This is a genomic window from Rhodococcus sp. WS3 (genome assembly GCF_003797085.1).
Taxonomy (GTDB): Bacteria; Actinomycetota; Actinomycetes; order Mycobacteriales; family Mycobacteriaceae; genus Rhodococcus_F; species Rhodococcus_F globerula.
The window spans coordinates 229,003-459,688 of sequence record NZ_RKMA01000001.1 but is presented as its reverse complement, the minus strand read 5'-3'; the positions used below and the strand labels follow the sequence as shown (position 1 = coordinate 459,688).

Sequence of the window (230,686 nt, the reverse complement as noted above, 5' to 3'; positions counted from 1 at the left end):
CCAGTACAGCGGCTCGTAGTGCGGCGAGCATTTCTGCGGCAGCGAGTGAATCTGCGCCGAGGGCAAAGAAGTCGTCGTCACGGTCGAGTGATTCGATCCCGATGATCTTGGACCAGATGATGGCCACCCGAAATTCGGTGACGGTCTCGAGAGTCGGCGTGGCGGTGGAGGTGGAGGTAGCGACCGGCGCCGGTGTCGGCAGCGCGTTGCGATCGATCTTTCCGCGTTCGTTGCGGGGAATCGAGGCCAGCATCACGATGTGGCGGGGAACCATCCAGCCGGGCAGGCTCAGAGATACCGCGCGTCGAATCTCCGCGGGAGACAGAGCAATTCGCTGTGAATCACTCACGACGTATGCGCAGAGCTCTGGGTGGTCGTTCTCGGTCCGAACGATCACGGCCGTATCGACGACGCCGGCCACCGCGCGGATGGCGACGTCGACTTCGGTGGGTTCGACAAGGTATCCACGAATTTTCACAGCATCGTCGAGTCGGCCTTTGAGTTGCAGTTCGCCGTCGCTGTCGATGCATCCGCGGTCGCCGGTGCGATACAGGCTGATGCCGTCGGCCAGCGGTGTGAATCGTTGCGCTGTCCGCTCCGGGTCGCCGTGATAACCGTCGGCCAAGTCGCTGGAAATGACATGGATTTCGCCGATCTCGCCGTCGGGCAGCTGGTTGCCCTCGGAATCGACTATCCGGACGTCCTTCCCGTCACGTGCTCGACCGGCGGGGACGATGCCCGCCGGGAACGTGGCTGCGGGAGGAAAGGCGTTGTAGGCGACGACCCCCGTTTCCGTGGTTGCCATCCAGTTGACATAGGTCACGTCCGCGAACCCGCGATCACGGTGACGTTGGTAGTCGTCGCCATGAACAGCCTCGCCGTAGGTAACGACAACGCGTAGGGAACTCTGGGGATCTGCGCCCGGTTCGGCGGCATTCTGCTGCGTCCACGCCCGCAGGAACGACGGTGCGCAATGAGCTGTGGTGATCGAGTTTCTCCGGAGCCAACTGCCCAGGGTGGAACTGCCGTCGACGCGGGGGTCCCAGCAATACACGGTGACACCGTTCATCAAACCCATGATGAGTGCGGTGATACCCGCGCCGAAGCTGACGGGCAGAAGGTTCCCGATGTGATCGTCCGGTCGGAGATCGATGGCGGCGGCAAGTTCGTCCGCCTTGTTCAGACACATCGAATGGCTGAGCACCACTCCCTTGGGTGCGCCGCTGGTGCCGGAAGTGAATGCGATCATGGCTGGATCGGAGCTCAGTGACTCGAGTGCGTTGCCGAAACGGAACGGAGTGGCAGCGGCGTGTTCGAGGATTGTCGCGATGGAGACCGCGCCCGACGTGGACAGGATGTGCTCGCGCCTGGCCGGCGGCAGCTGCGGGTCGATCATGACGAGTGGCCGACCGGAGATCAGTGTGGCAAGGATGCGGACAACGGCCTCGGCGGTGGGGTCGAGTTCGACAGCTACCGGACAGCGGCCGTGCGGCCCGCGAATATCGAGTTCACGCGCGAGTGCGTCTGCGCGGACTTCGAGATCTGCGAACGTGATCTGATCCCGTGGGGTGACGACGGCAACGGTGTCGTGCTGCATAGAGGTGACGCGGCGCCACCGCGATTCGATGGTTTCGTCGATGACGGCATACCGCGTCCGTTCGAGCCCTAGATCGACCACGTTCATGTCTGACGCTCCGTTCCAGCTATCAGTTACTTATTAGCAAAGACTACAGAAGGTTGGGTATCGAGGTCTATAACAAACCAAAAGTAGTTTTCCATACGACCAATCCGCGGGACCATCCGCTCCGAATGTCAGGCGAGAAAACAAACGAACGGAAGGCAATGACATGAAGTGGTCGGGGAGATGTGCGATTGCGGCAGTCGGAGCGGGTGTCGGTATGGCGATGACGGCCATGCCGGCGCAGGCAGCTCCGATGTCAGCGGACTTGTGGCAGCCGTTGGCACCCGTCGAAAAATTGGATGTCGAACGCTACGTCGGCGACTGGTACCAGCTGGCAGCGGTGCCTCAGCCGTTCAACCTGATGTGCGCCAAGGACACCCGGGCGCGATACGAGGTGCTCGACTCGTCGAATGTGAGCGTGCAGAATACGTGCACGACCTGGGCTGGGGACCAGAGCGGCATCGCCGGTAATGCGCGGGTTACCGATACGCAGTCCGCAGCGCAACTTCATGTCAGTTTCCCGGGCGTACCTTTTCAGGATGGACTGGACGGGCCGCCCAACTACATCGTCACCTACATTGCCGACGACTACTCGTGGGCACTGGTGGGTGACCCGCTTCGAACGTCCGGGTTTGTATTGTCGCGTTCACCCGCAGTCGATGCCGCGGGGTGGAGTGAGATACGCCGAGTTGCCGAGAGTCGCGGGTACAACGCATGCACGATCGTGACGTCACCGACAACCGAAGGCAAGAAGGAGATTCAGCCGCTCTGCACAATCTGACGGCCCGCTAGGATTGCGTGGTGCCTAGGATTTCTTGGTGAAAAAACAGATTCCCGTGATCGTCGTCGCAGGATTTCTGGGTTCGGGAAAGACGACGCTCCTCAATCACCTTCTGCACAACAACAACGGTGTGCGCATCGGGGTCATCGTCAACGACTTCGGCTCGGTCAACATCGATTCGATGATGGTGGCCGGCCAAGTCGACTCGACGCTCTCACTGAGCAACGGGTGCCTGTGCTGCGCGGTCGATGTCTCCGACATGGACGAGATGCTCGACAAGTTGGCGCACAGCCAATCCGAGATCGACGTCATCGTCATCGAAGCCAGCGGGCTGGCGGAGCCGCGCAACATGATCAGGTTGGTGCTGGGCAGCGAGAATCCGCGGGTCGTGTACGGCGGCCTGGTTGTTGTAGTCGACGGGGCCAACTTCCGATTGACACGTAGCACCCATCCCGAGCTCGATCAGCACGTCGGGTTAGCGGATCTACTCGTCGTGAACAAGATCGACTGCGTCGACTCTGCGGAGCACGAGGTCTTCACGGAGGTGATTCGTGGGCTCAACCCCCGAGCGCCGATTGTGGACACGACTCACTCTCGCGTGGACCCAGCTCTGCTGTTCGATTTCGCGGCCGCGCCGCAGCCGTTACCTGGTCAGCAGATGAGCCTCGACGAACTGCTGCGCGACGATCATCACGACCACATTCACACCCACTACGAGGCAGTCGATTTTGTGTCCGACACGGCGCTCGATGCGCGCGCCGTCACAAAATTTCTCGAGAACCAACCGGCCGGTGTGTACCGGATCAAGGGGTTCGTGAACTTCGATATCCGGGGTTACACAGGCAAATTCGAAGTACAGACAGTGGGTGATCACGTGCGAATCACACCATTACGGTGGAAGGCCGGCGAGCCGCGGACTACACAGTTGGTCGTGATCGGCAGTGGCATGGACAGTGCAGTCGTCCGGGACACGTTGAGTGAGTGCATACGCGTCGAGGGAGTCGAGTCGCACCCCGATGCGATGCTGGGATTGCACCGCTATACCGTCGGAGCGTGAGTGAATCAGCTGTATCTGTGTACGAAGCGATCCGGCGCCGGCGCGACGTGCGGGCAGAGTTTTCCGGTGAGGTTATTCCGGACGATGTGCTGATGCGCATCCTCGACGCGGCACATCGGGCGCCGAGCGTCGGGAACACGCAGCCGTGGGATTTTGTGGTGGTCCGCAATCCGGACACGCTCTCGACATTTGCCGCGCACGTCGCGGAGGCGAGGGTCAATTTTGCTCAGTCTCTGCCTGACGATCGGCGCGAGACGTTCGACCCCATCAAGATCGAGGGGATCACGGAAAGCGGTACCGGGATCGTTGTCACCTACGACCCGTCGCGCGGAGGCCCCAACATTCTCGGCCGTCACACGGTCGACGACACCGGCTTGTTCTCTGCAGTTCTCGCAATTCAAAACCTGTGGCTGGCCGCGGTTGCCGAGGACATCGGCATCGGGTGGGTGTCGTTCTACGACGAGGAATACCTCACCGAACTGATGAACATTCCGGCTCCGGTGAGGCCCATTGCCTGGCTGTGCATCGGGAAAGTAACTCAGTTCCAACAGGTTCCGGATCTCGAGCGCTTCGGATGGAAACAGCGCCGGCCATTGGCCGACGCTGTCCATTTCGAAACCTATTGAGTTGTCCGCTCGCGGTTAGCGGGCCGCGGGACGTCCACCGGTACGGGCCCGGCCTGCGCCGCCGGACCGCGCGCCACGAGACTGACCACCCTGGCCGCTGCGAGCCTGACCGCCCTGACCTGAACGTGCCTGGCCGCTACGAGCCTGACCGCCCTGACCGGAACGTGCCGGACGAGATCCGCGGCCGCCGCCCTGCGGTGCCACCGGAGCCTTGGGTGCGGGGGTGACATGCGGTGCGATGTCGCCGACAAGCTTCACGACGTGCTCGGAGTTCGCAGTCGATCGAACGGGCGTCACCTTGATAGCTGCCTTGCGCATGAGGATCGCGAGATCCTTGCGCTGCTCGGGCAGGACGACGGTAACTACGTCACCGGCGCTGCCGGCGCGAGCGGTACGGCCACTGCGGTGCAGGTACGCCTTGTGCTCGGCCGGGGGATCGACGTGCACAACCAACTCGACGTCGTCGACGTGAACGCCGCGAGCGGCAACGTCGGTGGCAACCAGAACGCGAGCCTCGCCGGCGGAGAACGCGGCAAGGTTGCGATCGCGGGCAGCCTGCGACAGGTTGCCGTGCAGGTCGACGGACGGAATGCCCGACTCGGTGAGCTGGCGAGCCAACTTACGAGCCTGGTGCTTGGTGCGCATGAAGAGGATGCGTCGGCCGGTGCCGGACGCCAGCTTCTCCACCAGAGCCTTCTTCGCTTCGACGCCGTCGACGTCGAACACGTGGTGCGTCATCGCGGCGACGGGGGAGTTGGCCTCGTCTACCGAATGCATGACCTCGTTCTTGAGGAAACGCTTGACGAGCTTGTCGACGCCGTTGTCCAGGGTGGCGGAGAACAGCAGTCGCTGGCCGTCGGCCGGAGTGGACGAGAGAATGCGGGTGACAACGGGCAGGAAGCCGAGGTCGGCCATGTGGTCGGCCTCGTCGAGGACCGTGATCTCGACGGCGTCGAGGCTTACGAACTTCTGCTTCATGAGGTCTTCGAGGCGACCGGGGCACGCGACGACGATGTCGACTCCGGCCTTGAGTGCCTGGACCTGACGGTGCTGCGAGACGCCACCGAAGATGGTGGTGACGCGCAGGTCGTAGGCCGCGGCAAGCGGCTCGAGGGTTGCGGTGATCTGGGTGGCGAGCTCGCGGGTCGGCGCGAGAACCAGTCCGAGCGGGCGGCCCGGACGACGCTTGCCGCCGGCCAATTCACCCGCGAGGCGCGAGACCATGGGGATGGAGAAGGCAAGCGTCTTACCGCTGCCGGTCTTTCCGCGGCCCAGGACGTCGCGTCCCGACAGAGTGTCGGGGAGGGTGTCGATCTGGATCGGGAAGGGGGAGGTGATTCCGCCGTCTTCGAGTGCTTTGACCAGCGGCGGACGTACACCGAGGGAAGCGAAGGTAGCGGTAGTGGTGACAGTCGAGGTGTCGGACAAGTGTGTTCAGAGCCTTTCGGGGCACTTTGCGTGCCCGGATGCCGACACGGCAAAACAGCCGTATCTGACAATCAAGCACAGTGGTGGCGGCGCTGCCGGTCGGCAGGCTTCTTCGCCGTAAGAAGTGCGGGTGCGTTAAGCACTCTTCGCGAACTGAAGTTGCGTTCTTTCGACGCTGGGTGCCCACTTTCGGACACCTAGTGATGCTAAGTCTACCTGGACCGCGCGGCTTCTCTACAACCCGACCCACTCGGAAACGCCACTGGCGAAGCGCTGACGCTTCCAGATCGGCACTTCGGCCTTGATTCGTTCCACCAGTTCGGCGCACGCTGCAAACGCTTCCGCGCGATGTGGGGCAGCGACCGCGGCAACCAAAGCGTGGTCGCCGATCTCGAGATGTCCGACGCGGTGAATCGCTGCGACGGGTAGGCCGGTAGAAGCCGACACTTCCTCGCAGCAGGTGCGCAGAAACCGTTCGGCGTCGGGGTGTGCCTGGTACTCGAGGGCTGAAACAGCTTGGCCACCATCATGATTGCGCACCGTGCCGGTGAAGACGACAACTGCGCCGTTCTTCGGTCCGGCGACGGCAGCGTCGACGGTGGCGGCTTGAATCGGATGTTCGGAAATTCGTGCGAGCAGTTCAGTCATCGTGCATTCCTCCGCCTGCAACCTGCGCGAGCAAGTGATCGATGATGGGGTCGAGGACGGCAAGTCCGTCCTTCACGCCGCCCGGAGATCCGGGCAGATTGACGATGACAGTGCGCTCTGTGAGTCCTGCCACTCCGCGGCTGAGCGAGGCGTGTGGGGTCTTTTCGAGCCCCTTTGTGCGGATCGCTTCCGCGATTCCCGGTAGTTCGCGGGTGAGAACGGCAAGCGTCGCTTCGGGCGTGGCATCAGTGGGAGAAGCGCCGGTTCCGCCGGTGCTGATGATCAGGGCTGGGGAACCGGTTCTGGCGTCGTCGATGCCCGCGGCGATGTCGGCGTCGGCGTAGACCAGTGGGCCGCGCACTTCGAAATCGCGATCCCGGAGCCATTGTTCGATGACCGGGCCGGTTGTGTCGGGGCGGGTCCCGGCGGCGCCACCGGTAGACGCGACAAGGACGGCCGCGGTGCGCGTGGTGTCGAATGTGTTTGGGGCAGTGCCAGATTCAGGAGCCGGGTCGCTCTCGCGCGTCCAATGTCCGCGTTTACCGCCGTCTTTGGTGAGCAGGCGGACGCCGTTCATGGTGGCAGCGGGGTCAATGGCTTTGACCATGTCGTGCAACGTGAGCCCGGCCACGGCAACCGCTGTCAGCGCCTCCATCTCGACGCCCGTCTGCCCGCGAGTCTTGGCCGTAGCTTCGACGGTGATCGAGGTCTCGGTGAACCCGAACTCCACTTTGACGGACGACAACGCGAGTTGATGACACAGCGGAATGAGCTCGGACGTCTTCTTTGCGCCCGCGATGCCGGCGATCCTTGCTGTCGAGAGGACATCGGCTTTGGGCATTCCGTCGGCCCGGACGAGGCGAATGACTTCCGCAGTGGTGACCAGTTCACCTGCGGCCACCGCAATGCGCGTCGTCTCGGCTTTTGCGCTCACGTCGACCATGCGGGCGCGGCCGTCGCCGTCGACGTGTGTCAGTTCGGTCATTGAAAGTCCTTACCGTCCTTTTCAGTTCCAGCGTTTTCAGTTCCAGGCAGAGAGCGGAATGACGCTTACCGGTGTTCCGGCATCAAGTGCGGTGACGTCGGCGGGAATGTCGAGAAGTACGTCCGCCCAGGCCATCATGGCAACAAGATGGGAGCCGGTGCCGGACACCGGTTCGACGCCGTCGCCGGAGCGTCGTCCGCGGAGGAACTGGCGCTTGCCGGGGATTGATCGCAGCGCGGCAGTCAAGGGGCGACGTTCGGATGCGATGGGTGGCAGTCCGGCGGCGCGTCTGATGTTCTCGCGTGCAAACACTTCGAACGACACCATTGTGCTCACCGGGTTTCCGGGGAAGCTCAGTATCGGAACCTCGTTGACCACAGCTGAGCCCTGCGGACCGCCCGGCTGCATCGCGACGTGACCGAACGCAGCACCGAGGGGTTGCAGCGTTTCCTTCACGACCTCGAAGTCGCCCATGGACACACCGCCGGAGGTGAAGACAAGGTCTGCGACAGATGTTGCGTACGAGAGTAATTCGCGGAACACATCCGGATCGTCGGTGCTGCGGGCGATGGATACGACGTCGGCCCCGTTGGCGCGGGCCAAGCTCGCCAGGGCGGGCCCGTTGGAGTCGTAGATCTCGCCGGGGTTGAGTTGTGTTCCTGCGCTTTTCAATTCGGCGCCAGTAGTGATGACGGCGACCCGTGGCGGTGTGTATGTGATGACAGTTGCTGCGCCAACGGCCGCGAGTGCCGCGATGTGCCGCGGTTCCAGGCGAGTGCCTTCTCGAACCAGGAGCATGCCAGCCGTGATGTCGCTTCCGCGTTCACGGACGAACTCTCCGGCGGCGCGTCCACGGTTGATCGTGACGGCGTGCTTCGAGTCGCCGGTGGTGTCTTCGACCGGGACGACGGTGTCTGCGCCTTCGGGCATGGGCGCGCCGGTCATGATCCGAAATGCCGAGCCCGCGAGATGTTTCGGGGGAGTGCCACTACCCGCTGCGAGAACTCCTCGCACAGCGAGTGTGACGGGCGTGTTGCGTACGGACTCGGCGTCGACGGCGTAGCCGTCCATTTGCGAATTGCGGAACAGAGGAAGATCGACAGGGGAGGTGACGTCCGCCGAGACTATCGACCCCAGCGCCTCGGTGAGGGGCAGGGCGGTGGGTGCCAAAGTGTGCAACCCGGCCAGCAATCCGGATACGTGCTCTTGATGGTCTTCGACGGAACGTGCGCTCACAGCGATAGCCTCGACATGGTCCGATTCTAGATGGTCTGGTTCCAGGTCGAGTGATACGAGTGACACTTCCCGTTGCCCGCTGCGCCATACTGGAGTGATGTGGAACCTGGTGCAGCGATGACTCCGGTGGTGGTGGGGATCCCCACTGTCCGGAGCAATTCTGTCCGTGGCAATCCCGCGTCGATGACGGGCCGGCCCGACACCGACGTATTGATCGACAAGTTCGGGCGCGTTGCCCGTGACTTGCGAATCTCGATCACCGAAAAGTGTTCACTGCGTTGTACATATTGCATGCCCGAGGAAGGCCTGCCGGTCATTCCCACTGAAGATCTGTTGTCCACCGAAGAGATTGTTCGCGTTGTAGGTATCGGAGTCGATCGTCTCGGCATTCGAGAAGTTCGTTTTACCGGCGGCGAACCGTTGATGCGCAAAGATCTCGAGAAGATTATCTCCGGCTGTGCTGAGCGTGTTCCCGGAATTCCTTTGGCAATGACTACTAATGCGGTCGGATTGGAACACCGCGCGCAGCAATTAGCGGCAGCCGGATTGACCCGCGTCAATGTCTCTTTGGATTCAGTGGATCGCGCGCATTTTGCAGAACTGACGCGCCGCGACAGACTGCCGTCGGTGTTAGCGGGAATTCACGCTGCGGCGCGAGCAGGTCTGGCTCCACTGAAAGTGAACGCCGTTCTTATGCGTGAGACGTTGAGCGGGGCGGCGGAGCTTCTCCACTGGTGCGTGGACGCCGGCGTGGAATTGCGATTCATCGAGCAGATGCCCCTCGACGCCGATCACACGTGGGCGCGAGAGAACATGGTGACCGCCGAGGAACTTCTCACCGTATTGGGCACTCGATTCACTTTGACCGCGATCGGGCGTGACGACCCCAGTGCGCCGGCCGAGGAATGGAAAATCGACGGCGGTCCGGCGACGGTGGGAATTATCGCTTCGGTGACTCGATCTTTTTGCGCCGACTGCGATCGGACACGTATGACAGCCGAGGGAACTATTCGGTCATGTCTGTTCAGCGATCGTGAAGTGGACCTGCGAGCAGCACTGCGTTCAGGCGGCGGTGACGATGAGATCGCTGATCTGTGGCGGGGCGCAATGTGGAACAAGTGGGCAGGTCATGGGATTGCGGCAGAAGGCTTTGTGCCGCCGGAGAGAAGTATGGGTGCAATCGGTGGCTGATTCGGAATCGATGTCGGTTCGATACTTCGCTGCAGCCGCAGACGTGTCGGGGTGTCGTAGCGAGACACTCGCGCTGCCGCATTCAAGCACGCTCGCTGATCTTGTTGCTGTTCTGTCTGACAAATACGGCCCCGACATGAAGCGCGTTTTGTCCGTTTCTGCGTATCTCGTCGGCGAGGAATTGACGCGTGATACCGGTCGCGTCGCGGGGCCTGCGGTAGACATTTTGCCGCCTTTCGCGGGCGGCTAGAGCTGTCGATCAAAATAAACCTCAAAATTCTTTTGCGGTTTACTGTCGCTGACAGGTACCGACCTAAATGATGAGATCGGATGTCCTAAGAGGCCCGGTATGACGTGTTGATCCGATTTGCGACGCAGCTTCGTTGTGCTGGTCAGCGCATTTTACCTCGGTGTTTGACTGACATTTGATTGTCGTTCTGATTAGTCGGAATTGTCTGACTGAACTCATACTTTTGGGGGATGTAACATTTTTGGTATCCAGGTAGATGCGTCATTCACATGAATGACAAGGGATTTTCCGAGTCAGAATTTTCGCCAAATTCATGTGTTACCTTTTGTCGTAATTCCCCCCGTGAATGGTGAAAGGTACTTACATGTCCCGCAATTCCACACGTCGTCTCGGTTTCGCTTTTGCTCTCGTCGGCGCAGCAGCGCTGACGGCTCCGGCACTTGCCGGAGCGACCACCGGCTCACTCGGTTCTTCCGATGCCCCCGCCGCAGGCTTCACCTGCTCGGCACTGTCGACCGAGACAACCCCCAATGGCTGGGGCATTCCGTTCGACGACGAGAAGAAGCAGGTTGCCTTCTACTCGGACACCGATGTCCTCGATACGGATGGTTCACTGAAGCTGGAGATCACCGCACCCTCGCCTGACAACCGTTCGGTGTCGTACCACTCCGCCGGCTCGATCAAGCTCTCTGACGCCGTCAAGACGGAGATCGGCTTCGCAGAGAAGGCAGCCAGTTCACAGGCATCGTTCCAGTTGCGTCTGAGCGGCACCACGAACCCGGCTGACAATGGATTTGCGACCGTGTACTGGGTAGCAAACGGAAACGACTCCGTTGACACCACCAACGGCGGAGCACACACCAACATCCAGAACGGCAAGTGGATCAGTACCCGTGACATCGGCGGTGCCCCTAAGAACGTTCCGACGGACCTCGCGGCAATCGCCGCAGCAAACCCCGACGCTACGGTTGAGCATTACGGCGTCAGTATCGGTCGCGCCGATGCCGGGCTGACCCACGTCGACGCCGTGAAGTTCAACGGTTGCACCACCAACTTCGCGCTGAAGGACGAGCCTGCCAGCCCGTTCGGCAGCCTGGGCAACATCTTCGGCAGCCTCTCGGCCAGCTGATAACAGCAGAACGAAGCACGGCGCCCACCTTCCTCTCGGAAGGTGGGCGCCGTGCATCTATAGGAATTGGGGGCTAACGCCACCAGGTGTCGAGCGGGGTAACCGGAACGGTCCGCTTGTGACGGGTGTTCAGGTACATCTTTTCGAGTTTGTCGGATACCTCCGTGGAGACGTCCTTGCCTTCGAGGTAGTCGTCGATCTGGGCGTAGGTGAGTCCAAGCGCCACCTCGTCGGGGAGGGCGGGGCGGTCGTCTTCGAGGTCGGCGGTGGGCACTTTGCGCCACGTGCTCTCGGGCGCGCCCAGTTCCTGCAACAGTGCGGCGCCCTGCCTCTTGCTCAGGCCGGTCAGCGGGGTGATGTCGACTCCGCCGTCGCCGAACTTGGTGAAGAATCCCGTGATGGCCTCGGCAGCGTGATCGGTGCCGATCACGATGTACCCCAATTGGCCGGCGATGGCGTACTGGATCATCATGCGCTCTCGAGCTTTGATGTTGCCGCGCACGAAGTCTCGCAGTTCACCGTCGCCCAGGGCCTCGGAAGCTTCACGGGCTGTGGCGTCGGCTCCTGGCTTGACGTTGACGGTCAGGCTGCGGTCGGGCTTGATGAAACCGAGCGCGATCTGCGCGTCGGACTCGTCGGCCTGCTCGCCGTACGGCAATCGAACGGCAACGAACTCGGCGCTGTGGCCCTCCTCGCGCAGTTCTGTCACCGCGCGCTGAGCGAGCGCACCGGTCAGTGTGCTGTCCTGCCCGCCGCTGATGCCCAGCACGTATCCCTTGGCAGGAGTGGACAGCAGATAGTCCTTCAGGAACTGAACCCTGGTGCGGACTTCGGCCGCCGGCTCGATGGACGGCTTCGCGCCTAGTTCGTCGATGATGCTCTCGCGCAATGTGGCCATGAGGGAACTTTAGCGACAGGTATCGTCTCGCGCATGAGTGCGAAGAAAGTTCTGGTGGTCAGCGCAACCAAGGCGGAGGCGGCGTACGTTCCGCAGGAGTTCGAGTTGGTGATCACCGGTATCGGAAAGGTCAGTGCGGCAACGGCAGTCGCGTCGGCGCTGGCACGGTTTCTTCCCGGAGAGTTGCCGTTGGTCGTCAATATCGGCACTGCAGGCGCGCTGCACGTGCATCACGGCGGGCTGTTCGTTCCGGGTGTCGTGATCAATCACGACATCAGCAGTGCGGCGATCAGATCGTTCGGCCACGAGGTTGTGGATCGACTGGCCTTAGTCGACGGCGACGATTCGGTTCTGGCCACCGGCGACGCATTTGTCTCCGACGCGGCCGTCCGGGATGCGCTCGCGCAGCGGGCCGATCTGGTGGACATGGAAGGTTTTGCGGTCGCCTACGCGGCGCGGGCCGCCGGTGCTCGGTGCCGGTTGGTCAAGCATGTGAGCGATCAGGCTGACGATTCCGCTCTGGACTGGCCGGCCCAAATCGATGCCAGCGCCCGCGAATTGGGGCGCTGGCTGGCCGAGAACGTCTGAGTCGGACTCGCTCGATCAAGCCTGGGCTGTCAGGATCAAGCCGTTGCCGTCGGGCTTGCGGAGCGTCATGGTTGCGGCGTCGACGGCGACGGTGACCTCACCGTCGAGCACTGTCAGGACGTGCCGTTCGATGTCGGCAACTTCTGGCTCGCACGCCATCCTCGTGGTACCCATCGGGGCGAAGGTGATGGTGGTGTCGGTGACCGTTGCCGACCCCATCATGCGGTTACATCCGGTGCTGCCGGTGACCGATCCGTCGGCGGCGATCGTGAGTTCCGGCGCCGAGGTTTCGAGTGCCAGGCTGGATGTGACGGCGTCGGGAGTGATGAGCGACGTCACGGTCCAGGCAGTGCCCTGAACAGGACGGTCCGGGTCGACGACCTTCTTGTCGGCAAGCGTGACGGTGATCGTGTCTGTGGTGAGGGTGAGTGTGTCACCGGACAGTGTCCAGGACGGCTGTGCGGAAAGGAGCGTTGTCACCCAAGCGTCGGATTCCATGACGGGGGGCTCACACGCCATCATGGTGGTGGCCATCGTGTCGGTGGCGATCTTGCCGTCCGTGAATTCGACTGCGCCGCTCGCTGTATTGCAGCCGGCAGTCGCCGCCACCAGGCCGGGCGTCGTGAAGTCGAGGGACAGTGGGCCGCCGCCGGGAATCGGGGTTCCGTCCACCTGGGTGGAGATGAATACCCGCCCTGCGGGATCGGCGACCGAGTCCGGTGTTTCCGAGTTGCTGGAACAGCCACTGACGGCTGCGATGGCGAGGAGGCCGAGGACGGCGGCTGCGATGCGCATTGGCTCAGACTAGGCGCTGGAATGTGTTCGAGGTCTTCAACATCGAGTAACGCGCCGGGCAAGATTTTCCCAACCGTCAGCGAGTCTTTCCGTCGTCATCCCGAGGTCGCGAACCTGGTACAGAACCAACGACGCTTCGAGTGGCGCCAATAGTGCCGAGGCGAGAAGTTCCAGATCGCCCTCGACGCCGGCCGTGCGGAGCAAACTGATCACGTGCGCGATGCTCAGCGAGCGGGCCGGGCCACCGAAGCGAAACTCCGGCGCGTTCTCGGCAGCGCGGAGAACGTCGCCCTGGACCTCGACCATGGCGATGCGGGCGCGACCGAAGGCGACCAGTCGGTCTATCGGCGGCGCGCCAGGCCCCAGTGGCGGCGGACCGAACATGAAGGCGTGCTGCAACTCTCGCTCGGTGTGGTCCAGGAGTGCTTGCATCAATCCAGCACGACTGCCGAAGCGGCGAAAGACTGTGCCCTTGCCCACACCTGCGCGGCACGCGACGGCGTCCATGGTGACGGCGTCGACTCCGCGTTCGGCCACGAGCAGCGCTGCGGCGTCGAGCAGAAGTGCCCGGTTACGTGCGGCGTCGCCGCGCTCGGCCGGTTGCGCGCCGATCTGGGGTAGGGGGATTGCGCTCACCCGGTCGAGGTTACATGGCTGCGGAATATAAGTGGACCGTGGTCCGTTTAGGGGGTATAACTTTCAACCAGAGCCGCCCACCGCACCAATCTCGAAGGAATCACCCAATGTCACAGAGCAATGTTCTCGTTCTCGTCGGAAGCCTGCGCGCCGGATCCGTCAACCGTCAGCTCGCCGAGACTGCAGTGTCCGCTGCGCCGGAGGGTGCTGCCCTGACGATCTTCGAAGGCCTCGCCGACGTTCCCTTCTACAACGAAGACCTCGACGTCGAAGGTGCATCGATCCCCGCAGTCGACGCCCTGCGTGCCGCAGCCGGCAATGCCGACGCCTTCCTGCTCGTCACCCCCGAGTACAACGGCACCATCCCCGCTGTCCTCAAGAACGCCATCGACTGGATCTCGCGTCCCTACGGCGCGGGTGCTGTCTCCGGCAAGCCGGTTGCAGTCATCAGCGCATCGCCCAGCGGCAACGGTGCGAAGTGGGCCAACGACGACACGGTCAAGGCTGTCGGCATCGCCGGCGGCAACGTGCTCAGCGATTCCGCTCTTGCTGTCGCCAGCACGTTCGACAAGTTCGGCACCTCGCACGCACGCGAGAACGCTGAGGTTGTCGCACAGGTGTCCAAGGTTGTCGCAGACCTGGTCGACGCCACGAAGACGCTCGTCAACGCATAATCTGTACCAGTTCTCGAACGAGGGTCACGCCGGACAGGCGTGACCCTCGTTTCATGTCAGCCGGGGTCGGCCGCGCTACAGGCCTTCGCGTTCCATGGCGGCGTCGACGGCATCACGAACGGACTCGAAGTCCTTGCCCGCCATCATTGCTGCGCCCATTGCCTCGTCGATGCGCTCCGCGGCGAGAGCATAGCGACGTTCCCAGTTCTCCTTGTCCGCGCGCCAGTAACCCATGGTGTGCACGGCGGTCGCGGGGATCTTCAGCGTGTGACGCAGGTAGGCGCGAACCTTGCGCGCTGCTGCGGCCTCGACTGCGCACCAGACGTATCCGGTGCCGGGGGGTAGGGGATCGGCGGCCAACTCGGTGAGAAGGGAGTCGGCGTCACCGATCCATCGGATGTCGGCGTCGGCTGCGGTCGTGAAGCTCTGCTGCTCGCTCGGATCGGGAATCTGCGCGATCAGCTGTACGGAAATCCCGGCCGGCAGGCTCTCGAGAATTCGGCCGACTGCGGGGAGTGCGGCGTGGTCGGCGAGCAACGTCAGCCACTCGATGTTCTCGGGCGGGCGGAACCATCCGTTGGCGCTCGACAGGTGCACGGTGTCGCCGGGGATAGCCGTCTCGGCCCAGCGCGCCGCCCCGCCGTGTCCGTGCAGAACGAAGTCGATATCGAGCTCGCCGGTGGCCGCGCTCCAGCGGCGCACTGTGTAACTACGCGCGTGTGGGGGCTCGATTGGAAACCGGACAAGCACCCGTTCGTCGGGTAGGTCACTTGATGCGAAGTCGGCCAGGCCGGCGCCGCCGAAGGTGATTCTGCGCATCCCTGGCGTTATCTGCGTTGCCTCGAGAACAGTTGCCAGGTGGCGTGGGGCTTCGTCGCTGGGGAGGTCGATCGGGGCTGATTCCACGTCGCTCATGGTAGAGCTGCGGGGTGTTCCGAGACCCGGTCGAGTAGGCGGCGCACATGTGAGCGCCGACACGCCGACACGGCGTGGAATTGGCGCGGAGTTATGGGTGCTGAGCTGGGTCGACCTGGGAATTTCATCTATGTGACTCACAACATCTTCGGTTATGTGATTCTGTCGGCCACTAGGTGTAGTGTCTTGAGCACTGAGAGACCACAACGCGGAACGCCTCGAGCGAAGCTCCGGCAATCGGTCGAATCGGTGCTGAACATCACTACATCGGCCTTTGTTGGCTAAGCGAAAGAGGGACTCTCATGAGCATCACCGTCTACACCAAGCCCGCTTGCGTTCAGTGCAATGCCACCTACCGCGCCCTCGACAAGGCCGGTCTCGAATACGACATCATCGACATCACCGAGGATGCCGAGGCACGTGACTACGTCATGGCGCTCGGATACCTCCAGGCACCCGTCGTGGTTGCCGGTGAAGATCACTGGTCGGGTTTCCGTCCCGATCGCATCAAGACGCTGGCCGTCGCTGCTTGAAGCGCGGCTGCGCCGGTGGCCGACGACGCTGTCGGCCCTGTAGTTGAAAGTGTTGAATAGTCGAAAAGTTCCGGGCACCGCATGAGGAAATGGTGACAACCGATGACTTCGCTGGTTTATTTCTCCAGCGTGTCGGAGAACACCCACCGATTCGTTCAACGTCTCGGACTGCCTGCGACACGCATACCCATCCATGACCGTGACGGCTCATTTCTCGTCGACGAGCCCTATGTACTGATCCTGCCGACTTACGGCGGCGGGGCAACAGTGACAGGCCGCGACACCAGCTATGTGCCCAAGCCGGTCATTCGTTTTTTGAACAATCCACACAACAGGTCGTTGATCAGAGCTGTGATCGCGGCAGGAAACACCAATTTCGGTGAATCCTTTTGTTACGCAGGAAACATCATTTCCCAGAAATGCCACGTTCCTTTTCTGTACCGCTTCGAACTCATGGGCACTGCCGAGGACGTCGAACGGGTACGAGAAGGCTTGGGGGAGTTCTGGAATCATCTCGAAGCAGAGAAGGAGAACGGGCAGTGGCGCCAACCATCACTGACACGATCGCGGCTGGAAGCGTAGAACGTGACGCACGCGGCGGTGATTCCACCAACGGTCTCGACTACCACGCACTCAATGCCATGCTCAACCTGTACGGCGCAAACGGCGAGATCCAGTTCGAGATGGATGTCGCGGCGGCCCGTCAGTACTTCCTGCAGCACGTCAACCAGAACACGGTGTTCTTCCACAATCTCGACGAGAAGCTCGACTACCTCGTCGAGGAAAACTACTACGAGCCTGAGGTTCTCGATCAGTACTCACGTACGTTCGTGAAGTTCCTGATCGATCACGCGTACTCCAAGAAGTTCCGCTTCCCGACGTTCCTGGGCGCGTTCAAGTACTACACGTCCTACACGCTCAAGACGTTCGACGGAAAGCGCTACCTCGAGCGTTTCGAAGACCGCGTGTGCATGGTGGCCCTGACGTTGGCTGCCGGCAACGAAGATCTGGCCGTCGAACTTGTCGACGAGATCATTGCCGGTCGCTTCCAGCCCGCAACCCCCACATTCCTCAACTCCGGCAAGAAGCAGCGCGGCGAGCCCGTTTCCTGCTTCCTCCTGCGCATCGAAGACAACATGGAGTCCATCGGGCGCTCCATCAACTCGGCTCTGCAGCTCTCCAAGCGTGGCGGCGGAGTTGCGTTGCTGCTCACCAACATTCGTGAGCACGGTGCGCCGATCAAGAAGATCGAGAACCAGAGCTCGGGTGTCATCCCGATCATGAAGCTCCTCGAGGACTCGTTCTCGTACGCAAACCAGCTCGGAGCGCGTCAGGGTGCCGGTGCCGTCTACCTGCACGCACACCACCCCGACATCTACCGCTTCCTCGACACCAAGCGTGAAAACGCCGACGAGAAGATCCGCATCAAGACGCTGTCGCTCGGCATCGTGATCCCGGACATCACGTTCGAGCTGGCGAAGAAGAACGAGGACATGTACCTGTTCTCGCCGTACGACGTCGAGCGCATCTACGGCGTTCCGTTCTCCGACATCAACGTCTCCGAGAAGTACTACGAGATGGTCGACGACAAGCGAATTCGCAAGTCCAAGATCAAGGCTCGCGAATTCTTCCAGACCGTCGCAGAGTTGCAGTTCGAATCGGGCTACCCGTACATCATGTTCGAGGACACGGTGAACAAGGCCAACCCCATCGAAGGCAAGATCACGCACTCGAACCTGTGCTCGGAGATCCTGCAGGTCTCCACGCCGTCCGAGTTCAACGAGGACCTGACCTACAGCCACGTCGGCAAGGACATCTCCTGCAACCTCGGTTCGCTGAACATCGCGAAGACCATGGACTCGCCCGACTTCGCCAAGACCATCGAGGTCGCGATCCGCGGCTTGACCGCGGTGTCGGATCAGACGCACATCTACTCCGTGCCGTCGATCGAGCAGGGCAACAACGACTCTCACGCCATCGGCCTCGGCCAGATGAACCTGCACGGCTACCTTGCTCGTGAGCGAATCTTCTACGGCAGCGAAGAAGGCATCGACTTCACGAACATCTACTTCTACACCGTGTTGTTCCACGCTCTGCGGGCATCGAACCGGATCTCCATCGAGCGCGGTTCCTACTTCAAGGGCTTCCCGCAGTCGAAGTACGCGTCGGGTGAATTCTTCGACAAGTACACCGACCAGGTGTGGGAGCCGGCCACGGAGAAGGTTCGTGGACTGTTCGCCGCCGCCGACCTTCACATTCCGACGCAGGACGACTGGCGTGAGCTGAAGGCGTCGGTGCAGAAGCACGGCATCTACAACCAGAACCTGCAGGCCGTGCCGCCCACCGGTTCGATCTCGTACATCAACTACTCCACCAGCTCCATCCACCCGGTGGCATCGAAGATCGAGATCCGCAAGGAAGGCAAGATCGGTCGCGTCTACTACCCGGCGCCCTACCTGACCAACGACAACCTGGAGTACTACCAGGATGCCTACGAGATCGGGTACGAGAAGATCGTCGACACCTACGCTGCCGCAACGCAGCACGTCGACCAGGGTCTGTCCCTGACCTTGTTCTTCAAGGACACCGCCACCACCCGCGACATCAACAAGGCGCAGATCTACGCATGGCGTAAGGGCATCAAGACGCTCTACTACATCCGTCTGCGTCAGCTGGCACTCGAAGGCACCGAGGTCGAGGGCTGCGTTTCCTGCATGCTGTAAAGGGCTCCGCCCCCGTGCGCCTTTTTGGTAGTAACCACTACCGGAAAGGCGCACGGGGGCATTTTCTCTGCTAGGACGGCGGCCGGCCGGGACCATGCATCTTGCCGGCGTTCTTCGGCATTCGGCCGTGCTCGGTGAGCGCCCGTCGGAGTAGGAATTCGATCTGGGCATTGGTACTTCGGAGGTCGTCGGCGGCCCAGCGGGCAAGAGCGTCGTGCACCGCCGGGTCCAACCGAAGAAGGATCTTCTTCCGCTCTGATCTCGGAGCTGGATCCGTGGCCATGTGGCCTTCCCTTTACTGGTAGAGCGAACCGGTGTTGAGCACCGGTTGTGCGTCGCGGTCACCGCACAGCACGACCAGAAGGTTACTGATCATCGTGGCCTTGCGTTCTTCGTCGAGTTCGACGACGTGCTTTTCCTCGAGCTGCTTGAGTGCCATGTCCACCATCGACACTGCGCCTTCGACGATCTGCGTCCGGGCTGCGATGACAGCGCCCGCCTGTTGGCGGCGCAGCATCGCGCTGGCGATTTCCGGTGCGTAGGAAAGCCGGTTGATGCGGGTCTCGATCACTTCGACCCCTGCCGCCCGCACGCGGGCGTGAACTTCCTCCGACAGCGTCGTTGTAATGATGTCGGCGTTCTCCCGCAACGAGACTCGGCCTTCGGCGTCGTACGGGTAACTGCCGGCGATGTGGCGTACAGCTGCCTCGGTCTGAACCGAGACGAACTCCTCGTAGTCGTCCACCTGGAATGACGCGAGCGCGGTGTCGGCCACCTGCCAGACGACAACGGCCGAGATCTCGATGGGGTTGCCGTCGGCGTCGTTGACCTTGGACTGGCCGGTCTCGTGGTTTCTGATGCGGGTGGAGATGGAACGACGCACCGTCAGCGGGTTTGTCCAGCGCAGTCCAGGGGTGCGCAATGTGCCGCTGTACGAACTTCCCAGGAATTGCAGAACACGCGCCTGGTTCGGCTGCACCAGTGTCAGGCCGATCAGTGCGGGGAGTGACGCGAGGAACAGCACCACTCCGATGGGAATCAGCGCTATGAGTCCGAGGAGCCCTCCGACAACAGCCAGGGCGATTCCGCCGAGGAACAGAATCAATCCGCCGAGGAGCATCCAACTGCCCGACAGGTCCCAACCTGGGCGTTCGGCGATTGTGGTGGTGGCAACTCCGGTTGGTTTCTCGGCCACGGTGGGCGTGCTGGTCATGTGAGACTCGCTTCCTCATCGGTAAGTGATATTTAATTGATATCACATTTTTCGCGTTGGCGGGTGGGCGCGTACGACACATCTTGTTGTGTTGGCGTCTGGAGTCGGACACAACGGGTAGTGTTCAGGCAAGCCAACATTCGGCAGTATCTCTCGCGCTAGGTAGGAATCATGGTCAAGCTGGTCAGTCGCGTTTCCGCAATCAACTGGAATCGCGTCCAGGACGAGAAGGACGCCGAGGTGTGGGACCGCCTCGTCAGTAACTTCTGGCTGCCCGAAAAGGTGCCGGTCTCCAACGACATCCCGTCCTGGGGGACTCTGACCGCGCCTGAGCAGCAGCTCACGATGCGCGTATTCACGGGTCTGACGCTGCTCGACACCATTCAGGGAACCGTCGGCGCCGTCAGCCTCATCCCCGACGCCATCACCCCGCATGAAGAAGCGGTGTACACCAACATCGCCTTCATGGAATCGGTGCACGCCAAGAGCTACAGCTCCATCTTCTCGACGCTGTGCTCCACGCCCGACATCGACGACGCCTTCCGCTGGTCGGAGGAAAACCCGAACCTGCAGCGCAAGGCTCAGATCGTTCTCGACTACTACAACGGTGAGTCGCCGCTCAAGCGCAAGGTCGCGTCGACCCTGCTCGAGAGCTTCCTCTTCTACTCAGGCTTCTACCTTCCGATGTACTGGTCCTCGCGGGCCAAGCTCACCAACACGGCCGACCTCATCCGCCTCATCATCCGCGACGAGGCCGTGCACGGTTACTACATCGGCTACAAGTACCAGAAGGGCCTCGAGCAGCTGTCCGAGGCAGAGCGCGAAGAGCTCAAGAACTACACGTTCGAGCTTCTCTTCGAGCTGTACGAGAACGAGGTCGAGTACACCCAGGATCTCTACGACGAGGTCGGACTGACCGAGGACGTCAAGAAGTTCCTGCGTTACAACGCGAACAAGGCGCTCAACAATCTCGGTTACGAAGGCCTGTTCCCGAAGGACGAGACGGACGTCAATCCGGCTATCCTGTCGGCACTTTCACCCAACGCCGACGAGAATCACGACTTCTTCTCCGGCTCGGGTAGCTCCTACGTCATCGGCAAGGCCATCAACACCGAAGACGACGACTGGGACTTCTAGAGCGACGCGCTCAGGATTTCCAGCCCCTGACAACTGAGCCCGATTCCTGCACACGCGGGAATCGGGCTTTTGTTGCCGGTAGGGGAGGGCTAGCTCGCCGAGAACCAGGCTTCTGCCTTGTCCTGCAACGCTTTTTCCAGACGCAGGCGCGACGTGTCGGTCAGATCCGAGGGCAAGTTGTCGGGCGCGAACCACGCAACCTCGAGATTCTCGTCGTCCGCGACATGCGCGTCGCCGCCCGTCCAGCGGGCCAGGAAACAAACGTCGAGATATTGCGTGATATCCCCGTTGGGGTACGTAATGGGTTCTGTGACATCAACACTCGTGATGCGAATCAACTCCGCGTCGACGCCCGTCTCTTCCTTGGCTTCACGAACGGCAGCCGACGCGGGTTCCTCGCCGGGCTCGAGAACGCCGGACACCACTGCCCACAATCCGTTGTCGGCGCGGCGGGTGAGGAGCACGCGGCCCTCGTCGTCGCGAATCACGACACTGACTCCGGACAGCCAGAGTGGCGCGTGACCGATTTTTTCGCGTAACTCGACGATGAACTCAGGGATCGGCATCGCGTCAGCTCGCGTAACCGTTGAGGGTGTGTTGGAGATCGTCGAGAACGGCGCGCGCGGCGGTCATACCGTTGCCGTTCCAGATCTCGTCCTCAGCGACGAAGACGCGGTTCCCGGAGGGCGCTCCCAGATCGTGCCACTGGTCGCTCTTCATCACCTCGGTTCCGTACTTCAGTCCGTTCGGCCCGTCGAACAGCACGTAGATCAGATCACCTTCGGCAGCGCTGAGATCGTCGGCGGGAACCTCGGCGGTCACGGTGTCGGTGAGTCGTTGTGCCGGGGGCCGGCGCACCCCGACATCGCTCAGAATCTGACCCGAGAACGAGGCGGGGCCCTCGATGTTCAGCGAGTCCGAATCGAACCGCACCACAGATGCCTGCGTCTGCGCCGAATTGAGCGACTCACCCAGTTCCCGAGCGTCCCGTTGGTAATCGTCCAGAGCGGCTGCTGCTGCGGCGGACCGTCCGAGGGCCTGGCCGGCCAGAGCGAACTGCGACTTCCAATAGACGGGATCGGAACCGGCAAACACTGTCGGGGCGATGCCGGTCAGTTGCCCGTACAGGTCCGCCGACGCCGGACTCGATCCGAGAATCAGATCCGGTGCTGCTGCCTTGATCGCAGCGACATCGGGCGCGCTGACCGGGCCGACGCTCGGAATCTCCGAAATGCCGAAACCGAGGTACGACGGCTGAGGTGAATCGACGCCCGTCGCGGCGCCCACCACACGTTCCCACAATCCCAATGCACACACCGCGTCCATCGACGCACTGTCGAGCACAACGATGCGCGCAGGATCCGAGGGAACCTCGGCCGTGCCTGCCGTGTGCGCGACCTGTCGCGTCACCGTGGGGCCGGCTCCGGCGTCGGCCGCTGTCGGGGTGGGGCACGCGCTCGCCGTATCGCGCGCGAGCCCCATGACACCGGCTCCGGCGATGGACGTCGTGGTCCGCACGATGCTGCTGGCGATGTCGTCGGAGGTGTCCGACGAACAACCACTCAATACAAGGAGTGTGGCTGCGATGCCGAGTATCGAGACGCGGCGGAGAGTGGTGCGGGAGAGAACGGTCAAGTCGACGGCTTCCTGTGTGGGCGGGCGCCGCTTTAGGTTAGCTGCTCGACTTGTCCACTCCGAACGTGTCCGCGAGGTCGTCCAGAATCAGGTGCGCGCCCTGAATACTGACCGGAGACATCCACTCCGAATCGTCGACGTCGACGGTACGGCCACGCAGAGTTTGCCACAGCGGACTCGTGAGGAACGGCTTCGCGGCTTCGGCGCTCTTGCCCTCGGGATCTTGCCACGTGCTGACGAAGATGACGTCGGCGTCGGCCTCGTTGATCAGCTCTGGACTGATCTTCATCATGATATTGCCCGGGTCGGCAGGATCGGGGCCCTGGTTGCTCGGGCGGGCGAGGCCGGCGTCCTCGAGGACGATGCCGCTGAACGAGGTGGTGCGGTACAGGCGTGCTGTCGGTTCGCCGGCAAAGCGGACGACGGAGATGACCGGGTTGTTCGCGGCCTTGTTGACGGCGCTTCCGACGGCGGCCGCACGCGCTTCGTATTCGCCGATCTTCTGCTCGGCAAGATCTTCCTTGCCGAGGGCCTCACCGACGAGTCGGATGTTGGCCTTCCACGTCGGTCCCGTTGTCTGGGTGAACACGGTCGGGGCGATTGCGGAGAGTTGTTCGTAGTTCTTGCCGTCGCGGACTTCGGCCGAGATGATCAGATCGGGCTGGAGCGCCGCGATCTTCTCGAGGCTTACGGCGCCGACTGTTCCGACGGAAATTGCGTCGGCTGCGAACTCGTCGCGGGTTGATCCGAGGTAGTCGGGCAATCCCGGCTCGCGGTAGTCGACGTATCCCACGAGGGGTGACTCGAGGAGCAGTGTGGCGTCGGTGAAGCTGTTGTCGAGCGCAACGACTCGCTTGGGCTGCGACGGAATCTCGGTGCTACCGCGGAAGTGTTCGATCGTGCGGGGAAATGCCCCCGGTTCGGTCGACGTCGCGGTGGTGTCCGGCTCGTCACTCGAACATGCGGGGACGATCAACGCCAGGGCGGCAACGACGGAAATCGCCGCGGTTCGGCGAGCAAAGTGTTTCACGGGTACTCCTGTACTAGGTTAGGCAAGCCAGACCTTAACAACCGGACCGAACAACGGGACAGTTCGGGCTTCGACTCCCTGGCGATGCGAAATCAGGGTGCGACACGCCGCAACACGAGATCACACTCGTCACTTCGGGAACATAAACCGCAGGTCGATCGTTTAGTGGGAGCCAAAACGGTCCCTCGAGTACGACGCTGAGTAGGACCGGGTCGCGAGGCGTCACGGTCACGGTCTACGATTCGATGAGCGCAAGCCAGAAGCCGTTTCCCGCACGCCGGGAAATGGACCCTGCGGCGCGACCAAAGGCTCTGTCGAAGGAGTCTGCGGAGCGACCAAAGGCACATTCAGGAGGATCAGTGACTGCCGTAGCGCCCCAGCCAGTCCCCGCGATAGCTGCAGCCAGGCCTTACCCGCCGCGGCAGGGACCCAAGGGCTCATTCATTTTCAAGATGATCACGACCACCGACCCCAAGGTGCTCGGAATCATGTACTTGGCGACTTCCATCGCCTTCTTCCTCATCGGTGGCCTCATGGCACTGATGATGCGTGCCGAGCTAGCTGTGCCCGGCATGCAGTTTCTCTCGAACGAACAGTTCAACCAGCTGTTCACCATGCACGGCACCATCATGCTGCTGCTGTACGCGACGCCGATCGTCTTCGGCTTCGCCAACTACATTCTTCCGCTGCAGATCGGCGCGCCCGACGTTGCGTTCCCGCGTCTGAACGCGTTCAGCTACTGGCTGTACCTGTTCGGTGCGATCATCGCGACGGCCGGATTCGTGACCCCCGGTGGCGCAGCCGACTTCGGTTGGACCGCCTACACCCCGTTGACGAATGCACTGCATTCTCCGGGCGTCGGCGCTGACCTCTGGATCATGGGCCTCGCTGTCGGTGGTCTCGGCACCATCCTCGGTGGCGTCAACATGATCACCACCGTGATCTGCCTGCGTGCACCCGGTATGACCATGTTCCGCATGCCGATCTTCACCTGGAACATCTTCATCACCAGCATTCTCATCCTGCTGGCGTTCCCGCTGCTGACCGCTGCACTGCTCGGCCTGTTCGTCGACCGACATCTGGGTGGTCACATCTTCGACCCGGCAACAGGCGGTGTGTTGCTCTGGCAGCACCTGTTCTGGTTCTTCGGTCACCCCGAGGTGTACATCATCGCGCTGCCGTTCTTCGGCATCGTCTCGGAGATCTTCCCGGTCTTCAGCCGTAAGCCGATCTTCGGCTACAGCGGTCTGGTGTATGCAACGCTCGCCATTGCAGCTCTGTCGATCGCCGTGTGGGCGCACCACATGTACGCAACCGGCGCAGTTCTGCTTCCGTACTTCTCGTTCATGACGTTCTTGATCGCAGTGCCGACAGGCGTGAAGATATTCAACTGGATCGGAACGATGTGGAAGGGGCAATTGACCTTCGAGTCGCCGATGCTCTTCTCGATCGGCTTCCTGATCACCTTCCTCTTCGGTGGTCTGTCGGGTGTCATCCTCGCGAGCCCGCCGCTCGACTTCCACGTCACGGACAGCTACTTCGTGGTTGCCCACTTCCACTACGTGGTCTTCGGCACCGTTGTGTTCGCCACCTACGCCGGTATCTACTTCTGGTTCCCGAAGATGACCGGCCGCATGATGGACGAGCGCCTCGGCAAGTGGCACTTCTGGACCACGTTCGTCGGCTTCCACGGCACGTTCCTCGTGCAGCACTGGCTCGGCGCCGAAGGCATGCCGCGTCGCTACGCCGACTACCTGCCGTCCGACGGCTTCACGTCGCTGAACACGGTCTCGACAATCTTTGCCTTCGTACTCGGTGCCTCGACGCTGCCGTTCATCTGGAACGTCTTCAAGAGCTACCGCTACGGCGAAGTTGTCACGGTCGACGACCCGTGGGGTTACGGAAACTCGCTCGAATGGGCAACCAGTTGCCCGCCGCCGCGTCACAACTTCACCGAGTTGCCGCGCATCCGCAGCGAGCGTCCGGCATTCGAACTGCACTACCCGCACATGGTTGAGCGGATGCGCGCAGAAGCGCACGTCGGCCCCGGCCACAACAGTAAGAACGACGCCCTCGAAGGCAGTTCTCACTAAATGAGCAACCCGACCTACACGTAGGTCAACGCCAAAGGCCCCGCCCGAACAACGGGTGGGGCCTTTCGCTTGTTCGATTGCCGATTGGCACAATAGGTGTCGACGCATGTCGATCACGACACGATTTCCAAGAAATGATCGGAGTTCTCGGTGGGTGCCTCAGACACCACTGTTCTGGTGACCGTGACCGGGCCTGACCGGCCCGGTGTCACCTCGGTACTGTTTGCCGCACTGTCGCGGCACAATGTGAGCCTGCTCGACGTCGAGCAGGTGGTCATCCGAGGTCGGCTCACGCTCGGCGTCCTCGTTGCATGCCCGAACGATCCGGAGGCGCTGCAAGAAGAACTCGAGCAGGCGATGGCGACGGTCGGCATGAACGTCGACATCGAAATCGGCGCAGATCCCGGTCGGCCCGCTGTGTCCACCCACGCCGTTGTCGTTCTCGGCAGTCCCGTGAATGCTCGCGCGATGCGCGGAGTGGCACGCGAGTTGGCCAAGCAGGGCGCCAACATCGATTCCATTCGCGGTGTTGCCGACTACCCGGTGACAGGCCTGGAACTCAGTGTCAGCTCCGCCGGCAGCGCCGACGCAGACGCGAAGTTGCGCACCGGTCTTGCCGAAGTCGCAGCACTCGAGAACGTCGACATCGCGGTCGAGCGCGCCGGTTTGGCAAGGCGCGCCAAGCGTCTCATCGTGTTCGACGTCGACTCGACGCTCGTTCAGGGTGAAGTCATCGAGATGCTCGCTGCCAAGGCCGGCGTCGAAGACGAGGTTCGCGCTGTCACGGAAGCTGCGATGCGCGGCGAGATCGACTTCACCGAATCGCTTCATCAGCGGGTGGCCACCCTCGCGGGACTGGACGCCTCGGTGATCGACGAGGTAGCTGCGAGCATCGAACTGACCCCAGGTGCACGCACCACCATCCGCACCTTGCGTCGTCTCGGCTTCCATTGCGGCGTTGTCTCCGGCGGATTCCGTCAGGTCATCGAAGGATTGGCACACGAACTCGAACTGGACTTCGTTCACGCCAACACCCTGGAAATCGTCGACGGCAAGTTGACCGGCCGAGTGATCGGCGAAATTGTCGACCGCGCCGCCAAGGCGGTCGCGCTCCGGAAGTTCGCCGATCAGGTCGGCGTCCCCATGGAACAGACCGTGGCCGTCGGTGACGGCGCAAACGACATCGACATGCTCAATGCTGCCGGCCTGGGTGTGGCGTTCAACGCGAAGCCGGCACTGCGCGAGGTTGCCGACGCGGCGCTGTCGCATCCGTTCCTCGACGCCGTGCTCTTCATCCTCGGCGTGACCCGCGACGAGGTCGAAGCAGCAGACGCGATCGACGGCGGCGTTCGGCGCGTGCCGATCCCATGATCGACGACCCCTGCGCCGCGGTGATGTCGGGCCCGGACGCGCTCTGGCGCGCCCGGCACGCCGTGCTGGCTGCAGGTTACGGTGGCCGACCCGATCCGGCCGACCCCGCCCAGGTTTTGGCGATGCCGATCGTCCTGCATATCCCGAAAGCTGATCCGCCCCTGCGCAGTTCGCTCCTGGAAGCGGCCGCATCGGCGGCGGTCGCTTTGTGTCTCGACGAGCGAGTCGGGTTGGCCGAGGACGGCGAACCCGGCCCGTGGCAAGGCAACTTCACGGCATGGGTGAGTGGGCGTATCCGTAAGGTGTCGCGCCGCGCGCGGGGAGCGCAGTGGTTGGCGGCGCAGGATGTCGCGGGAATCACTGTCGAGGTCGGCGGTGCCCAGGCCCGGGCTCTGGTGCCCGGACCTGTCGGGGAACTTGATCCGCGGATCAAGAAGATGCAGATCGGCGGCACCGATCTCGAACACGACAACCCGGGTCCGCCCATACCTGAACTGCCCGTGCTGTGGATTGACCCCGCGCTCGAGATGACCGTGGGAAAAGCATCGGCACAGGTCGGTCATGCGTCAATGCTGTTGGCGGCAGCCATGTCCGACGAGGAAGCCTGGCGCTGGGCTCAGGCCGGATTCCGGTGTTCGGTTCGTGACGCGGACCCGGCGCAATGGGCGGATGCTGTGGCTCGGCTGAGTTCCGACGCCGTCGCCGTCAGGGATGCGGGATACACCGAAGTGGCGCCCGGGTCGATGACGGTGATTGCGGTTCCCGGCTAGACCAGTCCAGTATCGCCATCTTGGCTATGGGTTAAGTGTCCAGTGAGCCTGCAGGATGGCTGAGTGCTCATACGTAGATTTGCCTCGCTGTTCCTCGGCCTGTGGCTGTACGGCTTCTCGATGGCGATGATGATCGCCGCCGGGCTCGGCTTGGACCCCTGGGATGTTTTCCACCAGGGTGTGGCAGAGCGGTTCTCTTTGAGTTTTGGCGTCATCACCGCGATCACCGGTGCGCTTGTGCTGTTGTTATGGATCCCGCTACGTCAACGACCGGGATTCGGAACCGTCGCCAACGTTGTTGTCATCGCCATTTCAGTGGATACCTCACTGGCCTTTTTGCCAGACTTTGATTCCATGCCAGTTCGAATCCTCATGCTGGTATCCGGTGTTCTTCTCAACGGGTTGGCCAGTGTCCTGTACATCGGAGCGGGCATGGGCCCCGGCCCACGCGACGGGTTGATGACGGGATTTGTCGCGCGCACCGGGCTGTCCGTTCGGCTGGTTCGGACCAGCATCGAGGTTGTTGTCCTTGCCGTGGGGTGGGTCCTCGGCGGCACGGTCGGTGTGGGAACCGTGCTGTACGCCTTGGGGATCGGACCCACCATTCAGCTTCTGATCAAGGTGCTGCCGGACTCCATGACGGCGGCAGTGACAGGGACGCGCAAGGCCAGGACCGTCGGACCGCTCACCGTCAGCGTGGAACCTACTGCGACGGGGCCGGCCGACCCTGGTTCGCCGGTGGCGGTGGCCGAGTCGAAAACCGGCACCAGTGAACCGTCGAACCATTCCGGGGTTCCGACCGTGATCTGAGCTGGTCCGCCGGAATGCAGGATCAGTAGCCAGCTGCTGTCGCCGAGTGGTCGCCCGGCGCGCGTGTGCGAGCGGACGTCGGCGCCGTCTATCCACGCTTGCACTGTTCGGTTGCGCTCGTCGTACCAGGCGCTGTCGTCGAATTCGGTTCCGGTGGAGTCGAACCAGACGAGGTCGGGATGGTCGATGCGTCGGCGCCCCTCGAAGAACTCAGGTTGCCGGAGGGCAGGTGCCGATCTGCGCAGTGCAAGTGCTCGGGAGACAAAACTGATCAGGGTGGGATCCGCACTCGACCAATCGAGTGCCCACGATTGTGCCGGCGTTGCATGCGTGGGAACGCAATACGCGTTGTTGTTGCCGCCGAGGCTGCGTCCGAACTCGTCGCCTGCGGTCAGCATCGGTGTGCCGGTGGAGAGGACGAGTGTTGCCAGGAGTGCCCGGACGTGTCGGCGACGGGCTTCGATGACGTCGCTGTCGTAACTGGGGCCTTCGATTCCGTGGTTGAACGAATCGTTGTTGTCGGCGCCGTCACGGTTGTCCTCACCGTTGGCCTCGTTGTGTTTCGTGTTGTACGACACGAGATCGGCCGCGGTGAAGCCGTCGTGGGCGGTCACGAAGTTGATCGATGCCCACGGCCGCCGGCCGTTGCCGGCAAAGACGTCCTCCGAACCTGCGAGCCGTGACGCAACTTCCCGGACGCTGGAGTCGCCGTTCCAAAAGCGTCGAATACTGCTGCGGTACTTGTCATTCCACTCGGACCACTGGAGGCCGAAGTTGCCCACCTGATAGCCGTCGCCGGTGGCGTCCCACGGTTCGGCGATCAATTTTCGACGCGTCAAGACGGGGTCGGACGAGATCGCCGAGAGCACGGCAGCTCGCGAATCGAAGGCGCCGCCGCGTGGTCGTCCCAGCGCGCTCGCGAGGTCGAAGCGAAAGCCGTCGACGCCCATCTCGTCGGCCCAGTAACGCAGGCTGTCGGTAATCATGCGCACCGAGACAGGGGAGGAGGCGTCGACGGTATTGCCGCACCCGGTCAGGTCGATATCGCTGCCGTTTTCGCTCAGGAGGTAGTAGCCGCGCGCATCCAATCCGCGCCAGCTGACGCTGATTCCGTCGACGCCTTGCTCACAAGTGTGGTTGTAGACGACGTCGAGAATCACTTCGATTCCGGCGTTGTGCAACGCGTCGACCATGAACCGGAACTCGGAGACCTCGTTGCCCGGGGTGGCCGCATAACCGGGGTGCGGCGCGAAGTACGACGCCGTCGAATAGCCCCAGTGATTGCGCATTCCGCGCGACCGAACGCTGTCTTCGGTCAGAAATGCTTGGACGGGAAGCAGTTCCACGGCCGTGACGCCAAGGCCGACGAGATAGTCGACGATGGCTGGGGCTGCAAGCCCGAGATACGTTCCGCGGTGCGCGATCGGTACGTCGGGATGAGTGGCGGTGAAGGCGCCGACGTGGAGTTCGTAGATCACCGTCTCCTCCCACGGTGTCTCGAGTCGATGGTGCGGCGGTGTCAGACCGGCCGTCACGACGCAGACGGGGACGTGGCCGAGCGAGTCGACCGTCGACGGTTCGCCGAACGGATCGTGTTGGTAGTCGCGCAGCGCTGCAGCGTCGCCGAGGTCACCTTCGATGCGGCGCGCCCACGGGTCGATCAGAAGTTTGTGGGGATTGAACCGCTGACCTGTCCGCGGACTCCACGGTCCGTCTGCGCGGACGCCGTAACGTTGCCCGGCCCGGACGCCGTTGATCACTCCGTGCCAGATTCCGTACGTGTGTTGGCGGAGGTTCACACGCTGTTCTCGGCCGGCACTGTTGATCAGGCAGATCTGTACCGCGGTGGCGTCCGGCGAATGGACGGCAAACTGGGTTCCGCCGTCGACGACGGTCGCTCCGAGTGGGAACGGAGAACCCGGAAGTGGGGTGTGAGATTCATCTAGAGGCGACACGCAAGTAGATCCTGCCGTGGATGGCCGGAGAATGTGCGGGAAGATGGTCGGGTGCCAACACCTGATCCTGACCTGCTCATCGATTTCGACAACGTTCTCATCCGCCGCGGCGGGTCCACTCTTGTGGGTCCGGTGACGTGGAAGGTGGAGCTCGACGAGCGATGGGTGGTGCTCGGACCCAACGGTGCGGGCAAGACGTCGCTGCTGCGTATCGCGGCCGGCGAGGTGTTTCCCACCAGCGGTACCGCGCATCTGCTCGGCGAGGTGCTCGGCCGCGTCGACGTCAACGAACTCAAGCCGCGCATCGGCCTGTCGTCGTCCTCGCTGGCCAATCGGGTACCCGCCGACGAGAAGGTCAGCGACCTTGTTGTCTCGGCTGGCTATGCGGTTCTCGGCCGCTGGCGCGAGGAGTACGAGTCGATGGACACATCCCGTGCCGTCGAGATGCTCGAGAGCCTCGGCGCCGAACATCTCGCGGACCGCACGTACGGGACTCTTTCCGAGGGCGAACGTAAGCGAGTGCTCATCGCGCGTGCCCTGATGACCGATCCTGAACTGCTGTTGCTCGACGAACCCGCAGCCGGCCTCGACCTTGGTGGCCGCGAAGAACTGGTCGCCCGCCTCGCTGTACTCGCGGCCGATCCCGACGCGCCCGCCACTGTCCTGATCACCCACCACGTCGAGGAGATCCCGCCGGGATTCACTCACGCCCTCCTGCTCAAGGAAGGTGGCGTCGTGGCTCAAGGGCTGCTCGAGGACGTCATCACCGCCGAGAACCTCAGCAACGCGTTCAGTCAGTCGATCACCCTCGATCAGGTCGACGGTCGGTACTTCGCGCGTCGTACGCGAGCATCCGGAGCACACCGGGCACCCGTGACGGTGTAGGTTCCCGAAACATGGCTAACGAGTTTGCGGACGCTGTCCCCACACCCAAGGACGCATCGACGGTGATTCTGGTGCGCGACGCGGAAAACGCGGCATCGGGCATCGAGATATTCCTGCTCCAGCGGGTGAAGGGGATGGCGTTTGCCGGCGGGATGACCGTGTTCCCCGGCGGCGGCGTCGACAAGTCCGACGGCACGGCCGAGGTCGAGTGGGCGGGTCCGTCGGCGCAGTGGTGGGCGGAGCGTTTCAGCACCGATGTCGCGCGAGCGAAGGCGCTCGTGCTGGCAGCAGTTCGTGAGACGTTCGAGGAATGCGGTGTCCTGCTCGCCGGGCCGAGTGCGGATACCGTCGTCGCAGACACGTCCGGATACTCGGCGTCGCGGGTTGCTCTCGAGAACCACGAACTCACGTTCAGCGATTTCCTGAAGCAGGAGAATCTGGTTCTGCGTACGGATCTGTTGCGTCCGTGGGCGAACTGGATCACCCCGATCGGTGAGGCCCGTCGATACGACACTCGCTTCTTCGTGGCCGCCTCACCCGAGGGCCAGGTGGCCGATGGAGTTACCTCCGAGGCAGCCGAGGTTCGCTGGCAAAGTCCGCAGGACGCGCTGGACCATTGGCGCGCCGGCGACAGTATCCTGTTGCCGCCCACCTGGACTCAGCTGACGGAGTTGGCGAAGTACAACTCCGTTGCCGACGTCCTGGCGGCCGAACCCGAGATTCCGATCATCCTCCCGACGCTGTACCGCGACGAGACGACGTTCCGGATCGACTTCCCGAATCAGGATGACTACTACATCCCCGGGCCGCATCCGTGGGCTGCCCGGCCCGCCAAGTAATCTCCAGGGCATGTCTGAATTCGTAACTCTCGAGGTTTCCGACGGTATCGGCACGATCCGTCTCGCGCGCCCCCCGATGAACGCTCTGAACCGTCAGGTCCAGGACGAACTCGCGGTCGCGGCACGCGCGGCGGCAGTCGATCCGGCAGTGAAGGCCGTCATCGTCTACGGCGGCGAAAAGGTCTTTGCTGCCGGTGCAGATGTCAAGGAAATGGCCGAGATGGACTTCGCTCAGATCAGTGACGCGGTGGCCGGAATCCAAGCCGGAATCGGCGCCGTCGCCGCGATCCCGAAGCCGACCGTTGCAGCGATCACCGGCTATGCCCTTGGCGGCGGACTCGAAGTGGCGCTTTCCACAGACCGTCGTATCGCCGGAGACAACGCCAAGGTCGGCGTCCCCGAGATCTTGCTCGGTATCATCCCCGGCGGCGGCGGCACCCAGCGATTGGCCCGTCTCATCGGACCGGCCAAGGCCAAGGATCTGGTGTTCACCGGTCGCTTTGTCGGCGCTGACGAGGCGTTGGCAATGGGCTTGATCGACGAGGTTGTTGCGCCGGACGACGTCTACACCGCTGCCCGGAAGTGGGCGTCGCAGTTCGTGGGCGGCGCATCGCGGGCGATTGCGGCTGCTAAGGCTGCTATCGACGAGGGCCTGAACACGGACCTGGAAACGGGCCTGAAGATCGAGCAGCATCTGTTCGCAGGACTGTTTGCGACCGAGGATCAGTCGATCGGCATGGCGTCGTTCATCGAGAACGGTCCAGGCAAGGCCGAGTTCACGGGCCGGTAGGCTTCCCTAAATTAGAACTTGTTCATCTCTTACCAGCGAGTAGGATAGCCGAATGACTGCCAGCCCCACTGACGACGACATTGCCACGCCGCCTGCTGCCGAGGAAGCAGTAATGGACCCCGCGCCGCGGCCGCACGCCACGGCCGAAGAGGTCGAGGCCGCTCGCAAGGACACCAAGCTTGCCCAGGTGCTCTACCACGACTGGGAAGCCGAGACCTACGACGACAAGTGGTCGATCTCGTACGACGAGCGCTGCATCGACTACGCCAGGGGCCGGTTCGACGCCGTCGCCGGTGATCAGCCGCTGCCGTACGAGCGGGCACTGGAACTGGGTTGTGGCACCGGCTTTTTCCTCCTCAACCTGATGCAGGGCGGGGTTGCCAAGACGGGTTCGGTCACTGACCTCTCGCCCGGCATGGTCAAGGTCGCGATGCGCAACGCCGAAAACCTCGGTCTGCCCGTCGACGGACGCGTCGCCGACGCCGAGACCATTCCCTACGAGGACAACACCTTCGACCTCGTGGTCGGACACGCTGTGCTGCACCATATTCCCGACGTGGAGAAGTCGCTGCGCGAGGTTCTTCGTGTCCTCAAGCCCGGTGGGCGCTTTGTCTTCGCGGGGGAGCCGACCACCGTCGGTAACTTCTACGCTCGCTGGCTCGGCCGCGCGACATGGGAAGCCACGACCACGGTGACCAAGCTGCCTTTCCTCGCCGACTGGCGTCGTCCGCAGGAGGAGCTCGACGAATCCTCTCGCGCAGCGGCCCTCGAAGCTGTTGTCGACATTCACACGTTCGACCCGACGGACCTCGAGAACATGGCGAAGTCCGCAGGCGCCGACCAGGTTCACGCCGCCACCGAAGAATTTGCCGCAGCACTGCTCGGTTGGCCGGTTCGCACCTTCGAAGCCGCAGTTCCGCAGGAAAAGCTCGGTTGGGGCTGGGGGCGCTTCGCTTTCGGTGGTTGGAAGACCCTCAGTTGGGTCGACGAGAAGATTCTGCGCCACGTCGTACCGCGCGGCTTCTTCTACAACGTCATGATCACCGGCGTAAAGCCAGGCAACTGAAACATTGGGTTATGACTTCACCCTCGCTGACATCGCCTATCTGGAAAGTGATTCCGGCATAGCGGCATTGGCCGAGATGGAACAGTTCGAGCTGTCCACGCGTACGCGTCTGGCCGACATCGGCCGGGCGCGTACGCGTTTCGGCGACCACATGCCCGCGCTTGTCGACACGGTTCTGCTGCGCCGAAAGGCGGCTGCAAAACTCCCCGGCAGCGGGGGCTGGTTGTTCACCGACGACGCGATGCAGCAGGCCACCCCGGCGGCTGTCGCAGATCACCGTGCGAAGCGACTTCTCGGGCGCACGGTGCACGACGTGACGTGTTCCATCGGTGCGGAACTGCACGCCCTCACCGGCGTTGCGGATCGGGTAATCGGTAGTGACATCGACGCCGTCCGTTTGGCGATGGCCCGTCACAACGTGCCGTCGGCGGCGCTGTTGCGGGCTGATGCTTTGCGTCCGACAACGCGCGGCACCGTGATCCTTGCCGACCCGGCACGCCGTTCGGGTGGACGGCGAACCCACGATCCGGCCGCATTGATGCCGCCGCTCCCGGATCTGCTCGATGCGTACGACGGCCGCGACATTGCCGTGAAGTGTGCTCCCGGACTCGATTTCGACAACCTCGGCTGGAACGGCGAGGTCGAGGTCGTCTCACTCGACGGCGGTGTCAAAGAGGCCTGTCTGTGGTCGGCGGGACTTGCCGAAGACGGCGTGACCCGTCGGGCATCGGTACTGCGGTCCGACGGCACCGGGTGGTCGGTGACCGACGCCGAGGACGACACCATCCCCGAGCAGGAACCGGGGGAGTGGATCATCGACCCGGACGGCGCCGTCGTTCGGGCGGGCCTGGTGCGCCATTACGCGGCCAGACATGGTCTGTGGCAACTGGACCCACGGATTGCCTATCTGACCGGAAACAGCGTCCCCGAGGGAGTTCGCGGATTCCGGATTCTCGAACAGATCAAGTACTCCGAAAAGCTGTTGAAACAGACTCTCTCGAAGCGCGACTGCGGCGTCGTCGAGATCCTGGTTCGTGGTGTCGACGTCGATCCGGCAGTGCTGCGTCCACGGCTCAAACTCAAGGGTTCTGTGTCGCTGAGTGTGGTGATCGTGCGCATCGGACGCTCGGCGTCGGCCTTCATCTGTGAGGCGTCGCGCTAGCCCTGAGTCGTCGCACAGCTCACTTGAAGACGAACAGCTCACCGATTGCGCTGGGCGTCAACACTTCACCGTTCGGGCCGACGGAGGTGCCGACGGTGAAGCCGACCGCGCCTGGCAGGGTGTTCTGAGCAACGGTTTCACCGGATCGGGTGTCGAACGTGATCAGGCTCAGCCCGTTGTCGCCTTCGCGGACGACGGTGTACCCGGTGTCCCCGGCAGTTTGAGCCGGAACACCCAGCTGCAGTAGATCCTTGCGCTCCCAGACGAGTTCGGCGTGATCGCCCTTGTCCTGGACGGCAAGCAGGTGACCGTCGGCAGCTCCGGCGGGGATGATCAACCCGTCGTCGGAGGTGGAGGGGCTACCCGCGGAGTTGAAGCCGATGTCGTAACTCCACACCGGGTCGCCGGTTGCGGCATCGATCGCCCACAGCGTTCCGTTGTTGTCGGTGGTGTAGACGGTTTTTCCGTCCTTCGACAGGTCCGGGCTCGACGCGGTTCCGCCGGGCAGTGCGTCGGTGGACCACTCTGGGGTGATCGAGGGATTGTCGCCGCCTGTGTACTTCATGGCGACCAGATCGGCGGCCTGGGAGTTGGGCCCGTAGAACGTGAAGTAGAACGTGCCGCTTTCCAGATCGATTGCGGGGGTGTTTGCCACCGGGCAGCCCGACGTGCCGAGGAAGCACTCGTCGAGTCCCTGGTTGTCGGGAATGAGTTCGGCGTTGGTCTGCTGCTCGAACGTCGGCGGCGGAATCAAATTGAACGACGAGACAACCTTTGCGCCGGTCTGGGGATTGAGCACGTTGATCTGACCGAGCTGCGTGATGAACAGCAGGTTGCCGTCGCCCGTGAACTGCGCCGACAGGGGAGTGCCGACAACAAGTGTGCGCCAACGCAACTGGCCGTTGCGGGTGTACGACGCCATCGCCCCGCTTTCACCCACGTAGACGTTTGTCGCGGTGTCCACGATGGGCGTCGACGCGGCAACACCGTCGTTCATCCGGGTACACCACACCTTGCGGCCGGTGTCGAGCTGAAACGAGAAGAGGTTGCAGCCGTTCTCGGCGCGCGCCGTCACGAAACTCTGGCCGTTTGCTCCCGCGGACGCATACGCGGCAATGGGGCCGCCGAGTGGACGAGACCACGCGAACTCGAGATCGCGCGAACCCGTGACCTCGCTGGTGTCGCTGTTTCGGGCGTCGGCGTGCATCGCCGGCCAACCGACAGTTGCGTAGCGGTCGACGACGGAACTCTCGCTTCCACAGCCGGCAGCCATCACCGTAGCGATCGCCGCCATCACCATCACGGACGACCGTAGGACCCGCCGCATCTCACATCTCCCTGCCGCTCGCGAAAGTAGTTCGGACCAGAGACTATCCCGCCGTAGGCAACGTGACGGGGCACACCCCGAGGGTCGGTGCGTCGACTGCCCGTACTCTGAATACTCATGACGAGCATGTGGGGCGCACCGTTGCGCACTCGGTGGCGGGGATCACGCCGAAACGACAGCGATCAGGCCAAGTTCCTGACCGTCGATTCCCTCAAATGGGTTCTGGCGAACAAGGCATATACCCCCTGGTACCTGGTGCGGTACTACCGTCTTGCCAAGTTCAAGATGGCCAATCCGCACGTGATTCTGCGTGGCATGGTGTTTCTCGGCAAGAACGTCGAAATCCACTCGACTCCCGATCTGTCCCGCCTCGAAATCGGGCGCTGGGTCCACATCGGTGACGGCAACGCGATCCGCTGCCACGAAGGCTCCCTGCGCATCGGAGACAAAGTGGTCTTCGGCAAGGACAACGTCGTCAACACGTACCTCGACATCGAAATCGGCGCCTCGACGCTCGTTGCCGACTGGTGCTACATCTGCGACTTCGACCACCGCATGGACGACGTCAACACCCCCATCAAGGATCAGGGCATCGTGAAGGGCCCCGTGCGCATCGGTCCGGACACCTGGGTTGCCGCGAAGGTCACCGTCCTGCGTAACACCCGCGTCGGTCGGGGTTGTGTTCTCGGAGCGCACGCCGTAGTCAAGGGCGACATCCCGGACTACAGCATCGCCGTCGGTTCCCCGGCCAAGGTCGTCAAGAACCGTAAGGCCGACTGGGAAGCGGGCGCAGCGGACCGTGCCGAGTACATCGCGGCCCTCGAAGACATCGCGCGGAAGAAGGCAGCCGCCGAGGCGGACAAATCTGTCAAGAAGTAGAGCGTGACGCTCGGGAGGGGAGTGCGGCATGAGTGAACAGACACCCGATTGGGTTGTGGAGCACCGACGCGAGTTGGTGACCTTCCTGGACGGTCTCACCACTGCGCAATGGGACACACTCTCGCTGTGTGAGGGGTGGCGTGTGCGTGAAGTGGTCGCGCACATCACCATGCCGTACCGTTATCCCGCTTCGCGATTCGTACTCGAAATGGTGAAATCGCGCGGCAACTTCAACCGCATGTCCAACCGCCGTGCAGTCGCGGACGCACGCGATTTGACCGAGCAGCAGCTGCTTGGCTCCCTGCGCGAGCACGTCGCATACCCCTGGAAGCCGCCCGGTGGCGGCTTCGACGGGGCGCTGTCTCACGACGTCATTCACGGCCAGGACATCCGCGTTGCCCTCGGCGACGACTACGTCGTACCGGAGGACCGCCTCAGTCGTGTTCTGGGCGGCTTGTCACCTAAGAACGTGAAGTACTTCGGCGCAGACCTCGAAGGCGTGCGTCTGCGCGCTGACGACCGGGACTGGGAATTCGGCGCAGGCGCCGAAGTGCACGGCGCCGCACAGGACTTGCTGATGGTGCTGTGTGGCCGCATCCTGCCGCCGGGCCATCTGCTCGGCGACGCGCGGATGCGGTTCACGTCAGCGTCCGGGTAGGGGGCGCTCCGGAATCACCGGGCGGGCCAGGGGATGGCGCACCCGACGCTTGGCTCCCGCGTACACGTGCGCGGTTTCCTCGGCCACTTGGTGCCAGTCGAAGTCCGAGGTGAGGCGCGCCCGCGCTGCGACGGCGCGTTCCTGAGCGCCCGCCGGATCGTCGAGCACTTCGCGTACGGCCGACGTCAGTCCCGCGACATCGCCGGGTTGGAACGACATGCCGGTTACGCCGTCGACAACGGCTTCGCCCAATCCACCTGCAGTAGAGGTAATCAGCGGTGTACCGGCTGCTGCGGCTTCGAGAGCGATGATGCCGAACGGTTCGTACCGTGACGGCAGAACTATGGCGTCGGCGCCGTGCAGCCAACTCAGAAGCTCGGAGTGGTCGAGGTTGCCGAGAAAGTTGACCGACCGCACGACGCGATGGGTGCGCGCCTGTTCGGCGAGCCAGCCGAACTGCGTGCCCTCGCCCGCGACAGCGAGTGTGGTGCCGGGATGGCTACGACGGATTCGCGGCAGCGCAGCAATAGCGTCCTGGACACCTTTCTCGTATTCGAGGCGTCCGACAAAGAGTAGTTTCGGTGGCCCCGACCTCGGTGCACGTTCGCGAAAGTTCCACGTGGTCAGGTCAATTCCGTTGCGGATGACCGTGAGCGGCGGCAGTGAAGGGCCGTAGAGCTCGGTAACCTCGTCCTGCATTGACGCGGAACATGTTATGAGAGCGTCGGATTCGTTGGCCAGCCACCATTCGACGGAATGGACCTGACGGTTGATGCGTCCGGAGATCCAGCCGCTGTGCCGGCCGGCTTCCGTGGCGTGGAGCGTGGAAACCAGTGGCACGTCGTAGAATTCGGCCAAGGCGATTGCGGGGTGAGCGACCAGCCAGTCGTGGGCGTGAACCACGTCAGGCTGCCAGCCTTCGCCGACGCCGGGCTTGTGCAGCGCCGTTCCGGCTCTGACCATCGCGTGACCCATCGCGAGTGTCCAGGCGAGCATGTCCTCGCCGAACACGAAGTGTGCTGGGTCCTCGGCAACCGCGACGACTAGCACGCCTTCGGAGATGTGCGTGACCGTCGGGTGCGTCGACGCGTCGGTACCGGACGGACGACGCGACAGAACAACCACCTCGTGCCCGGCCGCGGCCAGTTCGGTGGCGAGATGGTGGACGTGCCGACCCAGTCCGCCGACCACAACCGGGGGGTATTCCCACGAAACGATGAGAATTTTCACGAGATGCTCCCGTTTGCCAGTTCGCTCTGGCGCAGACGCCGTGCGTCGAGGCCGGGGAACAGGCCGTCCGCGCGATTCCAGCCGTCGGCGAGGCGGGTGGCAACCGCATCCCTGCCGGAGACCACGGCGTCGGCGATCTCCCTGGTTGCGTGAGCGTGCTTGTGTGCGCGTTCGCGCGCATACCCCGCTGCGGAATCCTTGCTCACCATGAACGCCCAATCGCTCGACACTGTCATCAGTGTCTCCCGAAGCACCTGATCGTTTACCCGGTTTCGCAGTTCCGGACGTCCGGGGACATTGTCGTGCCCACGAGACTTGTCCACCGCATTCAGTGCCGTGTCGACAACTTCGGTGTTGAGTTGCACGAGATCACTGACCTGATCGCCCGCCCACACTCGCCAGTCCTTGCCAGATCCCCACGACGAATCCTCCAGTTGCACAGGCTTACCCACGTATCCGGCGGCCTGCGCATCGCCTAGGGTTCCGACGCGGATGCCCGCCTCTGGTAGGGCGCGCAGAACCTTTTCGAGCCACTGCGGACCCTCGTACCACCAGTGCCCGAACAGCTCGGTGTCGAACGCCGCGACCACCAGTGCGTCGCGCCCGATGCGCGCGGATTCCGATCGCAGTCGCGCACGGACGGCCTCGACGAAGTCGGTGACATGCTTGTCGACGGCGGCCGCTGCGAGGTCCGGATCGTAGGGAGCCTTGTCAGCGGAGTCGACCGTTCGGCCGGTGACCCGGGACGGTTTCAGGCCGGTCTCGTGGTCGTACGTGTGGAAATCGCGGTACGCGCCGTGGCCGGGATATCCGGATTTCGGAGACCAGACGCGGTAGCTGACCTGCAGGTCGCGGCCGAAGGCCACAACATCGGAGTCGCGGACCGGGCGGCCGAGGGTGGTGTCACCGCGCAGGGCAGGGCCGTCGACCATGAAGTGTGTGACGCCGGCTTCGGCGTACCCACGTTCCATGCCGGGGGTGTACCCGCATTCGGGTCCCCAAATGCCGGTGGGAGTGTGGTTCCACCGCGCCTGAGCGTCGGCGAGGCCCTCGCGGAGGGAGAACGCGCGCAGCCGAGGATCGAGAAGCGGCTGGAACGGATGAGCCAGCGGGCCCCCGAGCAATTCGAAGGCGCCGCGGTCGATGAGATCGCGGAAAACCGGGGAAGCGCCGTGCTGCCAACGGGTTTCGAAGTCTTCCAATGCTGCGGCAGACGCACGGTGCTCGCGCGTGCCGAGTTCACGGTGCGCCGCGTCGGGCATCCCGGCCGCTTCGTGCGCGCGGATCTGCCAATTGCCGAGCCAGTGGTGCATCCCGGCGAGGCAGTGTGGATCGTCGAGCTGTGCCGCGAGTACCGGCGTGATTCCCAGCGTCAGAAGGTTGGATCGACCTTCGTCGGCGAGGCGTCGTAGCGCCGCGGTGAGGGGGAGGTACGACCCGGCCCACGACTGGTAGAGCCATTCTTCGCCGACGGGCCATCGCCCGTGGTTGGCGAGCCACGGCAGGTGCGAGTGCAGGACCAGGGCGAACATCCCCGGTTCTCGGACGGGTGTTGCGTTACTCACTCGGCAGGATCTTTCACTGCGGGGTCTTTGACAGCGGCGTCTTTCACGGCAATTGCGACGAGGTCGAGGCTTGCGTCGATGTCGGGGACGGCGAGCGTGAAGTCGTCCACGGTGATGCCTTCGACGTCGCGGGTCAGGTCCGCCGGCCATGGCTCACCGGCGAGGGCACGGTCGATCTGCGCATTGATGAACGATCCGCCGTGTTTGGCGTCGAGGTCCTTCAGTCGCGGGCCGTGATGGACACCCGTCATGAGTTGGACGCGGAATCCGGCGTCTACCAGGAGTTCCGTCATCTCGTCTGCGTTGAGTTCGCGGGTGTGAAACGGGTTGAGCGGTGTGTCCCGGCCCGGGGAGAAGGTGATCCGATTGGGGGTGCTGATGAGAAGTTCGCCGCCAGGAGCCAAGACTCGGAAGCACTCGCGCAGGAATTGTCCCTGGTCCCACAGGTGCTCGATTACCTGGAAGTTCACTACTACGTCCACCGAATTGTCTTCGAGTGGCAATTCGGCGAGATTGCCGTGGACCATCTCGACGCGGGGGTAACGAGCGCGGACGTGTTCGACGGCGGAGATGTCGTAATCGAGACCGGTGACCTTGGTGGCGACATCGGCAATCATGTTGGCGCCGTAGCCTTCTCCGGAACCGGCTTCGAGCACGCGGCGATCGGTGCAGCGTTCCAGCAACGCGCGGTAGACAACTTCGTGGCGCCGGAACCAGTAGTTCTCCTCGGGAATTCCCGGCACAGTTCGTTCGCCCGTCAGGGGCAGGGGTGCGTCCTCGTGGTTGCTGACACTTGTTTCACTCACCTCTGGGAGATTAGTGCCAAACGGATAGAACGTGTTCACGTGGTCCAGATCACAGCGATAATTTGCACTCCGTGCCGTTATGGTGAGGGTGGTTCCACGTTAAGTTACCGACGGGTAACTTAACGTGAGGTAATCTAACGCACAGCCGACGTGAGACGAGAAATCCATTTGCGGAATCCCTCGGCCTGCGCGTAGCAACACAGACGATTTATCAGGTGAAATACACACAGGAGGTCGACGAAGACCCATGACGAATATCGTTGTTTTGATCAAGCAGGTCCCCGACACATGGTCCGAGCGCAAGCTGACCGACGGCGACTACACGCTTGACCGTGAAGCCGCAGACGCAGTGCTCGACGAGATCAACGAGCGCTCCGTCGAAGAAGCACTCCTCATCAAGGAAGCTCAGGGCGGTGAGGTGACGGTGCTGTCCGCAGGCCCCGACCGCGCCACCGACGCTATCCGCAAGGCACTGTCGATGGGCGCCGACAAGGCTGTCCACATCAACGACCCCGCGCTGCACGGATCCGACGCCATCCAGACCGCGTGGACCCTCGCAGCCGCACTCGGACAGATCACGTTCGAGAACGAAGAGCCTGCAGACCTGATCATCGCCGGCAACGAGGCCACTGACGGCCGTGTCGGCGCTGTTCCGGCCATCATTGCCGAGTACCTGGGCATTCCGCAGCTCACGCAGCTGCGCAAGCTCGTCGTCGCTGACGGCACCGTCACCGGTGAGCGCGAGACCGACGAGGGCGTTTTCGGCCTCGAGGCTTCGCTGCCCGCAATCGTCTCGGTCACCGAGAAGATCAACGAGCCGCGCTTCCCCTCCTTCAAGGGCATCATGGCCGCGAAGAAGAAGGAAGTTCTCGTCTACACACTGGCCGACCTCGGTGTCGACCCGGAGACCGTGGGTGTTGCCAACGCCGGCACGACCGTGACCTCCTCCACTCCGAAGCCCCCCCGCACCGCTGGTGAGCGCATCGCAGACGAGGGAGACGGTGGCACCAAGATTGCCGCGTACCTCGTCAGCAACAAGGTCATCTGATCGCGCCCTTCTAGGCAACCAGCAGAAAAACTCAGGGAGAGTTAAGTCATGGCAGAAGTACTTGTGCTCGTAGAGCACGCAGAAGGTGCGCTGAAGAAGGTCAGCACCGAACTCATCACCGCTGCACGCGCACTCGGTGAGCCGTCGGCAGTTGTCGCCGGCCCCGCCGGCACCGCAGCCAAGCTCGCCGACGCACTGGCAGCAGCCGGCGCAGAGAAGATCTACGTCGCCGAGTCCGACGACATCGAGGGCTACCTCGTCACCCCCAAGGTCGACGTTCTCGCCGCACTCGTCGAGTCCACCAGCCCCGCAGCGGTCATCACCGCAGCCGGCACGGAGGGCAAAGAGGTTGCCGGTCGTCTGGCCGCACGTCTGGGCTCCGGTCTGCTGACCGACGTCATCGAGATCAAGGCCGACGGAACCGGCGTCCACTCCATCTTCGGTGGCGCGTTCACCGTCGAGGCCAAGGCAAACGGCGACGTCCCCGTCTACTCGGTTCGCCCGGGTGCAGTCGAAGCAGCTCCGCAGGCCGGCGCCGGCGAGCAGATCGCTGTCGAGGTTCCGGCTCAGGACGAGAGTGCCGTCAAGGTCACCTCGCGTGAGCCGATCGTCGGTGGCGACCGCCCCGAGCTCACCGAAGCCAGCGTTGTGGTTTCCGGTGGACGTGGCGTCGGCAGCGCCGACAAGTTCTCCGTCGTCGAAGAGCTCGCCGATTCCCTCGGCGCAGCAGTCGGCGCTTCGCGTGCGGCTGTGGACTCGGGTTACTACCCCGGACAGTTCCAGGTCGGTCAGACCGGTAAGACGGTCTCCCCGCAGCTGTACATCGCACTCGGCATTTCCGGTGCCATCCAGCACCGCGCCGGCATGCAGACGTCCAAGACCATCGTCGCGGTCAACAAGGACGAAGAGGCACCCATCTTCGAGATCGCCGACTTCGGCATCGTGGGCGACCTGTTCAACGTCGCACCGCAGCTCACCGAGGCTGTGAAGGCTCACAAGGGCTAAAAAGCACCACCTGCTGTGCGCCCTTATCAACCCCCAGCGGTTGATAAGGGCGCACAGTGCTTTATTCACCCGGCCTGCATCGGCGCGTCACTTTGCTGATGCCGCGCCGTCGCGTCCGGTCGATAAACCTGGCGCATGACAATTACGTCAGTCCTTCGCCCCGCGAGTGACAATCTCGGCCGTGAGGTCGCCGCGCCGAGATATTCCCTGATCGTCTCCTCCGACCGTGAACATCGAGTGGCCGCGCAGCGCCTTCGATACCGGGTATTCGTCTCCGAGCCCGGATTCTCGATTCCCGCTTCACCTTTCGAGCTCGACGCAGATGCGTTCGACGATTTCTGTGACCACATCCTGGTCTACGACGATCTCACCGGCGATTACGTCGGGTGCTACCGCATGCTCACCCCGGATGCCGCGGCCAGAGCAGGTGGGTATTACACCGCAACGGAATTCGATATCTCGGCTATCGATCCGGCGGCGCGCCGAGTGGTCGAGATGGGCCGCGCATGTGTCGATCCGGCGCATCGCAACGGATCGGTACTCGGACTCATGTGGTCCGGGATTCTGCAGTACCTCGAACTGACCGGCCACGAATGGGTGATGGGGTGCGTCTCCGTTCCGATCACCCCGCACCCCGGTGCCGTCCCCGGCGCGGATGTGCGCGGCGTCCGCGATTTTGTGTTGAACAAGCACGCCAGTCCGTTGGAGAGGCGGGCCGTTCCCCGAAATCCTGTCGTTCTCGGCGGCCGCACACTGGATCAGATCGCACCACCCGCACGCGTGACCATGCCACCGCTGCTGCGCGGATATCTGCGCATGGGCGCAGTGATCTGCGGTGAACCCGCCTACGATCCCGCGTTCGGCGTCGCGGATTTTGTTGCGCTGCAAGGTCTGCACTCGGCGAACAAGAGGTACCTCGATCGGCTTCGATCGGCGGCGTCTACCCAGCAAGGGCTCGCGGGATGACCCCGTACTGGGTGCCGTCGAGCCCCTGCGGCGACGGGTGTCTGCCGTCCGATCCGGCACGTGTGTCGAATGTCACGGTAGGGATTCGAGCGGTGATGGTCGGCTGCGCGTTGCTGACTGCGCCGATCCTGTCAGCGGGCTGGTTGCTGCCGCGAACCTGGCGGGCCCATCTGCAGCGTGCGTACTCACGCCTGCTGCTCCGCTGCCTCGGCATGAAACTGAGCGTCGACGATCAGCGATTGGGCAGGCCTGAACCGGACGGGGTAATGGTGGTCGCCGGCCATGTGTCCTGGACGGACGTACTGGTTGCGAGTGCCGTTGCGCCCGCGAACTTCGTCGCCCGGGCGGATCTGCTCGAGTGGGCGGTCCTTGGATCGCTGGCACGTCGGATGCGAGTTGTGCCGATCGATCGCGCTCGGCTGCGTGAGCTGCCCGAAGTCGTCGCAGCTGTGCGTGAGCGCCTGGAGCGAGGCGTGCGCATCATGGTCTTTCCGGAGGGAACGACCTGGTGCGGGCGGGCGTACGGCGGATTCCGCCCGGCGATGTTCCAGGCCGCGGTCGATTCGCAGTGCCCGGTCCAGCCCATGGCGATCCGGTACGCCAACGCCGACGGCTCCCTGTGTACCGGCCCGTGTTTTGTCGGCAGCGAGACGATCGGGCAATCCATCGGGCGAATCCTGCGTCAGAAAAGTGTGGAGGTCGAGGTCCGATTGGCGCCGCTCGAAGAGGCAGGGGAGTGCAGGCGCGAGCTTGCGGAGCGGTGTGAGCGGGCAGTACGCGGCACAACTGCTCTGGTGCCCGATCTGGAGATGCGGATCACCGCCGCGCCGGAAGATGTTCGCTCAGCCGGGTAAGCGGCGCGAAGCGAGCTGCCGTGCTGGGCTATCCTGGTCAGGCCATGACTCTGCCTGCACACCGTGTTGACACCGCATTTCCGGTGTACCTCGATCATGCCGCCACCACACCGATGACGGCAGCTGCTATCGAGGCGATGACCGATATCTTCACAACCGTGGGCAATGCGTCCTCGCTGCACGGCTCCGGCCGTGCTGCGCGCCGCCGTGTCGAGGAATCGCGCGAGTCGATCGCGGCCTGCCTGGGCGCTCGGCCGTCGGAGGTCATCTTCACGTCCGGCGGTACCGAGAGTGACAACCTCGCAGTCAAGGGAATCTTCTGGGCCCGCCGCGACGCCGACCCGAGGCGCAACCGAATCCTGGCGAGCTCGGTAGAGCACCACGCGGTTCTCGACACCGTGGAGTGGCTCGAAAAGCACGAGGGTGCCAAGGTCACCTGGTTGCCGGTGGACGCCAACGGAGTAGTCGACCCGCAGACCCTGCGAGACGAGTTGTCGGTGCACGCCGACGAGGTTGCACTCGTCACGATCATGTGGGCGAACAACGAGGTCGGCACCGTCATGCCGATTCTCGAATTGGCCGAGATATCAGCGGAATTCGAAATCCCGATGCACAGTGACGCAGTCCAGGCCGTTGCCCAGTTGCCAGTCGATTTTGCCGCGAGCAAGCTCTCTGCTCTGAGTATCGCGGCACACAAGTTCGGCGGCCCGCACGGCGTCGGCGCACTGCTGCTGGGACGTCAGGTTCCGTGTGTGCCGCTCCTGCACGGCGGCGGACACGAGCGTGATCTTCGTTCGGGAACCCCGGATACCGCGGGCGTGGTGGGCATGGCCGCGGCGCTGCGCGAGAACACCGCGCACATCGATTCCAGTGCACGGGAATTGGCGGAACTACGCGATCGTTTGATCGAGGGTGTTTTCCGGATTCTTCCCGAATCGGTACTCAACGGCCCGACCGGTTCGGACCGTCTGCCCGGCAACGCGCACTTCACTTTTCCCGGCTGTGAAGGGGACTCGTTGCTGATGCTCCTCGACGCTGCGGGTATCGAATGCTCCACCGGTTCGGCGTGCACCGCAGGTGTTGCCCGGGCCAGCCACGTGCTGATCGCGATGGGCGTAGAACCGTCGACCGCGCGGGGTTCCTTGAGATTTTCACTCGGACATACGTCGAGTGTCACCGATGTGGATGCGCTCATCGCAGCGCTGCCACAAGTAGTAGAGCGCGCTCGGGCCGCCGGTCTTGCCGGTGCCGGTTCGCGTGGAGGGGATCGCTGATGCGAGTACTCGCAGCCATGAGCGGAGGCGTCGACTCCGCCGTTGCCGCCGCCCGCGCAGTTGCCGCCGGCCATGACGTCGTGGGAGTTCATCTGGCGTTGTCGACGGCACCTGGCGCTTTGCGCACGGGTTCGCGTGGATGCTGTTCCAAGGAAGACGCGGGCGATGCCAGGCGCGCCGCCGACGTTCTGGGAATCCCCTTCTACGTCTGGGACTTTGCGGATCGCTTCAAAGAAGACGTGATCGACGATTTTGTGGCGTCGTACGCCGCGGGTGAGACGCCTAACCCGTGCTTGCGCTGCAACGAGAAGATCAAGTTCACCGCTCTCGCGGATCGCGCGGTTGCGCTCGGATTCGACGCCGTTGCCACGGGCCATTACGCCCGCCTCGAAGACGGCGTTCTGCGCCGCGCAGTCGACTCCGACAAGGATCAGTCGTACGTCCTGGGAGTTCTGACAGCAGCGCAGCTTTCGCGCGCTATGTTCCCGATCGGCGACACACCGAAGGAGCAGATCCGCGAAGAGGCCGCCGAGCGCGGACTTGCCGTCGCGAACAAGCCGGACAGCCACGACATCTGCTTCATCCCGACCGGTGACACCCGAGCATTCCTCGGCGCCCGGATCGGTGTTCGCCCGGGAAGCGTCGTCGACGCCGATTCGGGTGAGGTCCTGGCAGCACACGACGGCGTGCACGGCTTCACGATCGGTCAGCGTAAGGGACTGGGCGTCGAAGGTCCGGCGGTGGACGGACGCCCGCGGTACGTCACGTCGATCGAACCCGAAACCGGCACTGTCCGAGTCGGTTCGGCCAAGAATCTCGATGTGTGGGCGATCACGGCGCAGCGTGCGATCTGGACGTCCGGTCAGGCCCCCGAAGGCCCGGTCGAGTGCATGGTGCAGGTTCGGGCTCACGGCGGACTGGCGCAGGCAGTGGCAGAGGCAGTCGACGACGGCACTTCAGGCGGCGGCATCACGATTTCCTTGCGGGAACCGCTGACGGGTGTCGCGAAGGGGCAGGCAGTGGTTTTGTACCGTCCCGACAGTGAACTGGGCGATCAGGTACTCGGCAGCGGCACTATCGCCGGAACCGAATCCGAGCCGAACACACTGTGACACAGCAGGTTTCCATCGGTGGCCTGGTCACCGGAATCGGATCCTGGCCGGGCACGGATGCCCGGGAAAGTGCCGCCACCATCCTCGGTGAGCTCGGCGGGTTTCCGCACCTGGTGGAACTACCGGCACGCGGTCTCGGCGCAGACACAGTGGGCCGAACCGGTGCCGTCCTCGTCGACATCAACCTCGACGCGTCGACGCGCTCGTACCGGGTTGTGCCCCGGCGCGGCAACATCGCCAAGCGCGCCGAGGATTTCCTGAACCAGGATCTCGACGCTCTCGAGGAAGCCTGGGAAGCAGCGCGGCTGGTCGGCGGAGATCACGTGATCAAGCTGCAGGCTGCCGGCCCGCTGACACTCGGCGCCGAGATCGAGGTCGCAAACGGTTCACGTGTGCTCGTGGATCGCGGAGCACTGCGTGACATTGCCGAATCGTTGGGCGAGGGGTTGGCCCGCCACGCCGCCGAGGTGACCCGCCGCACGGGTGCCCGCGTGATCGTTCAGCTCGACGAACCGCAGATGACTGCTGTGCTCGCCGGGTCTTTGCCCGGACGCACGAGAATGGAAAGTGTTCCGGCACTCCCCGAACCGGAAGCCCTGGCGATTCTGGACTCGGCCATCGAGGGCTGCGGATTGCCGACCATCGTGCACAGTTGCAGCGCGGACCTCCCGTGGGATCTGCTGCGACGCAGCAAGGCGAGTGCCGTGAGCTTCGACCTGTCCCTGATTTCCTCGCGCGACTTGGACGGCATCGGCCAGTTGTTCGATGCCGGCAAGCAGCTGGCGTTGGGTCTGGTTCCCTCCACGGCGCCCGAGAAGCCGCTCACGTGGAAAGAACGCGCAATGCCTGCCGTGACGCTGATCGACCGTCTCGGGTTTTCGCGGGAGCTGCTGCAGACTCAGGTGGCGGTGACCCCGCGATGCGGTCTGGCCGGCGCCGGCCTCGACTACGCCCGCACGGCGCTGAAGGTGTGCACCGACGTCAGCAAGGCCTTGGTGGACGATCCGTCGGCATTCTGACTCGCGGTGCTTTTCTGTCGGTGAGAACCGATATTCTCTTGTCTTGTGAGTGAAACCACCGAGGGAACCGTGCAGCCTGCGCCCAACGAGGCGCGTGAGCAGTGGATGGAGCTGGCCGAGGAGGTCCGTCAGCATCAGTTCCGCTACTACGTTCGTGATGCACCGACCATCTCGGACGGCGCATTCGACACACTGCTCGGTCAGCTCAATGCCCTCGAAGAGCAGTATCCGGACTTGCGGACTCCTGACTCACCGACTCAGTTGGTGGGCGGCGGGTTCGCAACGGATTTCACCTCGGTCGATCACCTCGAGCGCATGCTCAGCCTCGACAACGTTTTCGACGAGTCCGAACTGCGCGGCTGGATTGCCAAGGTAGAGCAGGAAACCGGGCCGGATCTGCACTACCTGTGTGAAGTCAAGATCGACGGCGTTGCGCTCAACCTCGTCTATGAGAACGGCAAGCTCGTGCGGGCTGCCACCCGTGGAGACGGCCGCACGGGCGAATTGGTCACGCTCAACGCGCTCACCATCAACGACATCCCGGAATACCTCACCGCGACGGACGAGTACCCGATCCCCAGCGTGCTCGAAGTGCGTGGTGAGGTGTTCTTCCGCCTCGAGGACTTTGCCGCACTCAACGCGTCGTTGGTCGCGGAAGGCAAGGCGCCCTTCGCAAACCCGCGAAACTCTGCCGCCGGATCGTTGCGCCAGAAGAATCCCGCGGTGACGGCGCGTCGACGCCTCGGCATGATCTGTCACGGTTTCGGCCGCATGGAGGGCTTCGAGCCCGCGTCGCAGTACGACGCCTATGTCGCGCTCGCCGCGTGGGGTCTGCCGGTGTCGACGCACACGTCACGCGTTGTCGGGGCGGACGCCGTCGTGGACAAGATGAAGTACTGGGGCGAACATCGCCACGACGTCGAGCACGAGATCGACGGCCTGGTGGTCAAGGTCGACGAAATGTCGTTGCATCGCCGTCTCGGCACCACGTCACGAGCGCCGCGTTGGGCGATTGCGTACAAGTACCCGCCCGAGGAGGTCACGACCAAGCTTCTCGACATTCGCGTCAGCGTCGGACGAACCGGACGTGTGACGCCGTTTGCGTACATGGAACCGGTAACGGTAGCCGGTTCGACTGTGTCGTTGGCCACGCTGCACAACGGCAGTGAGGTCAAGCGCAAGGGTGTGTTGATCGGTGACACCGTGGTGCTGCGTAAAGCGGGCGACGTCATCCCCGAGGTTCTCGGACCGGTGGCCGACGTCCGCGACGGCACCGAGCGCGAGTTTGTCATGCCGACGCATTGTCCCGAGTGCGACACATTGCTGGCGCCCGCAAAAGAGGGCGACGTCGACGTGCGCTGCCCCAATCAGCAGCACTGCCCGGCGCAGCTGCGTGAGCGGGTGTTCCATGTTGCCGGCCGCGGGGCCTTCGACATCGAGGTGCTCGGATACGAGGCTGCGACCGGTCTTCTCGAAGCGAAGGCCATCGACGACGAAGGTGATCTCTTCTCACTCGACGCCGACACTCTGATCGGTGTGCCGATCTTCCGGACCAACGCCGGAGCGCTCTCGGCAAACGGAAAACGCTTGCTGGCCAACCTGGATTCGGCCAAGGACAAGCCGTTGTGGAGAGTGCTTGTGGCACTGTCCATTCGGCATGTCGGTCCAACGGCGGCGCGAGCGTTGGCGGGGGAATTCGGTTCGCTGCAACGCATTCGGGAAGCGTCGATGGAGCAGTTGGCAGCTGTAGACGGCGTCGGTTCCACGATTGCCGCCGCAGTGGTCGAGTGGTTCACGGTGGACTGGCATCAGCAGATCGTGGACAAGTGGGCGGCCGCTGGAGTGCGAATGGAGGACGAGCGAGACGATTCCATTCCGCGCAACCTCGAGGGCCTCTCTATCGTGGTCACCGGTTCCCTCGAGACGTACTCCCGCGATCAGGCGAAGGAAGCGATCCTCGTGCGCGGCGGTAAGGCAGCCGGTTCCGTTTCGAAGAAAACGGCGTTTGTGGTTGTCGGTGAAGCACCGGGTTCCAAGCACGACAAGGCGGTCGAATTGGGCGTGCCCGTGCTCGACGAGGACGGCTTCCGTCGGTTGCTCGAAGGTGGCCCGGACGCGGTAACACCCACCGAATTGGACGAATAACTACTTCGCTTTGCGATTTCCGAGTTCGGTACGCAGGGTGCAATAGTGACGCCATGATCGAGATTCGCGAAATCCTCCCCAACGAGTTCGACACCGTAGGGGAGCTGACTGTGCAGGCTTACGTGGGTGGCGGATTTGTTGCCGAAGGAACCCCGTACGCGGAGCGTCTGCGCGACACGGCAACTCGGGCGCAGGACGGCCGAGTGCTGGTCGCGGTTCTCGCTGACCGCGTTGTGGGATCGCTCACCGTGGCAGAACCGGGAACGCCGTTCGCGGACGTAGCGCAGGCCGGCGAACTCGAATTCCGCATGCTCGCAGTCTCACCCGATGCTCGCGGATCGGGAGCGGGTACGGCTTTGGTACGCGCCGTGATCGCCGAGGCGTACGACCGTGGCGATCACTCGGTGGTCATGTCGACTCAACCGGAGATGGTCGATGCGCGTCGTATCTACGATCGCAACGGATTTGTCCCTGACCCGGACCGGGCGTGGGAACCGATCCGGGGCATGGAGCTGACCGTCTTGGTGCGCGACCTGGCCTGAGTAGTAACCCAGAGCTGTAGTAACCCAGAACGGTAATAACCCGGAACTGTAGTTGTCAGCTCAGAACTGTCGCGATGATCCCGGCGAGATAACCCAGCCGGGCAATCTCCGACGGCCGGAATTCCGGCCCGCCGGGGCGTCCGAGCATCAGGACTCGACCGCCCGAACCCAATGGTGCGGCGGCGAGGCTGGTGTCCATGTCGCGCCACACCTCGGGCACCCAGTCGGCTTCACCGTCGAGGACTGCCGGCTTCTCGAGGGGCATCCACGGGACCTCGGTGGCGTGAGTTTCGGGTGCGCCCGAGCTGCCGACCACCCGATATGCCCCTTGCGGGCCGATGTCGACGATGACGGACCAACCCACTCTCAGCACTCGCGGGGCGCCGTCAACGAGTACCTGGAGGCGATCGTCCTTTGCGGTGGCGACTGAGTCGATGAGTTCGAGCTCACGGTGGGTGTCGAGGATTCCCGCGTACGGACGGATGGAATCCACCGATACGCCGGGAAGATGCTCGGCTGCCGTGATGAGTGTGTCCGGTAGCGCTCCCGGTTCGACGTCGACAACAAGATCGTCGATGGCAAAACCGTCGCCTCGCTCTACGACGTCGAGGGAGAGAATGTCGGCTCCGACGGAACCCAGTGCGACGGCGAGTGCGCCGAGGCTACCGGGACGGTCGGGCAGACTGACGCGGAGCAGGTATGACACGTTCGTCCTTTCGCTTTCGGTTGTCGCCCGGGTCGTGGTGACTCGCGCTGTACGTCATCTTTGCACTTGTCGCCGTGTCGATGGTCGGCGCCGCGGCCCCGTCACGCCCGCTGTACGAGGTTGTGACATGACCGAAACACTTCGGTCGAACCGGACGTGGCGGTGGACACGCGAGGCGCGACTACAAGTGTGCTGAGCCGAGCAACTAGGCTGGACCGGCAATGAATACGTCCTCTTCCGAAAGGGGCCCCGCGGTGCCTGCCATCTCCCGTGACGAGGTCGCGCACCTCGCGCGGCTGTCCAGACTCGCACTGTCCGACGCAGAACTCGACGAGTTCGCCGGTCAGTTGGATTCGATTCTCAACCACGTCAAGGTGGTCACCGAGGTTGCGGCCGACGACGTTCCGCCCATGGCGAACCCCAATGCCGTCACCAACGTCACCCGACCGGACGTCATCGTGCCGGGGTTGACCCCGGATCAGGCGTTGTCCGGTGCACCCGCAGTCGAACAGGATCGCTTTGCCGTTCCGCAGATCCTTGGAGAGGGCGAATGACCGCCGACCTGACAACGCTGGACGCCTCGGTTCTGGCAGACAAGATCCATTCGCGTGAGGTGTCCTCCGTAGAGGTCACCCAGGCGCACCTCGATCGCATCGCTGCAGTCGACTCCGAGTACCACGCCTTCCTGCACGTCGCCGGCGATCAGGCGCTCGAAGCCGCTGCTGCCGTCGACAGCTCCCTGGCAGCCGGAAACGAGCCCGTATCGCCGCTCGCCGGTGTGCCGATTGCGCTCAAGGACATCTTCACCACCACGGACATGCCGACGACCTGCGCGTCGAAGATGCTCGAAGGATGGGTAGCGCCGTACGACGCGACCCTGACGAGCAAGCTTCGCGCCGCAGGCATTCCGATCCTCGGCAAGACCAACCTCGACGAATTCGCGATGGGTTCCTCCACCGAAAACTCGGCGTACGGCCCGACGCGTAACCCGTGGGACACCACGCGTATCCCCGGCGGCTCGGGCGGCGGTAGTGCAGCTGCGCTGGCGTCCCGTCAGGCACCGTTGGCCATCGGCACCGACACCGGTGGATCCATTCGCCAGCCGGCCGCAGTCACGGCAACCGTCGGCACCAAGCCCACGTACGGAACCGTCTCGCGTTTCGGTCTTGTCGCGTGTGCGTCGTCGCTCGATCAGGGTGGCCCGTGTGGTCGCACCGTGCTCGACACCGCGCTGCTGCACGAGGTCATCGCCGGACACGATCCGCGCGACTCCACGTCTATCGACGCTCCCGTGCGTCCGGTGGTTGCCGCGGCTCGCGAAGGTGCCAACGGAGACCTGCGCGGCGTCAAGGTCGGCGTCGTCAAGGAGCTGCACTCCGACAGCTACCAGCCCGGAGTCATCGCGTCCTTCGACGCGGCTGTCGAGCAACTGAAGGCTCTCGGCGCCGAGGTTGTCGAGGTGTCGTGCCCGAGCTTCGAGTACGCGCTCGCGTCGTACTACCTGGTGCTGCCCAGTGAGGTCTCGTCCAACCTGGCGCGCTTCGACGCGATGCGTTACGGCATGCGCGTCGACGACGGCAACATGAGCGCCGATCAGGTCATGGCAGCCACTCGCGCTGCCGGCTTCGGTCCGGAGGTCAAGCGCCGCATCATGATCGGCACGTACGCACTGTCCTCGGGCTACTACGACGCCTACTACGGCTCAGCCCTGAAGGTTCGCACTCTGATCGCTCGCGATTTCGACAAGGCGTACGAGCAGGTCGATGTTCTGGTCTCGCCGACCAGTCCGTTCACGCCGTGGAAGTTGGGGGAGAAGGTGGGCGATCCGCTGGCGATGTACCTCTCCGACCTCTGCACCCTGCCCACCAACCTGGCCGGCCATTGCGCCATGTCGGTGCCGTCGGGTCTCTCGGCGGACGACAATCTGCCTGTCGGTCTGCAGATCATGGCTCCGGCCATGGCGGACGAGCGTCTGTACCGTGTCGGTGCGGCGTACGAAGCAGCGCGTGGCCCGATCGGTACCGCTGTCTGAGCGAAGATCTCGTGCTTTCGACAATGCCGTCACTAGTTTCTCGGTGGCGGCATTGTCGCGTCTGAAGGTGATCGTCTGAGCGCCGATATTTTCGGCCCCCATCGGGCACACTCGTAGGTGGAGTGTGATCGGGGACACAAGTCCCGATTCGGTCCGTCGTCGTCCGTGCATCACGAATAATTTCGAGGAGTGCTGGTGAAGGTCAAGGCAGCAGTAGTCAAGGCGCCAGGTCAGCCGTGGGAAATCGAAGAGGTCGATCTGGGTGATCCGATTTCCGGAGAAGTGCAGATTCGGCTTGCCGCATCGGGGCTGTGCCATTCGGACGAGCACTTGCGGACGGGTGCAAGCCCGCTTCCCTTCTATCCTGCCGTGGGTGGGCACGAAGGTGCCGGAGTGGTGACCAAGGTGGGACCGGGCGTTACGAGCGTCGTCGAAGGTGATCACGTTGTACTGGCGTTCATTCCGGCGTGTGGACGCTGTCCGTCATGCGCAAAGGGATTGCAGAATATCTGCGACCAGGGTGCGGGTCTGCTTACCGGACAATCGATCTCGGATAATTCGTACCGAGTCACCCTCGATGGTGAGCCCGTCATTCAGATGTGCCTGCTCGGCACGTTCTCTCCGTACGTGACGGTCAACGAGTCCTCGGTGATCAAGATCGAGAAGGACATCCCACTCGACAAGGCAGCGCTGCTCGGCTGTGGCGTCGCGACCGGTTGGGGATCGGCGACGGCTATCGGCGGCGCAAAGGTCGGTGACACGGTCGTGGTTATCGGAGTCGGCGGTGTCGGCATCAACTCGGTGCAGGGTGCCGCGTCTGCGGGCGCGCGCTTTGTTGTTGCGATCGACCCGGTTGAATTCAAGCGGCAGAAGGCCAAGGAATTCGGCGCAACTCATACCTTCGCCTCGCTCGAGGAAGCTATCCCCGCGATCGGTGAACTCACGTGGGGCAAGATGGCCGACGTCACCGTGATCACTGTCGGAGAGATCCACGGCGACATCATTCAACCTGCCCTCAGCGCCACGGGTAAGGGCGGTCAGGTTGTTGTGGTCGGCATGGGCCACTACGCCGATTCGCAGGTGACGCTCAGCCTGTTCGAGCTGACACTGCTGCAGAAGCGCTTGCAGGGAGCCATCTTCGGCGGTGTCGGTCCGCGTTCCCAGATTCCGAAGCTGCTCGATCACTACCGCAGCGGCGCACTCAAACTCGACGAGTTGGTGACCAACACCTACAAGCTCGAGGAGATCAACGAGGGCTACGCCGACATGCTCGCGGGAAAGAACTTGCGCGGCATGATCATTTACACCGAGGACGATTACTGATCTTTCACTGTCCTTGACTCGGGCTCTCCGGCAGTGGTGCCGGAGAGCCCGATTTTCTGCAAGGATTCTGTCATGACCAACAGCCTCACGGTGATCGATCAGGGAACGACCTTGGACTTCACCTTCGCCGACGCCCTGCGCTACCACGGACCTTTGGCGCCCGGCGGTGTTGCCCACGCCTACAAAGTGCTCGAACGGGCACTCGGAGTCCTGGGGCAGGATGAGCCCGTCGAGCGGCGCGAGCTTGTTGTCACAACATCGCACGGTGGCCCTGGAGTGCGGGACACTGTCGAACTGGTCACTCGCGCAGTCACCGAAGGTCGATACACCGTCGACGGCTCCCTTGCTCGCCCCGAGCGGGGAATTACGCTGGAACTGTACGTATTCCAGATCGACTACCGCGATGAGAGTGTCACGCTGATCCTGCGTGAGGGCTTCGTCGTGGACGAATTCATCGAGCTGTCACGCACTCCCAGCCGAAGCGCCGAAGCAGAGGCCCGGTTGGTGGTGCTCAAGCAGGAGATGACTGATCGAGTTATGGCGCAACCGGCCGACGAGGTCTACGACGTAGTGCCGTCAGGTGTGATCGACCCACCGCAGTAGCGCGTAGAGGAATCGCGTCGAACCCGGCATGAAGTTGTTGCCGTGGTGGTACGTCGGGTCCAGCGTCGTGGCGATGATGCGGCCGGGAGTCGAGGTGGTGTCCTCGAACAGCATCATACCGGCGTCACAGGGGTTGCCCTCCGCGTCGGGTTCTTCCGAGATCAGCAGTGGCACAACGTCCGCGTCGGTGTGAAGCAGGCCGTGGTGGTGCCAGATCACAGACTTCGTGGTGAGATATTTCCACGATTCGTGATCGTGGCTGCGTGTGCGGATCAACGGGTCCTCGCCGGTTCGCCACCACCAGAAGTTGGTGGGACGCGGGCTCCAGGTCACACCGGGAAGCCATGTGTGCGCGGCATTCTCACCGAGGACGACGAGGGTGCCACCGCGTTCGGCGACAGCGAGGAACTCGGCGGCGTGCTTGCGGAGAAGCTCCGGATGCAAACGATCGGCCAGGATCAGCGTCGTGACGTCGTCGAGATCGCCGGGCTGCAGATCAGCGAGGTAATGGAAATCCGGCTGGTGCGCGACAACGGCCGGATCCTCGAGGGTCTGCAGATGAAAATGCGAGCCGCCGTGCACCAGAGCGAGATTGCGCGTGGACAGGGGAGCGCGGTCGGTGCGGTTGAATGCTTCGAGGGCGGTTTCGTTGAGTATGGTCATCGGTTTTCCGTTCGGTCGAGCTGGGCAAGCCAGGACAGCAACTGGGGGTAGACGCGTGCCGACGTATTCGGATCGGACTGGAACACCGCCAGATCGATTCCTCCGTGCACCAGCACCTCGCCCTTGCCCAGTGGGTAGACGTAGTCGACCGGCAGTCCGTGGCGGCCGATGTAATTGGTGACGATGGCGTTGTCCGGAAGTTTCTGGCTGTAGCCACGCCCGTAGAAACCGGAGACTTCCTTGCGGAAACTGAGATCGGCCGGGTCGACACCTGCCCACACGGGGTGCGGGCTTCCGGCGGAGATTGCCAGATCTTTGGGGCCGGAGTACTGCAATTTGCGCCACTGTCCCAGGCCGGGAAGGAAATCCGTCAGGGGATGCCCCATGATCGCGATCCGGCCGCCGGCGGTGACGAAGTCCGTGAGGACGTCCTTGCGTCGTTCCAAGTAGATCTGATCGCAGTTGCCGTTGACGATGAGTCCGGAAACAGAAGTCAGGTCCAAGGCGTCGAGTTCGTAGAGGTCTACGTTGCGGACGACATCCGTGTCCGACGTGCCGCCGGCCATGCCGGCGTTGGACCCCATCACGAAGTGCAGAACCGGAGTTGTTGCGTGTAGCGCGGCGGTCATGTGAGTGAGCTTTCTGTGAGGCGAAGGTCGTTTCCGGCCGCCGCAAAATTGTCGTAGCGGGTGTAGACCACGGTGCGCGGATTCCCGCGGTCGTGGACCGTGTCGGTGGCGACATCGATGCCGTAGAGCCGAGAGAGGGTCTCACCGGTAACGAGGGTCGCTACCGGACCGACGACGATCTCTTCGGGACTGAACATCACTACGGCGTCGCCTCCCAGATGAAGTGGGTGATCGGGATGGTGGGTGGTCAGTAGGATGCCCATGCCTTCTGACGCGAGTTCGCGCAGAAGCTGGAGGACGTGCGCTTGGTTTCGCAGGTCGAGCGCCGAGACGGGTTCGTCCAGGATCATGAAGGTGCAGTCGGTGTTGAGTGCGCGCGCGATCAGGACCAGTTGCCGTTGTCCGCCGGACAGTTCGGTGAAGTTCGATGTCGCGAGGTGATCGATGCCGACTCGCTCGAGTACCGTACGGGTCTGGGCCACATCGGCTTTGCTGGGAACCCCGAAGGTCGACACCTTTTTCGCTCGGCCCATCAGCACCATGTCGAAGACCGAGTACGCAAAACTCGACGAGGTAGCTTGCGGAACGTAACCGATGTTCGGGTCGCGGACAACGCGGCCTTCCTGAGCGGTATTCAGCCCGGCAATGCAGCGCAGCAAGGTGGTTTTGCCCTTGCCGTTCGGGCCAAGGATCGAGGTGATCGAGCCCGACTCGATGGTGAGATTCGTGTGGCGAAAAACCCAGTCCCGTCCTGAATACCGAAACCCGAGGTCGATGAGCTCAAGCATCGATGAAGGCCCTTCTGCTCGAATTGCGAAGGAGAACAACAAAGACCGGTGCACCGATGATGGCCGTCAAGATGCCCAGTGGAATCTCGCCCGGACTGATCGTGCGTGACAGCGTGTCGATGACGGTCAGGTAGGCGGCGCCGAGAACAAACGTCGTCGGCATCGAGACCCGGTGATCCGGGCCGACCCACAGCCTGGCCAGATGCGGTACAACCAAGCCGACCCAGCCGATCACACCGGACACCGCCACTGCGCCGGCCGTCATGAACGCCACCATGACCAGCAGCAGCATGCGCAGGCGGTGCGGTTTCACGCCGAGTGACGCGGCATCGTCGTCGCCGAGCGAAAGGATGTTCACCCGCCATCGCAACCCGAGAATGACCGCGCTGCCGAGAAGGATGGGAACAGCGGCGATTGCCACCTTGCCCATGTCTGCGGTGGCCAGGGAACCCATGAGCCAGAACACGATTGACGGCAGCGTGCTGTACGGATCGGCGAGGTACGTGATCAACGAGACAAGCGCCGAGAAGAACGCACTGGTCACCACGCCACCGAGCACGATCATGAGAATCGAACTGCCGGAACGGGTCTTTCCGATCGCCATCACCATGATCAGGGCGGCGATACCGAAAATGAATGCACCGCCGACCAAGAAAGCTGAACCGAGACCGAGCATCAGGACAAGGACTCCGCCGAAGGATGCGCCGGACGAGACGCCAAGGACCTGAGGGCTCACCAAGGGGTTGCGGAATACGGCCTGCAGTGCGGAACCGCCCAGTGCAAGACCGCCACCGACAAGCATTCCGAGCAGAAGTCGCGGGAATCGTACGCCGAGAACAACTTGCGACTCGACATCGGTCCACGTCTGCTCGAGCGGGATGACCCGATCGATGAGGATGCGGGCGACCTCGTTGACGGGGATCGTGTAGCGGCCGATGGCCAGAGCTGCCAGACCGATAGCGAGGATGCCGAACGTCAGGATCAGCGGAACGGTGAAAGCCCGGTACCGGGAGGGCCTTCCGGCAGTTTTCTCGCTACCGGAAGGTACCGCGTCCGACTCAAGCGCGGAACGAGTCATATCCGGCGCTCACCTGGTTGGACTCGAGGTGCAGGATGCGATCGATCTCGGCGTCGGAAACGTCGTAGGCGTACAACGAGGTGTACGTCTGACGAATACGATTACGCAGATCGAGATCGAGTTTCGCTTCGGGATAGAAGATTTCAGCGACCCAGAGCCACATCAAGTTCGACTCGTTGCACGGCGGGTCCCACGAGAATCCGCCGATGGGCGCCTTGTAGACGCGCTTGTTCTTCACGGCGCTCAGGGATGCCCAGTTGGGGTCGTCGTAGATATCCTGCGGGATTGCTGCGTCGAAGTTTCCGAGAACCAGGACCTCGGGATCCCACGTGAGGATTTGTTCCTTGGTGACGGCGACGCTGGTTCCCTTTCCGGCGCCCCTGGCAACATTCTTGCCACCGGCGAGGGTGATCCAGAAGTCCATGTACGTGTTGTCGGCCGAGACCTTGGTTTCAGGGGTGCTGTAGAAGTACATCGCTCGCGGCGCCGTGGCGGTGTTTGCAGCGGCAATGGATTCGACGGTCTTGCGGTCGGTTGCCATGCGCGCGAGGATTTCCTGCGCTTCGGCTTTCTTGTCGAGGAGGTCTCCGAAGATGTTGATCCAGGCTTCGAGGTCTTCCTGCGTTCCGTACTTTAGGAGGATGACTTTGAGACCCGCGTTGCGCAGCGGCGCCACGATGTCGTCGCCCTTGTCGCCCCACTGGATCACGACATCCGGGTTGAGTGAGAGGATCTGCTCGACGTTCGGAACGAAGTCGGGTCCGGAAACAACTGGGGTATTGAGGAATTCGGGGAACATCACCCCGAGCATGCCGTTCTTGGCCAGCGAGATCGCACTCGAGTTGACGCCGACATTGCGCGAGATCGACTGATCGGAGCCGGCAATCATCGACGGAACCGGAATGATCGCGGACGCGATGCGGCCGACCGGGGTGTCGAAGGTGATCGTGTTCTGGTACTGATCCACGACGGTGAACGGACCGCTTGTGGCGCCGGTCGACGCCGTCTCGGATACCGGTGCCCGAGAGGAGCAGGCGGTAATACCAAATGCGCCGAGTGCTGCCGCTGCGATGCCCATCGAGCGGATGAGTTGGCGCCGCGTCAGGGCACCGGCAAGAGGGGAGGGGGTGTGCTTCGGGGGCATGGTTTCTCCGAAAAGACTTGGCGTGGTGATGGTTATCGAAAACTGAAACAATTTCTAACAGGAATTAAGCTAGCATATCCTTACTAAGGGTTGACTTGCCTAATTATGTGGCGCGATAGACATGGCAAAGACCGCCCGGTCCGTCCGATGGACGGTCGAGCGGTCGTGGTGTCGGTAGTTTCTCCGGTCAGCGACCTGCAAACATCTTGATGCGCTGCTCGCGACTACGTTCGAGGTGAGCCCGCATATGTTCACGGGCGGACTTCTCGTCGCGACCTCGTATTGCCGTCAGGATGTCTTGGTGCTCGGAATTCAGTAGATCGGGTTCACCGTAGTTGGAGGGCGGTCCGCTGTCGTAGATCCGCAGTTGGGTGGTCAACCTGATCAGGAGTGACGTGATCGTCGCATTGTGTGCGGACTGCCAGAGTGCTTCATGGAACTTGAAATTGCCGGCCCGAATCGCTGCGCCGTCAGTGGCTGTGCAGCACTGGTCATGAAGACCTTCGAGGCGCGCAAGGTCCAACTCGGTGTGTCGCAACGCAGCTGCCCCGGCGGCCTCGGACTCCAAAGCCACTCGCGCAGCATAGATTTCGATGACGTCTTCGGGTGTTCCGGATCGCACCCGGAAGCCGCGGGCGGCGCGCTCGAGAAGTCCGTCGTGCGCAAGCCAATTGAGGGCTTCCCGGATAGGTGTGCGCGAGGCACCGTAGGTTTCGCACAATTGCGTTTCGTGAAGCGGGGCGCCCTGGGCAAACTTTCCGTCGAGGATGTCGGCCCGCAACCGAAGGTACTGGCGGGAAGTCTGGTCGGAACGTCCCAGTGCCGCCTCGGGCACCAGTAATTCTGCGCTGGTCGTGGTTTCCTCGACGCCCATGTTTCCCCGTTCCTTCTCCGTGAGTGAAGCGCGTTTGATTATGCCACCGACAACGCATGAGTACTTGCGTATACGCTAGTACTCACTTAAGTTCGTGGGCGTTGGTTTCAGTTCGCTTGGTTCAGCTTGCTTGGTTCTACTTGCTTGGTTCAACTACGGAGAGGTGCTTCGGTGACACAGACATCGGTCACGCCGTTGATCGGCAGTGAGGCGCTTGCGCAGCTGCTGACTGGCAGCGACGTCGTAGTTCTCGACGTCACGGTGCATTTCCCGCCCGCACGATTCGACGGTGATTATCGCCCCGAATCGGGCTACGCAGGCTGGGTCGACGCGCATATTCCGGGATCTCGCCACGTAGATCTCATGACAACGTTCTCCGACCGCGATGCGTCATTGCACTTCACGAAGCCCACGGCCGAGCAATTGTCCCTCGACCTGGCCGCTGCCGGGATCGGTGTGGGCTCGACAATCGTCCTGTACGACCAAGGCTCGATGACCTGGGCCTCGCGGCTGTGGTGGGTGCTGCGTAATGCGGGAATCGACGCGCGGGTTCTCGACGGCGGATTGGCGGCCTGGACGTGGCACGGGTTTCCCGTCGAATCAGGGGATGAAGGAGCACCTGCACACTCTGTTGCGCCGTGGGGCGTTGTCGATCTGGACCTGTGGGCGGATCGAGACGATGTCGCCGCGGTCTCTGCAGGCACCTCGTCGGGCACCCTTGTTTGTGCGTTGTCACCTGAGCAATTTGCCGGAACCGAGAAAACGAGATACTCGCGTCGTGGGCACATCCCGGGAAGCCGGAATCTGTCGGCCAAAAGCCTGCTGGACGACAACGGATTGATGCTCCCTGCCACGGATGTCTCCGTCCGTGCGCGGGAACTGTCGGCGAGCGCCGCACCGATCATCATCTATTGCGGCGGAGGCGTTTCCGCGTGTCTGAGCGCGCTCGGACTGGTGATCAGCGGCTACGACGCCATCAAGGTGTACGACGGTTCTCTCGAAGAATGGACCGCCGACCCCACTTTGCCGATGGTCACGGGAATCGAGCCCGCCGAAGGCGATCGATGTCGCGAGTCCTGATCGCCCGGCCCGTACCGACCTCACATTCTCGAAGGAAAATCCATGTCTGACGTCTCTGCTGACACCGTTGCCTCGGCGCTCGAAGCGCTTCGCGCGCAGGTGCCGCTCGTTCAATCACTGACCAATATCGTCTCTGCCAACTTCCTGACCAACGTTCTCTTGGCGGCAGGCGCGAGCAATGCGCATATCGACAATGTCCACGAGGCGGCCGGATTTGCGGCGATCGCCGGGGGAGTTCTGGTCAATCTCGGAACTCCGGATGACGCGACCGCAGCGGCTTTCCGAGTTGCAGCCGAAGCAGCACAGAGCGCAGGCACACCGTGGGTTCTCGACCCGGTCGGTGTCGGCGGATTGCCCTGGCGCAGTGAGATTGCCGTGGACCTTCTCCAGTTCCATCCGACCGCAATCCGCGGAAACGCGTCGGAGATCATCGCGCTCGCCGGTCTCGGTGGCGATACCCGCGGCGTCGACAGTGCATCCGATTCGATTGATGCTGTTCCGGCGGCGCTTGCACTGCTGAAGTACACGGACGCGGTATCTGCCTCGGGCCCAGTTGATTACGTCGTCGGACGTGATCGTGACGGCGTCGTGGTCGGCGTCAAGATTTCGGGCGGCAGCGCACTACTTCCCCGTGTCACCAGCACCGGATGCTCCCTGGGTGGCCTTGTTGCTGCGTATCTTGCTGTGGCACAGACGCCGCTGGAAGGACTTGTTGCAGCCCACACTCACGTTGCGGTTGCGTCCGAGATCGCCGAGGCGAACTCCACCGGCCCCGGATCGTTTGCGGTTGCCTATCTGGACGCGCTCTATGCCGTCGATGCCGACACCGTTCGGGCGCGGGCCCGCGTCGAATCCTTCGAACTGCCGGCTGGAGTGCAGAACTGATGAGCGTCAAAACTTTCTGGTATCTCACCCAGGCCGACGGCGACTACCCGTGGAGCCCCGGTGGGTTATACCCGGTGGACGGCGCGCGCCAGATCGAACTTGCGAAGACGATCGACGACGGCGGATTCGAAGGTGCACTGGTAGCGACCTGGCCGAACGATCCGTTCATTTCCGCGACGTGGGCCGCAGCCCACACCAGTCGCATGAAGTTCCTGGTCGCGATTTACGCGAACATGACGCCGGCACGATTGCTGGCCGAAAAGGCGCTGACCTTCGACGCTTTCAGTGGTGGCAGGTTGATGATCAACTCGGTCAACGGCCGCGAGAACATCCTGACCAAGTACGACATGAACGTCGACCACGATCAGCGGTACGAACTGGGCGAGCAGTACTGGGCTGATTTCCGACGCATCTACGCCGAGGGCACCGAGTCGAACTTCCCCAACACGCCGTTGCGGATCGACGCGCCGGTGGGACACCAGGTTCCGCTGTGGGGAACCGGGGATTCGCCTGCAGGCCTGGCAAATTCAGGCAAGGTGCTCGACACGTACCTGGCGATGCTCCGTGAAACGTCCTTCATCGAGGAGAAGTTCTCGGCTGCAAGGGATGCGGCAACTGCCGCTGGACGCGAATTCACAGACTTCGGTGCTTTGACCGGCGTGATCGTCAGGCCTACGAAAGGCGAAGCCCTCGAACGATTCCGGTCGCTGTTCGAGAAGACAGGCATCGAGCAGATTGCCGATGTTCTCGACAACGCGGTGCGTCGACGCACACACGGCGCGCAGGATCTCAAGACCTTCACCGCCCGCGACTCGCAGCGCCAAGGGTGGGTCGATGCAATCGCCGCGGGTCGGCTCCCTGAACCTGAAGACTTGTATGTCGGTGACGGGCTCTATGCCGGCATTACCGCGTGGTCGCCGCTCGATATCTTCGGAACCGGTTCGTCGGCGGTCTACTACGTCGGCGACCCCGATTCGATCACCGATTCGGTGCGTACCCTTCGGCAGCGCACCGGGCTGACCGCCCTCATTCTCGCCGGGTGGCCACTCATCGAAGAAGCAAAATGGGTGTCGGAGTATCTGATTCCGCGGTTCGACGAACTGGACTGATCTGTGCGGCACTCGCGTTAGCGGCGGTGCTCGCGCAGTAGCTGGGTCGGAGTGACGCCGGTCAGTGCCTGAACATCTCGAGACAGATGGGCCTGATCGGCGTATCCGGCGTGCACCGCAAGGTCTGCCAGTGACATGTGCGCGGATGTGTTCGTGCCGCGGGCCAGCATCAGCACGTTCTGCATACGTTGGACTCGCTGGATCGTCTTCGGAGAGAGCCCAGTCGACGCAGCGATTGTGCGGCGGAAATGTCTCTCGGAAACCCCGAGATCCGATGCCACTTCGCGGACCCGTATTTCGGGCGACGCGGTCAACGCTGCGTAGCCGATCTGGGCCGTATCATCGGGACAGATACTCGGCCAGAGGTTTTCGAGGAGTGTTGCGTCGACGCGTGTGCTTCGCAGCGCGTCGGCCAGTATCCGGGCCTGGCGTGACGAGAGAACGTCGCCGAAATCGATTTTGGTGTCCTGCACAATCTCGGCGTCGGTTCCGAGTATCGAACGTAGCGCCGGGGGATTGATACGAACTCCCCACCGGGTCACTCCAGGTGCCGTCGTGACGAGATCTGCGACGGTTGCCGGGCCGACCAGCCAGGCTTTGCCGGTGCTGTCGACGATGAAGTCTGCGCAGAGATCCGGAATGATCCGGTGCGTTGCGACGGGTTCCTCGGATGCCGTGGTCGTCGGCGTCGATTCGGCTGCAGATGATGTGCTTGTCCACAGGCAACTGAAGAAGTCCGTGCCCGTGATGCGTTGTTCGGTGTATGTGTGGCCGTTTTGTTCAAGACCGGATTCTGCACTGCGACTACCGTGTGTGGTGCGAGCGTCCGTGGCAGTCATCTCTTGATCGTCACACACTCGTCGACTACTTTTCGAACCGAAAACAGGAGAACACAGTGTCGGTTTCACCCCGTCTCGACCTCGTCGGAATTGTCACTACCGATCTCGATCGTTCCCTGGCGTTCTACCGCAGTCTGGGCCTCGACATCCCCGAAACGCCGTCCGATGCCCCACACGTCGAGTTCACCTTCGGCAACGGGTTGCGACTGGCGTGGGATGCAGAGTCGACGATCAAGAGTTTCGACCCTGAATATGCGACGGTCGCGGGCCGACACCCCGTGGCTCTGGCTTTCGATTTCGGCACCCCCGCGGCCGTCGACGAAGCGTACAAGCGGATCACCACAGACTTTCCCGGGCACAAGGAACCCTTTGACGCCGTGTGGGGGCAGCGCTATGCGGTGCTACTCGATCCGGACGGAAACACCGTCGATCTGTTTGCCGCGCTCTGACCCAATCATTTTGAGCGCGAGGTATCTTGTCAGAACTCGAGAACGACGAGTGCCACCAGCAGGTTGAGTAGCGTCGCCGATACCGCGAATGCGACAGCGCCGGGTGTCAAAGTTCGAAAGCGGGCGGCGACGAGCGCCGGCAGCACAAGTGTAATTACGACGGCGGTCACGAATATGACGATCCCGGATTGAAAAGGCAGCGCTTGCCAGAGCGCTCCAGCAGCGATCAGGCCTAGCGGCAGGCCGATGACGATCTGAGCCACGGATCCCATGAGGCGTTGGCGTCGATCATGTTTGGGTATGTCAGTTGCCATTGCTCCGTCGACCGCTTCCAGTAGGTGTCGCATGCTGCGACTATCGGAACAGTATGTGGCAGCGCCTGGCATGCTCCTGTCGCGACCCGGACGACGGATGCCGTTGGGGCGTTAAGGCGCTGCAGGACATACGAATTGACGAGACGCATTCCAGAACGGGAAGAGGTCGGTCGTGCTGGCATCGGGGTGGTCCACCCGAGCCAGGTCGTTGAAATCGAGGACGGTTCGGCCTGTGGTGTTGCTGACGCCACATGCCTGCAGGCTCAGCTTCGCGGCGGGGACAAATCCGATACTGCGGGCGTAGGGTCCGAGCAGTCCGGAGTTCACGAAGCTATCGATCGCCTCGCCCCACCGGTTGTACTCGGTTTGCAGGTCGAAGCTGCACGTCGCGCCGAACAACTCGGTGCACGTCGTCGGTTGCCCGTCGATAATGGCTGACGTATCGGCGAGTGGGCGCGAAGTGTCGCCATGTGGCGATCTCTGGGTAACGAGATAAACACCCACGGCCACGACACACACAACCACGACGCTCGTCAGTATTGCCGGCAGTGCCTTCATGATCACGTCCGTCGGCGGTCGCGTTCGCGGGCCTACGTCGACCTGTCCGACCACGCAGCGGCAATCTCCGGGTGAGCGCTCATGATCTCGTCGATGTGCTTGGCGTCAGCTGTGTCAACCTCCGCCCGATGCCGTTGTGCTGTGACGAGCAGCCCGTCGGGATGGCCAGGGGGACCTTGCGCAGGCGCTGGCGCATCCGCTTCCAAATCTCTGATCAACTCGTCCAAACGTGTCGCGAGGAATAACTGCTTTTCCGTGCTCATAGCCGTCACGTCCATTCGTCTTCGCGCTGTACTCGATCGCTGTGCCCGGTCACCGGCGTTGCGAAACCGGAATTCTCGGCTCTGATTTCGAGTCACTGTCAGTGGGTACCTACTGGATGCCCAGGTGTGGTGTTGTCGACGCGAAAGAGATGCGCATGAACGATCTGACCGTGACTGTCGAACACCTGCGAGCTCTTCTCCGGAGCAACCCGCACGCGGAACTGGTGGCCGTCGACGGCGGTATCGCAGTCTACGAACCGCACGAGGAAGGATTCCAATCCGACGGAATCTCAATCGTGACGCGCGAGCAACTCAGCGAGCGATTGCCGTCCGGCGGAAAATCGCCGGTCGAAGGTGAATTGACATTGGCTGCCGCGTCATTGAGTCAGATGATCGCCGAATTGGGCGGCTGACCACCGCTCCGGGTTCGCGGTGGATCTCGAGGGCTCCCGGACGTTGAGCTGGATCGCCATCGCGGCAGGAGATTTCGGACAGCCCGGGCGGCGTACTCTGGATGACATGGGTCTCATGATCCGGCGTATGCCTGACGGTCCCATGAACGTTTTATCTAAGGGGCGTCCGTCATGGCGCACACAAACACCATCGACTTCGGGATGGAAACGCAACCGCGACACCCCGGTCAACCATTTCCTTCGCCTACCCGAACACCACGGTTCCTACTGCGGGGTCAGGGCGCGGTGAAGTCGCATGTCGACGGTGCTTGGTTTCCATGGACCACCAACGTCACAGCGGAGCTACACGATCTGATATCAGCACTCTCGTTGCGTCTAGGGCCGATTACCCGGGTTGCGTTCGACTGGAACACGGTGAGCACTGCGCAGCGTCGTATCGACGAGGTCGACGGCCTCGAAGTTCGAGGTCCGTATCCAGGTCAACCCGTAGATTTGATGTATCTCGACGACATTTACGGTCGGCAACTTGTGTTGATGATGATTCCGCCATACGTCGATCCGGATCGGGCGTACGACATCATGCGCCGTCTGGTGGACCCTACGTGTGGAGACACCTATCGAGTGCCGTGAGTCGGGGTCTGTGTCACAGGCAGCCACTCACCAGGCGTTGAGTGTGTCGAGGATCTGACCGCGTGCCTTCCAGAGCTCAGAACCCCAGTACGGCCACGAATGGGTTCCGTTGGACGGGAAGCTGTACGTGGCAGGAATGCCGAGTGTGTTGAGGCGTACCTGGAATGCTCGGGTGTTGAGCAAGGCGAGTGCTTCGAGTCCGATTGCGCTACCGGTGTTGACGAAGTCCACTGGTCGTCGGGGTTTGTCGAATTCTCCCGGCAATCCACTCGCCGCCGAGATATACATCGACAGGCCCCTGAGTTCCGGTGCAAAAACGAGGGGATCGTTACGCAACCACGCCGGGTTCCACGGTGGGCCCCACATTGCGTCGACGTTGAAGGATCCGGCGCTGATCATCGCAACCCGGATCGCTTCACGCATACCGGGCGCGGAGATATTGAGGTATCCCGAGAATGATCCAGCGAACTTGAACTGGTCGCGGTGGTAGGCGGCCAGGGTCAGTGCTGCGCTGCCGCCCATCGAGAGGCCGAGGACACCGTTGTTGGTCCGCGAGACGCCACGAGTATCGAGGTACGCAGGAAGTTCCTGGGTGAGAAATGTTTCCCATTTGTATGTGACTGGTTGGCGGTTGAGATTGCTGGTCGAATACCAGTCGGAGTAGAAACTCGACTGGCCACCGACCGGCATCACCAACGTGATGTTGTTGTCGCGGAACTGGTCGAATGCATTTGTCTCGAAGCTCCAGGCATTGCGGTCATTGCGAGCGCGGAGCCCGTCGAGCAGGTACAGGGCAGCGTTGCCGCCGCGAGATGCCCACTGGATCTGAACCTTGATGGGCCCCATCGAGGAGTCGACAAAAACTTCTTCGTAGCCACCGGATTGTGCGGTTCGTGCCGGTGCTGCAGCGGCCACCGAGGATCCGATCAGTCCAATCGCCAACGGAACCGTCAGGGCGAGTGCCGCGGTTCCGGACCAACGACGTGTTCTGGACCAACGACGTGTCCTGGACTTGCCTTGTCGAATCGGTTCCGTCAACCCTCGTTGGAAAAATCGCATTCGCGCCACTCCCGCCCCTTTAGTGGTGTGCTCGAGAAATCTGGCAGAGCCCCCGAGTTACTGCATTCTCGCGAACTGTCCGGGGGCGGAGTCAATCAATTGCGGATCTGTTACTGCATTGATACCGAAGCGGTTGGTTTGCCGCTACTGGTTCATAGGGGTCGATCAAGAGGGGATCATCGGCCTGCGTCGAGGTCGGCGAGCGGCCAACCCGCCGCCGCCAGGACTGCTGCGACGCGTGCGATGTCCTGGTCGGAAGCGCTTTGGCTTGTCACATCGGAGATTTGGGCACTGATCTCGTCACCTCTGATTACCTGGTCGCTGCTGTCGTCGATCAGTTCGGCCAGTGCAGTACCGATTGCGATTTCGCGAACCTCCGCGTCGGTGAGTCGGCGGCGAAGCAATGCCATGAGAGGGATTCGGTCCTTCGGTGGGATCCCTTCGGGATAACCGACGCGTAGCCACGTAAGGATCGACTGTGCCAATGATGGGATCGGTGCAGGCAATGTGATGACTTTCAGTTCGGTAGGTGCAGGGTTTTGGTTTCTGTGGGGACGATGGTTTCGGTGGGGACGATGGTTTCGGTGAGGACGCTGACGTCGGGTCCCGGAACTTCGGCGGGAACCAGAGCGCCGTCCCAATCAGCGTTGACATTGCTGGGATCGATGGGTTCCTTGCGGGAGCGTATGTACATCCAGGCGGCCATTGCGATGAGAATCGCAAAGACCACGAGCACTCCGGGCAGTCCACCGACGACATTTACCAGGCCCCAGCACGCGGCTCCCACGAGTGCAGCGGAGGGGAGCGTGATCAACCACGCGATACCCATCCGTCGTGCGACGCTCCAGCGGACTTCGGCGCCTTTGCGCCCGAGTCCGGTTCCGAGGATCGAACCCGTTGCCACGTGGGTTGTAGACAGCGGGAGACCGAGGTGGCTGGAGGTGAGAATTATTGCAGCGGAGGACGCTTCGGCAGCCATTCCCTGAGGTGCGGCAATCTCGACAAGGCCCTTGCCGAGTGTGCGGATAACCCGCCACCCGCCCAGGTAAGTGCCCGCCGCAATCGCGAGCGCACAGGTCAACTTGACCCAGAACGGCATCGGAGCGTCGGCGGAGATGGTGCCGTGTGCGACCAGAGCCAAGAAGATGACGCCCATGGTCTTCTGAGCGTCGTTGGTCCCGTGAGCGAGAGAAACCAGTGAGGCTGAACCGATTTGGCCCAAGCGGAAGCCTCGCTCCTTGGTGTTTTCGCGGACGTTCGACGTGATTCGGTAGACAAGCCATGTGCCTGCTGTTGCTACCAAGCCGGCAACGAGCGGTGCCAGCGCTGCCGGAATAACTACTTTGCTCAGGACGCCGCTCCACGCGACGCCATTCATGCCCAGCGACGCAACTGCTGCGCCGATCAAGCCGCCGAACAGTGCATGAGAGGAACTCGACGGGATACCGAGCAGCCAGGTGGCGAGGTTCCAGATGATGCCGCCCACAAGGCCCGCGAACACTATCGTCAGGAGCGCTTGGCCACCGACATTTCCGAGGTTCACCACACCTTTGGCTACCGTTGCGGCCACCTCGACGGAGAGGAAAGCTCCGACGAGGTTGAGCGATGCGGATAGGGCCACTGCTGCCTTGGGGCGTAACGCTCCGGTAGCGATCGAGGTGGCCATCGCATTTCCGGTGTCGTGAAAACCATTCGTGAAGTCGAACCCGAGCGCGGTGACAACAACAACCAGGAGAACGATCAGTTCCGCATTCACGTGTATAGATATTCCCTGACGAGCGGTCGGTGAAACGGACTTGGCCGCTGGTGTTCGAGCGCTCTAGCTGAATTGTTTCTGTGGTCACTTCGACTGAACAGGAATACGCTCGATCGATGTCCCTCGGTGAAGAGAAAACGATCTCGGTAACTACCTTCAGGAAGAGCGGCGATGGCGTTGCGACGCCCACCTGGGCTGTGCCGCTGTCTGACGGACGAATCGGATTCTGGACGTCCTCGAGATCCGGCAAGGCAAAACGGTTGCGCAACAATCCGCGGGTGACCGTTGTGCCGTGCAACAACCGTGGGAAGCCGGCGCCCGGTGCTGTGCCTGCCGCTGGGACCGCTACCTTGGTGAGTTCCGGTCCCGACTTCGACGAGATTCAAAGCAAAGTGAAAGCGAAATATGGTGTGATGGTGCCGATTTCGAGATTTTTCAACAAGCTCGGCCATATCGGCAAGGGCTCGTTTCCCTATGGCGACGTGGGCGTCGTTGTCGCCGTAGGGTCGTTGTAATCAGCCGACTGGGTCGAGGGTCACCTTCACGGATACGTTGCCCTTGTCGTCTCGGGTGCTGACTGCGTGCCCGGTGCGATCGATTCCCCGAATTTTGACGCGCATCCGATCGCCCTCGTTGAGGAAATTGCGCCACCAGTTCTTTTTCTGGGGAAGTGCAACTCGGATGAACAGTTCGTCGTTCTTCTGGCGGTAGGAAACAGGCAAAGTGAAGGTCTTTCCGGATTTGCGTCCGGTGTAGGTGATCTGGGCCGTCGAACCGCCGATGAGCTTTTCGACAAGCGGCACGCGCATCGCGGCCAAGACCACCTTGTTGATGGCCGCCGCAGACTTCTGGAAGGTGTTCATAGGTCTATCCTCGATCATCTCGATGGTGCCGTCTCGAAATTCGTTCGCCAGCTTAACCCCGATTACCTCAACGGGACTTTTATGATTCTCGGGTATCTCCGGTGATCGGATCAGGGGGCAATGTGAGAACCAAGTTGGCTGTTTTTGTGTGTGCGTCGGCGGTAGTAGTACTCACGTCGTGTGGATCGGAATCGATCGACGGTGCGGCGCAGGTGGGGGAGAGCACGGAATTCTCGACGTCGACGGAAGCATCCGTGCCCGACGTCTGTGCGGGGAGGTTGCGCTGCGTCGATGTGGCGCTGGCGGACGTCGATGGGGACGGACTAGACGATTCGATCGGCCGAGTCGACGATCAGATAGTGGTTCTCACGATGGCCGGCACCGAAGCCCAGGTGGCGGCGACCGAGTCCACCATGCTCGCGGATCCGGCGATTCAACGAACAGGCGGATTTGTCGGAGCGTGGGACATCGACGGGCGTCCGGGGGCTGAAGTAGTCATCGCCACATCCGATCTCGGAGGTAGCGCCGCGTACAAGGTCTGGTCCTGGGAGGACTCGACACTCGCGGTGATGTCGCCGCCGGTCTCGCTGTACGAAGGCAACCCCGTTGAGTGGAAGCTGCACAGCGGCGAGGGTTACGACACTGCGGTCCGCTGCACCGGCGACAGCGATAGGCCGATCGAGGTGTGGAAATTCATCTCGCCGTACGGCGGATCTACCGCCCGGCCGTCGATGAAGGTCACCTCCTACACGTATGACGCTGCCAACGGAGGCGGGTCTGGGGATGGCTCGATGTTCGGTGAAGAGGAGACCTTCAGTGCGGAGCCGCAGAATCTTCGGCAGCTGACAGGTTGGCCCTGGCTGTGTGGCGACAATGCTGTCGATCCCGCGACGGCGTCAACACTCCAGTGCGGTAATGCTTCCCAGAACACTGCGATCACGAGTGCCGTCGCGCAAGTTCCTGCCGATGCCAGGATCCCCGGGATCGAATGGATCTTCATGGGGGACACGAACTTCGATCCGTGTGCCGACCTGAGCTACGCCGTCGTCGAAACCAAGGGAGGCACGGGCAGTTCGCCGGAGCACGTGATGTTTTTCCATCGAGGTGAGTACCTCGGAACTGCGACGTCATGTGCGTTCGGATTCACCACCGTTGTCGATGGCACCAGCGAGAGTGCAACGGTGCAGTACAGGTGGCCGCGCGGTATGGACTCGAATGCAAATCCGAGCGGCTTGGCGACCGCTACTTTCGTCTGGGACGGAAACGAGGTCGTCATGCAGAACGATCTGCCGGCCGAGCTGCTGAATATGAGCGGCTGTAACTAGGGTTCTGGATATGGCGACTGAAAAACTCTTGCTCGAGGCGGGAGCTCCGCAGAACTACCTGGGGCACGACGAGATCATCCAAGTTGCCGACCCGGCTATCCGATCCTTGGCGCAACAGTTGCGTCAGGAGTCGGACACCGAGAGTGCGTTCTCCAAGGTCGCATTCGAATGGGTGCGAGACAACGTCGGGCACTCCAACGATGTTCAGGATCCGAGAGTGACGTTGACCGCGACGGAGGTTCTCGAAGCGCGGGTCGGGCTGTGTTACGCAAAGTCCCACTTACTGGCCGCACTGTTGCGATCCGAGGGCATTCCGACTGGGCTCTGCTACCAGCGACTCGCGGATCGCGACGGTTTCGTGCTCCACGGATTGGTCGCGATCTATCTCGAAGGATCCTGGCATCGCCAAGATCCGCGCGGAAACAAGGCCGGGGTGAACGCGGAATTCTCACTTGGCTCGGAAAGGCTTGCCTGGCAGGTCGATCCGGCGCTGGGGGAGATCGACTACCCGCAGGTATTTGCGTCAACTGCGGCGTGCGTTGCCGATGCACTTCGCGGTGCGACCAACGTTCTCGACCTTCTGGGCGAAGGCTTGCCAACCGCCCTGGATACGTGAGTCTTCTGTGCCGGTGGCTACATGATGAGACTTGAACTGTGGCATTAGCTTGGCTGCGTTTCGGCGCGATAGGTAATGCGTCCAGACTTGCGGCGAGCCCGGACAATTCGGCCGAGGAAAAACATCGCGGTAGCCCACACAGTGATGCCCAGGGCAGGAACAGCAACGGCGATGATGCCGACATCGAGTGGGGTCATCGTCCGATGCTACGAGAATTTGGTGTACCTACACCAGACGGAGGTGGGTTCTCATGCTGGCTAGCTGTTTAACCAGCACGAGTCGACGCTCTGAGAGTCGCCGAATGGCGTCGACGTCACCTGCGAGTTGGGCACGGTTCAGTAGAAACTGACACGTGTCCAGTTGATCCCTGAGGTTCATCCGTTGCCGCCACCTTCGGTCACGTTGTAGGTACGTTTTGACACTGTCAGTGGAAGGCGTGACATGCGCGGGCAGAATTACCTACATAGGTACCTACTTTTTCTGATCCTGCGCTCGCAAAATCAGGAATCAGTTTGTGCGTCTCGGTGAGTCGCGTTACATCGTTATTCGATCTGTAGTTACATATGTTGGTCATGTGTCACAATCGCGACATGTTGATTGTTGAAATTTTGACGGGCTGGACGGCAACCGCCGCGTTCCTTGCTGTTTGGTTAGGCCGCGCTATCAATCATGCTGATGCGGAAGGAGCGCTCCGCGCCTGGCAGTGATCAAACTTGGCGGTGGGCTACCGCAGCGCCCGGTATGCGATCCAAAATATCAAATGCCTTCTTGCTCATGCGAATTGAATTTTCGTATGTAGACGAATCCGCCAGCATCGATGAAGTTCAACCCAGTCGCACCAAACCCGTTCCCGATTCATCGGGGGCGGGGCATCGAACAATTCTGGGCGGGTTAATTGCGATACCGGTCGATGAATTTGGTAAGCAATTCGACACGTACAGGGTTGATGCAATGCACGTGGATCTCCCTCGGCCACACACTGTTTTCGCGCATCCAGCGAATGACCGAGCGTGTGGTGTCATCGCCGCCCAGGTTGTAATCAAGAGAGACTCGTTCCACCATGCCGAAACAGAGTGCGTCGATAGCTCCGGAACTGGTCTTTGCCCACGTCCACCCATCTGGCGGTTTCCGTAAGTTGTCGACCCAGAGGTTCATTGTGTATCCGTGGCTATGTTCGGTTGCATTGCTAACCATCTCCCGAAACGGGGGCGAAAGTCCAGCACCTAAGGTGGGCGAGTCGCAAGTGCTGTCGGTCCCGAAGTCTGTGGGGTGTTAGTCGGTCGGGGTAAGCGACCTAAGGAATTCCTCCCAACAGTCGCTGCGTGTGAGCAACTCTGGGCAGCCTGCAAATACGAATCGGCTGCCATCTGTCCCGATCGTCTTGTTCGGAAACCTGGCACGAACCTGTGCGCAGGCCTACGGTTAGGAATGCGAGGCAAGACATGAGGGGTCAGCTCAGCACGGAAAGAGGGTCCCCACGTTGTGTGCTCAACGCGGATGACGACAAAGGCCCCCACCCTCAGCGACTGAGAGTGGGGGCATCGTTCATTGAAGCGAAATCCCCCGACATGGAAGAAGTCCCGAACGACATCGGTTCCTGTGGGCTGTGTGCTCAACCGGCAAGAACCTGAACCGCGCGGTTGCGAGGCCGCATGCTCGCCCCGGCCGTCGCGGCCTGCGAGTCATGTACCCACTTGGCCGTGATCGAAACGAGACCTATGCAGCCCTGCCCGCTAGTTGCCCTGCGTGAGCAATTCTGTGCGGTGGGCTCTTCCATTCCCGTGCGCCCCGGTCGGGTGAAACCGGGGGTGAACCCGCCACCAAAACTGGACCACAGTCCGACAGAGCCAGACAACCCATGGCACACTCCCAGCTATGTGGTGGATTGTCGGAATTGTCGCCGTTTGGATCGTCGTAGGCGCGTTGTCCGCGGTCTGGATTGGCCGCGCAATCAGCCACACCGACCTCGAAGAATCAGCCGCCGAACTGCGGCGAGCAGAAAGGCGTGAGATGCGGCACGCCGGATGCGACAAGCGCCCGCCAGGGTGACTAGTTGGAACCTTGGATCCGTGCCCACGTCGGGCCCGGTCCACATGAGCGTAAGTGACTCTCCCGCAGCGCTCAGCGCCCTATTTGTCGCACCGGACAGCAAAGTGCGACCAGACGTTCCATGCTGAACCGTGAGCCCGGCATTGGCCGCCGACACGTAAGCGAGTGCCGCGTTGGCATACGAGGTGACTTTCGACGACCTAGACAGCGATGAGCTACCCACGTTCCGGTTCTCCGACGGATAGCGCCAAGACAACCCTCGATGTCTACGGGCACGGCCCGACGCAGACGAGTCCACCCGCTCTGCGATCGATGCTGGGATCGCAGAGCGGGTGGACTCGGCTAAAGGTACTGCGGACGGAGGGCTAGACCTGCGAACTGCTGTGCAGGCCAGCCACTCCACCGGGATCACACGTCGTAGTAGAGCTCGAACTCGTACGGGTGCGGACGCAGGTTGACGGGAGCGATTTCCTGCTCGCGCTTGAGCGAGATCCAGGTCTCGATCAGGTCGGTGGTGAAGACGCCACCCTCGGTCAGGTACTCGTGATCTGCTTCGAGGCGGTTGATAACCGTCTCGAGGCTGGTCGGAGCCTGCGGGATGTTGCGAGCCTCCTCCGGGGGAAGCTCGTAGAGGTCCTTGTCGACCGGAGCCATCGGCTCGATCTTGTTCTTGATGCCGTCCAGGCCGGCCATCATCTGTGCAGCGAAGTTGAGGTACGGGTTACCCGAGGAGTCGGGTGCGCGGAACTCGAGACGCTTGGCCTTCGGGTTGTTGCCCGTGATCGGGATACGGACAGCTGCCGAGCGGTTGCGCTGGCTGTACACGAGGTTGATGGGAGCTTCGTAGCCCGGCACCAGACGGTGGTACGAGTTGATGGTCGGGTTGGTGAAGGCCAACAGCGACGGAGCGTGGTGCAGGATGCCGCCGATGTAGTGGCGAGCCATGTCCGAGAGGCCTGCGTAGCCGGACTCGTCGTGGAAGAGGGGCTTGCCGTCCTTCCACAGGGACTGGTGGACGTGCATGCCCGAACCGTTGTCACCGAAGAGCGGCTTCGGCATGAAGGTGGCGGACTTGCCGTGCTGCCAGCAGGTGTTCTTGACGATGTACTTGAAGAGCTGCAGGTCGTCAGCAGCTGCAAGCAGCGTGTTGAACTTGTAGTTGATCTCCTGCTGTCCGCCGGTGCCGACCTCGTGGTGGCCGCGCTCGAGCTCGAAGCCCGCGTTGGTCAGGTTGGTGGAGATTTCGTCGCGCAGGTCCACGTAGTGGTCGTACGGAGCGACGGGGAAGTAGCCACCCTTGGCGCGAACCTTGTAGCCGAGGTTGGGGGAGCCGTCGGCGTTGGTCTCAGCGCCGGTGTTCCAGGAACCGGAAACCGAATCCAGCTCGTAGAAAGCGGAGTTCATGCCGGAGTCGTAACGAACCGAGTCGAAGATGTAGAACTCGGCCTCGGCGCCGAAGAATGCGGTGTCCGCGATGCCGGTGCTGACCAAGTACTCCTCGGCCTTGCGGGCAACGTTGCGCGGGTCGCGGCTGTAGGACTCACGGGTGAACGGATCGTGGACGAAGAAGTTGATGTTGAGGGTCTTCGCCTTGCGGAAAGGGTCGATCTGGGCCGTGGTGACGTCAGGGAGCAACATCATGTCGGATTCGTGAATCGACTGGAACCCGCGGACGGACGAACCGTCGAACGCAAGGCCGTCTTCGAACACGTCCTGGTTGAAAGCAGACGCGGGAATCGAGAAGTGCTGCTGCACGCCAGGCAAGTCGCTGAAGCGAATGTCGACGTACTCGATGTTCTCGTCCGCGATGTACTTTATGACCTCTTCGGCCGTGGTGAATGCCACGCTTGTGCTCCTTAAGTCGCTTCAGCCAACTGTTATGAAAGGTTGAATCCGTCGAGCCAGACGGTAGGTATCTGGTGTTGCCCGCTCGTCAACCCTTTGTTTCGGCAGTGTTACACGTCGTATTGTCCTGGGGATTTCCGAAATCTGTGTGATCAGCTGCACAGTTAAAACACGGCAATCTGGACTACGGTGCTACGACGCCTATCCTGGACAGCATGGCACGTATCACCGGAACTTGGCTCTCGGGGCCGCAAGCAGCTTTGCCGAAGAACGCCGACGGACGTGAGCAGGCGTACCGCGGCGAGAATCTTGGCTTCCCGCAGGACGGCCCGGGATCGCTTGTCGGCTCCGGCCGACGACTCGGCGCGCTCATGATCGACTGGGTGATGGCGGTCGGCGTTGCCTCACTGATCACCGGAGATTTTTTCGACGGCCAGACGTCGACCATCACCTTGATCGTGTGGTTCATCGTGGGCGTGCTCACCGTGACCCTGTTCAACTTCACTCCCGGGCAATTTGTCATGGGCCTGCAGGTGGCGCGAATCGAAGGACCCATCCGGGTCGGCTTCGTTCGAGCTCTCGCTCGCCAGGCGCTCCTTGTGTTTGTCATCCCGGCAACTATCACCGACATCGACGGACGCGGAATGCAGGACCGAGCGACGGGCACGCTTCTGGTTCGCTCGCGCTGACAATTCGATCGAACAAAAAATGACCCGAGTCCATGACGGACTCGGGTCATTTTTGTATGCGCGGAATCAGCGGCGACGAATCGTGCGCTGCATACCCTTCATCTTTGCGCCGCCGGGCATCGGGCCCTTCGGCAAGGCTGCTCCGCCGCCGCGTGCGCTCAATGCTGCGAGGCGGCCCTCGATGTTGTCCATGCGCTTGGTATCGATGTTGCGCGGCAGCTTGTTCAGGTAACGCTGCAACTGCGAGAGCGGAACCTGGCCCTCGTCGTTGCCGATGATGATGTCGTAGATCGGGGTGTCGCCGATGAGGCGGGCAGTCTTCTTCTTCTCCTGAGCGAGGAGGCTCTTGACGCGCTGCGGAGAACCCTCGGCGACGAGGATGACGCCCGGCCGTCCGACAACACGGTGAACGGCGTCGAGCTGGGTGGTGCCGGCGACGGCGTTCGTGACGCGCCACGCGCCCTGCATGTTGTCCAGCGCCCAGGCAGCTGCGCCGGCCTGGCCTTCAGCCTTCTTGTACACCGATTTCTGCACGCGGCGACCGAAGATGATGAAGGCACCGAGAATGCCGAGAACGAGGCCGATCGGCAGCAGGAACCACTCGATGCCCCAGATGAGACCGACCAGGAAGAAGACCAGAGCAGCACCCACCAGGGTGCCGATCATCAGCGGCAGAAGGAGCTTGTCGTCCTTGCGCTGCATCTGGAATGCCTGCCAGAGCTGAGTTCTGCGTTCCTTGGAAGCCTGCTTGCGGGCAGCCTTCGCTGCAGCCTTTGCCTCTTTGGTGGGTTTGCCCTTACCGGATTTGCTGCCGTTCGCCATGTGACCAGGATACGTCCATTGCTGTGCGCCTTTACTAACCGCCCGCGGTTAATAAAGACGCACAGCAAAAAGTGGATCAGCGGGCCAGGCGCGCCATGAGTGAACTGGCTTCCTGGGAAGCGTCTCCGCCCTCGGTGAGATGGCGCTGTGCCTCGGGGAGTTCGCGGCCGTGATGGGCCATGGCCTGCGCGTACAGGCGTCCGGCGCGGTACGACGAGCGAACGAGCGGCCCGGCCATGACGCCGGCGAAGCCCATTTCTTCTGCAGCCTTGGAGTGCTCGACGAACTCTTCGGGCTTGACCCATCGCTCGACGGGGTGGTGCCGCGGTGAGGGACGCAGGTACTGGGTGATGGTGAGGATGTCGCAACCGGCAGCGTGCAGATCGGCCATCGCTTCGGTGACCTCTTCGGGGGTTTCGCCCATGCCGAGGATGAGGTTGGACTTGGTGACCAGTCCGTATTCGCGGGCGGCGGTGATGACGTCGAGGCTGCGCTGGTACCGGAAGGCCGGGCGGATCCGCTTGAAGATGCGGGGGACGGTCTCGAGGTTGTGCGCGAGTACCTCGGGGCGGGAGGCGAAGACCTCGTCGAGCAGTTCGGGTTTGCCGTTGAAGTCGGGAACCAGGTTCTCGACGCCGGTGCCCGGGTTGAGTTCGTGGATCTTGCGGACGGTTTCGGCGTAGAGCCAGGCGCCGCCGTCGGGGAGGTCGTCGCGGGCGACGCCGGTGATCGTGGAGTACCGAAGTCCCATGGCCTGAACGCTTTCGGCGACGCGACGGGGTTCGTCGCGGTCGAGGGCGTCGGGCTTGCCGGTGTCGATCTGGCAGAAGTCGCAGCGGCGGGTGCACTGCTCGCCGCCGATGAGGAAGGTGGCTTCGCGGTCTTCCCAGCATTCGTAGATGTTGGGGCAGCCTGCTTCTTCGCAGACGGTGTGCAAACCTTCGCGCTTGACCAGGCCCTTGAGCTCCGAGTACTCGGGGCCCATTTTTGCTCGGGTCTTGATCCAGTTGGGTTTGCGTTCGATGGGTGTCTCCGCGTTTCGGATCTCGAGGCGGAGCAGCTTACGGCCTTGTGGGGCGAGCGAAGCGACGGGGGGATTACCGGGGGCGATAGTCACGGGGACGATCCTACGCCCGGTGATTACTGCAACAGGGTTCGGGCGAGCCCGTCAGCTGTACTGAACGGTAGTAAAAGTCGGGGTAGGTGAGGCTTTCTCGAAGGTGACACGTTCGATGTCGCGCACTGTGACGGGCAAGTTTCCGTCCAGGGCGGCGATGATCGCTTCGGTGACCGCCGGAGTGACCTCGGCGACGGTGACGTCTCGGCCGAGTTCCTGCGACAGCGTCGTCACCCCGGCATCGCGAATGCCACACGGAATGATGTTGTCGAATCCGGTCAGGACCGAGTTGCAGTTCAGCGCAAAACCGTGCAGTGCGACGCCACGTTGGACGCGCACGCCGATGGCGGAAACCTTGCGTTCGGGCTTCCACTGGCCGCCAGACAGTTCAGCGGGTAACCACACACCTGAGCGGCCGTCGATTCGGCCACACGTCAGGCCCATGTCGGTGCAGACCGTGATCAGCGCTTCCTCGATGAGTCGGACATACCGCACGACGTCGACCGGTTCGGCGAGCTTCACGATCGGGTACCCGACCAGTTGACCAGGCCCGTGCCACGTGATTTTTCCGCCGCGATCGACATCGATGACGGGGGTGCCGTCGACGGGACGATCCGCGGGTTCGGTACGTCGTCCCGCCGTGTACACCGGAGGATGCTCGAGCAGGAGCAGTGTGTCCTGTCCGATGTTGTCTGCGCGCTCCGCAGCCAATTCGCGTTGGCGATCCCACGCTGCTGTGTAGTCGATCAATCCGAGATTGTCGACGGCGATCGGCAGTTGCGACAATCGTGCGGATCCGGCAGCGCTACTCATGGCACTAGAGATTACGCCCGATTGCCAACTCAATTCAGCGCGGCCGCCAGTGCTTCGCCGATTGTGTTGTGGCGGAACGTGAATCCCGCATTTTCGAGCACCGACGGTATAGCCCGTTGGCCGCCCAGGATGCCACTTTTCGCGAACTCGCCGATCAGAGCTTCGAGGGCGAACCCCGGCACGATCCACGGCGCCGGCCGATGCATGATCCGCGACATCGCGTCGTTGAACTGTGCATTGGTGACCGGTGCCGGTCCGGTCAGATTGACAGGACCGGAGAGCGCGGGATTGGTGAGAGTGAATTTGATTGCGTTGCACTCGTCTTCGAGAGAGATCCACGGAAAGTACTGGCGGCCGTTGCCCAACCGTCCACCGAGGCCGAGTGAGTAGATCCGACGCAGACGCCCGAGCATTCCGCCATGCGGCGACAGGACGACACCCGACCGCAGGTTCACCACCCGAGCGCCGCCTTTGCCGGCCGGTTCGGTGGCGAGTTCCCAGTCACGACACGTCGTCGCGAGGAAATCGGTGCCGGCGGCCGAATCCTCGTCGACGATGCGGTCGCCGGTATCGCCGTAGTAGCCAACCGCGCTGGCATTGGCGAGAACCGGAATCTTGGCCGTCGCGACGGCGTCGGCCAACACGTCTGTCGCACTGATGCGACTGTCACGAATCTCCTGCTTGTAGGAACCGGACCACCGTTTGTCGCCGATGCCGACGCCACAGAGATTGACGACGGCATCAGCGCCGTGCAGCACTGACGTGTCGAGGCGGTCACGATTGGGGTCCCATCGGGACTCGTCGGGACCGGTGGTCGGGCGACGCACCAGACGCACCACATCGTGGTTGTCCGAGCGCAACGAGGACACCAAGGCCGTTCCGATCAGACCGGACGAACCGGCGACGACTACTCGCATTCGGAAAATGCCTCCTTCGATCCAGCGGGGTTCTCTCTCCGACCGTACTGAAAAAGCCGAGGCGCCACCTCCTGATGGAGATGACGCCCCGGCCGGAACAACAGTTGCTTACAGACCCAGGTCAGCTTCGAACGAGGCTTCTTCCAACCGCTGCTTGACAGTGGTGAGGAATCGGCCGGCGTCGGCGCCGTCCACCAGACGGTGGTCGTAGGTCAGCGGCAAGTAGATCATCGAACGAACGCCGATGGACTCGTTGCCGTTTTCGTCGGTGACCACCATCGGACGCTTCACAATCGCGCCGGTTCCGAGCATGGCTGCCTGCGGCGGGACCAGGATCGGGGTGTCGAACAGCGCGCCCTGGCTGCCGATGTTGGTGATCGTGAACGTTCCACCCGACAGCTCGTCCGGCTTCAGGCCGCCCGAACGTGCGCGCTTCGCGATGTCCGCGATGGCGCGAGCCAAGCCGGCCAAGCCGAGGTCACCTGCATTGTGGATGACGGGGGACAGCAGACCCTGATCGGTGTCGACTGCGATTCCGAGGTGCTCGGAGTCGTAGTACGTGATCTGCTTTGCCGTCTCGTCGTAGCTGGCATTGATGTTGGGATGCGACTTCAACGCCTCGACAACAGCCTTGGCGAAGAACGGGAGGAACGTCAGGTTGACGCCTTCACGCTCGATGAAGCCGGCCTTTGCACGGGCACGCAGCGCGACGATCTTGGTGACATCCACCTCGAAGGTCTGCGTGAGCTGCGCGGTGGTCTGCAGCGATTCACGCGTCTTGGTGGCCGTGATCTGGCGGATCCGATTGGCCTTCTGCGTTGTTCCGCGCAGATGGGCCAGCTCGGGGCGGACACCTGCAGTTGCCTTCGCTGCCGGAGCAGCTGCAGCAGCGGCGGGTGCTGCCGGCGCAGCAGCGGCCGGAGCCTTCTTGGCTTCTGCGGCGGCAAGAACATCCTGCTTACGGATGCGTCCACCGACGCCGGTGCCGGTAACAGTGGCGAGGTCGACGCCGTTGTCGTTGGCAAGCTTGCGGACCAGCGGGGTCACGTACGGGCTGCTGTCACCCGATGCTGCGGGGGCTGCCGGGGCAGCCGGTGCGGCGGCGGGAGCCGGAGCTGCCGGTGCTTCGGCCTTGGGTGCGGGAGCGGCCGGTGCTGCCGGTGCTTCGGCCTTGGGCGCCGGAGCGGCGGGTGCTGCCGGTGCCGGTGCTGCGGGAGCCGCCGGTGCTGCGGCTGCGGGAGCGCCGGATCCGATGACGGCCAGCTGGCCACCGATGTCGACGGTGTCGTCCTCGTTGGCGCTGATCTCGAGAAGAATTCCGGCAACAGGCGACGGGATCTCCGTGTCGACCTTGTCGGTGGAAACTTCGAGAAGCGGTTCGTCGACGGCAACTTCGTCGCCCACGGCCTTGAGCCAACGGGTGACGGTTCCTTCGGTGACAGACTCGCCGAGGGCGGGCATCGTCACGGGGGTGCCTTCGGCTCCGCTGCTGGGAGCGGCTGCCGGTGCTTCAGCTGCCGGTGCGGGAGCTGCTTCTGCTGCGGGCGCCTCTGCGGCCGGCTCTTCAGCGGCGGGCGCCGGTGCTTCTTCTGCGGGTGCTTCACCAGCTTCGCCGATAACAGCGAGCTCGCCACCGATATCCACGGTGTCGTCTTCCTGCGCGACAATCTTGGTCAGGACGCCGGCGACCGGAGATGGAATCTCGGTGTCGACCTTGTCCGTGGAGACTTCGAGCAAGGGTTCGTCGACTTCGACCGTGTCTCCTTCCTGCTTGAGCCACCGTGTGACAGTTCCTTCGGTGACGCTCTCACCTAGGGCTGGCATCTGGACGGAGAAGGCCATGTCTTTTGACTCCTCGACAGTTGTGTTCGGGTTGTTTTATTTGTCGACTTGTGGTCGTTAGTGCATTGTGCTCGAGTTGCGCGCGACGTGCGGCTACTTGTAGCTATTTTGTGCCGATGTCGACGCGCGGGCGCGGCGTCACCGTCGTTCATCTTTCCATTGATACGCCGGGCGCGTCCGCTGAGGGGGATGCCACCGGCTTTCGGTGTGTCGCTACTCGTCAGTAGGTGGAGCGTGTAACGCGCGTATGGGACCAAACGGTATGTCTTGTGCCGGTGACAGCAGTTGAATGCTGGCAAACTTGACATACGGCCGGGGTTCTTCCGCGGTCTCGGCACCGAGGAGGGATCCACGCGTGGGGTTGTTCGATCGATTCAAACGCCGACCCAGTGCAGGGCAACTGGCAGCCCAGAGCGACGCAGAGCATCTGGCCAACTGGGCCCATGAGCACGAAGGCGTCGAGGCCTTCGTGGAGCCGGAAACAACCGTCACCGAGGTCACTGTCGTCCTGGTCGACAAGTCCGGGGAATGGACGCGTCGCCGGGTAGGTGGTGAGCGTGGTGCCCGCAAACTTGGTCAGGATCTGAAAATTCCCGTGTACGACGTCCGTAAAACGGGATATCCGCAGCGCATGCGCGATCACGACGAGCGTCTGCGCATCGAACGCAAACGTGCTCGCACGCAGGAATTGCGGGACGGGAGCTGACCGGCTGTGCGCCTTGATTAACCGCGGGAGGTTAATCAAGGCGCACAGCGAAGAGGTCAGCCGTTGACCGAAATGTCCTCGAGGACCGAGATCATCGTGCGAACCGGAACACCCGTGCCGCCCTTACCCGTGTAACCCCACGGGCCGGAGGTGTTGTAGGCCGGGCCGGCAACGTCGATGTGCGCCCACTGCACGCCCTCGGGAACAAATTCCTTCAGGTAGTGAGCTGCCGCGAGCATTCCGCCCCAACGATGCGGAGTGACGTTCGCCATGTCGGCAACCTTGGAATCGAGATCGCCGCGCAGTTCCTCCGGCAGCGGCATCGCCCAGGCGTTCTCGCCGATGCTCTGCGAGATGGATGCAACACGGTCGCGGAATTCGTCGGTTCCCATGACACCGGGGGTGCGGTTGCCGAGGGCGACCATCTGCGCACCGGTCAAGGTGGCAGTGTCGATCATGTAGTCGGGGTTGTCTTCGCCGGCGCGAACCATGGCGTCGGCGAGGACCAAGCGGCCCTCCGCATCGGTGTTGATGACCTCGACGGTGATTCCGCCGTACTGCGTCAGCACGTCGCCGGGACGCTGGGCGGTGGCCGACGGCATGTTCTCCGCCATCGGGATGTAGGCGACGACGTTGACGGGCAGGCCGAGCTTCGCGGCGAGAACCACGGTCGCGATGACGGCCGCTGCGCCGCCCATGTCGGAGGTCATGTTCTCCATGCCTGCGGCCGGCTTGATGGAGATTCCGCCGGTGTCGAATGTGATGCCCTTGCCGACGAGCGCGACCTTGGACGCGCCGCGCTTCTTCGACGCGTACTCCATCCGGACGAGACGAGGCTGTCGTGACGATCCCTTGCCCACGCCGAGGATTCCGCCGTAGCCGCCCTTGGCGAGTGCCTTCTCGTCCAGAATCTGGACCGTCAGACCGGCCTCGATGCCGAGTGCCTTGGCGCGGTCCGCGAACTCCGCCGGGTAGAGGTGGCTGGGGGGAGTGTTGACGAATTCGCGTGCGGTCGCGACTGCCTCGGCGATAGCGGCCGAACGAGTCAGGGTTGCTTTGGTTTCCTTGGCGCGCGGCGACGGGACAAGAAGTTCGACGCGGGCGAGGGGTTGCGCGTCGGGTCCGGGCGCGGACTTCGACGACTTGAATTCGGTGAAGGTGTACGCGCCGAGCGCAAAGCCTTCGACTGCGGCGGCGAGGTCGAGGACGGACAGCGTCGTCGCTGCTGTGTCGATTCCCGATAGTGCGCGTGCAGCGGCGCCGGCCGACTTACGGATCTGCTCGCTGCCCAGCTTCTCAGCCGAACCGAGGCCGACGGCGAGAACGCTGACCACGGGGAGATCGCTCGGCGCGGGGATTCGAGTGAGCTGCTCCGGCTTGCCCGTTGCGCCGACGGCGATGAGGCTGTCGAGTACTTCGGCCAGAACATCCTCGTCGACGATGCCTTCGCTGAGTGCGAGTTCGGGGCCGTCGGGACCCGATGTGAGACCGACCACCAATACGTCGGCGCGCTTGCCGAGCTTTCCGGCGAGAACCAGGTCGGGTCCCAATGATCGGGCTGTGCGAGTGCTCAAGATGTCTCCTGCGTGGTGAGTGTGCGATGCGTCCGGTTCGGGCGGACGCCTGAGTTGATGGTAGGCCCAGAGCCCCCGGTGCGTGTCTGCGGCGAACATGTTTCGGTGACGGAAGTCCGATAGGTTGTGGGCCATGACCGACGAACAACTCTTGCAGGGTCCGATCCACGCTGTGCACGTCGAACTGGGTGCGACGTTTGCCCCGTTCGGTGGCTGGCAGATGCCGGTGTCGTACGCCGGCGTAGTAGCCGAACACACTTCTGTCCGTGAGAATGTCGGCCTGTTCGACGTCAGTCACCTCGGCAAGGCCGTGGTGCGCGGTACCGGTGCTGCGGAGTTCGTGAACTCGGCGCTGACCAACGATTTGGGCAAGATCGGTCCGGGCAAGGCGCAATACACGTTGTGCTGCAACGAGTCCGGTGGAGTTATCGACGATTTGATCGTCTACTACGTCAGTGACGAGGAGATCTTCCTCGTGCCGAATGCGGCAAACACGGCAGATGTTGTTGCCGCGATGGTGGCGCTCGCGCCGGACGGAATCACCGTCGAAGATCAGCATCGTGAATACGGCGTGTTGGCCGTGCAGGGTCCGAAGTCGGTTGACGTTCTGACTGCGCTGGGCTTGCCTACGGACATCGAGTACATGGCGTTCGAGGACGCTACGTGGAATGGTGTTCCGGTTCGCGTGTGCCGCAGTGGCTACACGGGCGAGGTCGGCTACGAACTTCTGCCGCGCTGGGCCGACAGTGAGCCGCTGTTCCGCGCGCTTCTCGAGGTTGTCGAAGCTCAGGGTGGGCAGGCCGCCGGACTCGGCGCGCGCGACACCCTGCGCACCGAGATGGGCTATCCGTTGCACGGGCATGAGCTTTCGCTCGAAATCTCACCCCTCGAAGCTCGCTGCGGCTGGGCTGTCGGCTGGAAGAAGCCCACGTTCTGGGGCAAGGAAACCCTTCTCGACGAGAAAGCGGCAGGCCCGGCGCGCAAGTTGTGGGGAATCAAGGCACTCGATCGTGGTGTGCTGCGTGCGGGGCTGAGCGTTCTGCGCGACGGCGAACCCGTCGGGGAGACCACGTCCGGAACGTTCTCGCCGACGCTCAAGGTCGGAATTGCGTTGGCGCTCCTCGATTCCGGTGTGGGAATCGCGGCCGGTGACGAGATCGAGGTCGACGTCCGCGGACGTGCGCTGCGGTGTGTTGTCGTGTCGCCGCCGTTTGTGGAGACCAGCACCAAGTAAGGGGATTGTGCGCGTTCGATAGGATTGCCGCCATGACTGGTGCCGCCAATTTCGTTCGTGTCCAGAGCTCGACCCCGAAGTCCGACGCCGAGCGCCGCGACATCTTGGCGGCGCCCGGTTTCGGGAAGTACTTCACCGATCACATGGTCTCCATCGATTACGCCGAGGGTAAGGGCTGGCATAACGGTCAGGTGTTGCCGTATGGAAACATCGAGCTCGACCCTGCGGCGATGGTCCTGCACTATGGTCAGGCCATCTTCGAAGGGCTCAAGGCTTACCGCCAGCCGAGCGGCGACATCAGCTCCTTCCGCGTCGAGGCCAACGCCGAGCGGTTCGGGGCTTCGGCCCGTCGCCTCGCGATGCCCGAGTTGCCGACCGAGATGTTCGTGGACTCCATCACCGAGCTGGTCGACGTCGACATCGAGTGGGTTCCGGCAGCGGGCGGCGAAGACGCCTTGTACCTGCGTCCGTTCATGTTCTCGACCGAAGCCGGCCTCGGTGTGCGTCCCGCCAAGGAATACCGCTACCTGCTGATCGCATCACCTGCCGGCGCGTACTTCCCGCGTGGCGTCAAACCGGTCAGTGTGTGGCTGTCCACTGAATACGTGCGCGCTGCGCCCGGCGGAACGGGAGCTGCCAAGTTCGCAGGCAACTACGCAGCTTCACTCCTGGCCCAGGCTCAGGCTGCTGACGAAGGCTGCGACCAGGTGGTGTGGCTCGACGCGATCGAGCGCACGTATGTCGAGGAAATGGGAGGCATGAATCTGTTCTTCGTCTTCGGTTCCGGCCCCGATGCTCGCCTTGTCACTCCGTCGCTCTCGGGTTCGTTGTTGCCCGGTATCACCCGTAACTCACTGCTGACACTGGCAGCCGATTCGGGCTTTGCCGTCGAAGAGCGCAAGATCAGCACCGACGAGTGGCGCACCAAGTGCAAGAGCGGCGAAATTACCGAGGTATTCGCTTGCGGCACAGCGGCAGTCATCACGCCGGTCGGTCGCGTCAAGTCCGCCGAGGGTGAATTCACCATCGCCGACGGTGAGCCCGGCGAGGTCACCATGGCGCTGCGCGACACCCTCACCGGCATTCAGCGTGGTACGTTTGCCGACACCCACGGCTGGATGACCAAGCTTCACTAGTTCATTGCTCGCGCGGCGAGACGACTTCATTGCTCGCGCGGCGAGACGACTTCATTGCTCGCGCGGCGAGACGACGGCAGAAGAAACGCCGTAATCTCGTCGCGCGCAGCGATCGTTCAGATTCCGAGAGTTAGCCCGACGGCAGTGATCGTGACCGTCAATTCCAGTGCAAATCCGAGAACATCACCGTTGAGGCCACCGAACCGGCGGACGCAATGACGCACGCAGACAACGCTGATCAGTAGCGCAACGGCGGCGACAAGTGGTCCGAGCCACCATCGGTCTGTCACCAGAACCGACGCGGCAAGCAGGGGAGCGGTCCAGGCGGCAGCCGCCCACCACGGCTGCGAATCGGCAACCAGCGCACCGAATCCGGTAGTGCTCGACGCGGGAATCCCTCGGCGGCAGGCAAAAACGACGGCAACTCGTCCCGCGGCGACGGCGACAACCACGCCTGCCCACTGGGCGGGAGAGTCTGCTGCAGCCAAAACGCCGAACGATACTGCTTGCAGCCCAAGGAATATGAACAGCGCGGCCACCCCGAACGGCCCCGCGCCGCCACTGTGCATGACCTCTCGTGCACGCTCAGCGGGGCCGTAGCACCCCAAGCCGTCGACGGTGTCGGTGAGGCCGTCGACGTGCATGCCGCGGGTTCCCAGTGCGATCGCGCCCACTGTCAGTAGGCCCGCAAGATAGGGGTTGAGGCCGATACTGGTCGCGCCCCACAAGATTGCGACCGCAAAGGCTCCGAGCGCGATCCCGGTGAGGGGCGCGGCCGCGATTGCGCGCCGACCAGCGGTGCGGTTGATGTCCGACGGACCGCGTACCGGCAGTACCGTCAGCCAGGAAAATGCCAGTGGCACACCGGAAAGCGCGCCGGCCACGGTCAGTCCGCCGTGTCTGTCTTGGTGAGCTCGACAGCCTCGGGTTCGGCGGTGGGTTTGCTGCCCTCGGTGCTCACGCCCGCTTCGCTGAACGTAGCCATCTTCGCAAGGATGGCCACCGCACCCTGCAGGATCGGCAGCGCTGTCACCGCACCGGAGCCTTCGCCGAGTCGCATGTCGAATTCGACGATCGGGGTCAATCCCATGCGCGTCAAGGCAATGGTGTGTGCTGGTTCGGTGGAGCGGTGTCCGGCCACCCACCAGTCCCGGGCGCCGAAAGCCAACTCGTCCGCAGCCATGGCCGCAGCGGTCACGACAACGCCGTCGAGGATGACGGGAGTGCGACGCGATGCTGCCTGGGCGAGGAAGCCGGCCATCGCGGCAAGATCTGCGCCGGAAACCGTTCGTAGCAGTGCGACGGTATCGCGGACGTGCGGCCGGGCGCGGCGCAGTGCGTCGCGGATGGCTGCGGTCTTGCGGATCCAGCCTGCGTCGTCGATGCCGGTGCCGCGGCCGACTGCTGCGACGGGCTCTGTGTCTGTCAGTGCCGCGATCAGTACCGTGGCGGGCGTCGTGTTGCCGATACCCATGTCGCCGGCAATGAGAAGGTCTGCGCCCCCGTCGATTTCCTCGTCGGCAATAGCTCGGCCGGCTGCGATGGCCTGCAGAGTTTCCTCATGGGTGAGGGCGTCTTCGCGATCGATCGAACCGGAGGAACGGCGCACCTTGTAGTTCGAGACCGCAGGATCGGTATCCACTTCCACCGCGATGTCGACAACGCGCACGGTTGCGCCGGCAACCTCGGCGAGTACGTTCACCGCTGCGCCGCCGCCGAGGAAGTTGGCAACCATCTGCGCGGTAACTTCAGGTGGATAGGCAGATACGCCGTTGCGGGCGATGCCGTGGTCGCCCGCGAACACGACCACGCGGGGACGGGCGAAAGCATGTGGGGGACAAACACCTTGGCAGGCTGCAGCCCAGCCTGCCAGTGCTTCCAGCCGGCCAAGCGATCCGGCGGGCTTGGTGAGGTCGAGCTGGCGAGCATCGGCGAGAGCCCGAACGTCGCGATCCGGCGGAGTAACCGGCTCGAACTCCGCGTTACTGACAGCCGCGCTACTGACAGCCGCGCTACTGGTGGAGTTCGCTTCGGTGCTCACTTCGTGCCTTCCGGTTGTGCAACAGTAAATTTCACGCTGAGGGCTCTTTCAAGACGAGTGGTAGTCCTGCGACCACCAGCACAACACGATCGCACACCGCTGCGACGCGGGCATTGAGCGAGCCGATTTCGTCGCGGAACAACCGGCCCGATCGGGTTTCCGGAATCACGGCCAAACCAACTTCCGGGCTGACCAGGACCAGTGATCCGCGGTAGTCGCGCACACTCTCGATCAGCGCATCGACCGCGGGCGTGATGGTGCCGCGCGGTGCATCCCAGGCGCCGCGTCGATCGAACTCGCCGGTCAGCCAGGTACCGAGATCATCGACCAGGGTATCCGTCGAATTGTCGTTGCGGAGCGTGCGCTCGAGATCGCCATCAGCCGCAGTTTCGACGGTCGACCAGTGAACCGGTCGCCGGACGCGGTGCTGGTCGATGCGGCTTTCCCAGTCGGTGTCGGTGTGGTCGCGCCGGGCTGTGGCGACGTAGCGAACCGGCGATCCGGGAGAAAACAAAGCCTCGGCGTGCGCGGACTTACCAGACCGCGCGCCGCCGAGGACCAGAGTTCTGACAGGGTTCGACACGCTCAGATTGCGTCGCCGGGTCCCACGCGAGGCTTCGGTGCGCGAAGTTTGCGGATCTGCGACGCGCGGACAAACGCGTACCAGCCGAGCTTGAACCCTCCGTCGGTGCTCTCGGGGAAGCGCTCCGCGACGCGGTTGTTGATCATGCGTCCGAGCCAGATGCCTTCACCGACCATGAACAGCATCATCACGAGCATGGCGAGCGTGACAATCGCTTGCAGCTGCGGCGTCACGAACATCGTCATGATCAGGACGAGGGCCAGTGGCATGAACAGGCCGACGAGGTTGCGGCGGGCGTCGATGAAATCGCGAACGTACGCGCGGACGGGTCCCTTGTCGCGGGGGAGGAGGTACTTGTCCTCACCGGCGAGCATGCGCGCGCGACGGTCTGCCGACGACGCACGGCGCTCGGCAGCTTCGACTTTGCGCTCCTCCTTGGAGCCGCGTGTCGCTTTTCGGCGTGCGCGGGCTTCCTTGGACGTCAGCGGAGCGGGCGCGACCGGTCCGCGCTTCTTGGCTTCGGCGTCGCGACGCTTGGGTGTGGGGCGACCCTTGCCCACCTGCTCGGTGGACGCCTCGTCAGAGGCTGAGGACGCCTCAGTGACCTCGACGTCATTTTTGTCGGAGTTGTCTGAGTCACCGCGGCGTAGCAATTTCACCCCTCCAGGCTATTGGATAAGTGCGTCCTCTGGGAAACCGACCTCGGTATTTCTGCTGATTGTGAAACATCGGCGACACCGACCGCCCCTACACTTCGCCCATGCGGGTAATTGTTGCTCCTGACTCCTTCGGTGACACCTTGACTGCTACCGCCGCCGCACACGCGATTTCCGACGGTTGGGGACGGGCGCGATCCGGCGACGAGATCATCTGCGCACCACAGTCCGATGGCGGCCCGGGATTTGTCGATGCGCTGGCAGTTTCTGGTGGTGAGATCCGGAATGCGCATGTATCGGGCCCACTGACCACTCCGGTTGATGCTCGTTGGCTTCTCGACTCGGACACCGCATACATCGAGTCCGCTCAGGCCTGTGGACTTGCCCTACTCGGCGGCCCGCCAACCAGGGAGAGCGCGCTCACGGCGCACAGTCGCGGTGTCGGAGACTTGATCGTCGCAGCTCTGGACGCGGGTGTGACGAAGATCGTGATCGGGCTCGGTGGAAGTTCTTGCACCGACGGTGGACGCGGGCTTGTCGACGCACTGGGCGGGGTGCAGTCTGCCTGCGCCGCACTCCGAGGCATCGAACTGGTCGCTGCCACCGACGTCGAGAACCCATTATTGGGCGAGATCGGCGCGGCCGAGGTGTTCGGACCGCAAAAAGGAGCAGACGGCAGTGCTGTCGAGATCCTGGAACAACGGAACCGGGAGTGGGCGTCGACTCTGGGGAGTGGAGCCGGCCGATCCGTGGCGGAGTTGCCCGGTGCGGGCGCGGCCGGAGGAATCGGCGCCGCGCTCTTCGCTCTGGGCGGTGACCGCCGCTCCGGTGCGGAAGTGGTGGCGGAGCGGACACGTCAGGCGGAACTTCTCGAGTCCGCCGACCTGGTCATCACCGGCGAAGGAAAATTCGACAGCCAGTCACTGCGCGGAAAACTGGTCACATCCCTCGCCGCCGCAAGTGCGTCGTACGGCGTCCCGACGCTTGTTCTGGCCGGTCAGGTCGAACTCTCGGCGTCCGACTACGAGAGGTTCGGGATAGTCGGCGCGGAATCCGTCACCGACTTCGCCGGATCGATCGAGGACGCCATGCGCGACGCATCGATCCACCTGCGCGGACTGGCCGAAGAGACAGCGCGCGAGTGGAGCATCTGGCGACGCGGGTGAACGCTGCCGAGGCGTCGTTGCCGACGGGCGTGGAAAGGTTAGGATGAAGACGAATCGCACACGGTAGTGAACTGGCGGGAATAAGTCGGCAGAGGCGTACCGTTGAAGCGTTCACGGGTTGGTATGAACATTAGGGAGAGCCCATGACTGTGCAGAACGAGACCGCCACCCACGGCGTCACGATGACCGAGTCCGCGTCCGCGAAGGCGAAGGCACTCTTCGATCAGGAAGGTCGCGACGACCTCGCACTGCGTATTGCAGTGCAGCCGGGCGGCTGTGCCGGACTGAAGTACCAGCTGTTCTTCGACGACCGGAGCCTCGACGGCGACCTCACCGTCAACTTCAACGGCGTCAACCTGGTTGTCGACCGGATGAGTGCCCCGTACGTCGAAGGTGCATCCATCGACTTCCTCGACACCATCGAGCAGCAGGGCTTCTCGATCGACAACCCCAACGCCACGGGCTCATGCGCCTGCGGCGACTCGTTCAACTGAGTCGAGTCGATCACAATTTCAGACATAACAACTGACGCGGAACCGGTAATCGGTTCCGCGTCAGTTGTATGAATTCTTCATTCAACGTCCACTCACTTTCGCTGAAAGGCCTCGATCCGTGACTATTGCGGTAACCGGTTCCATTGCCACCGACCATCTGATGCGTTTCCCCGGCCGCTTCGCGGATCAGCTGCTCGCCGACCAGCTTGCGCATATCTCGCTCAGCTTCCTGGTGGACGACCTCGTGATTCGTCGCGGTGGAGTCGGTGGAAACATCGCGTACGCGATGGGTGTTCTCGGTGGATCGCCGCTGCTGGTCGGCGCGGTGGGCGCCGACTTCGCCGAGTACCGCACCTGGCTCGAGGACAACGGCGTCGATTGCAGCGCGGTCCGGATCTCCGACAAGGCGCACACTGCGCGTTTTGTGTGCACCACGGACGAGGACATGGCCCAGATCGCCTCGTTCTACCCCGGAGCGATGAGCGAAGCCCGTGAAATCGATCTCGCGTCGGTAGCCAAGACGGCCGGTGCCCTCGATCTGGTTCTGATCGGTGCAAACGATCCCGAGGCCATGGTCCGCCACACCGACGAATGCCGCGAGCTCGGAATTCCGTTTGCCGCCGATCCGTCGCAGCAGCTTGCACGCCTGTCGGGAGAGGAAGCCAAGGCACTCATCCACGGTGCCAAGTATCTCTTCACCAACGAATACGAGTGGGGACTCCTCCAGCAGAAGACGGGCCTGAGCGAGGAGGAGATTCGCGCACAGGTGGGTATCCGCGTCACGACGCTCGGCTCGAAGGGTGTCGAAATCGTTGACGCCGAGGGCAATTGGGTACGCGTCGACGTGGTGCCCGAAACCGGCAAGGTTGATCCGACTGGTGTCGGCGACGCCTTCCGTGCAGGTTTCCTGCTTGCCCACGGCGCGGGTCTGAGCTTCGAGCGCGCCGCGCAGTTGGGTTCACTCGTGGCTGTGCTGGTCCTCGAGACCGTCGGAACGCAGGAGTGGGTCTTCAATCGCGACGAGGCGCTCAAGCGTCTCACCGACGCCTACGGCAGCGCCGCCGCAGACGAGATCGCAACGATTCTTCCCTAGGGGGCTACGCCCCCTGTGCGCCTTTCTGGTAGTGCGAACTACCAGAAAGGCGCACAGGGCCGAAGGCCCTAGATGTTGACCGGGTACACCGGTTCCTGGATCTGCGGAACAATCCGCTTCTCCACGAAGATTCCGTGCCACACCATGAAGGTCAGCACGGTCCACAGACGACGGCTGTGATCGGAAACGCCGTCGCGGTGGTCGTTGAGCATCTTCACGACCGCTGCCTTGTCGAAGATGTGATCGGTGCCGGACTCGGCAATCTGCAGATGTGCCCAGTCGAACAGTTCGGTTCCGCGCAGCCAGTGGCGCAGCGGTACGGGGAATCCGAGCTTCGCGCGATGCAGAACATGATGCGGCACAATGCCTTCGAGGGCCTGACGCAGCGCGTACTTCGTGGTGTCCTTGGTGATCTTCTGATCCAACGGCACCCGCGACGCGACGTCGAACACCTCGTTGTCGAGGAACGGCACTCGCAGTTCGAGTGAGTTCGCCATCGTGACCTTGTCAGCTTTGACGAGGATGTCGCCGCGAAGCCAGGTGAACAGGTCCAGGTGCTGCATACGGGCAACCGGATCCCAATCGCGAGACTGCGCGTAGATCGGCGCTGTGACGTCCTGATGCGTCCACTCCGGGCGGAAATCGCGCAGAACGGCGCGCAACTGGGCGTCGTTGAAGCTGCGCGCGTTGCCGTAGTACCGCTCTTCGAGGGTCAGCGAACCGCGGTTGAGCAGGCTCTTGCCGCGCGTGCCATCCGGGATTCGCTCGGACAACTTGCCGGCTGCCCGGCGCAATCCCTTGGGGAGGTACTCGAAAGGCTTCAGCGACAACGGTTCACGGTAGATCGTGTATCCGCCGAACAGTTCGTCCGCGCCCTCGCCGGACAGTACGACCTTGACGTGCTTGCGCGCTTCCTTCGCGATGAACCACAGGGGGATCAACGCGGGGTCCGCGACGGGGTCGTCGAGATACCAGACGATTTCGGGGATCGCGGCAGCGAACTCGGCGGGGGAGACCACCTTCACGATGTGCTTTGCGCCGATCGCGGCGGCCGACTCGGCCGCCACGTCGACCTCCGAGTAGCCCTCGCGCTCGAAACCGGTGGTGAAGGTGATGAGGTTCGGGTTGTGGCGCATGGCGAGCGCGGCGATCGCGGTGGAGTCGATACCGCCGGACAGGAACGAACCGACGGTCACGTCGGCACGCATGTGCTTGGCGACGGAGTCCTCGAGCGCCTCGGCGATTTCCTGGTAGCGAGCCTTCTCCGTGCCCGGCGCAAACGGCTTGGCCGGGAACTTGGGCGTGAAGTATCGCGTGATCTGCGGCTGCTCACCCGGACGCACCCGCGCGAAACTGCCGGATTCGAGCCGACGAATCTCCTTGTGCAGCGTTTCCGGCTCCGGAACGTACTGCAGGACCGTGTAGTGCTCGATCGCACGCGGATCCAATTCGGTGCCGATTCCGATCAGATCGGTCAGCTCGAGCAGACTCTTCTTCTCACTGCCGAACGCCGTGCCGCCGGTGCCCGTCGCGATGAACAGCGGCTTGATGCCGAAGGGGTCGCGAGCGATGAACAGCTCGCGCGTATCGGTGTCCCAGATCGCGAATGCAAACATTCCGCGAAGGCGTCGTACCGCGTCCTCGCCCCAGTAGTGGAACGCGGCGACGATGGCTTCGGAGTCGCCTTCGGTGAAGAACTTCGCGTCGTGATCCTTCGCGAGCTCCGCGCGGATCTCGAGGTAGTTGTAGATCTCACCGTTGAACGTCAGGGCATAACGCTCCGGATTCTCCGGCGGGCCCCAGCGCAGCGGCTGATGCGAGTGCGCGATGTCGATGATCGACAACCGATTGAAACCGAACACGAGATGGTCGTCGTGCCACGTCCCCTGTTCGTCGGGTCCGCGGTGACGCAGGCAGTGCAGTGCCTGGTCGACCTGTGCGACGGCGTCGTCGCTGGTTCCGCCAGATGTCAGTAGCCCGAGCAGTCCACACACAGCGTCCGGTTCCTCGATTCAGAATTTTTTATTGCAGAAGGCTCCCGGACGTAAGCATCGGGGAGAGGTCAACGAACTCTTCCTGGAAAGTATGCCGCAGATCCGTCTCTGCGCCGATCACAGACGAACGAATCGCAGTGATGTAGGTCGCTGACGATGCCTGACCTGTTCCTGAGCTGCGCCTGAGAGATTTGTGTGACGTCCGACGCGACACGGTGAAGGACCCGGGGATGGATACCGCCCACCTTTGGTCTACGCTGCGTAGTAATTGGGCCTTCCATTCGAGGTGCCCTAGTTGAATTTTGCGGCGATCAGGAAGGCGTGAACGTGGCGCAAGGTCGGATCCTTCGGCGAGCTGGGCTGGCAGTATCTTTGGGCATTGCTGCCTTGCTGCTGTCGGGTTGCTCCATCGACAATGAAGTGCTTCGTTTCGGGTGGCCCTCGGGCATCACTCCTGAAGCGACGCGCATGCGAGAACTGTGGACGTGGTCGGTTGTCGCCGCCCTCTTCATGGGTGTGCTGGTGTGGGGACTGGTCTTCTGGGCAGTTATCTTCCACCGTAAGAAGAAGGACTCACCGGAGTTCCCGCGTCAGACGGCATACAACGTGCCGCTCGAACTCGGTTACACGGCAGTTCCGTTTGTGATCATCGCGGTTCTGTTCTACTTCACCGTTGTCGTCCAGAACCATGTTCTCGAGCGCACGGAGAACCCGGACGTCGTCGTCGACGTCACTGCGTTCCAGTGGAACTGGAAGTTCGGTTACCGCTCCATCGAGTTCGGTGACGGTACCGCCAAGTACAACGGCATCGATCTCGAAGCCGAAGAGGCAGCCAAGGCCGAGGGCGCGACTGTCGACGCCCACGGCGAAGAGGTTCCCGGCCCGATCCACGGAAACAGCGTCCAGGATCTGAGCTACCTGCACTACGACAAGATCGAGACCGTCGGAACCAGCTCCGAGATCCCGATTCTCGTTCTTCCGACCGGTAAGCGCATCCAGTTCGAACTGGCCTCCTCCGACGTGATTCACGCGTTCTGGGTTCCCGAGTTCCTGTTCAAGCGCGACGTGATGCCGAACCCCAAGGAAAACCACTCCGACAACATCTTCCAGATCAGTGAGATCGAGAAGGAAGGCGCATTTGTCGGGCGCTGCGCCGAAATGTGCGGCACGTTCCACGCGATGATGAACTTCGAGGTCCGTGCGGTTTCGCCCGAGGACTTCGCCAAGTACATCGAACTGCGCAAGGGTGACGATCAGGGCAACGGCGGTCTGAGCACCGCTGAGGCATTGTCGGCAATCGGTCAGTCGCCGGTGGCTACGTCGACCACGCCGTTCAACACCGACCGCGAGTACCGTCAGGCAACAGTCGCCACCGCAGGCAACTGAGCCGGCCAGCCTCCTCACTGAACAAGGACAAGTGCTGATATGAAGATCGAAGCCAAGCTCTTCGAGATCCTGACGCTGTTTTTCATCCTCGTCGCGATCATCTACGGTGTGTTCACCGCTCTGTCCCGTACGGGAATCGAGTGGGCCGGACTCACGGCCATCGTTCTGTCTGCGGGCCTGACGCTCATCGTCGGAACCTACTTCCGCTTTGTCGCCCGTCGTCTGGACACTCGTCCCGAGGACTACGACGACGCTGAAATCTCGGATGGTTCAGGCGAGTTGGGCTTCTTCAGCCCCGGTAGCTTCTGGCCCATGCTGCTGGCTGCTTCGGCTGCCATTGCCGCGGTGTCACTGGCGTACTTCCAGCCCTGGATGATCGTGGTTGGAGTTGTCCTCATCATCGCGACCGCAGCCGGTCTGGTGTTCGAGTACCACGTCGGACCTGAGAAGCACTAGCACAAACGCTCTCGACAAAGAGGCGCCGAACCCTTCGCGGGGTTCGGCGCCTCTTGCGTTGGGGCGGGGGAGCGCAAGAGATCGCGTCGTCCTCTGCGACACTCGACACATGATCCTCGAACATGCACTGCTCCAGGTTGATCCGGCTCTGTCCGAAGAATTCGAGAAGGCGTTCGGTACAGCAAAGTCCATCATCTCCGCGGTGCCCGGCTTTATCCGTCTGCATCTCTCGCACTGCGTGGAATCGCCGCAGCAGTACCTACTGCTCGTGGAGTGGGAGAGCCTCGAAGCGCACACGGTGGGCTTCCGGCAGTCCGACGGCTACCAGCGGTGGCGCGAGTTTCTCCATCACTTCTACGACCCTTTCCCGGTTGTCGAGCACTACGAGACGGTGGTCGAGGAAGGGTCCCCGACATGAACCGAACTACCGAACTGGCAGAATTCCTCGACATCGCCTTACGTGGTCGGATCGAGAGCGTCGCCGAGCTTGCCGAAGTGACGGGCGGTTCGATGGATACGACCGAAAAGACAGTGGCGCGGCTCGAAGAGTTCGGATTCCTTTCTGTCGCAGACGGCGTCATCACCTACCGACGCCCCGACGCCACCGTCGCCGATGTCACGCAGCACATCCTGGCCGGTGTGGCGCACGACCTCGAGTCCGGTATTGCCAGGACACAAGGGATACTCCAATCGCTTCCCAAGTTGTTGCAGGCCTGGGAGCACGGTGACTCCGATGTCCACGGTCTGCCCATCGACGTGATGCACGGGCCGTTTGCCGCCCCGGACATGTACAAAATTCAGGCTTCACGTTCGAAGCCCGTCGCGTCGTACGCATGTATGCCTGACACAGTGCCTCTGTACACGGTGCTGGCCGAGAAGAAGCCGGGCTCGTACTGGGAGGAAAACGGCGGTCCCAACCACGACATCCGTCTGATCGTCAGCACAGTCGACGCGAACACCGAGTTGGGGCGCAATCAGATCACGCATGAAATCAACGCAGGCTCCCAAGTTCGGATGCACCCGAATCCACCGAGCTTCTTCTGGATACTCGATCACACGAGTGTCGGAATCCCCTTCACTTGGGGAGAAGCGTGGCCGAGCAGCATGATGTCCATCCAGTCCCCGACACTGGCGGGCATCATGACTTGGATCTACCACCGGGTGTGGGAGGAAGCAGTACCGGTCGCGGACCACGGTCATTCGTGGGAGAACCCGTGGGATCCGATATTGAAACTGATGAATTCAGGTTTGACGATGGAATCCGCTTCAATTGCCCTGGGATTGACTCCTAGGACGGGCAGGCGTCGGGTCGCCGACGCCATGCGTCATTACGGTGTGTCCAGTCAATTCTCACTCGGCGCTGCCTGGAGCGCCTCGCGCGGACACTAGCGCACGAAAAAGACACGGTCGCCACAACCTCTCTTTCGAGAGCGTTGCGGCGACCGTGTCTTTTTCGTGTTGCTGCTGACGATCTAGTGGAGTTCTCCAGTGGAATCGTCGGCCTTGCCGTTGCCACTGCCATTGCCGTGGATGCGGTTCTGGTAGTCGAGCAGAATTTGAAGCTGCTCATGCTCACCGGCATGCTGTGCGGCTTCGAGAGCTGCGCTCTCCTCCACCGGGTCTGCCTTGGTGAGGCTGCCGGTGCCGGGCTTGCCGGCCAGGCCGAGCTTGTTCATCTTCTTCGGAACAGCTGCACCCTGGTACTCGAGGGCGATCGGGTGACCGTGATCGTCGACGGGTCCGAGCGGCTGGTGGATTTCGATGTACTGGCCGTTCGGCATCCGCTTGATGATGCCGGTTTCGATACCGTGCTCGAGCACTGCACGGTCACTGCGCTGCAAGCCGATGCAGAAGCGGTACGTCACGAAGTACGCGAGCGGCGGAAGCACGATCATGCCGATGCGGCCGATCCACGTCATTGCGTTCAACGAGATATGCAGGTGGTACGCGATGATGTCGTTGATGCACGAGATCGTCAGGACCGCGTAGAACGCGATAGCCATTGCACCGATTGCGGTACGAACCGGAACGTCGCGAGGACGCTGCAGGATGTTGTGGTGAGCGTCGTCTCCGGTGAGGCGCTTCTCGATCCACGGGTACGCGAACAGCATGGCGAAGACGAGGCCCATGATCAGGGCGACGGCAAACACTGCGGGGATCGTGTACCGGTCGAACAGGTAGATCTCCCAGGCGGGCCACAGTCGTGCGAGTCCGTCCGTCCACATCATGTAAATGTCAGGCTGAGAACCAGCGGAGACCTGAGATGGGTTGTACGGACCGATGTTCCACACGGGGTTGATCTGGAACAGACCACCGAGCAGTGCAAGCACGCCGAACGTGATGGCGAAGAATGCGCCACCCTTCATGGCGAAGACCGGAAGAATGCGAACGCCGACGACGTTCTCTTCGGTACGGCCGGGGCCGGGGAACTGCGTGTGCTTCTGGTACCAGACCAGCGCGAGGTGGCCGGCGATCAGCGCGAGGATGATGCCAGGGAAGAGCAACACGTGAGCGACGTAGAGACGCGGGATGATGAGGTCGCCGGGGAAGTCACCGTCGAAGATCATCCAGTGCATCCAGGTGCCTACCACCGGGATACTCATCGTGATACCACCGAACGCGGCGCGGAGGCCGGTGCCGGAGAGCAGGTCGTCAGGAATGGTGTAACCGAAGAAGCCTTCGAACATCGCCAGGACCAGCAGCAAGCAGCCGATGACCCAGTTAGCTTCACGCGGGCGTCGGAACGCACCGGTGAAGAAGATACGTGCGAGGTGCACGATGATCGACGCGGCGAACATCAATGCGGCCCAGTGGTGAATCTGGCGTACGAAGAGACCGCCGCGAACCTCGAACGAGATGTTCAGGGTGGTCTCGTATGCGCGTGACATCGTCACACCACGAAGAGGCTGGTATGCGCCCTGGTAGGTGACGTGCGCCATCGACGGATCGAAGAACAGCGTCAGGAACACACCCGAGATGAGCAGGATCAGGAAGCTGTAAAGCGCGATCTCGCCGAGCATGAAGGACCAGTGCGTCGGGAAGACCTTGTTGATCTGACGACGCATACCCGCTGCGAGGTGGTAGCGCGAGTCCATTGCCTCCGCTTGACCTGCTGCAGCAGCGGCGATCTTTGTCGGTTTTGTGGTGGTTGTGGTCACGGTCGACGCTCCCAAAATGCCGGGCCGAGTGCTTCGATGAAGTCACCGTCGGCGACTAGGAAGCCCTCTTCGTTCACTGTAATAGGCAACTGCGGAAGTGCGCGAGCAGCGGGACCGAAAATCGGCTTGCCGTACTGCAGTGCATCGAACTGCGACTGGTGGCAGGGGCAGAGAATACGGTTGCTCTGCTGTTCGTAGAGCGAGGTGGGGCAACCAAGGTGCGTGCAGATCTTCGAGTAGGCGAAGTAATCGCCGTAGTTGAAGCTCTCCTGGCCCTTGCGCTTGGTGACCCGCTCGGTGTCTTCCGTACGCAGACGGATGAGCATGACCGAGTTGCGGATGCCGCGCAGCGCAGCGAGCAACGCGTGCTCGTCACCACGATCGGATTCACGGAACGGGAAGACCGTTTCCATGGAGCCGGCGTCGAGGTCCTCCGGGCGGACGAGAACGATGTCCTCGGGGCGTCCGGTGTCACGACGAAGGTAGATGGTCTCGCCGGGGTAGTTCGGGGTCCAGCCGGACACCCAGAGCGGAGATTCGTCGCCCTTGGCCCACGGGTTCTTGATGAGGCCGCCGAGAGGCATGATCATCATGACGCCGAGTGCGCCACCACCGAACATCAAGCTGCGCTTGATGGCCTTGCGGCGGGGGAAGGTGGACGTCTCCAACGTGTCACTGAGTTCGGCGACGATCGTCCGGCGGTCAACCTCAGCGGATCCACCGTCGTGGCGGTCCTGGATGGACACCTCTTCGGGGATGAACTTCTTGGTGAACTGGACCGCACCGATTCCGACACCGAGGATCGCGAGACCCATGGTCAGACCGATCAACGGTGTGTACAGGCTGTACTTGCCGTAGTTCTCGTCACCGGCGCCGGCGTACTGCCAGGGCCAGAACAAGTAGATCGCGATGAATGCGATCGCCGAGACGCCGGCGAGGCCGAACCAGAACGCAACATTGCGCTCGGCGCGCTTCTCTGCCTTGGTGCCTTCGACGGCCCAGCGGTCGCGACGGTAGACAACGTCGACGCCGTCGAGATTGGTGCCCAGGGTGACCAACTCGTCGCGAGTCATCGCTTCGAGTTCCTCATCCGTGTACTTCTTTGGCGTATCGCCGCCCTGCTGGCCAGCGTCGCTCATGACCTTGCTCCGATCCACAATGCTGCACCAACGACAGCGACGATTCCGGCGGCCCACATGAAGAGACCTTCAGAGGCCGGACCGATGCCGCCGAGACCGTAACCACCGGGGTTCTTGGCCTCTCCGGACGACTTCACGTAGGCGATGATGTCTTTCTTTTCCTCGATCGAGAGCTGACGATCGGAGAACTTCGGCATGTTCTGGGGGCCGGTGACCATAGCGGCATAGATCTGCTGCTCGTTGGCGGGGTCCAGGACCGGTGCGTACTTGCCCGAGGACAGTGCGCCACCGCGGCCGGTGAAGTTGTGGCAAGACGCGCAGTTCAGGCGGAACAGTTCGCTGCCTCGGCCGATGTCGCCACCGCGAAGCGAGGACTGAGCGATTTCGCCGTTCTCGTCACGAATGAGCGTCGGGCCGCCACCGTTGGCCTGGATGAAAGCACCCAGGGCATCGGTCTGTGCAGCGTCGAACTTGGGGTCCTTGCGCTGAGCCTGTGCCTCGTTGCGTGCTGCAGGCATACGACCGGTCGAAACCTGGAAGTACACTGCCGCCTCGCCGACACCGATCAGGCTGGGACCGCGGTCCGCGACACCCTGAAGGTTGGCTCCGTGGCACGTGATGCACGACGTGTCGTACAACTGCTTGCCTTCACGGATAAGCGCGGCTGAATCGTCGCTTGCAGTAGCGACCTGCGGAGCGGGTGTCAGTGCCGAGGCGAGGAAACCTGCGCTGATCAATCCCATCATCAGTACGAGCGCTCCGGTGACACGCCGGCGGATCTTCCGCTGGCGACGCGTCTTCGCGGCGGTCGCTGTTGTATCGGATGTGGGAGGGGGGGATGAACTCATCTGTATCCCTTTGGTATGTCGGGACGGACTGGACGTCAGGGGCTGCCTGTGGCGTTCAGCTGATTAACGGATGAAATAAATCGTTGCGAACAGCGCGATCCACACGATGTCAACGAAGTGCCAGTAATACGAAACGACGATCGCTGCGGTTGCCTGAGCCGGCGTGAACTTGCTGACTCGGGTGCGTGCGATCAAGAAAACGAAGGCGATGAGACCGCCGATGACGTGCATGCCGTGGAAACCGGTGGTCATGTAGAACACCGAGCCGTAGACACTGCTGGCGATTGTGGTGCCCTCATGCACGAGGTGGTAGTACTCGTAGCCCTGGCCGGCGACGAAGAACGCCCCCATGACCAAAGTGATGGTGTACCAACGTCGAAGTCCGAAGACGTCGCCCCGCTCGGCCGCGAACACGCCCATCTGGCAGGTGAATGAGGATGCGATCAGCACCAACGTCACCGGTACAGCCAAATAAAGGTTCAATTCGGTAGGCTCCGGCGGCCAATTGCCCTCCGGTGCCTGCGCCCGTGCCACGAAGTACATGGCGAAGAGCCCTGCGAAAAACATGAGCTCACTGGACAACCACACGATGGTGCCAACGCTGACCATATTCGGCCGGTTCAGCGAGTGCACGCGTTGGGTGATTGCCGATCCTGAAGTCCCTACTGCGCTCGTCACAGACAGAAGTATGACGCTTCGTCGTAAGAGACGGCCACTCGGGTCCGTCATCGGCGCGTCGTAAGGCTCGAGTTCGCGATTTCGGTCGGCGTACGCGCAGGTGGCGACACTTTGAATATGCTGACGCGATGGCAGCTACACAACAGAGTAGACGTTGGTACCTGAGAATTTTCAGCAGAAAAGTTTCGCCTCCGCTGGATCCGTCGAGAGCCGACCTCGAGATCGTCGCCGAAGGTTTCGACGATGTGGAATCGTGCTCGACCGCTTTGGAGCGAGGGGCCTCCGCGCCGCCTCGCTGGCGACCGGATTCGGAGGCAGTGCTGCGCCACCATCTCGACCTTCCGGAGGCAGCACTCGGAGAGGCCGAGTCGATCGTCGCTCAGGACGGATATCGGCGCTCGGTGACAGCCGCGGATAGCGCGTCGAGCGATGGCAACGGTGTGGTTCGGGTGGTGTTCGAACGCGTCCAGCTTCTGGACGCGCTGCACTGCTCGCAGGAGCGATCGCGGATGGCAGGTTTGGCTCAACGGTTGGGTGGGTCAGTCGCGGGATGGGACGCGCTGCAGCCGGGGGATGCGGCGCAGTCAGGTCCCGGCAAGGGCCGACGAACAGTGTGAGCGGACCAATTCGCGACCGCCGCACGGTGACTGACTAGGCTACGTATGTCAGATACATCGCGATTTGATTCGACTGAAAATTTCGACTGAACATAGGGGACCGAAGTAGATGGCCGGCACCGACGCAACCAACGCTGTGAACTCCGATTCGAGCGGTGTCGTGCGGTCCTGGCCGATGATTCTCGGTCAACTCACCGATGGTTCCGATTTGTCGAGCGACGATTCCCGTTGGGCGATGAGCGAAATCATGTCCGACAACGCAAGTTCGGCGCAGATCGCCGCCTTTGGTGTCGGGTTGAAGATGAAGGGCGAGACACCCGCAGAGTTGCAGGGCCTTGCCGACGCGATGCTCGAACACGCTAAAGCGGTGCCGGTCGATTCCGATGTGGTCGACATCGTCGGAACCGGCGGCGACCGCTCCAACACCGTCAACATCTCGACCATGGCTTCGATTGTGGTGGCCGCCTCGGGAATTCGAGTGGTCAAGCACGGCAACCGGGCAGCGTCGTCGAAGAGTGGCGGCGCCGATGTGCTCGAAGCACTGGGTGTTCGGATCAATCTGGGCCCGGAAGACGTGGCTCGGTGCGTAGACGAGGTCGGAATCGGTTTCTGCTTTGCGCCGGTATTTCACCCGGCCCTGCGATTTGCGGCAGTGCCACGGAAGGAAATCGGCATCCCGACGGCCTTCAACGTGCTCGGGCCCTTGACCAATCCAGCTCGGCCGCGTGCCGGATTGATCGGGTGTGCCTTCCCGAAGCTGATCTCCGTTGTTGCGGGAGTTCTTGCGCAGCGCGGTAATTCGGCATTGGTCGTTCGCGGCGACGACGGACTCGACGAACTGACGACATCCACGACGTCGACGGTGTACATCGTTGCCGACGGAGCGGTTCGAACCGTCACACTGGATCCGCGAGATCTGGGCATCGCTCGGGTACCACTGGACGAATTGCGAGGCGGCGACGCGGACGTGAACGCTCAGGTCGCGCGCACCCTGCTGTCCGGTCAGCCTGGCCCCGTCCGGGACGCGGTGCTACTCAACGCGGGCGCGGCGATCGCGGCCTTCAACGGAGTCGGTGACGACCTGGAAGGTGCGATTGCCGCGGGAATGGCCTCGGCCGCTGTCGCAATCGACAGCGGCGCAGCTGCGGAACTGCTGCGGAGGTGGGCGTCGCTCACCACCGCGCTGACCGAAGGCGCCTGAGAGTCATTCGCCGAGCGAGAACCCAGCTTCGACGTCGGCGCTGGAGAAGGACTGGAACGCAATGTGAGTGGCGGTTCGCGTCACTCCGGGAACCTTGTTGATCCGGCCGGTGATGACCTCTGCGATCTGGGCGTGGTCACGGACCCGGACTACCGCGATCAGGTCGACGTCGCCTGCGCAGGAGTACACCTCGCTGACTCCGGGGATGTCGGCGACGGCCTGAGCAGTCTCCGGGATTCGGGCCGATTCGGCGTGAATCATGACGATCGCATTGATCATGTCGCTCCTCTGGTTGCGCGGTGCTGTGCTGTGGTCGAGCTTATGTCCTCGCGTCGCCGCGCCCATTCCAGGCATCACGATGGTTCTCTGCACGCTCGGATTCGTTTCCAGCCTTGGCGAGGTGGCACCAGTCTTCCCACCGCCCTGCGCCGCACGCCGGCTCGGTGTAGCCCGATGTGGCGGAGACGATCCTGATTCCGTCCGATCCGAGCCAGCGGACGACGAGCGCCAGTTCTTCCGGGGGCGCTCCGCGCAGCGGTGTGTTGTCGGGAAGTGCGGTTTCGGCCGATGCGACGAGGGCGTCGACCACGGGCATCGGGTGAGTCCCGGCTCGGGCAAGGCCGGCCGAGGCGAGCCTGCCGGCGCGGATCACGGCCAATTCCCAGCCGCCTTCCGGCGCGGGGCGCGCCAGTACCAACTGATCGATGGCGGCGACGGCGGCGAGCTTTTGAGTGCGTCGTACTGCTACGGCAACTGCGGCAGTTCGGTCGCGCAGTCTGGCCGCGTTCTCGAACAGTGCGGTGGCAGCGAGTTGCTCGATGCGCGCTTTCATTCGTTGAAGCGGCATGTCGTGCACGCCGGCGAAGAACTCCCGAACGTCGGCGACTGACACCGCATAGCGCTCCGCGGTGTCATCTCGGGCTGCCGGGCACGAGCCCAGTTCGCGTGCGGGGCAGGCAGGCCCGTGCACGGCGCCAAGAGGTATCCGCTTGGTGCAGGTACGCAGCCCGGTGAACTCGCACACGGTCTCTGCAATCTCCTGCGCGCTCGCGCGGGACGTAAACGGTCCGATCGAGTGCGGCGTCGGGCTACGCACCACGGATAGCCGGGGGAAGGCCTCGTCCGTGAGAACGATCCACCATCCGCGTTTGGGAAACTTGGAGCGGCGGTTGTACGGCGGAGTGTGTGCCACGAGGAGCCGGAGTTCGCGTACTCCGGCCTCCAGGGCGTGAGCACACTCCACATGATCGACCCGGGTGGCAAGGGCCACCATCTCCTTCATGCGCCCACGCGTCTCGGAACCGGTGAAGTAGCCCCGGACGCGGCGGCGCAGGTCCACTGCCGTCCCTATGTACAGCGCTTCGTCGGACGGGCCGCGAAAGAGGTAGACGCCCGGCCTTCGGGGGAGGTCTGCGGCGAAGGAGCGTTTGGCGCGTTGATGAGCCGAGATGTTGGGGAGATAGTCGATCAGCTCGCTGTAACTGTGTACGCCTTGGTTGCCGACCCGATCTATCAGGCCGTGGAGCACGTCGACGGTGGCTCTGGCGTCGTCGAGCGCTCGGTGCGTCGGTTGGGTGGAGACGCGGAACAGATGCGCGAGCGCAGAGAGCTTGACCGAGGGTGCTTCGTCGCGGGTCAGGACACGCCTGGCGAGTTTGACGGTGCAGAGAACCTGGAACGGTGGCCAAGGCCGGGCCGTGCGGGAAGCTGCCGCCTTGAGGAATCCGATGTCGAAGGGCGCGTTGTGGGCAACGAGTACGGAACCCTTCGCGAACTCGAGGAACGCGGGTAGAACGCGATCGATGCGCGGAGCGTTGATCAGCATGGCATCGGTGATGCCGGTCAGTTCGACGATGTACGGCGGGATCGACCGCCCGGGATCGACCAGAGTTGCCATCTCGCCGAGCACCTGGCCACCGCGAATCTTGACGGCACCGATCTCGGTGATCGAATCGTTGTCCGCGCTTCCGCCGGTGGTCTCGAGGTCGACGACTACAAACGTCGTGTCGCTGAGCGGAGTGTCCAGCTCGTCGAACGACAGTTGACGGCCGATATCCGGATCGGCGTCAACGGCGGCCTTGACAGCGTCGGCATGACTCACAGCGCAAGACAGTAGAGGGAGGGGCCGACAGGAATCGGTCGCTTCGGCGCGAGGACCAAGAGAAGTTGAATTCGGGACTAACGGGCATCGCACGCACCCCGGCATTTGGTCGCCCGTGACCTAAAAGAGACGAGCGTCACAGTTGGGCGATTTTCGAGGTGCGTCGGCGCCTTCGGTGTCGCACTCGGGTGGAGTGGATCTGGCTGCGTTGCCTGGCGTGTGCCGACTCGTAATCCACCTCGGGTGAAAAGGGGCCTACCGGTACGTAACTGGTGCTGATCTGGGGTAAGTCACGGATTGCCGGGCCGGATCGAATCGGGTCGACTCACGAGAAATGGTTCACGACGTTACGGAAACCGGACGTATCGTTATCCCGCTGTGACCGTTTTGGCGTATCGAGCGCGACTGCGCGGAAATTCGGATGAATCGCACGCGAAATTGGCGATGCGGTCGACATCGCCGCGATCATTTCGTAATCTTCCTGAGACCTAACGAAGTCTTGCCGGGCCACAAAGGACCGGCTTCGTCAGGAACCGCCTAATCGGGATCTCCGCGAGGAACCCGAACCGGGAACCCAAGTTTCACTGGGGTGAATCCCGCCTGGGGCGTAGCAAGCGTCATCGCTACGGACCACGCGGGTAGGGCTGATCTTCCCAGCCCGAACCCGTCAGCTAACTCGGTCGGCGGACGAATGGAAGAAATGGAGCACCCCTTAAGTGGCGTCACAAAGTTTGAAGCGTTCGGCAACACTGGTTGTCGCCGGCGCACTTGCAGCCGGAGCCTTTGCTACAACCGCTGCGCCTGCCTCGGCAGACCCCATCACCATCCCCGGTGTCGGTACGTTCGACATCCCGGGCGTCTCGATCCCCGAACTTCCCGTTATCCCCGGTGTCACGGACAACCCCGCGTTTGCGCCGATTGCACAGGCTGCACCCGCCGCTCCCATCTCCACCCTTGGTGAGCAGGCTGTTCGCGCCGCAGAGAGCAAGCTGGGCGCCCCGTACGTGTACGGCGCGGCAGGCCCGGACGCGTTCGACTGCTCCGGTCTGATCCAGTGGGCTTACAAGCAGGCCGGCCTCAACATCCCCCGCACGAGCTACGACCAGGCTGCAGCCGGTGTCGCAGTTGCACAGTCCGATCTCCGCGTCGGCGACGTCATCTCCTTCTACGGCGGATCGCACTCGGGCATCTACGCGGGCAACGGAAATGTCATCCATGCTTCGACCGCGGGTCAGCCCGTGAAGCTGGCACCCGTGTCGTCCATGCCGTACGACGGTGCTCGCCGCTTCTGATCCGGTGTCACCGATCGGGTACCTGTGAAGGTCGACCTGATCCACTGGAAAAGGGGCAGTTCCACTCTGTGTAGATGTGGGCCTCGAATCAACTGATTCGAGGCCCACATCTGTTTATCCGGGTGAGTTCTGGGCGTTCCGAGGGGTTCACCCTCGCTTCGCTCCCGTTACACCTACCGACGAGTAGACACAAACGTATGCCATTCCGTAACCTTATCGAGACATTAGGTGCCGCCGGCAGGTAGTGTGGGTAGTTGACATCCAGCTAACAGATCCTGACGGGCATCGGCAGGCATCACAAAAACTGAGACGGAGAGTCGCGTTCCGTGGTTTCATCTAGATCGTTTTCATCGAGAAAGTACAGCCGGGTCCGCATCGCGCTCACAACAGGCGTATTGGCAGTTGGGCTTGTCGCGTTGCCATCGATGCCGGCGGCCGCCGACCCGGTGATCACGAATCCCACCGAGGCACTCGAGAAGCTCGGCGAACTCGCCCGAGTGTCCGAGCAGACCAACGAGGCTTTGCACAACGCGCAGATCGATCTCGATGCAAAGACGTCCGTGCAGCTCGACGCTGAAGCTCGACTTGTCGAGGATCAGGGACGCTACGACGCGGCAAAGGCCAAGGTCGCCGAGGTTGCGCCGGCTGTGAACCGAATTGCTACGGCCAATTATCAGGGCGCGCGGACCAATCGGCTCTTTGCCTTGATGGTCAGCGATTCACCGCAGCAGCTGCTCGATCAGATGTCTGCACTCGATGTCATCTCCAACGACGCGGCGGTGCAGGTCCGCCAGTTCAACGAAGCGACGCTCGACGCTCGCCAGGCAGCGGACTCGTCGCAACAATCCGCGGATGCTGCACGGGTTGCGGCCGATCAGGCGAAGGCGCTGAGCGACGATCTGCAGCGCAAGCAGAGCGAACTTCAGGCTCAGGTTGCCGAGGTGACCAAGGCGTTCGACGATCTGACCGAAGCCGAACGCGTGCAATTGAGTGGGTCGACATTTCCAGAGGGTGTCGACGCCAGCAAAATTCTGGCTAATCTGACTCCAGGATCGGGCACCGCGGCACTACAGGCTGGTTTGACCCGCATCGGCGACCCGTACGTCTGGGGAGCTACCGGGCCCAACGAGTTCGATTGCTCCGGGCTCGTCGTGTGGTCGTACAAACAAATCGGTAAAACACTGCCGCGGTCCAGCCAGGCCCAGGCAGCGGGTGGTACGCCGATATCCCGTGACCAGTTGCAGCCGGGCGACATCGTCACGTTCTACAGCGACAACTCGCATGTCGGTATCTACGCCGGCGATGGCAACATCCTCCACGCGTCGACGTTCGGCGTACCGGTGAAGGTCGAGTCGATGGCAGGGATGCAGTTCTCGACTGCTCGCCGTTACTGACCAGCGCATCGTCACAAGTGGCTCGGCCGCTGCGACTGGGGGTCCCCTCCGTCTCCTACACTCGGCATCGTGTCGAGTGACCCCATGACGTCCCCCGCAGCCGGGACGAACCGTAAGCGCCGCTGGGAGTACCCAGCTCTCATTGCGCTCGGGTGTGCCGTTGTGGTGATCCTCGGACTCACCGTTGTCCTGACTGACGCTCCGGGCTCGTCCCAGCAGTCCGCTGCGGAAGCGGATGTTGCGCGTGTCAGCGAGGTTCAAGCGCTCCTCGATTCGTGGGCACGCGCTCAGATGTCCGACGATCCGACATCGCTGGCGCAGTTCGTAGATGCTGCCGCCGCCCCGGGGTTGCTCGACGCAGAGATTCGGCGCGCCACAGCTGCCAGTGCACTGAGTTTTTCGGATTGGGCGTACGAGGTCTCGCCGGGAACACTTGTCGAGGCTGCCCGAACGGGGTCGCCCGACGGCGTCACATTGTGGGGCGCTCAGGTGAACCTGCGTTATGCACTCGACGGTGTGGATGCGGCGCCGACGCGTAAGACTGTCTTGATGACTTTTGCGGAACGTGACGGTTCGTGGTTCGTATTCGCTGACGGTTCGATTGTCGACGTGCTGGGCAGCGGCTCGAGCGGTTCGCAGTTGAGCGTCGACTCGTGGCACGGTCCATGGGATTTCGGTCCACTCGCGGTTTCGACCAACGCGGCCGAGGATTCGATAGTCGTCGGGCACCCGGGCCAGCAGGCATTCGTTGACGCGTTGGCCGCCGACCTCGACGGCGCTGTGAAGAATACGACGCAGTTGTGGGGCGACGGTTGGTCAGAGCGGGCAGTCGTGATGGTCGCCGGTTCGCCCGAGGAATTCACGGCGATGGTCGGTTCGCAGCACGACGGATCGTCCATAGCGGCTGTGTCGGTGGCGGATACGGTGCGCGACGGTGCCAGTGACGTGAGTGGGCAGCGCATCATATTCTCGCCGGCTGCCGCATCACGCTTGACTTCGACGACGCGGCAGGCGGTGCTTCGCCACGAGATGATGCATATCGCGGCGCGATCCCAGACCCGGGACGGGTCGCCCATGTGGGTGCTCGAAGGGTACGCGGAGTATGCCGGCAACCGTGGCTCCGGGCGGGCGGCGCGGGAGATTGCGCCGACACTTGCGGCCGCTGTTCGGTCCGGTGACGTGCCGTCGGAGTTTCCCGAGGATTCACAGTTCGGGGGCGTGCCGGTGGTGAGTTCCCTTGCGTACGAATCGGCGTGGTCGATCAATGCTTATATTGCGGATCGTTTCGGCGAGTCCGAGCTGACGGAACTATTCCGCGCCTTGGCTGTGGGGCCGTCGACACCGGAGGAGATCAACCGGCGCATCGTCGACGTACTTGGTGTGAGTATCGACGACCTGCGCGACGGCTGGGTGGATTGGCTGCACCGCACACTGGGTTGATTGGCTGCACCGCACACTGGGTTGATTGGCTGCACCGCAGCGTGGGTTGATCGGCTCGTGCTTTACGGTGGACGAATGCGCCGGACCCTTTTGGTGACCAATGATTTTCCGCCCCGACCGGGCGGAATCCAGTCGTATCTACATACGTTCGCGAAGCATCTTCCGGCCGACAAGTTGGTTGTCTATGCGCCGCGGTGGCGTGGTGATTCGCACAAGAAGTTCGATGCCGCTCAACCTTTCGAGGTCGTGAGGCATCCCACGACATTGATGCTTCCGACTCCGTTTGTCGCCAGACGGGCCGCGAAACTGGTCAAGAAGCATGACTGCGAGTCCGTGTGGTTCGGCGCGGCGGCGCCCCTTGCGTTGTTGGCGCCGGTGGTCCGCCGGGCAGGTGCGTCGCGGGTGATCGCGAGTACTCACGGTCACGAAGTGGGTTGGTCGATGATTCCCGGTGCGCGGCAGTCGTTGCGGACAATCGGTGAAAACACGGATACGGTTACCTTCGTCAGCAAATACACCCGAGGCCGGTTCGCGGCGGCTTTCGGGCCGCAGGCTGCGCTGGAGCATCTGCCGTCGGGAGTGGATACGTCTGTCTTCCATCCTGATTCGGCTGCTCGCGCAGAATTGCGGGCACGGTACGGACTGGGGGAGCGCCCGACAATTCTCTGCCTGTCACGGCTCGTGCCGCGCAAGGGGCAGGACATGCTGATCAAGGCACTGCCGACTATCCGTGCGAGCATCGACGGCGCTGTACTTGTCATCGTCGGGGGTGGGCCGTACGACGAGAAACTGCGTGAGCTCGCCCACAAGACGGGGATGGACGATCACGTCGTGTTCACGGGCACCGTCCCGGCGGCGGAATTGGCTGCCCATCACACCATCGCCGATGTTTTTGCGATGCCGTGCCGCACCCGCGGTGCGGGACTCGACGTCGAAGGTCTCGGGATCGTGTACCTCGAGGCGTCGGCAACGGGTGTTCCCGTGATCGCGGGTCGCAGTGGCGGTGCCCCGGAAACGGTGCAGCAGAACAAGACCGGGCTAGTGGTCGACGGTACGTCGGTTGCCGACGTTGCCGCCTCGGTGATCGAGATCCTGTCCGACCGTGATCGAGCTGCCGCAATGGGCGCCGCCGGTCGCGACTGGGTGGCGACCGATTGGAAGTGGGACACGCTCGCGTCGAAGTTGCAGGCGCTGCTCGGCTGAGCCTCGAGCATCAAGCACTGTGGCCGCCACACCTTTTCCAAGGTATGGCGGCCACAGGTGTGCGCGGTGTTACTTCGTGTAGATCATCTCGATCTCCGCGGCAAAGCTGGCGTGGACGACGTTGCGCTTGAGCTTCATCGTCGGGGTGAGTTCGCCTGTGTCCTCGGAGAAGTCGACCGGCAGGATCTTGAACTTCTTGATTGCCTCGGCATGGGAGACCAGCTTGTTGGCCTCGTCGATCGCGTCCTGGATATCGCCGACAAGTTCGCCGTCGCTGACCAGATCAGCCGCGGTGGTGCCGGCTGCCTTGTTGTTGCGCTCGTTCCAGGCGGGCAAAGCTTCGGCGTCGATGGTGATCAGTGCGCCGATGAACGGCTTCTGATCGCCCACGACGATTGCCTGGCTGATGAGCGGATGTGCGCGCAATGCGTCCTCGAGCTGGGCAGGGGAGACGTTCTTTCCGCCTGCCGTGACGATGATTTCCTTCTTGCGTCCGGTGATCGTGATGAACCCGTCCGCGTCGACGGTTCCGAGGTCGCCGGTGTGGAACCAGCCGTTCTCGATCGACTCGGCGGTTGCCTTCTCGTTGCGCCAGTATCCGGTGAAGACCACGGGTCCGGAGAGAAGGATCTCACCGTCGTCGGCGATTCGAACAGAGTTGCCGGCCAACGGTTTTCCGACGGTTCCGACCTTCTGGGAGCCGATGGTGTTGACGGCAAATGCGGCGGTGGTTTCGGTGAGGCCGTAGCCCTCGTAGATCGTGACACCGATGCCGCGGAAGAAGTGGCCGAGCCGCGCACCGAGCGGGGCGCCACCGGAAATGGCGAGCTGGCACTGTCCGCCGAGGGCTGCCCGCAGCTTGGAGTAGACGAGTTTGTCGAACAACGCGTGCTTGGCCTTGAGGACGATACCGGCGCCACCCTTGTCCTTGGCCTCGCTCCACGCGACAGCGGTCTCCGCGGCCGCGTCGAATATCTTGCCCTTGCCCTCGCCGTGGGCCTTTGCGCGGGCGCTGTTGTAGACCTTCTCGAACACTCGCGGTACCGACAGGATGAAGTCGGGCTTGAATTCGCCGAAGGTGGGGACGAGGTTCGGAATGTCGCTGGTGTGCCCGAGTGTGGCGCCGGCGTCGAACGAGGCGATGCTGACTGCGCGCGCGAGGACGTGAGCGAGGGGCAGGAACATCAGCGTGCGCACACCAGGCGTCTTGAGCAGATCACCGAGGTTGGAATCGAGGATTCCCTTCGACTCCGCGATGAGGTTGGAGTGCGTCAGCTGGCAGCCCTTGGGACGGCCCGTAGTGCCGGAGGTGTAGATCAGGGTTGCGGGATCGGAGGCCTTCAGAGCGTTGATACGCGTCTGGACCTCGTCGTCGGAAATATCGGCGCCCAGGGCAGAGAGCTCCTCGACGGCGCCGCGTCCGCCTGCGGGGGCCTCGATCTGGTAGACGGTGCGCAGCGACGGCGACGCTTCTGCGACGTCCTTGACGGTGGCTGCGTGGACGTCGTTCTCGACAACGAGGTCGATGGCCTCGGAATCCTCGAGAATCCAGCGAACCTGCTCGGCCGCGGATGTTTCGTAGATCGGAACGGTGACGCCGCCTGCGGCCCAGATCGCGTAGTCGATCAGTGGCCACTCGTAGCGAGTCGCGGACATCAGGCCGACGCGATCGCCCTGCTTGACGCCGATCGCGATCAGGCCCTTGGCAACTGCGGTTACCTGGGCGGCGAACTCGCCGGCAGTGACGTCGACCCATGCGGAGCCGACCTTTCGCTTGTAGACGACGGCCGCGGGCTTCGTCTTCGCGAATGTGAACACCGAGTCGACCGCAGAGGCATCCTCGGGAATCGTGAACGTCTGGGGTGCGCTGTATTCAGGCACAAAATACCTCCGACACTGCGAAATACTGACGAGTAGGGTTTGACGCTATTCACTGTAGTCGCACGTCCGGCATAGTTGTGGCCCGGCTTACAGTCTGTCCGTTTCGCAGTGGTGTGACACCGTTCGTTCACTCGTCGACGCGATATGTGAAGCTAACTGTCGTGAGCAGCATTCAGGTCGCAGACCAGACTTTCATCGCGGCACCGCCCGAGCGTGTCGCCGAACTGTTGTCTTCGCGTGCGCAGTGGCGCCGGTGGTGGCGAGATCTCCAGCTCGAGGTGCGCGAGGACCGCGGTCCCGCAGGCTTCCGGTGGGGTGTGTCCGGCAGTCTCGTCGGCACCATGGAGGTGTGGCTCGAACCGGTCATGGACGGCGCCATCGTTCACTATTTCCTGCACGCGGAACCAGTGGGTGTGTCCCCGTCAGGCCTGGCTGATCTCGACCTGGCCGCCATGAATCGCGCACGGCGCGTCGACGGCAAGGTCATGTCCTTTGAACTCAAGCGCGAGCTGGAAGCGGGGCGCCCGGCAGGTGTGGCGCCCGAATCTGTGTGACGTGGCAGGAGGTTTTCAGGCCCGTGTTCGGGGAGAATTACGGGGACCATGAAGTTTCGAGGGAAGGAAGAGTGGTCGGATGGCCGAGAAAACCAAGGGGTTGATCAGCATCGACGCTCAGCCTGACGCCGTCATGGCCGTGATCGCCGATTTCGAGGAGTACCCCGCGTGGGTTGCGGCGGCCAAGTCCGTCGAGGTTCTGGAAGTTGGCGGCAACGGCCGCGCGAACCGGGTGCGGTTCGTCCTCGATGCCGGGGTGGTGAAGGACAAGTACGAGCTGGCGTACACGTGGGCGCCCGACGGAATGTCGGTGAGCTGGGAACTGGTGAGTGGGGAGATTCAGAAGTCCCAATCCGGTTCGTACACTTTGCGTTCCGAGCCGGGCGGCAGTACGTCCGTTACCTACGAGCTGACGGTCGATCTGACTATCCCGATGATCGGGTTGTTCAAACGCAAGGCCGAGAAGATCATCACGGACACGGCTTTGAAGGAACTGAAGAAGCGAGTCGAGGGCTGAACGCCGCGCGGGCCCGTCTTCAACTCTTCATCGGCAGCGGTGGCAGTGGAACGACGACGCTGGCGTCTGCCGCAGCGCTGTCGGCGGCGACTGCCGGTTCCAAGGTTCTGCTGATGTCGATCGATCGGCTTCATTCGCTTGCGGATGTGCTGGCGATTCCGGTTCCGCGTGTAGTGACCCCGTTGTTCGACCGGATGGATGTCTGGCAGGTCGATACGTTGACGCTTGTCGAAGACAAGTTCCGTGGTGTGTCGGCACTACTCGATGCGGCGGGTTCCCATGAACACGGATCGTCGCTCCAGACTTTGGAGCCCGAGGAACTCACGGGTTCGCTTGGCATCGCGGACATTCTGGCGCTTGCCGAGGTCGTCGGGATGGCATCGAGCGGCGAATACGACGTCGTGATCGTGGATTGCCCGCCGTCGCCGGAGGCGTTGCGGATCCTCGGCGCGCCCGCGATGGTGTCCGAGTACCTCGAGCGGCTGTGGCCACGTCACAGGCGGCTTGCGGCGGTGGCGGCTACCGACGTGCGGTTGATGCTGTTGGTGTCGATAATCGAACGCATTGTCTCGTCGGTCGACGAGATCGCAGCGTGTATCGCCGACACTTCGCACACGGAGATTCATCTCGTGACGTCGGCGCAGGGATCGTCGGCGCTTGCGACTCGGCGCACACTGTCCGGTCTTGCGCTCTCAGTGCTGCCGGTTGCGCGGATAATCGTCAATAGTGTTGTTCCGCAACCCGTTTCGCAGAGTTACGCAGATGAAGATATGCGCTGGTTGTCCAATGTTCGCGCGGCCCAGATGTCGGTGCTCGCGGGAGTTCGCGAGGCCGCCGATGGGATTGCCGTCACGGTTGTCGAACATGTCGGCACCGAACCGGTAGGGTTGGCGGCCCTGGGCGACATTGCAGTTGTGCTGGGCGAGGGGGCCGCTGCGCAGCCGCACCGCCATCCCGACCCGATAGCGGTGACGCTGGAATCGGGGACGGGGTTGGAGTCGGTCTACGCGATGCGGATGTATCTGCCGCTCGTCGATCCGTCGTCACTGACGTTGGGTCGGGTAGAAGACGATGTGCTGGTGGGAGCGGACGGGGTGCGACGGAGAGTGAGACTTGCGTCGGTGTTGCGGCGATGCGTCGTGACCGGTGCCGAACTCGACGGCGCCTATTTGATCATTCGATTCTCGCCGGATCCCACGGTGTGGCCTGTATGAACGACGATCACACCAAGCTTCTTGCCGAGTTCCGGGTGTTGGCCGATTCCGTCCTCTCCCGGATCGAGCCGATTGTGGCGCAGATGGCGGAGGGGCGCACGAACGCAGCGGCGGATCTCGAGACCTCGGAGGAATTGCCTGCATTCAGCGGCTGCAGTTGGTGCCCGGTGTGCGCTGTTGCAGCCTTGATGCGCGGTGAACATCACGAGTTACTGGCAATCCTGGCAGGGCATGCTGCCGTCCTCCTGGCGTTGCTGCGTGAGCTGCTGGACGAGTTTCTCGGCGGGCGCGCCCCATCCGACGGGACGCCGGACGGTGGCCCAGGGGGTGGGGCGCCGACGCCCGACGGTACCTCGTCGCCGAAGCCCCGATCGCCTGCTTTCGTTCCGATTACGGTGACTGTCAAGCGGTAAACGCTGGTACTTCGGTGCCATCGGTGGGCACAATCGTCAAGAACGCATACCGAGTGTGGAGTGTGGACCGGATGATCACCAATCGCAGTGCAAATGCCGACATCCTGACCGTCGGAATAGATGTGGGCGGCACCAGTATTCGAGCGTCGGTGGTCGACGTCGACGGGCAAGTGCTCGATACCATGCAGGCTCCGACGCCCCAGTCCGCGCGGTCGCTCGAGGATGCGCTCGATCGGGTGGTGCGTGAACTGGTCAGTCGGCACAATGTGGCCGCAGTGGGTTTGGCGGTAGCCGGGTTCGTCACCTCGGATCACGGGATCGTGCTTTTTGCTCCGCACCTGCCGTGGGTGAACGCGCCGGTCGGCAAGGACCTGAGCGTACGGCTGGGGTTGCCGGTTGTTCTGGAACACGATGCCAATGCAGCGGCGTACGCGGAGTATCGGTTCGGTGCGGCGGCTGGTGGCCGGAACGTCGTCACGGTGGCGATCGGGACGGGCATCGGTGGCGCGTTGCTGATCGGCGGTGAGCTGTACCGGGGTAGTTACGGTGTTGCGCCGGAGTTCGGCCACGTCCAGGTCGTGCCGGACGGCCGCCCGTGCGCGTGTGGCAAGCGCGGCTGCTGGGAGCGGTACTGCAGCGGAACTGCATTGGTGGACACAGCAATTGAACTTCTGGCCGAAGATCCGGCCGCGTCAACAGTCCTGGCGCGAGAAGTTGCCGTCGACCCGGGCAGCTTGACCGGGCGTCGAATCGCCAATGCCGCGTACGACGGTGACCCACTCGCGCTGGCGACGATGGCTGAGTTCACGCATTGGCTGGCAGTCGGCCTGGCGATGGTCGCCGACGCCTACGACCCGGATGTCGTGGTGATCGCCGGCGGCGTCGCGAGTTCGGCTCCACTGTTTCTCGATGACGCCCGTGAGCAGTACGCAACGTTGTTGACGGGTGCGAAATATCGACCTCTGGCCCGGATTCGCACTGCCCAGTTGGGGGAGGCCGCGGGGATGGTGGGGGCGGCGGCGTTGGCGCGTTCGGCGGTTCCAGGCATCATTTCGCCTGCCAGGCGTTGAGTCGCACTTGTGATCACGAGGTGCCGGTCGGGGCATGTGTAGCGAGGGTAACCGGCGCGCAGTAAGGTCGTGCACAAGGCAATTCGGGTTGTGAATGGGAGGGACGCCGTGTGGTATTGGCTCTTCAAGTATGTGTTGTTGGGGCCGATTCTCCTGCTGCTCGGGCGTCCGACGATCAAGGGGCACGAGAACATTCCCACTGACGGTGCGGCGATTCTCGCCAGCAACCATCAGGCAGTTCTGGATTCGTTCTATCTTCCGCTGCGCTCGAACCGTCGAATCACGTTCCTCGCAAAAAGTGAGTACTTCACGGGCAGCGGACTCAAGGGTGCGTTCCAGCGGTGGTTCTTCACGGCTGTCGGCCAGGTGCCCATCGATCGCACCGGTGCGGACGCAGCCCAGGACGCGCTCAACGCCGGTCTACGGGTCCTTGATGCCGGCAAGCTGCTCGGTATCTACCCCGAGGGCACTCGCTCGCCGGATGGTCGTCTGTACAAGGGCAAGACCGGAATGGCTCGTCTGGCACTCGAATCCGGTGTCAAGGTGATTCCCGTAGCGATGGTCGGCACCGACAAGATGAACCCCATCGGTTCGAGGATGTGGCGTCCGGCCAAGGTCACCGTCATCGTCGGTGAACCTATCGACTTCTCGCGTTTCGAGGGGATGGGCGGCAACCGCTTCGTGGAGCGGGCTGTGACCGACGAGGTCATGTACAAGCTGATGAAGCTGTCTGGCCAGGAATACGTCGACATCTATGCGGCGAGTTTGAAGAACCCGAAGCCGGTCAAGGCGGAGGAGTCTCCGTCCGACGAGACCCACCAGCTCGGGGAGTCCGACGAGGCTGCCGCTCCACTTGCGGCCGTTGTCGACCCGGATGCCGAGCAGACTGATGGGCCGCACGTCCCGGACACGCGCGCCAGTTAGAGATTTCCCACAACTGCCGGGCGTGCATTAGCTCTCGGGACCGGCGGTGCGGCATAGTTTTGAGCCGTGCGCTACTTCTACGACTGTGAATTCATCGAAGACGGTCGAACCATCGACCTCGTGTCCATCGGCGTCGTCTGCGAGGACGGCCGAGAGTACTACGCCGTCTCGACGGAATTCGATCCGGCGCGGGCCGGCAGTTGGGTGCGCAAGAATGTTCTGCCGAAGCTTCCTGCGCCGTCGTCTCCGCTCTGGAAGTCGCGCGACAAGATCCGTGACGACCTCCTGAAGTTCTTCGTACCGCGGCCGATGGTGGTTCCCGAACTGTGGGCATGGGTCGCGGCGTACGACCACGTCGCGTTGTGCCAGCTGTGGGGCGACATGACCGAACTGCCCCAGTCGTTGCCGCGCTACACGCGGGAGTTGCGCCAGTTCTGGGAGGACAACGGCAGCCCGGCTCTGCCGCCTGCACCGTCCGACGCGCATGACGCTTTGGCGGACGCACGACACAATCTGGTGAAGTTCGACGCGATTGCCCGAGTCCGGTCACTTCGTTGACCTGCTGTGACGCCGAACTCGGTTAGACGAGACCGCGCGCTAACGAGAGCCTGTGTGACGCGCGGGTAGGTGAGCGAATATCCTGTACTAGTGAACTGGACTGTCGACGTGCCGATCGACCGCTTGCCCGAACTTCCGCCGCTGCCCGCCGGACTGCGTCAGCAGCTCGACGAGGCCCTTGCGAAACCCGCCGCGCAGCAGCCTTCATGGCCCGCTGACCAGGCGGCTGCGATGCGCACTGTGCTCGAGAGCGTGCCACCGATCACCGTGGCCAGCGAAGTCGAGGCATTGTCGGATCGCCTTGCGCAGGTAGCGCGCGGCGAAGCCTTCCTGTTGCAGGGCGGCGACTGCGCCGAGACGTTTGCCGACAACACCGAGCCGCACATCAAGGGCAATATCCGCACGCTGCTGCAGATGGCTGTCGTCTTGACGTACGGGTCTTCCATGCCGGTGGTCAAGGTGGCACGTATCGCGGGTCAGTACGCCAAGCCTCGATCAGCCGACATCGACTCGTTGGGCCTCAAGTCCTACCGCGGCGACATGGTCAACTCGATTGTCGCCGACGAGGCTGTCCGCGCCCACGATCCGTCGCGGTTGGTACGGGCGTACGCAAATGCCAGTGCCGCGATGAACCTGGTTCGGGCGCTCACCGGCGCCGGAATGGCCGACCTGCACAAGGTCCACGACTGGAACCGCGAGTTCGTGGCAGCGTCTCCGGCCGGAGCCCGCTACGAGCAGCTCGCGTCGGAAATCGATCGTGGCCTGCAGTTCATGAACGCCTGCGGCGTGACCGATCCGAGCCTGCACCAGGCGCAGATCTTCGCGAGCCACGAAGCCTTGGTCCTCGACTACGAGCGTGCGATGCTGCGTCTCGACAACGACAGCGATCACCCCAAGCTCTACGACCTGTCGGCTCACTTCTTGTGGATCGGCGACCGTACTCGTCAGCTCGACGGCGCGCACATCGCCTTTGCCGAGTTGGTGTCCAACCCGATCGGTCTGAAGATCGGGCCCACGACCACTCCGGAGATGGCCGTCGAATACGTCGAGCGTCTCGACCCGACAAACAAGCCAGGTCGCCTGACGCTGATCTCGCGGATGGGCAACGGCAAGGTCCGTGACCTCCTTCCTGCGATCATCGAGAAGGTCCAGGCCACCGGCCATCAGGTCATCTGGCAGTGCGATCCCATGCACGGCAACACGCACGAGGCGTCCACCGGTTACAAGACGCGTCACTTCGATCGCATCGTCGACGAGGTTCAGGGATTCTTCGAGGTCCACAACGGACTCGGTACCCACCCGGGTGGAATTCACGTCGAATTGACCGGCGAGAACGTCACCGAGTGCCTCGGTGGTGCGCAGGATATTTCGGACGGCGACCTGTCGGGTCGTTACGAGACGGCCTGCGATCCTCGCCTCAACACCCAGCAGTCGTTGGAGCTTGCGTTCCTCGTCGCAGAAATGCTGCGCGGCTGACGCTTAGCGGTTGTATCGAACGCCCTCATTCGCCGTGCGCGGGTGGGGGCGTTTTACGTTGTCAGGCTGTTGGTTCGATCAGGCACTGCTGCGATCAGGGAATGGCAACAACGGTGACGTTGGAGCCTTTCTCCACACGATCGTTCTTATCGCTCTGACTGACGATCAGCGAGCTGTCGTTCTGGGTCAGTTGGCGAACGGTGAGGGTGAGACCGAGGCGGGTCAGTTCCTCGCGAGCGGAGGCGACGCTACGTCCCAGCAGGTTGGGTACCTTCACAGAGCTGGACACGAGAAGGGCAACGGACGTTCCGGCGTTCACAGACGAACCCGCAGCGGGGTCGGTGCCGATGACCTTACCGCCGTCGACACCGTCGTCGAAGGCAGATCGGGTTTCGCTGACGGTGATGCCCAGTTTGTCGAGGGCAGCCCGGGCGGCGTTCTCCGACATGCCCTTTACGTCGGGAACATCAACGGGCGGTGATCCTTTGGACGTGACAACTTTGACCGAGGAGCCAACAGGCACGGTGGTTCCCGGAGCCGGGTCCAGAGCGGCGACACCGCCGATGGGGATCTTGGAACTGAACGTCTCACCGCCGTCGACGGCAACGAGGGTGCGCGCAGTGAGCTGATCGCGGGTGGCCTCGACGGCGCCGCCCGCTGGTATCGGCGGCACAGTCGGACGCCCGAGCGACGTGAACAGGACAACACTCGATCCGCGCGAAATCCGCGAGCCCGCTTCGGGATCGGTGCCGGTCACGGTGTCGAGAACCTCGGTGTCCGAGTACGTTCCACGCACTTCCGGCGACAGTCCGGCATCCTGAAGTGCCGTGACTGCCGCATCCTTGTTCAGGCCACCGATCTGGGGGACCGCGGTGAATCGGCCAGAGCCCATCCACCAACCGCCGAACCCCAGCGCAAGCGCAAGCAACGCGATGACAAGAAGCCAGACGAGAGTGGTCCGGCGAGAGCGTCGTCGTGCTTGCGAAAAGTGGTCGTGTGGATCGATCTCGGCAGAGTCGTCTTCGTGCTCGTCCGTCTCGGCGACGGGCGGACGCACGGTTTGTGCGGTGACCGCGCGGGTGTGCTGAATCCCGTCCGGTGGTGCGTGCGGCGCCAGCGCGGTTGTAGGCGGCGCCCCAGCTCCGGCCGCAAATGCCGTGGTGGCGGCGCCGACTGGTGCACCGGCGCCACCGATAACGGTGGTGGCGGGCGAACCGGGGGCCGCGGGACGGGGTGTTGCCGGCCGGGGTGTCGGCGCCGGTGCGGCGGCGGCACTGTGATGCTGCGCGGATCGCCGCGGCGCGGGCACCCGATACGCGGGCAGTTCGAGTTGTTCGCACACGATGCGCAGGGCGGCTGCCATTTCACCGGCATCGGTAAACCGATGTGCAGGTTCACGATTGGTGGCTTGCGTGACGAGTCGGTCGAACTGCGCCGGTACGCCGGCGATTCGTGAACCTGGCGGCGGAACGTCGTCGTGAATTCTCTGGTATGCGATCGAGAGAGAGGTGTCCCCGGTGAAAGGTGTTGTACCGGTGAGGAGTTCGAACATGAGAACGCCGGTGGAGTACACGTCGCTGCGCGGATCGGCCACTCCGGAGGTGACCTGCTCCGGGGAGAGGTAGGCGGCGGTGCCGAGAATGACGCTGTTCGACGTTGTTGTCGCGGCAGCTGCGGCGCGCACCAAACCGAAATCGGCGATCTTCACTTCACCGGCGTCGGAAATCAGGATGTTCTCCGGTTTGACGTCGCGGTGCACCAGGCCGGCCCGGTGTGCAACTGCCAACGCGTCGAGTACCGGCCCGACTACGGCGGCGACAGCGTGTGGCGGCATCGGGCCGCGCTCGCGCAGCAATTCGCGCAAGGTGCCGCCGTCGACCAATTCCATGACGAGGAAGGCATGACCGCGATCGCTGCCCTGGTCGTACACGGCAACCAAGGCAGGGTGCTTGAGGCGGGCGACTGCGCGCGCCTCGAACTCGAAGCGGGTGAGAAAAGCGGGATCGGCGGCAAACTGCGGATCCATGACCTTGATAGCGACAGGCCGATCCAACCGCGTATCGAGGCCTCGATACACAGTCGACATTCCGCCGCGTGCGATGGGCGCATCCACGCGATAGCGGCGTTCGAGCATTTCGCCGATCAACCCTTGACCTCCGTTGTGAAAATCTGTGGTGCAGTAATAATCTGTGGTCGCATCCGCCTCGTCTATCGTAGCCAGCGCTGCCGACGGAAAGTTCCACCCACGTGCCGCGCGACAAGCCGACCCGATAAACTTCCGTGGTGAGCGCGATTCCTTATTGTGATGATGTCCTGGATTCTTCGGTATCCCTGTTCCAGTTGGCCGATGTAGCGAAGAGCGTCAGGTTGCCGGTCGCGAAGGTGCACCAGTTGCTCCGCGATCGCAAGATCATCGCAGTCAAGCGCAACGGGGTTCTCGGGGTTCCCGAGGAATTCTTCGACGAAGACGGCCAGATTGTGAAATGGCTTCCCGGTTTGCTGGCAGTTCTGCACGATGGCGGATACAGCGATGTAGCGTCGCTGCGCTGGCTTTTCCAGTCTGACGAGTCCCTCCCCGGACGCCCCGTCGACGCCCTGCATGGGCACCTCGCCCGCGAGGTTATCCGCCGTGCACAGGCAATGGCTTTCTGAGTCTGATTGGTTTTTCCGGCCTGACGTAGCTCGCCGACCGGACTGGAGCCGGTACGGCGAACGTCAGGCGCGTGCGGTGGTGGACGGTCACCCGGCGGTCGAGAATGTGGTCGAGAATGCGATAGCCGGCTGACCCCACCCCGTGCGGAGCACCGAATTCATCGTGCCGTCGACGTCGCTTCTGCCGGGACTTTCTCCGGTGCGTGTCCCCGTAGACGCAGTGGGTCTTCCGTCCGGAGTGTCATCGCCGCGACGACGGAGGCAAATGTTGCCAATACCACGTGCGGGAACGAGTACATGCCGATCGATCCGTCGGGCTGGAATATCAACATGAGCCAGCTGGACAGCCCCACCAGTATGGCCAGGGTCGTCGGGGAGAGTGCAAAGCCGGCAGCTACGGCCAACGGCCACGAGTAGTACCAGGGGAGCGCCGCCGGGGAGAGAATCACGATGGCAACCATGACAATCACGATGCCCATCACGGCGTCGCGTTCGGTGGTGCGGAATCGCCACCAGACAAAAGCGATGATTCCGATGAGCACGACTGCGCTGACAAGCCGGGTCACCTGGAGTATGTCGTCGAAGTGATTGCCGGTGAGCCACGATGTCGCGGCGGTGGACAGTTCGGCGACGAGGGTCGGCAACGACAGCCAGTTGATGATCTTGTTGGAGCCGGAGAGCGCCGTCGTCCAGCCGAGTCCGACACCGGCAATCAACGACGTCGAACCGAGGACAACAACGAACATCGCAAATCCGCTACCGGCGGTCTTGATAAAGGATCGGATCGGATTCGGTGCTTCCGTTCCCTGCGCTGCGGCGTCTTCACGTTCGTGAATCATCCAGATCCAGACGATGAACGGCAGCGCCACCCCGGCAGTGGCCTTGATGGCAACGGCAAAGGCGATGAGACCGATTCCGAACATGTGCTTGCGTTCGAGGGCCAGAGCGATGCCGGCGACCATCAGGCCGACCATCAGCATCTCGTTGTGCACGCCGCCGATCAGATGGATCAGGACGAGTGGATTGAGGACCGCGAGCCACAAGGCGATCGCCGGGTTTCCACCGAGTTTGCGCGCGAGGTGGGGGACACCCCACACCATCAATGCCAGGCCGGGCAGCATGGTGATGCGCAGTAACATCGTGCCCGCGATGACGTTGTCACCGGTCAGGCGAACAATGGCATCAGTGAGCAGGAGATGAACCGGACCGTACGGGGTTGTTGTCGTCGTCCAGACATTGGAGACGTTGTCGAGCAGGATGCCGGGATTGACCACCGGCCCCACTTCGTACGGGTCGAAGCCGTCACGCAGCAGAGCGCCCTGCGCAAGGTAGGAGTAAGCGTCACGGCTGAACATCGGAACGGCAAAGAGCAGGGGGAACGTCCACAGCGGCACGATGAATCGCAGCCCGCGCAAACCGACGTCACCGCGCAGCGCCGAGCGACCCAGTCGCGCCCACGCGCCGATCATGCACAACACGCCGATCCACACGATCGCCGCCGACAGTATCGACCCGTGCCCGAATCGGAGCCAGGACAGATGCATCGACTCGAGCAACGGGTCCTCGCGCCGGACGCTACCTGCGCCGAATCCGCCGAACATGATCATGGCGGCGCCCAGGAATCCGAGCAGCGCGCTGTGTCCTTCGGGAGTGCGAAGGAAATCAGCGGCCCTTCGATGCCACGCTGGTGTGGTGGCTGCGGCAGAGGGCGTCATGAGTGCAGTTTCCTCCCCCGAGATGTTCGGATGCGGTAGCGCGTACGTGGTGAATTGCTGGCGAATAGTCGGTTACGAGGGGACAGTTTAGTTGCTCCGGAGACCGAACCCTGCCGTCGAGTCGTTTGCGCGCGCCGGTGACAGCCGGTTCGGTGCCCAATAGTGACGGATCACTCATGAACAGTCTGTCAGTACGTGCGCGACGTGGCTGCGAGGGCCATCTCGCGCAGCCGTGTCTTGGCCTCCGCGGTGGCGCTGCTCGATTCCAGTGCGGCCGCGGCAGATTCGACCAGGGTGGCGATGCGTGCTTCCGCGTCGTCCACTGCCCCGAGGTCGGTGATCAGGGTGCGTAGCGTATCGACGTCGTTGTCGGTCAGTTCTGCGCCGATTCCGGATCGGAGTTGTTGTGCCGCAGCAGGATCAGTGTCATCGGCGCGCGCAAGTGCGGCAGCGAACAGTGTTGTCCGCTTACCGGTGCGGAGGTCGTCGCCGGACGGCTTGCCGGTCACCGACGGATCGCCGAAGACGCCGAGCAGGTCGTCCCGGAGCTGGAATGCGATACCGATGTCGGTGCCGAACTTCTGGTACGCGTCGATCAGGTCCGCGTCTGCTCCGAAAAGGGCAGCACCGAGGTGCAGGGGGCGCTCGATCGTGTACGCCGCAGTCTTGAACCGGTTGACGCGCATAGCTGCCTCGACGCTCTCGTCGCCGCGAGCTTCGTTGCTGATATCGAGGAACTGACCGCCAAGCACTTCGGTGCGCATCGCCGACCACACGGGACTGATCCGAGCGGCGGCGTCGGCGCCGATTCCGGATTCGCGGATCATGTCGTCTGCCCATGCGAGCGCAAGATCGCCGAGCAGAATTGCGACAGCCTCACCGAAGTGGGCGCCGTCGCCGTTCCAGTTGTCAGCTCGGTGCAGGTTCTCGAACTCGACGTGCACGGTGGGAAATCCGCGACGCGTCGTGGAGGCGTCGATGATGTCGTCGTGGACCAGCGCGCATGCCTGGACCAGTTCGAGCGCCGTGCAGGCGCGCATGACGCTGTCGGCGTCGTCGCTTCGAGGGTCGCCGCCGGCGCCGAGCCAGCCCGTCCACGCAAAGGCCGGTCGCACGCGCTTGCCGCCGCGCAGAACAAAGCTCTCGAGAGTGTCGACGGCGGTTTCGTATCCGCCGCCGATGGTTTCCACCGCTTCGCGCCTGGAGGCAAAGAAGTCACGCAAGCTCTGTTCGAACAAAGCCGGCAACTCGAGCGAGGACGGATAGGCGGCGTCGGTTCGAGCAGACAGGATGGCCTCCAAGGTCGGTAACTTCTCATACCGGCGAACAGGGCCAGGCAGTGAGCGTAGAGTCCAGCTTAGTGGGGTCCCTACCGATGTCCGGTGTGGGCCGTGAACTGCACGATCCTGGCATCCGGGACGTATTCACGGACGCGATGCTCCGTTCTGCGTTGACAAAACATATGCTTACCTCGTGACATTCGATGCAGTCAGGGGACGCTCCAGCGATGGCTGGGCCAGCCGAACACCATCGATCGTCGATCGGATCACATCTTCCACAGGGAGTCGGATTCCGTTCTCGGTCGAGTTCTCACCGCCGCGCGACGCAGAAGCCGAGGCGCGTCTGTGGCGTGCCGTGCGCACATTCGAGAGGCTCGGTCCGGCTTTTGTCTCCATGACGTACGGCGCCGGCGGTTCGACTCGTGACCGCACCGTTCGGGTCACAGGAGAATTGGCCGAAGAGACCACGTTGCTGCCGGTTGCACACCTCACTGCGGTGTCCCACAGCATCGACGAACTCCGATCCATGGTCGGCGCCTATGCCGATCGCGGAATCAGCAACATCCTCGTTCTGCGCGGCGACCCCCCTGGCGACCCCCTCGGCGAATGGAAGAAACACCCCGATGGCGTCGAGTACGCCGAAGAGCTTGTGCGGATGGTCCGCGATCTCGGTGACTTCCACGTCGGCGTGGCATCGTTCCCGGAAGGACATTACCGAGCACCTGACCTGGCCCACGACACGAAGTACCTCGTCTCGAAGTTGCGCGCCGGAGCCGAGTACTCCATCACGCAGATGTTCTTCGACGTCGACGACTACCTGCGTCTGCGTGATCGCGTGAGCGCGTTCGACCCCGAGCAGGGCGCCAAGCCGATCATCCCCGAAATCATGCCGGTCACCTCACTGCGGTCGGTGCGGCGCATGCTCGAACTGTCCGGATCGTCGTTGCCGCCCGCCCTCGAGCGCCGGTTCGACGCCGCCGCCGGTTCGGGTTCTCAGGAGAATCGGGCAGCGGTGCGTGAACTCGGGATCGACCTCGCTACCGAAATGGGCGAGCGATTGATCGCTGAAGGCGCTCCGTGCCTGCACTTCATCACGTTGAACTTCGCACGGGCCACGAGCGAGGTTCTTGAACGTCTGGGGCTGACGTCGGATGTGTCGACCGATTCGCAGGCGAGCGTCTAGCACTCCCGCTCAGTGCGTGTCACTCTTTGCCGATTGTGGACTCTTCGGTGCCTGCGAGACGGGTGCGCGATTGCGCACCATCCAGGCCATCGCACCGACGATAATCGCGACACCGAGTGTGAGGCCGGCCATGATGCCTGCCCATCCCGCAAAGCTGCGGGTACTCGGATCGGCGTAGTTCACTTCTGCGCGCACAGTCGATACCTCGCCGGCCGGCAGAGTCCACGAGACCCTGGAATCGCCGTCTCGGTTGCCGTTCGTCGTGGAGATGCGTGCCGGGAAGGCGATGCTGAATTGGATGTCGGAGCCCTGGGCGGGCAGGGCTTTGAGGTCGGCCTTTCCGTCCAACGCGACGGTGTCGCCACTGCGCTGAAGGGTGAGCTGGAACGAACCGGCGCCTTCGTCCGTCATGGCAGCCAGTTGCGAGACGTCACCGAAGCTGAGATCCCAGAAGAACACCTGTGATCCGACGTAGCCGTCCTTCTTGTATTCCTGAACCCGGATGTTCTCCGCGAGCGACGTCGGCGGTACCAGTTGTGGCCCGGGATCGGCTTCGTTCTCCGGAATCACGGCGGCGACGATCTGCCCTGACACGCGATCATCGGCCGAGACACCCATCGAGACCTGGACCCGTAGGCAGCCGGCGAGCAGCGGCACCAGCATCAGTACGAGAGCCGTCGTGGCAAGGAGTTGCTTGCGACGTCGCGGCCGCGTGGTGTCATCCGTGGACTGTTGCACAGTCGTCATCGTGCCAGCCGCTGCATCGGTAGTCAGCTACGAGGGGGTGTGTCGGCGTGGGAAGTCCGAGACCGGGCGAACGCGACGCCGAAGGTGGCAAGAAGCCAGACCCCGAGAATTCCCATTACGACAAACCCGTACATCGCCGAGTAGCGCAGCTCGGGTGCACTGAGGAACACGGCGTGCGCGAGGGCAGAACCGAGCCACGTCCACAGAAACAGCCCGTAGGGAACGGCGTCGGAGAGCGTCGGTTTTTCGAATCGACTCGTGATCGCTTCCATGATCGTTGCCATGATCAGGCCGATCGCGATCCACCCCGCGTAGTTGGTCAGAGGGATGTGAGCAATGCCGGCAAGTCCCGCGTTGTCGACGCACCACGCCCACTGATTGTCGGCCACCATCTGTGGATCGAGATACAGATCCCAGCCGACCAGCCCTGTGACCGTGAGCGCGACTCGGCCGATTCGCCGTGAGGCCGGCGTGAATCGCTGAACCAGGCGAGTAGCCACACACCAGATCGGATAGAAGCCAGCAGTCCAGGCGAACGGCACGATCAGCGGCACACCGGACAACGCCGGACCGAGTCGGTCGACGCTGTACCCGTAACAGCCGTACGGCATTCCTGTGGCGGTACCCACTATCTCCGACGCCAGCCCGACCCCCGCGGTGACTGCGATCAGCGCGGCGGTCCACACAACGCCACGGTTGATCGCCGCGTGGCTGATTGACGCGGCGGCCAGTAAACCCACCACGGCGATCGTCACGGCATCGCGAGAGCTGCCGTCCACCAACGGATACACGATCTGCGCGCCGATCGCTGCCAACGCCAGAATCAGCGGAACACGTTGGCGGATCACGTCCTTCGACGTATCCGGCGCAGCAACGACGTGCCGCGCCGCTCGGACAGTGCAATGCGCGCAGCGCTGCGCCCACTCGCTCCGGACACACCACCGCCGGGGTGCGTCGACGCGCCGGTGAGGTAGAGGCCCTCTGCGCCGGGGACGCGGTGCGCTGACAACTCGGGCAGTGGGCGCCACATCATCATCTGATCGAGGGACATCTCGACGTGCATGACGTTGCCGCCGATCAACCCCATCTCGGACTCGATGTCGCGCGGAGTCTGGATGTGCCGCTGGCGGATGCTGTCGGTGAAACCGGGCGCCGACGCCTCCATCTCGGCGACCACGCGATCGGCTTCGGACTCCGCGAGCGACGCCCAGTCGCGATCTGCGCTCAGTCGATACGGCTGCCACTGTGACCACAAAGTCACTTGATGCTCGTTCGGGGGAGCGATACTCGGATCGATCCCACTGAAACTCATACCGAGAACCGCGGGGCGCGGGGGAAGTTCGCCACCGAGAGCTGCTCCGTGAGCAGTCCGTAGGTGTGCGCGATCGGACACCAGAAGTTGCAGGCCGGACGTGCTCTCGGCAATCGACGCAGACGGGTACCGCGGAAGCGCCGATGTTGCCAATCGCAGGACCATGCCGATTCCCGGACCGACGCGGATCCGCCGACGCCATCGATCCAGTGTGGCTGCGTCGAAGCCTCCGTTGCCCAGTAGATCCAACGTCGTCAAGATGTGGCAGCCGGCGATGACGGTGCGAGCCCGAACCTGGTGTCCACCGGCAGTTCTCACGGTCCAGTGATCGCCGTCGCGGGTCAGCGACGTCACGGCGTCGCCGAGGTCGACGGTGGCTCCGTCCACCTTCAGCCTCGAGATGAGGGCGGCGCTGAGTGCGCCGCTGCCCCCAACGGCGCGCCCCGGCGGCAGAACGTGCATGAGCGCGGCAAAACCAACCATCGGCGCGGTGCCCGGCTCCGACATCGGTGGTCCTGATTGCGCTCCGAACCAGGCGAGTGCGGCTTTGAGTGGTTCGCTGTCGAAGTACTCGTCCAGGAGCGCGTCACCGGTCGCGAGGAACTGGCGCGCGAGATCGCTCCCGCCGCTCCCGGTGTCGAGGCCCCAGAACGACGACAGCAGATTGGGTCCGGTCGGTGGGGCGGAAAACGCGCGCATCACCCGCGCGCTGCGCTCCGACCAGATATTCACGAACCTGCGGTAGGCGTCGGCATCACGTGTGCCACATGCTTGTTCGATGGATCGGCAGGTGGCGTCGAGGTCGCGGTGGAACACGATTCCCGGGCAATCCGAACCTGCGGGAGGTGGCGCGTACGCCCAGGGATCGCAATCGATGTACCGAAGTCCGTGGGCCGCAAGCCCGAGTTCCTCGATGATTCCGGTGTGCCGAATCATGATGTGCGCGGACGAACCACGATCGACTTTGTGTCCCGGAAATCGTTCGATCGTCGAGACGGCCCCGCCGGCGACGGTGTCTTTCTCGAGCACCTGGACCGACCAGCCTTCGCGTGCGAGGTAGGCCGCCGAGACCAGCGCGTTGTGCCCGGCACCGACAACTACTGCGTCGAGAATCGCGGTCACAGCGGCAATCCTCGTCCGAGCACGGCAAACGGTCGACTGTCTCCGGCAAAGCGGAATCGCCTGAGCACGTCCTGAAATCCCAGTCGCCGATACAACCGCCACGCACGGTTGTCTTCGTCGTACACCTCGGGAGTGGACAGGAGAACGGAGCGCTCCATCCGATCTCGCAAGAGATGCCGAAGCAGGGATTCACCCAGGCGATGTCCCTGGCCACTGGGATGGACGTGGAGTTCGGTCAGTTCGAAGTAATCGTCGAGAATGGCCGAGATCTCGGACTGCGGCCGACCGCTGCGACGCAGTCCGTGCAACACCTGTTGGTGCCACCACTGGTCCGAACTTCCGCGATAGCCGTAGGCGATTCCGATCAGGGGAGCAGAAGTGTCTACAGGAGCAGCAGAGTTTTCCGGAGCAACAGTGTTCGCAGTGGGTTCTCGTCCGGCACAGGCGCCGACGGCTTTCCATCCCGGCCTGGTCGAGTGCTCCGTCCACATCGGCGCGCGGTGGAACTCGGTGCCACGTGGATAGTCCATCGCGGTGACGTACACGGACAGTGCCTCGTGTAGTCGATTCGCGAATTCCTCGCGGTCGAGGTCGACCGTGTACGGAGTCCAGGCGATCTGCGGGTCGACTGGTCTCACCTCTTCTCTTGACTACTTGTCGGTGGGTGCAGTTATATTGAATAGGTCGAACGAATGTTCGATAAGGGTGATCTGGAAATGACACCCGAGGTGGGGATGCCCGAAGGGAAGCGGGCATCCCCACCGCACCAGATTTCGATCCTTGTGAATGCAATCCCCTTTGGCGCGGGAGGTGCCCCGGATGTCCGATCGAGCGAAGTCCGAAAGAACACCGAAGTCCGAAAGGGCGCTGCCGGCGGAACTGGCGTGCCCCTCGCGGTCGGCGCTGTCACGGCTCCCGAAGTCAGCGAAAATGCCGGGGCGAGTGGCGCGATCGTCCGCCGCCGCGTTCTCCGGAAGTGGGTCCGCAGGCGGACTCGCGTGGAATCTGTTGGGGAAGGCCGATTCATTGTTGGCGGAGTCCGTCGGAGCAGGAGACGCGTCAGAACGCTTTCGATGCGCCTATCTGGCAGCGTTGCGCGGCGCTGGAGCAGTTCTGGCTGTGGGTGCGACGGGAAGTGGACGGCGTAAGAAGAGCGGGAACGCATGGACCCGGTTGGACGCGGACGCACCCACTTTCGGCGCGTGGTCGAGTTACTTCGCCGGCTGGTCGAACACCCGGGCGGCGGTGGAAACAGGCATGCAGGTGGATCTCAGCGACGCTGATGCCGATGGATTTTCTGTCGAAGTAGGCCGATTTCTGACTGCGGTCGAAGATTTTGTCGGTCAGGCTCGTCGAATCGACCTGAGAGCATCCTGAAATTTTTGATGTCTGAGATGGCCGAATTCAGAGAAAATGCAGGTTCTGTGGCCTGATGGGGCCTGATTTACGGTTCGGCCGGGCAAATACGTACGCTTGTGGCATAACTCGTACCCAGAGTTGGTGGTCCGCGACCTAAACTGCTCGTAGTATAAAAAGCAGGTAGTCGTTCACGTTGACTACCCGCCACCTCACACCGTGGGGTGGTTGCCTAACTTCCAGTGCCGGGGGAGGTACCGTGCCACTCTCCGAGCACGAGCAGCGCATGCTCGATCAGATCGAGAGCGCTCTCTATGCCGAAGACCCCAAGTTCGCCTCCAATGTGAGGGGCGGCCGTATGAGGGCGCCGTCGAGTAGACGGCGTTTTCAAGCTGCGGCGCTCTTTGTTGTGGGCTTGATCCTGTTGATTGCAGGCCTTCAAGTCCTCAAACTGGGCTCGTTTCCGATTCTCAGCTTGGTCGGGTTCCTGTGTATGTTCGGCGCCGGCGTCATGCTCTTGTGGGGCGGCGGTCGACGGACTGGGACACCAACTGCGGACGGCGCTCAGGCCGGTGAACACCAGTCCGGGCCTCCAGGCGCGGGTGGGTCGAGCGGCGGCCGAGGGCATTCACGCGGTCGACGATCAGGTGGGGGATTCTCTTCCCGAATGGAAGATCGATTCCGTCGCCGGTTCGAGCAGGACTAGCTCTGACGCAAGCTGATGATCCCGTCGGCCAGTTCGGCGGGAGAGTCACGGTGGTCAATTTCACCTGAATTGTTCCACCTGTGCGGGTGGCGCGTGCGCCCTCGCAAGCGACATAACTCATAACAAAACATGACGGTCGGCAACCACTGGTTGCCGGCCGTCTGTCGCGTTACCAGGGGACCATGGTCCCCTCCACTTTCCTCCCCTGCTATGGGTAGTTCTGGCGTAAAGATGGGCGCATGGGGCTGCGGCAATCCGCCGTACTCGTTGAGCTGGACTTATAGGTCGAATGTGGGCATGTGTGACGTAGGGCGGAGCACGTCGGTGATGTGCGTGGGGACACTGCTGACGAAAATTCCCCAACTTTCCCCACCTGCTTTGAGCTGCTAATACTCAGCAAATCAGCCCGGTTAGTGCCCGGTAGCTCCTTGTGTGTGGGGGAAAGTGGGGTACTGTGGGTGCGGGCGGAGAGCTTGAAGCCGTATTTCGCCCAAACGGGAGGGTTTCGGCGAAAGCTCGCAGGAGGTGTCGAGTGTTCCTCGGAACCTTCACGCCGAAGCTCGACGACAAAGGCCGGCTCACCTTGCCGGCCAAGTTCCGAGAAGAGTTGTCAGGAGGGTTGATGATCACCAAGAGTCAGGATCACAGCCTTGCTGTCTATCCCCGGGACGAGTTCGTCAAGCTGGCTCGTAAAGCAGCGGCAGCTCCACGTAATGATCCGGCCGCACGAGCGTATGTTCGCGCTCTGGCAGCCGGCACGGATGAACAGCACGCCGATGCCCAGGGGCGAATCACCCTCTCGGCTGATCATCGGCGTTACGCAAACCTCTCCAAGGAATGCGTAGTGACCGGGTCTGTCGACTACCTCGAAATCTGGGATCTCGAAGCCTGGGAGAGGTATCTCGGAGACAACGAAGAGGACTATTCCCAAGCAATTGGCGAATCTCTCAGCGAGATCGTCTAGGCGGATAGTTTGTGGCGAATGCCACGAGGCCTCTGCCCGGAAAGACCCTGACGCACTTCCCCAGCGCCAGGTTCTCCTTCGGGCAGGGACCTCGGAGCATTCGCCCGTTCGAGCAGTCATTCTTCATCGGAATCATGAAAGTAGGAGCCGGAGCACACATGGTTGATCGCGAGGTGAACGAACCCTCGGACACCGACGGCTTCGCGCACGTTCCTGTTCTTCTGCACCGCGCAGACGACCTCCTCGGTCCCGCTATCACTGCTGTCGGTGACGGCGGCGCCGGCGCTGTCATGATCGACGCGACACTCGGCCTGGGTGGGCATTCCGAGTTCTTCCTCGGAAAGTACCCGGGACTGCACCTCATCGGTCTCGATCGCGACACCAATGCGCTGGCAATCGCGTCGGAGCGTCTTGCTCCCTTCGCTGACCGAACGACGTTCGTACACACCACCTATGACGGCATCGAAGATGCGCTCGAGCAGGCGGGCCTGCCGACGACGGAGTCGGTTCATGCGATTCTCTTCGACCTCGGTGTTTCCTCGATGCAGTTGGACGAAGCTGATCGTGGTTTTGCGTATTCGATAGACGCACCGTTGGACATGCGGATGGACCAGACCGTCGGGCTCACCGCGGCCGAGGTTCTCAATACCTACAGCCACGGCGATCTCGCCCGAATTCTGAGTACGTACGGCGAAGAGCGTTTTGCGGGAAAGATTGCGTCCGAGATACTTCGGCAGCGCGAGAAGGAGCCGTTCACCACCAGTGCCGCTCTGGTCGAACTGTTGTATCGGACCATCCCTGCGGCCACCCGTCGCACCGGCGGGCATCCGGCAAAGCGCACGTTCCAAGCTCTGCGGATCGAGGTAAACGCCGAATTGGATTCCTTGCGTGCCGCAGTACCGGCAGGATTGGACGCCCTCGCAGTTGGCGGCCGAGTTGTCTTCATGTCGTACCAGTCGCTCGAGGATCGAGTTGTCAAGGCAGAGTTGGTTCCTCGCTCCAAGTCGACCAGCCCTGAGGGGCTTCCGGTCGAGCTTCCCGGCATGGGCCCGGAGTTCAAGATCCTGACCCGGGGTGCAGAGCGAGCTTCGGAGCAGGAAATCGAGGAGAACCCACGAGCAGCTCCGGTGCGCTTGCGTGCCGCTGAACGCATTGCCAGGAGGCGGGCATGACGAAGCAGAGCACCACCGGGGACGAATCTTCACGTAAGCACCGTTCGGGTGCGGCGCAGCGTGCCTACGAAAAGCGAACGGCTCGGGCGCTCGGGCGCAGCGGGGTGGGTGCCAGTGGCACCGCACTCTCTCGAGGCGGCGAGTTCAAGGCCCGAATTCCGTTTGTAGTCTCCATCATCGGACTGTTCTCCATCGGACTTGCCGTGACGTTGCTCCTGACGACCCGGTCCGCCGAGGACTCGTATCAACTCAGCGATGCCCGCGAGTTCAATCAGTCTTTGGTGGAGCAGAAGGCTGCTCTCGAGCGCGATTTCCAGTCGCGTAACTCCGCACCGGAGCTTGCCAATCAGGCGAGCGCGCTCGGCATGGTTCCGGCCAAGGATCCGGCCCGCCTTGTTGTCCACCCGGACGGTAGCGTCGAGGTGGTCGGTACACCGGCGCCGGCGAGTGCCGAACCGTTGCCGCCGCTCGACGCACCTGTCGTGGCGTCGCCGCCCCGGGTGGCAACCACCGCACCTTCGGCGCCCCCGGCTGCGCGGACGACTGCGCCGGCTCCACTCAACCCGCAAAACCTCGCTCAGAGTGAGCAATTGATCCCCGTCACGTCCGCTCCTCCGTCCCCGACCACGACGGTGGTGCCGTCTCCGACTGAGGACCGTCGGTGAATCGGGACCCACACTACGACGCGCGCCGACGAGATCCCCAGTACGACGCGCCTCGGCGAGATCCACGTCGTCAACCTGCCGGGCAGCGGGCTTCTCGGGGTCCTCGCGGATCGAAGTCTGCGACCTTCCCGTTTCGTCAGCGTGTAGGTCGGTGGACGATGTGTGGGGCGCTTGCCGTTGCAGCGCTGCAGCTGTTGTGGATTCAAGGCGTCGACGCTCCGAGCCTCGCTGCGGAGTCGGCCAATCAGCGCACGACGACTCAGATCGATCCGGCGGTTCGAGGATCGATCACGGATCGGAACGGCACGACGCTCGCATTCACGATGGAAGCGAAGGCGCTGACGTTCCAGCCGAAAGCCGTTCGCAAAGAACTGGAAGAAGCCCGGACCAAGAGCATCGAAGCGGGTGTCGAACCAGATCAGCAGGCACCCGAAGTGTCGACTCGGCTGGCCGAGATCGCGGCCGGAGTCCACGCGAAGCTGGGTGATGCAGCCCCGGAAAAGGACATTCTCGCGAAGTTGAACAGCGAGGAGACGTTTGTCTATCTGGCGCGGAGCGTCGATCCGGCTGTTGCAGCGGAGATTTCGGACAGCTTCCGTGAGGTCGGCCTCGAACGCCAGGATATCCGCGAGTATCCGGGCGGCTCACTCGCGGCCAATATGGTCGGTGCAACCGGGTGGGATGGGCACGGACTACTCGGCCTCGAGGATTCGATGGACTCGACCCTTGCCGGTATAGACGGTTCCCAGACCTACGACCGCGGTAGTGACGGCGCTGTGATTCCGGGCAGTTGGCGCGACAAGCAGCCTGCCGTCAACGGCTCCGGAGTTCAGCTTACGATCGATTCCGACCTCCAGTTCTTCGTTCAGCAACAGGTGCAGATTGCGAAGGACAAATCAGGTGCGAAGAACGCGTCGGTTGTCGTCCAGGACGTTGCGACCGGTCAGGTTCTGGCAATGGCCAATGACAACACGTTCAACCCTGGGATCGGTCTGGAAAATAATCTGCGGTCGGTCGAGACAGGCAATCTGTCGGTCACGAGCCCGTTCGAACCTGGTTCGGTGAACAAGATCATCACCGCGGCGGCGGCCGTCGAGGACGGATTGACCACACCGGACGAGGTTCTGCAGGTTCCGGGAAGCATCACGATGTCGGGGGCGACGGTCAAGGACGCGTGGGATCACGGTGTGGTTCCGTACACCTCTACCGGTGTGTTCGGGAAGTCGTCCAATGTCGGAACGCTCATGCTCGCCGAGCGGATCGGCGAGGATAGGTTTGCCGAGATGCTCGACAAGTTCGGTTTGGGACAGCGCACCGAGGTCGGGCTTCCCGACGAGAGTGCCGGCTTGGTCCCCAGCCGCGACCAGTGGTCCGGTGGCACGTTTGCCAACTTGCCGATCGGTCAGGGCTTGTCCATGACTTTGCTGCAGATGACTGGCATGTACCAGGCGATTGCCAATGACGGCGTTCGTATTCCGCCGCGCATCGTCAAGTCCACCGAGAACTCGTCAGGGGAGCGAACCGAAGCGCCGCAGCCTGACGGTATCGAGGTGGTGAGCCCGGAAACAGCGGCGACAGTTCGGGACATGTTCCGATCGGTTACGCAGGACGACACCGGAAATCAGCGCGGCACGGGTGTGGCTGCGGGCGTAGAGGGCTATCAGGTCAGCGGCAAGACCGGCACCGCACAGCAGATCGATCCGGCGTGCAAGTGCTACTCCAACTCCAACTACTGGATCACGTTTGCGGGCATCGCACCGGCAGACAACCCGCGGTTCGTGATCGGAATCATGTTGGATGCTCCCGTTCGCGGTGTCGACGGCGGCGGCGGACAATCGGCCGCACCGTTGTTCCACAACATCGCGTCGTGGATGCTGCAGCGTGACAGTGTGCCGATGTCCCCGGATCCGGGTCGTAAGTTGGTGCTGCAGGCGGACTGATCGAGCGGATCACGATCCACAGTTTCGTCAGGGATCACGATCCACGCGGTCTTCGGGGTGTTCCTGCACGCGGTAATCTCATACGTCGCAGTTTTCGGTTGTCCGAATCTGCGACTGCCATGACCAACGACAATCGCCAGGAGTCGAGTGACAGTGCCGAATCGTTCGCAATCGTCAGAGCCGGGTGTAGCGGTGAACGCACGACCGGCGAATCCGATTGAGACGGCGATCACGGCCTTGGCGGAGTTGTCCGGAGCCCGACTCGACTGGCTGCACGCGGAATGGTCGGGTGCCGGGAAGGCCGCCACCGTCGTATCGGGTGTCGACCTGCGTGCGCAGGACATCGTCGCCGGCGATTTGTTTGCCGCGCTGCCGGGCGCACGCTCGCACGGCGCGCAGTTCGCCGGTGACGCATTGGCCAGTGGAGCTGCCGCGATCTTGACCGACGACGACGGGTTGGCGTTGTTGCGCGCGTCGAACCCGAGCGTCGACCGGCCGGTGATGGTTCTCGTTCACCCGAAGCCTCGGGATGTCCTCGGCGAGATCTCGGCTGAGATTTACAGCCGACCGTCGGAGAAGATGCAGGTCATCGGCATCACCGGTACGTCGGGAAAGACCACAACGTCCTACCTGTTGGAAGCGGCGTTGGTCGGTGCGGGACGAAACCCCGGTCTGGTCGGCACCATCGAGACCAGAATCCATGGACGGCGGGTTCCGAGCGCTCTCACCACGCCGGAGGCTCCACACCTCCATGCCTTGTTTGCCGTGATGGCAGAGCAGGGTATCGATACCGTTGTGATGGAAGTGTCGAGTCACGCGCTTTCCCTCGGCCGCGTCGACGGCATCCGATTCGACATCGGAGCGTTCACCAACCTTTCGCAGGATCACCTGGACTTTCACCGAGACTTCGAAGAGTACTTCGCGGCGAAGGCCCGTCTGTTCGATCCGGCGTCCACAGTTCACGCCGATAGCGCCGTTATCTGCGTCGACGACGGGTGGGGACGTCGGATGGCAGAAGTGGCGTCCGCAGGCGACGTGACAACGGTGGCGACCACGGAAGCCGAGTCCGACTGGAAGGTCGGTTCGGTCGAGGTTGCAGCCGACGGTTCCCAGTTGTTCGACCTTTCCGGACCGAATGAGCAGTCGTGGCCGGTGTCCTTGCGACTGCCGGGTCGATACAACGTGGCAAACGCCGCGCTGGCCCTGACGGTGAGCGCGAAGGCCGGTATCGATGTGCAATCGGCGGTGGCGGCGGTGGGATCGGTAGACGTTCCAGGTCGCGTGCAGCGAATCGACCGCGGTCAAGATTTCCTCGCCGTGGTCGACTACGCGCACAAACCCGCCGCGCTCGAGGCTGTCATCGCGACGCTGCGTAATCAGGTTTCCGGACGCGTCGGGGTTGTTGTCGGTGCCGGCGGTGATCGCGATGCGGGTAAACGCGCTTTGATGGGGGAGGCCGGCGCGAGAGGCAGCGATCTGCTGATCGTCACCGACGACAACCCTCGGACCGAAGTACCTGCCACGATTCGCGCAGCAGTGATGGCCGGGGCGCTCGCGGTCCCGGAATCCGAGCGTGGGGTTGTGCTCGAGGTCGGGGACCGCGCGGAAGCGATCGAACAAGCCGTTCGTTGGGCACAGCCCGGCGACGTAGTACTGGTGGCCGGCAAGGGCCACGAAACAGGTCAGGAAATCGACGGGGTCAAGCACCCGTTCGACGACCGCGAGGTGCTGGGAGACGCGATCGACCGGATCGCGATCGACACAGCGCATGGAGGCACGAAATGATCCCGATGACGCTCTCTCGGATTGCCGAGATCGTCGGAGGAACTCTGCACGACGTCGACGATCCGTCGGCAATGGTGACAGGGACCGTCGAATTCGATTCTCGCAGAGTAGGTCCGGGTGGACTGTTCCTGGCGCTGCCAGGCGCCCGCGTCGACGGTCACGAGCACGCCGAAGCAGCGGTTGCGGCCGGCGCGGTGGCTGTGCTCGCCGCGCGGCCGGTGGGAGTACCCGCCATCGTGGTGGCGCCGACGCAAACGAGCGGTCCGAGTTCGGTCATGGCGCTCGAGCACGACGCAGACGGTTCCGGTGCGGCAGTGCTGAACGCATTGGGGCTATTGGCGCGCGCGGTAGTCGATACGTTGTCGGCGCAGAACGGTCTCACTGTTGTCGGGATCACCGGATCGGCCGGCAAGACGTCCACCAAGGATCTTGTTGCTGCGGTATTGCGTGGTTCGGGCGACGTTGTTGCTCCGCCCGGTTCGTTCAACAACGAATTGGGTCACCCCTGGACCGCCCTTCGCGCCGACGAGCAGACCAAATTCCTGGTATTGGAAATGTCGGCCCGCGGCCTCGGTCACATCGCGGAGTTGGCGCGGATCGCTCCGCCCAAGATCGGCGTCGTCCTGAACGTGGGTACGGCGCACCTCGGTGAGTTCGGCTCCCGTGAGGCGATCGCAGCCACCAAAGGTGAACTGGTCGAAGCACTTCCGTCGGCGGCCGATGGCGGAGTCGCCATCCTCAACGCCGATGATCGTATGGTCGCGGCCATGGCGTCGCGGACCGCAGCGCGGGTGGTGTTGGTTGGTCAGTCCGAAGGTGCGCACGTGCGCGCGACGGACGTGACCGTCGACGATCAGGCTCGTGCGAGTTTCACCCTGAACTCGGAGAAGGGTTCTGCGCGAATCCGTCTCGCGGTTCACGGTGAACATCAGGTCGGCAACGCGCTTGCCGCGGCCGCCGTTGCACTCGAGAACGGCGTGGAGGTCGCCGAGATCGCCCGCATCCTCGAAGACACCAAGGCCGCGTCGGCCCGGCGCATGGACGTCAGCGACCGCAGCGACGGCGTCACCGTGATCAACGACAGTTACAACGCCAATCCGGACTCGATGCGCGCAGCGCTCAAGGCGTTGGTGTCGATGGCCAGATCGGACCGTCATTTCGGCCGTCGCAGCTGGGCTGTGCTCGGTGAGATGGCGGAACTCGGTCCCGAGTCGGTAGTCGAGCACGATGCGATCGGCCGATTGGCCGTGCGGCTCGACGTCACGAAGCTCATTGTTGTCGGCACCGGTCGTCCGGCCCGCGCGATGCACCAGGGCGCAGTGATGGAGGGCTCATGGGGAGACGAGTCGATGGTTGTCCCGGACGCTGCCGCGGCCTTGAAGGTGCTCGAGGCGGAACTGGAGCCAGGTGATCTGGTGCTGGTCAAGGCTTCACAGTCGATCGGACTCTGGACGGTCGCCGAGGCGGTCCTGGCGCAGAAGCAGGTGTCGGAGTGATCCAGATTCTGCTGGCCGCGGGCATCGCTCTCGCGGTCTCGATCATGCTCACGCCGATTCTGATCAAGGCGTTTGCAAAACAGGGATTCGGCCAGGAGATCCGCACCGAAGGCCCGGCCAGTCACCAGGCGAAGCGCGGCACACCCACAATGGGCGGCGTCGCTATCCTTGCCGGAATCTGGGCGGGGTACTTCGGAACGCATCTCATCGGAATGGGCATCGACGGGGCGGAGGGCCCGACCGCGTCCGGGTTGCTGGTTCTCGGTCTGACAACGGCGCTCGGCGGCGTCGGCTTCCTCGACGACTTCATCAAGATCCGCAAGCAGCGCAATCTCGGTCTGAACAAGACGGCAAAACTGGTGGGGCAGTTTGTCGCGGCCGTGATCTTCGGAATCCTCGCGTTGCAGTTCCGCGGCGCCGACGGTCTCACGCCGGGCAGCGTCCACCTGTCCTACGTGCGTGACATCGCCACGGTGTCGCTCGGTTCGGTCGTCTTCATCGCGTTCTGCTACTTGCTGGTCAGTGCGTGGTCGAATGCCGTCAACCTCACCGACGGCCTCGACGGACTTGCGGCGGGCGCAATGAGCTTCGTTCTCGGCGCCTACGTCATCATCACGTTCTGGCAGTTCCGCAACTCGTGCGAAACCAGTCCGGTCAAGGGTTGCTACGACGTGCGTGACCCGCTCGATCTGGCCTTGATCTGCGCTGCCGGCGCCGGAGCGTGTATCGGATTCCTGTGGTGGAACGCCGCTCCCGCAAAGATATTCATGGGTGATACCGGTTCGCTGGCCCTCGGCGGCATGCTTGCCGGACTCTCGATCACCACCAACACCGAACTCTTGATGGTTGTCATCGGCGCACTGTTCGTCGCTGAGGCTGCGTCGGTGGTGATCCAGGTAGCAGTATTCAAGTCCAGCCGTCGACGGGTATTCCGAATGGCACCGTTCCACCATCACTTCGAACTTGCCGGGTGGGCGGAAACCACGGTCATCATCAGATTCTGGCTGCTCGCCGCGATTGCGTCGGCGATCGGGCTTGCACTCTTCTACAGCGAATTCCTCGCAGCTATCGGAGGCTGACCGTGACCGAAGCTGGAGCGAACGACCTGAGTTGGCTACGCGGACAACGCGTTCTGGTGGCCGGTGGCCGGGTATCCGGCCAGGCCACCATCGAACCTCTGGTCGCACTTGGTGCTTCGGTGACCGTCGCCGATTCCACCTTGGATTTTGCCGATCGTTGCGCCGAACTCGGTGCAGACACCACCGTCACGACCAGTTCGATCGAGGAAGATCGTGGTTTGATCACGCAGTTCGCGCTGGTCGTCACGAGTCCCGGGTTCCGGCCGGACGCCCCGATTCTGGCTGCCGCCGCAGGACACGGGATTCCTATCTGGGGCGACGTCGAACTGTCCTGGCGCATCGACCACTGCGGTCTCTACGGTCCGCCGCGAAAGTGGTTGGTGGTCACGGGCACGAACGGTAAGACGACCACTACGTCGATGCTCGCGTCCATCCTCGACGCTGCGGGTCTCGAAGGGCGGGCGTGCGGCAACATCGGACTTCCAGTGCTGTCTGCGCTGTCGGACACGTCGCCGCGAGTCGATTACCTGGCCGTCGAACTGTCGTCGTTCCAGTTGCACTGGGCGCCGTCGGTGCGCCCGGACGCCGGTGTTGTCCTCAACGTGGCCGAGGATCATCTCGATTGGCACGGCGGGATGGCCGCGTATGCCGAGGCCAAGGCTCGGGCTCTCAGTGGCAAGGTCGCGGTAGTCGGACTCGACGATGCGATTGCCGCAGAGCTCGGTGCCGGCGCCGAGGCCGACATCGTGGTGGGGTTCCGGTTGGGCGCTCCGGCGCCCGGCGAGTTGGGTGTGTCGGACGGCCATCTGGTCGACAACGCATTCGGCGACGGCCTGCAGTTGGCCGAGGCCGCGGACATCGATCCGCCTGGCCCCGCCGGTGTCATGGATGCGCTTGCCGCAGCGTCCCTCGCGCGGGCTGTGGGAATCGAACCTGACTCTGTGCGGGCCGGATTGACGGCTCACAAGGTCGGACCGCACCGCGGCGCAGTTGTCGGTGATGTCGGGTCGGTGCTGTACGTCGACGATTCCAAGGCAACCAATCCGCATGCTGCCCGCCCGTCGATCCTGGCTCACGATCGAGTCGTGTGGGTGGCCGGTGGTCTGCTCAAAGGGGCCAGCGTCGACGAGTTGGTGACAGAGGTCCGCAGCCGACTTGCCGGCGCGGTGTTACTCGGACGCGACGCGGGCGACATCGAGCAGGCATTGACGCGACACGCGCCCGAGGTCCCCGTAGTCCGCGTGATGACGGGGGACGATGCAGACGTGAGTGAAAATCTCAGCTCGTCGACGCAGGTGATTCGGCTGCCATCCGGGTCCGATGCGGACGCCGTGATGGCGGCGGTGGTGAATCAAGCCGCTGCGCTGGCGTCGCCGGGTAGCGCGGTGGTTCTTGCTCCCGCCGCGGCGTCGTTGGACATGTTCGACAGTTACGGCCACCGCGGCGACAGTTTTGCCGCGGCTGTCGGTGCACTGTCGGATCCGCCGGAACGCGCGAACAAGGCTGGGATCGCGGAATGACCAAGGGTCCCAAGACCCGAATCGGTGCCTGGCTTGCGCGGCCGTTGGCGTCATTTCATCTGGTAGTAACCGTCGCAGTGATGTTGACGGTCTTGGGACTTGTGATGGTTCTCTCGGCGTCGAGCGTCGAGGCTTATGCCGAAAACAAGTCGGCGTACTCGATGTTCTTGAAGCAGGCGATGTTCGCCGTTGTGGGATTTGTGTTGTTCTACGTCGCGTTGCGGTTGCCGATTCGTTCGATGCGCGCGATGTCGTTCCCGGTGTTCGTCACCACGGTTGTGCTGCTTGTCCTGGTTCTCATCCCGGGTATCGGGACCGAGGCGCAGGGCACCCGCGGGTGGTTTGTCATCGGTCCGCTGTCGGTGCAGCCGTCCGAGTTGGCCAAGATTGCGTTTGCGATCTGGGGAGCGCACGTGTTGGCGTCGCGCCGCGGCGAGATCACAACCATCAAGGAACTTCTCGTACCGTTGGTTCCGGCAGCGCTTGTGGTCTTCGTGTTGATCATCCTGCAGCCCGACCTCGGCACAACCGTCTCGCTCATCATCATTCTTTTTGCGCTGCTCTGGTACGGCGGATTGCCGATCAAACTATTCCTCGCGATTCTCGGAACCGGCGTGGTGTCGGTGGCGATTCTCGCGTTGACGGCGGGTTACCGCTCAGACCGAGTGCGCGCCTTCTTCGATTCGGATGCAGATCCGCAGGGCACCGGGTACCAAGCTCGTCAGGCTATGTACTCGCTGGCCGACGGTGGAATATTCGGTCGTGGACTCGGCCAGAGCGTGGCCAAGTGGAGTTACCTGCCTAACTCGCACAACGACTTCATCTTCGCGATCATCGGTGAGGAACTCGGATTTGTCGGCGGCGCTGCCGTCATCGGTCTCTTTGCTCTGTTCGTCTACACCGGCCTACGGATTGCGGCGCGGTCCTCGGATCCGTTCCTGCGAATCCTGACCGCGACGGTGACGACCTGGATCACCGGGCAGGCGTTCATCAACATCGGATACGTCGTGGGGCTACTGCCCGTCACGGGACTGCAGTTGCCTCTCGTGTCGGCGGGTGGAACGTCGACGGCGACCACGCTGTTCATGTTCGGCGTCGTCGCCAATGCCGCACGTCACGAGCCGGAAGCGATCGCCGCCCTGCACTCCGGTCAGGACGGTAGGATTTCCAAGCTGCTGCGGCTACCGATGCCGGTGCCGTTTCAGTCGGTCAGGCCGAGCCGGCCTCGCGGCAGTGCGGAATCGAGCCGCTCGCGCGGCAGTGCGGAATCGAGCCGCTCGCGCGGCAGTGCAGAATCGAGCCGCAAGGCCCCAGCAGGGCAGAATGGACGACGTCGGCAGGCGCCGACGCGCAAGACACACGATGCACATGAAGTTCGAGAGCGAGGAATTCGTAGGTGAGCGGCATTAATTCAGCTCTGTCGGTAGTGGTGGCAGGTGGAGGAACCGCTGGTCATATCGAGCCTGCTCTGGCAGTTGCGGACGCCGTGAAGGCGCTGGCACCCGACACCACCGTCACCGCGTTGGGAACCGCCCGCGGGCTCGAGACGACACTTGTTCCCGCCAGGGGTTACACACTCGAACTGATTCCGCCGGTCCCGTTGCCGCGTAAGCCGACGATGGACCTGGTGAAACTCCCACTACGCATTCGAGCATCGGTGCGTAAGACACGTGAGGTGCTCGACGCAGTCGACGCCGATGTCATCGTGGGTTTTGGTGGGTATGTGGCACTGCCCGCGTACCTCGCCGCTCGCGGTGGGGTCTTGCGCCGCCGTCGCACCATTCCCATTGTCATCCACGAGGCCAACGCCAGCGCCGGCATCGCGAACAAGATCGGTGCGCGGCTGGCAACGCGTGTCTTGGCTGCAGTCCCCGGGTCCGGGGTGAAAAATCGCGGTGCGAGCGACGCGGACATCGTGGGTATTCCGGTGCGGGCATCCATCGCGAACTTCGACCGGGCCGGTTTACGGGCACAGGCGCGTGAGTATTTCGGCCTTCCGCTCGATGGTCCGGTTCTGCTCGTATTTGGCGGTTCGCAGGGGGCGAAGTCGCTCAACGACGCGGTGTCAGGCGCTGCCCGGGAGTTGGCAGACGCGGGAATCTCGGTGTTGCACGCACACGGACCCAAGAACACGCTCGACGCCGCGCAGTTCTCGGAGGCTGCGCCGTACGTTGCCGTGCCGTATCTCTCGCGCATGGATCTTGCGTATGCCGCGGCCGACGCCGCAATCTGTCGCTCCGGTGCGATGACTGTGGCTGAGGTGTCCTCCGTCGGACTGCCGGCCGTCTACGTTCCGTTGCCACATGGAAACGGTGAGCAGGAGTTGAACGCAAAGCCGGTCGTCGCAGCAGGTGGTGCTGTGATCGTCAGCGACGCCGACCTGACTCCGGCATTTGTCGCGGACACCGTGGTGCCGTTGCTCACCGATTCGCCGCGACTGCAGGCGATGAGCGCGGCGGCTGCCGGTGTCGGGCACCGGACCGCGGCGACCGAGATCGCGCGGATCGTTCTGGACACTGCCCGGAAAAGCAACACAGAAGCACGTAACAACACCGCAGTACGCAACACAAATAGGGGAAACCGATGACCGCGCTGCCCGCCCACCTCGAGCGAGTACACATGGTGGGTATAGGTGGTGCCGGCATGTCCGGCATCGCACGAATTCTGTTGTCCCGCGGCGGACTTGTATCAGGATCCGACGCCAAGGAAAGTCGCGGCGTGTTGGCTTTGCGGGCACGCGGAGCGCAGGTCCGGATCGGCCATGACGCCGACGCGTTGGATCTCCTTCCCGGCGGCCCCACTGTTGTCGTCACCACGCACGCGGCCATTCCCAAGGACAATCCGGAACTGGTCGAAGCAGCGCGTCGTGGGATTCCGGTGATTCTCCGGCCGGCAGTCCTCGCGTCGTTGATGGAGGGAAACCGCACGTTCCTGGTTTCGGGAACCCACGGCAAGACGTCGACCACGTCGATGTTGGTAGTCGCTCTGCAGCATTGCGGATTCGATCCGTCGTTTGCGGTGGGGGGCGAACTCAACGAGGCCGGAACCAACGCGCATCACGGTAGCGGCGACGTCTTCGTGGCAGAAGCCGACGAGAGTGACGGCTCGCTGCTGCAGTACGACCCCGACGTGATCGTCGTGACCAACATCGAAGCCGATCACCTGGACTACTTCGGAAGCGTCGAGAACTACGTGCAGGTCTTCGATGATTTTGTGGGCAAACTGGCTCCCGGTGGTCTCCTGATCGCCTGCCTCGACGACGCGGGTTCGGCGGATCTGGCCAAGCGGATCGTAGCTTCCGGCCGGGGCGATATTCGAGTCATCGGCTACGGCAGTGCAGATGCGGGAGATGCGGCGTTCGAGCCGGTCGACGGGGTCGAGGTGGGTGTGCGACTGCTCGATTTCCGGGCGCACGACGTTGGCGGAGTCCTGCAGTTCCAGTTGGCGGGGGAAAAGGCTGCGCGGACGGTTCGGATGGCTGTTCCCGGTCGTCACATGGCGTTGAACGCTCTGGCTGCGCTGTTGGCTGCGCGTGATGCCGGTGCGGAGATCGACGAGATCGTCGAAGGGCTCGCCGGATTCGGGGGAGTGCACAGGCGGTTCCAGTTCACGGGTCGTGAGCGCGGTGTGCGTGTGTTCGACGATTACGCCCACCATCCCACCGAGGTGCGAGCAGTTCTCGGCGCAGCCGCGGATCTTGTTCGGCCACAAGATGTTTCATCGGTTGCGAACTCTGCTGCCGGTCGCGTGATCGTGGTTTTCCAGCCGCACCTGTACTCACGTACGGCGACGTTTGCCGACGAGTTCGCGGCAGCGCTGGACCTTGCAGACGAGGTAGTCGTTCTCGACGTCTACGGTGCGCGTGAAGAACCGTTGCCCGGTGTCAGTGGGGCATTGGTTGCACAGGCTGTCACGAAACCCGTTCACTACCAGCCTGATCTGTCGCTCGCGCCGCGTCAGGTAGCCGGCCTGGCCGGTCCCGGTGACATCGTCATCACGATGGGTGCCGGTGACGTGACGATGTTGGGCAAACAGATCCTCGACGCGTTGCGCGCAGTTCCTCATCAGGCTTCGCGCACGCAGACGCGATGAGTTCGGACGCACGTAGCCGCCGCGGTCGTCGTGATCCGGCGGCCCGGCGTACCGCAGGCGCCAGAGCGCGAAGTACCCGCACAGAATCGCGATACTCGACCCGCGCTACTGCGCCGAAGCCGCCGCCGACACCGAAATCGCCTTGGTACAAGCGGCCGGTGGTGATGGCGCCGCTGGCGGTCGTTGTTGTTGTCGGACTCGTTCTGACAGCGTGGTTGTCACCAGTTCTCTCGGTTCGCGGTACCGAAGTCAGGGGAGCGTCGACGGTATCCGAGGAGCAGATCCTGGAATTGCTGGCAATCCCAGCCGGTACGCCGTTGATGCGCGTCGATGCAGGTTCGGCAGCGGCACGTGTCGCGGCTATTCCGAAGGTTGCATCTGCGCGGGTGCAGCGGATGTATCCGTCGACAATTCGGGTGACGGTAACCGAGCGAGTCCCCATGGTGTTCGTGGATTCGCCGGAAGGCACCCATCTGCTGGACGAGAAGGGCGTCGACTTCGAGATCGGCGTCCCGCCGCCCGGCGTGCCCCGACTGGTGACGGCGACACCCGGATGGAACGACCCGCCGACCTTGGCTGCGCTCGAGGTGCTCGCGGCATTGCCGCCGGAGTTACGGATGCAGGTGGGAGAGGTTGCTGCCCGGTCCATTTCGGATGTCTCGATGACGTTGGTCGACGGGCGTGTCGTCAACTGGGGTGGCGTCGAGAAGTCGGATCGCAAGGCCGCGGTGACGCTGCCGCTGTTGACGCAGCCGGGCCAGACGTACGACGTGTCGAGTCCCGACCTTCCGACGGTGCGTTAGTTCAGGCGCGGAATGTGCGAACTCACGTCAAATACTTCCCGAAGTTTCGGCGCGCCTAATGGCGGATCGTGATGTCGATGCATAGCGTTTGGTTTCAGATCGAATACTTGACATAACTCTAACCCTGTGGTTGAGGTTGAGAGTTGAGATTCACCCGCTTTACCCAGTACCTGCTTTACCCAGCAATAGACAACAGCGCGTAATACGACACGGAAGGCGAGAGCCGATGACGCCCCCGCACAACTACCTCGCCGTAATCAAGGTCGTCGGCATCGGCGGCGGCGGCGTGAACGCAGTCAACCGCATGATCGAACAAGGACTCAAGGGAGTCGAGTTCATCGCGGTCAACACGGACGCGCAAGCCCTCCTGATGAGCGACGCCGACGTCAAACTCGATGTCGGTCGTGAACTGACCCGAGGCCTCGGCGCCGGTGCAGATCCCGAGGTCGGCCGCAAGGCCGCCGAGGATCACAAGGACGAAATCGAAGAGGTCATCAAGGGCGCTGACATGGTGTTCGTGACCGCCGGTGAGGGTGGTGGAACCGGAACCGGTGGTGCCCCTGTCGTCGCCAGCATCGCCCGGAAGTTGGGCGCCCTCACCGTTGGTGTCGTAACCCGGCCGTTCTCCTTCGAAGGCAAGCGTCGTGGTGGCCAGGCCGACACGGGCATCCAGGCATTGCGTGAGTCGTGCGACACGCTCATCGTCATCCCGAATGATCGGCTCCTTCAGCTCGGGGACGCGGCTGTCAGTTTGATGGACGCATTCCGCAGCGCCGACGAGGTTCTGCTCAACGGCGTTCAGGGCATCACCGACCTGATCACCACTCCGGGACTGATCAACGTCGACTTCGCGGACGTGAAGGGTGTCATGTCCGGTGCCGGTAGCGCACTCATGGGCATCGGCTCCTCGCGCGGCGAAGGTCGGGCGATCAAAGCTGCTGAGTCCGCTATCAACTCACCGCTTCTCGAGGCGTCGATGGAAGGCGCCCGCGGCGTTCTGCTGTCGATCGCCGGTGGCAGCGATCTTGGTCTGTTCGAGATCAACGAAGCGGCTTCCCTCGTGCAGGAAGCCGCGCACATCGATGCCAACATCATCTTCGGAACGGTGATCGACGATTCACTCGGAGACGAAGTTCGTGTGACGGTCATCGCTGCCGGTTTCGACGGGGGAGCGCCTGCGCGTCGCCCCGTCGAGTCCGCGGCACCCGGCCGAGGAGCTATCGGAGCAGGGCGCGCCGGCGAGGTCGGACGTTCACCGGTAGCTGCGGAACCGCCTGTGGAGCAGCAGGTTCCGGTTGCGCGCGAGCCGATTGGTTCGGGCTCGCTGCCGCCGATTGCTCCGCCGCGCCATGTTGCGCCACAGGAGGACGACGGCGATGACGACGTCGACGTTCCAGTCTTCATGCGTCGCTGAGTAGAGCGCCGCGCACGCTTTCGAGAGCAGGGTATCCAGATTTTCTGGGTACCCTGTTCTTGATTGATCCCTTATCTCTGTCCGGAAGCTGCCTCGGGATCATGTCCCGTGCAGCAGTGAACATTCGACGTTTGTGAGCACAAAATTTTGAGTACCGAGAACTCGACCGCCAATTTCCGAGTCCGCCGTGTCGTCACCAGTCGCGCTGGCGGTGTTTCGGAAGCGCCGTACGACTCGTTCAATCTCGGTGATCACGTCGGCGACAACGCCGAAGCCGTCGACGCAAACCGTCGACGCCTCGCACGCGAAATCGGCGTCGAGCCGAATCATCTTGTCTGGATGGAACAAATCCACTCGCGCAACGTAACCGTCGTTACCGAGCCGACGGACGAGGTCATCGAGGTGACCGACGCCTTGGTCACTACTGTCCCCGGGTTGGCACTGGCCACGCTCAGTGCCGACTGCGTTCCGGTGCTGCTGTCCGACGAGCAGGCCGGCGTCATCGCCGCCGTGCATGCCGGCCGGATCGGTGCGCGCCTCGGAATCGTGCCGCGGGTTCTGGCCGAGATGGTTCGCCAAGGCGCTGACGTCTCTCGGATCGGCGCCTTCCTCGGTCCGGCAGCCAGTGGCCGGCAGTACGAAGTGCCTGCCGAGATGCGTGCCGACGTCGAGAAGCATCTGCCTGGCAGTGCAACTCGTACCGCGAAGGGCACTCCCGGTCTGGACCTGCGGGCCGGAATCCGCAAACAACTCCTTGATGCCGGTGTTACGGGTGTCGCCGAGGATCCTCGTTGCACGATCGAGGACCGCGCACTGTTCAGTCACCGCCGCGATTCCCTCACCGGGCGTCAGGCTGCGGTGATCTGGATGGATCCGATCGTCACTGTGGAAGACAACTAGGCCGATTGCATGAACGCCGACAATTCTGGACGCGTGGCCGAGATCTCGGCGGCACTCGATTCGGTGCGGTCCCGCCTCACTGCGGCGTGCGCCGCGGCAGGGCGTCCGGCTTCTGCCGTGACGCTTCTCCCGGTTACCAAGTTCTTCCCCGCGTCGGATGCGCGAATTCTGTATGAATTGGGTTGCCGCGAGTTCGGTGAGTCGCGCGAGCAGGAAGCGATAGCCAAGGTTGCGGAATTCGCCGCAGCCGCCGCCGGTGGTGCAATCGACGGGGCGGATCCTGTTCGGTGGCACATGATCGGTCAGTTGCAGCGAAACAAGGCACGTTCGGTCGCGAAGTGGGCCTACGCGATTCACTCGGTCGACAGTGCGCGGCTCGCGGACGCTCTCGATCGGGCCGCGCTCGATGCCCTCTCCGCCGGTGATCGCGCTGCACCGTTGCGAGTTCTCATTCAGGTGAGCCTCGACGCCGATCCGACGCGCGGCGGCATCGCGCTCGACGAGTTACCGGCACTCGCCGCGCGGATCGCGACGGCCGACGGTCTGGAACTGGCCGGGCTGATGGCCGTTCCGCCGCTGGGTTCGGACGCAGACGAACAGTTTGCTCGCCTGCACGAGGTCCATCGGACCGTCCTCGAGTCGCATCCGCATGCGGTCGAGTTGTCGGCCGGAATGACCGGAGATCTCGAGGCTGCGGTTCGCCACGGATCGACTTGCGTGCGTGTCGGAACCGCACTGCTCGGCTCACGACCAGTAATCTCGAAATGATCGCTCTGGTGATCGCCCAACCCGTCCACACCGCGACCGGCCGCAGTCGGAGACAATCCGCCGCGCCAAGGAAGGTCGATCAATGAGCAACCTGCACAAGTTCAAGGCATATTTCGGCATGGTTCCCCTCGACGACTACGAGGACGAGTACGTAGAAGAACCCGATCAGGCTCGTCGCGCACCTCGCCGTAGCCATGACGGCTATGCCGAACGTGATGACCGCGAGTTTGCCGAGCCGGCTTTCTCGAAGGCTGGCTACGCGCCCAGCCGTCGGGATGAGGAAGAAGCCGAGTTCGATCGCTACGAATCACGTCCGAGAATGGACACCGTTGCCTCGCGTGCACCCCGCCCGTCGATGGCGCCTCGTCCCACCAGCCGGGGCAATCTTGCAGTTGACGCCCGCGCCGAGCGCCCTGAAGTTCGCCGCGCGCCCGCAGTCGACGACGGCGGCCCGTTGGCCAAGATCACGACTCTGCGTCCGCAGAGCTACGCCGAGGCCCGCACGATCGGCGAGCGCTTCCGCGACGGCACGCCGGTCATCATGGATTTGGTCGACATGAGCAACGCCGACGCGAAGCGACTGGTCGACTTCGCCGCGGGTCTCGCTTTTGCGCTGCGCGGCTCGTTCGACAAGGTCGCCACCAAAGTGTTTCTTCTCTCACCGGCCGACATCGATGTTTCCGCCGAGGAGCGTCGTCGTATCGCGGAGACGGGCTTCTACAGTCAGAAATGATGCTCTCGATCGTAGATAGCTCCTTGAACAGCCGAAACGCTGGACATTCTGTTGCGCTGGGGCCTGTGCAGGGGTCGCATGCCAGGGGTGTTCACGGTCTCGGCTCGGTGAGTTCGCAGCCTCGTAATCCGGCCTCGGATGGCGAGTGTCTGTTTTGGACGCGACGCAGAAGTCAGGCAGAGTGAGGGTGTGAACGCGCTTTTCGATGTGATCTACCTCGTGCTGGTTGTGTTTTGGCTTTTGCTGATCGGCAGAGTGATTGTCGAGTTCGTTCGTTCGTTCGCCAGAGACTGGCGTCCGTCGGGAGTGGTCGCCATCATTCTCGAAACCGTTTTTACGATCACCGATCCGCCGGTGAAGCTTCTCCGTAGGTTGATCCCCCCGATCAACCTGGGTGGGGTTCGCTTGGATCTATCCATCATGGTCTTGCTTTTCATCGTCATCATCCTGATGTCGGTTGTCGGCTCGGCCCGGTAATTGAGTGGGGTGTGCCAGAATGGAACCCATAACTCGCGTAGTGGTTAGCTGCTACGCACACCGTGCTGTAACTGAATGCTTGCTTGACCGCCAAATGACGCGTGAAGGGATCCTTCCATGCCGCAACTGACTCCAGCTGACGTGCACAACGTTGCGTTCAGCAAGCCGCCTATCGGCAAGCGTGGCTACAACGAAGACGAGGTCGACGCATTTCTTGATCTCGTCGAGCAGGCGCTCTCGCAGCTCATCGAGGAAAATGCAGATCTGCAACAGCGAGTAAGCGAGCTGGATCAGGAACTTGCTGCTGCAAAGAAGGCGCCGGCACCGGCTGCCAATGCAGGTGCCCCGGTAGCCCAGCCCAAGCCAGAACCGGCTCGCGTGGTCGAGGCTCCCAAGCCCGCTCCCGTCGTGGCACCGGTTCCCGTGGCTGCTGCCGCACAGGCTCCGCAGAGCGGCGACACCCACATGCAGGCAGCCAAGGTTCTCGGCCTGGCTCAGGAGATGGCAGATCGCCTCACCGGCGATGCCAAGGCAGAGTCCGAGCAGCTGCTCGGAAGTGCCCGCACCAACTCCGAGCAGCTGATGAGCGAGGCTCGCAGCAAGGCTGACGGCATGATCGCGGACGCTCGCAACAAGTCGGAAGCAATGCTCACCGATGCGCAGACCCGCTCGGAGACCCAGCTTCGCCAGGCTCAGGAGAAGGCCGATGCTCTCAAGGCAGACGCCGAGAAGAAGCACACCGAGATCATGGCGACCATCAACCAGCAGCGATCTGTCCTCGAGGGCCGCATCGAGCAGCTCAAGACGTTCGAGCGCGAATACCGGGTGCGCCTCAAGTCCTACCTGGAATCGCAGCTCGAAGAGCTCGAACAGCGTGGTTCTGCGGTTCCGGTCGACGGTGGCCAGGAGTCCTTCAGCAGTCCGTCGTTCGCAAAGGGAAACAGCTGACCGAGGGATACTCGCCAGGTCAGCGCCGACATCGGGTAGAGGTTGACACGTGCTGGTCGTGACGATAGGACTCGCGGCGGCAGGATTTGCTTTCCTGATTATCGCGCTGACCACCGGGTCGATTATCTGGGCGTGGGCGTGTATTGCAATTTGTTTGGCGGGTGCCGTCCTCCTGCTGGTCAGTGCGCTGACCGGCAAGAGGGCGGCTCTGCCGTTGGACGAGCCGGATACAACCGCCGACGTTGACACACCGGACAACACGGATTTTCCGGGAAACCACGGTGGGTCGGCAAACGAAAACGGCGAGCATTAGACTGTTCGTCAAGAACAGGCTATTCACGAATTACAGGCGATGAACCGGCAATCACCGGGGAGCCTTCGGAAGAACGGTGTTCAGCCAGGCTCGGGCCTGTCAGGCACTCAGTAGAACCGAACGGGTGAGCCCGTCACAGCTCGCGAAGAGTGGCAACACGGAAGGCCTGGCAGAGTTTTGCCGGATTCACGTGGTGCAAGCGGGGTGGTACCGCGGTACGTACGCAGATGCGCACGTATCGTCCCCGTGCCGAGTCGTACAGGCACGAGGAGATCGCAGTGGCGAATAACGGGTATCCCAAAGTCGATTACGGCGTCCCCGCCGACACCGGAGTCAAATTTCCGGCCCTGGAACAGAAGGTTCTGAAAGAGTGGGCCGACGACGACACGTTCCGGGCATCGGTCGACAATCGTGACGGCAACGAGGAGTTCGTCTTCTACGACGGCCCTCCGTTTGCCAACGGCTTGCCGCACTACGGTCACCTTTTGACGGGGTACGTCAAGGACTTGGTGCCCCGCTTCCAGACAATGCGCGGCCGCAAGGTGGAGCGCCGGTTCGGTTGGGATTGCCACGGCCTGCCCGCAGAGCTCGAGGCCGAGAAGCAACTCGGCATCAAGGACAAGTCCGAGATCGACGTCATGGGACTTGCGAAGTTCAACGAGTACTGCAAGGCGTCGGTGCTCAAGTACACCGACGAGTGGCGTGAGTACGTCACCCGGCAGGCTCGTTGGGTCGACTTCGACAACGACTACAAGACCCTGGACCTCGACTTCATGGAGTCGGTCATGTGGGCATTCAAGGAGCTGCACGAGAAGGGCCTGATCTACCAGGGCTTCCGCGTTCTCCCGTACAGCTGGTACGAGCAGACACCGCTGTCCAACCAGGAAACTCGTCTCGACGACGCGTACAAGATGCGTCAGGATCCGGCGGTCACCGTCGAGATGCCGCTGGTGGCGTCGGGCTCACCGCTCGATGGTGCCAATGCCGTCATCTGGACCACAACGCCGTGGACGCTGCCGTCCAACCTCGCTTTGGCTGTTCATCCCGACATCGACTATGTCCAGGTTCTCGGTCAGGACAGCAAGCGCTACGTGCTCGCCGAAGCTCGAGTTGCTCACTACGCCCGTGAGTTGGGGGACGACCCCGAGGTCGTTTCGCGGCACAAGGGTAGCGACCTGGTCGGCCTGTCGTACACACCGCCGTTCGACTTCTTCGTCGGGCACCCGAACGCCCATGTCGTGTTGTCGGCCGATTACGTCACCACCGATTCGGGTACCGGAATCGTCCACCTCGCACCGGCTTTCGGTGAAGAGGATATGGATGTTGCGACCGCCAACGGCATCGAGGTCGTTCAGCCGCTTGACCCCGGTGGAAAGTTCACGTCTATGGTGCCGCCGTACGAGGGTCTGATGGTGTTCGACGCCAACCCCGTCATCATCAAGGATCTCAAAGCCGCCGGAAACCTGTTGCGGCACGAGACGATCGAGCACTCGTACCCGCACAGCTGGCGCAGTGGTCAGCCGCTCATCTACATGGCGGTTCCGTCGTGGTTCGTGGCCGTCACCAAGTTCCGTGACCGCATGGTCGAACTCAACCAGGACATCACCTGGGTTCCCGAGCACATCCGCGACGGTCAGTTCGGCAAGTGGCTCGAAGGTGCTCGCGACTGGAACATCAGCCGAAACCGCTACTGGGGCAGCCCCATTCCGGTGTGGGTCTCGGATGATCCGCAGTACCCGCGTACCGACGTCTACGGTTCCCTGGATCAGTTGGAGGCAGACTTCGGTGTGCGCCCGACCGACCTGCACCGTCCGATGATCGACGATCTGGTGCGTCCGAACCCGGACGACCCGACCGGTAAGTCGATGATGCGTCGAGTTCCCGAGGTTCTGGACTGCTGGTTCGAGTCCGGTTCGATGCCGTACGCCCAGGTGCACTACCCCTTCGAGAACCGCGACTGGTTCGAGAGCCACTACCCGGGTGACTTCATCGTCGAGTACAACGGTCAGACCCGTGGCTGGTTCTACACCCTGCACGTTCTCGCGACGGCTCTGTTCGATCGTCCCGCTTTCAAAACCGTTGCAGCACACGGCATCGTTCTCGGTGACGACGGGCTGAAGATGAGTAAGTCCAAGGGTAACTACCCGGATGTCAAGGAGGTGTTCGACCGCGACGGCAGTGATGCCATGCGCTGGTTCCTCATGTCCTCACCCATCCTGCGCGGTGGCAACCTGGTCGTGACGGAGCAGGGCATCCGCGAAGGTGTGCGTCAGGCTTTGCTTCCACTGTGGAATGCCTGGAGCTTCCTGCAGCTGTACGCACCGGAATGTGGTGTGTGGCGCACTGATTCGGAGAACATCCTCGACAAGTACATCCTCGCGAAGCTGGCGGGCACGAGGAACGTCATCACCGATGCCCTCGAGGCGAACGACATCGCGGGAGCTTGTGACGAGCTTCGGTTGTTCTGTGATGCACTCACCAATTGGTATGTGCGACGGTCGCGTTCACGTTTCTGGGACGAAGATCGTGATGCCATCGACACGCTCCACACGGTGCTAGAGGTTGTGACGCGTCTGGCTGCGCCCTTGCTGCCGTTGGTGTCCGAAGTGATCTGGCGTGGATTGACCGGGGAACGCTCGGTACACCTCGCCGATTGGCCGACGGAGTCCGAGTTGCCTGGCGATCCGGAACTCGTTGCCGCCATGGACGACGTGCGCACGGTGTGCTCGACAGTGTTGAGCTTGCGTAAGGCGCAGAACCTGCGTGTCCGTCTGCCGTTGCCCGAGGTTACGGTCGCAGCGCCGGATGCCGAGCGTCTGCGTCCGTTCCTCGGCCTGATCGCCGACGAGGTCAACGTCAAGAAGGTCGACCTGACCGAGGACGTCGACGTTCACGGTCGGTTCGAGATCGCGGTCAACGCGCGTGCTGCAGGTCCGCGTCTGGGCAAGTCTGTTCAGACCGTCATCAAGGCCGTCAAGGCCGGCGACTGGACCGAGAATGCGGACGGTGTGGTGGTTGCCGCCGGCATCGAACTCTTGCCGGAGGAATACACGCAGAAACTGGTTGCAGCCGAGCCTGATTCGACTGCAGCGCTTCCCAATGGCGCAGGTCTTGTCGTGCTCGATTCCGTCGTGACGGAAGAGCTCGAGGCCGAGGGTTGGGCCAAGGACCGGATCCGCCAACTACAGGATGCGCGCCGCGCCGCGGGACTCGACGTCTCGGATCGCATCAACGTTGTGCTCGAGGTGCCCGAGGATCGCAAGGACTGGGCCGATCGTCATCGCGACTTGATTGCCGGTGAGGTTCTGGCCACGTCGTTCACGATCGGCGAGGCCGGGGACGGTGCCGTCGATCTCGGCGACGGTATCCGTGCTGCAATCACGAAGGTCTAGTAGCTGACAACTACTCCGGTGCCCCGAAATATGTCGGAGCACCGGAGTAGTTTGCTCTCATGAGCACGAGCAAGGACACCGTGGCGCGCATTCTCGAGCAGTTGGAGCCGCTCGATGTCCGTGCGCGGGCTATGTTCGGTGAGTATGGCTTGTACTGCGACGAGAAGGTCGTTGGCTTGATCTGCGGTGACGTTCTGTACGTCAAGCCGACAGAGATCAGTGCGGAGTTCGGATCGGACGCAGACCTTGCGCCGCCGTACCCGGGCGCAAAGGAGTATTACCGGGTTCCAGAGGAGCGGTTTCACGACGTGGATCGGCTGCACGCATTCATTCAGCGAACCGCCGACGCGCTTCCACTGCCCAAGAAGAAGCCACCGAAGAAGGCCAAACCGAAGGTCCAGAAGTAATCCATTGCTCGCCGAGATCGAGAACTGTTACCGCCGATGAACCAGGGTGATCCCACACGAAGCCGCCGGTGGGTGCTTCATCTCGATATGGATGCCTTTTTCGCCTCCGCTGAGCAATTGACCCGACCGACGTTGCGCGGACGTCCCGTCATGGTGGGCGGTCTCGGTGGCAGGGGCGTGGTTGCCGGCGCAAGTTACGAGGCTCGCGCCTTCGGTGCTCGGTCCGCCATGCCGATGCATCAGGCAAGGCGCTTGGTGGGCGGCGGGGCAGTGGTCCTACCGCCGCGGATGTCGCTGTATTCGGTACTGAGTAAAGGGGCGTTCGAGGCGTTGCGTCTGCGCATGCCGGTGCTCGAACAGTTGTCGGTGGACGAAGCGTTTGGCGAACCGGCCGAGTTGGCAGGAGCCGGTGCGGACGAGGTGCGGACGTTCTGCGAGGACCTACGGTCCTTGGTACTGGCAGAGACCGGGATGGTTGCGTCCATCGGCGCGGGTGCGGGCAAACAGGTCGCCAAGATTGCGTCGGGGCTGGCGAAGCCGAACGGTGTCGCGGTGGTGCCGCCGGGTCAGCAACACGAACTCCTCGATTCCCTTCCGGTTCGCAAGCTGTGGGGAATCGGCCCGGTGGCTGAGGAGAAGCTCAAACGGTTGGGGATCGTGACTATCGGGGGGTTTGCGCGCACTCCGATATCGGAGGTCGCGTCCATCCTCGGTACGACGGTAGGCCCTGGCTTGCATCGTCTGGCGCAGGGTATCGACGATCGTCCCGTGGCCGAGCGCGCGGACTCCAAGCAGATCAGTGCGGAATCGACGTTCGCGAGCGACATCGTCACGTTGGGGCAGTTGCGTGCGGCGGTGGAGAACAGCGGTGGGGCGGCGTTCTCACGGTTGGAGAAGGACGGCCGCGCGGCGCGCACGGTCGTGCTCAAGCTGAAGAAATCCGACATGAGTGTGCTGACCAGGTCGGTGACGTTGCCATATGCCACCCTCGACCGGGCGATCCTGATTGCCACCGCGCAGAAGCAGGTGATCGATCCGGTGGAATTGGGGCCGATCCGGTTGGTGGGGGTGGGATTTGCCGGGCTCTCCACAGTGCGTCAGGGATCGCTGTTTCCGGAGTTGGATCAGGATGTGCCGGGATATCCGATGGACACTCTCGCGGAGGATCTCGACGAGAGTCCCATTCCTGCGCGGGTTCCGGAACGATACTGGCATCCCGGTCTGGATGTGAGTCATCCCGAATTCGGACACGGTTGGGTGCAGGGCGCCGGTCATGGTGTCGTGACCGTTCGATTCGAAACCCGTTCCACGGGAACAGGAATCGCTAAAACCTTCACCGACGACGATGCGTCACTTCAGGTGGCGGATGCACTCGACAGCCTTCTCTAAGGACACCCTTAGACTTTTTCGGCTTACCGTTGGGTAATGTTGTGGCGGACCGCGAGCGATGCACGTCAGTGCTGACAACGCTCGTTTGTGAAAACCGGAATGGATAGGACTGAGAAGTTGAAGCTTCGTAACATGACCGTCGCAGCCGTCGCGATTGCAGCGGCCCTGACGATGACTGCCTGCAGTTCCGAAGAGGCCGATCCCGCCCCCAAGACCACAACCTCCGCGAAGGCCACGACCACCACGGTCGAGGTCGCGCTGCCGACTGCAGCCGAGCTCAACGCCAAGATCGCGACGGCACTCGACGAGAGCGTTCCGTCTTCGGAGAAGGTCAAGTTCGTCGAGGGCGCAGACGCCGATCCCGAGCTGATCAACCAGGTCGCCGCGGCTGCCAAGGCTGCCGGCGCACAGGTCGAGGTTGTCGACCCCGTCACCGATTCGGGCAGCGACACGGCTACCGCACCGCTCGCCATCGTTATCAACGGCCAGCCCCTTGCCGGCGGCATGAACGCTGTCTTCGTGAACCTGGACGGCGAGTGGGCACTGTCCAAGACCACCGCTTGCCAGATCGTCAGCTTCGCTCAGCTGACCACCCCGGCTTGCGCTGCTTGATTTCAGCTAGCTGACAAAGCGGCCGCCGAACCCTCACGGGTTCGGCGGCCGCTTTTGTTTGTTCAGGTTCGCTCAGTGGTGGAATCCCTCGGTGACACGAGGCTTGGGCATCGGGCTGGACAGTTCGTCGAGGAACGCGGTTTCCTCTTCGATGACACCCAACAGGTTGGCAGCCAAGTCCATGCTCAGACCGTTACGCACGACAATGCGTTGCACGGTGAGGTCGGTGAGGTTGTCCGGCATGGGATAGGCCGGCACGAGCCAGCCCTTGGCGCGTAGTCGATCCGACAGGTCGTAGAGCGTCCAATTCTCGGCGTGCCCGGCCTTCAGGCGCCACGCGAACACCGGAATATCGCTGCCGTCGTTCCAGAGTTCGAAGGCGTCGAGCTTGCCGATTCCTTCGGCGAGGAATTTCGCGACGTCCTGCGAGGACTGCTGGATGGAACGGTAACCGTCGTGGCCTAGCCGCAAGAACATGTAGAACTGCAAGATCACCTGGGCGCCGGGGCGCGAGAAGTTGAGTGCAAAGGTCGGCATGCTGCCGCCGAGATAACTGACTTTGAACACCAGATCCTCGGGGAGCAGGTCCTCCGAGCGCCACACCACCCAGCCAAGACCTGGGTACACCAGCCCGTATTTGTGCGCCGACGTGTTGATGGAATGAACTCGGGGGAGCCGGAAGTCCCATTCGATTTCCGGTTGGAGGAACGGTGCGATCATGGCGCCGGACGCTCCGTCGACGTGGATCGGGATGTCGAGTCCGGTCTTCTTCTGGATCGCGTCGAGTGCATTGGATATCTCGAGCACGGGTTCGTACATGCCGGTGTAGGTGACACCCATGATTGCGACGACACCGATGGTGTTCTCGTCGACGTACTTCTCGAGATCGTGCCCGTCGAGTGTGCGATGTTCCTCGCTGATGGGGACGTATCGCGCTTCGATGTCCCAGTAGTTGCAGAACTTTTCCCAGCACACCTGCACGGCTGAACTCATCACCATGTTCGGGCGGTCCACCGGTTTGCCTGCAGCGCGCCTGGCGTGCTGCCAGCGACGCTTGAGAGCGAGTCCGCCCAGCATGCAGGCTTCCGACGAGCCGATGGTCGACGTACCGATCGCGTCTTTCGGAGACGGTGCGTTCCACAGGTCGGCGAGCATCCGCCAGCAGTATGTTTCGATCGCGGCCGTCTGCGGGTACTCGTCCTTGTCGATCATGTTCTTGTCGAACGACTCTGAATACAAGCGCGTGGCGTGGTCGTCCATCCACGTGCCGACAAACGTCGCGAGATTCAAACGGGCATTGCCGTCCAACATCGTTTCGTCGTGGACGATTTGATAGGCAGTTTCGGGGAGCATGCCATCAGGTTCGAGAGTGTATTTCGAGGCAACCGAATCTTCTCCAGGTCTGGAGAAAATGGGATTCGCGGCGACGTAATCGGTATGTTCGGCTCTTCGCGGCTCTGGCATGAACTTCTGCTCCTCACAACGGTATTTCACGGTGGTCGGTGTCCTGATTGTTCGTATCCAGCTACCCTTACCGTCCATTGCGGAACGGAAGTTGTCAAAGGGAACTGTGATCAGTCGATCAGGCAGTCTGTGGCCTGAGCCTGCGCGCATCGTAGAACGCCGCGAAGTAACACAAAGTCGTGACAATCAGGAGTAAACCCGCAATGCGGGCGAAGGCGCGGTCGTCGAATGCCAGGATTGCCGTGCCCGATACCCCGAGAGTGAGGACATAGACCAGCTTGGCCACCTGCCAACGCGGCGAGTCGGGACGGATCGCAGAAGGCTTGCCTCGCACGGTGATCCGCCAATCGAAAAGCAAGGGCAGCACCACCGCGACCCAGACGGCCGTACCGAAATCACCTTCGAGAATTCCGGCGACGGCGAGGAATACAGCACTGAGTACGAGAGTGGTCACCACGAGCACCTGCAGTTGTGATTGTGCAGTCACAGGAACCGTCATGCCTGTGTATACCCAGAGAAGGCGGCTGTATGCGGTTAGCGCGCAGCCGTTCTCAGGCCGGGCAGAGTTCGGGTGGTTTCCGCCTCGAACGGCGTCCCCGCGGGGACGCCGTTCGACATCTGGCCGGGCGACATCTGATCGTCAGGTCAGCGTTGGTAATTCGACGCCCGTCAGGTCTGCCTTGATCTGCAGCGCGAGGTACTTGCTGTAGTTACGCACCAGCATGAAGTTCCCACCGTGGATCCAGAACCGGTCGTGCCCGGACGCCCGCCACACCGACTGAAGCTCGCCCTCGTCGTCCAGATCCCAGACCGGACCGCAGGCGTCGGCGACGGCATCACCGAGGACGCGTCGTGCGGTGTCGAGAATGCCACGGAACCCGGTGGCGCACACGATCGTGTCGGCCGGGACGTGGGTACCGTCCGACATGATCAGCCCGTCCGGGACGAGTCGCTCGACGGTCGGACCCGATACCAATGCGATGCTGCCGTCAGCGATAAGCGGGGAGGCGCCGACGTCGATGTAGTAACCGCCGTTGCGGGTCAAGAACAGCATCATCACTCCGGTGCCGTCCACTCCGTCGGCGAGCGCGAATCCCTTGGCAGCGAGAGCGTCGAGCAGCTCGCGGTCGTCCTCGGCCATTGCGGCGGAACCGTACTTCAGAGCTGCAAGAAATTGTGGATCGAGGCGTGCCGACGACGCGTCGAGCAGATCTGCCACGTCCGTGGAGGTGTGTTCGCCGTAGCGCATCCGGCCTCGATCAGACAGGGTATGCCCGCTCACCACGTGGGTGGGCCCACGCTGGATCAGTGTCACCTGCGCACCCGATTCGTAGAGATCCTGCGCGATGTCGTGGCCGCTGTTGCCGGTTCCGATCACCACGGTGCGGGTTCCCTTGCGTGCCGGTTCGGTGCGATACCGGCTCGAATGCAGCAGTTCGCCGGCAAAATCCTCGGCGCCCGCAAATTCTGGAAGGACAGGTTCGGTACCACTGAGACCTGTCGCGAGAACCACGTGGTGCGGACGTAGTGTGCGCCGTGTGCCGTTACGATCGACGACGACGGTCCAGCGCCGCTCGCCTGGATCGAATGTGGATTCCACAATCTCCGACCGCGTCCACACGTTCAGATCCATCGCACGTGAATATATTTCGAGCCAGTCGCCCATCTTGTCCTTGGGCGTGAAAACCGGCCAGGACGATGGGAATGGCATGAGCGGAAGATGATTCGACCAGACCGCGTCGTGTAGCACCAACGAGTCGTAGCGCCCGCGCCAGTTGTCGCCGACTCGATCACCGCGGTCGACCAGAAGGGTCCTGACTCCGAGCACGCCGAGTTGAGCGGCCAATGCCAGGCCCGAGTGGCCGGCACCGATTACGAGAACATCCGGATCGGCGTCGTGGCACTCGACTTCGCGGCTGCGCCGTGCCGACCAGTACTCCGGATGATCCCCCGTGCCGTCCGGTCGATGCTCGCCGGTGGTCGGTTCGTGGCCTGCCAGGGTATCCAGTGCGGTGAGGAGATTCCGGGCCCGCCAGGTGCCGTCGTCGAGGATCAGCCTGGCAACACCCCGCACGTGGCCGAGGTCGCTATCGAACCGAAACAGTAGTTGGATAGTAGATCCGGACAGTGTCGGAACTAGTGCTGGTGCGGCAGCCGGGTCGAGGTGTTCGCCGTGCACATGCTGTGCCGCAGCGGACGCGATGGCGGCATCGATCAGTGCGGTGCCGTTGAGACTGCGCAGGTCGCCGGAGAAGGCAAGCAGATCACGCCACCACACGTCGGGATGTAGCACCGCCTCGGCGCCGACGCCGGTACGCAGGAGGCAGGCGAAATCGGAGAGCCATTGCCCGGCCGTCGCCGCAACTGTGGCCGTGTCAAGCTCGGGGGAGTCCAATTGTGTTGTCATATCCACACTTTCCGTGAAATCAGCGGGTGGTGAAGCCGGCGTCGACCTTCAGTTCGGTGCCGGTGACGTAGCGAGCCTCGTCCGAAGCCAGGAACAGGACCGCATTGGAGACGTCGATCGGATCGGCCCAGGGGACAGGCAAGGCGTTGGTTCCCGTGAAGAGCGGTGCAACCTGTTCCTTGGTCGGATTCCGGGTGCCGGGCAGGAAAAGGTTGAAGCAGCGATCGTTCATGATCATGTCGGTATCGGTTGCGCCCGGGTGGACGGTGTTCGCGCGGATGCCATGTTCGCCCAGTTCACTGACGAGTGTCCGCATCAGTCCGACCACCGCATGCTTGCTGGCAGCGTAGGCGCCGGCGTTGCGTGTGCCCTTGATTCCGGCCGTCGAGCTGGTGATGACGATCGATCCTCCGTCGCCCTGCTCGATCAGGTGCGGTACTGCGGCTTTGCAGGTGTGCCATACGCCCTTGAGATTGACGTCGAGTACGTCGTCCCACTCGTCTTCGGTAATCCGGTGTGCCGGTTCGCCACTGATGAAGATCCCGGCGTTTGCGACCACGATGTCGACGCGGCCGAGTTCCGCGACTCCGCGGTCGAGAAGCGTGCGCACCGAGTCGAAGTCGCGTACGTCGGCAATCCCGGCGTGGATGCGACGGCCGATCTTCTCGACTCCGCGAACTGTTTCGGCGAGGTCGTCCGGCGTGGCGGGAGGGTAGAACCGAGTGACCGTATCGATGCCGTCTGCGAGATCGAGGGCGATGATGTCGGCGCCTTCTTCGGCGAGCCGGAGCGCGTGACTGCGTCCCTGGCCTCGCGCTGCGCCGGTGATGAAGGCAACTTTTCCAGCTAGCCGTCCGGGCATCCTGCTCCTTCTGTCCGACGTCGTTGTCGTCCGGAAGGTAACGAGGATCACAGAAGCGTCAGCGCGGCACTCCCATTCAGTAGGACGGAGTCTAGCGGGCTCGCGAGAGTGTCTCCGGCTGAAGTGATTACGAGGACGGAGCGTGTAGACGCTCCACAGCCGTGCTGGCCATCGATCCCAGAACCTCGGGCGCGATGGGCGTCGGCGCGGTGGCGGAGAGTTGAGTCAGGTTGGGTCCCACTGCCGCGACGACTACATCGGCGACAAGTGTGAATCCTTCACTCGCCGTCGTGATTCGGTAGGAGAACGACGCGTCGCCGACGGTCGGCTGATGTCCCGCGCCGACTTGATAGGTGATATTGATGCCGTCGGCGTCGGTACCCGAGAATTCGCTGCATCCGGCAACCGTGGCCTGCATACTCTCGAATGCTGCTGTGGCCGCGGCGCCGTCGGCGTACGAGGCGCTGTCCTGATCGATGCTCGTGAAATCGGGTCCGGTGAACATCTTCGAGATCGAGGCCACGGAACCCGGAACCTGGGTGGCGATCGGTGCGAGCACGCCGGCACAAGCGGCGGGGTTGGTGCTGGACTTGTCGGATTCCGATGTGGCGGGTGCGGGAGCGAGGCCCAGATCCTCGACCGGATCCGGCACGATGTCGAAACCAGCTGGTAGTTCGCTGAGTGTGAGTACGGTCTGCGTCAGCGCTGCTTTGTCCAGGGGAGTGCCGGTGAGGCCGGTCGGGACAGGCGCAGTGCTGAACGGAGCGAGGGCAACATCGGGTACCGGCGAGGCATCCGACGCTGTGGGAGAAGATGTTTCGGTTCCGCATCCGCCGACGAGGAGAACGGTCACCACGCTGAGCCCGGCGACAGCGCGACGCGACATCACGATGTCCACCGAATGTTGTTGGTAATGCTCTGTCGGATGACCGATGTGCCGTCCGGGTCGCTGTAAGCCTGGTCGCCGCCGACCGAAAGTTCGCCGCTGACGGGAAGCGGCAGATTCAGGTCGACGATCATGGTTCCCGACCCGGCCATGACGTACTGATCGATGTCGAGAGTGCCTGCCCCGCCCGCGAGATTCCAGATGTTGCTCTGCGGAGTCTGTGACAGTTCTACGGCGAGGGTGAGACGGTCGCCGTCACGCGCGGTCACGGTGACGGTGGTTGTCTGATCGAGTTGGATCTCGCTACTGACGTCTTGCTTCACCGTCCACCGGGCACCGACTCCGACGGGCTCTGTCGGCAGAGCAACTGCGCGATATACCGCTTGGCCGAAGGCCTGTTCGATTGCCGCGCGGGCCGCATTTGCCGACCCGGCCGACGGGCGTAAGCGCAGCGCCGTAACAGCACCGGATTCTGTGAAGGTCAACCCGGCTCCTGACCCTTCGGCGCCACCGAGGGCGGCTTGGAGCGTCTCGTCCGGCGTAGTCATGCCAGACAGGGTGAGATCAACCACGGTTGTCGGGTTCGCGGGAGTGGCGGCCGTCGACACGACGGCATTGAGCGGAATGGTCACTTCAGGCGAGGAAATGTCCTGAACCGGCTGCTGGTCGATCTGCTGGCGCACGTCGGTCGACGTCACCAGGGTTGTTGCCTGAGTGGTTCCGGTGGGCAGGTTCATCCGCAGGCTCTGCCTGGGCTCACTTCCGGCATCGAGTACCTCGACGGTCGCAGCGGTGACTGGGACGGTGAACTCGGCTGGAGTCGCCGAAGGCGTATCAGGCGACTGCTCGGCGTCGCCGCATGAGGTGAGAACGGTGACGAGAGCAAGGGCGGCGGCGAACACATAAGGAACGCGCCGGCCGGAGATAGACAACTGTGGCACGCGCTCCAGGCTAACCGCTTCGCCGGAGTGCCCGGTCGGGTCGGGGAGCGCGTGCGTGCAGAGCAGCAGACATAGGGGATGATGGTGGGCGTGAGTACAGACCACCCAGACCGAGATCTCAGCGCGGAGGATCAGCCGATTACCGATTTGTCGAAGTCCGCATCACCGACACGGCCAAAACGGTTGGCGATGCTGATCGCCATCGCGGCAGTCATCCTGATCGCGGACGTCTTGACCAAGATCTGGGCTGTTGCGGCGATCACGCCCGGCAAGCCGATCGAAATCATCGGCGACGTCGTCACTTTCACGTTGGTCCGCAATCCCGGAGCCGCATTCTCGATGGCAACGTCGATGACGTGGATCCTCACGTTGGTTGCGATCGGCGTCGTGATCGGAGTGATCAAGATCGGTCGCACTCTGCGGTCACCCTGGTGGGCTCTGGGTCTGGGTCTGGTGCTCGGCGGCGCACTCGGCAACCTCATCGACCGATTGTTCCGCGCCCCGGGTTTCATGCGCGGACACGTCGTCGACTTCATGTCCATCGGTTGGTGGCCTGTGTTCAACATCGCTGATTCTGCGATCGTGTGCGGTGCAATCCTGTTGGTCGTCTTGACGCTGTTCGGGTTCGAACCCAACGGCGAGCGCCTGCGCAGTGACAAGGACACGGGCGAGGGCCCGGGCAGTGACAAGGACACGGGCGAGGGCCCGGGCAGTGACAAGGACACGGGCGAAGGCCCGGGCAGTGACAGGGTCACGGGGGAGAGCAAATGAGGGAATCGCGTTCGATGCCGGTACCGGACGGACTCGACGCGATGCGTGTCGACGCCGGATTGGCACGACTACTCGGTCTCTCACGAACCGTCTCGGCCACCCTTGCAGAAGAAGGTTCGGTACTGCTCGACGGTGTAGCCGTCGGGAAGTCCGATCGGTTGACCGCGGGTTCGTGGCTCGAGGTTGTCCTGCCCGAGCCGCCGCGTCCGCTGACCGTCGAAGCTACTCCGGTCGAGGGCATGGAAATTCTCTACGCGGACGACGACGTTGTTGCCGTGGACAAGCCGGTCGGCGTTGCCGCGCACGCGAGTGTGGGGTGGACGGGTCCGACGGTCATCGGCGGCCTGGCCGCTGCAGGTTTCCGGATTTCGACGTCGGGCGCGCACGAGCGTCAAGGCATCGTTCACCGACTGGATGTCGGCACGTCCGGTGTCATGGTCGTTGCGACGTCCGAGCGGGCGTACACCGTACTCAAGCGAGCCTTCAAACAGCGCACCATCGACAAGAGGTACCACGCGCTGGTCCAGGGGCACCCGGACCCGAGCAGCGGAACGATCGACGCTCCGATCGGGCGGCACCACGGGAACGACTGGCGTTTTGCCGTGACCGCCGACGGTAAGGCAAGCGTCACGCATTACGACACCATCGAGGCATTTCAGGCGGCAAGTCTGTTGGATGTGCACCTCGAAACGGGGCGGACACACCAGATTCGGGTGCATTTCTCCGCGCTGCGCCACCCGTGCTGTGGCGACTTGACGTACGGAGCGGACCCCCGCCTCGCCGAGCGGTTGGGACTCGAGCGGCAGTGGCTTCATGCAGTGTCACTCGGGTTTGCACACCCGGCGGACGGGCGCTGGGTCGAGATCAAGAGCAAGTACCCGAAAGACCTCGAACATGCGCTAGAGGTTCTTCGATCCGCATGAGCGCGCGAGCAGTCGGTTCCGCGCTGGCGGGAATCGCAGTTGTTGCGCTCGTCGTTGGAGCCGGCCTGCTGAATCCGGTTCCCACCCCGCCGGTGGGAACCGATTCGCTCGGCCCGGACAGCAGTGAACTGGTATCCGATTATCTCGACCGTGCGCGAGAATCACTCGACGCGGTCGAGGGCTCGGCGTGGGCCCTCGCATCGTTTGCCGCTCCGATGACTGCCGACGACGTTATCGCGGCCACCCCGGGAGTTCGGGTGTCCGAGGTGTTGTTCCGAGTGCCGTTGGATCGGGTTCAGACTCCGATGGTCGCGATTGCAGTACCGGACAACAACGACGCGATTCGACGGGCACCTGGAGCTGCGGCGACGCGACTCGCCGCCATGTCGGGGGTCGACGAACGGCAGAAACGCGTCGCGGAAGTCTCGAGTCGGCTGTTGTCGCAGGGGTGCGCGTGTGCGATCGGCGCGGTAGTGCACGGCACTGCGCAGGAACTTGCGACATTGGCAGGTACTCCATCGATCCGAGCGCTCGAAGCCTTGCCGGAAGACGGCACTCCGTGGCGCGCAGCGGTTCGGCCGCTGCTGCCAGAGTATGTGGACGTGGTTCGGGTAGGACCGGATGACGGACCAGTTCCATGAGCACCGATGACGGACGCGAGATCACGCTGTCGAAAGTGACCAGGTCCGGTTCGAGTTCGGGCATCGCATTCGGTGCCGGCGCCTTCCTGATCTGGGGCGCATTCCCCGCGTTCTTCGGTTTGCTCGATTTTGCCGACCCGCTCGAAATTCTTGCTCATCGAGTGGTGTGGACACTCGTGCTGATGCTGATCGTGTTGGCGGTTCTCGGTCGACTTGCCTCGCTTCGCGGCATCAGCGGGCGTACGTGGTTGCTGGTGACGGCAGCCTCGGCGGCAATCGCTGTCAACTGGGGAACCTACATCTACGCGGTGGCGTCGGGGCGAGTGGTGGAAGCCGCGCTCGGATATTTCATCAACCCGTTGGTGACTGTCCTGCTCGGTGTGGTGATCTTCCGAGAGCGGCTTCGACGCGCTCAGATCGTGGCGCTGGCGCTGGCTGCAACAGCGGTGGTGGTGATCACCATCGATTACGGCAAACCGCCGATCGTGGCACTCGTCCTGGCGGGGTCGTTTGCAACGTACGGACTGATCAAGAAGGTGGTTCCGCTCGACCCCCGAACCAGCTTGACGGCTGAGGGCGTCGTTGCCGCTCCGTTCGCGGTGGGATATCTCGTATTTCTCGGTCTGACCGGCGCCGGTGCTTTTGTCTCCGGCGGCACCGGCCAAAGCCTGCTCCTCATGGCGGCCGGCCCCGTGACGGCGTTGCCGCTGTTGCTGTTCGGTGTTGCCGCGCAGCGAGTGAAACTCTCCACAATGGGCATGTTGCAGTACCTGACACCGGCGCTGCAGATGTTGTGGGGCGTCGCGGTGATGCGTGAGGACATGCCTGCGTCGCGGTGGATCGGGTTTGCCTTGATCTGGCTGGCACTGGTGATCTTCACGACAGACATCGTCCGCGCTAATCGGCGTTCACAGGGGTCGACGTCGTCCAAGCAGGAGCCGGTCACGTAACTATCGTCGCGCCGCCTGCCGGTCACATCGATCGGCCGCCGACTCTGTCGGTAGCGGGGCATACACTCGACCAAGCTCCCAGACATCAGAGAGGCGCACGTGGCTGACTCGTTCGTTCATCTTCACAATCACACCGAGTACTCGATGCTCGACGGCGCGGCCAAGGTCGGCGCCATGTTCGAGGAGGCCACTCGGCTCGGCATGACCGCCGTCGGTATGACCGACCACGGAAACATGTACGGCGCCAGCCAGTTCTACAACGAAGCGGTCAAGGCCGGGATCAAGCCGATTATCGGTATCGAGGCGTACATCGCGCCGGAATCCCGGTTCAACACCAAGCGTGTGTTGTGGGGCGATCGCAGCCAGAAGTCCGACGACGTCTCCGGTAGCGGCGCGTATACGCACATGACGATGGTCGCGGAAAATGCGACAGGCCTACGCAACCTCTTCAAACTGTCTTCGCTTGCGTCCATCGAGGGCCAGTTGGGCAAGTGGCCCCGTATGGACGAGGAGCTCATCGCCTCGCATGCCGAGGGCATCATCGCCACCACGGGTTGCCCGTCCGGTGAGATCCAGACGCGCCTGCGACTGGGGCATGATCGTGAAGCCCTCGAAGCGGCAGCGAAGTGGCAGGAAATCTGGGGCCCTGACAATTTCTTCCTCGAAGTGATGGACCACGGTCTCTCGATCGAGCGTCGGGTGCGTGAGGGTTTGCTCAATATCGGTCAGCAGCTCGGCATTCCGCCGCTCGCGACCAACGACTGCCACTACGTCACCAAGGACGCAGCCGAGAACCACGAGGCGCTGCTGTGCATCCAGACCGGTAAGACGCTCTCGGATCCCACGCGCTTCAAGTTCGACGGCGACGGTTACTACCTCAAGTCCGCGGCCGAGATGCGGGCTATCTGGGACAGCGAAGTTCCCGGAGCCTGCGACAACACAGTGACAATCGGTGAGCGCGTCCAGTCGTACGAGGACGTGTGGAAGTTCCACGACCGGATGCCGATCTTCCCGGTACCCGAAGGACATACGCAGCAGACGTTCCTGCGCGCCGAGGTCATGCGCGGCTTGGATCGACGTTTCCCCAGCGGCCCGCCCGAGGAGTACCTCGCGCGTGCCGACTACGAGATCGGTGTCATCAACGAGATGGGCTTCCCGGCCTACTTCCTGGTGGTCGGTGACCTCATCAACCATGCAAAAGAAGTGGGCATCCACGTCGGACCCGGTCGTGGATCCGCTGCAGGTTCGTTGGTGGCGTACGCGATGGGTATCACCAACATCGACCCGCTTCCGTACGGTCTGCTGTTCGAGCGATTCCTCAACCCCGAGCGTGTGTCGATGCCTGATATCGATATCGACTTCGACGATCGCCGTCGCGGCGAGATGGTGCGTTACGCCACCGAGAAGTGGGGCGATGACCGCGTCGCGCAGGTCATCACGTTCGGAACCATCAAGACCAAGGCTGCCATCAAGGACTCCGCTCGCGTGCAGTTCGGTAAGCCCGGTTTTGCTATTGCCGATCAGATCACCAAGGCATTGCCGCCGCCGATCATGGCCAAGGACATCTCGGTATCCGGTATCACCGATCCCAAGCACGAGCGGTACAAGGAAGCTGCCGAGGTTCGCTCACTCATCGACTCCAGCCCGGACGTCGCGAAGATCTACAAGACCGCAGTCGGTCTGGAAGGTCTGATCCGCAACGCGGGTGTCCACGCCTGTGCCGTGATCATGTCGTCCGAGCCGTTGATGGATGCGATTCCGGTATGGAAGCGCGCGCAAGACGGCGCGATCATCACGGGCTGGGATTACCCGTCGTGTGAGGCCATCGGTCTACTCAAGATGGACTTCCTTGGTCTGCGAAACCTCACGGTCATCGGTGACACACTCGAGAACATCAAGGCCAACCGCGGTATCGACATCGACCTCGACACGTTGCCGATGGACGACCCGGCTACGTACGAACTCCTGGCGCGCGGCGACACTCTCGGCGTGTTCCAGCTCGACGGTGGCGGTATGCGTGAGCTTCTGAAACTGATGCAGCCCACCGGTTTCGGCGACATCGTGGCCGCACTGGCACTGTACCGGCCGGGTCCGATGGGTGTGGACGCCCACATCTCGTACGCCAAGCGTAAGAACGCGCTCGAAGAAGTCAGCCCCATTCACCCCGAGCTGGAAGAACCGCTCGCGGAGATCCTCTCGGAGACGTACGGCCTGATCATCTACCAGGAGCAGATCATGCAACTGGCGCAGAAGGTGGCCGGGTACACCCTGGGGCAGGCCGACTTGCTGCGCCGCGCCATGGGTAAGAAGAAGCTGTCCGAACTGGAGAAGGCGTACGCCGGTTTCCGTCAGGGCATGTTGGACAACAACTTCAGCGAAGCCGCCATCAAGGCACTTTGGGATACCGTTCTCCCGTTCGCCGGCTACGCGTTCAACAAGTCGCACTCGGCCGGCTACGGGCTCGTCTCGTTCTGGACCGCGTACCTCAAGGCGAACTATCCGGCCGAGTACATGGCCGGTCTACTCACCTCGGTCGGCGATGACAAGGACAAGTCCGCTGTCTATCTCGCCGATTGCCGCAAGATGGGCATCACGGTGCTGCCGCCTGACGTCAACGAGTCGCGGGTCGACTTCGCGACGGTGGGGGAGGACATCCGCTTCGGTATGGGGTCCGTCCGCAATGTGGGCGCAAATGTCGTGGCATCCATCATCAAAGCGCGCACGGAGAAGGGTAAGTTCACCGACTTCTCCGACTATCTCGGCAAGATCGACGCGATGGCATGCAACAAGAAGGTCACTGAATCCCTCATCAAGGCAGGCGGATTCGACTCTCTCGAACATCCGCGCAAGGGCTTGATGTTGGTGCACGCCGACGCTATCGATGCCGTCATGAGCACCAAGAAGGCGGAGGCCATCGGCCAGTTCGACCTGTTCGGCGGGTCCGAGGTGGACGAGTCCATCGCGTCGGTGTTCGACGTTCGCATTCCCGAAGAGGAATGGGAAACCAAACATCGCCTTGCACTCGAACGAGAGATGTTGGGGCTGTACGTTTCCGGGCACCCGCTCAATGGCGTCGAACATATCCTCAAGCAGCAGTCCGATACTTCGATTGCCGCAATCCTCGACGGTGGTGTCCAGGACGGTGCACAGGTCACATTGGGCGGCATCATCGCGTCGGTCGATCGCCGGGTGAACAAGAACGGCCTCACCTGGTGCATCGTGCAACTCGAGGATCTGGTCGGCGGTATCGAGGTGCTGTTCTTCCCGCAGGCGTACGCCGTGTACGGCATGGACATCGCCGAGGATGCAATCGTTCTGGTGAAGGCACGCGTGTCTATTCGAGATGACCGTATGTCGTTGATCGGCAACGATCTTGCGGTGCCGGATCTTTCGGCTATCGGTGTGGCACGACCGCTCTCGGTGTCGTTGCCGCTGCGTCAGTGCACCAAGGACAAGCTTGGCGCGCTCAAGCAGATCCTGACCCGCCACCCGGGCACGTCGGACGTGCATGTCCGTTTGATCGGAAGCAACGAGATCACGATGTGGAAGGTCGACGACGTTCTGCGGGTAGAGCCGTCGTCAGCTCTGATGGGCGATCTCAAAGCGCTCCTCGGGCCTGGCTGCCTGGCGGTTTAGGGCCTCATACAACAAACGTCTCGTTCACCTGGGAAGCCAAGTGAACGAGACGTTTGTGTATGTCTTGAAAGAGCGAAGCGAGAGACTTAGCTGCGGGAGTAGAAATTTCTGCGAACCCACCACGTAACCACCGTCGCGGCGGCGGCGATGAGGACTGCCGGCTGCATGGACGTGGTGATTGCGAGGGTGGCAACAAAGACGACCAGACCGATTGCCAGCGCTTCGAGTTTGTACAGCGGCCACAGTGTGCCGGCGATGTCGACGCTGTTGTCGGTGCTCCGACGTGACACGCGAGTATCGAAACCTGCGGTTGTCATGAGGTCACCTACCGTCTCTGTGGTCCGTTCTGGACTTTAAGGGTATCCAGATAGCTGGTTTCGGGCAAGCGAACTTTATTGATGGGTGCATCACTGTATCGATCACCGTGCAGTGTGCGTGTTGCGGTGGCCAAGGTCAGACAGTCGGTGTTCACTTGTACCCATGCCAATTACAGGTGAATACGAACCCAGTCCCGCTACGTGGGCAGCAGATCAGGTCGAGCAGATCGAGAGCTCCGGTGGCACCGAGGGGAACGAACTCAACGGGATGGCCGTTGTCATCCTCACGACCATCGGCGCAAAGTCCGGCAAGGTGCGCAAGACGCCGTTGATGCGTGTCGAGCATGACGGGAAGTACGCCGTTGTGGCGTCCTTGGGAGGCGCGCCCAAGAACCCAGTCTGGTACTACAACGTCAAGGCAAATCCGAATGTCACGTTGCGCGATGCGACGCAGGTCTTCGACATGGTTGCGCGTGAGGTAACGGGCGACGAAAAGGCGATCTGGTGGGAGCGCGCAGTTGCGGCATTCCCCGACTACGCGAACTATCAGAAGAAGACCGACCGAGAGATTCCGGTGTTCGTGCTCGAACCCAAGTAGATCTACGGAGGCCCGATGAGTCCGAAATCTGTTGCAGATCAATTGGTTCAACAGCTCGTGGATGCCGGGGTTTCCCGGATCTACGGCATCGTGGGAGACAGTCTCAATCCTGTGGTGGACGCCGTGCGGCGCACCGGTGGCTCTGCCAAGGGTGGTATCGACTGGATTCATGTTCGTCACGAGGAGGCGGCCGCGTTCGCGGCTGCGGCCGACGCCCAGATCACCGGCGAGTTGGCCGTGTGTGCGGGCTCGTGTGGACCGGGAAATCTGCACCTGATCAACGGGCTCTACGACGCACATCGCTCGGGCGCGCCGGTCCTGGCGATTGCGTCGCACATTCCGAGTGCTCAGATCGGCATGGGTTATTTCCAGGAAACCCATCCTGAGCGAATTTTCATCGAGTGTTCGAGCTATACCGAGCTGATCAGCACCGCAGCGCAGGCGCCGCGTGTTGTTCAGTCCGCAATCACGCACGCGGTCGCCCGAAGCGGCGTATCCGTGATCGTTCTCCCCGGTGATATCGCGGACTGCCCGGTCGAGGGTGAACCGCCGACGCTGGTCGCAACTCGTCGTCCGACGCTGGTGCCAGACGCCGGTGATGTACGCGCCCTGGCAGACGTGATCAACGCGTCGCGGAAGGTGGCGATCTTTGCCGGAGCCGGCGTGCGAGGCGCCCGCGACGAAGTGCTCGCGCTGGCCGAGGCGGTCGGCGCTCCGATCGGGCACTCCCTCCGCGGTAAGGAGTGGATTCAGTACGACAATCCGTATGACGTGGGCATGACCGGGCTGCTCGGGTACGGCGCGGCGCACGACGGTATGCACGGGGCTGACTTGTTGCTGCTGATCGGCACAGACTTTCCGTATGATCAGTTTCTGCCGCACACCGTTCGTACTGCTCAGATCGATTCTGCCGCAGAGAAATTGGGGCGTCGAACCAGCCTGGATCTTGCGGTGCACGGAGATGTCGCTGCGACACTGGCAGCGTTGATACCTCAGGTGGACCGGAAGTCGGATCGAGCGTTCCTCGACGACATGCTCGAGGTGCACAGAACATTGATGACCAAAGTTGTCGGCGCGTACACCGATCCGGTGAAACAGCGCACCCCGATTCACCCCGAGTACGCGGCGTCGATCCTCGACGATCTTGCTGCCGAGGATGCGATCTTCACCGCGGACACCGGTATGTGCAACGTGTGGACGGCGCGGTATCTCACTCCCAACGGATCGCGGCGATTCCTGTCGTCGGCCCTGCACGGTTCCATGGCTAATGCGTTGCCACACGCGATGGGTGCGCAGTGGGCGAGTCCTGGCCGACAGGTTATTTCGGTCTCCGGTGACGGCGGTCTGTCGATGCTGCTGGGCGAGTTGGTGACTGTGGCGATGTACAAGTTGCCGGTCAAGATCGTGGTGTTCAACAACTCGACGCTCGGCATGGTCAAGCTCGAAATGCTGGTGGACGGCTTGCCTGATTTCGGAGTCGACGTTCCCGCTGTCGACTATGCGGGCGTCGCCGCTGCGCTGGGAATCTACTCGCGACGGATCGAGAATCCTGTTGACATTGAATCAGGATTACGTGAGGCACTCGGTCACGACGGTCCGGCGTTGGTCGATCTTGTGACGGATCCGTTGGCATTGTCGTTGCCGCCCACCATAACCGGCGGTCAGGTCAAGGGCTTCGCTCTCGCGATGTCGAAGATGGTGATGAACGGTGGCGTCGGCGAGGCCGTGCAGATGGCAAAGTCGAATCTGCGGAATGTGCCGCGTCCGTCGCAGTTCAACCCGAGAGGGTAGGTCAGCGTCCGGCTTGCCAGGATTCCGCAAGCCGCGCGACCAATTCTCCGTGTTGCTGCATCAACTCGGGTTGAAAGCGGCTGGCCGGGGCGCACAGCACCAGCGCTGCAACCGGTAGGCCGTCGGAGCGCCGCAAGGCAGCCCCGACGGCTCGTGTGCCGTCGAATCCCTCGCCGTCGTTCTGTGCCCAGCCGCGCGCTCGGACTGCCGCGAGGGCAGAGTCGGTCAGGCTGGGATCAATGCGCCGCCACGGCTCTACCGCTTCGGCGGGTAGGTGGGCGGCGATAGCGCGCAGCGCCGAACTGGTACGCGCGGGCATCTCGGTCCCCACGGTTACGGACGCTCTGAGAGTCTGTCGGCTTTCGGCGGAATCGACGATCATCAGGCGATCGCCGTCTGGCACGACGAGCATCGACATTTCCCCGGATTGGTCACGAGCTGCCTCGAGTAGTGGGCGTGTACCGGTCACAAGAGTTGTGGCTGCGGACTCCCGGAAGGTGGGGAGTATCGCCGGCGAGATGCTCCACCGGCCGTCTTCGGTGCGCTCGAGCCACCGAGCGGAGTGCAGCGTGATCGCCAATCGGTGCGCGGCACTTTTGTCGATCCCAATGTCGCGAGCGAGGTCGCTGACTCCGACGGGCTGCATGCGAGCGATTGCCTCGAACAAGCGGCATGCGTTATGGACGGACTGGATTTCCTTGACGGAGGACATGAAACCACCCTAAGGTCACTATATAACACAATCGTGTTGCAGAGTAACACAGGTCGAAGAAAATGCTGCCGAGAGGGGTGCTTGTGGGTACGGACAAGCTGGGAACCGGCCTTCCGTGGGTCGAAGCGATTGCGGATTCGTTCCCGCGGTATTCGTGTGAGACGTTCCATACGGTCGACCTACCAGCGCTGAACGCAGAAAACGGCAGGCTGGTTGTCGACGACTTGGCCGATGTGCCCCCGCTGGCCTTCCGCGTAGACGGTCTGACATTTACGTGGATCGCCACGGCGGACGGCATCGAAGCGGTCGAAGGTGACGCGAATGCCGCGACGCTCGTCGAACTCGACGAGTCGACGTTCTCCGCATTTCTGCATGAACTCCTGACGGCCAGTGGGTCGGTTCGTACCGGCCGGGCAAAGGTTGTGCGGGGCACAGTGGCGAGCTGGAAACGATGGGAACCGGCAACGCGGGCATTGATAACAGGTCGACCGATCTACACCGAAGCCGTCTGGGACACGTTGATCGATCGCGACGGCACTCCGCTCGATCTGCATCGACGGTTCCCGGTGGACGGTGATCGCGACGAAATGCGCCATTTTCTCGCCACGGCGGGGTTCCTCCATGTCAAAGGGGTGTACACGCCGGAGGAGATCTCGACGCTGCGCGACGAAGTCGAATTCGTGCGGTCCAAGACAACCCCAGGGGATCCGTTTTCGTGGTGGTCCGTCAACGCGGATCGCGAAGAAGTGGTTACTCGCGTCAACTACCTCGGTCGCTATTCGCAAGTGCTGCAAGATCTTTGCTTCGAACCTCGACTGACCGAGTGGGCGCGCTTGGGAAACCCAGCTTTTCGCGTGTGTGACGACCGCCTGGACGGGCCGATGGTTTTCATCAAATCGTCCAACGTGGTCAAGGGTGACGGAGACCTCGGCTGGCACGTCGACGACGGTATCGGTGGGCATCCGGTTCTGTGTCCTCTCATCCAAGGCGGAATTCAGCTCGACTACGCAAATCCCGAGAATGGTCAACTCATGGTCTTGGCGGGATCGCATCGTTACGCCAACCATTGGCGCAAGTGGGGAGAGGAAGGAAACCTGCCGGTGACGAAGCTCGAAACAGAGCCAGGCGACCTCACACTTCACTTTGGCGACGTCATGCACAGCACCCCGCCGCCCACCGGTCGCGACGCTGGTCGGCGGGTTCTGTACTACAAGTTCTCCGAGGAGAAGACCTTCCGATGGGTGCCCTCGGGATGTCACTACAACGACGCACTGTTCCGTGCTGACGAGGACGGGACGGTTTCAGCGCGCGCGGCCACCCAACGCGCATGAGGGGGAGGTGACCGCGATGGAAACCTTGCGCTCGGACGTGCAAAAATGGCGGAGTGTCTAACTCGCCCGATGTCGTAGCTACCAAGTCCACTCTGCCCGCGCTCGATGCACGGGAAATTGACGCGGCCATCGAGCGAATTCAGAACGTTATTGCGGCTACACCCCTGCAGTACAGCGAGCGTCTGTCCGCGCTGACCGGTGCCAAGGTCTACCTCAAGCGTGAGGACCTGCAAGGTGTTCGCTCGTACAAGATCCGCGGTGCCTACAACCTCATGTCACAGCTGACGGAGGCGGAACGAGCCGCCGGTGCCGTCACGGCCAGTGCCGGAAATCATGCACAGGGTGTTGCGTACGCGTGCCGCACAATGCAGATCCGCGGACGGATCTACGTTCCGGCTAACACTCCGAAGCAGAAGCGTGACCGAATCCGCGCTCACGGCGGTGATTTTGTCGAACTCTTCATGGTGGGTGAAACGTACGACGCTGCCGCCGCAGCTGCGGCCGAGGATGTCGCCAGGACCGGTGCCACGATGGTTCCGCCGTTCGATGATGTGCGTACCGCTGCGGGTCAGGGAACTATTGCCGCCGAAATCCTGCAGCAACTGGACGCTCCCCTCGACGCAATTGTTGTTCCGGTTGGTGGCGGTGGGTGCATCGCCGGTATTGCCACGTACCTGCACGAGCGTTCGCCGAAGACGTCGATCGTGGGTATCGAACCTTCGGGTGCGGCGTCCATGACAGCTGCTCTGGTTGCCGGTGCGCCTGTGACGCTGCCGGTGGTCGATCCGTTTGTGGACGGTGCGGCGGTCAAGCGGATCGGTGATGTTCCGTTCGAGGTCGTATCGAGGCTCGGCGCTGCCGTGGTCTCTCATGCGTCGTTGCCGTTGGTCGCCAAGCAGTTGTCCGCGATTCCCGGGACCGGATCATTTGTCGTGAACCAGATCGACGAAGGTGCCATCTGCACGGCGATGCTCGAGATCTACCAGAACGAGGGCATCATCGCCGAACCTGCGGGAGCGCTTTCCGTTGCGGCCCTTCAGAATTTGACGCTCGAACCTGGTTCCACCGTGGTGTGCTTGATCTCGGGCGGCAACAACGACGTTTCCCGTTACGGCGAGATCCTCGAGCGCTCGCTGGTGCATCTGGGTCTCAAGCACTACTTCCTGGTGGACTTCCCGCAGGAGCCAGGGGCGTTGCGTCGTTTCCTGTCTGAGGTACTCGGCCCGGACGACGACATCGCGTTGTTCGAGTACGTCAAGCGCAACAACCGTGAGACGGGTGCTGCCTTGGTCGGTATCGAACTGGGCTCGGCCGACGGTTTGGCGTCGTTGCTCGAACGGATGGAGCGGGCGCCGATGCAGTCCGAGCGACTAGAGCCGGGTAGCCCGGCTTATCGGTATCTGACATAACACTTCATGCGCCGGGTGGTCAGGGCAGTAGACGCTCGACCACCTGGCGATGGAGTTCGGGATCGGGCTGGGGGAGTCCGAGCATTGCGGCGAGGTAGAGGCCATCGCCAACGAGGCGGATGATTTCGGCTTGAACGGGATCGGAGATCTCGGCTTGTAGTCCCTGATCCCAGCTGCGCATCACGTCGGTGACGGCTTTCTGGATTTCGTCGTGCTGTCCGTCGACGGTGCGTAGTGCAGCGATGATCGATCGGAATAGTGATAGTTCTTCGTGTTCGGTCGCTTCTGGGATCTGGAGGTAGAACTCGCTTGCGGAGGTTCCGCCGGCAACAGCATCCGCAAGTTGCTGATCGGAGCGTTCGCCGAGTCTGCGAACCATGGCCGCGAGGAGAGCTTCCTTACTCGGGAAGTGGTAGAGAAGCCCGCCTTTGGACACTCCTGCTTGTGCTGCGACTGCCTCGAGGGTGACCTGTGCGACCCCGTTGACCAGCAGTAACTTCTCCAGTGCGTCGAGAATGCGATCGCGTGTGCCTTCAGCCATGTGATGAAACTGTACCGGGAAATAACTTTACCGCCCAGACGGTTGACTGTTAGTGTTGTCATCACTGTACCGGCTGGACGGTTCAGTGAAATTCTGTTCAGTGAATGCGTAGTCGACTCACGGAAAGTTGCGAGAAGAGCCATGTCAGTGTCGGCAGATCACACGTCTGCAATCAATCCCGAGGACGTTCGGGCAACAAAACGTGACTGGGCAGGACTGGTGGTCCTGGCCTTTGCAGTGTTGCTCATCGCGGTGGACGGCACAGTGCTCGATCTTGCGCTCCCGTTCATCAGCGCGGACCTCGAACCGAGCAGCACACAGTTGCTGTGGATCATCGACGTCTATTCGTTCATCCTTGCCGGTCTCCTGATCACGATGGGTACACTCGGCGACCGCATCGGACGGCGAAAGCTGTTGCTGATCGGTGCTTTCGGCTTTGGTCTGGCTTCGGTCGTCGCGGCCGTTTCCACAAGTCCGGAGATGCTGATCGGTGCCCGCGTGCTGCAGGGTATTTCCGGTGCGACGCTCATGCCCGCGACGCTCGGTCTGATCCGCACCATTTTCGTCAACCCGCGCCAGCGCACCGAAGCCATCGGCATCTGGGGCGCGATGGCCGGCGGTGGTACGGCAGCCGGACCACTGATCGGTGGGTGGATGCTCGAGCATTTCTGGTGGGGCTCGGTGTTCCTGATCAACATTCCGGTCATGGTCGCACTTCTCGCGCTCGGCCCGATTCTGATCCCGGAGTCCAAAGATCCCAACCCGGGTCGATTCGACCTGGTCAGTGCCGCGTTGTCGATGGCCACGATGCTTCCGCTGGTTTACGCGGTCAAGGAATCCGTGGTGCACGGTATTGATCTGACGATGCTGGGAATTGCCGCGTTCGGTCTTGCTGCGGGCGTTGCGTTCGTCCGTCGTCAGCGCAGTCTGAAGGATCCGATGCTGGATCTGAAACTGTTCTCGAACCCGTCGTTCACCACGGCGGTTCTGACGAACCTCCTCTCGATCTTCGCGCTGGCCGGTGTGCTGTTCTTCGGCTCGCAGTACCTGCAGTTGGTCCTCGGCAACGGTGCGTTCGACGCAGGTCTGCTCATGCTGCCCGGCATGTTGCTCAGTGCTTTCACTGCCGTCGCCGCAGCCTGGCTGGTTCGACGTTGGACAGTGACGCAGGTGCTCAGTGCCGGTCTCATTGTCGCTGGTATCGGCGCGGCGATGCTGCTGGCACTCGGTGTCGACAGCGGGCCACTGGCATTCGTTGCGGGCTTCGGACTGGTTGGCGCGGGTGTCGGTGTTGCACTGACGCTCACCTCCGACCTGGTGGTCAGTTCTGTTGAGCCGGAGCGAGCCGGTGCAGCCTCGGCAGTGTCGGAAACTGCATACGAACTGGGTATTGCACTCGGTGTCGCGATCCTCGGCAGTGTGGTCATGGCGATTTTCCGTAAGGGAATCGACACGTCCATGCTGGGCGCTGATCAGGCGCATGCGGCGCAGGGCACACTCGGCGGCGCCATTCAGGAAGCCGCTCACCTGCCTGGCGACGCGGGCTCGGTGCTGGTCGATTCCGCGAAGTCGGCCTTTGTCGACGGTATGCATGTGGCGACCGGTGCGACAGCGCTCGTACTGTTCATCTGTGCGGCGCTGGTTCTGCGGATGCTGCGGAGTACACCAGAGAACGCGAAGCGTTAACGCATGAAACAGCAGAACGCGAAGCGTTAGTTCTCCAGCACGACAAACGAATATCCAGGTACCACTGTTGCGGACGCGGTCTCGTCCTGTGTCGGTCGATCCCACCAGAGAATGGGGGTTCCACCGGCCGGGACGTGGGCCGCGTCCGGTCCAAGATTGCAGGCAATCTGTAAGGTGCCGCGGCGCAGCGTTATCCACCGCTTGTCCTCGTCGTAGTCGACATGAAGGTGCCCGAGCCACGGGTCGGTGAGGTCACTTCGGCTCTTGCGCAACGCAATCAGATCGCGGTAGCACGCCAGGATTCGAGTGTGTGGCAGCTCGGTAAGTTCGTCCCAGTTCAGTTTCGATCGCAGGAAGGTCTGGGGGTCTTGCGGATCCGGGATATCGTCGGTGTTCCAACCGTGGGCCGCGAACTCCGCTTTGCGTCCCTTGGCGGTTGCCTCGCCCAGTTCGGGCTCCGGATGCGAGGTGAAGAACTGGAAAGGCGTTGATGCACCCCATTCTTCGCCCATGAACAGCATCGGCGTGTAAGGGGAGAGCAACACGAGCGCGGCCTTGACGGCCAGCTGTCCTGGCGTCAGGTAGGCGCTCGGACGGTCTCCGAGTGCACGGTTTCCGATTTGATCGTGCGTGCACGTGTAGGCCAGCAGCGCACTTGCCGGCTGATGCGTGATGTCGATGGGGCGGCCGTGGACCCGTCCGCGGAATGACGAGTACGTGCCCGCGTGAAAGAAACCGAGGCGCAACGTGTTCGCGAGTGTTTCCAGTGAACCGAAATCCGCGTAATAGCCCTGACGCTCACCGGAGACTGCCGTGTGGATTGCATGGTGAATGTCGTCGTCCCACTGTGCGCTGAGGCCGAAACCTCCCGCCGCCCGCGCGGTGATCAGGGTGGCGTCGTTGAGGTCGCTTTCGGCGATCAGTGTCAGCGGCCGGCCGAGATGGGTGGACAGCGTTTCGGTACGGACGGCAAGTTCCTCGAGGATGTGGGTGCCGGTGTGATCGACCAGCGCGTGGACGGCGTCGAGGCGGAGGCCGTCGATATGGAATTCACGCATCCAGCGCAGTGCGTTCTCGATGATGTACTCGCGTACTTCACCGGACTGCGGACCACCGATATTGATGGTGCGCCCCCATGTGTTGGCTCCGTCGGTGAGGTACGGGCCAAAGCGTTCGAGATAGTTGCCCGACGGGCCGAGGTGGTTGTAGACCACGTCCAGGAGAACGCCCAGTCCGCGCTGATGTGCTGCATTCACCAAGCGCTGCAACCCATCCGGGCCGCCGTACGCCTCGTGGACGGTGTACCAGAGCACGCCGTCGTAACCCCAGTTGTGAGTTCCGTTGAAGCCGTTCACCGGCATGATCTCCAGGAACCCGATTCCCAGATTCACCAGGTGATCGAGGCGCTCGATCGCGGCGTCGAATGTCCCCTCGGGAGTGAAGGTTCCGATGTGAAGTTCGTAGACCGACGAGCCTGCGAGTTGACGCCCTGTCCAGGCGCTATCGGACCACGCAGCGTGGTCGAGGGTATGCAGTTGTGAGCGTTGGTGAACCCCGTCGGGTTGGCGCGGGGATCGCGGATCGGGAAGGGTTGCCCCTTCGACGACAAAGCCGTAGCGAGCATTCTCGGTGCAATCGACAGCGGCGCGCCACCAACCATCGGAATCCCGTGTCATCGCGTGAACTACGCCGTCGACGTCGACCTGTACTGATTCCGGAGTGGGCGCCCAGACCTCGAATGTGTGCACGGCATCAGCATGCCTGGTTTTGCCCGGTTGTGCCGCGCACTCGGATGTGACTGTGCCGCGCACTCGGATTTGACTGTGCCGCGCACTCAGACGCGACTCGGTACCGGGACCTGTTCCAACGGCACGTCGAAGTCGACGGACGTCGATTGCGCGATCACGGCAATCTGTCTGGCTTGCGAGCCTGCTCCGTCGTCGGCGAGTGCCGTGAGGATGTACCGGCCAGACGAGGGGAGCGCGATTCCGTACCGTCCGGCGTGGTCGGTGAGGGTGGAGGCCACGAATTCGCCAGTCGGTTTGGTCAGCGTGATCACGGTTCCGGAGGTCAGTAGGCCGGCAATGGTGACCTGTCCGGAGATGGTCAGTCGTTCGCCCAACATCACGGTATGTGTTGATTCCGCATTATCGAAGCGTATGACCTGCGACGTCGGAGACCATCCGTCAGCACTGGTCACCACGAGATAGCGCCCCGGTTCGGGCAATGCCAGTGAGAAGACTCCCTCGTTGTCGGCGCGACTCCAGTCCACGGGCGACCCGGCCATGTCCATGACGGTGACGACGGCTTGCTTGACCGGGCGCTTGTCGGCACGAATCACACGCCCTGCCACGACGATGTCGTTGTCGGTGGAGGGGATTTCGAAGCCTTCGGGTGTGACGGGACGCACGGCCGATTCGGGCTTGGCGCCGTAACGCGGAATGAAGGCCGCTGCGGCCAGGGCGGCGACGGCAGCAAGGGCAGCGAGCCAGAAGATGTTCTTGAACGCGTCGAGCGACGGCAGTCCGGCGCCGGGACCGGACGGGATCACCAATGCTGTGAGCATCGCGGCAACTACGGCGCTCGACATCGAAGTGCCCACGGAGCGCAGGAGCGAGTTGAGTCCGTTCGCCGACGCGGTTTCCGTGATGGGCACCGACCGCATGATCAGCATGGGCATCGCGGAGTAGGCGATGGCCGTGCCGATGCTGACGACGGCGGCACTGATCACGATCAGCGGAATTGACCCGGTGAGGAAGACGCGGGCCACATACGCTCCGGCGAGCACCACTGCGCCGACCATCAGCGTTGTCTTGGCTCCGAATCGTTTGGTGATTTTCGCGGATACCGGTGCGAAGAAGACCATGGCGAGGCCCGCTGGGATCATGCAGATTCCGGCTGCCATTACACCGAGTTCGAAGCCGTAGCCGGAGATTTTCGGCATCTGCAGTTGCTGCGTCGTCGACAGATTGTTGGCGTACATGGAGAAACCGACCATGACTGACGCGAGGTTGGTCAGCAAGACCGGGCGTTTGGCCGAGGTCCGCAGGTCGACCATGGGTTGTGTCACGCGAAGCTCGTAAGGGAACCACAGCGCCAGAACGGTGAAGCCGAGCACGAACATCAGGATTGTCGGCTCGCTGGTCCATCCCCACCGCGCTCCCTTGGAGATGGCAAGGAGGAGTGCTGCCAGGGCAACGGACAGCATGACCGCGCCCAGGAAATCGAATTTTCCGCGGGTGCGCACGCTGGATTCGGGAATGACAAGCGCCACTGCGACTATCAGCATCACGCCGACAGCAGCGGAAAGCCAGAATATCGCTTCCCATCCGAACTGTTCGAAGATCAATCCCGATAGCGGCAGGCCTAGCGCGCTGCCGATTCCGAGGGTGGCGCTCATCAGTGCCGTGGCCGATGCGACCTTGTCCTTGGGTAGCTCGTCTCGCATGATGCTGATGCCGACAGGAATCATCGAGATGGCAAATCCCTGCAATCCGCGTCCGATGAGCAGTGTCACAAACGTGCCGCCGGCAGCCGCGATCAGCGATCCGAGGACGATCATCGCCATCGAAATCAGCATCATCCGTCGTTTTCCGAACATGTCGGCCAGGCGCGAGACGATGGGTGTCGCGATCGCGCTCGTCAGGAGCGTGATCGTGACGAGCCACGACGCGTCGTCGGAACTGATTCCGAGAATTTTCGGGAAATCGGGGAGGAGCGGAATGACCATCGTCTGCTGTAGGGCGACCACAGTTCCGGAGAGGCAGAGGATTCCGGTGATGAGTCCGCTGGAACGGCGGGCGGCAGGTGCCGAGTGCAGAGCCAAGGTGGGTGCCTTCCTTGACGAGGTGAATGTACGTTCACCATAGAGTGAACCACTGTTTACCTCGCTGACGCCACGTAATCCGGTGTGGATTTTGTCACCGCGCCGCATCTGGGTTATTCGACGACGCGGTGGGGAACCCGAATTCGGAGTACTCGTCTCGAGGGAGGAATTCACATGCATGCCCAGGTAGGTGATCGTCTACATGTGCAGGGCCGAGTGGTGGGTCAGCCCGAGACGTCGGCCGAGGTGATCGAGGTGCACGGCGAGAACGGCGCTCCGCCGTATCTAGTGCGCTATGACGACGGACATGAAGTTCTGGTGTTCCCGGGCAGTGACGGTTGGATCGATCATCCGAAAACATAGATCATGACCTGCAATTATTTTATCTGCATCCGCACTGCATTCAATGCAGCTGATGGAAAGGGTCGCTAGAGTTCTTCTGTGATCGAGAAGCGGCACTATCAATCGAAGGTTCGCGGCGATGCAGCCCGGCGCACGCGTGAATTGATCCGAGATGCCGGAGCTGCGCTCTTTGTCGACAAGGGCTACGTCAGCGCGACGGCCAAGGATATCGCCGACGCCGCGGGTGTCGCCCCTCGCACTGTCTTCACCGCATTTCCCGGGGGCAAGCTCGAGATCTTCGAGGCGGCATTCAGTCATGCGCTCGAAGCGGAGTCGGGCGACGACAGTGCGCCCGTGCGCCGTGACCACTCTGATCCCGACGACGTTCGGAGGTTGGTTGCGCAGATCGTGGAACAGAGCGTCGGTCTGCTCGAACGGGCCGGTCCACTCATGATGACGGCGGTCCAGTCGTCGGGCGCCGACGCCGATATGCGTCGACTGGCCGCGGAATCTTCGGAACAGTCCTTTGCCAATGCCACGTCGATCGCGGAAGGTCTTTCCGAACACGGACTGTTGCGCAATGACATTTCGGTGGACAAGGCGTCGGGCGTTCTCGCTGCCCTGGTCTCGCCGCACGTGCACCAGCAACTGCGGTCGATCGGAGGCTGGAATGTCAACGATTACCGCGAGTGGCTCGAATTCGCGATTCGGACGAATCTAATGTACTAATCGGTCTGTTTTAGCTAGCATAGCGGGAGTTTTTCGAATCTGGGAGGAAATCCAGCGTGCCTTACGCCTTGTTCGGACTCATCACGATGCTGTTGTGGATTTTCTGCATCGTGGACGCCATCACTCGCGACGACGCGTACATCCAGCACCTACCCAAGGTGGTCTGGATTCTGGTGATCATCTTCCTGCCGACGCTCGGGTCGGTGCTGTGGCTGATCGTCGGGCGCGGACATAACGCACCGGCGGGGTACGTCGGATCTACCGGGTACGGCGAATACGAGCGTCCCGGGCGGGCAGTTGCTGCCGATCCGGCCGCGGACGAGGAATTCCTCCGACAGTGCCGTGCCCGCGCCGAGGAGCAGCGACGAATCGCGAAGCAGCAGCGTGACGGCGACGCCGGCCGGATATGAGCTACCGATAGCGCGCTCGTCTCCGGTGTTTCGCTCAGGGCACGTCCGCCGCGGCGATCGCGCCATCGAACAGGTCTGCCACCTCGCCGAGGGAGTCGAGAATCGGCTGCCCTGATTGTTCGACACGGGCCCGTACCAGTGAACCCTCGAGTGCCGATACAGCCAGTACCGCAAGCCGTTCCGCTCGAGTGTGTGCGACACCCGAGGCAATCAACGAGTCACTCAGTATTGATGACCACTGTCGGTAGACGGCCTGTCCGGCGGCGGTGACGCTCTCTGAATCGGGGGCAAGTTCCAACAGCACCGTAGTGACCGGTGAGCCTTCGTGGAAGTCTGAATCGCTCACCCATCCGACGAGTAACCGGGAGTACTCGCGCAGCAGCGACCCGGCGTCCGGGTGGTTGTCGGCGAGTTCGGTGAGAGTGTTGGCCACCAACTGCCCGCCGACGCGGACGACCTCCGTGCCGATCTGCTCTTTGCCGTCGGGGAAGTAGTGGTAGAGCGAACCTTTCGGGGCTCCGCTCGACTTGAGGATCTCGTTGAGCCCGGTTGCCGCGTACCCCTGGCGTCGAAACAGATCGGCCGCTGCTCGAACTAGTGCTTCGCGGTGTTTCGGGGGAGTCGCCACGAGTTGGAGCTTAAACACCCCGGCGATCCACCACAATCTATGTAGACTGGTCTACATGAAGAATTCCGAGATGCTCGAGCAGTTGCGGGCGGTCAACGCGTCGGCAGCTTTCAACCGGTGGGCCGGATTCGAGGTCGCGGAGGCTGAACCGGGTCGCGTGAGTCTGCGACTCGAGTGGCGTGAGGATCTTGGGCAGTACGCCGGACATCTGCACGCTGCACTGGTTGCGGGGCTTATCGACACTGCGTGCGGATTTGCTGCTTTCACGCAAGTGGGCGTAGTGGCGGCGTCGAACTGCGCGGTCAATTTCGTGAGTCCAGGGGTCGGGACCGCATTTGTCGCCACGGCACGCTCGGTCAAGACCGGGCGCAAGCAGGTATTCGTCACCGCCGAGGTTCATGCCGAACGCGATGGCGAATCGGTGCTCGTCGCGTTCGGCACGACACTTTTGGTGCCACTTGCTCCGGGTTCCGAGGCGAAATAGTCCACACGTCAGGGAATCAGGATGAACTTCCCGGCAGGGTGGGAACTCTGGAGCTCGGTATGAGCCTGGGCGGCGTCGGCCAAGGGAAAAGTCTTGGCGATTTTCACGGTCAAGCGTCCGGCTCCGGCGAGTTCGACGAGTTCGCCCCGGGCCTTCAAGCGAGCTTCGGCACTCTGCGGATTGCCGCCACCGACGGCATTGAATCCGTCGGACTCTGCTCGCCCGAACGCCACGATCGTGACGATGCGGCGCTTATCGGCAACCAGCGCCAGCGACACGTCGACTGCTTCGTCGGTGCCCGCGGTGTCGAATGCGGCGTCCACTGAACCCAGTTCCCGGACTCGGGCTTCGAGTCCGTCGCCGTAGAGCACCGGTGTCGCGCCCAATGATCGGACGTACTCCTGATTGGATGCGCCGGCGGTTCCGATCACCGTTGCACCGCGAGCGACGGCCAGCTGCACGGCAAGTGATCCGACACCACCGGATGCTCCGTGGATCAATACCGTGTCACCCTCGCTGACGCGGATCGTATCGAGTGCGTCGACAGCGGTCCCGCCAACCAGGAGAAGACCGGCTGCCTGCTCCCAACTGATCGAAGAAGGTTTTGGCGTGACGGATGACGAGGGAACCACAACCTGTTCGGAGTACAGGCCACTTCCCGGGCTGACGATCACTTCGTTGCCGACGGCAACTGTCGTGACATCGGGGCCGATCGCTGACACAACTCCGGCAGCCTCACCGCCGAGATGTATCGGCAGTTTGCTCGGATCGGTTCCCCACGCACCGCTGTAGAGCTTGTAGTCGAAGGGATTGACGCCGATTGCTTTGACGTCGACGCGTACTTCTGCGCGCGCCGGCGGCGGAACCTCCACGTCGATCAGCTTCAGAACGTCGGGGCTTCCGTATTTCTGCGCTATCACTGTTTTGGTCATGTGTGGCGCAACGGGCCTCGGTGGAACGATATTCCCGAGACCCGCTGCACATTCATTGATTTTGTTCGGTGTGACTCGATCAGCGAAGCAAGGTTCCCAGGTCGAGCGGCATGGCAATTCCGGTGATGTGGTGCGCTTCGTCCGATCCCAGGAATGCGACCGCTGCGGCGATGTCTTCCGGCTGGCTGACCGGATCGGGCAGGGTCTGCATGAAGATCGGTCCGAGTGTGTGAGCGTGTTCCGCGATGAGGGGTTGCATATCCGTCATCTGCATCCCGGTGGCCACACCGTGTGGGTGGATGGTGTTGACTCGAATGTTGTACTGCCCCAACTCCGACGCCATGGTCTTCGCGAGACCGGTGATGCCGTGTTTGCTGGCGACGTAGTGGCCGAGAAACGGAAGCCCGCGCAGGCCGGCCACGGAACTGGTGAAGATGATCGAGCCGCCGGTGCCCTGCTTGATCAGGTGCGGGATTGCGGCTTTCGCGGTGTAGAAGACGCCGGTGAGGTTGACGTCGAGCGTTTCCTTCCACTGCTCGGGCGTGATCTCCCAGGACATGTTCGCGGAACAGATTCCGGCATTGGCAACTACGACGTCGAGGCGGCCGAGTTCGGCGATACCGGAGTCGAGTGCGGCCGAGAGCGCGTCGAAGTCGCGGACATCGGTCTTGGTGGCGACGATTCGGCGGTCGAGTGCCTTGACCAGTTCGACGGTCTCGGCCAAGTCGTCTTCGGTTGCTCCGGTATACGAGGTGGAATCGAATTGGACGCACGCGTCGACGGCGATGATGTCGGCGCCTTCCTCGGCGAGCCGAACTGCTTCGGCGCGGCCCTGACCGCGAGCGGCTCCCGTGATGAATGCGACCTTGCCGGTGTAGCGACCTGTGGACATAGTGTGCAACCTCTCGATGGTCCTGTAGTGCTGGTACCAAGAAAGTTAGCGTGGGAAAGTGTGTTGCAGGACACGTAACCCGCTCACCGGAATACACGGGCAGGCCCGGTTCACGGTGATTCGGTCTCGCGAATCAGTAGAGCAGTAGGACCGCCGCGGAAAATATCGCCGGCACGAGACGACTCGATGGCGTTGCCGGTTGCATTGTCGGTCCAGCGGCCCTCCGGTAGCCCGATCACCGTGTCACCCCAGCCGTGATCTGCGAGGACCATCGAATGCCGGGTAGCTAGTGCAACGACGGCGGCCTTCCCACCTCGAGGACCGCGCGAGAATCCGACGACGTGCCCTGAGCTCTCACCGGATGCCAGAACCGGGAGATAGGTGCCGCCGACAAACCAGGAGGGGTACTCGCGTCGCAATGTCAACGCGGTGCGAACTACATGGAGTTTTGCTGCGCCGGTCGCGTCGACGGAGGTTTCGGTGCTGTCAATCAGCCCGCGACGGACATCGAAGTCGGTCAACCGACGGTTGTCCGGGTCTACCAGCGAATCTTCCCAGAGTTCGGTGCCCTGGTAGATGTCCGGGATTCCCGGTCCGCAGATCTGAAGTAGTTTCTGTCCCAACGAGTCAGACCAGGCATGTCGGGCGATGCGGGTGACAAGTTGTGTGATCGATGCGGCGACCGGGCCGTCGATGACGTTGTCGATCCAGGTGTGGACTGCCGTCTCGAATGACGAATCCGGAGAATTCCACGAGGTCGCGAGCGCGGCCTCGCGAATTGCCTTCTCGGCGTACGCGTGCAGACGTGAGCGGAAGTCGGGGGCAGCCTCACCCACCGGCCACACGCCGACAATGTTCTGCCAGAGGAACAATCCGGTCATCGGTTCGGGGCTGGGTTCCACCTCTTCCCAGTCTTGCACCAGCCTCGACCACACTTCCGGCATCTGCGACAGGACGTTGATCCGGGCGCGAACGTCTTCGCCGCGTTTGGTGTCGTGGGTGGACAGAGAGGTCATCGCTGCGGGCCACAGTCGAGCCCGATCGGAATTGGCGAGGTGGAACTCGGCAACTGAAACGGAGAACGCGGCTGGATTGCCCCCGACTTCTTGCCGCGAGATCAATCGCGCAGTCCGATAGAACAACCGGTCCTCGACGGATTTTGCCATCACTGCGCCGCACACCTGCTGGAAGCGGACCGCCGCCTCGCCACCGCCGGACAGTGCCTGCGCCAGGGCGTTGAAGGCTTCTTCGTGGCCAGGAGCAAGTTCGTGGATTCCGCCGACAATCCGAGCCGTCAGCCCGGCGAGGGGGCTGTAGTCGGAGCGGTACACCGGCATTCGTGCGATGACAACCACAACTGCGTCATTGAGCGCCTTGTCGCTGCAGCGGGTTCCGGTTTCGCTGCGAATAGCCCGCACCAGGCGACGGATTTCAGGGGCGAGTTCACCGCGCGCCGTCTCACGTTTGAACTGCCGTTCTGTGTGATGTAGCCAGGTGCTGTCGCCGTCGTTGCCGGTCAAGGCGCCGGACAGTTCGGAAAGCTCGTGCTCGCCGCTGGGATCGACAAATACTCCGCCCAGTTGGTTCAGAGCGTCGTATCCGGTGGTGCCGTCGACGGGAAGTAATGGATCGAGTGGTTCGCTGTGCCCGAGAATCTTCTCGATCACGATCCACTGATCCGGTCCCAGCAACGATCGAAGGCGTTCGAGGTATTCCACCGGATCGGCAAGTCCGTCGGGATGATCGATCCGAACCCCGTCGATCAGGCCCTCGTCGACCCACGATTTCAGTTCACGGTGGCAGAGTTCGAAAACCCGCGGATCTTCTTGGCGCAATGCCGCGAGTTCGTTGACGGCAAAAAATCTCCGGTAAGTGATGATTCCGGCGTCCCACGGAACAAGCCGGTACGACTGACGGTCGTGGATTTCCTGAGCCGATCCCGTGCCTGTTCCCGGGGCGATGGGGAACCGATGTTCGTAGAATGCGAGAAGCGGTGTCGCGTTGGCGTGATCGACGGTGAGGGAGTCGAGATCAGCGGGCTTTCCCAACACCGGGAGAGCTAGCTTTCCGTCCGCCCCGTTGTCGTGGTCCCAGTCGATGTCGAAGAAGTCTGCGTACGTAGATGCCCGCCCGTACGTGAGAACATCCCACCACCAAGCATTTTCGTGGGGTTTGGCCACTCCGACGTGATTGGGCACCAAATCGACGATCAATCCCATGCCGCGTTCTCGGCACGCGCCCGACAGCTTCACCAGTGCCTCTCGGCCACCGAGACCCTCAGCGACGGTCGTAGGGTCGGTGACGTCGTACCCGTGGGTCGATCCGGACGTCGCCGTCAGGACGGGGGAGAGGTAGAGATGTGAAACTCCCAGAGTGTCAAGGTAATCGACGATACCGGCCGCGTCGTGGAGCGTGAACGCGTCTGGTCGCAGTTGCAGGCGGTACGTGCTGGTGATCGGCGTCATCGTTGTCTCCTCAGGCCGTTCTGCGAAGGACCATCAATGCACGAGCGCGGACGCCCAGAACCGTTCCGGCTTCGATCACCACATCGCTTTCGCCGGTGGGCATCGAGGTGTCGAGTACCACCGTCCACTCCGCCGCATAGTCGGCATTGGGAGTGGAGAATTCCATGTCTTCGTAATGGGCGTTGAAACACAACAGGAATGAATCGCCCACTACGCGCTCGCCGCGGTAGTTCGGCTCGGGGATAGCTTCACCGTTGAGGAACACGGCTAACGATTTACCGAAACCGCTGTCCCAATCCGCCGGTGTCATTTCCTCGCCGGCGGGAGTGAGCCACGCGATGTCGCGGCTCTGATCACCACTGCGGATGGGCCGACCCTCGAAGAACCGTCGACGCCGGAACACGGGGTTCTTGGCGCGCAATGCGATAGCGCGTTTGGTGAACTCGACGAGGTCGGCGTTGGTCTCCGCCAGTGACCAGTCCATCCAGGACAGTTCGGAGTCCTGACAGTAGACGTTGTTGTTACCCAGCTGAGTTCGGCCCATCTCGTCGCCGTGTGCGAGCATCGGGGTGCCCTGACTCAGCATCAGCGTGGCAAGAATGTTGCGACTCTGGCGTGCGCGGAGTTCGAGGATCTCGGGGTCGTCGGTGGGGCCTTCGACGCCACAGTTCCAGGACCGATTATGTGATTCGCCGTCATTGTTGTTCTCGCCGTTGGCTTCGTTGTGCTTCTCGTTGTACGAGACGAGGTCGTGGAGAGTGAAACCGTCGTGAGCGATGACAAAATTGATGCTGGCGCCGGGACGCCGACCGGTGGCCTCGTACAGATCGGACGATCCGGTGAGCCTGGACGCGAATTCGCCGAGTGTTGCCGGTTCGCCGCGCCAGTAGTCACGAACCGTGTCGCGGTATTTGCCGTTCCATTCGGTCCACAGTCCGGGGAAGTTGCCGACCTGGTAGCCGCCTTCTCCGATGTCCCACGGCTCGGCAATCAGCTTGACCTGACTGACAACCGGATCTTGTTGCACCAGATCGAAGAACGCGGACAGTCGGTCGACGTCGTGCAGTTCGCGGGCCAGTGTGGACGCGAGGTCGAAACGGAATCCGTCGACGTGCATTTCGGTGACCCAGTAACGCAGCGAGTCCATGATGAGTTGCAACGTGTGCGGATGACGGGCATTGAGGCTGTTTCCGGTGCCGGTGTAGTCCATGTAGTGCGCTTCGTCGCCGTCGACCAGGCGGTAGTAGGCGGCGTTGTCGATTCCGCGGAAGCTGATGGTCGGCCCCATGTGGTTTCCCTCGGCAGTGTGGTTGTAGACCACGTCGAGGATCACCTCGATACCCGCCTGGTGGAAGCTGCGCACCATGGCCTTGAATTCCGCCACGGCCGCATCGGGTTTGGCGGCCGAGGAGTAGTCGGTGTGTGGAGCGAGAAAGCCGAAGGTGTTGTAACCCCAGTAGTTTCGCAGTCCCTGATCGAGCAGCACCTGATCGTGCATGAATTGGTGCACCGGCATCAGTTCGATGGCGGTGACTCCGAGGTTGGTCAGGTGGTCGATGATCACCGGATGTGCCAGTCCGGCATAGGTTCCGCGCAGCTCCTCCGGAATTCCGGGATGCGCGGCGGTCATGCCCTTGACGTGCGCCTCGTAGATCACGGTTTCGTGGTACGGGCGCCCGGGTGAGCGGTCCGACGCCCAGTCGAAGAATGGGTTGATCACTACGGTAGACATCGTGTGACCGAGCGAATCATGCTGCGGGAAAGAGATAGTCGAGGGTTCGTCGACCAACTCGTCGTCTTCGATTGCGGTGTCGCCGGTATCGACGGTGTCGTCTTCGGGTGTTTCTTCGACCTGGGTTGTTTCGGCAACTGTTTCGTCGATGCCTGTTTCTTCGCCGGTAGGTTCTTCGGCAGCAGTTTCCTCGAGTTCGCCGGTGTCAGGAATCGTGTTGTCGTCGTTCGCTTCAGCCATGTCGGCCGCATCGATGTCGTAGGAGAACAGCGAACGATCGCCGTCGAAGTCGCCGGCAAAGGCCTTGCCGTACGGGTCGAGCAACAATTTGCTGGGGTCACAGCGCAGTCCGGCAGATGGATCGTACGGACCGTGCACCCGGTAGCCGTAGCGCTGACCGGGGGATACCGAGGGCAGATAGGCGTGCCAGACGTATCCGTCCACTTCGTCCATCCGGATTCGGGTTTCGGTTCCGTCCTTGGCGATCAGGCAGAGTTCGACGGCGTCGGCAACTTCGGAGAACAGGGAGAAGTTGGTCCCTGCGCCGTCGTACGTCGCGCCCAGAGGATATGCGCTGCCCGGCCACACGGCGATCGGTGTGCTGGCAGGTTTGTCTGTCGGCGACTGCTCCATGAACGAACCCTATCGCCCACGTCGGACACCCTCTTGTCGGACCGCTTTCCCTCCAACCCTGTCAGGCCTGGCTGCGGGCGACTTCGAGCATTGCGGCTGTGATCTGTTCCACCTCGTGGGCGGAGCAGAGATACGGCGGCATCGTGTACACGAGGTTGCGGAACGGGCGCAGCCACACACCTGATCTGACCGCGGCATCGGTGGCGCTGCGCATGTCGACCGGACGGTCGAGTTCGAGAACTCCGATACCGCCGAGAACTCGGATGTCCTTCACGCCTCGGATCGACTGTGCGTCCGCGAGTCCTCGATCGAGTCCCTCGGTCAGTCTCGTCACGTCGCGTCGCCAGTCCATCGCCAGCAGGAGTTCGGTGGACGCGACTGCGATTGCGCAGGCCAGTGGATTGCCCATGAACGTCGGCCCGTGCATCAGGCCGCCGCCCTCGCCTGCGGTGATGGCCTCGGCCATGTCGGTGGTGCACAAAGTGGCTGCCAGGCTCAAATATCCACCGGTCAGAGCTTTGCCGACGCACATGACGTCTGGGCTGACGCCGACGTGATCGGCGGCAAACAGTTCACCGGTTCGGCCGAAACCTGTCGCGATTTCGTCGAAGACCAGAAGGACGTTGTACTTGTCGCAGAGCGCTCGAAGGTCGACCAGGTAGGCGGGGTCGTGGAATCGCATACCGCCTGCGCCCTGAACAACAGGTTCGACAATGACCGCAGCCAGTTCGTGGTGATGCGCCGCGAGCAATCCGTCGAGATGCCGGACGTACTCGGGGTGATACTCGGTTGGCGGTGCGTCCGCAAAAACCTGAGCGCGGAGAACGTCGGTCCAGAGGGAGTGCATTCCGCCGTCGGGATCACAGACGCTCATCGGGGTGAATGTGTCGCCGTGGTACCCGCCGCGCCACGTCATCAAGCGATTCTTCGACGGTTTTCCGAGACTGCGCCAGTACTGCAGACACATCTTGACGGCAACTTCGACGGCGACGGAACCGGAGTCCGAGAGAAAGACCTTCTCGAGCCCCGCCGGGGTGATATCCACGAGGAGTTTTGCGAGTGTGGCCGCGGGTTCGTGAGTGAGTCCGCCGAACATGACGTGACTCATCTTGCCGAGTTGGGATACCGCGGCGGCGTCGAGAACCGGATTGCGGTAGCCGTGGATCGCAGCCCACCACGAACTCATGCCGTCGACGAGTTGGGTGCCGTCCGACAACGTCAAGGTGGCGCCATGTGCGCTGTCGACGACCAGTGGTTCGGTTGTTGCCGGAAACGCTCCGTACGGATGCCAGAGGTGCGCGGCGTCGATCGCGGAGACGGTGGCTGATTCCTGTCCGAGTGTGTGCACACCTGCACCATAGCGACATGCTTGAACGGCGTTCAAGTATGGTCGGAAATGTGACTACCTCGTTGAACTGGCTCACTGCCGTCGAAACGGAACGCCGCGCCGCCGGATTGCGCCGTGACGTGCGCCCGCGAACTGCCGACTCGCCGCTGATCGACCTCGCGTCCAATGACTACCTCGGATTGGTGCGTCATCCCGAGGTGATCGCCGGCGCCGTGGCCGCATTGGAGAAGTGGGGCGCCGGTGCGACGGGTTCGCGACTCGTGACGGGAAGTACCACCGAACACGAATTACTCGAACTCGAGCTCGCAGAGTTTGTCGGGTCCGATTCCGCCTTGGTCTTCTCGTCGGGCTACACCGCCAATCTCGGTGCGGTCACGGCATTGTCAGGGCCGGGGTCGTTGATCATTTCCGACGCCGGTTCGCATGCGTCGTTGGTCGACGCGTGTCGTCTCTCGCGGGCGAGGGTGGTGGTTGCTCCGCATTCCGACATCGACTTCGTCGCGGCGCAGCTCGAGTCACGAACCGAGGAGCGCGCCCTGGTGGTCACCGATTCGGTGTTCAGCGCCGACGGCGATCTGGCCCCGCTTCGCGCGTTGCACGGCATCTGCCGCGAAAACGGCGCGTTGTTGCTGGTCGACGAGGCCCACGGTATCGGTGTCCGGGGGAGCGGTGGGCGTGGTCTGGTGCACGAAGTCGGTCTTGCCGGTGAACCGGACGTAGTGGTGACTGCAACGTTGTCCAAGTCCCTCGCAAGTCAGGGTGGGGTTGTTTTGGGGCACAGTAAGGTTCGCGCACATTTGATCGATTCGGCACGAACGTTCATCTTCGACACGGGGCTGGCGCCCGCAGCGGTGGGTGCGGCGCGGGCAGCGCTGACGGTTCTTCGTCGGGAGCCGTCGCGCGCGAAGGACGTATTGGATCGTGCGTCGGAGCTGGCCGCGATCACCGGCGTCGGAACGCCTGAATCTGCCGTCGTGTCAGTTATTCTCGGTGATCCGCAACGGGCGTACGACGCGGCCGCCGAGTGTCGTCGGCAGGGGTTGCACGTCGGTTGTTTCCGGCCGCCGTCGGTTCCCGAAGGAACGTCGCGTCTGCGACTCACCGCGCGCGCTTCCCTGTCGCGAGCCGAGATGGACCAGATCGGTCAGATTCTCGGAAATGTCCTGGCGGAGGCCGCGGTATGAGCATTCTCGTGGTGACGGGGACGTCGACGGACGTCGGAAAGACCGTGGTGACGGCGGCATTGGCGTCGTTGGCGCTGCAGTCTGGGCGCTCGGTTGCTGTCCTCAAGCCGGCGCAGACCGGCGTCGGACTCGGTGAACCCGGAGATCTGGCTGAGATCGATCGTCTGACCGGCGGCGGCGTCACGCTGGCCGAATTGGCGCGGTACCCCGATCCGTTGGCGCCCGACACTGCCGCTCGGCGCAGCGGCCTTCCGATGCTCACGATGGAAGCGGTACTGGCCAGCGCCCGGGAGTTGGACGCCGCTCACGACCTGACGCTGATCGAAGGTGCCGGCGGAGTCCTGGTTCGCCTGGGCACAGGCAACTTCACGGTGCGCGATGTTGCAGCGGAACTGGGGGCGCCTGCCGTCCTCGTTGCCGCTGCCGGGTTGGGAACGCTCAACCACTGCGCGCTCAGTGTGGAAGCGTTGGCACACAAGGATGTTCGGTGCTCCGGTCTGGTGATCGGGTCGTGGCCGGACGAACCAGGGCTGGCTGAGCAGTGCAACCGCGACGATCTTGTGTCGGTGACCGGTGTTCCGCTGCTCGGATCGCTGCCTGCTGGTAGCGGTTCATTGGAGTCGCGGGAGTTCGCTCGCGTTGCGTCGAGCGAACTTGGGTCAAGTTGTCTAGGTGAGTCGCGATCGCCTGTTGGAGTGGATTGCTTGCCGTGACATGGCAACCGAGGCATTGACGACGGTCTCGCCGAAGCGCTCGAGAACAAGTGACTGGGTAGCCGCGAGGTGAACGCGCGCCAGGCGCTCCGCTTCGGCTGATCGTCCGGCTGCGATTTCTTCGACTATGCGGCGATGCGTGCGAACCGCTTCCTCCGCTTCGCCCTCTGACGGATACTCCCCACGAACGGTGAGTGCCTCCGCCCAGGCTTCTTCCTGCGCGGACCACAGGGCAACATAGCTACTCACCGCATAGCGAATGGTGGCATTCGGGGTGAAGGACACGACAAGATCGTGAAACTCGCGCGCCGCGTGAGTGAAGGCGACGCCGTCGCCGATCTTTCGCGCAGATGCGTCGATGGACGCGGTCAGTGCCGGTACTACGACGCGGTTGCGGTCCGCCCGCTTCGCACATTCGGATGCGCAGAGGGGTTCCAGCATCTGGAGGCCGGATGCGAGGTCGCGCAACGTGACTCGCGCGGCTTGAAGGGAGAGACCAAGGTGGTAGGCGGCCGAAACTTCGTCGGGGCGATGCACGTCGGCGCCGCCGACATTGCCGCGCCGTACCGTCACCAATCCCTCGGTCTCGAGTATGCGCAGTGCTTCCCGGATGGACGGGTAGCTGACACCGAAGTCTTTGACCAGCTGTTCCTGGGTGGCGAGTCGGTAGTTGTCGTCGGCGAGGATGTGGTCGCGAAGTTCGTCGGCAACTGTTTCTGCAATGCGGCGCTGCGGGACGCGGCCGCGCCCGCCGGTATTCACACGGGCACCTTTTTGCTCATGGGGTGAATCCTAGACGGAGAATCTCGCACCTCCAAGTATTGCTATCCTTATTAGGATTGAACTAATGTAATTCCCATGGACTTCACGATGAGTGAGGCCGCGACGGCGTTCCGAGGTGAGCTGCGCCAGCTGGTGAAGGAGCACGTTCCCGAGGATTTCCGCGGGGCCTTCACAGATGACCCGGCTGATCTTGATGTGGCCCAGCGGTTCTGCCGCATTCTTGCCGACCGCGGACTGCTGTGCATGGCATGGCCCGAGGAGTTCGGCGGTCGCGGCGCCACGGTGTGGGAGCAAACGGTGGTTCGCGAGGAGATGTGGGCGCTTCACGAACCGCGCGGCGCGCAATACATGGGCGTCAACTGGGTGGGGCCCACCATCATGCGACACGGAACGCGCACGCAGCAGAGCCTGCACCTCCCACCGATTGCCCGAGGCGACGTCATCTGGTGCCAAGGATTCAGTGAGCCCGAAGCCGGTTCCGATCTGTCCTCGCTGCGTACTGCCGCACGCCGTGACGGCGATGGTTGGCTCATTTCCGGCCAGAAGATCTGGACGTCGTACGCCACGATGGCGCAATGGTGCTTCCTACTTGCCCGGACGTCGACCGGTGAGCGCCGGCAGCAAGGCCTGACGGTATTTCTCGTACCGATGTCCGACCCGGATATCGAGGTCAGGCCGATCCGCGCCATGCTCGGACCGCACCACCTCAACGAGGTGTTCTTCAACGATGTGCGGGTTACCGAAGAGAACGTGCTGGGTCAGGTGGACGAAGGCTGGAGCCTGGTTCAGGAAGTGCTTGCCTTCGAGCGCGTCGGCATCGCTCGCTACGCGCGCTGTGAACGGCTGTTGCACGACGCCGCAACGGTTCTCGGGGACAGCTGGGACAGTGTCCCGGAAGGATTGCGAAACCGGTGGGCGCGAATGCTGACTCATTGTCGGCGCGCTCGACTGCTTGCCTATCAAGTCGTCGCGTTGCAGAGCCAGGGAACAGTTCGCCCGGGCGACGCCGCCGCATACCGCATCGCTGTGACCACACTCGATCAGGACAGTGCCGAAGTGCTGACGGAACTCGCGGCCTTTGTACACTCGTCGGACAGTGCAGGGGGCGTGGTGGTGGATAACGCAGACGCGCAACGATTCTGCCGCGATGTCGAGGAACATTGGCGCTATTCGCAGGCCGCGACAGTGGCGTCGGGAAGCATCGAGATGCAACGAATTCTCCTTGCTCGGTCACTTCTGGCGGCCGCATGAAGCTTGAATTAAGTAACGAGGCAATCGAATACGGTCGAACGGCCCTACGTGCCTTCGAGTCTGCGGGTGGTGATCAACTGATTCAGCGGGGCGAGCGGGATCCGGTGCGTCGGGGAAGTGTTGTGGCACCGGTGTTGGCCGACCTCGGCGCGTGGGATCTCGATCCTCGCGGTGACAGGGACGAACTCGAAGCGGCGGCCGCGCTGTGTCACAGTGCTGGCTACTGGGCCGTGCCGTATCCAGTGGCTGAGCGGCTGGCGAGGCCGGTTGACCTTGCCGTCGACGGGTTGATCGTTGTTGCCGATCGCGCCCCTGCCGGCCCGGTATCCGGCATTGATCTACGCTGGGCCGCAGTGACATTGGGCGGCCGTCGTAGCTCCGTTGTCGTCCACCCGTCTCAGGACTCACCGCGCACAACAGCATTCGTCGCGCAGTTCGACACGAACTTCGTCGACGACAACGGAGCGAAGGATGTGGCGCTGGCGTTGCTGTTGCCCTGTTGGACGCTACTCGGGATGCTCGATCGGGCGATGGACCTGACCCGCGCACATGTGTTGCTGCGCGAGCAGTTCGGGCAACCGCTCGCGAAGCTGCAGAGTGTGCAGTTCCAGCTCACCGATGCACAGGTGCAGCGCAGTGGCCTCGAGGTGCTCGCGAAGTACGCACTGTGGAGCGTCCAGACCGATAGCAGTGAGGCGCTCGACGACGCACTTGCGCTGCGGTTGGCCGCAATCGAAGCTGCCGAGATCGTGTTCCGTGTTGCACATCAATTGCACGGGGCGAGTGGCTTCTGCGACGAGACCACGCTGTCGTGGCTCTCGCGGTACAGCCTTCCACTGCGGCGGTTACCGCTCGGCTTGTCGGCGACGGGTAGCGCATTGACGCAGCGGATCGGCCGTCGCGGCCTTACCGGACTATTCAGTGACACAGCATCTATCAGTGACACAGCATCTATCGGTGGTGCAGCGTCTATCGGTGGTGCAGCGTCTATCGGTGGTGCAAGGGAAGTGGCAACACTGTGACCTACGACCTTCCTGAAGAGCTGACGGTCGAGTGTGACGGACCGATTCGACTTGTCACGATCAATCGACCGGCCGAACGCAATGCCGTGAACAAACCTCTGCACTCGGCTCTGGCGAACGTGTGGCGACAGTTGGCCGCGGATCGTGAGGCGGCTGTGGTGATTCTGACCGGGGCCGGCAAAGCCTTCAGTGCTGGTGGCGATCTGGACTGGATCTCTTCGTTCCTCGACGATCCGGTTGCCCGGGACGAAAGCATCCGTGAGGGTGCAGAAGTCATCGACGAGATGCTGAGATTTCCGCTTCCCGTGATCGCCGCGGTCAACGGTCCGGCGGTAGGCCTCGGGTGCAGTGTGGCTGTCCTGTGTGACGTCGTACTGATGTCGGACACCGCTTATCTTGCCGATCCGCACGTTGCCGTCGGCCTGGTTGCAGGCGACGGCGGGGCTGCCTTCTGGCCGCTACTCACCCCGATCATGAGATCGCGAGAGTTCTTGTACACGGGTGATCGAATCCCCGCTGCTACGGCAGTCGAGTTGGGGCTTGCCAGTCGAACCTGCGCGCCCGAGGACTTGGTTGGGGAGGCGCGACGCCTTGCTGTGCGATTGGCGGCGCAGCCGCGCGAGGCATTGCAGGGGACTAAACGCATCGTCAACATGTACCTATCCCAGGCACTCGGTGGTCCCATGCAAGCCGGTTTTGCTGCGGAGGTTGCCACCATGACCTCTCCCGAGCATCGGCAGCGTCTTGGCGCCATGCGATCGACGGCCGTGACCCGATGACGGTGCTCGCTCCTCGTGGCACGCTCGACGAATTTCGCGAGAACGTGCGGGACTGGTGCCGCGCCCATGTGCCGACAGACTGGCGAGCCGAGCAGACCGGAGCGTCGGACGAGGAGTTCGTTCGGTTCCAGAAGGCATGGATGCAGGAACTCCGCACTGCTGGTCTGGCGGTGCCGCACTGGCCGCAGGAGTGGGGCGGCGGGATGTCCACCCCGCGGCAAATCGTCCTGTATCAAGAGCTTGCGGCCCATGACGCGCCGCGCCTCGTGCTGCCGTTCGTCTCGATCCATCATGCAGCGTCGACGCTGCTTGCGGCGGGGACGGACGAACAGCGGCGTCGTCATCTACCGGCGATCCTCGACGGCGAAATCTGGTGTCAGGGTTTCTCCGAACCGGGAGCAGGATCGGACATGGCGGCACTGAAGACGACAGCGCGACGGGACGGGGATGCCTACGTCGTCAAGGGACAAAAGCTGTGGGCGAGTGGCGCGATGTACGCGGACTGGTGCCTTCTCCTGGCTCGAACCGACCCGAACGCACCGAAGCGGCAGGGCATTTCGTACTTTCTGATGGATATGAAAACTCCGGGAATCGAGGTCCGGCCGATCCGGCAGGCCACCGGCGAGTCGCACTTCTGCGAGATATTTCTCGACGACGTTGTCATCCCGGCGTCGCAACTGGTCGGACGGCCCAACGAGGGATGGCAGGTTGCGCAGGAAACGCTTGGCGCCGAACGTGGGATGACTATGCTCGAGCTTGCAGAGCGCCTGGGCTCGAGCGGGTTTCGGTGGCTGGTGGAGTTGTGCTCGCGTCACCGCGGCGATGCTCTGGTGGCAGATGAACTGGCGTCACTCGAGATCGAACTGACGGGATTGCGCGCGCTGTGCGCAGACTTTGCCGGTAATCCCCGGCCTGGTCCGGCGGATGCATCCATTGTGAAGTTGCACTACAGCGAACTCCTGCAACGGATGACGGATTTCGGCGCCGACATCGCGGGCCTTTCCGCGCACACCGTGCTGCGCAAACCTTTGTCGAGTGGGTGGGAATCCGGTGCGTGGGTTCTGGACTTCATCGGCTCGTGGGAATGGACGATCCCCGGTGGAACCAGCGAAATCCAACGCACCATTATCGGCGAGCGCGGCCTCGGCCTCCCTCGCGAACCGAGAGGCCACTGATGTCGTCGTCGCTTGCAGAACTTGCCGAAGTACACGCAGAGCTGCGTGCAATGGTGCGTGAGATTCTGGCAAAGTCCGGTAGTGAGGCGGTGAACGGGGAGGTGGACTGGGGACTGATTGCTCGCTCCGGTGCAGTTGGTCTCGAGGTGCAGGCGGAATTCGACGGCGCCGACGCAACGTTCGTGGAGGTCGCGCTAGTCCTGCAGGAAATCGGTCGTACTGCTTCGCGCACCCGATACGCGACTGTTGCGGCACTTGGCGTCGGCGCGCTCAATCTGCTGGAATCGCGGCCGGAACGAGATCGGCTGTTGTGCGATACCGCCGCCGGATACGCGGCTCCGATTGTTGTTCTCGGTGGTGAAACGTTGGGGGAGAGCACCTTCCGTATCGACCAGAATGCAGATGGTTACCAACTGAGCGGGCACGCGAGCTTTGTGCTCGATGCGAGCGCAGCGGACAGTTACCTTGTGCCTGCACGTGAGGCTGACGAGAACCTCGTTGTTGTCAACATCGACCCGCGGGCTGCCGGACTGACTGTGACGGAGCAGGAAGTTCTCGATGCCACGCGCAACTTCGGGTCCGTGACAGCCTCGTGCGTGGTCGTCGGCCCGGAATCGGTGTGGCGTGTGCGCGATGATGCGTCGAATGCTCTTACCCGACTGTGTGATCGGGCTGCGGTTGCAGTGGCGTGTGACAGCCTCGGGCTGAGCGAGGCCATGTTGGAGGCGACCGTCGACTATGTCGGAGTGCGTGAGCAGTTCGGACGTCGGATCGGTTCGTTTCAGGCCGTCAAACATGCGTGTGCGGACATGCTCGTTCAGGTGACGATTGCCAGGTCTCTGGTCGCGGCGGCGGTGCGTGCTTTAACCCAGGACACGTCGGACGCTTCCGTCGCAGCCGCGATGGCGAAGTCGTACGCGTGTTCTGCGGCAGTTGATATTGCCGGGAAGGCAATGCAACTCCACGGCGGCATGGGCTACACGTGGGAGAGCGGGATACACGTCTACCTCAAACGTGCGACGCTCAATCGTTCCCTGTTCGGGTCTCCGGCTGCGCACCGAACGCGGTTGGCTCAGAGGTATTTTCAGGAGTCGTAGATTTCGCTGGGTGTACCGGCTGATCAACCCGGTAGCTATCGATCAGCCGGTACACCTTCACGCCTTCAACAGTTGTGCAGCGCGCTCTCGAACTTCACTGGATTTGATTTTTGCACTGCCGGTGAGAGCGATTTGGTCCTCGTCGAAAAACAGCACATGACGCGGAACCTTGTAGCTGGCGAGGCGTTCTCGCAGGAAAGTGCGAATTTCTTCTTGATGCAGATCGGTGCCCTCGTGCGCAACGATGCAGGACACGACGACCTCGCCAAGCGTCTCGTGCGGAACACCAACAGTGCGGGTGACCTTCACTCCGGGATGGCTGACCAGAGCCTCGTCGACTTCGAGCGGTGAGACGTTTGCGCCACCGGTCTTGATGATGTCGGTGAGGCGGCCCTCCCAGAACAGCCGGCCGACATCGTCGAGATATCCGCCGTCGCCGGTGTGGAAGAAACCTTCGGCGTCGACGGTCTCGCTGAGTGGTGTGCCGATATACCCGAGCATCAGTGTCGGACCCTTGACACAAATTTCGCCGCGTTCGCCGATCGGGAGAACATCGCCGGTGAGCGCGTCGACAACCTTGACGGTTGTTCCGGGAAGCGGCTCACCGCTGCTGCCCCCCGTTACGTCGTCCGGCGTATTGGCCGGGAAACAAGTTGAAATGGTGAAGGTTTCGGTGTTTCCGTACGCATGGCCGGGTTCGAACCATGTGGCCGTGACGCTGGGGTGACGGGCTACCGGTGTGTTGAAATCGACGTACGACAAGCTACTCAAATCCGCGCCGGTCCAGTTGGGTGCGGATTCGAACTGTGCCCATTGGTGCGGCCACGCAAACGGAAAGTTGACTTGTTCCGACTCGATGAGCCCGATTGCCTCTGCTGCGTCGAACGTCGATTGCAGTACCAATGAGCCACCGCTCGCGAAGGTCGTGCCCAGCGCCATCGCAAAGTTGCCTGACCAGAAAAATCCGTTGGCCGACCAGCATCGTATGTTGTCCTCGGGGTTGAAACGATACATGCGCCGAAATCGCCACATCTGAATGCTGACACCACGATGTGCGCTGAGAATGCCTTTGGGTTTGCTTGTCGTCCCTGACGAGAAGAACAGCACAGCAGCATCACTCGGGCGCACAGCCGCCGCGATGGATTCGATCAACCCCCTCGATTGGTCGACGCCTCGCGAGCGGAATGTGTCCCACGTGTCGATCGCCCCGATTGCTTCTCCGTCGCCGACCATGGCCAGATGACGAAGAAAGGGGAATCGCGGCGACTGCACTGTGCCGGGAGCTGCAGTGCCGAACTGTGGTTCGAGCGTGGTCAGCACCTCCGCAAAGTCCTTACCGAGTACGGTGTGCTCGAACAACAGAACCGAGACTGCAGAATTCTCCAGCAGGTAGTCCAGTTCCGCCGCTGTTGAGAACGTGCTGAGTGTGACCGCTACACCGCCGGCGAGGGCGGTGCCGAACACCGACGCGATCCACTCCGGACGGTTGGTCATCAAGACGCCCACCCGGCCGTCCTTGCCCAGACCGATACCCCGCAGAGCTTGGGCGACTTCGATTGCGCGCTCCCACAATTGTGCGTAGGACCAGCGGACGACACCGTCGTCGGAGCGCATGACCAGAGCTTCGCGATCGCCGTACATCTGCGTCACTTCCCGGAGGAATCCGGGAAGAGTCAGTGCGCCGAGGCCTGGTTCGTCGAGCAGTGGTACACCGTGCGCGATTGAAACAGCTGGTGCCGCATTCACATCGGTGGTCAAGGCTTGCCTCTTTCATGTCGAGGGAGAGTCAGGAGAACGGCAGTTCGACCTCGGCCGTGCAGGACACCAGAACGTCGCCGTCCTGATTGGTCAGACGCAGCTTGATCTGGACAAGCGGTACGCCCCAGGCTGATTGAGCTTCCTTGCCAACGACCTCGGCGTCGAAGTACGTCACGTCGCCCTCGAATGCGGGTGTGCGGAAGTCGGCCTTGGTATGGCGGACCATGCCGTTGTGACCTGCCCAGTTGGCGAGGAAGTCGGTGCACCAGGCGCCCATCGTCGCGCCGTAACCGTAGGCCCTGGCCATCCCGACTTCGCTGGCCTTGTCGCTGTCGATGTGGCCGCGAGACGGACCGACGTACAGGCCGTCGCGCTTGCGCGGGTCGATCTTGGCTCCTTCCTCGTCGTAACCGAAGCCCTCCACCCAGCCCGGATCCTGGTAGACCCAGGGATCTTCGACGCCGTCGGGTGCAACCCAGTGGAAGGTGCCCCAGATGTTGAAAAGGAATGCGCGGTACTCCGTGGTGAAGCTTGCGATGCTGTGCGGGCCGATGACGCGTCGCTGCAGTGTGTCGCCGATCTCGACCTCGTCGAAGCGCGGTGAAACACCCATGCGGTTGGACATGAGCCATTCGTGGCGCAGGTTCTCGACCTCGATGAGTTCTGCGTTGGTCCACCGTTTGACGGCCCCGACATTGTTGTTGTACATGCCGCGCTTTGTTGCCTCGTCGGCCAGGTAACGGATGGCTGTCGACCGTTCGAGTGCAACCTTGGAGCCGTGCTGGTTGGTGTGGAGCGTGTCGCCGCGCGAGAACATCGTGGGACCGGCGAACTTCGTATCGGCAACCTTGTAATCGTGGAAGCGTCGTTCTTGGAACAACGTGTCGCCGGGACGCACCGGCGTTCCGTAGAACCACCATTCCTCGCCGCCGAAGATCAAGTGGCTGTTCGGAATGTGTCCGACGCACGCCGGCTGAGCTCCGTGCCCGTAGTCCAGACCTACTGCGATGGACTGCGGTGCGATCAGACCGCCGAACTTACTGGCACGGGCAAATTCCTCATCCCAGTGGATCGGGTTGGGGTTGTCCATCGCCATGACCCAACGCCGCACGTCGGTGGTGCTGCACGGATCCCACAGCTGCCCGCCGCCGACAGGTTGGCCTACACGGTGGTCTACATCGGACAGATCGAGTTCGACGGTTTCCGGTTCGGTTAACTTCGTATTCATCGTCTCTGGCTCCCGGCTATCGATTGACGTCGACGACGATGCGTCCACGCACCGTGCCGTCCATGAGTTTTCTTGCAGCAGTGATCGATTCGCCCAGTGCGATGTCGTGGGCGATTGACTCCAGTGCCTCGGCATCCAGATCACGAGCCAGGCGATCCCAGGTGGCCAGGCGACGAGACTTGGGTGCCATCACGCTGTCGACACCGAGCAGTGACACGCCGCGGAGAATGAACGGCGCAACCGAGCCAGGGAAATCCATCCCCTGAGCGAGGCCACAGGCTGCGACAGCACCGCCGTACCGGGTTTGCGCGCACGCGTTCGCGAGGGTGTGACTGCCCACCGAATCGACGACGCCCGCCCAGCGTTCCTTCTGCATCGGCTTGCCGGCACCGGAGAGTTCGGCGCGGTCGATTACCGTTGTTGCGCCAAGGCTTTGGAGGTATTCCGCTTCGTCGACCTTGCCGGTCGACGCAGCGACGGTGAAGCCTGCCTTTGCCAGTAGGGCGATCGCGACACTGCCCACTCCGCCGGATGCTCCGGTCACGAGTATCTCGCCCTGGTCGGGCGATACACCGAAGTCGATGAGAGCGTCGACGCACAGGCTGGCGGCATAGCCCGCAGTGCCGATAGCCATGGCGGCATGGGCGGTGAATGCCGCGGGAAGTGGTATCAACCAGTCGCCGTTCAGGCGCGCGCGCTGGGCGAGTCCACCCCAGTGGGATTCGCCGACGCCCCAACCGTTGAGTACGACGCGATCGCCGGCTGCCCAGTCTGCGTGTGAACTCTCGGTGACTGTTCCGGCGAGGTCGATTCCGGGGACCATCGGGAACTTGCGCACTACTGGAGACGAACCGGTAATGGCCAGAGCGTCTTTGTAATTGAGAGTTGAATAGTCCACGTCGATGCTGACATTTCCGTCGGGTAGATCAGCTTCGTCGAGACTGGTGCAGGCGACGCTTTGTCCCGTGTCGTTCTTCTCGATGACTATTGCCGAAAACATCAGAAATGAATTCCTTCCTCAACCGGTTCGGAGCGCGTTCGCGTCCTGAAATCCGTGGGTGATGCACTGCAGATCGCGGTGTCCACCGTTAGCGGGGCCGAACTGCCGGGACTGTACTGCGCAGTAGCTGTCGTACAGGTCTTTTCGCACAGTACGTCAATCCTATCAATGATGGCAATACTTGACATTTACGCAGATCGGAATGTACTGACGGATGTCCTTGATTTGACAGCTCTAAAAGGGATAATTAGCGCAATTCGTCGGTTTCCAGCGCACGTTTTCCGCTGTATGTCCGATCGCCTCTCACAATTGATCCAAAGATTAGGTAGGTAGGGCGGTGGATGCGGTGGAAAACTCGACGTCAGCTGCGGCGCTACGCCACAGCCTGCTTGTCGGTCTTTGCGTTTTTGTCGCGTGCTTGATCGGGACTTTCAGCCGGCTTCCCGGTACCCTCGCCGTGTTCTGGCCGGCAAACGCACTGCTGCTCGGTCTGCTTGTTCGATCACCCCGTTCGGCAACCGTTCCGACGTGGTTCTGTGCGGCGACGGCCTATATTTCCGCGGATCTGGTCACTGGCGGTTCCGTCGAATCAGCTTTGTGGCTCGGTGCAAGCAACATCATCGGCGTTGTCGGTGGGTTCTACGCATTTCGATGGGTCTGCGCGGAAGATCGAAGGCTTTCGAGTATCCGCTCGGTGGGTTACTTCGTATCCGCGACCATGGTCGCGGCGGCGCTGACAGGATGTGTCGGAGGAGCTGCGAATGTGGCACTTTTCGGCGGCACATGGCCGGACGGCTGGATTCTCTGGTTCTCGGGCAACCTCGTCAACTACATGACGATTGTTCCGCTGGTACTGACTTTTCCGTCGCTTCGACCTGAGGACCGAGACCCTGAGGCCGTGTCCAGGATCCTTCGGCTGTCCGTGATTCCGGCCGCATTGTTGGCGTTGTGCATTCTGCTCCAATGGGTCATCGGCGGCGCCGGTGCAATTGCGTTTGCCATGCCTGCTCTTGTCACCGCCGCACTGCTGACCAATGTCTTTGTCACGTCACTGATGACCGCCATATCGACCGTATGTACGTTGGTCTTGACAGCCGACGGGCACTTGGGAACAGCTGTCGAAGGTTTATCCGCGGTCAGCGTTTCCGTAAGGATCGGATTGGCTCTGTTGGCAACTGCGCCCCTCGCGGTTGCCTGCGTGATCTATGAACGTCGACGCGCTCTCGCTGCTCTGACTGAAGCTGTGATGCTCGACGACCTGACTGGAGCGCTGCGCCGGGACGAATTCATGCGAAAAAGCATCGGCGCCGTCGGATCTCTTCAGTCCGGCCTGCCAGTCAGCGTCCTGATGATGGACCTGGACCACTTCAAGAAGGTCAATGACACCTTGGGCCATCGGACCGGGGACACGGTCCTTGTTGCGTTTGCGGATCAAGTGCGGCGCCATCTCGACGACACAGCGCTGTTTGCGCGCCTGGGCGGTGAGGAGTTTGTCGTTCTGTTGATCGACACGGATCTGGACGAGGCAACGCAAATAGCCGAAATAATTCGGGTGGCACAGCAGGAGCAATCGAGGACAACGCTCGGAGAACTCGGCCCGACTGTCAGTATCGGTGTGGCGTGTTCGCCGTCCGGTGACGCGGACGTGAACAGCATGATCGATTGCGCCGACGAAGCGCTGTATCTGGCAAAGAAGTTCGACCGTAACTGCACCGTGTCCCTGACCGCGAGAAGCTGATGTCCTGACCGCCGGAAACTAGTGACTGCCGGAAGTTGATCGGCTTTTCGGAATGTCCCGGAAGGCGATGTTCTGCTCGTGTGTGCGTTCACGCGGCATACCGAGGACTCGCTCGCTGATGGCGTTGCGGGCCATTTCGGTGGTCCCGCCGGCGATGCACCACACCTGTTGGCCGAGATAGTCCGTGGCGCAGTCGCCGACCGTACCGTCGTCGTCGTCCCACGCTGCCCCGGCAGGCCCGGTGAATTCGTAGATGATCGTCACCAGACGGGTAGACATCAGACCTGCCATCAATCGGGCGATACTCGCGGCCTGATCGGACATTGCGCCGGTGGTGATGCCCTGGACAACCCGATGCTGTAGTGCGTTGTTGGCCAGTTCCAGCATGCGGGCCTCACCGATGAGGTCACGGCTGACGGGGTCGTTCAAGCGACCCGCATCGCGCGCGACTGCAAGCAGTTCCGGCATCTTCGTTCCTCGTTGCGTGCTTCCGGCTGCCATGGTCGCGTACGGCGAGTTCGACAGCATTCGTTCGTGGAACATCCAGCGTGTGCCGACGGTCCAACCGTCGTTGATTTCGCCGATGCGGTCGCTGTCCGGAACCCTGACGTCGGTCATGAACTCTTGACAGAATTCCCGCGACCCACTGAGCAACTCGATGCGGTTGACTTCCATGCCGGTGCGATCGAGCGGCACCATGAACACGCTCAGCCCCCGATGCTTGGGCACGTCCCAGTTGGTTCTGGCAAGACAGAGCGCCCAATCGGACCACCAGGCGCCGGTAGTCCAGATCTTCGATCCGTTCAGTACCCAGTCTTCGCCGTCTCGAACAGCGGTGGTGACCGCGCCGGCGACGTCGGAGCCACCACTGGGCTCGGAGAGCATTTGCATCCAGATCTCTTCGCCCTTCAAGATGGCGGGGATGTGGCGTTGCTTCTGCTCCTCGGTGCCGAATTCGAGAAGCACTGCGGCGCAGGGCACAAAGGTCGGAGACTGTAGACGTTCGGCGTACTTGTAACCGGCGAGTTCCTCGTTCAATGCCCGCTGGTGAGCATGAGTGAGGCCTTGCCCGCCGTACTCCTGAGGGAAGCAGATCCCGGCAAGGCCCGCATCGAACAGTCGTCGCTGAAGTGCGCGTTGCTCCGCGACGTCGGTGAGTTCGTCCTCGTCGGGTCCTTCGGCGCGCATGACACCGATGTTTGCCTTCGGGTCGCTGGGGCCGAGGTTGTTTCGGATCCAGGTGCGTGCCCGAGTGCGAAACTGCTCGACCGATTCCATGTCGACGACGGTCTGGGGTGCCTGGGTGCTCAACGGATGCTCTCCTGACGTACGGCGATGGCGGCGATCAATTGGCGGTGCTCTGCGGGAGTGCCGTAGCTCGAGCGATTAGCTGCAGCCCGCCGCATGAACAGGTGTAGATCGTGCTCGAATGTGACGCCGATCCCGCCGTGGATCTGCACACAATCCTGGAGTAGCTCGCCGCCGCGATCGCCGATGTATGCGTGTGCGGCGCTGGTGAGTTCAGCGGCGTCCGGGCTTTCCGCAGCAACTGCGGCTGCTGCCGCGTCGGCGAGACCGTGGCTGGCTTCGAGCCAGGTCTTCATGTCTGCGAAGCGGTGTTTGAGTTCTTGGTACGACGCAAGGGGGCGTCCGAACGAGTATCGGTCGAATGCCCACGCAACGGTGAGGTCGAATGCCGCTTGCATCGCTCCGACGGATTCGGCGCAGCCCAGCACGATGGCGAGTTGCCGACAACGCTCGACGTCACGAGCCGCATCGCGTGTGTCTCCGATCATGGCGCTCAGGGGGAGACGTACGTTGTCGAACGTCACCGCGGCGTAGCGCCGTGTCAGATCGATTGATCGCAACGGCTTTACGTGCACACCGGGAGTATCGGTGGGCACCAGGACTTGCGCGACGGAGTCGCCGCACTGGCCGGTGACGAGAAGGACATCGGCGGTCTGGGCAGCTTCGACGGGGCGTTTTGCGCCGGACACAATTACGTCGTTGCCATCGACGCGAATCTCCAGTGGTGGAGTGCTCACGAGACTGTTCGCTTGTGGCTGGGTGAAACACCATGCTGCGGTGGAAGTTCCGGCGAGTAGTTCTGCAAGAACTTGGTCTGTGGTCTGGCTGGAGTAGATGTTGAGAAGTGCGGCAACGACGTTGGTCGGGGTGAGTGGGCCGGGCGCGGCGGTGCGGCCGAACTCGTACGCGACAAGTGTGAGGTCGACGAGTCCGCGATCGCTGATTGTGCCCCCACCGTGCTTTTCGTCCACCAGGAGGCTGGTCCAGCCGAGTTCTGCGCCGCGCCGCCAGTATTCGGAGTCGAAGCCCATGGGGTTGTCGCGCAGAAGACGCACAGCTGAGCTGGGCACCTGCGTGTTCAGGAACCGGGCTGTGGTGTCCCGGAAGAATTCCTGGTCCGGGGTCAGCTCCAACAACATGTTCGCCCTCTCGCCCTGCGGTTAGAAATCGCAATCAGAGTATGAAACTCTCTATTCTGAGAATAGCATTTTCAATGTCGAAATTAAAGCGAACTCGAACTGAGATCGGCACCCGTGTCGAACGCTCAGCGTGCCGTCCAACCACCATCGACAACTATGGTCTGGCCTGTGACGTAACTTCCCGCGTCACTTGCGAGCCAGAGAACAGAGCCGACAACATCGTGCGGCGTCCCTTCGTGCGGAAGTGGAGTGTTTCGTCGCAGATACTCCGCCGATCGGTCATCGGTGTACAGCTGATCAGTGATTTCACTCCGGAAGAATCCGGGAGCAACTGTGTTCACCCGGATCGAGTGCCGCGCCCACTGGATCGCGAGTTCTGCGGTGAGTCCTGATAGTCCGGCCTTACTTGCGGCGTATGACGCCTGCGGGATGCCCGGTATTCCCACCCTGCCGCTGATGGACGAGATGTTGACGACAGTGCCGCGGCCGATGGACTGCATGTGGGGGAAAGTGGCCTGCGCCAACAAGAACGGAGCGATCAAATTCAGATCCAAGGTCTTGCGGACGGCATCGAGTGGCTCGGATTCGGCTCGTTCGTAGGTGAACATGCTGCCCGCTGCGTTGATCAGAATTTCGGGCGGCCCAAGGCTTTCGACCACGGCGGGTACAACAGAGCCGACCTGGCCGGCCTCGGAGAGATCGCACTCGATGGCGGTGCCGTTGATCCGCTCGGCGAGTTCGGCTAGTTTGTCGCGGCGGCGCGCGACGACGGCAACTCGGGCGCCGAGTGAGGCAAGTGCCTCGGCTATGGCAGCGCCGAGGCCTGATGAAGCGCCCGTCACGATGGCTACCCGGCCGTCCAAGCCGAACATCCGTGCGGCGGTATCGCGGTGTGTTGTCACCGGAGACCTCGCTGCGGTGCCCTGACGGCGGAAGTGGTGAGTTCTGCGAGTCCGGCCCGCTGGATTTTTCCCATGGCGTTGACCGGCAGTGCGTCGACCTGTGACCAGAATTCCGGAACCTTGTAGGGCGACAGCTCGTTCCGGCAGAGGTCGGCAAGGATGCCGAACTCCATCGGAGGTCCGACACTTTCGACAATCGCGGCAACCCGCTGACCGAGTCGGTCGTCGGGTACCGGGTACACGGCGACCTTCGCGACATCGGGGTGCGTCGCGATGACTCGTTCCACTTCGAGCGGGTAGACGTTTGCACCACCGCGAATTATCACCAATTTCTTGCGGTCCAGGACTGTGAGCCAACCGTCGGCGTCGACAGTTCCGATATCCCCAGTCGCGAGTGGGCCGGGTTCAGTCGAAGTGACACCGCCGTGCTCCCAATGGCCGAGCATCGGCGTCCACGAGCCCGCCCACGGACCTGACCTCGCTGCTCTGACGCGCAGTTCGCCCAATTTTCCTGCAGGCAGCGGGCTTCCGTCCTCACTGTAGGCTGCAACCTCGTACTGTGGCAGTACCTGCCCGCTGGTCCGGGGGTGCCATTCGCGCCCGGGAGGATCGATCGATACGACGGTCGGTGCTTCGGTCAGGCCGTACGTGACGCGGGGGACGAGGCCGTGCGCGTCGGTGAACGCTTGGCGTAACCCGTCCGGTGTATCGCCGCCGCCGCACCAGATCTCCTGGAGTGAACTGAGGTTGACGTCGGGACGTCGCGCGAGGTCGTACAGTTGCGCGGGGGCGCCGTTCCACACTGTGACACGCCGCGAGGCGATCCATTCGGCAACCCCGTCGACGTCGCGCCGGTTCATCACGACTGAGCACCCGCCGGCTTGGGCGGTAAGTAGCGTCGACAAGACCATGAGATTGAGGATGGTCAGCGGGAAGCTGTCGCCCTTGCGTAGTTCTGGCCCCCATCCTCTGGTCGCGCACAGGACGGCGCCGGGGAGGAGTAGGTTTCGTTGACTGTGCACCACAGCTTTGGGCTGACCCGAAGTGCCACTGGTGAAAGCGATTCCGGCCGGAGCGTCGATATCCAACTCGACCGAAGGGGCGGTCTCGTCGCGCCCGCACAATTCTGCCCACTGAGCCTCGCTGACGCAGTCGAGAGGGTCCAGCCGACAGTTCGGTCCGGCCAGGACAACACTCGGCTTGCACAGAGTTTGTAATTCTTGCTGCTCACTGGATGACAGCGCTTCGCCGATTCCCACCCAGATCGCACCGATCCGCTGAGCGCCGTGAAATGCCGCGACGATGCCCAGATCGTTGGGCAAGCATGCCGCGACACGATCGCCTGGTCGCACGCCCAGTGACCACAGCGCTCCGGCGCAGCGCCTTGCCTGTGTGTCGAGTTCGGCATATGACCAGATCCCAGATACGGCTTCCACGGCCGGGGCCTGCGGGTTTGCCGCCAGTGCCGCATCGAGCACCGTCGCTATCGTGCCGAGGACGGCGGTCCCGTTGGATTTCTTCACCACTCACTAATACCACTATCCTTGTAAAGATTCACCTGATAGCGTCGAATCGTTCTGAAGAAAAGTGGAGGTTCATTCTGATGAAGCACTCGGGTCCGTTGACCGGGGTTCGGATCGTCGATCTCACGGCGATGGTGATGGGTCCCTACTGCACGCAGATCATGGCCGACATGGGGGCTGATGTTCTCAAGATCGAAAGCCCCGCCGGCGACAACACCCGCTACATTTCGGTGGGTCCGGAACCGGGATTGGGCGGTGTGTTTGTCAACGTGAATCGTGGAAAGCGCAGTGCGGTACTGGATCTGCGAACCGATGAGGGTGCAGGTGTACTGCGTGACTTGATCGCCGATGCGGATGTATTCATCCATTCCATGCGAGGCTCGGCAATCACAAAACTTGGTTTTGGCTACGACGACGTGGCCGCCGTCAATCCGTCGATCGTCTACACCAACTGCTACGGATACGGGCGTCGCGGGCCGGATGCCGATTTGACGGCCTACGACGACACAATTCAGGCCGAATGCGGCTTACCGCACGTGCAGGAACAGTTGACCGGCGAGAGTGGTTATGTCGGAACCATTATCGCGGACAAGGTTGCGGGACTCACTGCCGTGTACGCCACCACGATGGCCCTCTTTCACCGCGAACGTACTGGAGAAGGCCAAGAGGTGGAGGTTGCCATGTTCGAGACGATGGCAGCTTTCATGCTGGTCGAACATGCAAATGGGGCACTGTTCACCCCGGCGCTGGGTCCGGCGGTGTATCCCCGTGCTGTGGCACCGAATCGGAAACCGTACCGGACCAAAGACGGCGAGATCTCGGCCATGGTGTACAACGACAAGCAATGGGCGGCTTTCGTCGACGCAGTCGATCCACCTTGGGCGGGTGCACATTTCGCGACTCTCGAACAACGAGCCCGTCAGATCGACACGGTGTACGCGCTGCTGGGTGAAACCTTCCTCGAACGCACGACGCAGGAATGGCTGGATCTGCTCCGATCTCACGATATTCCGGCCGCTCCGGTGAGGACACTGGACGAGTTGTTGAACAACGAGCACCTCGATGCCGTCAACTTTTTCGAAGACGTCGATACTCCCTACGGCTCAGTGCGTTTCCCTGGTCCGCCGACATGGTTCTCGCGCACGCCCGGTCGTATTGCCCGGCCGGCCCCTCGACTCGGTGAGCACACCGAGGAAGTCCTGAATGAGGTCGGTCGAGCGTGGAGTTGAATCGGTTCCTGAATCGGGGAGACCGTATTGTCATCGGACAGGCGTGCGGCGAACCGACAACGTTGATCGAAGCTCTGATCGATCAAGGGGCAGACATTGGCGGACTATCGGCATTTGTCGCAACGAGTTTCTCAGGAGTCTTCAATGCCGAAGCAAGTGAGAGCTTTTCGCTCTCCAGTATGGGGGCGATCGGAACGCTGCGATCGTTGACCAAAGTGCACAAGCTCAGTGTGATTCCGTGCCACGTCAGTCAAGTTGCGCCGATGATCGAGGCCGGGTTGATCGGGTGCGACGTTGCCTTCGTACAAGTAAGCGCTGCGGATGGGAACGGCAATCACAGCTTCGGATTGATCAGTGACTACGTTCAGGCGGCTGTGGCGAAAGCGCGCGTTGTCGTGGCGGAAGTGAACGATCAAGTCCCGTTCACCTGCGGGGAACTGTTACCGGCAGCGAAGATCGATTACGCCATCGAAGTATCCAGACCTCCGGTTACACTGGCGCCGGCAACAATTGGACCGACCGATCATGCAATTGCCGAACATGCCGCTGCGTATATCGAGGACGGTGCGGTCATCCAGGTGGGGATCGGAGCCGTGCCGGATGCGTTGCTTCGGCTGATTCGAGACCGGAAAGATCTGGGTGTTCATTCGGGAATGGTGGGCGACGGCCTCGTTGATCTGGTGGAAGCAGGCACGGTGACCAACGCACGCAAACGAATCGACACGGGAGTGTCCGTCACCGGCGCACTCATCGGCAGCAAGGAACTGTACGCGTTCGCGCACCGTAACCAGGCAATTCGCATGTGTGCGACGTCGTACACACACGACGCGGCAGTTCTGGCTCAGCTCGACAAACTGGTGACAGTCAATTCCGCACTCGAAGTTGATCTCACAGGGCAAGTCAATGCGGAGCAAAGCGGTTCGGCGTATCTCGGTGGCACGGGTGGTCAGGTGGACTTCGTCCGGGCCGGTTCGCGTTCACCGGGCGGTCACGCGATCATGGCTCTCCCCGCCACGGCCAAGGGGGGAACCGTCAGCAGGATAACCGCGCACCTGTCAGGGCCTGTCACGACGGCGCGTAGTGACATCGATGTTGTGGTCACCGAATTCGGTGCAGCCGAGCTACGAGGACAGAACCTCGCGGAACGAGCGCGACGTTTGATCAATATTGCCCATCCGGATTTTCGCGAAGAGTTGATGCGCGAAGCGCATGCAATCAGGCAGAGGGGATTCTGATGAGTGATGCTGTGTTTTCGAATGACGCCGTGTTGTTCGACGCGCGCGACGACGGCATTGCTGTAATCACGCTGAACCGACCGGAGTCCCGAAACTGTCTCGATCGAGACGTGCGCGAGGGATTACGCGACGCCTGGAACCGATTCGAATACGACCCAGCGTTGCGGGTAGCGATACTCACCGGTTCCGGCGACGAAACATTTTGTGCAGGTGGCGATCTCAAAGAGATGGTCAATACCGCAATGGCGGTACCGCCGCGCGATATGTTTGCACTTCCCTACGACACGGTCGAACTGTCAAAACCCACCATTGCCGCGGTCAACGGCGTTGCCTACGCCGGTGGTTGGATGATTGCTCAGGCCTGTGACCTGTGTGTCGCCAGCACCACCGCGAAATTTGCGGTCACGGAGGTCAAGGTGGGGAGAAGCTCGCCGTGGGCGTCGCCGCTGATTCACATGATTCCGCAGCGCATCATGATGGAAATCCTGCTCACGGGTAAGCCGATATCTTCTACGCGCGCTTACGAGATCGGTCTCGTCAACCGACTTGCCGAGCCTGCGGATCTGATGGCGACGGCTCTGGACCTGGCAACCGAAATACTCTCCGGTGCACCTCTTTCCGTCAAAGCGGCGAGAGAAACTGTGATGCTGTCGACGGAGATGGGTCGTTCGGCCGCACTCAAGGCCGCACGCCACGTATCCGAGCACTGCTACAACAGTGACGACGCACAGGAGGGGCCGGCTGCATTTGCGGAAAAGCGTCGCCCGCAGTGGATGGGGCGCTGACTGGCTCATGTGACTCGTGGACGTCGCATTGCAAGAACGTGGGGGAACGAACTGTGCCCGGTATGTCCCTTGAATCGAATAGATGTTCGAGGGTAATTAGGTCAGGGTGGGGAGGCCTTGATGACTACGGTTTGCGATTCAACTTTGGTGGGGGATGTTGTAGCGGGTTCGGCTGTGGGTGTGCGGGGCAGGTTGTGGCGATTGCGACCGGCCGAGGTTCGAGACGTTGCAGTCTGTGTATCTGCGGAAATTCTTCGGCTGGAAGCGATTCGAGTTGCCGCGGTCGACGAATTGGCGCTCAATCCGGACGAGCAGGTGCTCTGTTACCGCGGTGTGGGGCGGTGGCTGGCGGCGAACACGATGCTGCAGAACGCGGCCGGTAACAAGATCGCCGCCCTCGGTGCCGCACTGCGGGGGTTCCCGGATATTACTGCCCAATTCGAGGCCGGCGATCTCTCGCTCGATCATGCGGCAATGATCGTCGCGTTCTGTGAATCTCCACCAAAAGGAATGCCGGACAGGGCGTTACCGTCCTGTATGAAGACTCTTCTTGCTGCGGCATCCGGGGTGGAGGCGACCACCATCAAACTCCGGTACGCGATTGCGGTTCTGGAGCGGATATTCGAGTCCGACGATGTCCCGCCCGGTGAGGACGACGACCTCAATGTCTTGCGGATTTCGCCGACGCTCAACGGTCAGGTCGCGATCAAGGGTGATTTCGACGCGCTCACTGGTGAAATGTTGTTGTCGGCCCTCTCGGGGTTGTCGATGCCGAAACCGGCCGCGGACGGAACCCCGGATCAGCGATCGGCAGCCAAACGAACCGCCGACGCGTTCACGGAGTTGATCCGCCGGTACCTCGACAACGCCGTCACCGGTGTTGACGGTGGTCAGCGTCCGCATGTGAATGTGCACATCACTGCGAAAGATCTTGCGGAGCATCGGGAATGTGCCACCCTGCGCAGCGATGTCGCGGCGGATTTCGATGAGCCTGATGTCGAAGATCTTGACGTCGGATACATGCCCTGGATGGGACCACTGAGTGTGAGCCTGACCCGGATGCTTGCCTGTGACTGCATGCTCTCCACCGTCCTGATGGACGGCAACGGGGCACCGCTCGATGCGACGCCGCACAAACGCCTCGTCACACCGGAACAACGCACGGCGTTGATTGCCCGGGACAAAGGCTGCGCCTTCCCGAACTGCGATGCGGTACCCGCTTGGTGCGACGCCCACCACATAAAACCGTGGTCGGTCGGCGGTTTGACGGTGATGGACAACCTCACCCTCCTCTGCCGTAGCCACCATCGGTTGATTCACAGCACCAGCGGATTCCGCGGGATCTGGGAAATCAAGATGGGCGACGATCACAAACCCTGGTTCATCCCACCATCCGCAATCGACCCCAAACAACGACGCCGACGCTCCACAACCCGCCAAGGTCCAGTTCACCGAGACTGAATCCGGCTCCGCCGGAAACTGAACACCGCGTGCAAGCTTCGCATCACGAGCTAAGACGATGCGAAGCCAACACGCATGTGTCCATTTACCGAACGGCAGGGAGGTACGGAGCAAGCTCCGGTTCAGGATTCACGTCGAATGACCGCAGCGCCATGGCGAGCATCGAGTAGCAGCCAACTGTGAACACCATATCCATCAGTTGCTCGGTGTTGAACTCCTCGGCCAGCGCCGACCAGGTCAGCTCACTTACCATGCCGTCCGCCAGCAGTTCGTCTACAGCACTGAGCAGGGACCGTTCCAGTGATGACCACTCGGATGCACCCGGGCCGTCCGCGACGCGAAGGATTTCGTCTTTCGTCATGCCGGCAGTTTCGGCAAGGATGACGTGCTGGGCCCATTCGTAATCGGATCGCCGAACCGACGCGACGCGGAGTACAAGCAGTTCCCGTTGCCTGTCGGTAAGCGAAGTCCCAGAAAGCAAGTGCGCGTTGAAGGACAGGAATGGCATCGCCAATGCGGGATATCGGGCCAGGGTCCCGACCAAGTTAAGTCCAGCCTTGCCGGCCCGTTGCGGATCGGCAGCAACGGTCGTTCGGAAGCCGTCGAAGAATTCCCTCATCTCGGGCGTCCATTGTTGTGGTGTTGCAGGCGAAATTCGAGCCATCGGCTGTAAATCCTCTCGGGTAGCGAACGTGCTTTCGATCAGGTGTTCCGGCCACCGTTGACACCGATGCTCTGCCCGGTGACGTAACCGGCTTCCTCGCTGGTGAGGAACGCACAGACAGCCGCCACATCCTCTGGTTGGCCGATCCGGCCGACGGGTGTTTTTGCTGTCTGTTGGTCGAGGTCGATGAATCCTTTCTCGACTGTGTTGCGCAGCATCGGGGTGTCGATGAATCCGGGAGGAACCGTATTGACGGTGATTCCGAATTTGGCGAATTCGAGCGCCAGCACTTTGGTGAGGCCGACAACTCCCGATTTGGCGGCCACGTAGCCGGCCAAGCCGGGGGCACCGCTGTGAATGCTCGACGACGAGATGTTGACGATCCGGCCCCAGCCTTCTTCGATCATGTCTGGCAGCACAGCCTGGCAACAGTCGAAGGTGCCGGTCAGGTTGATCGCGAGTGAGCGGTTCCACGTTTCGGCAGTGATCTCGAGGAAGGGGCCGTCGATGCTCAATCCGGCGCTGTTCACCAGGATGGCTGGTCGTCCTAGACGTGTACGCGCTTCGTTCAATCCTGCGTCGATCGCGGCGCGGTCGGTCACGTCGACGGTCAATCCGATGGCTTTGCCGCCCGACAATTCGATCGATGACGCCAACGCCTCGGCGGCACTGCCGTCGATATCGAAGATCGCCACCATCGCGCCGTCAGAGACGAGTCGCCGGCTGATCGCTGCTCCGATTCCCGATGCCCCACCAGTGACTACCGCGGTGCGACTGCTCACTTGATGATCTCGTGGCCGACCAGGGTTGAGCGATGCATACGGCGGGGCTCACTCCGGTCGAACTCGCAGGCCCGGTGGACGAGGCCGGAGTTGTCCCAGATCACCAGGTCACCTTCGGACCATGTGTGCCGATACACCAGTTCTTGTGATGTGGCGCGCTTTTCGAGATCGTCCAGGAGCGCACGACTTTCGTCGAAGTCCATTCCGACGACGTGCGATGTTGTCGCCCCGAACACGAGCGATTGCCGACCCGATTCATGCTGCCACACCAAGGGATGTTCCACTTCACGGCGCGAGGCCCATTCCTTCAATTGAGTCGGTGTCGGATCTGGGTACGTCAGCCGCTGAATTGCCGCGAAGGTGTGGACTACGCGCAGATCGGCGAACAGTTTCTTCTCGTCGTCTGATAGCGCCTCGTATGCGGCGTAGGTACTGGCGAATTCGGTTTCACCACCGCGGTCGGCCGTGACGCGGGCACTCATCACGGACGCCTTCGGTGCGATCTTGTCGAGTAGGCCGTCGATGTGCCAGAAGTCATTACTGGCGAGGTATTCCGCATTGGGGTTGGAGGGGTCGAAGCTGATCTCCATCACTTCTTCCGCGTCGTACGGTGGGAAGCGGGAGAAGTTGATCAGTGTTCCGAGTTTCCGGCAGAACTCGACTTGCGTGCGATCGTCGACGTTGATCTTGCGAAACAGCAATACGCCATGTTTTTCGAGTGCAGTCATACACGCGTCTGCGAGACCGTCATCGCGGAGTAGCCGATCGGTATCGACGCCCAGAACCTCCGCACCCAGATTGTTGCTGAGTTTCTTGATGTCAAGCGTGGTCATGGCTACTCCTGGATCAGTCGGGGACATGCGGATTCCGCATGTTCGTCAGTGGTCGTTGGTACGACGGGTCTGTTGTGCTGCGCGACGGGCGCCGTTGACGTGAATGTCAGGAACGTCGGCGAAAGGTATGCCCATTGTCGGAACGATGCCGGACCACTCGATTACATTGGTGCGCAGCGCGATTCTCCATTGTCCGTCACGGCGTTCGACGCGGTCGATGTACCGGCCGCCTGCGATCCAATTGGTGTCGTCGTGATTACGTCCGACGAATAGGTAGTACGTCTCGGTGTGTGCCGTGTCGCCGTCGATGTCGCAGGTGTGGTTCAGCAGGTTGTGATGCGTCGACACCTGGCCCAGTTCATGGGTCGCTCTGGCCCACTCGTAGAGATCGATCGGTCCACCGACAAAGTTCCCCGCCGCAATTGTGGCGTCGTCGTGGAAGGCGGAGAGGAAGATATCGCGGTCGAAGCGATCCATGCCACGGCTGAATCTGGTCAACGCGTCGTGGATCTCCTGACGATCGACCATAACGTCGAGGGCGGCTAGCCGATCCGAGGTGGCAGATGTAGTCATGAAGTCCTCCGGTCGATTACCTGAGATGGGTTGATCACGATCACTGAAGATCGGAGACCCAGATGGGCGCGCCGCGCGACGAGCGCAGCGACGGAACGACCTTGCCGTCAACGTCTTTGATTCCGTATTCGTGGGCAAGTTCGGCGGTGATGAAGGTGCCGCCCGAGCGTGTCGCGAGATTTGTGTCGACGGCGAGAGCTGCGATGACGCGACCCGGGAATTCCGGGGTGCAGCCGTCCTCCGGCCGAGTAGCAGCCCGGCCATCCAACCCAGGGACATTCGCCAGGTTTCGCTGCGCGCGTTCGGTGAAGGTGAGGCCCTGCCAGAGCGAAAGGGACGTCACGTTATGCGGTTTCAGCTCGATGGCCATATCTCGTGCCATCCGGTCCACCGCAGACTTCGCCGTGCCGAAGATGACGTTGTAGGTGTAAGTGACGCCGGTGTATCCGGAGACGGCCACTATGAGGCCGGACTTGTGCGGTGTCATGATCTTGGCGGCATGCCAAGCTGCTACGAAGTTCGAGCGGACGCCGACATCCACCATTTCCCAATGGGAGAGCGGTTTCTCCCAGAAGGACTGTGGGTCGGTCAGGTCTTCGGGCAAGGAGAATGCGTTGTTGACAAGAATGTCCAATCGGCCTTGCTCGTCTCGTACCTGGTGGAACAGGGCAGCAACCTGTGCGTCGTCGGCGTGGTCCACTGCGACGGCAACGCCCTTGCCGCCGCGCCGCGTACACTCAGCTGCTGTCTCTGCGATCGTGCCGGGTAGAGGATTCGACCCAGCGAGAACCGTGCGTCCCGTGACGTAGACGACGGCGCCCTGCTCTGCGAGCGCCAGCGCGATTCCTTTCCCGATACCGCGACTGGCGCCCGTGACCACAGCAACTTTGCCCGACAGAGAACTCATCTCCCGTGCTATTTCAGGAAGCGTCAGCGGTGTAGCCGAGCATGCCCTTGATCTCCAGGTAGTCGTGGAAACCGAACCCGCCCCACTCACGTCCGTTGCCGCTCTTCTTGTAGCCGCCGAACGGTGCGGCGAAGTCGAATCCGTCATTGATGGCGACGGACCCGGCGCGGATCCGTCGAGCGACGGCGCGAGCTTGCTCGAGGTCCGCGCCGGCAACAAATCCGGCGAGGCCGTACTCGGTGTCGTTTGCGATGTCGATGGCGTCGTCGATGTTGTCGTAGCCGAGAATCGTGAGAACCGGTCCGAAGATTTCCTCGCGGGCGATGGTCATGTTGTTGGTGACGTCGGCAAAAACGGTGGGGCGGACGTAGTAGCCCGTCGGCAAGTCGTCCGGACGTCCGAGGCCGCCCGCAACCAGCGTCGCACCTTCGCCGATCCCCTTGTCGATCAGGGACTGGATCTTCTCGAACTGGGCCTCGGACACTACGGGGCCGATTGCAGAATCGCCGCCCGGATCACCCACGGTCACCTGTGATGCTGCCTCTTGTGCGGCGCTGATGGCTTCTGCCATCCGGGAATTGGGCACAAGCATGCGTGATGGTGCGCTGCACGTCTGCCCGGAGTTCATCATCATGGTTGCCACACCCTTTGCGACGTTCTCGGCGAAGTCGCCGTCGTCGAGGATGATGTTGGGGCTCTTGCCGCCGAGCTCCTGCGAGACTCGCTTGACGCCGGGTGCGGCGTTGGTGGCGATGTCGATGCCGGCGCGGGTGGAGCCGGTGAACGAGATCATGTCGACGCCCGGGTGTGCGGACAGTGCTGCCCCGACAGTGGGTCCGTCGCCCTGGACGAGGTTGAACACGCCGGCGGGAACTCCTGCAGCGTCGAGGATTTCGGTGAAGATCTGGCCGGTGAACGGCGACTTCTCCGAAGGTTTGAGCACCATGGTGCAACCCGTTGCCAGTGCGGGGAAGACTTTCACGGCAATGAGGCTGATCGGCCAGTTCCACGGGGTGATCAATCCGCAGACTCCGATCGGTTCTTTGACGATCAGTGAATCGCCCTGCTGCTCCTCGAAGACGAAGTTCTCGAGCGCATCGATCGCGGTGGTGAGATGACCGGCACCAAGGTTCACCTGGAAACCGTTGGCCAGCGCGTTCGGTGCGCCCATCTCCTCCGTCAGAGCTGCAGCGAGGTCGCCCATCCGGTTCTGATACTCGGTGAGAATGTTTCGCAGAATCGTGAGTCGTTCCTCGCGGCTGGTTGCAGACCAACTCGAGAACGCGTCGCCTGCTGCCGCAACGGCGCGGTCGACGTCTGCCGGTGATCCTGATGCTACTGTGCCGCAGACCTTCTCGGTCGCAGGATTGACAACCTCTAGTGTGCTGGACTCCGCTGGATCGACCCATTGTCCGCCGATGTAGAACTTCAGATATTCACGCATGACTGTTCTGGTCCCTTTCGCAGTGTTCGTGAGTACTCGTCGAGCCGGGCATGATGCGAGCTGGAATGTTCACTGAGTGCCTTCTGCGTACCATGTTCGGAACTCGTCGTAGCTCGGCATTTCCTCGGAATTCGCCTTGGGGTCGACGGCAACGTGGATGACACCCGGCTTACCGCTGGCGTAGGCGCGCTTGATCGCCGGCGCGATATCCTCGTCGCGGTCGACGTACTCCCCGTAGCAGCCGAAGCCTTCGGCAACCTTGTCGAGCCGCGTATCTGTGCTCCAGTGAACACCGGTCTCGAGTGATCCCTGGCCGTAGGTGCGTTTGTAGACACCCACCTCGAGTCCCCACGCATAGTCGACGGCAACTACGCAGACCAGCGGCAGGTTGAGTCGCGCAGCGGTTTCCAGTTCTGCGATGTGGAATTGGAACGACGAGTCGCCGGTGATCAACATGATGGGACGTTGGCCGCCGTCAGCTACACCGGCGCCGACGGCATACGGGAGCCCGGTGCCGAGGTGGCCGAAGTTCTGATTCCACATCACGTCGTGGGGTTTTGCCTGTGAGTACGTCCAGCCGAAGATAGTGGTGGCGCCGCCGTCTCGGACCATGATGCCGTCGCTCGGGAAATCCTTGGTCGCCTCGACAATCAGACGAGCGGGATGCACCGGAGACATACCGGACGGCGCGGTTTCGGCAAGTTCCGCCAGCTGCGTCGCATCCTGTGTGATCCAGCCGTCGAGCTCGGGGGTCGCCGTGCGCGGTGCATCCCACAGCGCGTCGGAGAGTTGGGGAACAATCGCGCGGAGATCGCCGACGAGGGGCACGTCGATCCTGCGGTTGACGCCGATCGCCTCCGGATCCTGTTCGACGAGGATCCATTTCCGGCTCGCTTCGTTCGCGATCCAGTGCCGGCCCCGGCCGTAGTGGACCGGCTCTCCGAGTTCGGTGCCGATTGCCAGGCACAGGTCGGATTTCACCACGGCGTCGACAGCGGCGGAGGAGAAGCCGTATGGAAAGGTGCGGTTCTCGAGTCCTTCGATGAAGGAGGTGCCCCCTGAGGTCTGAATGACAGGGCAGGCCATGGCATCTGCGAGTGCCTTGACGGATTCGCCGGCGCGGGAGGTGTGGACTCCGTGCCCGATGAGCAGAATGGGTTGCTGGGCCGCTTGGATCAATTTCACCGCTTCGGCAACGAAGTCTGGGCCCGCAGTCTGTCCGACCATGCGATACGCATTGGGGGGCAACGGGTCTGGCACGTCCAGCTCTTCCTGGATGATGTGGGAGGGGTATTCGATGTACACGGGTCCAGGGGTGCCGGACAGCGCTTTCCGCAGTCCTTCGCGGATAATTTCGTCCGTCTGATCGGCGTATTCGATACTGGCACTGTATTTTACGGATGCTTCGAAGAGGTTTGCCTGTTTGACGAATTGAATGCGCCCACGTCGAACGCGCTGTTCGGTGATGCGGGCGCGCTGGCCACCGAGGAAGATCACCGGTGAGTTCTCGACTTTGGCGCACATCATGGCGCCGGCCAGGTTTGCGACGCCGGGGCCAAGGGTACCGATACACACCGCGGCCTTGCCGGTCATGCGCGATACGGCCTCAGCCATGAATCCGGCCGACTCTTCATGGTGCGGCGCAACCACATTCCATCCGCGTTCCTCGGCGAGGTGGAACATGTGCACGAAGTTCGGGTCGGGGATTCCGAAAATCGTGTTGATGCCCTCGGCTTCGAAGAGTTGCAAAATGCGTTCGTAAACCTTAACTGACATGTGCGTTGCCCTCCATGGCTATCGCAAAACTCTTGGTGATGTGGTCGACGTGAGCTGACGGGACGACAGGCAGGATCCACGGATCGCGGACGTCGCGGATGGCGTCGATCTGCCTTCCAACCTCCTCGATCGACCATGACGGTTGGTACACCCCGGGGGTTTCGGCGATGAATGCCCGAGCAACGCGGCCGCCGATTGTCACCAGCATTTCGCCGGTGATGGAACAGGATTCGTGAGCCAGCCAGGCGGCCGTCGGGGCCGTGAGTTCCGGTCCCATGGGCGGGTACGACGACGTGTCGAGCCCGTCGGCCAACCGCGTGATCGCTGCGGGAATGACGACGTTGGACAAGACGCCGTGGTCGGCACCCTCGATTGCTGCCACGTTGGACAGTCCGATGATGCCGGCCTTGGACGCCGCGTAGTTCGCGATGCGGTTGTTTCCGTACAGACCGCCGATCGACGAGGTCAGCACGATCCGGCCGTATCCGGCGTCGCACATCAGCGGGAATGCCGGCCGCAGTACGTGAAATGCGCCGCGGAGGTGAACGTCGAGAACTGCGTCGAAATCCTCGTACGTCATCTCCGTCAGCGGTGCGTAGCGGTTGTTTCCGGCGTTGTGGATGAGGATGTCGATACGTCCGTAGTGCTCGATGGCCGCGTTGACGATCGCCTGGCCGCCCGGTGCGGTTGCAACGGAGGCAGTGCTCGCGACTGCATCGCCGCCGGCAGCAGTGATCTCCGCGACGACCGCACTGGCGACTCCGCTATCTGTATTCTCACCGCTGATCCCGACACCGGGATCGTTGACGACCACTTTGGCCCCTTTGGACGCGAGTAGTAGTGCGTACTCACGTCCGATTCCTCTGCCGGCGCCGGTAATGACGGCAACACGACCGTCGAAGCGGGCCTCAGACATCGAGTTTCAGGCCTTCCAATGTGCCTGTGTCCCGCCAGGTTTGAAGGATTTCGCCCAGTTCGTAGAAGCCGCCCCAGAACGGGTCGCCGAGGAATGAGCGCCCGTTCGGCTCGCCTTCGCTGTTGTAATAGCCGGGGGTGCATTCCGACGTGAACGTGCTGTTGTCGATCGAGTGGGCCCGGATGGTCTGGATCCAGCCTTCTTCGGCTGCCGCGGTGGGTTCGACATGCGTGGCTCCGCGCGCCTGGGCCTCTTTGATGATGTACGCGATATGGTCGGCCTGCTGCTCGAACATCAGCGTTGTCGATGCGGTGACTCCGCCTTGAACGAAGCCGGTGGCGAAGTGGTTGGGGAAGCCGTGCGCCATGACACCGTGCAGGGTGCGGAATCCCTTGCCCCAGTGGTCGTAGAGGGAGGTTCCGTCGCGACCGGCAAACGGCGCGATGTCGAACTGGCGGTCGAGCGCGGTGGTGATCTCGAACCCACTCGCGAACACGATCGCGTCGAACTCGAGCTCGACGCCGTCGACCATCACGCCCTTCTCGGTGATCCGTTCCACGCCTTTGGTTTCCGACACATCGATCAGAGTGACGTTCGGGCGATTGAAGGTCGGGAGATAGTCGTCGTTGAAGACGGGACGCTTGCACATGTTGCGGTAGTACGGCTTCAGTAGTTCCGCAGTGTCCGAGTCGTCGACGATCTCCTCGATCCGTCGGCGGAGCCGTTCCATCGATCGGTAGTCCTCGATCTCCTTGAGTTCCATGAACTTCACCGGATCGGCGAGCGCAGCCCAGCCGTTGGTTTCGGTCAGTTTCGCGGCCATGTTGCGCGACACTTCGGTCCAGCCGTCGCAAATGAGATCCGGCTCGCCGGGGGAGTAGAAGGCAAAGGCGGCATTGTGGAAGTTGCGCTGACGTGCTGCCCGCCAACCTGGCTCGAGACTGTTCACCCATTGGGGATCGGTCGGGTAGTTGGCTCGCTCGAAGATGTACGACGGTGTCCGCTGGAAGACGGTCAGGTGCTTCGCGCCTTTTGCCAGGTGAGGGATCGCCTGAATACCACTCGATCCGGTGCCGATGACGGCGATTCGTTTGTCGGCGATCTTGTCCAGCCCGCCGTGCAGGTCGCCGCCGGTGTAGTCGTAATCCCAACGAGCCGTGTGGAATGTGTGTCCCTTGAAGTCCGTGATCCCGGGGATACCCGGAAGCTTCGGCCGGTTGTATGGGCCCTGTGCCATGACGACAAAACGAGCACGGATCTCGTCGCCGCGATTGGTACGGATCTGCCAGCGATTGATCTCCTCGTCCCATTCCAGCGAGCGGATCAAGGTATGGAAGATCGCATTGTCGTAGAACCCGAAGTGTTTACCGATGCGCTGAGCGTGCTCGAAGCACTCGTCGCCGTGCGAGAACCGCTCCTTCGGCATGTAGCCGGTTTCCTCGAGCAGCGGGAGGTAACAGTAGGCGTCCGAGTCGATCTGGATTCCCGGGTAGCGGTTCCAGTACCAGACGCCGCCGAAGTCGCCACCGAGTTCGACGATCTTGAAGTCTGTGACGCCCGCCTGCTGAAGGCGGTGCGCGGCAATGAGGCCGCAGAATCCACCGCCGAGGACTACGACCTCGATGTCGTCGGTGATGGGCTCGCGCGGTTCGACGGGCAGGTGCGGATCGCTCTCGTAGAAACCCGCGAATTCGTCGGCGGCCTCCACGTACTGCTGCTGACCTTCGGGACGAACACGCTTGTCGCGTTCGAGGAGGTACTTCGCCCGGAGAGCGTCGATGTCGACTTCGGGAGTGTGTGTGGGCGCGCAAGGCGTCATGGCCGTAGCTTGGGTCGGTGCGGTCATCGGATCTTCTTTCGTCAGAGCAAGTCAGTACACGATGTGAGGAGTCAGGCGAGATCCACCGGCGCACCGGTACCCATGTACGTGGCTAGGTTGTGGTGGAGGTTGACGATGCTGCGTTCGCGGTACGGGTTGGGTTTCGGCCCTGAAAAGCCTTGC

The 230,686-nt window shown here is 62.5% G+C and carries 220 protein-coding genes, 1 pseudogene and 1 riboswitch (2 of these 222 running past the window's edge); of the genes and pseudogenes, 124 read left to right on the top strand and 97 right to left on the bottom strand.

The window, feature by feature from the left end; translation table 11 throughout:
• A protein-coding gene (locus tag EEB13_RS02065) for an alpha/beta fold hydrolase (protein ID WP_141484493.1) crosses the window boundary here: on the bottom strand, positions 1–1,684 show its 5' portion. The gene continues 851 nt to the left of window position 1, outside the view; 1,684 of the gene's 2,535 nt are visible here — the first part of the coding sequence; the start codon lies at positions 1,682–1,684; its stop codon lies beyond the left edge, outside the window.
• A gap of 163 nt (positions 1,685–1,847) precedes the next feature.
• Here EEB13_RS02065 and EEB13_RS02060 point away from each other — a divergent pair, with 163 nt between their 5' ends.
• Genes EEB13_RS02060 through bluB form a run of 3 tightly spaced genes read left to right on the top strand, consistent with a single transcriptional unit; the run spans position 1,848 to position 4,145 of the window.
• On the top strand, positions 1,848–2,462 hold the full coding sequence (locus tag EEB13_RS02060) for a lipocalin family protein (RefSeq protein WP_033231114.1): 615 nt from the start codon (positions 1,848–1,850) through the stop codon (positions 2,460–2,462).
• Positions 2,463–2,496: 34 nt separating this feature from the next.
• Positions 2,497–3,519 (top strand): CobW family GTP-binding protein, encoded by a 1,023-nt coding sequence (locus EEB13_RS02055; protein ID WP_141484492.1) that lies wholly within the window; start codon positions 2,497–2,499, stop codon positions 3,517–3,519.
• Entirely contained in the window at positions 3,516–4,145 is a 630-nt protein-coding gene (bluB, locus tag EEB13_RS02050) for a 5,6-dimethylbenzimidazole synthase (RefSeq protein ID WP_033231112.1), read from the top strand. Before EEB13_RS02055 ends, bluB begins: the two co-directional genes overlap by 4 nt.
• Before the next feature lie 15 nt (positions 4,146–4,160).
• Here the strand turns inward: bluB and EEB13_RS02045 are convergent, their stop codons facing one another.
• From EEB13_RS02045 to glp, 4 genes are all read right to left on the bottom strand, one after another.
• On the bottom strand, positions 4,161–5,573 hold the full coding sequence (locus EEB13_RS02045; RefSeq protein ID WP_033231111.1) for a DEAD/DEAH box helicase: 1,413 nt from the start codon (positions 5,571–5,573) through the stop codon (positions 4,161–4,163).
• A 234-nt stretch (positions 5,574–5,807) separates the two neighbouring features.
• On the bottom strand, positions 5,808–6,221 hold the full coding sequence (locus tag EEB13_RS02040) for a molybdenum cofactor biosynthesis protein MoaE (RefSeq protein WP_033231110.1): 414 nt from the start codon (positions 6,219–6,221) through the stop codon (positions 5,808–5,810).
• Positions 6,214–7,206, bottom strand: coding sequence for a bifunctional molybdenum cofactor biosynthesis protein MoaC/MoaB (gene moaCB, locus EEB13_RS02035; RefSeq protein WP_141484491.1), 993 nt, complete (start codon positions 7,204–7,206; stop codon positions 6,214–6,216). Before moaCB ends, EEB13_RS02040 begins: the two co-directional genes overlap by 8 nt.
• A gap of 36 nt (positions 7,207–7,242) precedes the next feature.
• On the bottom strand, positions 7,243–8,442 hold the full coding sequence (glp, locus tag EEB13_RS02030; protein WP_141484490.1) for a gephyrin-like molybdotransferase Glp: 1,200 nt from the start codon (positions 8,440–8,442) through the stop codon (positions 7,243–7,245).
• A 117-nt stretch (positions 8,443–8,559) separates the two neighbouring features.
• Here glp and moaA point away from each other — a divergent pair, with 117 nt between their 5' ends.
• The 3 genes from moaA to EEB13_RS02015 all read left to right on the top strand — a co-directional run bounded on the left by moaA (position 8,560) and on the right by EEB13_RS02015 (position 11,012).
• Entirely contained in the window at positions 8,560–9,633 is a 1,074-nt protein-coding gene (gene moaA, locus EEB13_RS02025; RefSeq protein ID WP_141485516.1) for a GTP 3',8-cyclase MoaA, read from the top strand.
• Entirely contained in the window at positions 9,626–9,883 is a 258-nt protein-coding gene (locus tag EEB13_RS02020; protein ID WP_141484489.1) for a MoaD/ThiS family protein, read from the top strand. The genes moaA and EEB13_RS02020 overlap by 8 nt, the downstream gene beginning before the upstream one ends.
• A 364-nt stretch (positions 9,884–10,247) precedes the next feature.
• Positions 10,248–11,012, top strand: a complete 765-nt coding sequence (locus EEB13_RS02015) for a hypothetical protein (protein WP_116101516.1) — start codon at positions 10,248–10,250, stop codon at positions 11,010–11,012.
• Between the two features lie 73 nt (positions 11,013–11,085).
• On the opposite strand, the gene nadE is transcribed toward EEB13_RS02015, so the two are convergent.
• Entirely contained in the window at positions 11,086–11,910 is an 825-nt protein-coding gene (nadE, locus tag EEB13_RS02010) for an ammonia-dependent NAD(+) synthetase (RefSeq protein WP_033231106.1), read from the bottom strand.
• A gap of 33 nt (positions 11,911–11,943) precedes the next feature.
• Between nadE and EEB13_RS02005 the strand changes: the two genes are divergently transcribed.
• Positions 11,944–12,498 carry a nucleosidase gene (locus EEB13_RS02005; protein ID WP_045070428.1) on the top strand — a complete coding sequence of 185 codons (555 nt, stop codon included), beginning with the start codon at positions 11,944–11,946 and terminating at the stop codon, positions 12,496–12,498.
• Positions 12,499–12,513: 15 nt separating this feature from the next.
• Here EEB13_RS02005 and EEB13_RS02000 read toward each other — a convergent pair whose 3' ends face one another.
• Both EEB13_RS02000 and EEB13_RS01995 read right to left on the bottom strand, forming a co-directional pair.
• Positions 12,514–13,293 (bottom strand): META domain-containing protein, encoded by a 780-nt coding sequence (locus tag EEB13_RS02000; protein ID WP_141484488.1) that lies wholly within the window; start codon positions 13,291–13,293, stop codon positions 12,514–12,516.
• Between the two features lie 36 nt (positions 13,294–13,329).
• Positions 13,330–13,929 (bottom strand): TetR/AcrR family transcriptional regulator, encoded by a 600-nt coding sequence (locus EEB13_RS01995; RefSeq protein WP_033231103.1) that lies wholly within the window; start codon positions 13,927–13,929, stop codon positions 13,330–13,332.
• 107 nt (positions 13,930–14,036) lie between these two features.
• Here EEB13_RS01995 and EEB13_RS01990 point away from each other — a divergent pair, with 107 nt between their 5' ends.
• Complete coding sequence (locus tag EEB13_RS01990) at positions 14,037–14,603, top strand: NAD(P)H-dependent oxidoreductase (protein WP_033231102.1); 567 nt, start codon at positions 14,037–14,039, stop codon at positions 14,601–14,603.
• A 75-nt stretch (positions 14,604–14,678) separates the two neighbouring features.
• Here EEB13_RS01990 and EEB13_RS01985 read toward each other — a convergent pair whose 3' ends face one another.
• Positions 14,679–15,518, bottom strand: coding sequence for a siderophore-interacting protein (locus EEB13_RS01985; RefSeq protein ID WP_141484487.1), 840 nt, complete (start codon positions 15,516–15,518; stop codon positions 14,679–14,681).
• 302 nt (positions 15,519–15,820) lie between these two features.
• Between EEB13_RS01985 and EEB13_RS01980 the strand changes: the two genes are divergently transcribed.
• From EEB13_RS01980 to nrdE, 3 genes are all read left to right on the top strand, one after another.
• Complete coding sequence (locus tag EEB13_RS01980; RefSeq protein WP_033231100.1) at positions 15,821–16,051, top strand: redoxin NrdH; 231 nt, start codon at positions 15,821–15,823, stop codon at positions 16,049–16,051.
• A gap of 102 nt (positions 16,052–16,153) precedes the next feature.
• Entirely contained in the window at positions 16,154–16,633 is a 480-nt protein-coding gene (gene nrdI, locus EEB13_RS01975) for a class Ib ribonucleoside-diphosphate reductase assembly flavoprotein NrdI (RefSeq protein ID WP_033231099.1), read from the top strand.
• Entirely contained in the window at positions 16,591–18,774 is a 2,184-nt protein-coding gene (gene nrdE / locus EEB13_RS01970; RefSeq protein WP_033231098.1) for a class 1b ribonucleoside-diphosphate reductase subunit alpha, read from the top strand. The genes nrdI and nrdE overlap by 43 nt, the downstream gene beginning before the upstream one ends.
• Before the next feature lie 70 nt (positions 18,775–18,844).
• On the opposite strand, the gene EEB13_RS01965 is transcribed toward nrdE, so the two are convergent.
• Complete coding sequence (locus EEB13_RS01965) at positions 18,845–19,057, bottom strand: hypothetical protein (protein WP_020969285.1); 213 nt, start codon at positions 19,055–19,057, stop codon at positions 18,845–18,847.
• A 12-nt stretch (positions 19,058–19,069) separates the two neighbouring features.
• The gene (locus EEB13_RS01960) at positions 19,070–19,987 is read right to left on the bottom strand and encodes an SPFH domain-containing protein (RefSeq protein WP_033231097.1); all 918 of its coding nucleotides are present in this window, start codon (positions 19,985–19,987) and stop codon (positions 19,070–19,072) included.
• A gap of 171 nt (positions 19,988–20,158) precedes the next feature.
• On the opposite strand from EEB13_RS01960, the gene nrdF reads away from it, so the two are divergent.
• The gene (nrdF, locus tag EEB13_RS01955) at positions 20,159–21,124 is read left to right on the top strand and encodes a class 1b ribonucleoside-diphosphate reductase subunit beta (protein WP_033231096.1); all 966 of its coding nucleotides are present in this window, start codon (positions 20,159–20,161) and stop codon (positions 21,122–21,124) included.
• Positions 21,125–21,213: 89 nt separating this feature from the next.
• Here the strand turns inward: nrdF and EEB13_RS01950 are convergent, their stop codons facing one another.
• The 3 genes from EEB13_RS01950 to EEB13_RS01940 are packed head-to-tail and all read right to left on the bottom strand — an operon-like array spanning position 21,214 to position 23,789.
• The gene (locus EEB13_RS01950; RefSeq protein WP_033231095.1) at positions 21,214–21,690 is read right to left on the bottom strand and encodes an NUDIX hydrolase; all 477 of its coding nucleotides are present in this window, start codon (positions 21,688–21,690) and stop codon (positions 21,214–21,216) included.
• A 4-nt stretch (positions 21,691–21,694) separates the two neighbouring features.
• Positions 21,695–22,759: an iron-siderophore ABC transporter substrate-binding protein gene (locus tag EEB13_RS01945; RefSeq protein WP_141484486.1), complete on the bottom strand. Its 1,065-nt coding sequence runs from the start codon at positions 22,757–22,759 to the stop codon at positions 21,695–21,697.
• Between the two features lie 37 nt (positions 22,760–22,796).
• Positions 22,797–23,789, bottom strand: coding sequence for an ABC transporter substrate-binding protein (locus EEB13_RS01940; protein ID WP_033231093.1), 993 nt, complete (start codon positions 23,787–23,789; stop codon positions 22,797–22,799).
• Positions 23,790–24,148: 359 nt separating this feature from the next.
• Between EEB13_RS01940 and ctaD the strand changes: the two genes are divergently transcribed.
• The 4 genes from ctaD (at position 24,149) to EEB13_RS32300 (ending at position 28,833) form a co-directional block, all read left to right on the top strand.
• Positions 24,149–25,882, top strand: a complete 1,734-nt coding sequence (gene ctaD / locus EEB13_RS01935) for a cytochrome c oxidase subunit I (RefSeq protein WP_072782333.1) — start codon at positions 24,149–24,151, stop codon at positions 25,880–25,882.
• Positions 25,883–26,032: 150 nt separating this feature from the next.
• Positions 26,033–27,253 carry a phosphoserine phosphatase SerB gene (gene serB / locus EEB13_RS01930; RefSeq protein WP_033231092.1) on the top strand — a complete coding sequence of 407 codons (1,221 nt, stop codon included), beginning with the start codon at positions 26,033–26,035 and terminating at the stop codon, positions 27,251–27,253.
• Positions 27,250–28,023, top strand: a complete 774-nt coding sequence (locus tag EEB13_RS01925) for a peptidyl-tRNA hydrolase (protein ID WP_141484485.1) — start codon at positions 27,250–27,252, stop codon at positions 28,021–28,023. The genes serB and EEB13_RS01925 overlap by 4 nt, the downstream gene beginning before the upstream one ends.
• Positions 28,024–28,143: 120 nt before the next feature.
• On the top strand, positions 28,144–28,833 hold the full coding sequence (locus EEB13_RS32300; RefSeq protein ID WP_242484567.1) for a YczE/YyaS/YitT family protein: 690 nt from the start codon (positions 28,144–28,146) through the stop codon (positions 28,831–28,833).
• A gap of 14 nt (positions 28,834–28,847) precedes the next feature.
• Here the strand turns inward: EEB13_RS32300 and glgX (EEB13_RS01915) are convergent.
• A pseudogene (gene glgX / locus EEB13_RS01915) lies at positions 28,848–30,788 on the bottom strand (glycogen debranching protein GlgX); the annotation flags it as partial.
• A gap of 33 nt (positions 30,789–30,821) precedes the next feature.
• Here glgX (EEB13_RS01915) and EEB13_RS01910 point away from each other — a divergent pair.
• The 5 genes from EEB13_RS01910 to EEB13_RS01890 are packed head-to-tail and all read left to right on the top strand — an operon-like array spanning position 30,822 to position 35,530.
• Complete coding sequence (locus tag EEB13_RS01910; protein ID WP_033231090.1) at positions 30,822–31,673, top strand: ABC transporter ATP-binding protein; 852 nt, start codon at positions 30,822–30,824, stop codon at positions 31,671–31,673.
• An 11-nt stretch (positions 31,674–31,684) separates the two neighbouring features.
• Positions 31,685–32,512 (top strand): NUDIX hydrolase, encoded by an 828-nt coding sequence (locus EEB13_RS01905; RefSeq protein WP_033231089.1) that lies wholly within the window; start codon positions 31,685–31,687, stop codon positions 32,510–32,512.
• A 10-nt stretch (positions 32,513–32,522) separates the two neighbouring features.
• Positions 32,523–33,302, top strand: a complete 780-nt coding sequence (locus EEB13_RS01900) for an enoyl-CoA hydratase/isomerase family protein (protein ID WP_116101507.1) — start codon at positions 32,523–32,525, stop codon at positions 33,300–33,302.
• 52 nt (positions 33,303–33,354) lie between these two features.
• Positions 33,355–34,368, top strand: a complete 1,014-nt coding sequence (locus EEB13_RS01895) for a class I SAM-dependent methyltransferase (RefSeq protein ID WP_372472364.1) — start codon at positions 33,355–33,357, stop codon at positions 34,366–34,368.
• A gap of 4 nt (positions 34,369–34,372) precedes the next feature.
• Entirely contained in the window at positions 34,373–35,530 is a 1,158-nt protein-coding gene (locus EEB13_RS01890; RefSeq protein ID WP_141484483.1) for a THUMP-like domain-containing protein, read from the top strand.
• A 19-nt stretch (positions 35,531–35,549) separates the two neighbouring features.
• On the opposite strand, the gene EEB13_RS01885 is transcribed toward EEB13_RS01890, so the two are convergent.
• Positions 35,550–36,857 (bottom strand): PQQ-binding-like beta-propeller repeat protein, encoded by a 1,308-nt coding sequence (locus EEB13_RS01885; RefSeq protein ID WP_141484482.1) that lies wholly within the window; start codon positions 36,855–36,857, stop codon positions 35,550–35,552.
• A gap of 117 nt (positions 36,858–36,974) precedes the next feature.
• Between EEB13_RS01885 and EEB13_RS01880 the strand changes: the two genes are divergently transcribed.
• Together EEB13_RS01880 and EEB13_RS01875 are read left to right on the top strand one after the other, a co-directional pair.
• Positions 36,975–37,736: an acyltransferase gene (locus EEB13_RS01880; protein ID WP_033231084.1), complete on the top strand. Its 762-nt coding sequence runs from the start codon at positions 36,975–36,977 to the stop codon at positions 37,734–37,736.
• 28 nt (positions 37,737–37,764) lie between these two features.
• Positions 37,765–38,394 (top strand): maleylpyruvate isomerase family mycothiol-dependent enzyme, encoded by a 630-nt coding sequence (locus tag EEB13_RS01875; RefSeq protein WP_141484481.1) that lies wholly within the window; start codon positions 37,765–37,767, stop codon positions 38,392–38,394.
• Here EEB13_RS01875 and EEB13_RS01870 read toward each other — a convergent pair.
• From EEB13_RS01870 to EEB13_RS01860, 3 genes are read right to left on the bottom strand one after another with little or no spacing between them, the layout of a single operon-like run.
• A complete protein-coding gene (locus tag EEB13_RS01870) occupies positions 38,380–39,624 on the bottom strand; it encodes a glycosyltransferase family 4 protein (protein WP_033231082.1) in 1,245 nt (414 codons plus the stop codon). The genes EEB13_RS01875 and EEB13_RS01870 overlap by 15 nt on opposite strands.
• Positions 39,621–41,156: a glycoside hydrolase family 57 protein gene (locus tag EEB13_RS01865; protein ID WP_141485515.1), complete on the bottom strand. Its 1,536-nt coding sequence runs from the start codon at positions 41,154–41,156 to the stop codon at positions 39,621–39,623. Before EEB13_RS01865 ends, EEB13_RS01870 begins: the two co-directional genes overlap by 4 nt.
• Positions 41,157–41,185: 29 nt before the next feature.
• Positions 41,186–41,995, bottom strand: a complete 810-nt coding sequence (locus EEB13_RS01860) for a class I SAM-dependent methyltransferase (protein ID WP_045070389.1) — start codon at positions 41,993–41,995, stop codon at positions 41,186–41,188.
• Between the two features lie 247 nt (positions 41,996–42,242).
• On the opposite strand from EEB13_RS01860, the gene EEB13_RS01855 reads away from it, so the two are divergent.
• The 9 genes from EEB13_RS01855 to EEB13_RS01815 all read left to right on the top strand — a co-directional run bounded on the left by EEB13_RS01855 (position 42,243) and on the right by EEB13_RS01815 (position 51,960).
• Positions 42,243–43,043, top strand: a complete 801-nt coding sequence (locus EEB13_RS01855) for an electron transfer flavoprotein subunit beta/FixA family protein (protein WP_033231080.1) — start codon at positions 42,243–42,245, stop codon at positions 43,041–43,043.
• Between the two features lie 48 nt (positions 43,044–43,091).
• The gene (locus EEB13_RS01850; RefSeq protein WP_045070388.1) at positions 43,092–44,048 is read left to right on the top strand and encodes an electron transfer flavoprotein subunit alpha/FixB family protein; all 957 of its coding nucleotides are present in this window, start codon (positions 43,092–43,094) and stop codon (positions 44,046–44,048) included.
• Positions 44,049–44,183: 135 nt separating this feature from the next.
• On the top strand, positions 44,184–45,014 hold the full coding sequence (locus EEB13_RS01845; RefSeq protein ID WP_045070386.1) for a GNAT family N-acetyltransferase: 831 nt from the start codon (positions 44,184–44,186) through the stop codon (positions 45,012–45,014).
• On the top strand, positions 45,011–45,868 hold the full coding sequence (locus EEB13_RS01840; RefSeq protein ID WP_045070384.1) for a lysophospholipid acyltransferase family protein: 858 nt from the start codon (positions 45,011–45,013) through the stop codon (positions 45,866–45,868). The genes EEB13_RS01845 and EEB13_RS01840 overlap by 4 nt, the downstream gene beginning before the upstream one ends.
• A gap of 44 nt (positions 45,869–45,912) precedes the next feature.
• On the top strand, positions 45,913–47,142 hold the full coding sequence (locus tag EEB13_RS01835; protein ID WP_033231476.1) for a cysteine desulfurase family protein: 1,230 nt from the start codon (positions 45,913–45,915) through the stop codon (positions 47,140–47,142).
• Positions 47,142–48,254: a tRNA 2-thiouridine(34) synthase MnmA gene (mnmA, locus tag EEB13_RS01830; protein ID WP_033231077.1), complete on the top strand. Its 1,113-nt coding sequence runs from the start codon at positions 47,142–47,144 to the stop codon at positions 48,252–48,254. Before EEB13_RS01835 ends, mnmA begins: the two co-directional genes overlap by 1 nt.
• Positions 48,251–49,273 carry a methionine synthase gene (locus EEB13_RS01825; RefSeq protein WP_045070381.1) on the top strand — a complete coding sequence of 341 codons (1,023 nt, stop codon included), beginning with the start codon at positions 48,251–48,253 and terminating at the stop codon, positions 49,271–49,273. Before mnmA ends, EEB13_RS01825 begins: the two co-directional genes overlap by 4 nt.
• Positions 49,274–49,378: 105 nt before the next feature.
• On the top strand, positions 49,379–51,418 hold the full coding sequence (gene ligA / locus EEB13_RS01820) for an NAD-dependent DNA ligase LigA (RefSeq protein WP_202026010.1): 2,040 nt from the start codon (positions 49,379–49,381) through the stop codon (positions 51,416–51,418).
• Positions 51,419–51,471: 53 nt separating this feature from the next.
• The gene (locus EEB13_RS01815) at positions 51,472–51,960 is read left to right on the top strand and encodes a GNAT family N-acetyltransferase (protein ID WP_033231074.1); all 489 of its coding nucleotides are present in this window, start codon (positions 51,472–51,474) and stop codon (positions 51,958–51,960) included.
• 55 nt (positions 51,961–52,015) lie between these two features.
• Here EEB13_RS01815 and EEB13_RS01810 read toward each other — a convergent pair whose 3' ends face one another.
• Positions 52,016–52,666: an ACT domain-containing protein gene (locus EEB13_RS01810; protein ID WP_033231073.1), complete on the bottom strand. Its 651-nt coding sequence runs from the start codon at positions 52,664–52,666 to the stop codon at positions 52,016–52,018.
• A gap of 254 nt (positions 52,667–52,920) precedes the next feature.
• Between EEB13_RS01810 and gatC the strand changes: the two genes are divergently transcribed.
• The 4 genes from gatC to EEB13_RS01790 all read left to right on the top strand — a co-directional run bounded on the left by gatC (position 52,921) and on the right by EEB13_RS01790 (position 56,624).
• Entirely contained in the window at positions 52,921–53,220 is a 300-nt protein-coding gene (gene gatC / locus EEB13_RS01805; protein ID WP_033231072.1) for an Asp-tRNA(Asn)/Glu-tRNA(Gln) amidotransferase subunit GatC, read from the top strand.
• On the top strand, positions 53,217–54,698 hold the full coding sequence (gene gatA / locus EEB13_RS01800) for an Asp-tRNA(Asn)/Glu-tRNA(Gln) amidotransferase subunit GatA (RefSeq protein WP_045070375.1): 1,482 nt from the start codon (positions 53,217–53,219) through the stop codon (positions 54,696–54,698). The genes gatC and gatA overlap by 4 nt, the downstream gene beginning before the upstream one ends.
• Before the next feature lie 195 nt (positions 54,699–54,893).
• Positions 54,894–56,021 carry an NDMA-dependent alcohol dehydrogenase gene (locus EEB13_RS01795; protein WP_033231475.1) on the top strand — a complete coding sequence of 376 codons (1,128 nt, stop codon included), beginning with the start codon at positions 54,894–54,896 and terminating at the stop codon, positions 56,019–56,021.
• Positions 56,022–56,093: 72 nt separating this feature from the next.
• Positions 56,094–56,624, top strand: coding sequence for a hypothetical protein (locus tag EEB13_RS01790; protein WP_045070373.1), 531 nt, complete (start codon positions 56,094–56,096; stop codon positions 56,622–56,624).
• Here EEB13_RS01790 and EEB13_RS01785 read toward each other — a convergent pair.
• The 6 genes from EEB13_RS01785 to EEB13_RS01760 form a co-directional block, all read right to left on the bottom strand.
• Entirely contained in the window at positions 56,598–57,287 is a 690-nt protein-coding gene (locus EEB13_RS01785) for a hypothetical protein (protein WP_045070370.1), read from the bottom strand. The two genes, EEB13_RS01790 and EEB13_RS01785, sit on opposite strands and share 27 nt — an antisense overlap.
• Positions 57,284–57,916 (bottom strand): hypothetical protein, encoded by a 633-nt coding sequence (locus EEB13_RS01780; protein ID WP_052683624.1) that lies wholly within the window; start codon positions 57,914–57,916, stop codon positions 57,284–57,286. The genes EEB13_RS01785 and EEB13_RS01780 overlap by 4 nt, the downstream gene beginning before the upstream one ends.
• Entirely contained in the window at positions 57,913–58,704 is a 792-nt protein-coding gene (locus EEB13_RS01775; RefSeq protein ID WP_045070368.1) for an ABC transporter ATP-binding protein, read from the bottom strand. The genes EEB13_RS01780 and EEB13_RS01775 overlap by 4 nt, the downstream gene beginning before the upstream one ends.
• Positions 58,697–59,782 (bottom strand): FecCD family ABC transporter permease, encoded by a 1,086-nt coding sequence (locus EEB13_RS01770; protein WP_095886526.1) that lies wholly within the window; start codon positions 59,780–59,782, stop codon positions 58,697–58,699. Before EEB13_RS01770 ends, EEB13_RS01775 begins: the two co-directional genes overlap by 8 nt.
• On the bottom strand, positions 59,763–60,926 hold the full coding sequence (locus EEB13_RS01765) for an ABC transporter substrate-binding protein (protein ID WP_045070363.1): 1,164 nt from the start codon (positions 60,924–60,926) through the stop codon (positions 59,763–59,765). The genes EEB13_RS01770 and EEB13_RS01765 overlap by 20 nt, the downstream gene beginning before the upstream one ends.
• 187 nt (positions 60,927–61,113) lie before the next feature.
• Positions 61,114–61,800, bottom strand: coding sequence for a GntR family transcriptional regulator (locus EEB13_RS01760; RefSeq protein WP_033231065.1), 687 nt, complete (start codon positions 61,798–61,800; stop codon positions 61,114–61,116).
• A 171-nt stretch (positions 61,801–61,971) separates the two neighbouring features.
• On the opposite strand from EEB13_RS01760, the gene EEB13_RS01755 reads away from it, so the two are divergent.
• From EEB13_RS01755 to EEB13_RS01745, 3 genes are read left to right on the top strand one after another with little or no spacing between them, the layout of a single operon-like run.
• Entirely contained in the window at positions 61,972–62,880 is a 909-nt protein-coding gene (locus EEB13_RS01755; protein ID WP_141484479.1) for a sulfurtransferase, read from the top strand.
• 42 nt (positions 62,881–62,922) lie between these two features.
• Positions 62,923–63,765 carry a hydroxyethylthiazole kinase gene (gene thiM, locus EEB13_RS01750; RefSeq protein ID WP_033231063.1) on the top strand — a complete coding sequence of 281 codons (843 nt, stop codon included), beginning with the start codon at positions 62,923–62,925 and terminating at the stop codon, positions 63,763–63,765.
• Positions 63,765–64,874, top strand: coding sequence for an LLM class flavin-dependent oxidoreductase (locus EEB13_RS01745; RefSeq protein WP_045070360.1), 1,110 nt, complete (start codon positions 63,765–63,767; stop codon positions 64,872–64,874). The genes thiM and EEB13_RS01745 overlap by 1 nt, the downstream gene beginning before the upstream one ends.
• 17 nt (positions 64,875–64,891) lie before the next feature.
• Here EEB13_RS01745 and EEB13_RS01740 read toward each other — a convergent pair whose 3' ends face one another.
• Positions 64,892–65,713, bottom strand: a complete 822-nt coding sequence (locus EEB13_RS01740) for a helix-turn-helix transcriptional regulator (protein WP_233365294.1) — start codon at positions 65,711–65,713, stop codon at positions 64,892–64,894.
• Between the two features lie 56 nt (positions 65,714–65,769).
• Between EEB13_RS01740 and EEB13_RS01735 the strand changes: the two genes are divergently transcribed.
• Positions 65,770–66,162: a VOC family protein gene (locus EEB13_RS01735; RefSeq protein WP_033231060.1), complete on the top strand. Its 393-nt coding sequence runs from the start codon at positions 65,770–65,772 to the stop codon at positions 66,160–66,162.
• Between the two features lie 29 nt (positions 66,163–66,191).
• Here EEB13_RS01735 and EEB13_RS01730 read toward each other — a convergent pair whose 3' ends face one another.
• The 3 genes from EEB13_RS01730 to EEB13_RS01720 form a co-directional block, all read right to left on the bottom strand.
• On the bottom strand, positions 66,192–66,509 hold the full coding sequence (locus tag EEB13_RS01730; protein WP_141484478.1) for a hypothetical protein: 318 nt from the start codon (positions 66,507–66,509) through the stop codon (positions 66,192–66,194).
• A 78-nt stretch (positions 66,510–66,587) separates the two neighbouring features.
• Positions 66,588–67,034: a hypothetical protein gene (locus EEB13_RS01725; RefSeq protein WP_095887897.1), complete on the bottom strand. Its 447-nt coding sequence runs from the start codon at positions 67,032–67,034 to the stop codon at positions 66,588–66,590.
• Positions 67,035–67,066: 32 nt separating this feature from the next.
• Positions 67,067–67,297: a hypothetical protein gene (locus EEB13_RS01720; protein WP_033231472.1), complete on the bottom strand. Its 231-nt coding sequence runs from the start codon at positions 67,295–67,297 to the stop codon at positions 67,067–67,069.
• Positions 67,298–67,452: 155 nt separating this feature from the next.
• On the opposite strand from EEB13_RS01720, the gene EEB13_RS01715 reads away from it, so the two are divergent.
• Together EEB13_RS01715 and EEB13_RS01710 are read left to right on the top strand one after the other, a co-directional pair.
• A complete protein-coding gene (locus tag EEB13_RS01715) occupies positions 67,453–67,710 on the top strand; it encodes a hypothetical protein (protein ID WP_230589960.1) in 258 nt (85 codons plus the stop codon).
• 171 nt (positions 67,711–67,881) lie between these two features.
• Positions 67,882–68,340: a DUF5994 family protein gene (locus tag EEB13_RS01710; protein ID WP_033231058.1), complete on the top strand. Its 459-nt coding sequence runs from the start codon at positions 67,882–67,884 to the stop codon at positions 68,338–68,340.
• A 27-nt stretch (positions 68,341–68,367) separates the two neighbouring features.
• Here the strand turns inward: EEB13_RS01710 and EEB13_RS01705 are convergent, their stop codons facing one another.
• The 3 genes from EEB13_RS01705 to EEB13_RS01695 all read right to left on the bottom strand — a co-directional run bounded on the left by EEB13_RS01705 (position 68,368) and on the right by EEB13_RS01695 (position 71,155).
• On the bottom strand, positions 68,368–69,399 hold the full coding sequence (locus EEB13_RS01705) for an alpha/beta hydrolase (protein ID WP_116101483.1): 1,032 nt from the start codon (positions 69,397–69,399) through the stop codon (positions 68,368–68,370).
• Between the two features lie 176 nt (positions 69,400–69,575).
• Entirely contained in the window at positions 69,576–69,905 is a 330-nt protein-coding gene (locus tag EEB13_RS01700) for a DUF3349 domain-containing protein (RefSeq protein ID WP_080711566.1), read from the bottom strand.
• 11 nt (positions 69,906–69,916) lie between these two features.
• A complete protein-coding gene (locus tag EEB13_RS01695) occupies positions 69,917–71,155 on the bottom strand; it encodes an inorganic phosphate transporter (RefSeq protein WP_045070347.1) in 1,239 nt (412 codons plus the stop codon).
• A gap of 116 nt (positions 71,156–71,271) precedes the next feature.
• Between EEB13_RS01695 and EEB13_RS01690 the strand changes: the two genes are divergently transcribed.
• Entirely contained in the window at positions 71,272–71,670 is a 399-nt protein-coding gene (locus tag EEB13_RS01690) for a PPOX class F420-dependent oxidoreductase (RefSeq protein WP_116101969.1), read from the top strand.
• Here the strand turns inward: EEB13_RS01690 and EEB13_RS01685 are convergent, their stop codons facing one another.
• Positions 71,671–72,018, bottom strand: a complete 348-nt coding sequence (locus EEB13_RS01685; protein ID WP_095886522.1) for a nitroreductase/quinone reductase family protein — start codon at positions 72,016–72,018, stop codon at positions 71,671–71,673.
• Between the two features lie 122 nt (positions 72,019–72,140).
• On the opposite strand from EEB13_RS01685, the gene EEB13_RS01680 reads away from it, so the two are divergent.
• Positions 72,141–73,343, top strand: coding sequence for an LppP/LprE family lipoprotein (locus tag EEB13_RS01680; RefSeq protein ID WP_095886521.1), 1,203 nt, complete (start codon positions 72,141–72,143; stop codon positions 73,341–73,343).
• 10 nt (positions 73,344–73,353) lie between these two features.
• The gene (locus EEB13_RS01675; protein WP_095886520.1) at positions 73,354–73,959 is read left to right on the top strand and encodes a transglutaminase-like domain-containing protein; all 606 of its coding nucleotides are present in this window, start codon (positions 73,354–73,356) and stop codon (positions 73,957–73,959) included.
• A 44-nt stretch (positions 73,960–74,003) separates the two neighbouring features.
• Here the strand turns inward: EEB13_RS01675 and EEB13_RS31350 are convergent, their stop codons facing one another.
• Together EEB13_RS31350 and EEB13_RS32295 are read right to left on the bottom strand one after the other, a co-directional pair.
• On the bottom strand, positions 74,004–74,156 hold the full coding sequence (locus EEB13_RS31350; RefSeq protein WP_155276671.1) for a hypothetical protein: 153 nt from the start codon (positions 74,154–74,156) through the stop codon (positions 74,004–74,006).
• 694 nt (positions 74,157–74,850) lie between these two features.
• Positions 74,851–75,114: a cyclic-phosphate processing receiver domain-containing protein gene (locus EEB13_RS32295; RefSeq protein WP_095886519.1), complete on the bottom strand. Its 264-nt coding sequence runs from the start codon at positions 75,112–75,114 to the stop codon at positions 74,851–74,853.
• Positions 75,115–75,834: 720 nt separating this feature from the next.
• Between EEB13_RS32295 and EEB13_RS31345 the strand changes: the two genes are divergently transcribed.
• Positions 75,835–76,008 carry a hypothetical protein gene (locus EEB13_RS31345; RefSeq protein WP_187328471.1) on the top strand — a complete coding sequence of 58 codons (174 nt, stop codon included), beginning with the start codon at positions 75,835–75,837 and terminating at the stop codon, positions 76,006–76,008.
• 408 nt (positions 76,009–76,416) lie between these two features.
• Here EEB13_RS31345 and glnA read toward each other — a convergent pair whose 3' ends face one another.
• Positions 76,417–77,853 carry a type I glutamate--ammonia ligase gene (gene glnA, locus EEB13_RS01660; RefSeq protein WP_021344608.1) on the bottom strand — a complete coding sequence of 479 codons (1,437 nt, stop codon included), beginning with the start codon at positions 77,851–77,853 and terminating at the stop codon, positions 76,417–76,419.
• A gap of 215 nt (positions 77,854–78,068) precedes the next feature.
• On the opposite strand from glnA, the gene EEB13_RS01655 reads away from it, so the two are divergent.
• Entirely contained in the window at positions 78,069–78,542 is a 474-nt protein-coding gene (locus tag EEB13_RS01655) for an RDD family protein (RefSeq protein WP_033231048.1), read from the top strand.
• A 66-nt stretch (positions 78,543–78,608) separates the two neighbouring features.
• Here the strand turns inward: EEB13_RS01655 and EEB13_RS01650 are convergent, their stop codons facing one another.
• The 5 genes from EEB13_RS01650 to sucB all read right to left on the bottom strand — a co-directional run bounded on the left by EEB13_RS01650 (position 78,609) and on the right by sucB (position 84,053).
• On the bottom strand, positions 78,609–79,364 hold the full coding sequence (locus EEB13_RS01650) for a DUF4191 domain-containing protein (RefSeq protein ID WP_033231047.1): 756 nt from the start codon (positions 79,362–79,364) through the stop codon (positions 78,609–78,611).
• A 76-nt stretch (positions 79,365–79,440) separates the two neighbouring features.
• Entirely contained in the window at positions 79,441–80,481 is a 1,041-nt protein-coding gene (lipA, locus tag EEB13_RS01645; protein ID WP_230589957.1) for a lipoyl synthase, read from the bottom strand.
• 51 nt (positions 80,482–80,532) lie between these two features.
• Positions 80,533–81,294: a lipoyl(octanoyl) transferase LipB gene (gene lipB, locus EEB13_RS01640; RefSeq protein WP_092800882.1), complete on the bottom strand. Its 762-nt coding sequence runs from the start codon at positions 81,292–81,294 to the stop codon at positions 80,533–80,535.
• Between the two features lie 29 nt (positions 81,295–81,323).
• On the bottom strand, positions 81,324–82,211 hold the full coding sequence (locus EEB13_RS01635; RefSeq protein WP_033231045.1) for a TIGR01777 family oxidoreductase: 888 nt from the start codon (positions 82,209–82,211) through the stop codon (positions 81,324–81,326).
• A 108-nt stretch (positions 82,212–82,319) separates the two neighbouring features.
• On the bottom strand, positions 82,320–84,053 hold the full coding sequence (gene sucB, locus EEB13_RS01630; RefSeq protein WP_141484477.1) for a 2-oxoglutarate dehydrogenase, E2 component, dihydrolipoamide succinyltransferase: 1,734 nt from the start codon (positions 84,051–84,053) through the stop codon (positions 82,320–82,322).
• A 355-nt stretch (positions 84,054–84,408) separates the two neighbouring features.
• Between sucB and EEB13_RS01625 the strand changes: the two genes are divergently transcribed.
• Positions 84,409–84,759 carry a hypothetical protein gene (locus EEB13_RS01625; RefSeq protein ID WP_033231043.1) on the top strand — a complete coding sequence of 117 codons (351 nt, stop codon included), beginning with the start codon at positions 84,409–84,411 and terminating at the stop codon, positions 84,757–84,759.
• Positions 84,760–84,815: 56 nt separating this feature from the next.
• On the opposite strand, the gene EEB13_RS01620 is transcribed toward EEB13_RS01625, so the two are convergent.
• A complete protein-coding gene (locus EEB13_RS01620) occupies positions 84,816–86,333 on the bottom strand; it encodes a leucyl aminopeptidase (protein ID WP_141484476.1) in 1,518 nt (505 codons plus the stop codon).
• Positions 86,334–86,466: 133 nt separating this feature from the next.
• On the opposite strand from EEB13_RS01620, the gene gcvT reads away from it, so the two are divergent.
• Positions 86,467–87,567: a glycine cleavage system aminomethyltransferase GcvT gene (gene gcvT / locus EEB13_RS01615; RefSeq protein ID WP_141484475.1), complete on the top strand. Its 1,101-nt coding sequence runs from the start codon at positions 86,467–86,469 to the stop codon at positions 87,565–87,567.
• 32 nt (positions 87,568–87,599) lie between these two features.
• On the top strand, positions 87,600–88,703 hold the full coding sequence (locus tag EEB13_RS01610; RefSeq protein ID WP_033231041.1) for a branched-chain amino acid aminotransferase: 1,104 nt from the start codon (positions 87,600–87,602) through the stop codon (positions 88,701–88,703).
• A 116-nt stretch (positions 88,704–88,819) separates the two neighbouring features.
• Here EEB13_RS01610 and EEB13_RS01605 read toward each other — a convergent pair whose 3' ends face one another.
• The 4 genes from EEB13_RS01605 to EEB13_RS01590 are packed head-to-tail and all read right to left on the bottom strand — an operon-like array spanning position 88,820 to position 91,986.
• Positions 88,820–89,587: an adenosylcobinamide-GDP ribazoletransferase gene (locus tag EEB13_RS01605; protein WP_141484474.1), complete on the bottom strand. Its 768-nt coding sequence runs from the start codon at positions 89,585–89,587 to the stop codon at positions 88,820–88,822.
• A gap of 2 nt (positions 89,588–89,589) precedes the next feature.
• Positions 89,590–90,744: a nicotinate-nucleotide--dimethylbenzimidazole phosphoribosyltransferase gene (gene cobT / locus EEB13_RS01600; RefSeq protein WP_141484473.1), complete on the bottom strand. Its 1,155-nt coding sequence runs from the start codon at positions 90,742–90,744 to the stop codon at positions 89,590–89,592.
• A gap of 31 nt (positions 90,745–90,775) precedes the next feature.
• Positions 90,776–91,327 (bottom strand): bifunctional adenosylcobinamide kinase/adenosylcobinamide-phosphate guanylyltransferase, encoded by a 552-nt coding sequence (gene cobU / locus EEB13_RS01595; RefSeq protein ID WP_261984424.1) that lies wholly within the window; start codon positions 91,325–91,327, stop codon positions 90,776–90,778.
• A 2-nt stretch (positions 91,328–91,329) separates the two neighbouring features.
• Positions 91,330–91,986, bottom strand: coding sequence for a DUF3043 domain-containing protein (locus EEB13_RS01590; protein WP_045070330.1), 657 nt, complete (start codon positions 91,984–91,986; stop codon positions 91,330–91,332).
• Between the two features lie 101 nt (positions 91,987–92,087).
• On the opposite strand from EEB13_RS01590, the gene EEB13_RS01585 reads away from it, so the two are divergent.
• The 3 genes from EEB13_RS01585 (at position 92,088) to EEB13_RS01575 (ending at position 94,736) form a co-directional block, all read left to right on the top strand.
• Positions 92,088–93,149: a glycerate kinase gene (locus EEB13_RS01585; protein WP_141484472.1), complete on the top strand. Its 1,062-nt coding sequence runs from the start codon at positions 92,088–92,090 to the stop codon at positions 93,147–93,149.
• 143 nt (positions 93,150–93,292) lie between these two features.
• A complete protein-coding gene (locus EEB13_RS01580; protein WP_033231036.1) occupies positions 93,293–93,643 on the top strand; it encodes a HesB/IscA family protein in 351 nt (116 codons plus the stop codon).
• A gap of 118 nt (positions 93,644–93,761) precedes the next feature.
• Entirely contained in the window at positions 93,762–94,736 is a 975-nt protein-coding gene (locus EEB13_RS01575) for a carbohydrate kinase family protein (protein WP_033231035.1), read from the top strand.
• Positions 94,737–94,804: 68 nt separating this feature from the next.
• On the opposite strand, the gene asnB is transcribed toward EEB13_RS01575, so the two are convergent.
• On the bottom strand, positions 94,805–96,730 hold the full coding sequence (asnB, locus tag EEB13_RS01570; RefSeq protein ID WP_045070326.1) for an asparagine synthase (glutamine-hydrolyzing): 1,926 nt from the start codon (positions 96,728–96,730) through the stop codon (positions 94,805–94,807).
• 321 nt (positions 96,731–97,051) lie between these two features.
• Here asnB and EEB13_RS01565 point away from each other — a divergent pair, with 321 nt between their 5' ends.
• The 4 genes from EEB13_RS01565 to EEB13_RS01550 all read left to right on the top strand — a co-directional run bounded on the left by EEB13_RS01565 (position 97,052) and on the right by EEB13_RS01550 (position 99,961).
• A complete protein-coding gene (locus tag EEB13_RS01565; protein ID WP_033231033.1) occupies positions 97,052–98,116 on the top strand; it encodes a cytochrome c oxidase subunit II in 1,065 nt (354 codons plus the stop codon).
• Positions 98,117–98,155: 39 nt separating this feature from the next.
• On the top strand, positions 98,156–98,572 hold the full coding sequence (locus EEB13_RS01560; protein ID WP_033231032.1) for a cytochrome c oxidase subunit 4: 417 nt from the start codon (positions 98,156–98,158) through the stop codon (positions 98,570–98,572).
• Positions 98,573–98,681: 109 nt separating this feature from the next.
• Positions 98,682–98,990, top strand: coding sequence for an antibiotic biosynthesis monooxygenase family protein (locus EEB13_RS01555; RefSeq protein WP_141484471.1), 309 nt, complete (start codon positions 98,682–98,684; stop codon positions 98,988–98,990).
• Positions 98,987–99,961: a helix-turn-helix transcriptional regulator gene (locus tag EEB13_RS01550; protein ID WP_033231030.1), complete on the top strand. Its 975-nt coding sequence runs from the start codon at positions 98,987–98,989 to the stop codon at positions 99,959–99,961. Before EEB13_RS01555 ends, EEB13_RS01550 begins: the two co-directional genes overlap by 4 nt.
• A gap of 83 nt (positions 99,962–100,044) precedes the next feature.
• Here EEB13_RS01550 and EEB13_RS01545 read toward each other — a convergent pair whose 3' ends face one another.
• The 4 genes from EEB13_RS01545 to EEB13_RS01530 form a co-directional block, all read right to left on the bottom strand.
• The gene (locus EEB13_RS01545) at positions 100,045–101,667 is read right to left on the bottom strand and encodes a cytochrome b (protein WP_222839799.1); all 1,623 of its coding nucleotides are present in this window, start codon (positions 101,665–101,667) and stop codon (positions 100,045–100,047) included.
• A 59-nt stretch (positions 101,668–101,726) separates the two neighbouring features.
• The gene (locus EEB13_RS01540; protein ID WP_033231028.1) at positions 101,727–102,869 is read right to left on the bottom strand and encodes a ubiquinol-cytochrome c reductase iron-sulfur subunit; all 1,143 of its coding nucleotides are present in this window, start codon (positions 102,867–102,869) and stop codon (positions 101,727–101,729) included.
• Positions 102,866–103,717 (bottom strand): cytochrome c, encoded by an 852-nt coding sequence (locus tag EEB13_RS01535; protein WP_080711563.1) that lies wholly within the window; start codon positions 103,715–103,717, stop codon positions 102,866–102,868. Before EEB13_RS01535 ends, EEB13_RS01540 begins: the two co-directional genes overlap by 4 nt.
• Before the next feature lie 63 nt (positions 103,718–103,780).
• Positions 103,781–104,395 carry a heme-copper oxidase subunit III gene (locus EEB13_RS01530; RefSeq protein ID WP_033231027.1) on the bottom strand — a complete coding sequence of 205 codons (615 nt, stop codon included), beginning with the start codon at positions 104,393–104,395 and terminating at the stop codon, positions 103,781–103,783.
• A gap of 128 nt (positions 104,396–104,523) precedes the next feature.
• On the opposite strand from EEB13_RS01530, the gene EEB13_RS01525 reads away from it, so the two are divergent.
• Positions 104,524–105,012, top strand: coding sequence for a hypothetical protein (locus EEB13_RS01525; protein ID WP_187328470.1), 489 nt, complete (start codon positions 104,524–104,526; stop codon positions 105,010–105,012).
• A 109-nt stretch (positions 105,013–105,121) separates the two neighbouring features.
• Positions 105,122–106,213: an anthranilate phosphoribosyltransferase gene (trpD, locus tag EEB13_RS01520; RefSeq protein ID WP_033231025.1), complete on the top strand. Its 1,092-nt coding sequence runs from the start codon at positions 105,122–105,124 to the stop codon at positions 106,211–106,213.
• A gap of 3 nt (positions 106,214–106,216) precedes the next feature.
• On the opposite strand, the gene EEB13_RS01515 is transcribed toward trpD, so the two are convergent.
• Positions 106,217–106,492, bottom strand: coding sequence for an Lrp/AsnC family transcriptional regulator (locus EEB13_RS01515; protein ID WP_033231456.1), 276 nt, complete (start codon positions 106,490–106,492; stop codon positions 106,217–106,219).
• Positions 106,493–106,532: 40 nt separating this feature from the next.
• A complete protein-coding gene (locus tag EEB13_RS01510) occupies positions 106,533–108,314 on the bottom strand; it encodes a DEDD exonuclease domain-containing protein (protein ID WP_410055740.1) in 1,782 nt (593 codons plus the stop codon).
• 524 nt (positions 108,315–108,838) lie between these two features.
• A riboswitch (cyclic di-AMP (ydaO/yuaA leader) is annotated at positions 108,839–109,016 on the top strand.
• Between the two features lie 14 nt (positions 109,017–109,030).
• Here EEB13_RS01510 and EEB13_RS01505 point away from each other — a divergent pair.
• From EEB13_RS01505 to EEB13_RS01490, 4 genes are all read left to right on the top strand, one after another.
• Positions 109,031–109,606: a C40 family peptidase gene (locus EEB13_RS01505; protein ID WP_033231024.1), complete on the top strand. Its 576-nt coding sequence runs from the start codon at positions 109,031–109,033 to the stop codon at positions 109,604–109,606.
• 326 nt (positions 109,607–109,932) lie between these two features.
• Complete coding sequence (locus EEB13_RS01500) at positions 109,933–111,000, top strand: C40 family peptidase (RefSeq protein WP_033231023.1); 1,068 nt, start codon at positions 109,933–109,935, stop codon at positions 110,998–111,000.
• A 69-nt stretch (positions 111,001–111,069) separates the two neighbouring features.
• Positions 111,070–112,440, top strand: coding sequence for a hypothetical protein (locus EEB13_RS01495; protein ID WP_261984423.1), 1,371 nt, complete (start codon positions 111,070–111,072; stop codon positions 112,438–112,440).
• Between the two features lie 75 nt (positions 112,441–112,515).
• On the top strand, positions 112,516–113,643 hold the full coding sequence (locus EEB13_RS01490; RefSeq protein WP_033231021.1) for a glycosyltransferase family 4 protein: 1,128 nt from the start codon (positions 112,516–112,518) through the stop codon (positions 113,641–113,643).
• 69 nt (positions 113,644–113,712) lie between these two features.
• On the opposite strand, the gene EEB13_RS01485 is transcribed toward EEB13_RS01490, so the two are convergent.
• A complete protein-coding gene (locus EEB13_RS01485) occupies positions 113,713–115,524 on the bottom strand; it encodes an AMP-dependent synthetase/ligase (RefSeq protein WP_141484467.1) in 1,812 nt (603 codons plus the stop codon).
• 161 nt (positions 115,525–115,685) lie between these two features.
• Here EEB13_RS01485 and EEB13_RS01480 point away from each other — a divergent pair, with 161 nt between their 5' ends.
• From EEB13_RS01480 to EEB13_RS01445, 8 genes are all read left to right on the top strand, one after another.
• A complete protein-coding gene (locus tag EEB13_RS01480) occupies positions 115,686–116,078 on the top strand; it encodes a polyketide cyclase / dehydrase and lipid transport (protein WP_033231019.1) in 393 nt (130 codons plus the stop codon).
• Between the two features lie 79 nt (positions 116,079–116,157).
• A complete protein-coding gene (locus tag EEB13_RS01475; RefSeq protein ID WP_095886509.1) occupies positions 116,158–116,595 on the top strand; it encodes an SRPBCC family protein in 438 nt (145 codons plus the stop codon).
• Positions 116,592–117,809: an ArsA family ATPase gene (locus tag EEB13_RS01470; RefSeq protein ID WP_141485512.1), complete on the top strand. Its 1,218-nt coding sequence runs from the start codon at positions 116,592–116,594 to the stop codon at positions 117,807–117,809. Before EEB13_RS01475 ends, EEB13_RS01470 begins: the two co-directional genes overlap by 4 nt.
• Entirely contained in the window at positions 117,806–118,222 is a 417-nt protein-coding gene (locus EEB13_RS01465; RefSeq protein ID WP_095886507.1) for a hypothetical protein, read from the top strand. Before EEB13_RS01470 ends, EEB13_RS01465 begins: the two co-directional genes overlap by 4 nt.
• A 71-nt stretch (positions 118,223–118,293) precedes the next feature.
• A complete protein-coding gene (locus EEB13_RS01460) occupies positions 118,294–119,292 on the top strand; it encodes an ROK family glucokinase (protein WP_033231453.1) in 999 nt (332 codons plus the stop codon).
• A 108-nt stretch (positions 119,293–119,400) separates the two neighbouring features.
• On the top strand, positions 119,401–120,216 hold the full coding sequence (locus EEB13_RS01455) for a lysophospholipid acyltransferase family protein (RefSeq protein WP_033231016.1): 816 nt from the start codon (positions 119,401–119,403) through the stop codon (positions 120,214–120,216).
• A 66-nt stretch (positions 120,217–120,282) separates the two neighbouring features.
• Positions 120,283–120,774: a polyadenylate-specific 3'-exoribonuclease AS gene (locus tag EEB13_RS01450; protein WP_033231015.1), complete on the top strand. Its 492-nt coding sequence runs from the start codon at positions 120,283–120,285 to the stop codon at positions 120,772–120,774.
• A gap of 90 nt (positions 120,775–120,864) precedes the next feature.
• The gene (locus tag EEB13_RS01445; protein ID WP_033231014.1) at positions 120,865–122,250 is read left to right on the top strand and encodes a class II 3-deoxy-7-phosphoheptulonate synthase; all 1,386 of its coding nucleotides are present in this window, start codon (positions 120,865–120,867) and stop codon (positions 122,248–122,250) included.
• Positions 122,251–122,344: 94 nt separating this feature from the next.
• Here EEB13_RS01445 and pknB read toward each other — a convergent pair whose 3' ends face one another.
• Positions 122,345–124,396, bottom strand: a complete 2,052-nt coding sequence (gene pknB / locus EEB13_RS01440) for a Stk1 family PASTA domain-containing Ser/Thr kinase (RefSeq protein WP_116101964.1) — start codon at positions 124,394–124,396, stop codon at positions 122,345–122,347.
• 137 nt (positions 124,397–124,533) lie between these two features.
• On the opposite strand from pknB, the gene EEB13_RS01435 reads away from it, so the two are divergent.
• Positions 124,534–124,902 (top strand): Rv2175c family DNA-binding protein, encoded by a 369-nt coding sequence (locus EEB13_RS01435; RefSeq protein ID WP_033231451.1) that lies wholly within the window; start codon positions 124,534–124,536, stop codon positions 124,900–124,902.
• Between the two features lie 158 nt (positions 124,903–125,060).
• On the opposite strand, the gene EEB13_RS01430 is transcribed toward EEB13_RS01435, so the two are convergent.
• Together EEB13_RS01430 and EEB13_RS01425 are read right to left on the bottom strand one after the other, a co-directional pair.
• Complete coding sequence (locus tag EEB13_RS01430) at positions 125,061–126,617, bottom strand: alpha-(1->6)-mannopyranosyltransferase A (RefSeq protein WP_033231013.1); 1,557 nt, start codon at positions 126,615–126,617, stop codon at positions 125,061–125,063.
• 188 nt (positions 126,618–126,805) lie between these two features.
• Complete coding sequence (locus tag EEB13_RS01425; RefSeq protein WP_141484466.1) at positions 126,806–127,918, bottom strand: polyprenyl synthetase family protein; 1,113 nt, start codon at positions 127,916–127,918, stop codon at positions 126,806–126,808.
• A 172-nt stretch (positions 127,919–128,090) separates the two neighbouring features.
• Between EEB13_RS01425 and EEB13_RS01420 the strand changes: the two genes are divergently transcribed.
• Positions 128,091–129,080 carry a methylenetetrahydrofolate reductase gene (locus tag EEB13_RS01420; RefSeq protein ID WP_033231012.1) on the top strand — a complete coding sequence of 330 codons (990 nt, stop codon included), beginning with the start codon at positions 128,091–128,093 and terminating at the stop codon, positions 129,078–129,080.
• Between the two features lie 9 nt (positions 129,081–129,089).
• On the opposite strand, the gene EEB13_RS01415 is transcribed toward EEB13_RS01420, so the two are convergent.
• The 4 genes from EEB13_RS01415 to EEB13_RS01400 are packed head-to-tail and all read right to left on the bottom strand — an operon-like array spanning position 129,090 to position 132,899.
• Positions 129,090–129,827, bottom strand: coding sequence for an LppM family (lipo)protein (locus EEB13_RS01415; protein WP_033231011.1), 738 nt, complete (start codon positions 129,825–129,827; stop codon positions 129,090–129,092).
• A gap of 23 nt (positions 129,828–129,850) precedes the next feature.
• Positions 129,851–130,672 (bottom strand): carotenoid biosynthesis protein, encoded by an 822-nt coding sequence (locus EEB13_RS01410; protein WP_141485511.1) that lies wholly within the window; start codon positions 130,670–130,672, stop codon positions 129,851–129,853.
• Entirely contained in the window at positions 130,672–132,252 is a 1,581-nt protein-coding gene (locus tag EEB13_RS01405; RefSeq protein ID WP_172936226.1) for a phytoene desaturase family protein, read from the bottom strand. The genes EEB13_RS01410 and EEB13_RS01405 overlap by 1 nt, the downstream gene beginning before the upstream one ends.
• 5 nt (positions 132,253–132,257) lie before the next feature.
• Complete coding sequence (locus tag EEB13_RS01400; RefSeq protein ID WP_095886504.1) at positions 132,258–132,899, bottom strand: GNAT family N-acetyltransferase; 642 nt, start codon at positions 132,897–132,899, stop codon at positions 132,258–132,260.
• Between the two features lie 181 nt (positions 132,900–133,080).
• Here EEB13_RS01400 and EEB13_RS01395 point away from each other — a divergent pair, with 181 nt between their 5' ends.
• The 25 genes from EEB13_RS01395 (at position 133,081) to EEB13_RS01275 (ending at position 161,192) form a co-directional block, all read left to right on the top strand.
• Positions 133,081–133,638 (top strand): SAV_6107 family HEPN domain-containing protein, encoded by a 558-nt coding sequence (locus tag EEB13_RS01395; RefSeq protein WP_242484544.1) that lies wholly within the window; start codon positions 133,081–133,083, stop codon positions 133,636–133,638.
• A gap of 238 nt (positions 133,639–133,876) precedes the next feature.
• Positions 133,877–134,323: a DUF3040 domain-containing protein gene (locus tag EEB13_RS01390; protein WP_033231008.1), complete on the top strand. Its 447-nt coding sequence runs from the start codon at positions 133,877–133,879 to the stop codon at positions 134,321–134,323.
• Between the two features lie 532 nt (positions 134,324–134,855).
• Positions 134,856–135,287 carry a division/cell wall cluster transcriptional repressor MraZ gene (gene mraZ, locus EEB13_RS01385; protein ID WP_033231007.1) on the top strand — a complete coding sequence of 144 codons (432 nt, stop codon included), beginning with the start codon at positions 134,856–134,858 and terminating at the stop codon, positions 135,285–135,287.
• A 158-nt stretch (positions 135,288–135,445) separates the two neighbouring features.
• On the top strand, positions 135,446–136,459 hold the full coding sequence (gene rsmH, locus EEB13_RS01380; protein WP_045071103.1) for a 16S rRNA (cytosine(1402)-N(4))-methyltransferase RsmH: 1,014 nt from the start codon (positions 135,446–135,448) through the stop codon (positions 136,457–136,459).
• On the top strand, positions 136,456–137,124 hold the full coding sequence (locus EEB13_RS01375) for a hypothetical protein (protein WP_095886503.1): 669 nt from the start codon (positions 136,456–136,458) through the stop codon (positions 137,122–137,124). The genes rsmH and EEB13_RS01375 overlap by 4 nt, the downstream gene beginning before the upstream one ends.
• On the top strand, positions 137,121–139,064 hold the full coding sequence (locus EEB13_RS01370) for a peptidoglycan D,D-transpeptidase FtsI family protein (protein WP_233365276.1): 1,944 nt from the start codon (positions 137,121–137,123) through the stop codon (positions 139,062–139,064). Before EEB13_RS01375 ends, EEB13_RS01370 begins: the two co-directional genes overlap by 4 nt.
• Positions 139,065–139,217: 153 nt before the next feature.
• On the top strand, positions 139,218–140,849 hold the full coding sequence (locus EEB13_RS01365) for a UDP-N-acetylmuramoyl-L-alanyl-D-glutamate--2,6-diaminopimelate ligase (RefSeq protein ID WP_116101961.1): 1,632 nt from the start codon (positions 139,218–139,220) through the stop codon (positions 140,847–140,849).
• Positions 140,846–142,345, top strand: a complete 1,500-nt coding sequence (murF, locus tag EEB13_RS01360; protein ID WP_045070313.1) for a UDP-N-acetylmuramoyl-tripeptide--D-alanyl-D-alanine ligase — start codon at positions 140,846–140,848, stop codon at positions 142,343–142,345. The genes EEB13_RS01365 and murF overlap by 4 nt, the downstream gene beginning before the upstream one ends.
• On the top strand, positions 142,342–143,424 hold the full coding sequence (gene mraY / locus EEB13_RS01355; RefSeq protein WP_033231003.1) for a phospho-N-acetylmuramoyl-pentapeptide-transferase: 1,083 nt from the start codon (positions 142,342–142,344) through the stop codon (positions 143,422–143,424). Before murF ends, mraY begins: the two co-directional genes overlap by 4 nt.
• Positions 143,425–143,426: 2 nt before the next feature.
• Positions 143,427–144,944 (top strand): UDP-N-acetylmuramoyl-L-alanine--D-glutamate ligase, encoded by a 1,518-nt coding sequence (gene murD, locus EEB13_RS01350; RefSeq protein ID WP_375128069.1) that lies wholly within the window; start codon positions 143,427–143,429, stop codon positions 144,942–144,944.
• On the top strand, positions 144,941–146,344 hold the full coding sequence (gene ftsW, locus EEB13_RS01345; RefSeq protein ID WP_141484465.1) for a putative lipid II flippase FtsW: 1,404 nt from the start codon (positions 144,941–144,943) through the stop codon (positions 146,342–146,344). Before murD ends, ftsW begins: the two co-directional genes overlap by 4 nt.
• Positions 146,341–147,531 carry an undecaprenyldiphospho-muramoylpentapeptide beta-N-acetylglucosaminyltransferase gene (gene murG, locus EEB13_RS01340; RefSeq protein ID WP_045070309.1) on the top strand — a complete coding sequence of 397 codons (1,191 nt, stop codon included), beginning with the start codon at positions 146,341–146,343 and terminating at the stop codon, positions 147,529–147,531. The genes ftsW and murG overlap by 4 nt, the downstream gene beginning before the upstream one ends.
• On the top strand, positions 147,528–149,036 hold the full coding sequence (gene murC, locus EEB13_RS01335; protein ID WP_033231000.1) for a UDP-N-acetylmuramate--L-alanine ligase: 1,509 nt from the start codon (positions 147,528–147,530) through the stop codon (positions 149,034–149,036). Before murG ends, murC begins: the two co-directional genes overlap by 4 nt.
• Positions 149,033–149,839 carry a cell division protein FtsQ/DivIB gene (locus EEB13_RS01330; RefSeq protein WP_084703025.1) on the top strand — a complete coding sequence of 269 codons (807 nt, stop codon included), beginning with the start codon at positions 149,033–149,035 and terminating at the stop codon, positions 149,837–149,839. Before murC ends, EEB13_RS01330 begins: the two co-directional genes overlap by 4 nt.
• A gap of 226 nt (positions 149,840–150,065) precedes the next feature.
• Positions 150,066–151,253 carry a cell division protein FtsZ gene (ftsZ, locus tag EEB13_RS01325; RefSeq protein WP_033230999.1) on the top strand — a complete coding sequence of 396 codons (1,188 nt, stop codon included), beginning with the start codon at positions 150,066–150,068 and terminating at the stop codon, positions 151,251–151,253.
• A gap of 144 nt (positions 151,254–151,397) precedes the next feature.
• Complete coding sequence (gene pgeF, locus EEB13_RS01320; RefSeq protein ID WP_141484464.1) at positions 151,398–152,153, top strand: peptidoglycan editing factor PgeF; 756 nt, start codon at positions 151,398–151,400, stop codon at positions 152,151–152,153.
• Positions 152,154–152,162: 9 nt separating this feature from the next.
• Entirely contained in the window at positions 152,163–152,921 is a 759-nt protein-coding gene (locus EEB13_RS01315; RefSeq protein WP_033230997.1) for a YggS family pyridoxal phosphate-dependent enzyme, read from the top strand.
• An 82-nt stretch (positions 152,922–153,003) separates the two neighbouring features.
• The gene (locus tag EEB13_RS01310) at positions 153,004–153,654 is read left to right on the top strand and encodes a cell division protein SepF (protein ID WP_045070302.1); all 651 of its coding nucleotides are present in this window, start codon (positions 153,004–153,006) and stop codon (positions 153,652–153,654) included.
• A gap of 189 nt (positions 153,655–153,843) precedes the next feature.
• Positions 153,844–154,131, top strand: coding sequence for a YggT family protein (locus EEB13_RS01305; protein ID WP_033231443.1), 288 nt, complete (start codon positions 153,844–153,846; stop codon positions 154,129–154,131).
• A gap of 117 nt (positions 154,132–154,248) precedes the next feature.
• A complete protein-coding gene (locus tag EEB13_RS01300; protein ID WP_033230995.1) occupies positions 154,249–155,079 on the top strand; it encodes a DivIVA domain-containing protein in 831 nt (276 codons plus the stop codon).
• A 49-nt stretch (positions 155,080–155,128) separates the two neighbouring features.
• Positions 155,129–155,392, top strand: coding sequence for a hypothetical protein (locus EEB13_RS01295; protein WP_141484463.1), 264 nt, complete (start codon positions 155,129–155,131; stop codon positions 155,390–155,392).
• Positions 155,393–155,619: 227 nt separating this feature from the next.
• On the top strand, positions 155,620–158,784 hold the full coding sequence (gene ileS, locus EEB13_RS01290; protein WP_141485509.1) for an isoleucine--tRNA ligase: 3,165 nt from the start codon (positions 155,620–155,622) through the stop codon (positions 158,782–158,784).
• A gap of 59 nt (positions 158,785–158,843) precedes the next feature.
• Positions 158,844–159,191 carry a TfoX/Sxy family protein gene (locus EEB13_RS01285; RefSeq protein ID WP_141484462.1) on the top strand — a complete coding sequence of 116 codons (348 nt, stop codon included), beginning with the start codon at positions 158,844–158,846 and terminating at the stop codon, positions 159,189–159,191.
• 36 nt (positions 159,192–159,227) lie between these two features.
• The gene (locus EEB13_RS01280) at positions 159,228–160,580 is read left to right on the top strand and encodes a DNA polymerase IV (protein WP_045070293.1); all 1,353 of its coding nucleotides are present in this window, start codon (positions 159,228–159,230) and stop codon (positions 160,578–160,580) included.
• A 132-nt stretch (positions 160,581–160,712) separates the two neighbouring features.
• Positions 160,713–161,192, top strand: coding sequence for a hypothetical protein (locus EEB13_RS01275; RefSeq protein ID WP_230589953.1), 480 nt, complete (start codon positions 160,713–160,715; stop codon positions 161,190–161,192).
• Positions 161,193–161,264: 72 nt separating this feature from the next.
• On the opposite strand, the gene EEB13_RS01270 is transcribed toward EEB13_RS01275, so the two are convergent.
• From EEB13_RS01270 to EEB13_RS01245, 6 genes are all read right to left on the bottom strand, one after another.
• The gene (locus EEB13_RS01270; RefSeq protein WP_141484461.1) at positions 161,265–162,656 is read right to left on the bottom strand and encodes a glutamate decarboxylase; all 1,392 of its coding nucleotides are present in this window, start codon (positions 162,654–162,656) and stop codon (positions 161,265–161,267) included.
• A gap of 118 nt (positions 162,657–162,774) precedes the next feature.
• Positions 162,775–163,110 carry a hypothetical protein gene (locus EEB13_RS01265; protein ID WP_141484460.1) on the bottom strand — a complete coding sequence of 112 codons (336 nt, stop codon included), beginning with the start codon at positions 163,108–163,110 and terminating at the stop codon, positions 162,775–162,777.
• A 186-nt stretch (positions 163,111–163,296) separates the two neighbouring features.
• A complete protein-coding gene (locus EEB13_RS01260; RefSeq protein ID WP_141484459.1) occupies positions 163,297–165,063 on the bottom strand; it encodes a flavin-containing monooxygenase in 1,767 nt (588 codons plus the stop codon).
• 19 nt (positions 165,064–165,082) lie between these two features.
• Positions 165,083–165,925, bottom strand: a complete 843-nt coding sequence (locus EEB13_RS01255) for a mycofactocin-coupled SDR family oxidoreductase (protein WP_095886496.1) — start codon at positions 165,923–165,925, stop codon at positions 165,083–165,085.
• Between the two features lie 127 nt (positions 165,926–166,052).
• On the bottom strand, positions 166,053–166,811 hold the full coding sequence (locus tag EEB13_RS01250; RefSeq protein WP_141484458.1) for a sensor domain-containing protein: 759 nt from the start codon (positions 166,809–166,811) through the stop codon (positions 166,053–166,055).
• Positions 166,811–167,752 carry a hypothetical protein gene (locus tag EEB13_RS01245; protein ID WP_141484457.1) on the bottom strand — a complete coding sequence of 314 codons (942 nt, stop codon included), beginning with the start codon at positions 167,750–167,752 and terminating at the stop codon, positions 166,811–166,813. Before EEB13_RS01245 ends, EEB13_RS01250 begins: the two co-directional genes overlap by 1 nt.
• Before the next feature lie 78 nt (positions 167,753–167,830).
• On the opposite strand from EEB13_RS01245, the gene lspA reads away from it, so the two are divergent.
• The 5 genes from lspA (at position 167,831) to dnaE (ending at position 174,673) form a co-directional block, all read left to right on the top strand.
• Positions 167,831–168,523: a signal peptidase II gene (lspA, locus tag EEB13_RS01240; protein WP_141484456.1), complete on the top strand. Its 693-nt coding sequence runs from the start codon at positions 167,831–167,833 to the stop codon at positions 168,521–168,523.
• Positions 168,520–169,446, top strand: a complete 927-nt coding sequence (locus EEB13_RS01235) for an RluA family pseudouridine synthase (protein WP_045070283.1) — start codon at positions 168,520–168,522, stop codon at positions 169,444–169,446. Before lspA ends, EEB13_RS01235 begins: the two co-directional genes overlap by 4 nt.
• Positions 169,443–170,087 (top strand): hypothetical protein, encoded by a 645-nt coding sequence (locus EEB13_RS01230; RefSeq protein WP_141484455.1) that lies wholly within the window; start codon positions 169,443–169,445, stop codon positions 170,085–170,087. The genes EEB13_RS01235 and EEB13_RS01230 overlap by 4 nt, the downstream gene beginning before the upstream one ends.
• A complete protein-coding gene (rarD, locus tag EEB13_RS01225) occupies positions 170,084–171,037 on the top strand; it encodes an EamA family transporter RarD (RefSeq protein ID WP_045070278.1) in 954 nt (317 codons plus the stop codon). Before EEB13_RS01230 ends, rarD begins: the two co-directional genes overlap by 4 nt.
• A gap of 99 nt (positions 171,038–171,136) precedes the next feature.
• Positions 171,137–174,673: a DNA polymerase III subunit alpha gene (gene dnaE / locus EEB13_RS01220; RefSeq protein ID WP_033230986.1), complete on the top strand. Its 3,537-nt coding sequence runs from the start codon at positions 171,137–171,139 to the stop codon at positions 174,671–174,673.
• Between the two features lie 86 nt (positions 174,674–174,759).
• On the opposite strand, the gene EEB13_RS01215 is transcribed toward dnaE, so the two are convergent.
• Positions 174,760–174,990 carry a hypothetical protein gene (locus EEB13_RS01215; protein ID WP_033230985.1) on the bottom strand — a complete coding sequence of 77 codons (231 nt, stop codon included), beginning with the start codon at positions 174,988–174,990 and terminating at the stop codon, positions 174,760–174,762.
• A 163-nt stretch (positions 174,991–175,153) separates the two neighbouring features.
• On the opposite strand from EEB13_RS01215, the gene EEB13_RS01210 reads away from it, so the two are divergent.
• Positions 175,154–175,588 (top strand): nitroreductase family deazaflavin-dependent oxidoreductase, encoded by a 435-nt coding sequence (locus tag EEB13_RS01210; protein WP_033230984.1) that lies wholly within the window; start codon positions 175,154–175,156, stop codon positions 175,586–175,588.
• 15 nt (positions 175,589–175,603) lie between these two features.
• Positions 175,604–177,379 carry a pyruvate dehydrogenase gene (locus tag EEB13_RS01205; RefSeq protein WP_141484454.1) on the top strand — a complete coding sequence of 592 codons (1,776 nt, stop codon included), beginning with the start codon at positions 175,604–175,606 and terminating at the stop codon, positions 177,377–177,379.
• A gap of 1 nt (position 177,380) precedes the next feature.
• Here the strand turns inward: EEB13_RS01205 and EEB13_RS01200 are convergent, their stop codons facing one another.
• Complete coding sequence (locus EEB13_RS01200; protein ID WP_141484453.1) at positions 177,381–178,091, bottom strand: IclR family transcriptional regulator; 711 nt, start codon at positions 178,089–178,091, stop codon at positions 177,381–177,383.
• A gap of 83 nt (positions 178,092–178,174) precedes the next feature.
• On the opposite strand from EEB13_RS01200, the gene EEB13_RS01195 reads away from it, so the two are divergent.
• A complete protein-coding gene (locus EEB13_RS01195) occupies positions 178,175–179,422 on the top strand; it encodes a phytanoyl-CoA dioxygenase family protein (RefSeq protein WP_116101444.1) in 1,248 nt (415 codons plus the stop codon).
• Positions 179,423–179,475: 53 nt separating this feature from the next.
• Entirely contained in the window at positions 179,476–180,831 is a 1,356-nt protein-coding gene (gene ilvA / locus EEB13_RS01190) for a threonine ammonia-lyase IlvA (protein ID WP_033230980.1), read from the top strand.
• A gap of 19 nt (positions 180,832–180,850) precedes the next feature.
• Here ilvA and EEB13_RS01185 read toward each other — a convergent pair whose 3' ends face one another.
• Positions 180,851–181,372: a TetR/AcrR family transcriptional regulator gene (locus EEB13_RS01185; protein ID WP_033230979.1), complete on the bottom strand. Its 522-nt coding sequence runs from the start codon at positions 181,370–181,372 to the stop codon at positions 180,851–180,853.
• A gap of 141 nt (positions 181,373–181,513) precedes the next feature.
• On the opposite strand from EEB13_RS01185, the gene EEB13_RS01180 reads away from it, so the two are divergent.
• The gene (locus EEB13_RS01180; protein WP_141484452.1) at positions 181,514–183,058 is read left to right on the top strand and encodes an MFS transporter; all 1,545 of its coding nucleotides are present in this window, start codon (positions 181,514–181,516) and stop codon (positions 183,056–183,058) included.
• Positions 183,059–183,084: 26 nt separating this feature from the next.
• Here the strand turns inward: EEB13_RS01180 and treZ are convergent, their stop codons facing one another.
• A complete protein-coding gene (gene treZ / locus EEB13_RS01175) occupies positions 183,085–184,806 on the bottom strand; it encodes a malto-oligosyltrehalose trehalohydrolase (protein WP_033231435.1) in 1,722 nt (573 codons plus the stop codon).
• Between the two features lie 86 nt (positions 184,807–184,892).
• Entirely contained in the window at positions 184,893–186,884 is a 1,992-nt protein-coding gene (locus tag EEB13_RS01170; RefSeq protein ID WP_033231434.1) for an MFS transporter, read from the bottom strand.
• 174 nt (positions 186,885–187,058) lie between these two features.
• Between EEB13_RS01170 and EEB13_RS01165 the strand changes: the two genes are divergently transcribed.
• The 3 genes from EEB13_RS01165 (at position 187,059) to EEB13_RS01155 (ending at position 188,365) form a co-directional block, all read left to right on the top strand.
• Positions 187,059–187,247 (top strand): DUF1918 domain-containing protein, encoded by a 189-nt coding sequence (locus tag EEB13_RS01165; protein ID WP_141484451.1) that lies wholly within the window; start codon positions 187,059–187,061, stop codon positions 187,245–187,247.
• Positions 187,248–187,325: 78 nt separating this feature from the next.
• Positions 187,326–187,955 carry a TetR/AcrR family transcriptional regulator gene (locus EEB13_RS01160; protein ID WP_033230976.1) on the top strand — a complete coding sequence of 210 codons (630 nt, stop codon included), beginning with the start codon at positions 187,326–187,328 and terminating at the stop codon, positions 187,953–187,955.
• Positions 187,956–188,011: 56 nt separating this feature from the next.
• Positions 188,012–188,365: a PLD nuclease N-terminal domain-containing protein gene (locus tag EEB13_RS01155; protein ID WP_141484450.1), complete on the top strand. Its 354-nt coding sequence runs from the start codon at positions 188,012–188,014 to the stop codon at positions 188,363–188,365.
• Positions 188,366–188,399: 34 nt separating this feature from the next.
• Here the strand turns inward: EEB13_RS01155 and EEB13_RS01150 are convergent, their stop codons facing one another.
• On the bottom strand, positions 188,400–188,993 hold the full coding sequence (locus EEB13_RS01150; RefSeq protein ID WP_141484449.1) for a TetR/AcrR family transcriptional regulator: 594 nt from the start codon (positions 188,991–188,993) through the stop codon (positions 188,400–188,402).
• A 55-nt stretch (positions 188,994–189,048) separates the two neighbouring features.
• Here EEB13_RS01150 and EEB13_RS01145 point away from each other — a divergent pair, with 55 nt between their 5' ends.
• Positions 189,049–189,477, top strand: coding sequence for a PaaI family thioesterase (locus tag EEB13_RS01145; RefSeq protein ID WP_233365247.1), 429 nt, complete (start codon positions 189,049–189,051; stop codon positions 189,475–189,477).
• An 8-nt stretch (positions 189,478–189,485) separates the two neighbouring features.
• Here the strand turns inward: EEB13_RS01145 and EEB13_RS01140 are convergent, their stop codons facing one another.
• The 5 genes from EEB13_RS01140 to EEB13_RS01120 form a co-directional block, all read right to left on the bottom strand.
• The gene (locus EEB13_RS01140) at positions 189,486–190,409 is read right to left on the bottom strand and encodes an NADP-dependent oxidoreductase (RefSeq protein ID WP_141484448.1); all 924 of its coding nucleotides are present in this window, start codon (positions 190,407–190,409) and stop codon (positions 189,486–189,488) included.
• Between the two features lie 79 nt (positions 190,410–190,488).
• Positions 190,489–191,301, bottom strand: a complete 813-nt coding sequence (locus tag EEB13_RS01135) for a mycofactocin-coupled SDR family oxidoreductase (RefSeq protein WP_092800635.1) — start codon at positions 191,299–191,301, stop codon at positions 190,489–190,491.
• Between the two features lie 110 nt (positions 191,302–191,411).
• Positions 191,412–193,766, bottom strand: a complete 2,355-nt coding sequence (gene treY / locus EEB13_RS01130) for a malto-oligosyltrehalose synthase (protein ID WP_141484447.1) — start codon at positions 193,764–193,766, stop codon at positions 191,412–191,414.
• Positions 193,767–193,776: 10 nt separating this feature from the next.
• The gene (gene glgX, locus EEB13_RS01125; protein WP_141484446.1) at positions 193,777–196,131 is read right to left on the bottom strand and encodes a glycogen debranching protein GlgX; all 2,355 of its coding nucleotides are present in this window, start codon (positions 196,129–196,131) and stop codon (positions 193,777–193,779) included.
• A 61-nt stretch (positions 196,132–196,192) separates the two neighbouring features.
• Positions 196,193–197,479: an adenosylmethionine--8-amino-7-oxononanoate transaminase gene (locus EEB13_RS01120; RefSeq protein WP_045070256.1), complete on the bottom strand. Its 1,287-nt coding sequence runs from the start codon at positions 197,477–197,479 to the stop codon at positions 196,193–196,195.
• 38 nt (positions 197,480–197,517) lie between these two features.
• Here EEB13_RS01120 and EEB13_RS01115 point away from each other — a divergent pair, with 38 nt between their 5' ends.
• Entirely contained in the window at positions 197,518–198,663 is a 1,146-nt protein-coding gene (locus tag EEB13_RS01115) for an 8-amino-7-oxononanoate synthase (protein ID WP_141485508.1), read from the top strand.
• On the top strand, positions 198,660–199,376 hold the full coding sequence (bioD, locus tag EEB13_RS01110) for a dethiobiotin synthase (protein ID WP_141484445.1): 717 nt from the start codon (positions 198,660–198,662) through the stop codon (positions 199,374–199,376). The genes EEB13_RS01115 and bioD overlap by 4 nt, the downstream gene beginning before the upstream one ends.
• Here the strand turns inward: bioD and EEB13_RS01105 are convergent.
• Positions 199,332–200,138, bottom strand: coding sequence for a FadR/GntR family transcriptional regulator (locus tag EEB13_RS01105; protein WP_033230967.1), 807 nt, complete (start codon positions 200,136–200,138; stop codon positions 199,332–199,334). The genes bioD and EEB13_RS01105 overlap by 45 nt on opposite strands.
• 96 nt (positions 200,139–200,234) lie before the next feature.
• On the opposite strand from EEB13_RS01105, the gene EEB13_RS01100 reads away from it, so the two are divergent.
• The 5 genes from EEB13_RS01100 to EEB13_RS01080 are packed head-to-tail and all read left to right on the top strand — an operon-like array spanning position 200,235 to position 205,483.
• Positions 200,235–201,410, top strand: a complete 1,176-nt coding sequence (locus EEB13_RS01100) for an acyl-CoA dehydrogenase family protein (protein WP_116101443.1) — start codon at positions 200,235–200,237, stop codon at positions 201,408–201,410.
• Positions 201,407–202,432: an acyl-CoA dehydrogenase family protein gene (locus EEB13_RS01095; RefSeq protein WP_141484444.1), complete on the top strand. Its 1,026-nt coding sequence runs from the start codon at positions 201,407–201,409 to the stop codon at positions 202,430–202,432. Before EEB13_RS01100 ends, EEB13_RS01095 begins: the two co-directional genes overlap by 4 nt.
• A complete protein-coding gene (locus EEB13_RS01090) occupies positions 202,429–203,211 on the top strand; it encodes an enoyl-CoA hydratase/isomerase family protein (RefSeq protein WP_141484443.1) in 783 nt (260 codons plus the stop codon). Before EEB13_RS01095 ends, EEB13_RS01090 begins: the two co-directional genes overlap by 4 nt.
• On the top strand, positions 203,208–204,386 hold the full coding sequence (locus EEB13_RS01085; protein WP_141484442.1) for an acyl-CoA dehydrogenase family protein: 1,179 nt from the start codon (positions 203,208–203,210) through the stop codon (positions 204,384–204,386). Before EEB13_RS01090 ends, EEB13_RS01085 begins: the two co-directional genes overlap by 4 nt.
• Complete coding sequence (locus EEB13_RS01080) at positions 204,386–205,483, top strand: acyl-CoA dehydrogenase family protein (protein ID WP_141484441.1); 1,098 nt, start codon at positions 204,386–204,388, stop codon at positions 205,481–205,483. Before EEB13_RS01085 ends, EEB13_RS01080 begins: the two co-directional genes overlap by 1 nt.
• 57 nt (positions 205,484–205,540) lie before the next feature.
• Here EEB13_RS01080 and EEB13_RS01075 read toward each other — a convergent pair whose 3' ends face one another.
• From EEB13_RS01075 to EEB13_RS01065, 3 genes are read right to left on the bottom strand one after another with little or no spacing between them, the layout of a single operon-like run.
• Positions 205,541–207,241: a class I adenylate-forming enzyme family protein gene (locus EEB13_RS01075; RefSeq protein ID WP_261984422.1), complete on the bottom strand. Its 1,701-nt coding sequence runs from the start codon at positions 207,239–207,241 to the stop codon at positions 205,541–205,543.
• Between the two features lie 28 nt (positions 207,242–207,269).
• Complete coding sequence (locus tag EEB13_RS01070; RefSeq protein WP_095886485.1) at positions 207,270–208,469, bottom strand: MaoC family dehydratase N-terminal domain-containing protein; 1,200 nt, start codon at positions 208,467–208,469, stop codon at positions 207,270–207,272.
• 16 nt (positions 208,470–208,485) lie between these two features.
• Entirely contained in the window at positions 208,486–209,469 is a 984-nt protein-coding gene (locus EEB13_RS01065) for an MDR family oxidoreductase (RefSeq protein WP_095886484.1), read from the bottom strand.
• A 337-nt stretch (positions 209,470–209,806) separates the two neighbouring features.
• Between EEB13_RS01065 and EEB13_RS01060 the strand changes: the two genes are divergently transcribed.
• Positions 209,807–211,207 carry a GGDEF domain-containing protein gene (locus EEB13_RS01060; protein ID WP_141484440.1) on the top strand — a complete coding sequence of 467 codons (1,401 nt, stop codon included), beginning with the start codon at positions 209,807–209,809 and terminating at the stop codon, positions 211,205–211,207.
• 18 nt (positions 211,208–211,225) lie between these two features.
• Here the strand turns inward: EEB13_RS01060 and EEB13_RS01055 are convergent, their stop codons facing one another.
• From EEB13_RS01055 to EEB13_RS01040, 4 genes are all read right to left on the bottom strand, one after another.
• Complete coding sequence (locus EEB13_RS01055) at positions 211,226–212,518, bottom strand: acyl-CoA dehydrogenase family protein (protein ID WP_245006036.1); 1,293 nt, start codon at positions 212,516–212,518, stop codon at positions 211,226–211,228.
• Entirely contained in the window at positions 212,515–213,654 is a 1,140-nt protein-coding gene (locus tag EEB13_RS01050; protein ID WP_141484439.1) for an acyl-CoA dehydrogenase family protein, read from the bottom strand. Before EEB13_RS01050 ends, EEB13_RS01055 begins: the two co-directional genes overlap by 4 nt.
• 125 nt (positions 213,655–213,779) lie before the next feature.
• Positions 213,780–214,556: an SDR family NAD(P)-dependent oxidoreductase gene (locus EEB13_RS01045; RefSeq protein ID WP_233365225.1), complete on the bottom strand. Its 777-nt coding sequence runs from the start codon at positions 214,554–214,556 to the stop codon at positions 213,780–213,782.
• Positions 214,553–216,079 carry a class I adenylate-forming enzyme family protein gene (locus EEB13_RS01040; RefSeq protein WP_222839781.1) on the bottom strand — a complete coding sequence of 509 codons (1,527 nt, stop codon included), beginning with the start codon at positions 216,077–216,079 and terminating at the stop codon, positions 214,553–214,555. Before EEB13_RS01040 ends, EEB13_RS01045 begins: the two co-directional genes overlap by 4 nt.
• A gap of 80 nt (positions 216,080–216,159) precedes the next feature.
• Between EEB13_RS01040 and EEB13_RS01035 the strand changes: the two genes are divergently transcribed.
• The 4 genes from EEB13_RS01035 (at position 216,160) to EEB13_RS01020 (ending at position 220,789) form a co-directional block, all read left to right on the top strand.
• Positions 216,160–217,308, top strand: a complete 1,149-nt coding sequence (locus EEB13_RS01035; RefSeq protein ID WP_141484438.1) for a CaiB/BaiF CoA transferase family protein — start codon at positions 216,160–216,162, stop codon at positions 217,306–217,308.
• A complete protein-coding gene (locus EEB13_RS01030; protein ID WP_045070233.1) occupies positions 217,299–218,543 on the top strand; it encodes an acetyl-CoA hydrolase/transferase family protein in 1,245 nt (414 codons plus the stop codon). Before EEB13_RS01035 ends, EEB13_RS01030 begins: the two co-directional genes overlap by 10 nt.
• A complete protein-coding gene (locus EEB13_RS01025) occupies positions 218,543–219,328 on the top strand; it encodes an enoyl-CoA hydratase/isomerase family protein (protein WP_045070230.1) in 786 nt (261 codons plus the stop codon). Before EEB13_RS01030 ends, EEB13_RS01025 begins: the two co-directional genes overlap by 1 nt.
• Positions 219,329–219,448: 120 nt before the next feature.
• On the top strand, positions 219,449–220,789 hold the full coding sequence (locus tag EEB13_RS01020; protein WP_141484437.1) for an HNH endonuclease signature motif containing protein: 1,341 nt from the start codon (positions 219,449–219,451) through the stop codon (positions 220,787–220,789).
• A gap of 85 nt (positions 220,790–220,874) precedes the next feature.
• On the opposite strand, the gene EEB13_RS01015 is transcribed toward EEB13_RS01020, so the two are convergent.
• From EEB13_RS01015 to EEB13_RS00970, 10 genes are all read right to left on the bottom strand, one after another.
• Entirely contained in the window at positions 220,875–221,453 is a 579-nt protein-coding gene (locus tag EEB13_RS01015) for a carboxymuconolactone decarboxylase family protein (protein WP_116101430.1), read from the bottom strand.
• A 38-nt stretch (positions 221,454–221,491) separates the two neighbouring features.
• Complete coding sequence (locus EEB13_RS01010; RefSeq protein WP_116101429.1) at positions 221,492–222,235, bottom strand: SDR family NAD(P)-dependent oxidoreductase; 744 nt, start codon at positions 222,233–222,235, stop codon at positions 221,492–221,494.
• Positions 222,232–223,068: a TauD/TfdA dioxygenase family protein gene (locus EEB13_RS01005; protein WP_141484436.1), complete on the bottom strand. Its 837-nt coding sequence runs from the start codon at positions 223,066–223,068 to the stop codon at positions 222,232–222,234. The genes EEB13_RS01010 and EEB13_RS01005 overlap by 4 nt, the downstream gene beginning before the upstream one ends.
• 45 nt (positions 223,069–223,113) lie before the next feature.
• Positions 223,114–223,641 (bottom strand): nuclear transport factor 2 family protein, encoded by a 528-nt coding sequence (locus EEB13_RS01000; RefSeq protein ID WP_261984421.1) that lies wholly within the window; start codon positions 223,639–223,641, stop codon positions 223,114–223,116.
• Between the two features lie 40 nt (positions 223,642–223,681).
• Positions 223,682–224,548, bottom strand: coding sequence for an SDR family NAD(P)-dependent oxidoreductase (locus EEB13_RS00995; protein ID WP_141484435.1), 867 nt, complete (start codon positions 224,546–224,548; stop codon positions 223,682–223,684).
• A 13-nt stretch (positions 224,549–224,561) separates the two neighbouring features.
• Positions 224,562–225,992 carry an aldehyde dehydrogenase family protein gene (locus tag EEB13_RS00990; protein WP_141484434.1) on the bottom strand — a complete coding sequence of 477 codons (1,431 nt, stop codon included), beginning with the start codon at positions 225,990–225,992 and terminating at the stop codon, positions 224,562–224,564.
• A 69-nt stretch (positions 225,993–226,061) separates the two neighbouring features.
• Positions 226,062–227,768, bottom strand: coding sequence for a thiamine pyrophosphate-binding protein (locus tag EEB13_RS00985; RefSeq protein ID WP_033230946.1), 1,707 nt, complete (start codon positions 227,766–227,768; stop codon positions 226,062–226,064).
• The gene (locus EEB13_RS00980; protein WP_141484433.1) at positions 227,758–228,684 is read right to left on the bottom strand and encodes an SDR family NAD(P)-dependent oxidoreductase; all 927 of its coding nucleotides are present in this window, start codon (positions 228,682–228,684) and stop codon (positions 227,758–227,760) included. Before EEB13_RS00980 ends, EEB13_RS00985 begins: the two co-directional genes overlap by 11 nt.
• Positions 228,677–230,530 carry a flavin-containing monooxygenase gene (locus tag EEB13_RS00975; RefSeq protein WP_233365756.1) on the bottom strand — a complete coding sequence of 618 codons (1,854 nt, stop codon included), beginning with the start codon at positions 230,528–230,530 and terminating at the stop codon, positions 228,677–228,679. Before EEB13_RS00975 ends, EEB13_RS00980 begins: the two co-directional genes overlap by 8 nt.
• Positions 230,531–230,574: 44 nt before the next feature.
• Positions 230,575–230,686 carry the final stretch of an aromatic ring-hydroxylating oxygenase subunit alpha gene (locus EEB13_RS00970; RefSeq protein WP_095886472.1) on the bottom strand. 1,265 nt of this gene lie beyond the right edge of the window, so only the last 112 of its 1,377 coding nucleotides appear in the window; its start codon lies beyond the right edge, outside the window; it ends in the stop codon at positions 230,575–230,577.

Coding starts and splice junctions, on each gene's coding strand:
- murC (WP_033231000.1), top strand. CDS start 147,528: ATGACCGCGCTGCCCGCCCACCTCGAGCGAGTACACATGGTGGGTATA.
- EEB13_RS01790 (WP_045070373.1), top strand. CDS start 56,094: ATGACCAACAGCCTCACGGTGATCGATCAGGGAACGACCTTGGACTTC.
- EEB13_RS01785 (WP_045070370.1), bottom strand. CDS start 57,287: ATGACCATACTCAACGAAACCGCCCTCGAAGCATTCAACCGCACCGAC.
- sucB (WP_141484477.1), bottom strand. CDS start 84,053: ATGGCCTTCTCCGTCCAGATGCCAGCCCTAGGTGAGAGCGTCACCGAA.
- EEB13_RS01280 (WP_045070293.1), top strand. CDS start 159,228: ATGAACCAGGGTGATCCCACACGAAGCCGCCGGTGGGTGCTTCATCTC.
- ftsZ (WP_033230999.1), top strand. CDS start 150,066: ATGACGCCCCCGCACAACTACCTCGCCGTAATCAAGGTCGTCGGCATC.
- treY (WP_141484447.1), bottom strand. CDS start 193,766: ATGACGCCGATCACCAGCACGTACCGCCTGCAACTGCGACCAGACGCG.
- rarD (WP_045070278.1), top strand. CDS start 170,084: ATGAGCACCGATGACGGACGCGAGATCACGCTGTCGAAAGTGACCAGG.
- EEB13_RS00980 (WP_141484433.1), bottom strand. CDS start 228,684: ATGTCTGAGGCCCGCTTCGACGGTCGTGTTGCCGTCATTACCGGCGCC.
- EEB13_RS01465 (WP_095886507.1), top strand. CDS start 117,806: ATGAACGACGATCACACCAAGCTTCTTGCCGAGTTCCGGGTGTTGGCC.
- EEB13_RS01905 (WP_033231089.1), top strand. CDS start 31,685: ATGGCTAACGAGTTTGCGGACGCTGTCCCCACACCCAAGGACGCATCG.
- EEB13_RS01050 (WP_141484439.1), bottom strand. CDS start 213,654: ATGTTGTTGGAGCTGACCCCGGACCAGGAATTCTTCCGGGACACCACA.
- EEB13_RS01145 (WP_233365247.1), top strand. CDS start 189,049: ATGAAGAATTCCGAGATGCTCGAGCAGTTGCGGGCGGTCAACGCGTCG.
- EEB13_RS00995 (WP_141484435.1), bottom strand. CDS start 224,548: ATGAGTTCTCTGTCGGGCAAAGTTGCTGTGGTCACGGGCGCCAGTCGC.
- EEB13_RS01215 (WP_033230985.1), bottom strand. CDS start 174,990: ATGACAACCGCAGGTTTCGATACTCGCGTGTCACGTCGGAGCACCGAC.
- nrdI (WP_033231099.1), top strand. CDS start 16,154: ATGACTTCGCTGGTTTATTTCTCCAGCGTGTCGGAGAACACCCACCGA.
- EEB13_RS01655 (WP_033231048.1), top strand. CDS start 78,069: ATGGCACGTATCACCGGAACTTGGCTCTCGGGGCCGCAAGCAGCTTTG.
- EEB13_RS32300 (WP_242484567.1), top strand. CDS start 28,144: ATGGCGATGATGATCGCCGCCGGGCTCGGCTTGGACCCCTGGGATGTT.
- gcvT (WP_141484475.1), top strand. CDS start 86,467: ATGACCGACGAACAACTCTTGCAGGGTCCGATCCACGCTGTGCACGTC.
- nrdF (WP_033231096.1), top strand. CDS start 20,159: ATGGTCAAGCTGGTCAGTCGCGTTTCCGCAATCAACTGGAATCGCGTC.
- EEB13_RS01210 (WP_033230984.1), top strand. CDS start 175,154: ATGCCAATTACAGGTGAATACGAACCCAGTCCCGCTACGTGGGCAGCA.
- rsmH (WP_045071103.1), top strand. CDS start 135,446: ATGGTTGATCGCGAGGTGAACGAACCCTCGGACACCGACGGCTTCGCG.
- EEB13_RS01025 (WP_045070230.1), top strand. CDS start 218,543: ATGAGTGATGCTGTGTTTTCGAATGACGCCGTGTTGTTCGACGCGCGC.
- EEB13_RS01035 (WP_141484438.1), top strand. CDS start 216,160: ATGAAGCACTCGGGTCCGTTGACCGGGGTTCGGATCGTCGATCTCACG.
- EEB13_RS01200 (WP_141484453.1), bottom strand. CDS start 178,091: ATGTCCTCCGTCAAGGAAATCCAGTCCGTCCATAACGCATGCCGCTTG.
- nadE (WP_033231106.1), bottom strand. CDS start 11,910: ATGGCCACATTGCGCGAGAGCATCATCGACGAACTAGGCGCGAAGCCG.
- EEB13_RS01850 (WP_045070388.1), top strand. CDS start 43,092: ATGGCAGAAGTACTTGTGCTCGTAGAGCACGCAGAAGGTGCGCTGAAG.
- EEB13_RS01710 (WP_033231058.1), top strand. CDS start 67,882: ATGGCGCACACAAACACCATCGACTTCGGGATGGAAACGCAACCGCGA.
- EEB13_RS00985 (WP_033230946.1), bottom strand. CDS start 227,768: ATGTCAGTTAAGGTTTACGAACGCATTTTGCAACTCTTCGAAGCCGAG.
- EEB13_RS01205 (WP_141484454.1), top strand. CDS start 175,604: ATGAGTCCGAAATCTGTTGCAGATCAATTGGTTCAACAGCTCGTGGAT.
- EEB13_RS01765 (WP_045070363.1), bottom strand. CDS start 60,926: ATGCCCCCGAAGCACACCCCCTCCCCTCTTGCCGGTGCCCTGACGCGG.
- EEB13_RS01070 (WP_095886485.1), bottom strand. CDS start 208,469: ATGAATACGAAGTTAACCGAACCGGAAACCGTCGAACTCGATCTGTCC.
- EEB13_RS02005 (WP_045070428.1), top strand. CDS start 11,944: ATGAGTGCGAAGAAAGTTCTGGTGGTCAGCGCAACCAAGGCGGAGGCG.
- EEB13_RS02015 (WP_116101516.1), top strand. CDS start 10,248: ATGTCCCGCAATTCCACACGTCGTCTCGGTTTCGCTTTTGCTCTCGTC.
- moaA (WP_141485516.1), top strand. CDS start 8,560: ATGACTCCGGTGGTGGTGGGGATCCCCACTGTCCGGAGCAATTCTGTC.
- EEB13_RS01165 (WP_141484451.1), top strand. CDS start 187,059: ATGCATGCCCAGGTAGGTGATCGTCTACATGTGCAGGGCCGAGTGGTG.
- EEB13_RS01845 (WP_045070386.1), top strand. CDS start 44,184: ATGACAATTACGTCAGTCCTTCGCCCCGCGAGTGACAATCTCGGCCGT.
- EEB13_RS01535 (WP_080711563.1), bottom strand. CDS start 103,717: ATGAGTTCATCCCCCCCTCCCACATCCGATACAACAGCGACCGCCGCG.
- EEB13_RS01270 (WP_141484461.1), bottom strand. CDS start 162,656: ATGCCAGAGCCGCGAAGAGCCGAACATACCGATTACGTCGCCGCGAAT.
- EEB13_RS01990 (WP_033231102.1), top strand. CDS start 14,037: ATGTCACAGAGCAATGTTCTCGTTCTCGTCGGAAGCCTGCGCGCCGGA.
- EEB13_RS01020 (WP_141484437.1), top strand. CDS start 219,449: ATGACTACGGTTTGCGATTCAACTTTGGTGGGGGATGTTGTAGCGGGT.
- EEB13_RS01525 (WP_187328470.1), top strand. CDS start 104,524: ATGGCAGCTACACAACAGAGTAGACGTTGGTACCTGAGAATTTTCAGC.
- gatA (WP_045070375.1), top strand. CDS start 53,217: ATGACCGCCGACCTGACAACGCTGGACGCCTCGGTTCTGGCAGACAAG.
- EEB13_RS01880 (WP_033231084.1), top strand. CDS start 36,975: ATGACGAGCATGTGGGGCGCACCGTTGCGCACTCGGTGGCGGGGATCA.
- EEB13_RS01585 (WP_141484472.1), top strand. CDS start 92,088: ATGCGGGTAATTGTTGCTCCTGACTCCTTCGGTGACACCTTGACTGCT.
- EEB13_RS01100 (WP_116101443.1), top strand. CDS start 200,235: ATGGACTTCACGATGAGTGAGGCCGCGACGGCGTTCCGAGGTGAGCTG.
- EEB13_RS01085 (WP_141484442.1), top strand. CDS start 203,208: ATGACGGTGCTCGCTCCTCGTGGCACGCTCGACGAATTTCGCGAGAAC.
- ligA (WP_202026010.1), top strand. CDS start 49,379: ATGGAGCTGGCCGAGGAGGTCCGTCAGCATCAGTTCCGCTACTACGTT.
- EEB13_RS01685 (WP_095886522.1), bottom strand. CDS start 72,018: ATGAACACCTTCCAGAAGTCTGCGGCGGCCATCAACAAGGTGGTCTTG.
- EEB13_RS01490 (WP_033231021.1), top strand. CDS start 112,516: ATGCGCCGGACCCTTTTGGTGACCAATGATTTTCCGCCCCGACCGGGC.
- EEB13_RS01580 (WP_033231036.1), top strand. CDS start 93,293: ATGACTGTGCAGAACGAGACCGCCACCCACGGCGTCACGATGACCGAG.
- EEB13_RS01550 (WP_033231030.1), top strand. CDS start 98,987: ATGAACCGAACTACCGAACTGGCAGAATTCCTCGACATCGCCTTACGT.
- moaCB (WP_141484491.1), bottom strand. CDS start 7,206: ATGACCGAACTGACACACGTCGACGGCGACGGCCGCGCCCGCATGGTC.
- lspA (WP_141484456.1), top strand. CDS start 167,831: ATGATGGTGGGCGTGAGTACAGACCACCCAGACCGAGATCTCAGCGCG.
- EEB13_RS00975 (WP_233365756.1), bottom strand. CDS start 230,530: ATGACCGCACCGACCCAAGCTACGGCCATGACGCCTTGCGCGCCCACA.
- EEB13_RS01185 (WP_033230979.1), bottom strand. CDS start 181,372: ATGGCTGAAGGCACACGCGATCGCATTCTCGACGCACTGGAGAAGTTA.
- EEB13_RS01780 (WP_052683624.1), bottom strand. CDS start 57,916: ATGACCGCCGCGCTACACGCAACAACTCCGGTTCTGCACTTCGTGATG.
- EEB13_RS01260 (WP_141484459.1), bottom strand. CDS start 165,063: ATGACAACACAATTGGACTCCCCCGAGCTTGACACGGCCACAGTTGCG.
- EEB13_RS01950 (WP_033231095.1), bottom strand. CDS start 21,690: ATGCCGATCCCTGAGTTCATCGTCGAGTTACGCGAAAAAATCGGTCAC.
- EEB13_RS01285 (WP_141484462.1), top strand. CDS start 158,844: ATGAGCACGAGCAAGGACACCGTGGCGCGCATTCTCGAGCAGTTGGAG.
- EEB13_RS01515 (WP_033231456.1), bottom strand. CDS start 106,492: ATGATCAATGCGATCGTCATGATTCACGCCGAATCGGCCCGAATCCCG.
- EEB13_RS01895 (WP_372472364.1), top strand. CDS start 33,355: ATGACTGCCAGCCCCACTGACGACGACATTGCCACGCCGCCTGCTGCC.
- EEB13_RS01885 (WP_141484482.1), bottom strand. CDS start 36,857: ATGCGGCGGGTCCTACGGTCGTCCGTGATGGTGATGGCGGCGATCGCT.
- EEB13_RS01775 (WP_045070368.1), bottom strand. CDS start 58,704: ATGCTTGAGCTCATCGACCTCGGGTTTCGGTATTCAGGACGGGACTGG.
- EEB13_RS01000 (WP_261984421.1), bottom strand. CDS start 223,641: ATGACTACATCTGCCACCTCGGATCGGCTAGCCGCCCTCGACGTTATG.
- EEB13_RS01540 (WP_033231028.1), bottom strand. CDS start 102,869: ATGAGCGACGCTGGCCAGCAGGGCGGCGATACGCCAAAGAAGTACACG.
- EEB13_RS01725 (WP_095887897.1), bottom strand. CDS start 67,034: ATGAAGGCACTGCCGGCAATACTGACGAGCGTCGTGGTTGTGTGTGTC.
- EEB13_RS01925 (WP_141484485.1), top strand. CDS start 27,250: ATGATCGACGACCCCTGCGCCGCGGTGATGTCGGGCCCGGACGCGCTC.
- EEB13_RS31350 (WP_155276671.1), bottom strand. CDS start 74,156: ATGACCCCACTCGATGTCGGCATCATCGCCGTTGCTGTTCCTGCCCTG.
- EEB13_RS02040 (WP_033231110.1), bottom strand. CDS start 6,221: ATGACTGAACTGCTCGCACGAATTTCCGAACATCCGATTCAAGCCGCC.
- EEB13_RS02060 (WP_033231114.1), top strand. CDS start 1,848: ATGAAGTGGTCGGGGAGATGTGCGATTGCGGCAGTCGGAGCGGGTGTC.
- EEB13_RS31345 (WP_187328471.1), top strand. CDS start 75,835: ATGTGGTGGATTGTCGGAATTGTCGCCGTTTGGATCGTCGTAGGCGCG.
- EEB13_RS01300 (WP_033230995.1), top strand. CDS start 154,249: ATGCCGCAACTGACTCCAGCTGACGTGCACAACGTTGCGTTCAGCAAG.
- EEB13_RS01855 (WP_033231080.1), top strand. CDS start 42,243: ATGACGAATATCGTTGTTTTGATCAAGCAGGTCCCCGACACATGGTCC.
- EEB13_RS01015 (WP_116101430.1), bottom strand. CDS start 221,453: ATGGCTCGAATTTCGCCTGCAACACCACAACAATGGACGCCCGAGATG.
- EEB13_RS01005 (WP_141484436.1), bottom strand. CDS start 223,068: ATGACCACGCTTGACATCAAGAAACTCAGCAACAATCTGGGTGCGGAG.
- EEB13_RS01730 (WP_141484478.1), bottom strand. CDS start 66,509: ATGCGACACCTACTGGAAGCGGTCGACGGAGCAATGGCAACTGACATA.
- EEB13_RS01720 (WP_033231472.1), bottom strand. CDS start 67,297: ATGAGCACGGAAAAGCAGTTATTCCTCGCGACACGTTTGGACGAGTTG.
- EEB13_RS01560 (WP_033231032.1), top strand. CDS start 98,156: ATGAAGATCGAAGCCAAGCTCTTCGAGATCCTGACGCTGTTTTTCATC.
- mnmA (WP_033231077.1), top strand. CDS start 47,142: ATGCGAGTACTCGCAGCCATGAGCGGAGGCGTCGACTCCGCCGTTGCC.
- EEB13_RS01330 (WP_084703025.1), top strand. CDS start 149,033: ATGAGTTCGGACGCACGTAGCCGCCGCGGTCGTCGTGATCCGGCGGCC.
- EEB13_RS01415 (WP_033231011.1), bottom strand. CDS start 129,827: ATGACGACTGTGCAACAGTCCACGGATGACACCACGCGGCCGCGACGT.
- EEB13_RS01315 (WP_033230997.1), top strand. CDS start 152,163: ATGAACGCCGACAATTCTGGACGCGTGGCCGAGATCTCGGCGGCACTC.
- EEB13_RS01815 (WP_033231074.1), top strand. CDS start 51,472: ATGATCGAGATTCGCGAAATCCTCCCCAACGAGTTCGACACCGTAGGG.
- EEB13_RS00990 (WP_141484434.1), bottom strand. CDS start 225,992: ATGCGTGAATATCTGAAGTTCTACATCGGCGGACAATGGGTCGATCCA.
- EEB13_RS01395 (WP_242484544.1), top strand. CDS start 133,081: ATGTCCGATCGAGCGAAGTCCGAAAGAACACCGAAGTCCGAAAGGGCG.
- EEB13_RS01650 (WP_033231047.1), bottom strand. CDS start 79,364: ATGGCGAACGGCAGCAAATCCGGTAAGGGCAAACCCACCAAAGAGGCA.
- EEB13_RS01965 (WP_020969285.1), bottom strand. CDS start 19,057: ATGGCCACGGATCCAGCTCCGAGATCAGAGCGGAAGAAGATCCTTCTT.
- EEB13_RS01065 (WP_095886484.1), bottom strand. CDS start 209,469: ATGTTTTCGGCAATAGTCATCGAGAAGAACGACACGGGACAAAGCGTC.
- EEB13_RS01255 (WP_095886496.1), bottom strand. CDS start 165,925: ATGCCCGGACGGCTAGCTGGAAAAGTTGCCTTCATCACCGGCGCAGCG.
- EEB13_RS01635 (WP_033231045.1), bottom strand. CDS start 82,211: ATGCGAGTAGTCGTCGCCGGTTCGTCCGGTCTGATCGGAACGGCCTTG.
- EEB13_RS32295 (WP_095886519.1), bottom strand. CDS start 75,114: ATGAACCTCTGGGTCGACAACTTACGGAAACCGCCAGATGGGTGGACG.
- EEB13_RS01545 (WP_222839799.1), bottom strand. CDS start 101,667: ATGGACTCGCGCTACCACCTCGCAGCGGGTATGCGTCGTCAGATCAAC.
- thiM (WP_033231063.1), top strand. CDS start 62,923: ATGTCTGACGTCTCTGCTGACACCGTTGCCTCGGCGCTCGAAGCGCTT.
- EEB13_RS01770 (WP_095886526.1), bottom strand. CDS start 59,782: ATGACTCGTTCCGCGCTTGAGTCGGACGCGGTACCTTCCGGTAGCGAG.
- bioD (WP_141484445.1), top strand. CDS start 198,660: ATGAGCATTCTCGTGGTGACGGGGACGTCGACGGACGTCGGAAAGACC.
- trpD (WP_033231025.1), top strand. CDS start 105,122: ATGGCCGGCACCGACGCAACCAACGCTGTGAACTCCGATTCGAGCGGT.
- ileS (WP_141485509.1), top strand. CDS start 155,620: ATGCGCACGTATCGTCCCCGTGCCGAGTCGTACAGGCACGAGGAGATC.
- murF (WP_045070313.1), top strand. CDS start 140,846: ATGATCCCGATGACGCTCTCTCGGATTGCCGAGATCGTCGGAGGAACT.
- EEB13_RS01840 (WP_045070384.1), top strand. CDS start 45,011: ATGACCCCGTACTGGGTGCCGTCGAGCCCCTGCGGCGACGGGTGTCTG.
- EEB13_RS02000 (WP_141484488.1), bottom strand. CDS start 13,293: ATGCGCATCGCAGCCGCCGTCCTCGGCCTCCTCGCCATCGCAGCCGTC.
- EEB13_RS01675 (WP_095886520.1), top strand. CDS start 73,354: ATGGCGACTGAAAAACTCTTGCTCGAGGCGGGAGCTCCGCAGAACTAC.
- EEB13_RS01430 (WP_033231013.1), bottom strand. CDS start 126,617: ATGACGCCCTCTGCCGCAGCCACCACACCAGCGTGGCATCGAAGGGCC.
- EEB13_RS01960 (WP_033231097.1), bottom strand. CDS start 19,987: ATGACCAGCACGCCCACCGTGGCCGAGAAACCAACCGGAGTTGCCACC.
- EEB13_RS01275 (WP_230589953.1), top strand. CDS start 160,713: ATGACCGTCGCAGCCGTCGCGATTGCAGCGGCCCTGACGATGACTGCC.
- EEB13_RS01900 (WP_116101507.1), top strand. CDS start 32,523: ATGTCTGAATTCGTAACTCTCGAGGTTTCCGACGGTATCGGCACGATC.
- EEB13_RS01140 (WP_141484448.1), bottom strand. CDS start 190,409: ATGACCAAAACAGTGATAGCGCAGAAATACGGAAGCCCCGACGTTCTG.
- ftsW (WP_141484465.1), top strand. CDS start 144,941: ATGACCAAGGGTCCCAAGACCCGAATCGGTGCCTGGCTTGCGCGGCCG.
- EEB13_RS01690 (WP_116101969.1), top strand. CDS start 71,272: ATGTCCCTCGGTGAAGAGAAAACGATCTCGGTAACTACCTTCAGGAAG.
- EEB13_RS01230 (WP_141484455.1), top strand. CDS start 169,443: ATGAGCGCGCGAGCAGTCGGTTCCGCGCTGGCGGGAATCGCAGTTGTT.
- EEB13_RS01610 (WP_033231041.1), top strand. CDS start 87,600: ATGACTGGTGCCGCCAATTTCGTTCGTGTCCAGAGCTCGACCCCGAAG.
- EEB13_RS01475 (WP_095886509.1), top strand. CDS start 116,158: ATGGCCGAGAAAACCAAGGGGTTGATCAGCATCGACGCTCAGCCTGAC.
- EEB13_RS01760 (WP_033231065.1), bottom strand. CDS start 61,800: ATGGGCGTCGAGGAAACCACGACCAGCGCAGAATTACTGGTGCCCGAG.
- EEB13_RS01740 (WP_233365294.1), bottom strand. CDS start 65,713: ATGACTGCCACGGACGCTCGCACCACACACGGTAGTCGCAGTGCAGAA.
- EEB13_RS01980 (WP_033231100.1), top strand. CDS start 15,821: ATGAGCATCACCGTCTACACCAAGCCCGCTTGCGTTCAGTGCAATGCC.
- EEB13_RS01555 (WP_141484471.1), top strand. CDS start 98,682: ATGATCCTCGAACATGCACTGCTCCAGGTTGATCCGGCTCTGTCCGAA.
- EEB13_RS01095 (WP_141484444.1), top strand. CDS start 201,407: ATGAAGCTTGAATTAAGTAACGAGGCAATCGAATACGGTCGAACGGCC.
- EEB13_RS01235 (WP_045070283.1), top strand. CDS start 168,520: ATGAGGGAATCGCGTTCGATGCCGGTACCGGACGGACTCGACGCGATG.
- glgX (WP_141484446.1), bottom strand. CDS start 196,131: ATGGAGCAGTCGCCGACAGACAAACCTGCCAGCACACCGATCGCCGTG.
- EEB13_RS01835 (WP_033231476.1), top strand. CDS start 45,913: ATGACTCTGCCTGCACACCGTGTTGACACCGCATTTCCGGTGTACCTC.
- EEB13_RS01250 (WP_141484458.1), bottom strand. CDS start 166,811: ATGTCGCGTCGCGCTGTCGCCGGGCTCAGCGTGGTGACCGTTCTCCTC.
- EEB13_RS01135 (WP_092800635.1), bottom strand. CDS start 191,301: ATGTCCACAGGTCGCTACACCGGCAAGGTCGCATTCATCACGGGAGCC.
- EEB13_RS01180 (WP_141484452.1), top strand. CDS start 181,514: ATGTCAGTGTCGGCAGATCACACGTCTGCAATCAATCCCGAGGACGTT.
- lipB (WP_092800882.1), bottom strand. CDS start 81,294: ATGAGTAGCGCTGCCGGATCCGCACGATTGTCGCAACTGCCGATCGCC.
- EEB13_RS01460 (WP_033231453.1), top strand. CDS start 118,294: ATGATCACCAATCGCAGTGCAAATGCCGACATCCTGACCGTCGGAATA.
- EEB13_RS01715 (WP_230589960.1), top strand. CDS start 67,453: ATGAACGATCTGACCGTGACTGTCGAACACCTGCGAGCTCTTCTCCGG.
- EEB13_RS01745 (WP_045070360.1), top strand. CDS start 63,765: ATGAGCGTCAAAACTTTCTGGTATCTCACCCAGGCCGACGGCGACTAC.
- EEB13_RS01705 (WP_116101483.1), bottom strand. CDS start 69,399: ATGCGATTTTTCCAACGAGGGTTGACGGAACCGATTCGACAAGGCAAG.
- EEB13_RS01115 (WP_141485508.1), top strand. CDS start 197,518: ATGGTCGGAAATGTGACTACCTCGTTGAACTGGCTCACTGCCGTCGAA.
- EEB13_RS01865 (WP_141485515.1), bottom strand. CDS start 41,156: ATGTTCGCCCTGGTCCTGCACTCGCACCTGCCGTGGCTCGCCAACCAC.
- EEB13_RS01985 (WP_141484487.1), bottom strand. CDS start 15,518: ATGAGCGACGTGGAATCAGCCCCGATCGACCTCCCCAGCGACGAAGCC.
- EEB13_RS01080 (WP_141484441.1), top strand. CDS start 204,386: ATGTCGTCGTCGCTTGCAGAACTTGCCGAAGTACACGCAGAGCTGCGT.
- EEB13_RS01310 (WP_045070302.1), top strand. CDS start 153,004: ATGAGCAACCTGCACAAGTTCAAGGCATATTTCGGCATGGTTCCCCTC.
- EEB13_RS01375 (WP_095886503.1), top strand. CDS start 136,456: ATGACGAAGCAGAGCACCACCGGGGACGAATCTTCACGTAAGCACCGT.
- EEB13_RS01875 (WP_141484481.1), top strand. CDS start 37,765: ATGAGTGAACAGACACCCGATTGGGTTGTGGAGCACCGACGCGAGTTG.